This window comes from Novosphingobium ginsenosidimutans, from assembly GCF_007954425.1.
Classification (GTDB): Bacteria; Pseudomonadota; Alphaproteobacteria; order Sphingomonadales; family Sphingomonadaceae; genus Novosphingobium; species Novosphingobium ginsenosidimutans.
Genome location: NZ_CP042345.1, coordinates 1,384,240 through 1,608,594, shown reverse-complemented (window position 1 = coordinate 1,608,594; position 224,355 = coordinate 1,384,240). Strand labels below are relative to the sequence as shown.

Here is a 224,355-nt window from a genome sequence, read left to right as displayed (position 1 = left end):
CCGATGATCATGGCCAGGCGCGGCCAATCCGTGCCAGCCTTGAGCAGCAACCACGCGGTTGCCACCAAGACGAGCGGCATGACGATGGCCGAAACCATCAACCGGATCTGCAGCGCCGAGGCCAGTGCGCGCGCCGCTCTGTCCTGATCGGGCCATGCTTCAGACAAGGCGCCAGACAAGCCGAGCTGCGGTCCGGATCGCGTCAAGGTGCTGATGGTACCGATCATCGTCACCGCAATCGTGTAAAGCGCGTATTCTGCGGCCGGTATCCAGCGCACCAGCAGCAGCCCGGCAATGGCGGCCGCGCCCTGGGCAACGAAACCCGCAAAGACGTAGGTGCTAATCCTCTTGAACGAGATCATCCTGCACCTTTTTGGCGCCGCCGCACGACTTTACGTGCGCTAGTCTGCCAGTGCAGCCGGGGCAAGTGGCTCTTGCGGTTGGCCCAACGAGGTTGAATAAGCCGCAGAGGAAAACAGTGCGCAATGAGAATTCTCATTTACTCGCAAAGCTTCGCTCCGGCCATCGGCGGGATGGAAAGCCTTGCGCGCGTGCTCGCCGAAGAGTTCGCGAGGCTGGGTCATCGCCCAACTGTTGCGACTGAAACCGCGGGTCAGAAGGATTTTCCGTACCCGATCGTGCGCCGACCTTCAGCCTTCGAGCTGCTGCGCCTGGCCCGCAGGGCCGACGTAATCCTGAGCCTTCCGTTGAGCCTGAAGCGGCTGCCCGTCCTCGCGGCAGCGGGGCGCCCGGTGGTCATTGCTCACCCGATCAAGATCAGCCCCGCCGGCAGATTTGACTGGAGAGCCAAGACCAAGCTGCAGATTGCCAAACGCTTCCCCGGCATCGTGCCTAGCCACTATCTGGCGGAGCACTTTCCAGGCAGCGTCGTTATTGGAAATCCTTACGATGCTGCGACATTCGATCTTGGTCGCAGCAATCCGAAAGCCAAACGCGGCGGCATTGTCCATGCTGGCCGCCTGATCCCAGGCAAGGGCGCCCAAGTCCTGATCGATGCCTTCGCTCGCATCGCTGCAAAGTTTCCCGACGAGCAGCTCACCATAATCGGGGAAGGCCCGGCCCGGCCGACACTTGAAGCCCTGATCGCACGCCACGGCCTGGGTGACCGCGTCAAACTCGTCGGCGAACGGCAACCGGCGGCCGTTGCGCCGCTGCTGGCGCAGGCCCGGATAATGGCCGTACCGACCTTGGACGAAGAAGCATTCGGGATCGTCGCGTTGGAAGGCCTGGCATCGGGTTGCCGGTTGATCGTGGCCAATCTCGGCGGGTTGCCGGAGGCGACGGGCAACCTCGCATTGACCCATGCTCCGGGAGACGAAGTCGGCCTTGCGAGATGCATTTCCGCCGTTCTGTCAGAAGAAGCGCCCCCGCCTTCCGCAGCAGCCCTCGAAACCCATCTTGCCCGGTTCACCCCGGAAGCTGTGGCCACCCGCTACATCAAGCTTTTTGAAGGGCTGTCCTAGACGCTGGAGAGGCTCACCCAGCCACGCGGCGAGAGCCGCTGGGCCGCCCGTTCTGGCTCAAGCGTGGCAAGAAAAGCTGGAGATTCCCAATCGGACTCGCGGACTGAAGCGTTCAACGCGAGCAGGTTCGGACCGAGGAACCCCTTGTGCAGCCGGAAAACGGAGTAACCTTTGTCGCCCAGAAAGCCGAAGAGCGGTGAACCAAGGGTATCGTGCTCCTCGAACACGATGTCGCGGACCTGCCGCGCCGCCAGCAATCCCGATGCGCCCTGAAGGACCTTCAGCTCGTGCCCCTCAACATCGAACTTCATCACGCCGATCGGTCCGGCCGGGGCCAAAAGATCATCCAGCGTCAGTGTCTCGATCTCGATCGACTGGGTGCTATCGGCGGATCGTTCCATGCTGCCGATGCCGCGATTGCCCCAAAAAAAGGCCGGCAGATGCAGCTGCGCGGTGCCAGCGCGATCACTGGCAGCGGCATTATGCCAGGTGACTTGTGGCAGTGCCGTGTTGGTGCGCAGCTCCGCAAAAATCTCCGGATGGGGCTCGAACGCATGGACCCGCCCTGCCGGGCCGACACGCTCGGCCAGAATGCGCGTCATGAAACCGATGTTCGCCCCGACATCGAGTGCGGTCTCGCCCGGTGCGGCCAGACGCCACAACGTCTCCGTCACCACCAGGTCGAACAGCCCATAGTGCAGGATGTGCCGACCAATCACCTCATTGGGATTAAGCGCAAAGGGGCGGCCAAACACCTGCACTTCCATCCGCTCTGGGAGCGCAGCGGTATTGCGGTAGCGCAGCCGGCGCAGCAGGTTGCGCGGCCGCAGCAAGAACTCAGGCTTGGCAAAGCCGAGCAGAGTCACAACCGCGCGATCCCTCAGCGTGTCGGAACTGGCATTTCGCCCGAATAGTCATAGAAACCGCGGCCGGTCTTGCGGCCGAGCCAGCCAGCTTCGACATACTTCACCAGCAGCGGTGCCGGGCGGTACTTGCTGTCGCCAGTGGTGTTGTAAAGCACCTTGACGATGTCGAGGCAGGTATCCAGCCCAACGAAATCGGCCAGCTCCAGCGGTCCCATCGGATGGTTGAGGCCAAGGCGGCAACCCTTGTCGATATCCGGAATGCTTGCTGTGCCCTGGCCCAGCACGAAGACCGCCTCGTTGATCATCGGCAGGAGGATGCGGTTGACAACGAAGCCCGGCTCGTCCTCGGCCAGCACGACTTGCTTCGACAGGCCCTCGGCAAAAGCGCGGGTACGAGCAACGGTTTCCTTGGAGGTAGCCAGACCGGGGATCACCTCGATCAAGCCCATCACCGGCACCGGGTTGAAGAAGTGCAGGCCGATGAAACGCGCTGGATCGGGCGAGCTTACGGCCATGCGGGTGATCGGGATCGAACTGGTGTTCGAGGCCATGATCGCATCGGTGCCCAGCACCTTGCCGGCTTCGGCAAAGATCCGGTGCTTGATCTCTTCCTTTTCGGTCGCTGCCTCGATGATCAGTTCTGCTTCGGCCATTGGGCCATAGTCCGGCACCGGGGTAATCCGGGCGAGTGCCGCCGTCGCTTCATCGGGGGTAATCTTGCCGCGGCCGACCAGTTTGCCAAGCGCTTGGTCGATCTTGCCTTTGCCGGCTTCGGCCCGGGCCAGGTCAACGTCGGACAGCATCACCTTCATGCCAAATTGGGCGATGGTCTGGGCAATCCCCGAGCCCATCTGGCCTGCGCCGATTACCGCGACTGTCCGCATCGAAATTCCCCTTCGCAAATGCAGCAAGGGGCGCTGCCTAGCGATGGAGGCAAGGCTTGGCTAGCGACAAATTGGCTTGTCTAGCGGTTCTGGCCGGGCACCCACAGGACATCGCCAGTACCGCCGCCGTTCAGCGCCCGGGCCAGAACAAACAGATAGTCTGACAGGCGGTTCACATAGGCCAGCGCCGCCGGATTGACCGGCTCCACCGCAGCCAGTGCCGTCGCCGCTCGTTCGGCCCGGCGCACCGTGGCGCGGGCCAGGTGAACGCGCGCTGCACCTTCGGTTCCACCGGGCAGGATGAAACTGGTCAAGGGTGGCAGCGCTTCATTCAGCGCATCGATCTGGTGCTCCAGCCAATCGACTTGGGCCGGCACGATCCGCAGGACCATTTCCGACGGAGCAAAATCTTCGCCCGGTGTCGCTAGATCCGCGCCCAGATCGAACAGGTCGTTCTGGATCCTGACAAGCGCAGCCTCGTGCGGCGCCAGCCCGCCGGGGGACGCGACAGCAAACCCGATCAGGCTGTTGGCTTCGTCGACCGTGCCGATCGCTTCCATCCGCGCATCGTGCTTCGCCCGGCGCGATCCATCGACGAGACCCGTGGTTCCGTCATCGCCGGTGCGGGTATAGATCTTGTTGAGCTTGACCAAGGCGGCGTGCGCAGCTCAGCGGCTGGCGAACAGCAGGATTGCGACCACGACAATCGCAATGCCCTGATACATGATGCGGGCGTACATCATCTTGTTTTGCTTGAGCTGCATCTCGCTGGGTCCGGCACTTTCCGGGCGCTCCAGATCTTCGCGGGTGCTTTGCATGAAGGCCGCAATGCCTTTGACCAGGCTGATCACGACCAGCACCATCATGATCACGAGAACGGGAATCAGAACATAGCTCATGGTTCGAACCCTAGGCCTGCCCCCAGGTAAAGGCCAGTAGGGAATTGGTCCATGCGCAGCGCCTGGGCCATGGCACGTCCATCTTCCCCGGCCAGGCGCAGGTCGGCCAGCGCCGGTGAGCCACGCCGCTTGGCAAGCTTGCGGCCATCGGCTTCGCAGATGAGCAGGTGGTGGTGCCACGTTGGCACGGGCAGATCGAGCAGGGCCTGCAGCAGGCGGTGAACGTGGCTGGCGGCGAACAGATCCCGTCCGCGCGTGACCAGCGTGATCCCGTCGGCCGCATCGTCGAGCGTGGCGGCCAGATGGTAGCTGGCCGGTGCCTCTTTACGCACCAACACGATATCGCCGAACTGGCCCGGCATGGCGACTTGCGGCCCGGCCAGCTGATCGACCCACTCCAGCGGTCCCGCCAATGCGACCGCCTTCGCCATGTCGAGCCGCCAGGCCGCTCCTTCGAGATCGACGGCGCGGCCCCGGCAAGTGCCGGGATAGCGTGGTCCATCAGGGCCGTGTTCGCGCGCGGCGGCCAGCACATCGGCGCGGGTACATTGGCACGGATAAAGCAGACCCATTGCCTTCAGCCGATCTGCCGCCTGCGCATAGCGATCAAGGCGGCTGAACTGAAAGACCGGCGGACCATCCCAGGTCAGCCCCAGCCATTCCAGGTCGGCGATGATGTCCGGCACCAGCTCCGGTCGGCTGCGGGTCCCGTCGATATCCTCGATCCGCAGCAGGAATTCACCGCCACGCGCCCGCGCCAGGTCATGCGCGACCACGGCCGCATAGGCATGGCCAAGATGGAGCGGGCCGTTGGGGCTGGGAGCGAAGCGGGTGCGGATCACCGCCCACTCTTGCCTGTGGATTGTGCCGGGAGGCAAGACTTGACGCAGGAAAGCCCGGCATGTTCACTAGCCGATATGGGTAGTCGCCAAACCGTAATGTCGGATTGTTACCGGAGGCCATGCTCAAGGCGGAGCTGATTGAGCGCGCGGCCCGGTTCCGCAGCGCGTCGGAGGATCCCTCCCGCAATCTGTCCGATTGCCCGGCCCTGGTGCTCAACGCCGACTACACCCCACTCTCCTACTATCCACTCAGCCTCTGGCCGTGGCAGACCGCGATCAAGGCGGTGTTTCTGGAACGGGTCGATATCGTGGCCAGCTATGCGCGCGAAGTTCATTCGCCCAGTTGGACCATGCCGATCCCTTCGGTCATCGCGCTGCGGCAGTATGTGAAGCCCAGCGAGTTTCCGGCCTTCACCCGCTTCAACCTGTTCCTGCGCGATCGCTTTACCTGCCAGTATTGCGGCAGCCCGCACAACCTGACCTTCGATCACGTCATTCCGCGGCGGCTGGGTGGGCGCACGAGCTGGGAAAACGTCGCCACGGCCTGCAGCCCATGCAACCTCAAAAAGGGCGGGCGCACGCCCAAGCAAGCCGGGATGCCCCTGCTGATCGAGCCGATCCGGCCGACCTCATGGCATCTGCAGGAACGCGGCCGGGCATTTCCACCCAACTATCTGCACGAAACGTGGCGCGACTGGCTTTATTGGGACGTCGAGCTTGAAGCTTGAGGGCGTTAACAATCAGGCCTTACCCATGTTTCGAAACAAGACTGGTAAAATATTCTGATACCGCTGCAACCACTCTTGTCTTAAGCGCTTGTACAGTTAGCTGTGCCTAATTGGGTGCAGCAGAAACCAGCGAGCTCGGGCAAAACATTGAACAGGCGGCGAATCATCTACGGTTGCACGGTGTTTGCGTGGCTCGCGCTATTGCCGCCTAGCGGATCGGCAAATGTGCTGGCCGCTCAGGGAGGCGCAGCCTTGCGCGAAGCCCTGCGCGATCCCGCCTCGATCTTTTCGGGCCGTTCCCCCGGTGAACGGGCGCCCGGCGCCCTGACCCAGTCCAAACCCCACATGAAAAACTGGGAGCCGAGCGAACGCGTGCTGTCCCCCGTGCGGGATCGGCCCGGTACCGCAGGCTTGCCCGAAACCGCCAGTCTGCCTGAACAGGTCGCCAGCGCGGTTGGTCCGACCAGTGCAGGCGGTGCGCCAGGCGCAGGCGGCCTGCCTATTCCCTTGCCGATCCCGGGCGGATCGGGCGGCCTGATCCCGCCGGGCGGCGGAAGCAGCGGCGGTGGTGGAAGCAGCGGCGGCGGTGGAAGCAGCGGCGGCGGCGGAAGCAGCGGCGGCAATCCGCCTCCTCCTCCACCCGTCGTCACCCCGGTTCCGGAACCGGCGACCTGGGTGATGATGATCGCCGGAGTAGGCATCATCGGCTGGCAACTGCGCCGCCGCCGGGTAATCGTTACGGCGCGTTGATCGGGCCCCGCCCCGTGCCCCGCAAATCCATCGCCGTCCTGGCCGCAGCCCTGGTCCTTGGCCTGCTTGTGCTGAACTTCATCCAGCAACGGCGGGAGGTTCAGGCGCAGCAGGAAGGCCGCGCTGCGATCGAGCGGCTGGCCCGGGCCGACCAGAACCGGATCACCTATCCCGACGACGCCAAGCCGACCCTTGCCCTGCCTGGCGGGCAAGTCCGGGCAGTGCGCAGTCTGATCGAAGTCGGCAAGCCGCTCCACTTCGGCGATTACGTTTGGGACGATAGCGCAGCAATCTCCGGCGCGGTCTGGATCCGGATCGATCTTACGCGCCAGCTGGTCTCGGTGTTCCGGGGCGAGGATGAAATCGGCACCGCCGTCATCCTTTATGGCGCGCCGGAAAAGCCAACCCCCAAAGGCGCCTTTAAGGTAATCGCCAAGGCGACCGATCACTATTCCCGCAGCTACGATGCTCCCATGCCGTACATGCTGCGATTGACCAATGATGGCATCGCGATTCACGCCAGCCGCGTCCGCCCCAATGGCGCGACACACGGCTGCCTGGGGGTCCCAATGCGGTTTGCCGAATTGCTTTATCGCGTCGCCGGCGAGGGGACCGAAGTGTTCATTCTGGCCGATTCGGCACCCGCACTCGGGAAAACAGCGTAAGCGGCGCGTTAACCTTTCTCGGCCACCACCGCCTTAACCAGGACGCCCGTACGAACCCCAGGTTAGCAACTCGGGGTGGACGCGATGGCGCGATCACGGTCTGTGCAAATGATGCTGGGCGCTGCCCTAGCTATGGCCGCGCCGGCCCTGGTTGGCGCGACTGACCTTTCGAGCAATTTCGAGCAGCGGGTGCTGGCTGCCCAGAACCGCGAGCGCGCCGCACTGGGCCTGCCACAAATGGAATGGGACCCGGCACTGGCCGCGTCTGCCCGCCAATGGGCCAACACGCTTGCTGCCACCGGCCGGTTCGAACACGCCCCGTTCAATCCGCGCGATCCGCAAGGCGAGAACCTCTGGGCCGGGACGCGCGGCTACTTCTCGGTCGAGGCCAAGGTCGATGCCTGGCTACGCGAAAAGCAGCACTTTGTGCCCGGCGTATTTCCCAACAACAGCCGCACCGGCCGCGTTGAGGACGTGGGCCATTACACGCAGATCGTCTGGCGCAATACCGGCACGGTAGGCTGCGCGTTAGCTGCGGGGGCCGAGGAAGACGTGCTGGTCTGCCGCTATGCCGAACCCGGCAACTGGCGCGGCGAGCGGCCGTTCTAACCCAGCGCCAGCTGCAACAGCGCCGCACCCAGCGCCAAGACCAGCGCGACCCAGACCCTGGGCCCCATGTAGACGGATAGCTCCCGCTGGGTCGGGAAGCTGAAGGTCACCGGGATACCCAGCAACTTGTAGGGATGGATCTCGGCAAAGCGTGGATCGCTGGCCAGCTTGAGCAAATCGCGGCGGCTGCGATAGCGCATCAGCCCGAAGATCGACCAACCCGGGTCAGGCTCGACCCGCCAGGCATCGACATAAGGCCCAACCTTGCGGCCGACCATTCCCGGGTGTCCACCGCGCGCAATCAATGCGCGGACAAAGGGATCGGAATAGCGCCGCATCGCCTCACGTCCGGAAAGATCCTTGCCTGTTTGGGGATCGACCACTGTGCCTTGCTCGATCTGGACGAGGTTCAGCATGACGAATTCCTTGCCGTCGTCGGCCTCAAGGAACGCCCTTAGCACCGCCGGATCGTTACCGCCGCCGTACTTGCCCTGAACATCGGCGAAGAAGGCATCGATCTCCGCCTTGGTCAGCGGACCCCGCCAGTTATCGTACCACAACCGGAAAAACCCGTAGAGCGCGAGCGCTCCGCCCCAGATCCACCAATTCATTCTTGCCCCCGGTAATGTCCCTATTGCCGCCATGCTGCAACGGCGAGCCCGCGAGTTCCAGTAGTTTCAGCGCGGCTGCTGGACGGCAACCTGCGTGCGGACCGTGTCGCGGCCATAGGTATCGGGCCGGAATCGGATCGTGGCACCTTCTGGCGCGGCAGTCAGGTAGGTAATGTAGATCGGAACCGGCACCGGCAGCTCGACCCGCTTCTCGGGCGTCTTGGAGCGCGGCAGCGGTTTGCCCAGCAGCCAGCGGCCCAGCTTGCTGGCCTGCTCCAACCGCACGCAGCCATTGCTGTAGAATCGCGCTTCCTTGGTCAGCAGGTCCCGCTCCGGCGTGTCGTGCAGGTATATGCCTTGCTCGTTCGGGAACATGAATTTGACCGCCCCCATGAAGTTGCCCGGCCCAGGCAACTGGCGTGCCCGCAAGGGCTGTTGGCGAGCAGCGACCGCCTGCCAATCAACCTTGGCGGGATCGAGCACCGGCGCGTCGTCATCCCAGCTGGCAAGGAGCTGATAGCCGCCAGCCTTCACATAACCAGGGCCGTTGGCGATCACCTTTTCGGTGATCCGGCTGGGCATCAGGTCGTCGGGCAGGTTCCAATAGGGATTGACGATGGCGTAGCGCAGGAACCCGGCCATGGCCGGCGTCTGGGTCTCTGGCTTGCCGACCACCACCTTCATCGTGCCGGCCAGCCTGCTGCCGTCGTACATCCACAGCCGCGCGCTGGCGGCGTCGACCAGCACCCAGCGCCCTTCTGCAATCGGCGGTAAGGCACGCACCCGTTCCATGTTGAGCTGGATCACCTGGCGCTGCTCTGCGCTGTAACCGGGCTTACCAAGCGCGGCGCGAAGCGGGGCATAGAACGGGTGCATCCAGCCCATGTCCTGCAGGTAGCCGATCAGCGCCTTCGCCGAGGCCGCGCGTTGCAGCGCCGCATTGGGGGTCGGCACGACCGGCGCCAGTGCTTCGGTTTCATAGATCATCGGCGCGTGCGGTGCCTTGCGCAGCGCCTGGACGAAGCGGACATAGGCCTGAGAGGCAGTAAGCTCGGCTTTGGCCAGGCTCTCAACGTCGCCGGCACGGGCATCCGCCAGCGCGTCCTTCAGGTTACTCGGTTTAAGGCTCTTCGGCTTCACGCCGTCGAGTTCGGCCGTTTCAATCTGGCCTAGCAGTATGGCTGCGGCGGACAGGACACGCCCGTCCGCGCCAATCCAGAGCGGGCGATTCCCTCGGGCTGCATAGAAGCCTCGCAGATCCTTGCCGACGCGCTTTCCGATCTCGGCGCGCAGCCCGCGGTCGCTGGCGGGTTCCGAAGCGGCTGCTGGACCGCGCGCCTGCGCCGGATTCGCAGCGACTGCCCCCATCGCCAAAGCGATGCAGAGCAGCCACGCATTAAGGTTTTTCGATCGCGGCCAGTCGCTCAAGGCGCCCTACCCGCGCTCTCCGCTCATGTGGTGCATCGGCGCAGGCTGAGCCGTTGGGGCACCCGAATAGTACTGGCCTTCGCGGTAGTAACCGTCGACGCAGCCGTCGTTGTTCGAGTCGGCCCAGATCGCGCCAGCCAGACCCCCAACTGCGGCACCAACCACTGCGCCTTCTAGAACGCTGATGCCGCTGGCTGCAGCACCCACGCCCGCCCCGGCAGCGCCGCCGATCGCGGCGCCGGTTGCGGCCGAACCAAGGGTCGACGGGCAACGGCGGGTCTGGGCCGGCATGGCACTAGCCGACTGATACGAACTGCCTGACGGCGCACCAGCGTAATACTGGCCGTTCTGGACATAGCCATCGGCCCGCCCGTCGCCATCGCGGTCGGCCCAGATCGCCCCGGCCAGGCCGCCAACGGCGCCGCCGATCAGTGCACCAGTCAGCAGGTCGCCACCGGCGATTGCGGCTACGCCAGCGCCGCCGGCAGCACCAATTGCGGCACCGGTCGCAGCGGTCGAGAGTGTGCGGTCGTTTTCCATGGTCGAGCAAGCACCCAGCGGAAGGGCTGCGGCGCTGATAAGGATGAGGATCTTGGATTTCATGATGCGTCTCCAACAATTGGCCGCCCCGCATCATGCGGGCAGCCTACCCCGCGGGTTGCTCAACGCCTCAGCCCCGAAGCTGTTCCCCACCTCATCACCCGCCGCCGCGCCTTGGCTACGCTTCAACGCAGAAGAGGCGACATCCGCCCGGATGCCGCCTCTTCGTGAAGTTATGGAAAGATTGGTTCAGTTCTGCGGTAAGGACACCTTCACCGGGGTGCTGAACGGCTTGATCCCAAGCTTCAAATAGACCTCATCGGGGAAGTAGACTGTCCCTCCGCGCGAAACCATGCGGATGGTCTTGATCGCCTTCAGGTCTTTGGTCGGATCGCCCGGAATCAGGAAGAAGTCCGCCAGCTTGCCGCGTTCGATGCTGCCCAGCGCCTGGTCCTGGTGCAGGTACTGCGCCATTTCCAGCGTCGCCCGGCTCAGCACGTCGGCCGGGGTCATGCCCAGCTGGCCGAACAGCTCTAGCTCGCGGTGATAGGTGAACCCGCCGCCCAGGTCGGTACCCGGAATCAGCATGATTCCGCGCCGGTGCATCTCGGCCAGGGTTTCCTTGATCTTGGCAAAAGCGGCAATGTAGTCCGCGCGCTGCTTGGGCGTATCCGCCCCGAACAGCGCCTGCTTCAACTGGCGCTGTTCAGCTGGCGGCATATGGTCGATGTAGTCAACCGCGCCCGGGTTTGGCACACCATCAAGCGCCGTCAGACCCAGTTCGTGGATGGCGATGGTCGGCTCGTGCGAAACCTTCTTCGCCACCATCGCATCAAGGGTCTTGGTCACCTTGTCAGACTTGAGGTCGAGCCCTGGAAAGCGCGCCTGGGCCGTGAACCGGAACAGGGTGCGGGTATCTTCGCCCGGATTGAGCACCCAGCCCAGCATCAGCTGGTTGACGTGGGTGATCTCGTCGAACCCGGCCGCGATCATCTCGTCTGCGCTGGAGAAAGCCGGCACGTGACCGGCCACGCGCATCCCGAGCCGGTGGGCTTCCGCCACCACGTTCGGCGCCCACTTGGGGTCCATCGAATTGTAGAGTTTGGCCTGGTTATAGCCGCGCGCGGCATACCAGCGGACCGCGTCGATCGCCTCAGCCTCGCTCGCCACAAGCTTACCGGTGGCCGAGCTGAACGGACTCTTACCCTCGATGAAGCCCGAGCGCGTAATGCGCGGACCAGCCACTTCGCCCTTGCCGATCCGGTCGATCAGCGTGTCGAGCACTTCGTTGCGGTTGCCCATGTCGCGGACCGAGGTAATCCCGGCCAGAACGTTCATCAGCGCGTCTTCCTGGCCCATGTGGCCATGCATTTCGAACATCCCCGGGACCAGCGTGCCGCCTTCGCCGTCGACCGTAGTCTCACCAGGAGTAGCGATGCTCCCAGCCGGGACTACGCCAGAGATGCGCGTGCCAGAGACCACCACGTCGCTCAGCGCCGACAATGCCTTGGCCTTGGGGTCAAAGATCCGGACATTGCGGATCCGCACAGGCCCCGCAAACTTCTTGGCGCTTTCGCTCTGCAGCTGGGCGAAGCGGCCCGAAGCAAGCTGTTCGGCCAGGTCGCGCAGCGGCTTGTCGGCGGCCCGCTCATAGCCCTTGCGCGCCAGGATAAAGCCGGCGCTCGCAAGGGCGAACAGGTCGCCCTTGGCATCGAGCGTGACATAGGTCGGATTGAGCGAGAGACCGGATAGCTCATAGGTCACGACTTCCAGCTTGCCATCGGGGCCATCGAAGCTGCGCCGGTCGCGCTCGGTCAACCGCGCGGTGCCGCCGGGGGCAACCGCCATCGAGCGATCGGCATCCGCAAGCAGCGCTTTTGCAAGCATGGCGACATCAAGCGGCGAACCGTTCTGCGTTGCGTAATAGCGCGGCGCGTCCTTGCCCTTGATCTTGCCCGGACCTGACAGGTCGCGCCATTCGGCGCCCGCCGCGCCGCGCTTGAAGCTCTCGTTCACGGCATTGCCAAAAGTGGTGCGCCCGGTGATCGACCAGGCCACTGGCGCGCCGTCCTTATCCAGGGTCAGGGCCTCAGTAATCGTCGGCCCGCGGCCGTTCTGCTTGATGTTGTAATCAACCGCTATCTTCTGCCCCTGCCGGTCGAGCTTAAGGTGGCCGACATCGCGTTCCTGGATCAGCGCACGGTATTCCAGTTGGTCGGCCAACGCCGGCGCGGCCAGAACGGTGGCCAGCGCAGCGGCGGCCAGCAAGTGCAGTTTCATGGTGAGACTCTCCCTGTCAGATGGGCGCAGACTAGCGCTTCAGCGCATTCCCGCCAGCGCCTTTTGGCGGCGACGCTGGACCGATGAACCGAGACCGATTGCCTCGCGGTATTTGGCGACCGTGCGCCGGGCGAGGTCAAAGCCTTTGGCCTTGAGCAGATCGACCAGCGTATCGTCGGACAGGATCGCCTTGGGATCCTCAGCATCGATCAGCGTCTTGATCGCGGCCTTGACCGCCTCGGCCGAAGCCCCGCCCTCGCCATCAACCGCGCCCACGCCCGAGGTGAAGAAATACTTCAGCTCGAAGGTCCCGCGTGGACAGTGCAGATACTTGTTCGAAGTGACCCGGCTGACCGTGGACTCATGCATGCCAATGGCCTCGGCCACGGTGCGCAGGGTCAGCGGCCTCAGATGCGACACGCCGTGGCGGAAGAAACCGTCCTGCTGGGTGACCAGTTCGCTCGCAACTTTTAGGATCGTCTTCTGCCGCTGGTCGAGCGCCTTGATCAGCCAGTTGGCATCGGCCAGCTTGTCCGACAGCCAGGCCCGCGCCGACTTGTCATCACAGGCGCCGCGCATCTCGACATAATAGCTGCGGTTGATGATCAGGCGCGGCAAGGTTGCCTGGTTCAAGCTGATATCCCAGCCGCCATCGGCCCGCGGCGCCAGCAGGATATCAGGCACCACCGGATCGCCGCCGCCGCGGTTGAACCGTAACCCCGGCTTGGGATCGTAACTGCGCAGTTCCGCCAGCATATCGGCAAAGTCTTCGTCATCGACCCCGCACATCCGCTTGAGCCGGGGCAGTTCGCCGCGCGCCAGCAGATCGAGGTTTTCGAGCAGGCGGGCCATGCAGGGATCATGGCGATCCGCCTCGATCGCCTGGAGCGCCAGGCACTCCCCCAGCGACCGGGCACCAACGCCGGTCGGATCGAGCGATTGAACCAGGGCCAGGGCCGCCTCAACTTCAGCCACGGCGACGCCAAGCTCGCCCGCCACTTCGCGCAGGGGGACCGGCAGATAGCCCGCCTCGTCAAGTTGATCGATCAGGTAGCGCGCCAGGAAAGCCAGCCGCGGATCCCGGGCCTGGGCGCCGAGCTGATCATGGAGGTGCGTAGCGAGATCCTTGTCACCCTCGCCGCGCTCGTCGATGTCTGGGCCATCCTCGCCCATAGGGCCGATGCGGATATCCGCGCCCCATTCGCCATCACCGGTATCGCGATCCCGGTCGAGCGCGGTCTGGTCGATATCGAGCGGTCGATCATCAGCTGCACGGCCTTCGGACACAAGCTGGTCGACCGGCGATGTCTCCAATGTCGTGCGCCGGACATCGGCAATCTCTTCGGTCGCCGGTGCATCTGGCGCGACTGCGCCGATTTCGAGGAGCGGATTGCTCTCCAGCGCGTCACCGATGAAGGTTTCGATCTCAAGGTTCGACAGCGCCAGCAGCTTGATCGCCTGCTGGAGCTGCGGCGTCATTACCAGCGATTGCGATTGCCGAAGGTCAAGGCGGGGGCCGAGCGCCATGATTGTGCCCGCCGCTAGAGCGTAAAGCCCTCGCCCAGGTAGAGCCGGCGCACGTTCTCATCAGCTACCAGTGCCTCGGGACTGCCCGAAAACAGCACCTGGCCGCCATAAATGATGCAACCCTTGTCACAGATATCGAGCGTTTCGCGGACGTTGTGATCGGTAATCAGCACCCCGATGCCGCGCTGCTTCAGGTCCCTCACCAAATCGCGGATGTCGCTGATCGACAGCGGATCGATCCCCGCAAAGGGCTCGTCCAGCAACATGATCGAGGGCTTGGCCGCCAGCGCGCGGGCGATTTCGGCACGGCGGCGTTCCCCGCCGGACAGCGCCATGGCTGGGCTGGTGCGCAGCCGCGTCAAACCGAATTCACCCAGCAGGCGCTCCAGCTCTTCACCGCGCACGACCGGATCGGGCTCTACCAGTTCGAGCACGCAGTTGATGTTCTGCTCAACCGTCATGCCGCGAAAAATGCTGGTCTCCTGCGGCAGATAGCCGAGGCCTAGGATCGCGCGGCGATACATTGGCAGTTTGGTGACATCGACGCCGTCCATCAGGATGCGGCCCGAATCGGGGCGGACGAGGCCCATGATCGAATAGAAGCAGGTGGTCTTGCCAGCTCCGTTCGGCCCCAGCAGTCCAAGCACCTCACCCTTGGCAACCGAGAGCGAGATATCGGTCAGCACCGCTCGCTTGTCATAGGATTTGGCAATCGAAATGACTTCGAGCCCGCCGTTGGGGAGCGCGGATTCGGCTGCGGGTCGAGCAGTTTGGGTGTCTGTTTCGGTCATTGCGCTGCAACGTTTAGGGTGCCCTGCCGAACTCGGCAAGCCGGGGAAAGCCCATTTGGCAGGTTTCGTGCATGGGGCATCGATGAACTGCACTGCAGACGAGTGGTAAACGAGGCTTGATTACTGCGCCCTTCGGTGATCTACTCCACTTTCCTGACCGATGACGCAGACCGTCGGCAGGTGCTGGGGAATTGCAAGGGGATCGCCGATGGCCAAGGCATCGTATCGCGCAGACGTTTCGGCTCATACCGCCGACAAGCCGCTCGACTGGCGGAAGCGGATGAGTGACCACATCGCCTATGCCCTGCTGGCCTATACCGGCCTCCAGATTTTCGTCACCATGGGGGCGCTCAACGCCAAGAGCGGTTCGCTCCTGCCCTATTTCGCCCTGGTCGTGCTGGTCGTCGCGATCATTCCGGCCTGTCGCCGGTTTGAACGTCGCTGGAACCGCCTGTCGGATGAGCAGGCGGTGGATCCCGGCCTTGCCACGTATTACCGCCATGACCGTAACCTGGTTTGGGCCATGGCGATCGGCCTGCCCTTCGTGGTCACCGGCATGTTCAAGCTGCTGGCTTTCGCCTTCGCCTGATTGCCCTTCGGCATTCTAATACCTAGATCGGCCGCTCCGCTGCCGGAGTGACCTTTTCATGCTGACCCCTTCCGTCGCCCAGGAACGCGCCGCCGCGCTGATCGACCTTGCCCGCAAGGCTGGGGCCGATGCCGCTGACGCAATCTATTCGGGCAGCTCCTCCGAAGGCGTTCAGGTCAGGCTTGGCAAGCTGGAAGATATTGAACGCAGTGAGAGCGAGCACCTTGACCTTCGGGTCTTTGTTGGACGCCGTTCAGCCTCGATTGGCTCAAGCGACCTGTCGGACGCGGCCTTGCGGGAACTGGCGGCGCGCGCGGTCGACATGGCCCGCGCCGCACCGGAGGACCAGTACGCCGGCCTCGCCCCAGAGAACCTGCTGCATCGCGCGGCACCGGTCGATCTCGATCTGGAAGACAGCGCCGAGCCCAGCCCGCAAGATCTGTTGGCCCGGGCGCTGGCGGCCGAGGATGCCGCGCGCGCCGTTGCCGGTGTAACCAACAGCGAGGGCGGCTCAGCCAGCCTTGCCCGCCGGGTGATGGCGCTGGTTACCAGCCATGGCTTTGCTGGGGCCTATGGCGGGACCAGTCACGGGATCAGCGCCGTGGTTATCGCCGGCGAAGGCGACGGGATGCAGCGTGACTATGGCTGGCGCAGTGCCCGCCACCTCGCCGACTTGCCCGCTCCTGAAGAGATCGGCCAACTGGCAGGTGATCGAGCCGTCAGGCGGCTAAAGCCGGGTCGCCTCAAAAGCGGGCCCCTTCCGGTGGTCTTTGATCCCCGCGTCGGCGGCTCGCTGATTGGTCATCTGACCGGGGCGATGTCTGGCAATGCCATTGCCCGCCGGGCCAGCTTCCTGCTCGATCGTGATGGTGCGCAGCTGTTCAAGCCGGGGACAACAATCGTTGATGACCCGCTTCGTCCGCGTGGTCTCTCTTCGCGCCCTTTCGATGGCGAAGGCCTGGCCGTGGCCCGACGCGAACTGGTCGCCGATGGAAACCTAACCGGCTGGCTGATGGACAGTGCCGCCGCACGCCAACTGGGCGGGACGCCGACCGGTCATGCCGTGCGCGGCGCCGGCGGATCGCCCGGCGTTGGCACGAGCAACCTCCATCTGGCGGCGGGCACTGCTTCTCCGGAAGAGTTGATGTCTGACATTGCCGACGGTGTTTATGTCACGGAGCTGATCGGCCACGGTGTCAACGGCGTGACCGGCGATTACAGCCGCGGTGCCTCGGGCTTCCGGATCGTAAACGGCAAGATTGCTGGGCCAGTCGCCGAATTTACCGTTGCCGGCAATTTGATCGACATGTTCGCCACGCTGACCCCGGCCAATGACCTGGAATGGCACCGCGGCATCAACGTGCCAACGATCCGGGTAGAAGGAATGACCATCGCCGGGGATTGACGGCGCGACGGAGTCGGCCATCCTGCGCTAATGCAGATCCGCCCGGCCCGCGCTGACGATTGTCCGGCCATTGCCGAAATCTATGCGCACCACGTCGTCCACGGCACCGCAAGCTATGAAACAGAGCCGCCCGACACCGCCGAGATGAACCGGCGGATGGATAGGGTGCTTGGAGCAGGATGGCCTTGGCTGGTGGCGGAAGCATCGGACGGCTCGCTGCTCGGCTATGCCTACGCCACCCAGTTCCGCGATCGCGCGGCTTATCGCTTTGTCTGCGAAGACAGCATCTATATCCGCCAGGATGCGCGCGGCCAGGGTGTGGGCAAGGCGCTGCTGGCTGCACTCCTTGATGCCTGCACTGTTGCCGGGTTCCGGCAGATGGTGGCGGTGATTGGCGGAGCCGAACCCGCTTCCGAAGCGCTTCATGCCAGTCTGGGCTTTGCTCCGGCCGGTCGGCTCGTAGGCATTGGTCGCAAACACGGACGCTGGCTTGATACACTCTACATGCAGCGCGCCCTTGGCCCGGGCAGCTTGGAAGCGCCCGCTTTCGAACCCAGTTGACGGCGATCAATTCAGGGCTTGGCAATTGCAGCTAAACGGCGCTTAATCGGACGATTAAAAAGCGAGAGGAGAGTCGCCTGTGACCGGACAAGCCGCGGCCATCAAGGCAAGCCAGGATGTGACCCATGTCGACGTACTGATCGTCGGCGCCGGGATTTCGGGGATCGGTTCGGCCTATCACCTGCAGGAGCAGAGCCCCGGCAAGTCCTATGTCATCCTGGAGATGAAAGAGACCTTTGGCGGCACCTGGGAAACGCACAAGTATCCCGGTGTCCGCTCGGACAGCGATCTTTATACCTTTGGCTACCGCTTCAAGCCTTGGATTGGCCCGCCGATCGCCAGTTCGGCCGAAATCCTGAAATACATGGGCGAGGTGATTGAGGACAACGGGATTGCCCCGCATATCCGTTATGGCCATCGCATCACCCGCGCCGCATGGGACAGCAAGACCAACCTCTGGACGGTCGATGCCGTCCGGGCGAGCGACGCTTCCGAAGTCAGCTTTACTGCCAACTTCCTGTGGATGTGCCAGGGCTATTACGATCACGAAAAGCCCTATATGCCCGACTGGCCGGGGATGGACCGCTACAAGGGCCAGCTGATCCACGCGCAGCTGTGGGTTCCGAAGATCGACTATACCGGCAAGAAGGTGCTGGTGATCGGATCGGGCGCGACTGCCGCCACGGTGATCCCGGCCTTTGCCGAGAAGGCCGCCCATGTGACCATGCTCCAGCGCTCGCCAACCTACTTCTACTGCAGCGAGAACAAGAACGAGCTGGCCGACCGGATGCGTGAGATTGGAATCGACGAGCCGACTATCCACCGCGTTGTCCGTGCCCAGATCATGTACGATCAAGATGTGACCCAGCGGCGCTGCATCGAAGAGCCCGATGCCGTGTTCGAAGACCTGAAAGCCCTGGTCCGCGCCTTCACCGGCAAGGAGGACTTCGAGTTCGAGCCGCACTTCATTCCGAAGTACCGCCCCTGGCAGCAGCGGCTGGCCTTCTGCCCGGAAGGCGACATTTTCCGAGCCGCCGTGCAGGGCAAACTGACCATCTTTACCGACGAGCTGGAGACCTTCACCGAAACGGGCGTCCGCACCAAATCGGGTGACGAGATCGAAGCGGACATCATCGTTGCCGCCACCGGTTTCAATCTGCTGATGATGGGCGGGATCCCGTTCTTCGTCGATGACCAGCCGGTCGATTGGCACGAGACGGTCAATTACCGCGGGATGATGTTCACTGGCGTGCCCAACATGGTCTGGGTCATGGGTTATTTCCGCGCCAGCTGGACCCTGCGCGTCGACATGCTGGGCGATTTCGTCTGCAAACTGCTCAACCACATGGACGAAAAGGGTGTGAAGCGGGTCGAGGTTGCCTTGCGGGATGAAGACCACAACATGCCGCTCTACGACTGGATCGAGAACGAAAACTTCAATCCCGGCTATCTGATGCGCGGGCTGAAGCTGATGCCCAGGCGAGGCGACAAGCCCGAATGGCGCCACAACCAGGATTACTGGCGGGAGAAGGACGAGATTCCCTTCATCGACCTGGAAGGCAGCGAGTTCGTCTATGACGGGGTTCGGGCAGGTACGCGGGTAACCGAAGCCGCCTAGCCCCAGCCGCCACGGGCTGCCCGCCGGACCATCGCCTCGATGAAGGCGCGGGTTCCAGCGGAGGCGGCGCGGGCAGGATCGAACACCAGGTTGACCGGAATCGGTTCGATCGGCTCTGTCCGCAGCACTTCGACTAGGCGGCCGGCTGCCAGGGCATTGGCCACCTGATAGGACAGGAAATTGGCGAGGCCCACGCCCGCCTCGGCCGCCTCGATTGCCGCCGCGACCGAATTGACCCGCAGGCGCCGCCGCGCGCCGGTCTGGCCGGACGGTCCAATCATCCGCCATTCTCCTGCCCCGCGCGGGCCGGTTGAGGCGATCAAGTCATGCCCCGCAAGATCCGCTGGACTGCCAGGCACACCCTGGCGCGCCAGGTAGGCTGGGCTGGCAACGATCACCTCGCGCACGGTGCCGATCCGCCGGGCCCGGAGCGTGGAGTCCTCCAGCGCTCCGATCCGCACAGCCAGGTCGATCCCCTCTTCGATCAGGCGGACATTGCGGTCTATCAGCATCAGCCGCACATCGAGTTCGGGGTGCAGTGCCAATAGCTCACCTACCACCGGAACAACATGCAACTGCCCGAAGGCGACCGGTGCAGTAATCGCCAGTTCGCCACGCGGTTCGGCGAGCATGCCAGTGGCGGCACGCTCGCTTTCAGCCAGATCGCCGAGCAGGCGTTCAATCCGCGGCAACAGCCCGGCGCCCTCGGTGGTTAATGAAACGGCCCGGGTGCTGCGCTGAAACAACCTGACTCCGAGATGGGCCTCCAGCGCGGCAATCCCGCGGGTAATCGCCTGCGGAGGCTGCCCAAGCTGCCGCGCCGCGCCGGTAAACGAACCGCTGCGCGCCACCTGCACAAACATTCCATAGGCAGAAAGGCGGTCCATATTATTCCTCAATACGGAATAATCTTGTTCTAAGAAAGCTGATTATCGCGATGGGGCCGGACCGCTATCTCCCTCCTCGCACGGCCCGGTCCGCTTGCCCCCCGATCAAACGGGCCGTGCACCCCTTTTCAAGGAGGCTCTCGATGGCCCGCAACTATGTCCACACCCTGTTCAGCGATGCGGCCCGCGCGCTGCAGGCGGAAGACGGCTCGCGCGAAGCCTATGCGCGAATGGAGGAAGGGGCCGATGGCACCCCGGATCAGCTGACCGCCAAGGAAGCCGAATTCATCGCCGCGCGCGACAGCTTTTTCCTTGCCACCGTCACGCCCGATGGCTGGCCCTATGTCCAGCATCGCGGCGGACCGGCGGGCTTCCTGAAGGTGCTGCCAGGCAACCGGCTGGGCTTTGCCGACTATCGCGGCAACCGCCAGCATGTGACCACGGCGAACCTGGCTGCCGATCCGCGCCTGTCGCTGTTCCTGATCGACTATCCCAACCGCCGCCGTCTCAAACTGCTCGGCCATGGGCGAGTTGTCCGGGCCGACGAGGACCCGGCCCTGCTCGCCGCGCTGATGCCCGAAGGGTACCGCGCGCTGGGGGAGCGGGCGACGATCATCGACGTGGTTGGTTTCGACTGGAACTGCCCCCAGCACATCACCCCGCGCTTTACCGAGGCCGAGATGGCCGACGTGATCCAGCCGCTATCCCACCAGATCACGCAGCTGCGCGCCGAGGCCGATGCCTTGCGCGCACAACTTGATCGAAAGAACCCAGGAGAATGATCTATGACCGAAGCCCTGACGACTGGTGTCCACCATGTTGGCCTAGCCCTTCCCGACATCGACGCCGCGCGCGATTTCTTCTGTGAGGCGCTGGGCTTTCGCCTCGCCGGCGGAGTGCCGTCCTACCCGGCCCATTTCGTGAGCGACGGCGCGACCCTGCTGACGTTGTGGCAGGTTGAGGATCCGGCCACGGCAACCAGCTTTGACCGGCGCCGCAATGTCGGGCTGCATCACATCGCGCTGGGCGTGGCCGACGAGGCCCACCTCGGCATGGTCCATGCCAGGATCCGCGACTGGCCCGGTGTCGAGATCGAGTTCGGTCCCGGCCCAATGCGCGAAGGGTCGGCCGTCCAACACCTGATCGCCGCAATCCCTGGCGGGGTGCGGGTCGAATTCGCCATGCCCTTTGTGTGAGGCCGCTCATGGAAGACCGTCCCCCGCTCCCGCCCTTCACCCACGACACGGCTGTCACCAAGGTCCGCGCGGCCGAAGATGCCTGGAACAGCCGCGATCCCGCACGGGTCGCGCTGGCCTATACGCTCAACAGCTGCTGGCGGAACCGCGCCGAATTCCTTGTCGGTCGCACCGCAATCGAAACCTTCCTCACTCGCAAGTGGCAGCGCGAACATGATTATCGGTTGATCAAGGAATTGTGGGCCTTCACCGAGAACCGCATCGCGGTGCGCTTTGCCTATGAATGGCACGACGAGACTGGCCAATGGTGGCGCAGTTACGGAAACGAGAATTGGGAATTTGCCGCCAGCGGCCACATGGCGCGGCGCATTGCCAGCATCAACGACCTGCCGATCCGTGAAAGCGAGCGGCTGTTCCACTGGCCGCAGGGGCCGCGTCCGGCTGACCATCCCAGTCTGTCCGACCTCTCGCTTTAGGGCAATTGCCACCGCGCGATCTTTCCGCCAGAAAGTTGCAATGAGCAACGCAATGATCTGGTGGGGCGGTGAGCGGCCGCCCCTGCAACCCATGACCGCGTTGGGCGAAAATGCCCTGCCCGGTCATATCGGCATCGAATTCGTCGACTGCGGCGATGACTGGATTCGCGCGCGGATGCCGGTGGACGAGCGCACCCAGCAGCCGTTCAAGCGGCTCCACGGGGGGGCTTCAGTTGCCCTGGCAGAGACGATTGGCTCGGTCGCGGCCAGCTATTGCGTCGATCGCGAGAAGTTCGTGGCCGTGGGCATGGAGATCAACGCCAACCACATCCGCCCGGCCTATTCCGGCTGGGTCTATGCGACGGCCAGGCCCGAAGCGCTGGGCCGCACGACGCAGGTGTGGACAATCCGGATCGAGGATGAGGCGGACAAGCTGGTCTGCATCTCGCGCTTTACCGTCGCGGTGATCCCGGTGGACCGCAAATGACCGGATCAGTCGCCGTGATTGGGGCTGGCGACCATATCGGTGCCGCCATTGCTCGCCGCTTTGCCGACGCAGGCTGCCTGGTCCACGCCGGGCGCCGCAATGGTGAAAAGCTGGCGCCGCTGCTGGGCGGAAACATCACTGGCCGCAGCCTCGATGCGCGCGAGAGCGAAGACGTCACGGCCTTCCTGGCCGAGGCAGAGGCTCGTGCGCCGCTGGATCTGGTGGTTTTCAACGTCGGTGCCAATGTGAACTTCCCCCTTACCGAAACGACCGACCGGGTGTTTCGCAAGGTCTGGGAAATGGCCTGCTATGCCGGCTTCGTCTCGGTCCGCGAGGCGGCAAAGCTGATGCTGCCGCGCGGGAGCGGCAAGATCTTCGTCACCGGCGCCACCGCCGGCCTGCGCGGCAATCCCGGCTATGCAGCTTTCGCCGCCGCCAAGGCCGGCCTGCGCGCCATGGCGCAATCGGCGGCGCGCGAACTGTGGCCGCAGGGCATCCACGTCGCTCACCTGGTGATCGACGCCGGGGTCGATACGGAATGGGTCCGCGTCCGCGTGATCGAACGGATCGGGGAAGAGGCACTGGCTGCGCAGCCAGACCTGCTGATGCCGCCCGAGGCAGTCGCTGATGCCTACTGGGCGCTCTTCAACCAGCCAAAGTCTGCCTGGACCTTCGAGCAGGAAATCCGGCCTTACGGGGAGAAGTGGTGATGGCGCGCGAGATCGAATTCCTGTTTGACTTCGGTGGACCCAACTCCTGGTTCGTGCACCGCGCAATCCCGGCCATTGAGGCCCGGGGCAAGGTCAAGTTCCGCTATGTGCCGGTTCTCTTGGGCGGGATCTTCAAGGCCACCGGCAACAAGCCGCCGCTGATGACCTATGGCCATGTCGCCAACAAGGTTGCCTATGACCGGCTGGAGATGCAGCGCTTCATGGCGCAGCACGGCATCACCGGGTTCCAGTTCAACCCGCATTTCCCGGTCAACACCCTGCTGGCGATGCGCGGCGCGATTGCCGCCGAGCGGCTGGGCTGCGGGCCTGCCTATCGCGAAGCCATGTACATCGCGCTTTGGCAGGACGGGCAAAAGCTGGATGAGCAGGATGTCTGGGCCCGGGTGCTGGACCAGGCCGGACTGGACGGGACCGCGCTTGGCGCTTTGGTCGCCGATGAAGCGGTCAAGGCAGAGCTCGTTACCAGCACCGAAAGCGCCGTGGCGCGGGGCGCCTTTGGCGTGCCGACCTTTTTCCTGGGTGACGAGATGTGGTTCGGCAAGGACCGGTTGCGCGACGTGGTTGAGGCGGCTGGCGGCTGACCCTTGCCAAGCGCTCCCGGCAGATGCATGGTGATTTAACCGACCGGTTAAACATCGGCGATGCCCGGAGAGCCTGACATGAGCGAATACCCCCTGCCCAACAATTCCACTGACCTGGCCGGCCGGGTCGCGCTGGTCACCGGAGCAAGCTCTGGCCTGGGTGAACGCTTTGCCCAGGTATTGGCCAGTCAGGGCGCAGCCGTGGTGCTGGCTGCCCGCCGCAAGGACCGGCTGGAGACCCTGGCCGACAAGATCCGCGCTGCCGGCGGCAAGGGCCTGGCCGTGCAGATGGACGCCACCGATGCGGATTCGATGATCGCTGCCGTTGCTATGGCCGAGGCAGAATTCGGCACCGTTGACATCCTGATCAACAATGCTGGCATCCCCGATGCCCAGCGCGCCCACAAGATGAGCCTGGAACTGATCGACCAGGTTCTGGGTGTCAACCTGCGCGGCCCGTGGATCCTGGCTTGCGAGGTGGCCCGCCGCCTGATCGCTGCCAAGCAGCCCGGTCGCATCGTCAACATCAGCTCGACCGCGCACTTCCGCTACGATGGCAGCGGTGCGGCGCTCTATTCGGTGACCAAGACCGCGATTGCCCGGATGACCGAATGCCTCAGTGTGGAGTGGGCACCCTACAACATCAACGTCAATGCGATCGCACCGGGCATGTTCGTCTCCGAAATGACCGACGGCATGTTCGAGCGGATGGGCGGCAATCCAGCGCCGCACCTGGCGCGCGAGCGGGTGCCGGTGCCGGCCCAGCTCGATTCCACCCTGCTCTACCTGGTCTCGCCGCCGAGCGAGTGCGTGACCGGGGCGATCATTCGGGTCGATGACGGGCAAAGCTCCGCCGTCCGCCTGCGCAAGTAAGGGAGAAGCCGCGATGCTGGTAACCGTTGAACGCGATGGCGCGGTAGCCATCGTCACCCTCAATCGCCCCGAAGCAATGAACGCCCTCTCCCGCGGCCTGCGCGCCGAGCTGGCCCAGGTGATGACCGAGCTTGATGCCGACGATCAGATCCGTGCTGTCGTCTTGACCGCGGCCGGCACCCGCGCCTTCACCGCCGGGCTCGACCTCAAGGAACTGGGTGTCGAAGGCCTTGGCGCCGCCAATGCCAGCGAGGCTGTGGCCAATCCGGTCAAGGCGATCGAAATCTGCCGCAAACCGGTGATCGGCGCGATCAACGGGGTCGCCATCACGGGCGGATTCGAAGTGGCGCTGGCCTGCGACATCCTGATCGCCAGCGAGAATGCCCGCTTTGCCGATACCCACGCCCGGGTCGGAATCATGCCAGGCTGGGGGCTATCGCAGAAGCTGTCGCGGATGATCGGGATCAGCCGGGCGAAAGAGCTGTCGCTCTCGGGCAACTTCCTTGATGCGCAGACGGCCTGTGCCTGGGGCCTGGTCAACCGCGTCGTTGCGGCCGAGGACCTGCTACCCACGGCCAAGCAGCTCGCCGCCGATATCGCCAGCGCCGATCCGGCTATGGTTGCGGCCTACAAGAAGCTTATCGATGACGGCTATGCGCTGCCGTTCGGCGAAGCGATGGCGCTGGAACACAGCACTTCATCCGCACGCAATGCCGCAGTCAGCGGCGACGAAGTGGAAGCGCGGCGCCTTGCCGTGATGGATCGCGGCCGCGCCCAGCAGGCTTAGCGGTCGCTCCAATTGGGCGCGCGCTTTTCGAAGAAGGCCTTCTTCGCTTCGGCGAAATCGCTCGCCATTCCCAGCATGACCTGCTGACGATCTTCCAGCGCAAAGGCATGCTCCATGCTGGCCGCATCGATGTTTAGGTTAAGCGCATCCTTGGTCAGCCGCAGCCCCATTGGACTGGTCAGCAGCATCTCCTCCGCCAGCGCCAAGGCCTTGCCGAGCAGGTCTTCAACCGTGACGATCTCGCTGACCAGACCGCAGGCCAGTGCCTTTTCCGCGCTCATGAACTTGCCGGTCAGCAGGTACTCGCTGGCGACCGAGCTGCCCACCAGCCGCGGCAGGAAATAGCTCGCCCCCATGTCGCAACCGCCGAGACCGATCTTGATGTAGGCGGCGTTCATGCGGAGATCGGGTGCGGCATAACGCACGTCCGATGACAGCAGCAGCGAAAAGCCTCCGCCACAGGCTGGTCCTTGCGCGCAGGCGATGATCGGCTGCGGGCACTTGCGCATGGCCTGCATCACCGCCGCGATCATCCGCTGGGTGCGCCAGGATTGATGCACCGGCCCGGCCTCGGGATCGGGCGTCCAGCCGCCAAGGTCGAGCCCCGCGCAGAATGCGCGCCCCTCGGCCCGCAAGATCACCACCCGCACCGAAGTCCGCTGGACCAGGCCTGTGAAGTAATCGAGCAGCGCCTGGATCAGCGGCTCGTTCATCGTGTTGAGCTTGTCCGGCCGGTTCAGGCTGACCACCTCCACCGCACCCCGGTTCTCGATCGTGATCACCTGTTCACCCATGTCCTCGCCCCTCAAATCCGGATTGAGTCCAGTTGACCGACCGGGCCCATCATGGCAAGGCCCCGTCGCCCGAGCGGGTGTAGCTCAATGGTAGAGCAGCAGCTTCCCAAGCTCGTTGCATCCCGAGAACTCAAACGGTTTTGCTGTAAAATCGCTGAAATCGGCGTCATTGTATTTCAATGGCTTACGAACGACGTGTAAAATCGATCAAGGGGTGGTTTTGCCGCACCTAGCCCATAGATCGCGCTCCGAAGAATGCCTGCTCAACAGGCATATCGAATCGCATCAAATGCAAGCTAATTTGTCGCATAAGGTGTTGATAGAAAAACAATAATCTAAGCCGCAAGCTTTGGCCATTTTTGCTTTCGCCGCCAAAATCCGCTATTGTTACTGCCGTGTTGGGCTGAGGCTCCGACTGAAGTCGGCCGGTTCAACGCACTTTCGCAACCAGGTCCGCGAAGGGGACGGTCAGGATGGTCCTGGCCGAGAGATCGCTTGAGTCCAGCGAGCATGAGTGAAGCTTAAGGGTTCGAGCATTGTCTACGATGTCGGCTTTGCCGGTGGAGGTCCCCTTGGTGGCCTCTATCAAGGCAAAGGATTTCGCCATGGATACTGACCAGCAATTTGTCGCAGCCCAGCAGATCGATCCTGATCAGGCAGGACAGATCATCCGCCAACTTGGCTCTATCGCCGCCGACTATCACCTAGCCAGCGGGCCAATAGCCGATCGGCTGATGAGCGAGATTACCTCTACCGTCATCAAGTCAGCAATCGAGCCATGGGTTGCTTCCGAAGCCAATGGCTCAGTCGTCCTGGTCACGCCGGAGTGGAAAATGACCAAGGGCGTCGGCGGTATCGGTGATGCCTGGCTTGAGCTCAGCGAGATTACCACAGACGACTATGACCACAGCTGGCTCGAGGCTGCACTGAAGGCCAGCGGCACTCTGATGTGCATCGAGCTCAAGTTCCGGGCTGGTCTTGCTGACGCAGCAACGGCTGTGGCCCGCGACGACAAAGCGATGGCGGGCTTGTTCAAGCTGAACTGGGCCCGTGACGAGCAGGATGCACGGATCTTCCTGCCCGTCGATATCGAGGCCGAAGCCGTGGCCCAAGCATTCGCGCAAAATGATTTCGACGAAGCGCTTGCTCCGATTACCAGAACAGTCACGGCCGCAATGGCTTCGAAGGCCGACCTTGATGCGTTGATCAACAAGGTCCGCGAACTCGCCAAGCGCAAGTAACCGAACCGTTCAAACCCAACATTGCCGACCATCCCAGCCGCGCAGCTTGGCGTGGCGGGATGGCGGCTACCTTCGAAACAGGAGCATGCCATGGCTGACCATGGAAACATAACCAAAACGGTCCCGCGGGCGGAACAGATCGCTCGGCTAAATGACGAACTGCGCCAAGGGAAATCTACCAGCGGAACGATCACGATCACACGCGGCGTGCAAGGGATCACCGCCATTGACGCTGCGCAACTCGCATCCGAACTCGCCAGCTACAAAGACTTTGATCCTGACAACGGCCCCGAGCGTGATTTCGGTCAGCTGTCTTTGTGGGGTCACGACCTGCTGTGGAAGGTCGACTATTACGACAAGCAGCTCGAATACGGGTCAGAAGATCCAGCTGATCCTACGGTGACCCACAGGGTGCTGACCGTCATGTTGGCTTCCGAGTGGTGAGGCTGAACCGATGACAGACCATCGCCAGCCGCAGCAAGCGCTTGAACAGCGCATGCTTTCACCGCATACCAACCCCACTTGCGGTCAGTCCCGCAAGGGAGGCTTCGTAACCTCAAACAGCGTACGCCGGTCGAGATTCCTCGGCCGGGTGGCCGTCGCGCATGTCCAGGGCTCGCCTAAAGGCGGCGGCGCTCTGGGTACGCTCAGGGTTACGAACACCCGGCTTCGACCGGCGCCTCCAGTCAATTTGGAGGCTAGGATGCATCGCTATCCAAAGTTCATGCTATGTGCAGCGACGATACTTTGCATTATCTCAAGTGCGGCGGAAGCTGAGGCAGGCTCGCAACAATGGTCCGGTTCCCTGGATATCTGCAAGCAGAGCGCGAGTGCAGTTGCTGAAGCCTATGGCCGCGATGTGGCCAAAGGCGATCTCGCCGCCGAAGTTAAGCTCAACCTTTGGCGAGAGAAGAAGCCGGTCAACCAATCACCTGACAGCTACGATGCAATTCTAAGCCGCTCGACAGGAAGAAGCCCACCCGAAACTGATGTCAGATATGAAGACATTCAGGTTCTGAGCTCAAGCTCTGGCAAACTGGTTTGCCGCGCCGTCGTCACAGTCGACAAGGCCGTGAAAAGCTACGTCGATTGGATGATGACTTCCAATGGCCCGCGCTATGACAGCTGGGACTATGGACCATACCAAGGTGAGCAGACCACGATCGAGAACGCTCTAGCCAATCCTGGCAAGGTGCATGTTTTCATGTCCGATGAAGAAATGACGTTGGCAGAAGCCCGTGAAAAACGTCGTTTGCTCGACGCAAAGGCGGCTATTGCGGAGCAAAATGAAGCTGCAAGAGCTGCCTACGCTAACTCGCCGGCAGGAAGAGCTGAGGCAGCCCGCCAATCAGAGATTGAGCAAAAACGCCTACGCGCGATTGCAGAGGATTTCATCCGGAGGGGCCGGGCGTGTACTGCCAGCGGAGGTACTTGGGGATACCGTAACTCCGAAGGCATCCACTACTGGCCGAGCGATTATGTCCCAAAGCAAGAGTATCTGCGGAGCATCACCGGCTGCTACCATCTATAGTGGCGCGGGTTCATAAACGGAATTTTTCCTTCTGCGTTTGACAAAAGGAATTTTTCCGTTTAGTCGCCAGGTCATCATGACCAAAGACTCGTCCTATTCTCGCAGCCAAGCGCAAGACCTGACCGGTCTCGATGCGCAGATGCTGGACTATTTGACGCGCCTAGGTGCGTTGCAGCCTTCTGCAGGTGGTGGAGGTAAAGGACACCACCGCAAGTACGATCAGTTCCAGATCACCTTAGGCCGCATGCTGAAGGAGATAGCAGGATTTGGCTTGGGCGGCAGCGCCCTGGCAACAATCGCAACTGAGTTTCAGCAATCAATCGGTTGGTTCAAATCGAAAGGCCTGGCTGAATACGCTTTGGCAGCGTCAAGTCTCATCCATTACCGCCACGAGCTCGAAACACAGGGCTACGTCGACATGAACGTGGTTCGTGGCACTCCGCTGCAGAATGTCAAAGAACGGATCTACTCTGACGATTGGCAAGGGTTAGTAGCGCTTCACCAAGTGATTGCGCCGCTACCGGATGCGATAGTCGAGGTTTGCAAATCGGTGCCCTTCGAGGAAATGCGGCAGCATTACGATCGCTTCATGGCCCTATCTCCTGGTGGCGATGGAAAATCGACCTCGGGTGAGATTTACCTGTTCCTGAGTGAAGCAGGGTCCTGGGAAATCGACTTCGAAGAGCAGCCTGCCAAGGCTACTTCTTTCATCACGATCCGCTTGCGCAGCCTTAAACGGTCGCTCTGGAGGCGGTCATGACATGATCCTCGCAACATAGCCGACGCAGAAGCCAGCCTTTCTCGCGTTCCGTCAATTTTGATCATCAACCGCTCACCCGCGATGGCGGGCTGGGCAAGCAAACTCGTGCCTACGGAGTACGGCCAATGCATTCGCTGAATAACGTCTCTCAGGCTCTGACAAGCTCTGACGCGGCGCTGAATGCTGTCGAGGAGACTGATTATGGCTGGCGGTAGCTACTCCAATCTGCCGGCACCAAAGAAGCCGTACCGGTTAGGCAAGGACACCCGGCACGTAGATGGTGTTGTTCGCTTCCGTGACCTCGAAAGGGAACTTCGCCAAGACAAGAAGCACTGTAAGGTGCTCGAAGACGAAAACGGCCTGAATGACTGGGAAATCGAACGGGCAAGAGACCTTCGCAGCCGCCTGCATAAGGCCAATGAGACCGGTGTACCTGCGGAGACATTAGCGTCTGCGGTTTATCATCGTGAAGCAAGGATGCCCATTCTTGGTGGCTGGTGGAAACTTGTCGAAACGTACGCTCATCAGCCCCAGGGGTTGGTGACGCTGCGCCCACAGGGCTTTCTCGTCAAAGCTGCCGATCTTTATGAGGTAAGGCCGCGAGGCCTGGTGAAGCGGCTAAAGAACGACTTCGAACGCAACGGCATTAACGCGGTCCCTGGCTTTGGCTTCTTCGGCTTGGACGCCGACTTCGACGCTAACCGCGACCAGGGTGTGTGGGACTTTCATTTTCACGGCATCGTGGTTGGCGAAAAGCTGCAGGCCACCGAGAACCTACGAGAGGCCAGAAAGTACAAGAATCACAGGATCCACCCTCTCGAACAGGGCTTGAAGCCGAGCCCTAGAGTTCAAGTAAAGGAAGGCCTCTATAACCTTCCCGATCCCATCACCTATTGCCTGGAAAGCTGGGTTCCGCATCGACCGACCACGCTACACGAAGACGGTACCCGAACACGCTCAACGACCAAGTCAGCAATCCCTAGTCCCTACCTACAGCAATGGCTGATCTGGATGGATTTATGGTCAATCGAGGACTTCATAGCCCTCAGTAACCTTACCCCTACAAAGGAAGGTTTCCGTATCATGAGCCCTTGAGGATGAGTTTGAATGGGTTTGGGAAAGCTAGCGTTGGTAGGTCGTACCATCATTGGTGACCTGAAGAACGGCAGGTTCAGCTGAGTAGCTGATACATAACAGCGTTTTTCACGCCGTTTGATCCCAAATCCATCATTTCCAACATGAAAAGTGCCTGAACTGGTCGGGAATGTCGGGAAAGTCGGGACAAGTCCGCCCGATCGACACGCACGACGACCGAAAAATCCGCCTGCGGCTGCAGCACCTGCAGTTTCGCAAAGACCACCTGTGTCTGGAGTAAACGAAATGAGTTTGAATCCCTCCATCGTCGGCTACCTTGCCGACAGCGGCCGCCGCTATGTCAGCATCGAAGCTGACCACGGTGCTGCGATCCTTCCTTATGAAGACTTCGGTCTCGCGAACAAGACGCTTGCCCATGACCTAAATCTGGCCGGCCTCCCCCTTTTTGCCGAAGAGGACCTTGACGCGATCATCACCGAAGTCCGGGCGATCAAGGATTTTATCCCTGGACGTGTCCGCGACCACGTCGGTTGGAGCCAAAGGTCTTTTGCGTTCTTGGATCAGACGGTCGCTTGCGGTGATGGTCCGTCGCCCGAAGTGCTGTTTCCAGGCAATGATCGGGTCGCGCGACATGGCACGATCAACAAGTGGAAGAAGCTCGTTGCACTGCCCCTAAAGGATCATCCCGTCCCAGCCTTTGCGCTTATGGCGATGTTCCTGCCCCCGCTACTTCGGTTCCTGCCGCAAGTAGGTAGTCCGATCTTCGAATTGGTCGGCCCCGGATACACCGGCAAAACTGTGACCCAGGTACTGGCCGCATCGACTATAGGTCCGCGCCGCTATGTCTGCGCGCTCAAGGACATTAAGCGGGATCCGGCCAAGGTTCAGCGCGATACCCGCGATCATCCCCTGATTGTAGATCATGTCGCATCGGCCCTAGCCGTTGCTAGCAAGCCCCAAAAGGCCGAGACCTTCGCTGCACTCGCTTTTGATACCCTCCAGGCGCCAGGTAACAGGGTGGTCCTTCTGTCTGGACGCAGCGCATTTCGCGAAGCTTGCGGCATGACATCAGATGAAGATCGCATCATTACCTTAGCCATTCCGGAGGGTCCGCTTGGGGTGCTGACGGCCGTTCCGAACGGTTGTTCAAATGGTGCGGAGTTCGTGGATAGCCTTCTGGCTGCAGCTGCGAGCAACCACGGATTGGCTTTCCCTCAGTTCGTCAAAAAGCTGCACGCCGATCTCACCGCTGATGCTGCGGCCGTTAAGGCACGTATCTCACGACTACATGCGAGCTTTTTAAGCCGAGCCGTCGATCAGGGCATTGGCGGTGTTGCCTACCGTGACGCCTCTGCAATCGCGGCCGTCTACGTCGCTGGGATGATGGCAAAGCGCTATAAGGTCTTACCGCTGAGGTTTAACTGCATGGCCACCGCTCTTGCCGTGCATGATCTCCACCGCGGAATGAGCCTAGCTAGGCCTCAATTTACAGACCGCCTGCATGCGCTGGCCTCCGACGGCAGACTGGTCGTGATCACGCCCGAGGTGGATGACACTACCCAGTCAGCTGCCGCGATGGCAGCGCTTGGCACGATCACGGTCAAAGGTGGCAAGCGCATCATCAAGATCAGGCCAGCTAAGATCGAGGAAGCGTTCGAAGACTGGAAGAGCATCCGAAACACGCCGGACGTGCGTGCAGTGCTCAAGGTTGACGGCAAGAACCTCGCCACATGGGGCACACTTGCCCCTGGCATGAAACGCGAGCGACTCCACCAATTTGTCCTGCCTCACGCGCGTGACGAGCAGAGCACGTTTACGGCCTAACGCAACAGCAGAGGTGGAAGGCGTTCCCTTCCACCTCTCTGAAGCGAGTTGCGGTATCCGGCAGCTGGAGTACTCGCGATAGCGCCTATCAAGGCCTCCGCTTCTAACTGCTGATAGTCCCGGTGCTTTCAGCATCAGCCGCGACGTCGCCGCAAGGCCCAAACGAGCGAAGCAATAGCACCGACAAGAGCAGCTATTGCTTGGATGGTTTCAGAATCGACTGGCATATCTTGGCTCCTACAATTCCTTATAAATAACCAGATTGGTTATGTGTAGGAAAGCAAGAAACTGGCGCACTCGGATGCTTGGTTGAAAACGTATCGACTCTTTAACAACTCCAACGCAGACTAATGGCATGGTGCACGCAAAGGTCCTGCTGAGCAGCCTCCTTCTGTTGCAAGGCGCAGTTGCAGCCGCTCACCCGGGTGGACTCAACCGGGAGGGCTGCCACAACAATCGCAAGACCGGCGACTACCATTGCCATGGTGGCGGTGCGCCAGCTCCTCAGCGTCAGGAACGCCAGTCGCTTTTCGGGATTAGCCCGGTTGGTGCATTCAGAAACTGCGCTGAAGCGCGTGCAGCTGGTGCTGCTCCTGTCTATCGCGGCCAGCCAGGTTACGGACCACATCTCGATCGGGATGGCGACGGCGTTGGCTGTGAGCCATACCGAGGCCGATGATCAGTTTGATATTCTGGGCCGCGGCGATCGTGCCAGCTGGCCAATCCTTTGAATGCACGCCGATCCGGGTGTGGGACGGTGACGGCCCGGTCTGGTGCGCCGAAGGTCCTCACGTGCGCTTGTCCGGGATCGCCGCCAAGGAAATGAATGGCACCTGCAGTGCCAATCAACCTTGTCCCGATGCGAGTGCGATCGAGGCACGCGACACTCTTGTGAGGCTTGTGGGACGCCAGACTGGCACCAGTGTTGAGGGACATGTCTTGGTCAATGGTCCCACGCTCACCTGCCAGTCCGTCGGCGGCGCAGGGGGCAGCCGCACTGCTGCCTGGTGCACATCACCAACCGTTGGCGACCTGTCCTGCGCGATGGTGCAGTCCGGAACCGCACTTCGCTGGGACCGCTACTGGCGGGATCATAGGTGCTGAATTGCAGCAACCAGTCGGTTGCATTCGCTTACCGAGCCTGGAAACGGTGCTGGCGTATTCGGCCCGATTGGGTTTCAGGCATCGCTTTGAAGGTCTGCTGCCGCGAACTTAGCCGACATTTGGTACACGCCGATTATAGTTCGAATCCTGTCATTCATTGAGCGGGAGTCGGCTTGAGCATGCGGGGGCAGAAGTGCTCATAATTGCAGCCTCGCATCAGACTAAATTTTATTCGCGGCAAGCCCGATTTTTGCGATGATCGCAGCAAAACGTGGCTCCTTGCGGACTGGATCGACCATTACATCACCACCCAGAAACAGCAGGCCGGAGTCGCGAATCTCATATGCTTGTTCAAGCATTTCAAGCGCTCGGACCGTATCGCCCCATTGCGTCAAGACTTGCGCTTGCTGGTAGGAACTGTTGGTGCCGAAGTTCGTAACGAGCTGGTCCAATTTCTGCTGGGCTTCAATGGGATTGCCAAGCTTGAACTCAGCTATGGCCAAGCCGCGCAGGCGCGAGAGAGTGCTTGGCTCAGCCTCGAAAAATGCTTTCGCCGCATGATAATCTTTACGCACCAAAGCAATGTCACCAAGCACGCGATTGGCCACATTGATTTTGCTGTTCATTGACAGAGCGTTGCGTGCTTCTGCTTCCGCCTGAGAGAAGTTGCGCGCTTGAAACTCGACTATGCAAGCCGTCCGCCAAACATTGGCATTGAGCGGGTCAAGCCGCTTCGCGCGAACCAGCGCATCGCGGGCCTTGTCGAATTCGGTTAAGTATGCGGCAAAGACTGCATAATGGTTGAGAATGCCTGCATGACCGAAGCCGAGTTCTTTGCTGCGCTCCATCGGTTCGCGTGCGGCTGTAAGATCAAGTTTGCTGTAAAGATACTGGCCAAGCACTGCTTGGCCTTCAAGCATATCTGGCGCGAGTTCGACGGACTTTCGGGCTTCGACTTCTGCTTCCGCGAAAAGTAGCGGCATATCAGCCCCACTGGCATAGCTGCCACCGACCACCAAAAGTCCACGGGCCCGCGCAGCTCGCGCAAGCGCGTAGTCGGGATCAAGCTTTATGGCCTCTTCAAAGTCCGCAAGCGATTGTCGGTCCGTTTTCTCGTCCTGAGCCAACGCAAAAAGTGCAGACCCCCTCAGATAGGCATCGAAGGCTTTTGCATTCTTGGTCCCACCGATGCGTTCGCTTTTGGTCTTTTGCGCACCAAGGATGGTTGAGACGAGCGCGTCAGTCACGGCGGTTGCGATCTCGCTTTGCAACGCCAAGACATCGTTCAGCTTGCGATCAAATACTTGCGACCACTTCTGGAACCCGTCATTGCCGCCAATTAGCCGCGCAACAACCCGCATCTGTTCTCCAGCTACCTGGACTGATCCCTCAAGAACGTATGCGACGCCGAGCTTACTGGCGATCGCGGACACGGCCAAATTTTCCTCCCGGACGCTGTTCGAAGACGACTGCGCGGAAACCTCGATCTGCCGGTTGACGCTGAGCATGGCGCGCAATTCTTCAGCTAGACCGTCAGACAGATAACTCTTGCCAGGGTCTGCACTTAGGTTGCGAAACGGCATTACCGCGATTGAGTTCACATTCCCATCGGCACCGAAGAGCCCAACTTTCCAACCGGCTATTGTACCGCCAGCCGCGAGGACTGCGCTGCCTCCAATCACGAGTGAGCGGCGCGATATCCGCTTTGCGACTTTCAGATTTGCGGCAGACTGGCCGGCCAGTGGACCACTAAATTGGGTCCCTGACGCGTTTACCTGACGTATTGCGCGTACAAGCTCGGCAATTTCCGACCCTCCGGCTTGGCCCTTCCATTTGGAGAAGTCGACATAGTGAATTTGCCGGAAGCCCAGCGGCGGCGTACTGCCATCGAGGCTGACCGGAACTAGGCAATTACGTTCACGGCCGCGAGTTGCCTCGTCCCTCACCCAATGAGAAGTGACCGAGGTTGCCGTCCACAGCACAACAACCGCATCGGAGATTTCCAGCATCTGTTCGGTGGTTTGAAGAAAAGTCTCGCCACCAGTCAGTAGTCCGTCCCACCAAACTTCGAACCCAGCCCCCTCAAGGGCGCCAATTATCTTCATGGCGCGGTTACGATCATCGCGGGAATAGCTCAGAAATACGCGAACGTTGGGCTTGTCGCTTGCCGCGTGATCATTCGGGTCAGACATATCCCGAGCCGCCCCTGCCTTGCTTCTCCGAGAGGTAGAGATGCTAGCTGATCCCGGGCGCCTGACAAGCGGTTCTCAGAGCACGTTAACGAAGTAGGCAGGCTTCCCTCTTTTGTCGCGCTGACCGATCTGGTCCGAGAAGCCTAGCGAGCTCTCTTTTACGCTGACATAGCGGCCATTCCGCGCCAGAGATCACCCCATTCATAACTGCCCTACGCTCATCAGCTTGGAAGTCGGCAAGCGGGCCGCTAATGGAACAGGAACTAACGCGGCCCCACCTTTCCATGCGCGCAAGCTTGTGCGCCTGGCCACGAAGTTTTCGAGCAAATTTGACTCCTGCCAGGGCTGCCTTCATCTATCCGCCGAAGGGAGAGCAAATGTCGTTTTCCATTTTCGTTGCCTTGATTGCCGCAGAAGCTGCAACATCACCGATCAACTTGATCTGCACTGGGACGGCCCTCAAAGATGAGCGTGTAGGCACCACCCTCGACTTCATTGGCGGAAACGCAAAAACTGAACGCGTCGGCACCCAAGACACGGTTAGCTTTGCCATTAAGCCGGACAGCACTGGCACGGCTCGCCTGCCTGATCGCCTGCAGTCCCCCTACAAAGAGGCCAATCAGGACGGATCTTTCACCCTGACGAAGGTCACACAATCGGAAAACGAGATTTCAGGTCAGATCAGGCTTCATGCGAACTACAAGCCCAAGTTCAGGCTTAATCGGCTTTCAGGGGTGGTGACCATCAACGGAGTGCTGGGGGCCTTTTCTGGCACTTGCGAGCGGTATGACCCGGCGACGGTGCAGCGCAAGTTCTAGGCTGCATGCGAGCCGGATCGTTATTGCGATGGCGGCCTGATTGCTGCTGGTTCAATAGGAGGGCTTGCAACTCTAAGAGGCGTGCCGGTTTTGCTGCCCTCGATGATAGTCGAGGCGTTGTGAGGCAGCGCGCCCCAGCCTGCCAAGGCGACTCCAATTACAAATGCCAATGCAGACAGCCAGCTCACCGCCTCAGGACCGCGGCTTGCAGCTTTGTTTACCGAGCCAATGTTTATTTCGTGCGTTTCCAAATCGGCGACTCTCTCGCCATCGTATTTTACTGAGATCCAATAGCCTATTGCCTGACCGATCGGTACCATACGCTCGGGAAGAGACTTCACGCTCAAATGGGCGGAAAGCAGTGCGAGAAGCACTCCGACCACGAATACCGCGCAAGAAGCGACCTTTGAGCCAGGGCTCATTTGGAGCCCCCAGGTTGCGATAGCGGCGCCTCCGTTTATCGCGAGCAGGGAAGTGAGCACCCACTTGGCAAGAGAGGCGCCGACATCCATCGTTTTGAGCATGGTCTCTCGGTAGAGGTCGCTCATGAAGGCTGCGAGCGCACGATTTTCCTCGGGATCGGAGTTCAAATCCGCTACTGAGAGGCTAGGACCACTGTTGGGACTCATGCGAACAATCGCTCCTCTATAAGCCGTATTAGTAGCCCAGCCGCGTCATGATGCTGTGTGCCATTTCACTGAATGCTGTCGCCCAGGCTGTCGATTGTTCAATGACTGACACCGGTTGGCACACAATGGCCATTTGCCCCGGCTTATGTGCTTCGAATGGGGCAAAGACTAGATAATCTCGATCACGGGCCCAAACGCCAACGCAACCCGAATGAGCCATTATGTTCCGCGCCTCGACATGGCGTGAGTATGCCTTTTTGTGTGCCCTTACCTTTGCCAAACTCTCCGCTGGAGCGCCCTTATCCCGGAGACGTTGCAGCAATTTCGTCCAGGCGACTTGCGTCCATAGCTTATCGTAATCTGCAGCACCCGCAGACAGATCGCGCCCGTCGATTGAGGTCAAAAGTGCGCGGAGGTGGGCATCAAAAGCGCCCCAAGCCATTACACAATCCGCAATCGCAATCTTGTGGCGGACCTCGATGCCGGCCCGATCTATCTGCGCAACGTCAATATGATCCATTTGTCAGGCAAGCGGTGGAACGTCAGATCCGCAATAGCGACACTTCTTAGCCTCAGCCTTGATCACTTCGGCACAGTGCGGACATTTTCGCATTTTACCGTCTTCCAGTTCCGACTTCTCCATGGCGCGATGATCGGCTTGCACCACCAGCGCTATCACCAGGCCTATGGGGCCGAGAAGGAAGCCAAGGGCAAAACCGCCACACCCACTTCGGCCCTTGTTGCTCATCACTATCGCAGCCGCGATTCCGAATGCAATCCAGATGATTAGTAGGATTTCCACACCCGCCCCCAAGTTGAGCTAAACTTGCCGCAGGCTATCCTTCTGACCATCAGACGTCCAGCCACAACGCTCCGCAGTCGTCCGCATCCAGGCGCACTCTACGACGCGTCATTCGCGGGCTAAGTCATGGGCAAAAGTCCAACATGCAACAATCGCATTTTATCATTCAAAGGTGGTGGACAGGATGTCCGCTTACTCTTCTGCGTCGACGGAAGCTGCCTTTCCGGATCGTCCCACGAAGCCGTCATTGGCTTGCCTGGAATTTTCGGACATCGCTCAGGACCAACGTCGTTGTCACATGGAAAACCCTGTTGTTAAAATATAAGCAACGCAGAACGCCATATATAATAAAGTATATCTCACTGATGGTTGATCGGTTCTGCTGTGCCAGAAACGAGCGTTTTTGATACACCACCTCGCTCTGCTTCGTAAATTAGCCATTGAATTTCGAACATGCTAATTTGTTTCGATACACACTTTCGAAACGGATGAGGCAACTATGACGCGCGTTTTTGCATATTGCCGTGTGAGTACAGCTGACCAAACTATAGAAAACCAGGTCATGGAAATTCAGGCGGCTGGGTTTGCGATCGATGAGCGTCGCATTGTCTCTGAAACCATCTCCGGTTCAGTCCCAGCGATGGAGCGAAAAGGCTTTCGGAAGCTAGTCGAGCGCTTGGAGTGGGATGACGTTCTTGTCGTGACCAAGCTCGATCGCCTAGGTCGCAACGCGATGGATGTGAGAGCAACCATTGAGCAGCTAGCCGAGCTGCAGGTCCGAGTGCACTGCTTAGCCCTCGGTGGGGTGGATCTTACCAGTGCTGCCGGGAAGATGACGATGTCGGTGATCGCTTCGGTCGCGGAGTTCGAGCGGGATCTCCTGGTCGAACGAACCCAGGCTGGCCTCGCGCGCGCGAAGGCACAAGGGAAGAAGCTCGGCCGTCCTGGCGCATTGAATCAGGAGCAGCGCGATGCGGTCCGGCTGCGGCGAAGTCAGGGTGCCTCGCTAAGTACGCTTGCGAAGGAGTTCGGCGTTAGTCGGTCAGCCATACAGCGCTCCGCCTCATAGTAAGGAGCGCCGCCATTTCCGAAGCTGAGTGGCTCAAGTTCAATGGCTGCTAACGCACGATCTTCCCCAAGAGCGGATGGGGTGGATGGCTCCCGCTCACGGCATCTGAGTGCCAAGATGGGTTGCTGTCATGCAAACCCGAGCAAAGGAGCCACCCGCCATGGAGATTAGCACGATCGGCCTGGATTTGGCCAAGAACGTTTTTCAGGTTCACGGTATCAGCGCGACCGGTGAGGTCGTAATTCGCAAAGCGCTGCGGCGATCGCAGATGCTGCCGTTCTTCGAGAAGTTGCCGCCGTGCATGGTAGGCGCCGAGGCCTGCGGGACGTCGCATCACTGGGCGCGCGAATTGACCAAGCTGGGTCATGAGGTGCGACTGATGCCGGCGGCTTACGTAAAGCCATATGTGAAGCGTGGTAAGAACGATGCCGCCGACGCCGAGGCGATCTGCGAAGCGGTCACACGTCAGACGATGCGGTTCGTGCCTATCAAGTCGCGCGAGCAGCAGGCGGCATTGTCGCTGCATCGCGTGCGCAGCCTGTTGATCAAGCAACGCACGCAGCTGGTCAACATGATGCGAAGCGTGCTCGCCGAACTGGGGATCGCTATCCCGGTCGGGATCGTGAAGGCACTGCAGATTGCGCGGGATATCGTTGACGGCGAGTCCAAACTCGATCTGCCAACCGAGGCGACGAACGTCGTCGCCATCATGGCAGGGCAACTGCTTCAGCTTCACGCCCAGTTGCGCAAGCTCGATCTGCGTCTCGCCGCTCTGCAGCGGAGCGACGACAGGGCCCGGCGCCTGGCGACGATCCCTGGTATCGGGCCGATCGGCGCGACCGCGCTCGCCGCGTCGGTGACCGATCCGAGCCAGTTCTCGTCAGGACGCCAGTTCGCCGCCTGGTTGGGGCTGACCCCGCGGCAGAGCTCGAGTGGCGGCAAGGAGCGACTGGGGCGCATTACCAAGATGGGCGACAGATATCTGCGGCAGCTCCTGGTTGTCGGCGCAACCGCGCTGGTCCGATACGCCAAGGAGAAACCCAGCACGGTCGATCCGCGCTTTGTCGCTCTGCTCGCCAGAAAGCCCGCGCGCGTCGCCACGGTCGCCATCGCCAACAAGATGGCGCGGATCGCTTGGGCGATCATGGCGCGCGGCGGCGTCTTCGAACGCGGGCATGCGCCTATGCTGGCGGTAGCCTAGATCAAGAGCTTAGCTGAGGAGATCAGCTTCACGATGTTGTGAGAGCGAAGGATGTGATGGCAAAACCGGTCGGACCGGGAACAAGGACAACCCAAGGACAGTCATAGGCGTAATAGCCTGCAAAGCCGATCGGACCTTGTTCGCGGAATCCATCAGGGCCAGCAGTCTACACCGACTGCATCAACAGGCCGGACAGACGACTGCACCCGACCAACGGCCAGATCATCACTTTACACTTGCAACGCGGGAGCCATCCACAGAGGACTGTCCGGACACGACGACAAAGCAGACATGCGCGCGGAGTCGGCTCTCGCTGAAAATGCTGTCGTTCCCTGCTTCGGATTGGTTCGTCATAAGCGGTCATGCATTCAGCCGCTTTACAGCAATAACTGGGGGCTTGGTGCGGGCTATTGGCCGGAGATAGAGGCGCCCGTTTAAAATCTAGCCATTTGCGATATCCCTTAAGCCATCCACATTCAGAGACCTATCAGACGAATCGAAACTCGTCTCATATAGACAGAGCATTGGCTTTGAGTGCGAGCGCCTAGGCTACGAGTGATTACCAATAGGCCAGTGCAGCGGCACTTGAAGGTCTGTCGATCATCGCAAAAGCGTTGCTGGTTGAATTGGCGTGGACTGAGATGAATTCTGTCCGTTGTCACCCGATCCACCAACCTTAGTTGGTTTTAATTCACCTCACTCATCTGTATCGCTGTTGGGTCTCCACCGGCGCTCTCGCGAAACAACGCATTCAGCCGTTCTGTTGGTCACCGCAGGAACGTCGCGTGCAACATTGTCTGGCGATCGCACAATCGGAGAAAGCCCGATCGCCATAAGCTTGCCATTAGGTAGAAGGCGATAGCGACGCCCAAAGCCGCTATTTATACACTGGTATTCGCGCGTACCTGATAGCACATCTCGTGCCGTCGGAAGTGATCTGCCGAGTTCCGAAGAAATGATGTTTTGGCGATTTATCTTATCCCCATTGTTGGTTGGTTGCATTTGTGAGGTCACGGCCGGCTTTTGAGGTCGCGGCAAGCGGTCAGGGCGGTTTCCGCTGGGAGGCTGCATGACCGGCGGTTGCTGCAGCGGTGGCACCACGGTCGGCCCCTGGTTTGGCAGCGGCGGCTGGACCAGCGGCGGTTGAAGCACTGGCTGCATGACCGGCGGCTGCTGCAGCGGTGGCACCACGGTCGGCCCCTGGTTTGGCAGCGGCGGCTGGACCAGCGGCGGTTGAAGCACTGGCTGCACGACCGGCGGCTGCTGCAGCGGCGGCACCACGGTCGGCCCCTGGTTTGGCAGCGGCGGCTGGACCAGCGGCGGTTGAAGCACTGGCTGCATGACCGGCGGCTGCTGCAGCGGTGGCACCACGGTCGGCCCCTGGTTTGGCAGCGGCGGCTGGACCAGCGGCGGTTGAAGCACTGGCTGCACGACCGGCGGCTGCTGCAGCGGCGGCACCACGGTCGGCCCCTGGTTTGGCAGCGGCGGCTGGACCAGCGGCGGTTGAAACACTGGCTGCACGACCGGCGGCTGCTGCAGCGGCGGAACCACGGTTGGAACCTGGTTTGGCAGCGGCGGCTGGACCAGCGGCGGTTGAAGCACTGGCTGCATGACCGGCGGCTGCTGCAGCGGTGGCACCACGGTCGGCCCCTGGTTTGGCAGCGGCGGCTGGACCAGCGGCGGTTGAAGCACTGGCTGCACGACCGGCGGCTGCTGCAGCGGCGGCACCACGGTCGGCCCCTGGTTTGGCAGCGGCGGCTGGACCAGCGGCGGTTGAAGCACTGGCTGCATGACCGGCGGCTGCTGCAGCGGTGGCACCACGGTCGGCCCCTGGTTTGGCAGCGGCGGCTGGACCAGCGGCGGTTGAAGCACTGGCTGCACGACCGGCGGCTGCTGCAGCGGCGGCACCACGGTCGGCCCCTGGTTTGGCAGCGGCGGCTGGACCAGCGGCGGTTGAAACACTGGCTGCACGACCGGCGGCTGCTGCAGCGGCGGAACCACGGTTGGAACCTGGTTCGGCAGGGGCGGCTGGAGCGGCGGCTGAAGCACCGGCTGCACGACCGGAGGTTGCTGCAGCGGCGGAACCACGGTTGGAACCTGGTTCGGCAGGGGCGGCTGGAGCACCGGCTGAAGCACCGGCTGCACGACCGGAGGTTGCTGCAGCGGCGGAACCACGGTCGGCCCCTGGTTTGGCAGCGGCGGCTGGACCAGCGGCTGAAGCTGAATCGTTGAATCGTTGTTCTGCAGCTGTGGCAGCAGGGGCTGTGTCAAAGTCTCCGTTGTGCCACCCACCACCGAAACGCTGATCGTGTTGACAATCGGTTGCGGTTGTTGAGGGTTGGTTATCGTGGGTACGCCGCCGGCACACGCGGTGCTCTGATGCTTGTTGCCAACGCCCTGACACCAACCATTATGGTTGCCTTCCCCATACGCCGCCGTGGTAACACTGATCCCCACCGCCAACTTGACAAGCAGCTGGATTTGCCGCGTCAACATCTACCAACCCCTTGTTATGGATAAGTAAAATGCCGGATCGCCAGCGGCTGTGCGAGGCCCATCAGAAAACGGGAAAGCGATCCAACTTGACATTTGCCACCCACCAAAACGGAGGTCGGCCCCGATCCCTGTGGATGCGATCTGCCATGACCTTCGTTCGTTGAATACCTGACGGGGCTTTTCCAGCCAGGCTACGCCGCCTGAGAGGAAAGCAAAAGGCGCGATCGATTCGATCCGGCCGGAATGCAGATTCTCGAATGCCCTACTGAACTCGATCGTACCGGAAACCCCGCTATCACCATCAACTTCGGCGGGCGCATAGCTCCGCAGGAACGGTGCGTGCCCCATTGAGAACCGTTCGACCTCCGGCAGGGTGGTTGCCGAAATCTGCGCCCTGCCGTCGAACCGGATGGTGGAATTGCTATCTCGGCTGATCACGCGCACCATGCCAAATTCGCCACGCAGATGTGCGAAACTGCGCGGTCCATCGGTAAAGGTCGGCTTGTCATCGTCCGGTCGCACTCCTGCCGACGCGGTCAGTCCCCACCGCAAAATGCCACCTCGGACATAATCATACCCGTGGGTCCAGTGCAGCCGCGTAGAAAAGGCCTCACTCTCCGCTTGATTGAGCCCGAACAGCGATCTGGTCTTCTGGTATTCGCCCTCGACAATAAGGTATGAGAAATTCTGGAGATCTCTGCGTGTAACAAGGCCAATCAGCGCCCCGGCCGTAAAGCCACGGAGCCTGTAAGTTGTCTGATCGTCACTGAAGGTTCGGCGACCAACCACGTTGCCGGCGTATAGCTCAATGTAGGTTCCGTCAGCCGATACGGGCGCACGGTACGTGCCGAACGCAGCTACCGACATGCCGCCGCCATTCTCACGCGAGACAAGGCCGGTCAATCTGGTCAGGTCACCCGGTGTGCCCAGGCCGTAAAACTCCTGTGATACAAACCCGCGCAAGGCGTATCCAGGACGGGTCGGTATCATCTCCACTCCCGCAACACCCGACTGTTTGCGAACGCTGCCTTCGATAAACAAGATCGACTTGTCACCCTCTGGGGCCAAGTGTGCTTGCACCTGCAGGCCAGCAAGGTCTGAGGCGAGTGCGAGCGATCGCTCAAATGTCTTTTGGCGCACGGGCGCTTTACGCACTGCGGGAGCAAGGATCCTCGAAACGGCGCTTGCGAGATCGGGCTTCAAGCCATCGAATTTGACCGCGTCGACCACTCCCTCATCTACTGCAATGGACTTTCGGCCGGCAGTGTCTTTCAGCACAGCAACTTCGGCAAAAAGAAAGCCATCTTGCCGGTAGATAACCTCAATTGTGTCCGCCAGTGCTTCGACTGTTTCTGCCCGGTTGCTGAGTCTCAGACGCGCTGCCGCAGTCGAAGCTAGTGACTGAGGATCATATGCGGTGACACCAGAAATCGTCACAAGCTCCGTACTGCTTATTTGAACCGTAGCGGCCATCGCTTTTGGGACTGAGTAACTCAGGCCAACAAGGCAGCAAAATGCGCGGCAGAGCGCGATAGCCGTTCGAAGCCATTGCGTTGACGTTCCGCCAAAAGCCACTTTCAGCATTCGATGCCCTTCAGAGTAAGATCACACTTGTGAATCGGCTTTCATCCCACCTCGTCGTCAGAACCAATCACGCGCCAGACCAGCGCGCCGATCGTGGCCCCCAGCAAGGGCGCGATCCAGAACAGCCAAAGCTGACCTAACGCGTTCGTTTCGGCAAAAAGTGCCACACCGGTCGAACGCGCTGGGTTGACCGACGTATTTGTGACCGGGATCGAGACGAGATGGATTAGTGTTAGCGTGAGGCCGATGGCTAACGGGGCGAAGCCTTGCGGCGCACGGGCAGCCGTTGACCCGAGGATCACGAGAATGAAGCCAGCCGTCAGAATTACTTCAACCACCAATGCCGCCGTCAACGAATAGCCACCTGGTGAGAGGACACCATAGCCATTGCTGGCAAAGTTGCTTGCGATCCAGCCCACTTTGCCAGAAGCGACAGCATATAGGGCTGCCGCAGCCAGCGTCGCTCCCAGGACCTGCGCAAACCAGTAAAGCAGCAAGTCGCGCCAGACAAAGCGCCTTGCCACTGCTAGCCCAAGCGAAACGGCCGGGTTGAAATGCCCACCGGAGATATGGCCAACCGCGTAGGCCATGGTCATCACGGTCAGGCCAAAAGCAAGCGACACGCCCGCAAAGCCAATGCCGAGATCTGGATAGCCCGCCGCCAGAACAGCCGATCCGCACCCCCCAAACACGAGCCAGAACGTTCCCAATAATTCCGCGAGAAGTTTGCGCAGCATAATTCGTAAATCTCCAATTCAAGTTGCCGCTGCACCAGTCTCACATTGGAGTGTTCCGAGAAAGTATGACGGTGCTGCGGCAATGAAATTGACAAAATAACCGTCAAATAGCTTTTAGTAACTCCGATTGAAATTCTTTTTTAGATATTTTGGCATGTGATTGACGGCAGCCCCCTATGGGAGAGTATTAAACTCTTGCCATTTTCCTTCACGCCAACTTCTTGCTGCCACCCGGGGGCAGGTGAGGTTTGGACAGCTACTGCATACAAAAAAGGGCCACGCCATAAGGTAATCGAGCCTGAATCGGCTTTTGTCGCGGACAGCCCAGGTTTGCCGCGAGGCCCATTGCAGCTGTATTGTCTCGTCGCCAAACGTGTGGCCGCAACAGCTTCAAGGATGCTCAACCTCTCCGCATAGGCTGATTTGACACATGCAGCGTGCTGCTCCTGGAATGCACACATGCTACGTCGACGCAGCCACAAGGGTTGAGCTTCAAAATACGGAGATTTCACTGCATCCAAGTTCGGCGCGACGGCGAGATATGCCTGCCGCATGCGCGCATCCAGCGCCCGCAGTTCGGCATTGCTGCAAACCAGAACATCCGTGGCATAGCTGGGCTGCTGGCAGTTGGCTGCCATCTGCTCCATGGGAGGAGGGACGGGCGCGACTGTAGGGGGAGCTCCCGGCTCCAGCCCCAATGAAGACACTGCCAAGAGAACATGCAAGCCAACAAAATCTGGCAAACTACTTCTCCCGGCTAGCCATGATGGTCATTTCCCTGCCACTATTGCGCCGAAGGATGGGGGCCTGGGTTACCAATACTGTCGTACCGGGCACGATCACCCCGCGCAAAGCGGTGTAAAACTCGTGCGGCATTCGCAGGTCATCGAGCACGCCAATGTCGAGAAGCTGGCCAGACCCCCCGCCATGCCCCGGCACCCCAACGACGACCCAGCTGGAACGACCATCGGCCAGGGTCGTGTAGGTATAGACGTGGGTTTCCGTATCGTGGCTTGGTACCTGAATCCGCGCCCTGCCAATTTCTACACCGTTTCGTGATACCACTATGCGTTGATCGCTCTTGGAAACGATCATCGTAATTGGCCCAGACGGAGATGCCTCGGGAGTCCACCGGTAGGCCTCATTTGCCGCCAGCGGCACGTGGGGAATGACGGTGCCTTTCTCGCCCAGAGGCGCCAGGACACCTGCTGCAGGCACAAGCGTGGGGTTGCTGGCGCGGCCCGCGATTATCACGGTTCCGCCCATACGAGTCTCGCCAAAGAGCTGGCGAGAGAACTCAAGTGGCAGATGCACGCAGCCATGGCTCTCGGGATAGCCGGGCAGCCCGCCTGCGTGGAGGGCTACGCCATCCCAGGTCAGGCGCTGCTGGTAGGGCATGGGGGCATTGTTGTAGGTGCTTGACCGATGCTTTGCATCCTTCTGCAGAATCGCAAACACCCCGGCTGGCGTCTCATGTCCCGGCTTTCCAGTCGAAACGGTAGAGACGCCAATTCTTACGCCATTGCGATAAATCGTCGCTTGTTGGCGGGACAGGTCAACGTAAACGGTCATTGGGCCGTCAGGGGAGATTTCCGGTGCCCAAACCCACTGGCCGGGCCGCAGCCCCTCCGCTTGCCGCGCCAGCTCAATTGCTGAACTGACTTTGCTGCCTTGGGCGATCAACACATTCGGCACCGCGAGCAGGCTAATAACGGCGAGAACGTATCCTGGCCTAGTTCGCCGCATCGTTTCGCTCCCACACGATGGTCCCGCCATCCGCCATCAGACTCATGAAGAGCTTGCCGTCGCGGATTGTGAACGATCGCACATAATTGAGCTGGGTACTCACCAATTCGCCCATGGATGGGGACGGACAGAGCATCTTCGTCGTCGCCAGCGGTCCAATCGCGAGGCTGCCGCCTGTGGCGTTGGATATCTCGTTTTTCCACGAGCCCACCCCGCGATTGCAGTCAAGCTGGGCGGCGAGCCTGCCGTCCGGTTCAAAACGCAGCGTGTATCGTGATGGATCTTTGGGGCGGCTGGTCCCTTGGGCATCATCCATGGATTGGAATTCGACAAAGCGCCAAGAGGTACCAGCGAGGCCAGCAAAGGCAGCATTGCCGACAACCGGTGCTGCTGCGTTCGGCTGGCATCCGCCCAGTGTAGCAGCGGCAACAAGAAGCGCTGCTGTAAGATAGAGTTTCATGAAGCTATCTCCTCAGTCTCAACCTAGAACTGGAGACATTTGTGTCGTTGCGGCACCGAGCGCTGACGGATCAAGTGTGCTGGGTGCCCGGCTCTTCTTGCCTCACCAGATCTTCACCCGCTTTTCCGGGGGCAGATAGAGTTTGTCGCCCGGCTTCACGTTGAACGCCCGATACCAGGCATCGACGTTGCGAACGACGCCGTTGGTGCGGAATTCGCCGGGGCTGTGCGGATCGGACAATGTTCGCCGACGGGTTTCACCTTCGGAGGTGATGTTGCGCCAAACCTGCGCCCAGGCCAGGAAGAAGCGCTGGTCACCGGAATAGCCGCCTATCACGGGCGCCTTGCCGCCCTGCTTTTCCTTCACGAAGGTTTGATAGGCGGCGTAGGCTACGGAAAGTCCGCCCAGATCGCCGATATTCTCGCCCAAGTTCTGGCGGCCGTTGATCGTCAGCCCAGGCAGCGCCTCATAACCGTTGAACTGCTCCACCAGGCCAGCGGTGCGTTTTTCAAACTCGGCGCGGCTGGCCGCGCTCCACCAGTCCCGCAGCTTGCCATCGCCATCGGAACGGCTTCCCTGATCGTCGAACCCATGGCCGATCTCGTGGCCGATCACCGCCGCAATCGAGCCGAAGTTCACCGCAGGATCGGCCTTAGGATCAAAGAACGGTGGCTGCAGGATGCCGGCCGGATAGGTCATGCTGTTGGTTGCGGGACTGTAGCCAGCATTTACTTCCTGCGGTGGATAGGGAAACTCCCAGTCGCGCGTGCCTTCGGCCAACTTCTTCAGGCTATCCGCCGTTGTCCAGGCCAGCAGCCGATTCTGGTTGCCGACAAAGTCATCGGCAGTAATGCGCACGCTGGAACGATCATGCCATTTATCCGGATAGCCGATGTGGGTGGTGATCTTCTCCAGCTTCTTCAACGCTTCGGCCTTGGTGGGGGCATCCATCCAGTCCAGTTTGGCAATGCGATCGCGATAGGTGGCGCGCAGATAGCCCACCATCTCTTCCACCTTGGCCTTGTCCCTTGCACCGAAATATTGTGCGACATAGATGCGGCCGATTTCCTCGCCCATTGCTGCGTTGACTGACGCGATGCTTTCGAGTTCGGGCGCCCGGCGTTGCGGCGTGTCGTTCAGCCGCTTCATGTGGAAATCAAAATGTGCCTGCACCCATGGTTCCGATAGCGAATCCGCCCAGCCGTTCAGCGTTTTGAACAGCAGGAAGGATTGCAGGTCGGCCACCGGGGTGGCGGCGAAAAGCGCTGCCAGGTCGCGCAACGACGTATCGGTAGTCACCTTGATGCGGGTTTGCCCGGTGAAACCCTGCTCGGCCAGGTAGGCGGCCCAGGGAAAGCCCGGCGCAAAGGCGGCAAGCTGATCCGGGGACATCACGTTGTTCATCCGCACCACGTCGCGGCGCTCGGCCAAGGTCCAGTGGCGCTTGGCAATCTCCATCTCCAGCGCCATTACCCGGGCGGCGCGACCTTCCGGATCGGATATGCCGGCGCGGCGGAAGCTGTCTGCCATATAGGCCTGCAGCGCTTTGCGATGACCGATATAGGGTTCGGTATCGGCCAGATAATAGTCCCGCGACGGCATGGTTAGACCGCCGACGCCGACTGCGGCGATCTGGCGGCGGGGGTTCTCTGCATCGGACATCACGCCGCCGCCGATGAAGCCATCCATCCACGGCAACGCCATCAGCTTAGCGATGTCATTCCGATCGGTTGTTCCAGCAATTATTGAAAGTGTGCTGGCAATCGGCGTGATGCCCAGCGCGTTGCGACGTTCCATATCGGCATGCGAACGGTGGAAATCGCCGATCATCTGTTCAGGGCTGCCCGGCGCATCGGTGCTCTCGCGCGATTGCTGGATGATGCCGCCCACCCGCTGTTCGGTGTTGAGATAGGCCTCCACGAACCCGTCGATATACGGAATACCTTGGGGGATCTTGGCTGTCTTCAGCCAGCCTTCGTTGACGTATCGATAGAAATCATCACCCGGCCGCACGGTTTTAGACATTTGAGCAGTATCGACGCCCCATTCACCGATCGCCGCCTTTGGGGGCGCCTCGGCCACAGCCGTAGCCGACATCGCCAGTATTGAGACTGCGATCGATGCCATTCTAAGTGTCTTTTTCATTTCAGACTGCCTCTCGGTGAATGGGTGTCGGTTGGGACGGGCTTGACCAAGCCAGTCCTAGATCAGCGACATTTGGGGTGGGTGCGAATATCGCTGGCGTCCAAGACGCGGTTGTTGGCGTTGGTAAGCTGTACGCACTGCCGCGTGCGGGGATTGAAGTAGATGCCGTAAAGCGAATTTCCGGAGCTGAAGGAGTCGACGTCACGGAAGCCGCGCCCGGTCATTGCATCGATTGCTGCGATGGAATTCATGCCCTTGATATCGGAGATCGATACCGGCCTGACGCCGCCAGCACCGGGCCGCTGTCCTGCACCCTGCTGGCCGACAACCCCGATCGTCAGGCGATAGTTTGTGACCTCGTTTCGGCGTGCCGCGTTGCGCATCAAATAGACCCGGACCGTGTAGGCGCCGGTCCGCGGCAAGCGGCCAGTGTAATTGTTGCCCGCTGTTGAGCCGATGAAAAGGGCTTCGTCCGAATCTGCAGGCAGGATATTGAAATAGGTCGAAGGGTTGGTTGCCCGCATCGAAACGGTCATGGTCTGACCGGCGGCAGCGCGCACGATATAGTCCCTGGTTACATCACCCTGAATCCGCGCATTGATCGTGGTCGAGGAAGCGCCTCGAGGGAAGGTCACGGTCTGCGACTGGATTTGTGCGAGGATCGGAGTGGCGAGCGCCAGCCCTAGGCCGAGCACGACATGGCGGGTCTTGGTAGAAAGTCTCTTCATCATTAGTTCCTTCATTTCAGCTCTTGTTCGGCCTGTGTTGCGGCGCGGGACTATGGCCCCGCGCCGACCACAATCAGCGGCACTTCGGGTGGGTGCCGATATCCCGGATATCCTGGACGGAACCGTCAGCGACGGTCATCTGGATGCACTGGTGCGTCGCCTTGCGATTCCAGATCGTGTAGGAGCTCGTTCCAGACTTGAAGCTGTCGACGTTGCTGAAGCCGCGTCTGCGCATGTCATCATCCGCACTGCTGGCGCGGGCACCATTCAGGTCGCTGACATCGACCACGGCGAAATAGCCGCCGCGATTGGGCATATAATCCCGGTGACGCAGATTGGCCGAACGCTCCTCTACACCTTTCGAATAGCCATCCGAGTAGGCATCGACGCGATTATAGTTGTGATAGCTGGTGTTATAGAGACCATCCCGATAGCCGCGCTCAAACTCGGCGGTTTGGGCATCGTTGTAATTCTTGCCATCGCGGTGGTGCGACTTCGAAAGCAGTGCCCCCAGAAGCGCAATACCCGCCACCGCACCGACAGCAGCTGCGGCACCGCTACCGTCCTTCTGGTTGCAATCCCCCTTTGATGCATCGCGGATCGAAGCGTAGCGACCGTCGCGCGTTTCGATATGCACGCAGTTCTTGCCATTCGAATTCCACCAGTAGGCGTGCTTCGTGTTGAACGAGCCTTCGTTACCGGTGATATAGGTGTAACCTCTTGATTCAAGATCACCTTCTGCCTGACCGGCTCGTGCACCGACCAGGTCAGATAGGTCGCGGGCGTTCGCGGCCAGGGCTGGGGCGCTGGACGATGCAACCAGAGCCACTGAGATGGTGGCGCTAATGATAGCTTTGTATTCTGATCTCACGATTTGCCTCCTGTTGATGCGAAAAGTTTGGTTCGGTATTCCGGTTTGCGGGAATGAGCGCTGTTATCGTTGCGACCAAAACTGGGCAGCGCACCCCGGTGGTAATCTGGCACACGCTGCCCAGCCTCGATGGCCCAGCGGTCGCGAGGTGCGCGCTTCACTGGACAGCGAGATCCACAATTCGGCATTGGCCAGACCAGCTCTTTGGGCGTGTCGATGGCAGGTCCAGCGTCCATCATGACCTCACGTCAATTCGACGATGACGAAGCCCACCGCCATCATCCCAATTGCAGCCAAGATTGTTGCAAACACGGCCGCCAGCAGCCCTCGCCAGAACCCAAATCCCAGCTTCTCCACAAACCAACTTGCCTGCTGCCAAAGAAACCACGCGGTCGACGTGACAATTAGCGCAGTCCCGGCCAGGTCGCGGACATCATGCGAGTAGTGACGTAGTGAAAACGCCAGTCCAATCGACAAGGCGAAGGGCGCGGTGATAAAGCATTGCGCGTAAAACGGTGCGCGCAGCGTCTCGCGAGTAAGATCGATCTTAAGGCCTGCCAACAGCCGCAATGACAGCGCCAGCGGCAGCAAGCTGAAGGCAAAAACTCTGAACAGCAGCAAATTTTCGCTGGTAGCGAGTAGCTTCGTCTGTTGCGCTGCCGGGATTGTGGAGTGCACCGCAAGCTCAATCCCGTGGCTGATCGCCAGCGAAATCATCAGGAAAAGTGGTGGCGAAAGTGTGTCGGTGTATTGCTCGGACTGGACGTCCCCCAGTTCGGTATCGGCATAGTCCATCATGCGCTGGGGATGGCGCAGTGTGAGCCAAAGTGTCCTCGGATAGAAGACGAGCAGCACCATCACCTCATAGAGAAGTTCCTCTAGGGATTTGAGGATACGCATGAAATCCAAAGAACATTCCCCTCGTCAGGAGCTGGCACGTAGCGAGAGATCAGCCCCCCATGATGAATGCGTCCAGGATTTCGTATCGCTCCGGGCCGATCGAGATCGTGGTCAGATCGCCATCGCGCTTGCTGACGGTTTTGTACGCAGCTGAGCCGTCAGCTTGGTTGGTGTCGGCCGAGATAAACTTGCCCTGCTGGTCGAAGAACAGTGCTCGACTGCCCCCGCCAGGCCATTGGACCTCGACAGTCGTCACGCCGCCTTCGCCATTGCGCTTTACCCCGGCTTGGCACTTGCCCATCGGCTGGCCACGGAACCCAGCGCAGGGAATTTCGGCGGTCGCATTGTAGTCGGTCCCCGCAACCTTGGCGTCGCTGCTTACCGAAACGGTGCTCGCGCCATTTGGCACCGACACCAAGGTGATCCCGTCTATTACGGTCAGGACCTTGCCACCGAGCGCTTCGGCGTCTGCCTGGGCTTTGCAGCCCACCAGCGAGGCACTGTCTTCAAGATAATTGACTGTTGCTGCGCTTTCGCCAATCCGTCGGCACGGCGCACCTGCAGAAGGGAAGCCGTCGCCGACAACCGGGAGACTGGCGGGCCACTCTGATGCCGGAGTGTTAGTCGCGGTCGCCTCAGGCCCTGATGCGGAGGTATCGTCAGCTGCTGAGCAACCCGCAAGCCCGGCTGCAAGGGCCATTACGACTGCAACCACAGCGCGCTTTCGATCGAACATCCAAGCATCCCCTATTTTTGAAAAGGTCTCTGAACCCAAATCATCCATCACTTGATTTAATTCTGATTAATCAATTAAATAGCAAGCAATGCCAATCCGCAATTAGTTGCCACGCCATCGCGCATCTTAGGAAATCGGTGCGACGAGTAGAATCTAGGCACGTTTGCGACGGTAACTTCCGACCCGAGTGCGAAGGTGGGCTAAATACGGGGTTGTATTCTATGGGCAAATGCGGCCAAGCTATTGGCAAATGTAGACAAGTGCCCAGAATACCCGAGGGTCCAGTTAGAGTTCTTCTTCGGCAGAGGCCTATAAAAATAGAATACAACCAAACATATAGCGCAGAAACTTGTCGCAGCATCGCCAGGGATGCCGTTGCGCACCTCGGCAGTCGGGCTCAGTTGCGGGTTCCGACCGGTCTTCTTGCTCATTTTGCAGAATGGTTTGGATGGCCCGACTGGCTTTTGGACGGCACTGAACTTGCCCTGGATGTAGACAAGTCCTTCCCTGCGACGCTCACCCTGGCCGACGATCTAACGATCTTGGCGAATATTATCGACAATGGTTTCGCCAGCGCGTTTCTGTCCCGTCTTCAGTTGTCGTCGTTGGGCGTTCCTGGTTCAACTAATTCGCTTGTTCGAGAGACGGCACCTGACCTGCGCAGTGCGCTAACGGTTTTAGCGCGCGCCATCACAGTCTCTAACCCGATCTACGAAGCGAAGCTTGATTTAGACGGGGAAATGGCAAAGTTTGTCATGAGCTCGAAAATCGACATGGGTCGAATTTTCGGGCTCGCCGCAGCGGTCGTTGTGATGATGCTTCGTCAAACATTCGCCGTATTCGTGGGGGGGCGCACAGCAGAGCTGAAAATTACGATTGGTCCCGAAGCGATACATGACCTCGAAACCTTCAATACAGACCTCCTTATTAAAGTCTCAATTGGCCGAGATCTGTGCGTCAGTTTTCCTGCAGCGTGGCTGGAAACCCCCAATCCAATCTTTGATCGCGACCTCTGGCTGATCGTCGTCGCACGTATCGAAGCGCGTGAGCGGGCTCTCAGGCAAAACTCGGAGATTGCCACAATCGAAAGTCAAATCGCAGCAATCTTCGAGCGTGGGGGAAGTCCTCCGCGAATGAAGCAAGTCGCGGATCAGATGGGCATTTCGTCACGCAGCCTGACGCGAAAGCTTGCAGCGGCTGACGTCACCTTCCATGATCTCGTTGAAACAAGGCGCCGACACCGCGCTGCAGTTCTCATTGCCCGTGCCGACATCCCTTTGAAGGAAGTCGCCTACAGGCTAGGCTTTTCAGACATGTCCACGTTCAGCCGAACGTTCAAAAAATGGTTCAGCAAGAGCCCGGCTGCCTATCGTAGCGAGAGCAGGCGCTAGTTTTTGACTTCACCGCCAGCGGCTTCCGCTTCGAAATGATTGCTTTGAAGGGCGGCCGTGAATCGCCTTTAGTCCGCTAACCCCAACATTCCAGCCGATCACGCCCTTCCGGACACGACCACATTGCGGCCATCCACCCTGCAGACTAACCTATGCCAATGGACAAGCCAGACTTTCGCGGGATGACAGTGAATGAGAGGCTCTTCGCGTCGGGCCTTATAGACGATTTCGACCGCGCCTTGGCTCAAGGTGACACAACGGCGCTAAGATCGATACTCGTCCAAGTGGACCTAGACCCAAACCTTGCCATGAGCTTGTCCACTCCCCCCAACACTGCAGACGAATGACCCGGTCCTGGAACGACGACCTTGCAGAGGTTCGATACTCGGTGCAGATTCACACTATGGGAAGAGGGCTCTGAGTTGTGATGCGCCTTAGAACGACACTCGAATGGACGGCGTTCGTGCTGATTTCGATTGCCCTTTGGCTTGCGGCAGGCTTGTTCTTGTTCATTGTGGGCGGCGTTTCCTGCAAGATCACAGAGACCTGCTTGCGCGATAGGTTTGTTGCTTTCGCGATACTACTCTTGCTTCCGGCACAAGCAGCGACTGCGACTTGGTTACGGTCGAGGCAGCGCAACAGGTCGTTCGATTAGGTCGGCATCCCCAACTAATGGTCGCCGACAAGCCTAATCCTCGTTATTAAAGCGAGCCTAGGCAATCGTGAAACGCTCTTCGTCCTAGAAGCCTGCGCCGAGGTCATAGAGATAGAGCGTAACAGGGCACGGCTTACCGTCAGCCCATTGCACCGCTTCGGCAACTGAGACGGCCTCAAGTGCCTCGTAGTCAACGCGCTGGCTTGGATCACTGCTGGGTGCCTGATCGGAGTCCTTGCAGCTATTATCGTGCTCCGTAGCTTCGATGATGGCGTTGACCTCGCGCCACCGATGCGGTCGAGTTCGCCTGTCGATAATGTTCCAAAGCATCTGGTCGAGATACCGATGCGTTGCGAAAGTGGCAACGGCAGCAACCCCCAACATAACTCACAACTTAGCCGGTCGAGGCACAACGGCATTGCAGACATTCATGGCATTGGTAGTGTCGGAAGATGGCAAAAGCGGACCGTCTTTCTTAACAAATTGAGAGATTGGAGACCGAATACCGGTCGAAGCTAGTCGTTGCGCTGAGAAAGTGCGCAGCTGGAGTTTGGGGGTTGTTCGGTCAAAACGAGCGTCTTGGTGATTGGGAGAAAAGCGAAGATTTGCTGGAACTTCCCGAAACTGCATCTGCCATCAATGCGCTGAGAAAGCGATTGGGCGATCAGCCATTCCCGCTACACATGGAATTTGAGGCCGCACGCGGAAAGGGCGCTTGTAATGACTTCGGCGAGCCCAAGCTTGCAGAACTTTGGCTCGAAAAGCTTGGAGAGGATTAGGCCGTAGACTTATAAACGCGTAGCCACAGGCGCATAGAGGCGAGTTGGACCATAGCCAAAAAGTTCTCGGCCAACTTATCATTGCGGGTGGCAACCCGGCGGAAGTGCTTCAGCTTGGAGAAGAAACGCTCGATTAGGTTTCGCTCGCGGTAGAGCCAGGTGCTGAAGGATGGCTTCGATCTCCGGTTCGCCTTGGGCGGTATGTTGGCGAAAGCGCCTTTGCCGCGGAGAGAAGCCCGGATGCGGTCGGCATCATAGGCTTTGTTCGCCAACACGATTGTTCCTGCAACAACATGGTCAAGCAGATCGTCAGCGGCTTGCCCATCGTGGCTTTGCCCTGCGGTCAGGCTCAGCCGGATCGGGAGGCCTTGCCCGTCGACGACCGCATGGATTTTGGTCGTGAGCCCGCCTCGGGAGCGACCGAGACAATGATCTCGATCCCCCTTATTGCCGTCGCGGCCTGCTGGTGGGCGCGAACGGATGTGCTGTCGACCATCTGGATATCGCCTTGATGGGCGGCGGTTATGGCATCCATCATTCGATCCCAGACACCTGCCTTGCGCCATCGCACGAAGCGGTTGTAGCAGGTGTGCGCGGGCCATAGCGTTCAGGCAGGTCGCGCCACGGTGCACTGGAGCGTAGCACCCAGAAGATGCCGTTCAGCACACGGCGATAATCAACACGCGGAACGCCTCGCGGCTTGCTCGGCAACAGCGGCTCAATGATGCGCCACTCAAAGTCGGTCAGGTCATATCGGCTCATCCCGCCGCTGAATCACTTTCCCGTTCGTTTTGGAAGCCCTCGGTCGGCAAGCGACTACTTGCCAACTTCGAGGTGCCATGGAAAGTCAAGGCATGCCCAAGATCGTGCCAACATCCATGGTAAAAACGCGCGTTCCGCTTATCGGATTGCTCATCTGCCTATCATCACCAGCTTTAGCAGAGGTGGCCGACAAGGAACCAACCATCCCTCAGCTATGGATGGTTCCCGCGATTATCACAGCCATCGCCACCTTTGTCGGACTGAAGCGCCCATCATTCGCTCTTCTCCTTCTCCCTATCGCGCTATTTTGCGCTTGGGGCCAAGTCGACGAACTCCATGATCCCTTTGTTGGTCCCGCGATCCGTACCGAATTAGGCGATGCCTACTTCACTCACGGATACCTGTCGGCAGCTGCGGGAATAGTTGGCCCTCTCATCGCCTGGGCCATGCACCGGTTCTATCGGGCGAGAGCGAAAAGCCAACTATAGCGTCATCCCATTTATGGGTTCACCGCCTAGGTAAGATGAAAAGGCTTATGGCTGTGGGGGACGGTCGTAGAGCGGCCCAACACCCCAAGTGGGCGGAAGGTCGAGATCGGCCTGATCGCACCAAGTAAGGCGCCCGGCCTTATAAGCATCGCTCTCGACCAGGTCGGAATGGACTGTCCGCATAGCCAGCATAAGTGCTTGGAGACCATCTTCGCCACACGCATATCGGCGAACCTCTCGTTCTGGCCATCCAATGACATAAGGGCACTGGAATTCGCCTCCGGGCGCCTTGGATGGCGCAAAAAAGCGGACAATCAACTCACCGCCATCAAGCTCGAACCGGCGGTCCACGAATGGCGTTTCGATCATCAGCCCTCCTCTGCTGCAGGTAGGTCTGGCATACGGCCAAGGGAGCAGCAACTTTTATAAGTTCACGGCCTAGGTCAGCTTCCCCCAACCTTGCTGTCGGATAAGTCGGCCGAGGCGATGCACCATAGCGGACAATCAGAATTTGACGCATACTTAGGGTATGCTTGTCAAAATCTTTGAGGATCAGACACAGATCGCTGCGGCCGAAGTCTATGCTCTTGACCCGCCTATGGGTGTCGCTGTGGCTAGACTGACGCCCACCGAGGCTTACGATTCCAAGCGGCACGCAAACGTAATTGACGGAGAGTTTTTCGGAGACCGTGGCGATATCCTGCAGATCGAAACAGATGATGGAACCGCTATTGTTTGCAGGGTAATCTCCATTCAGGATTACCCCACCCTCAATGAGCGCTACGTCGAGATGATCGGCATTACAGAGCCGAGCTTTGAAAAGCTTTTCGCCGATCATCCTGACTTCATGTCTTACTGGGGCAGATGAGTCGGCGGAGCAATCCAGGTATTCAAATGGACACGCCTCAGCCGGTTGAAAGCTACGTTGTGACAATCGAAAGCTCTGTCACCACAAAGCACGAGCTCTTCAGCCGCATCACAGACAAGGTCCACCTCGGCTTAAGCCGTTTCAGCGGGTGGGACGCTTTCGAGGAGTTTCTTCTCAGCACTCTGGAAACTCGAAATATCGTTATCCAGGTCGTGAACGATGACCTGTCTGGCCTGTCCGAGAGCGACAGGCGCCTCTATTTGAGGTTGATGGAGGATGCCGCTCGTGAGTTCCCGCAGAAGCTGTTTCTTGAGTAGCAAGTCCAGATAACCCAAACGTTTTTAGCGATCGTGCGGGTCCGATAGCGACAACATTGCGGACATCAAAAAGGCTTGATTAGGCACCTTAAAGCGGCCACTTTCGACCGAGCAGTGTATGCGAAGGCCGAAAGATGCATGTCTTCTGCAATCTTGAGGAATTAGGAGATGGTCATCCGCCTTTGTGCGACATGTCTTTTGAGATCGTCGATAAAGTCTACGACGAACACGAAAATACCTGGCGATTGGGTTTTCGCGCTGCCGCAGCGCCATACGAGCCAGTAGGATTTAATGCGGACATCCCAACCGTCGGCTGGAAGGAACAAGTCGACGGTGAGGGCGATGATGCCTTCCATAGTTTCTGGGGGCCGGTGACACTGCGATCACGAGGCCATGACAGCAACAGGCTGTTGGCGTTGTTGGCTGACTATTACGGTGCCCCGTCGCCTCAAGACAAAAACGACAGTTGGCTGCCCAAGCTATTTCGGCGTGAGGATACCCTCCTGGCTACCGGGTGGATCTTCCCGCAAGCCATAAATTGCTTTGCTGTAGGCATCCAATCCAATCCCGCGCTTCTCGCGAACGACGCGGTGCACATGAAATTGTTTTTCGACGATGGCATGGAGAATGGCCACTACGCCGAGGTGTTTCTCGATATCGATTTGGCTAGGGGACTAGGCGCATTGAACGAAAAGGATGAGGAATACCGCGCTGAATTAATTCACTGGTTGTCACGCCCCGGCAAGGTCAACGCAAACCCGTATGGCAGGGGAGAATAGATGTCCGGCCGATAGCGGTCAGTCCGCTCCCCCCAACATTACGGACCGACAAAGGCGTTTCGAAAGACAATGTTGCGGACGCTGAAGCTTCGGCCATATTCGTCGCCATGAGAGCCTACATTATCGTTCCTCAACTCGAGACGTTTGGTGTCTCCGACGCTCGGGCCGACATTGCACTGGACCTCATCGTAGATGTTGTCTTTAGCTGCCTGAGGCGAGGGGGTGACTGTTTCCAGTATTCGGTCGAGTGGGCCGATCCAGTGGCCACTGTTGGCGCTCCATTCCGCGAAGACGTCGCCATTCCGCACGTGCATGAGCTAAGTTCTGATGTGGACCTTCAGTCATGGTTGAGGCGAGCAATCGACCCAAACACCCCAGGAAAGGGCGACGTTCGCTCGATTGCGACGTGCCGGACGGCCACGTTTGGTTATGACAGCCAAGTGTTCCTTCTGCTGAGGACTGAAGACGACCCGCCAATCTCGCCGGACCCGGAGTTGGTTCGGATCGAAGAGCGGCCCGACATATTGTCTGATACCGACTGGTTTGACGGTTGGGCCCGAGGCACTTGAGACCGGCAGCCGTCCCCAACACTGCAGTCGTCCGAGCCGATCCTGGAACGATCACATTGCGGACTACAGCCAAAACTGACATCTTCAGCTAATGGCAGACCGCTGGCTTTTGCTAACAATGATTATTGGCGGAGCGAGTGCAGCTGCGTTGTTTTGGCATAAAACCCACGAACTTTTGCCCGAAGAACGCGCCCTCTTTTCCAAGTTAGAATTGGCGATCTCACAAACACCTCCGCGTGAAGCAGACATTAGGCGCGCCTTTGGCCCCTTCAGTAAATGTCGAGGCATAACTTGCTTTGAAAAGGAAGGGGGGCGAATTGGCGCACTTCGTTTTTCCGACCGGTCTCTTAGAGAGCAAGACGATGGATTTATCTTCGATATTACCGGCTTTTCCGGGGGATGCATCCGAACTGTAAGGGTCAAATCCCATTTCAGAACTGGTGAGCCAAAGCAGTCATGCATGGATGGAGTTTGCTGGCATATTAGATCGCAGCATGACTGGGGAATCATGAGTTTCGAGCTAGAATCTTCAAACTCGCCTTGCGTCACATCTGCCATAATTAACACGACCCCTGCACAACGCGGTAAGAGCATTGGAGGCTGATGTCCGCTTTCCCCTTCCCCAACATTGCAGGCGATTGAGCCAGTCCCTGGAGCGACCACAATTGCGGTCTTGCCCAATTCAGTGTCGTCACCAGCTTTCCGCACGCGCTAGGAGCAAACTAACTATCGAAACGTGCAGATCCTTGCGGCGCTGATGTCTTTGCTGAATGTCTTTTCGAAGCCAGGCTCAATACTGCCTTCACCCAGCTTTCGTTTGATCTCTTCCTTCGACCCCGCTTGATAAATGAATCCGATTAGGAACTCGGCCGGGATGCCGTGCCGGTACGCATAGAGCATCTGCATCGAGAACAAGCTTCTATCTTGCTTGGACACAACTGAATCGTCCGCAAAGAGCGCCAGCAATCCAAAGTGGAATGGGTTCTCTTCCAACTTCACTCGAGCGGTCAGCCCTCGACCATCCTGCCTTACGACGTTCTCAAAGAACCGAGAGCGACCCTGGGCAACGTAGTGAACTATGATTCGATAGGACTCGCGCTTGAGATAGCCATTCGCGGTCTCTGCAGGAGTAAGCTGGCCCTTCAGACCTTTGCGACGCTCCCATTCATCGATCAGAACACGGCTAAGTGCGTTAAACTCAGCCATTGCGTTGGGACCTTGTCCCGGCCGGGCAGGTAGATCAATCTTCACTGATTACCCTTTCAGTTCGGCGGACACGCAGCCCAATTGACTGCAACCTATAAGTCGTATATAGATGCGACTATAGTCGCTGTCAATATCTATTTTTAGTTGCTCGGTTCAAACCTGCAGGAAAGGGAGAAATCTAATGCTCGCCCGTCGAGATGAAAAGGGAGCACGGACCGCCTACGCAAAGAAGGTAGCGATCACGCGCTCTATCGACGCTGCACGAATGGCGGGTGTACCCATTGCTGCGGTCGAGTTCTCGCCGGACGGAACAATTAGGATTTTAACAGACCGCTTTGACCGGGATGGCAAGCTCAGTGAGTTCGATCGATTGGATGCGCTTGGGAAGCTCTGATGGTGAAGGGCGTCCATTACGTGCGTTCAAAGCGGCCAGACGGAACTATCGTCTGGTATGTCTACGCGTGTCGCGGCGGCGCTCAAATCATGAGACATGTCGGGCCCAAAAAGCCAAATCTTTCGAATGAGGCACTTCGTCTTCTCAACGAGGCCCGTCTGGTGCAGCGCACACACGCAGAGAAGACCATTGGCGACCTCATTATGCACTTCCGCAAAAGTAAGCAGTGGAACGATCTATCCGATGGCACCCGCCGCACTTGGGGTTCAGCACTTGACGCAATTGATCGCAAGTGGGGCGAAACCCCACTAACAGTTTGGTCTGACCCGCGCATGAAGGCAAAGGTGGTGGACTGGCGAGATAGCCGAGCGGCTACTCCGCGAGGTGCAGATATCGGAATAACCGTTCTGTCCCGCTTGCTAGAGTTTGGGCTGCTTCGGGGATTTGTCCGGTTCAATGCCGCAGCTGGCATTCCGAGCCTCTACAAGGGCGGAGGTAGATCGCTGATCGTGTGGACAGATGAGGACATGACCCGATTTGCCCAGACAGCCCTGGAGATGCAGCAGCCTCAAATCATCGATGGAATGAGGTTGGCGGCGCTTACAGGCTTACGGCGTCAGGATTTGGTCATTGTGACCTTCGACGACATTCAGGATGGAACTCTTACAACTCTTGCTCAAAAGCAGAGCCGCAATCGACGGTTCGAAGTGACAATTCCAATCCTGCCGGAATTGGCTTCACTCATTGAAGAACTTTCAACTCGTTTTCGGAAACCTGGCGTCAAAACCCTGCTCGTGAACAGCTTCGGGCAACCTTGGTCAGAAGCTGGTTTCACGGGGAGCTTTGGCCGTGTCAGAGACAAGGCCGATATCGCAGGTGTGGACGAGCAAGGGCAATTGACCAGGAAACACTTGCACGACTTGCGCGGCACCTTCTGCACTACGCTTTGCATGGCCGGGCTTTCGAACGAAGAAGTGGCGATGGTAATGGGGTGGTCGCCCGAGCAAGTTGCGAGCATCCGTCGCACCTATGTCGATAAGAACCAGGTAGTAAGATCGATCGCACGTCGTCTTGGCCAAGCAGCCTGATAATGGTGCCAAATTGATTGACGAATCTCCCGCGATGTTGTGAAGCGCGCGCTCAGCAATCGCTGTCCTAGCGGGTATAGCATAGTGGTAATGCACCAGCTTCCCAAGCTGGCTAGAGGGGTTCGATTCCCCTTACCCGCTCCAACTCACACCACGCGCTAGGTTGGACTTGCTCCGGCGAGTAAGTGTAAAACGAATTGTAAAATCGCCTTTCTGATCTCAGGTTTTTCTGAGAACTGCGGTACTTTTGGAGTCAGACCCGTAAGCTTCCCAAGCTGAATACGAGGGTTCGATTCCCTTCACCCGCTCCATTTCCCTGCCAGATTAGCGGCTGTTCCCGTTCCGAAAACGTAGCGATCCGGGCGAACCAGCACCGCGTCAGCCTGGTGCTTATCGAGCCAGGCTGCCAAAGGCTTGGCAAAGGGGGCAAGCACTGGCTTGTCCAGCTCCGCGCGGCTGATCAGCCAATGACCTAGCCCCATAACCGCGTCGAGCCGGGTGCCATCAGGCGCGACTGGTTGGGGGAAATAGCTCCCCGCGCCAGCGCTCCCGGCAAGGATCCGTCCTGCCGAAATGGGCGGATAGGCCGGAGGACCATCGGGCAACTTGCCGAGCTTGCGGGCGAGCTTGAACTTCAGATCGCGCAGCCAGGCCTGCCACGGGCTGGTGATGCAGACAGTCTTGCCCATCATGATTGCCATGTCGATTGTGGCGCGCAGATTGGGCGCGCGTTCGGGCTGGTAACTGTCGAGCAGTGCATCGTCCGCCTCGCCATTGGTCACCGCCGCGAGCTTCCAGGCTAAGTTGGCCGCATCGCGCAAGCCCGAACACATGCCTTGACCGGCAAAAGGCGGGGTCTGGTGGGCGGCATCCCCAGCGAGCAGCACGCGTCCTTTGCGCCATTGCGCCGCGATCCGAGCGCGAAAGGTGTAAACGGCCTTGCGCTCAAGCCGGACCGCACTTTTGACGTTCCACGGCTCTAGCAGTGCTTCGATGAAGGCATCGTCGCTGACCTGCTCCGCCGTCTCGCCGGGCAGAATCATGAACTCCCAGCGGTGCCGTCCCTCGCCCATCAGCACGCAGGTTGTCGGACGCGCTGGATTGCAGATCTGGAGGTTGTCAGTCGGCAGTTTCGAAAAGTCGTCGACCAGCACGTCAACCACCAGCCAGGGCTCCTCGAAATTGAGGTCCTCGAAATGGATGCCGCAGGCTTCCCGCACCGGGCTGCGGGCGCCGTCGGCCCCCACGAGGAAGCGGGCGCGGACGGTGCGATCGCCTTCGGGCGTGCTGACCCGGGCCGTCACGCCCGCGCCATCATCGGTGAAGGATTTGAGCTCCCAGCGGTGGTGCAGCTGGGCCTTGGGCTGCGCGGCCAACGCCTTGTGCAGCTCGGCCTCGACACTGGGCTGGTGGATCATGTTGGCAGCAGGCCAGCCGCCCGGGCCGATCTGCCCGGCACCTTCGAAGCGCAACAGGACTTCGCCCTTGGCATTGCGGAAGTCATAGCGGTTGGCGCGCCGCGCGGTCTGCATCACCGCCTCGGCCACGCCGGCCTCCTGCAGGATCCGCATGCCTTCGTGATCAATGTGCGCGGCGCGCGGCAGCGGATAGATCGCGGCTTCCTTTTCCGCGACGATTACCGAAACGCCGCGTTTGGCGAGCAGCACCGCCAAGGTCACCCCTGTCGGCCCGCCCCCGGCGATCAGGACATCGCAATCGAAGTCCGCCCCCGCCATCGCCTCAGCCTTCCGCCACCATGGTGCCTTCGATGTGGCCCAGGCGGTCGATCTCGCAGCGGACCACGTCGCCCGCCTTCAGGAACTGGCGCGGATCCATGGCTGCACCGACCCCGCCGGGGGTGCCGGTGAAGATCACGTCGCCCGGCTCAAGCGTCATGCCCGTCGAGAGATGTTCAACCTGCTGCCAGATGTTGAAGACGAGGTGCCGGCTGTTCGAATCCTGCCGCTTCTCGCCGTTGACGAAGCAGCGCAGGCCCAATGCATGCGGATCGCCGACCTCATCGGCGGTGACGATCCACGGGCCAATCGGAGCGTGCGTGTCAAAGCTCTTGCCCAGCGACCATTGCGGACCGGCGTGCTGCCACATTCGTTCGGTCACGTCGTTGCCGACACAGTAACCGAAGATCGCGCCCGCAGCATCGGCCTCGCTGACGTGCTTGCCGCCCTTGCCGACCACGGCGACCAGCTCGACCTCGTAATCGGCGGTGAAGGTGCCTTTCGCGATCTCGATCGGATCATAGGGCGCGTTGATCGAGGTGACGGCCTTGGTGAACCACACCTGCCGCTCTGGCGTGGCCATGTTGGATTCGGCGATGTGATCGGCATAGTTGAGGCCGATCGCCCAGATCTTGCCCGGGCGCTGGATCGGGGCTTCGAGCTTGACCGAAGCCAGCGGCACCCCGCCACCCTCTGCGGCGCGCGCCTCCAGCGCAGGCTTCAGGGCGTCCCAATCGCGGATCAGGTCGATCATCGTCCCCGGAACGCCGCTGTCGATCACGGTATCGCCGACCACGATCCCGGTGCGGGTCTGGCCAGCGGCGGTATAGGTGCAGAGTTTCATGCAGGCGTTCCTTTGGGCTTAGAGCGGAACAGGCCGAGCACGCGCAGGCGCAGGGCCATGAAGAACGAGACCAGGCCGGGCGGCGGGGCCAGCTTGCCGGCAAACATCGGATGGGGGGCGCCCCATTGGACGGCCAGCAGCGCGCTCATCGGCTGTTTCTGCGGCGGGTCGGCGGCGGTGAACAGGTCACCGTCGGTCCAGTGCTCCAGCTCGTTGCCGAAGGGGTCCTTCCAGTAATCGAAGATCTGGCTGCCCATGATGTGGCGGCCGACACCCCAGGCCGCCTCGCGCTTCTTCGCCTTCAAGTGCTGATGCCCGAGCATCAGGTCATCAAGGTTGGCGACCTCGAACGCAGCATGGAGGATGCCGAGCTCGCCCGGCAATTGCGCCAGGAACAGGGTGTGATGATCGGCTGGCTTGTCGCCCCGATCACAGCGCATGAAGGCGCCGAGCGGGACGTCGGCAGCGGCCTCGACCTCGTCAGATGTGATGAACCCGAAGCGCTCCTTGTACCACCGTTCGGATCTGCGGAAGTCGCGGACCTTGAGCACGGCATGGCCGATCCGCTTCACATGGGCCGGCCTCGCTGCAAGCCGCACGGTCTGGCGGAAACGCGGCTTGGCCGAGGCGGTATTGACCGGCTGGTCGGCGGGCAGCGGCAGGGCATCTTGCTTGGCCTGCCCGGCGACAACTTCCACCCCGTAGCCATCGGGATCGATCAGGCGGACGATCTTGCCGCCGCCGGGTTCATTGAGGTCCTCGACCGGCACACCTTCGCTCGCGGCGAGTTTTTCAAGGTCGGCCACGGTCTCAGCCCGGAAGCCAACCGCCAGGAACTTGGCCTCGCCCGGTTCGGTCACATGGACAAATGGCCGTCCGTCGGCGCCGCGGCCATAAAGCCGCCCGCCCTGCTCAAAGCAGTCCATCCCGAAGTCTTCAAGGAAAGCCCGCATCGCCGCCAGATCGGGCGCGGCGTAGCGGACATGGGCAATGTCCTCGATCCGGATCGTGCTCATCAGCCTGCTCTCCCGCGTCGGGTTCTCGGCCCGACTCGTTATTGACTATTTGGTCAGATTATTGACAAATGACCGTCTGGTCAAGTAGGTTGCAATCATGGCCGCCCAAACCCTCAGCCCCCGCGCGCAGCGCACCTATCGCGCGCTAGTCGATGCCGGACTGGAATTGCTGGCCGAACGGCCGATTGATGCCTTGGCGATTGACGAGATTGTCGGGCGGGCCGGCGTCGCCAAGGGCAGCTTCTTCAATCACTTTGCCGACAAGGCCGCGTTCGGGCAGGCGGTTGGCGCAGAGATTCGGGTCGAACTCGAAGCACGGATTGGCGCCGCCAATGCCGGAGTAGCCGATCCGTTGGCGCGATTGGCCGGCGGCATGCGCACCGGCCTCGCCTTTGCGCTCGACGAACCGCGCAAGACCGCGATCATGCTCCGCAATGCCAGCAACTCGACCTTGCGCGACCAGCCGCTCAACCAGGGCGTGGCGGCCGACCTGAACGCGGCTGTCGCGACTGGGCGGCTGCGCAAGGAAGCGCAGCAAAGCGGGGTGCGGTTCTGGCTTGGCCTGTGCCAGGTGCTGATGGCCAATGCGATCGAACGCCGGATCGACCGGACCGAGGCCGCGCGGCGGCTCGAAGAGATGCTGGTCCTGGCGCTGACCGGCCTTGGCCTCTCGGCTAAGGATGCGGCCGGCTATGCCTCAGCCAGCGCGGAGCTGCTCAGGCTCGGCCGTTAGCGGCGGCAGGCGCACCAGCCAGACCAGCACGGCCCCCACGGTCAATGCCGCCATGCCGATGCCCTGGGCCAGGCTGTAGCTTCCCAGTTTGTCGTGCAGCAGGCCGACCCCGGCGATGCCGATTCCATTGCCGATCCAGCTGAAACCATGGAGCGTGCCATAGATTGTGCCGTACTGCGCAATGGGGAAACGGCGGGCGACGAAGTAGGCGAAGAGGTCAAGTTCCACCCCCTGTTGCAGACCGATCATCGCCGCAGCAAGGATTGCCGCCCAGTAGATCTGATCGGTCAGCAACAGCAGCAGGAACCCGCTGCCGGGGATGACCGTGAAGATCAACGCGACAGTCTGGGGGCGGAAGTGATCGAGCAACCAGCCGCCGCCAAGGCGTCCGATGAACTGCCCAATTGCGAACGCCGAGACCGCAGTCGCGCCAACTCTGCTGTCGAATCCTTCCTCCTGAACAATTGGTGAGAGCTGCCCAACGAAACCTGCGGTTGCCAGCCCCATACAGATCATACTCGCTGTCATCAGCTTGAAGTCACGATCACGCAGAAACGACCAGTTGCGGGGGCCGGAATCTGCGGTGGCGGATCGCAGGCGACTTATATTGCCAGGAACGATGAATAGCATTGCAGGGATGCCCACTGTTGCCATGAAACCTGCCAGCGCAAGAAACCCGCCGCGCCAGCCATAGTTCGCAATGATCGGTTCGAGTACGCGCGGCGCGATCACAGCAAAAATGGAAACGCCAGTTGCCATCAAGCCCAAGGCTCGACCGCGATATTTCTTGAAGTGGCCATTGATGGGCCGTGTCACGACCAGAGCGGTTGTTCCGACCCCAAAAAAGCCCAGCGCCGCTATGACGATCGCCATGTGAATGAGAGTCGTAGCGAATAGCACAGACAGAACTAGACACGAGATGACGACCAGCGCGGATCCAAGATAAATCGGCTTGAATCCGAAGCGGTCAACTGCAGGGCCAAGTACCACCGCGCCCAATGCCCCAGTGGCGACGAGCGCAGGGATTGAGCCGATCTGACCGCGAGAAACTTGTAGTTCGTCGGCCAGAGGCAACAGGAACAAGCTGAACGTGAAGAACAGCAGCACGATCCCCGCGCCCGCGCCCAGCGCGCAGCCGAGCACGATCCGCCAGCCGATGGTCCACTCGCTCTCCTCGGGGGGGAGCGGCGCGAGGGTTTCGGTCATTCCTCTACCGCGAAGGTGATCTCGGCATGATCCTGCAGGCGCTTAACCAGCGCCTCACCCAAGAGGGCGCCCGGCGTGGCGATCCCGCCGGGGGCCTGGCATTCGAGCAGGGCAATCCCGGTCTCGGCGATCATCCGGCTGGTCGAACCATAGCCCGGATCGTAGCGGCCCTTGACGCCATAGCGCAGCTCGGTCCCTTCGGGCCATTCGCCAACGAACAGCACGTCGTAAAAGCCGTTCTCGCGCTCTTCCGGCGTCGGCCCCTCGCCCGGCTTGGGCGGCTTGGCCCCGAACGGGTTCTTGAGCATCTCGGCCACCGCGTGGGCCGCCTTCTCGCCCAGCTCGCCCGGGCTGGTCAGCATCATCTCGTCATACTTGAAGTCGGCGCCATAGGGATGGCCGAGCAGGAAGTTGGTGCGGTGGACGTTCTTGGTGTTGATCGTCGCCATGATGAACGGCGCGGCCCACTTGCCCAGCTTGTCATCATATTCGGGCAGCAGGCCCATCGGCTGACTCGGCCCTTCGAAACCCGGGGTCAGGCCGAACGGGCTTTGCAGGATCGGGATCAGGCTGGGCTTCCTGGCAACGGCCTTCATCGTTTCAGTGAGGCTGGCTGCCGTGCCGCCCGAGAAGGTGCCCTGCATCGCCCGAACGCGGCCCTTCACCCGCGGCGCCGGGCTGCCGAAGCGGGCCTTGGCTTCCTTCTGCAGCATGAAGACGCCCAGATCGAAGGGGATCGAATCGAAGCCCGAGGAGAAGGCGATCCGCGCGCCGCTGGCCTTGGCCTGCTCATGGTAGGCGTCGATCATTTCGCGCATCCAACCCGGCTCGCCGCAAAGGTCAGCATAGTCCGTGCCGGCAGCGACACAGGCCTTGAGCAGCGGTTCGCCGTAGAGCTGGTACGGGCCGACCGTGGTCACCACCACCCGGGTGCTTTCGGCCAGCGCCTGCATCGAGGCGGGATCGTCGGAATTCGCCACCACCAGCGGCGTATCGGCCGGTGCGCCGATCAGGTCGCGCACCTCGGCCAGCTTTTCCGCCGAGCGGCCCGCCATGGCCCATTTCGGGCCTTTGCCCTGATAATGGTGCGCCAGATATTCGGCGACGAGGCGGCCAGTGTACCCGGTCGCGCCATAGACCACGATGTCAAACGGACGGTCTGCCTTGGCAGTCATGTGATGCTCTCCATTGCCCCGAATCTGTGCAGTTCGGCCAAGCGAAAACTGCACAGTTCGGTGGCAATGTCGAACCTATTCTGCCTGACGCTACGGCAGGCTGGCGGGCATCACCCCGCCTTGCGCGAATCCAGGCTCATCCCGCCCGCGCCGTGGGCGTAGAGCGTGAGGAAACCGCCTGCCAGGCCCAGGTTCTTGAGGAACATGACCATCTGGATCTGGTCGGCAAAGTTGTTGTGGAACATCGCAGCGGTGACCAGGCAGAAACCGGCCAGCAGCAGCGCGACCAGCCGGGTCTGCCAGCCGAGCAGGATCGCAAGCCCCGCGACCAGTTCAAACGCGGCGGCCGGCCCGGCCAGGATCGCGGGCAGGCCCACGGTTTCCATATAGGCCCCGGTCCCGGCGAGGTTGCCGAACTTGCTGGCCCCACCCAAAATGAAGATCAGCGAAAGCAGGAGCCGCCCAAGCGGCGCAGCATATGCGGTCATGATATTCTCCCCCTTTGCGGGGTCCGCGAGGTGTGCGGCCCCGTGGGCGGAGTGAACGCCCAATCGCCCGTCAATGCAAGAGCCTGATCAGAACCGGTATTGGCGGCTGGCGAGATCGAACATGATCTCTTCGCTGCCCCCGCCGATCGCCATGACGCGGACCTCGCGGTAGATCCGCTCGATCCGGCTGCCGCGCACGAAGCTGGCGCCGCCCAGGATCTGGCAGGCCTCGCGGGCGCAGAATTCCATGGTCTGCGTCGCCTGGACCTTGAGCAGGGCAAAGTCGCCGGGAAAGGCGCAATCGTTCAGCACGGTCCAGGCGCAGTGATCGATCCAGGCCTGGGTGGCGGAGATGCGGCGGACCATGTCAGCCAGCTTGTGGCGGATCACCTGGTTGGTGATAAGCGGCTTGCCAAACGTCTCGCGTTGCCGCGCCCAATCGAGCGCGTCTTCATAGCAGATCCGCGCAAAGGCAGCGGCCTGCTGGCTCATCCCCAGCCGCTCGCCATTGAAATTGCGCATGATCCCGGCAAAGCCGCCGTTCTCCGGCCCGATCAGGTTATCGGCCGGCACTTCGACATCGTCGAAATGGATCGTCGCGGTATCGCTGGCATGCCAGCCCATCTTGGCGAGCGGCGTGCGGCTGACGCCCGGCCGGTCGGTCTCGACCAGCAGCAGCGAGACACCGCCGATGCCGGGGCCACCGGTCCGCACCGCCAGCGTGATGTAGTCTGCCCGCACGCCGCTGGTGATCAGCGTCTTGGCGCCGTTGACGATGTAGCTGGCGCCCTTGCGCTCGGCCCGGGTCTTGAGATTGGCAACGTCCGAGCCGCCGCCCGGTTCGGTAATGCCCAGGCAGATGATCTTCTCACCTGCCAACACTTCCGGCGCGATCCGGCGCTTCAGTTCTTCGCTGCCCATGGCCAGGATCGGCGGCAGGCCGATCCCGTGGGTCATAAGCGAGGCGCAGATCCCGCCGGCCCCGGGCCGCGCCAGTTCCTCGGTCTGGACCATGCCGTGGAACAGGTTGAAGGCCGTACCGGTGCCGCCGAACTCCTCCGGGTAATTGAGGCCCAGCACACCGGCCGCAGCCGCCTTGCGGTGCAGCTCGCGCGGGAGCTGGCCGGCGGCTTCCCATTCATCGACGTGCGGCGTGATTTCTTTGGCGACGAAGGCGCGAACTGTGTCGCAGACCGCCTCATGGCTCTCATCGTAATGCGGTGAGCGAGCGCGCCATTGATCGAACAAGGGCGTTTCCATCGTGCTTCTCCCCTCAGAGCTTCGGCAGGGTCACCCCGCGCTGGCCCATGTACTTGCCGCTGCGGTCGGCATAGCTGGTCTCGCAGGGCTGGTCGCCCTTGAGAAACAGGAACTGGCAGGCGCCTTCGTTGGCATAGATCTTGGCGGGCAGCGGGGTGGTGTTGGAAAACTCCAACGTCACGTGCCCTTCCCATTCGGGCTCCAGCGGAGTGACATTCACGATGATCCCGCAGCGGGCATAGGTGCTCTTGCCCAAGCAAATCACCAGCACGTCGCGCGGGATGCGGAAATATTCGACCGTGCGAGCCAGCGCGAAGGAGTTCGGCGGGATGATGCAGCAGTCGGTCTTCATGTCGACAAAGCTGTTTTCGGCAAAGTTCTTGGGATCGACCACGGCTGAATGGACGTTGGTGAATACCTTGAACTCATCCGCCACCCGCGCGTCATAGCCATAGGACGACAGGCCATAGGAAATGCACCCGTCGCGCTTCTGGTGCTCGACGAACGGCTCGATCATGCCCGAACGATGGGCTTCGCCGCGGATCCACTTGTCGGAAAGAATCGCCATGGCAGCGTGATTGCCGAACCACGCCGCCGCTTCAAGTGTCAGGCCCCGTGATAGTCCCGATACCAACGCACAAAGTTGGGGACACCCACCTCGATGCTAGTCGTGGGTGCATAGCCCAGGTCGCCACTGATCGCCGAAACATCGGCGAAGGTGGCAGGGACATCGCCCTGCTGCATCGGCTGAAAGTCGATCACGGCCTTCTTGCCGCAACATTCCTCGAGCAGACCGACAACCTTCATCAGGTGTTCGGAGCGGCTGTTGCCGATGTTGTAAATGCGGTGCGGCTTGGTGCTGCCGCCGGCTTTCTCCTGACCATCGTCGGGCGGCGGATTGTCGAGGCAGGCGACCACGCCGGCGACGATATCGGCGACATAGGTGAAGTCGCGATGCATCTCGCCATTGTTGAAGACCGGGATCGGCGTACCGGCCAGGATCTTCTGCGTGAACATCCACATCATCATGTCGGGCCGGCCCCAGGGGCCATAGACGGTGAAGAAGCGCAGGCCGGTCTGCGGCAGGCGGTAGAGATGGGCGTAGCTTTCGCTGATCAGCTCGTCGGCGCGCTTTGTTGCGGCATAGAGCGAGACCGGGTGATCGGTGCGGTCCTCGACCGCGAAGGGCAGCTTGGTATTGCCGCCATAGACCGAGCTGGAGCTGGCATAGACCATGTGCTCCAGCTGACGATGCCTAGCGACTTCGAGCAGGTTGAGGTGCCCGACTAGGTTGGACTGGACATAGGCATGCGGGTTCTCGATCGAATAGCGCACCCCGGCCTGAGCGCCCAAGTGGACCACGCGGTCGATGTTCTCATCGGCCAGCGCGGCAGTGAGCGCGGCCATGTCGGCAAAGTCGACCTGGTGGAAGGTGAAGCGGCCCCCTGCTTCGGCTGCTAGTGCCGCCAGCCGGTCGCGCTTCAGGGCCACCGAGTAGTAATCGTTGAGGTTGTCGATGCCGACCACGCTGTCGCCCCGCGCTGTCAGCAGGCGGATCAGGTGGAAGCCGATGAAGCCGGCCGCGCCGGTAACGAGAACACGCATGAAGGCCCCCTAAGCTGCCGGGTCTTATTTCATGGTTAACTCTCGGATGGTAGGGGCGGATGCAATGACCCAGCCCGCCAAAATTCTCGTCATCTTCGGCACGCGACCCGAAGCAATCAAGCTGTTCCCCGTGATCCGCGCGCTTCAGGCCGATCCACGTTTCACGCCGATGGTCTGCGTTTCCGCGCAGCACCGCCAGATGCTGGATCAGGTGCTGGATATCGCCGCGATCAAGCCCGATTATGATCTCAATCTGATGCAGCCGGGCCAGACGCTCGACGGGCTGACCGCCGCGCTGCTGACTGAACTGGGCAAGGTGATGGACGCCGAACAACCTGCCCGGGTGATCGTCCAGGGCGATACGGCTACGGCCATGGCCGGGGCGTTGGCGGCCTATTACCGCAAGATCCCGGTCGATCATGTCGAGGCCGGGCTGCGATCCGGCAACATCTATCACCCCTGGCCGGAAGAGGTGAACCGCAAGATCATCGGCACGATCGCCAGCCTGCACTTTGCCCCAACCCAAGTGGCGGCGGGCAAACTGCTGGCTGAACAGGTCCCGGCCGATCGGGTCCATGTTACCGGCAACACGGTGATCGATGCGCTCAAATGGGTCCAGACCAGGATCTTTGCCAAACCTTCGCTGGCGGGCGATCTGGCCGACCTGGAGCATATGTTCGCCGACCGACGGATCATTGGCGTAACCTGCCATCGGCGCGAGAGCTTTGGCGATGGCATGGCCAATATTGCTGAGGCGATCCGCCGGATTGCCCAGCGGCGCGATGTCGCGGTGATCTTCCCGGTCCACCTCAATCCCAATGTCCGCGCGGTGATGGGCAGGGCACTGGGCCAGCTATCCAACGTCGCGCTGATCGAGCCGCTCGACTATCCGCACTTCGTCCGCCTGCTCTCGATTGCCGAGATCATGCTGACCGACAGTGGCGGAGTGCAGGAAGAGGCCCCGGCGCTGGGCAAGCCCGTCCTCGTCATGCGCGAGACAACCGAGCGGCCAGAGGGTGTGACTGCCGGCACGGCCAAGCTGGTCGGCACGGATGTCGCTCGTATCGTTACCGAAATCTTCACCTTGCTTGACGATAAGGCCGCTTACCAGGCCATGGCGCGGGCCCACAATCCTTTCGGGGACGGACAATCGGCGCGCCGAATCGTGGAGTTGATCGGGAATGAAGTCGGCCAAAAGCTCGGGCACCAAGCCTGATGTCTGCGTAGTCGGGCTGGGTTACATCGGACTGCCGACTGCCGCCATCGTCGCGCGCGCCGGATGCCAGGTCCACGGCGTCGACGTGACGCAAGGCGTGGTCGACACCATCAACCGCGGCGCGATCCATATCGAGGAAGTCGATCTCGACGGTCTGGTCCACGGCGTTGTCGCCCGGGGGCTGCTCAAGGCCTCGACCGCGGTGGCGCCGGCCGATGTCTTCATCATCGCGGTTCCGACCCCGTTCGATGCCAACCACGCGCCCGATATCTCCCATGTCCTCGCCGCTGGCGAAGCTGTCGCCAAGGTGCTCAAGCCGGGCGACACGGTGATCCTCGAATCGACCTCGCCGGTAGGCACGACCGAGGCGCTGCGCGATCTGATCGCGGCGCGGCGGCCGGACCTCAAGTGCCCGGGCCTGACCGCCGACATCCCCGACCTCTCGATCGCCTATTGCCCTGAACGGGTGCTGCCGGGCCGGATCCTTGAGGAGCTGACCAACAACGACCGTTCGATTGGCGGCATCACCCCACGCTGCGCGCGCAAGGCGCTGAGCTTCTACAAGCTGTTCGTGCGCGGCGTGTGCGTCGTCACCGACAGTCGCTCGGCCGAGATGACCAAGCTGGTCGAGAACGCCTACCGCGACGTCAACATCGCCTTTGCCAACGAGCTGTCGATCGTCGCCGATCAGATGGGGCTCGATGTGTGGGAAGTGATCCGCCTCGCCAACCGGCACCCGCGGGTCAACATCCTCCAGCCGGGACCGGGCGTTGGCGGGCACTGCATCGCCGTCGACCCCTGGTTCATCGTCCACGGCGCGCCGGAGCACACGCCGCTGATCCGTACCGCGCGCGGGGTCAACGACGGCAAGATCCACCACGTCATCGCCCGCGCCGAAGCACTGATCGCGGCCAACCCCCATGCCCGCGTCGCCTGCCTTGGCCTGGCCTTCAAGGCCAACATCGACGATTTCCGCGAAAGCCCGGCACGGCTGGTGGCGGCTACCCTTGCCCGCAAGTTCGGCGCCCGTATCAAGGTAGTCGAGCCCTATGCGGCCGAGCTCCCCCGCGAGTTCGCCGGCACGGATGCAGCGCTGATCGACCTCGACACCGCGCTTGAGCAGGCCGAGATCCTGCTGGTCCTGGTTGACCATGACCAGTTCAAGGCCGTGCCGCTGGCCGAACGCGCCGACAAGCAGGTCTACGATACGCGCGGCATCTGGCTCGACCAGCCGCAGGCCCTGGTGCCAGAGGCCGAGGCGGAACCGCTGCGCAAGGCGGGTTAATCCCCGCCGCCGCCGTCTCCGCCGCCGCCATCGCTGTCACCGGCATCGCCATCATCGCGATCGCGGTCGCTCGTGCTCGTAGCGGTTGGCCCGGCATCGCCGCTGCTTTTGCCGCCGCCCTTGTGGCTGCGGCGGAGGTTGCTGAAGATGGCCGGAGCCACCGCGATAAAGACGACCAGGATGGCAATCCAGAAGGCATAGTTCATCGCGTCTGCTCCATGGGCACGGTGCGGTGCGCAGCCTAGCAGCGCGACAGCGCCGGGCAAGGCTGCTAGCCTGACGCCATGCCCGTGCTGCGCCATGCCCTGATCTACCTGGCGGCGATCTTTGCGCTGGGGTTCGTGCTGGGCACGGTGCGCACGCTGTGGCTGGCCCCGGCGGTCGGGCACCTGGCGGCGGTGGCGCTGGAGCTGCCGGTGATGCTGGGGGCGAGCTGGTGGCTGGCCCGGCGGCTGGCCGCGCGCCGCCCCTTGCCAAGCCGCCGCGCCGCGCTGCTAGCGGGCCTGATCGCCTTTGTCCTGCTGATGGCGCTCGAGCTGGCGCTGGGCATGGCCCTGTTCGGGCAGGGTGCGAGAGCCTGGCTGGCGGCGCTGGCCACGCCGGCCGGTGCACTGGGGCTGGCCGGCCAGGCGCTGTTCGCACTGCTGCCGGCGCTGGCCTGGCGGCGCTAGCGGCGCTCTAACTTCAGCACTGCGCCCATCGGCAAGTCGGCATAGCAGTGCGGGAACAGGGCATTGCCGCGCGAGACTTCCCAGCGGATCGCTTCGCCCAGCACGCTCAGGTCCACCTCGGCGATCACCAGGTCCTGCTGCCCGGCAAAGTGCTTGTCGAGCGTGCCCTGCAGCTGGTCCGCCGCAGAGAGGTGGATATAGCCATCGGCCAGATCGACCGGCGCGCCGCGGAACACGCCGTCAGCATCGAACTGGGCCCATTGCTCGGCGGTCAGGATCTTGAAGGCGGTGGCGGGGTGCGGGCTATCCATGCCGTGCCCCTACCCGAAGCCGAGGCGCCGGGCCAGTACCCTACTCCTGCGGCATCGCCTGGGTCGTGGCACCGGCATTGGGGCGGTTGGCGCCCGAGCCGGTGGTGCCGGTGGTGCGGTTGATGCCCGAGCGGCCGGCGTCGGTGGGCGCCGGCGTGGGCGAGGCGCCGGTCTGGGTCCGGTCGCTCGGCGTACCCGGGCTGCCGACCGGCGGGACCATGGTCGCCGCGCCGGTGGCGATGTCGCTGGCGGTGACATCGGCGGTGGGGCGGGCGGCGATATCCTCGGCGTCACGCGAATTGCTGTTGCAGGCGGCCAGGGCGAACAATGGCAGGGCCATGATGGCGGCGGGCTTGATCATGCGAAACTCCTCTTGCCCCGGTGGGCGGGAGCGGGTGAACCCCCGCCGTCCGGCAAAAGGTCCGCTGGCTAGAGCCCCTGGGTCAGGAACACGCGGTAATCGGCGCCCTGGAAGCGGAGCTTGCGGGCTTCCTGATAGGCAGGCGAGTGGTACCAGGCACGGGCGGCGTCCATATCGGGGAACTCGATGATCACGCAGCTGTTGGCTTCTGGCCCTTCCAGCGTCTCGGTCGCGCCATAGAGCACCAGTGGCTTGGCCGGATGCCCGGCCAGCGAAGGGCCAGCCTTGCCGCCATATTCGGCCATGGCAGCAGCATCGTGTTCGCGTTCCTTGATGAAGACGAGGTAGGCGCTCATGCGAAAATCTTCCTTTCCCTGTTGCTCGCCGCGATAATGGCGGATCGCGGGACGGGTGCAAGCGCAGCGTGACGTTGGACTTGACACAGTTGACACTGAGTCCGCTTCTTCCAACAGGCCGAAAGCCCAGGAATTCTGCGGCCTACCGCGTGAAACCGGGCGGATTTGCGCAAAGTGGCAAAGAAAAAACCGGCGCAGGTGCGAGGACTAACGATGGAAAGAGCGGTGGCGATCATAGCAGGCGGTACACGTGTAGGAAAACGCGGCTCCACAGTGGCTGTGCCGGGTTTAGCGCGAGTGTTCAGTCAGGAGCCAGGTCTTAGCGTCTTCGTGTGCGGATGGGGAATGGAGAGGACCATCTCATGCGCCATTGTTCATTTTAGCCCGCCAGATGCCGGTCACGACACTATTCTTGCTCCAGCCAACTTGCAATTTTGCAGCGGAGGCAACTATCGACGCCTTTTTTTCTTGGGCCCAAGGACTTACGGCCAGGATCGGCTTTTTGTAATAAAATGATCCCTCAAGCTCTTTCTGAATCCAATTACTGTGATCAATATACATTCCGGTAGGTATCAGAACCACATCCGAGACCCTTATTCTTGCGTAAATAGCATTGCGGAGCTCTTCATCGCTGTTGGCGTAATCGATGGCGTTTTCTTTTGGAACAGATGTGTCGTGGAAGTTTATTGGTATTCCGCCGACATTCCAACTTTCGCCAAAAATCCATGCAGACAAAGTGTTATAATGCTCAGAGTAGGCCCAAGAGTGGCTTATAAACACTGAAATGTTGTACAATTTAGCCCAGCTCCAGAACTGGGAGGGCTCAAAAAGACAGAGCCTCCGCGAAACCCGTTGGTTTCACGGAGGCTATCCAATTATATCAATGATATCAAGCTGTTACTCCGCAGCAACTCCCTCGCCGAACATATCCGGCTCGCTCGCCTCGCCCTCGTTGGCGGCTTCGGTGACAACCTTGGCGTTGCGGCGGCTGTCGAAGTTGGACCAGACCTGCTGCCAATCGCCGCGGGTCGCGCCCTTTGAGTATTCTGTCGCGCGGGTTTCGAAGAAGTTGGCGTGTTCCACCCCGTTGAGCAGCGGGGCGAGCCAGGGCAGCGGGTGGTCTTCCACCATGTAGATCGCCGGCAGGCCCAGCTGGCCCAGGCGCCAATCGGCGATGTAGCGGATATAGCGCTTGATCTCCTTGGGGCTCATCCCGGGGACCGGGCCCTGTTCGAAGGCCAGATCGATGAAGGCATCTTCCAGCCGCACGGTCTTCTGGCAGCAATCGATGATGTCTTCCTTGACCGCCTTGGTCAGGCAGCCGCGTTCCTTCACGAAGGCGTGGAACAGCTTGACGATGCCTTCGCAGTGCAGGCTTTCATCGCGCACCGACCACGAGACGATCTGCCCCATCCCCTTCATCTTGTTGAAGCGGGGGAAGTTCATCAGCATGGCGAAGGAAGCGAAGAGCTGCAGCCCTTCGGTGAAGCCGCCGAACATGGCCAGGGTGCGGGCGATATCCTCGTCCGTATCGACACCGAAGGTGTGCAGGTAATCGTGCTTGGCCTTCATCTCCTCGTATTCGAGGAACATGCCGTATTCCGCCTCGGGCATGCCGATCGTGTCGAGCAGGTGGCTGTAGGCCGCGATATGGACCGTCTCCATGTTGGAGAAGGCCGCCAGCATCATCTTGATCTCGGTTGGCTTGAACACGCGGGCATACTTGTCGTGGTAGCAATCCTGCACCTCGACATCGGCCTGGGTGAAGAAGCGGAAGATCTGCGTCAGCAGGTTCCGCTCAGACTCGCTGATCTTCTGCGCCCAATCGCGGCAGTCTTCGCCCAGGGGCACTTCCTCGGGCATCCAGTGGATCTGCTGCTGCCGCTTCCAGAACTCGTAAGCCCAGGGATATTCGAAGGGCTTGTAGGTCTTGCGGGCTTCAAGAAGGGGCATCGATCAGACTCCTGCGGGCGAGCGGTGAATATAGGCATGAACGGGGCCAGCGCGAAGGGTTTGCACCCGCTGCGACTGGGGAAAACGGCGGCTCGTCGAAAGCGGCGGAACCGAAAGGTTAACGCAACGTTGTGAGCGGTGAGGGCCCGCGATCTTCGCGAGCGACCCCACCTTAGGAGAGCAACGATGTCCGGTGAATTTGAACCGAACGATTCGCGCAATGTCACGGGCGCGGCGTCCACCCCGGACGGCCGCTGGACGGCGCAGGGGCAGCAGCCCCCGCTGGCCAATGGCGAAACGCCCAGCAGCCCGGCCCGGAGCGAGGACAGCCAGGAACCGACCCGCGCCCAGGGTGGCGGCGGAGCCGGGGGCGGCGGCCTGAGCGACGATGGCGCCGGCGACATGAGCGAAGACGTCGGGAGTGACGATGTGGACGGCGAAGACGGAGTCCAGTTCCGCCCCGATCAGGAACTGATCCGCAAGGTTGGTGAAGACGGCGGGGCCGGTGGCCTCTCCAATGAAGGCGAAGGAGAAGACATGGAAAACCGGAATATGGGCAGCGAAAGCGGCAGCAACCAGGGTGCCAGCGACCAGAGCCTGGGACAGGCCAACGAAAGCGGTTGGCCGGGCCAGCAGAACAGCGGGACCGAGGCCAGTCAGCAGCAGCAGTTCAGCGGCAGCGCCGGCGGGCAGATGGGCGGCGAGCCGGGCCAGCAAGGCTCGCTGGGCGAGCAGATCCGCGAGCACATGCGCGTGGTTGACGCCGAGGGCACCCAGATCGGCACGGTCGACAGCTTTGAGAACGACCAGATCAAGCTGACCCGCAGCGGCAGCAGCGATGGCGAACATCACTACCTGCCGATCGACCGCGTGGCCGGCATCGAAGGCGAAACCATTCGCCTGCACGAAACCGGCCAGAGCGTGTTCGGAAACAACGGCTCCTGAGCAAGCAGCCTGACGGAATGGTGCCCCCGCCTGCACGGCAGGGGCGCCATTTGCGTGTCCTACTTCCAGAACCAGCCTGGCTTGAGCGCCCGTTCCTTGCGGTTGCGCCACATCTGCACATAGACCCACAGGCCCGACAGGCTGAAGAAGATCAGCGCCAGGCCCGACAGGATCGAGATGACGGTCCCGGCCGGCCCAAACTCCTCGCCCGAATGCAGGTGATGGAGATAGCCCACCCAGGCCCGCGCGCTGTCCTTCGCTGGCTTGGGTCGGCAGGTCATCGTTTCCGGACAGACAAAGCCAGCCGGCACGGCTGAGGCGGCGGCGCTGCGCCCCTCGCTCTCCGCCTTCAGATCGGCGAACTGGCTCATCACCCCGGTCGTAGCGATGAACAGCAGGAAGACTCCGAAAAATACCGCGAGCCAGCGGTGCCACTTGCGCATGTGCAAACCCCATCCGTTGCGTAGTTGGCGCAACCGAAAGCGGGTTTGAAGGGCGGGCGCAAGTCATTGTCGTGTCGCAGTGTGTATCGGGTTCAAAATCGGTGACGATCACGGCTGGAGCTGGGCGTAAGTCAGCAGTCCGACCAGCAGCAGGGTGGCCAGGCCAAAGGCCAGCAGCATGGTCCCCGCTATCCGCCGGGCATAACGGGCCGCCTCGCCTGGGGTTTGCCGGGTCAGGACGAAGAGCCCGGCGAACGTCGCCAGGCCCCCGGCCCCGGCCAGGGCAAGGCGGCCGTAGTCCATGCTCAGGCAGCCCTTACTGACAAGCGAGGCATTCCTCGTAGTCGGTCTGGCCGCCGGCGCTCAGTTCCATCACCGGGGCATCGGCGGTGTTGTCCGCCTCGACCCCGCCGGCGAAACCGGCGCGCTGCACCGACTTCGAGCGCAGGTAGTAGAGCGACTTGATGCCCTTCTCCCAGGCCTGGAAGTGCAGCATCATCAGGTCCCACTTGTCGACATCGGCCGGGATATAGAGGTTCAGGCTCTGCGCCTGGTCGATGTAAGGGGTCCGGTCAGCCGCGAATTCGAGCAGCCAGCGCTGGTCGATCTCGAAGCTGGTCTTGTAGACCGCCTTTTCCTCTGGGCTGAGGAAATCGAGGTGCTGGACCGAACCGCCGCGCTCAAGGATCGAGTTCCAGACGTTGGTCGAATCCTTCGACTTCGACTGGAGCAGCTTCTCAAGGTAAGGGTTCTTGACCACGAACGAACCCGACAGGGTCTTGTGGGTGTAGATGTTGGCCGGGATCGGCTCGATGCAGGCGCTGGTGCCGCCGCAGATGATGCTGATCGACGCGGTCGGCGCGATCGCCATCTTGCAGGAGAAGCGCTGCATCACGCCCATGTCGGCAGCATCGGGGCAGGCGCCCCGTTCCTGGGCCAGCATCAGCGAAGCCTCATCGGCCTTGGCGGCGATGTGCTTGAACATCTTGAGGTTGAGCGCCTTGGCCATCGCACTTTCAAAGGCGACGCCCTTGAGCTGCAGATAGGAGTGGAAGCCCATCACGCCCATGCCGACCGACCGCTCGCGCATGGCCGAATACTTGGCGCGGGCCATCTCGTCTGGCGCGCGGTCGATATAGTCCTGCAGCACGTTGTCGAGGAAGCGCAGCACGTCCTCGATAAAGCGCTCGTCCTTGTTCCACTCGTCCCAGGTTTCGAGGTTGAGCGAGCTGAGGCAGCAGACCGCGGTGCGATCGTTGCCAAGGTGGTCAATCCCGGTCGGCAGGGTGATTTCCGAACAGAGGTTCGAGGTCGAGACCTTGAGCCCCAGATCGCGGTGATGCTTGGGCATCATCCGGTTCACCGTATCGGAGAAGACGATATAGGGTTCCCCCGTCGCCAGGCGAGTTTCGACCAGCTTCTGGAACAGGCTGCGGGCATCGACCGTGCCGCGCACCGACCCGTCCTTGGGGCTGCGCAGGTGGAATTCGGTGCCATCGCGCACGGCTTCCATGAACTCGTCGGTCAAGAGCACGCCGTGGTGGAGGTTCAGCGCCTTGCGGTTGAAGTCCCCCGAAGGCTTGCGGATCTCAAGGAACTCCTCGATTTCCGGGTGGCTGACGTCGAGATAGCAGGCGGCCGAGCCGCGGCGCAGCGAACCTTGCGAGATCGCAAGCGTCAGGCTGTCCATCACCCGGACGAAGGGGATGATCCCGCTGGTCTTGCCGTTGAGGCCAACCGGCTCACCAATCCCGCGGACCTGGCCCCAGTAGGTGCCGATGCCGCCGCCGCGGCTGGCCAGCCAGACGTTCTCGTTCCAGGTGCCGACAATGCCTTCAAGGCTGTCCGACACCGAGTTGAGGTAGCACGAGATCGGCAGGCCGCGCCCGGTGCCGCCGTTCGACAGGACCGGCGTTGCCGGCATGAACCACAGCTGCGAGATGTAGTCATAGAGGCGCTGGGCGTGGGCCTCGTCATCGGCATAGGCATCGGCGACGCGGGCAAAGAGATCCTGATAGCGCTCACCCGGCAGCAGGTAGCGGTCATCCAGGGTGTCCTTGCCGAAATCGGTCAGCAGCGCATCGCGGGCGTGATCGACCTCGATCGCAAAGCGGCGCGGCTGGACCGACTTGGAATCTTCATGCTTCGGCGCGGCCACGGCCTTGACCATGGCTTCGGCGGCGGCCTGGGCCACCAGCGCTTCGGAACCGAGATCAGCCTTGTCTGCCATGCTTACAGCCGGGCCCTTGCCCGCCTCCTTCTTCATCGTCTTGCCCTGGGTCTTCACCGGCGCATCCGCCGTCACCATTGCATCCATTTCAGCCATCGTCGGCTCATCCCCGGACCTGAATTCCACGTGCTGCCCCTTGCTATCCTGTTGCCTGCCCCGTGCGGTTTTCCGGAAGGTCTCCGGGCCCCGCAATGTTCCACTTTCGTTCGAATCAGCAGCACAAGCTGTGATCCTACCAGAGCGGGCGAACAAATGGAGAAAAACTTATCCCCGACCTGTCCCCAGCCCTGTCCGTTCCAACCCCTTGAAGCGCCCCTTTTCCGACCGAATCCGGCCCCGTTCGCGCTTGTCGCACGTATTGAGCCAAATCTAGGTCTAGAGGTCCCCCCGAGTGCCGGACCACAACCTATAGTGCCCAATCGCGAATCAGGCGCAAGAGGGTAAATCGCCTGTTCATCTTCCGGGGCGGCGCGGCGCGGTGCCGACGGGCCTTGCGCATTGCAGCGACGCGCGGGAATTCCGCCACTGGTGTGACGCGCAAGAGTCAAAGTGAATCTGTGAAAAAATTTTTGTCCGGGGAGAGGGCTTCGCGCGGCTTGACTAACGATAGAATCGGGCCCCGCAACGAACTTGCGCGGCGGCGCTTTGCGGTTAGTCTGGCCCCCCTATCCGGAGGAGCCAGACCACCATGCTGAATATCATCGGGATTATCTTCTCAGGCCTGTTCGTGGGCGTGCTGGCGCGCTTCTTTTACCCTGGCGCAGTCGACATGGGTTTCTGGATGACCAGCCTGCTGGGCGTGGGCGGCGCGCTGGTGGTCGGCCTGCTGGGATCGATGAGCAACGGCCAGGGCATCGGCGAAGGCTTCAACCGCGCCGGCTGCTTTTCCTCGATCCTGGGCGCGATGCTGCTGATCTTTGTCGGGCGGCAGCTGGGCTGGGGGTTTTGAGGTGGCAAGGCTCACCCAGGCGATCGACCGGCTCGATGTTTTGGCAGAGCGCTATCGCCGGCCGATCTCGTTCTTGAGCGCGCTGCTGTTTGCGCTGAGCTGCGCGACCTGGGCCGGCTTCATCCGCTGGCCGGATTTCGAACTGCTGAGCGAACGGCAAGCCGTGTTGATCAGCACCGGCTGGAACGCAATCTGGTGGGGCCTGCTAAACCCCCGGATCATGCGCCGCCGGGCCGAGCGCGCCGCCGCGACCGAAGCGAGCACCCCGGCCTAACGCGCCACGCCCGCAATCGCATCGGCCACTTCGTCAACCAGTTCGAGCGGCAGGTCATGGCCCATGCCGGGGATCTCGTGCAGTCGCGCGCCCGGAATGTGCGCGGCGGTATCGCGGCCGCCTTCCACGCGGACCAAGGGATCGTCGACCCCGTGGATCACCAGCGCCGGCGCCGTCACCTTCTTCAATCGCTCCCGCCGGCAGCCATCATCGATGATTGCGGCGAGCTGGCGGCCAGCCCCGGTCGGGTGGAAACTGCGCTGCAAATCACGGGTGATCCGCTCGGTCAGCCGCTCCTCGGGTGCCGGGTAGGCCGGGCTACCGATTGCGCGGGCGATGTTGATCACGTGCGGCACGATCTGATCGAGCGAGGCGTTGGTGGGCGGCGGGGTGGTCAGCGCCTTGAACGCCTCGGGCTTGGCGGGCGGGACGCGGCGATTGCCGGTGGTCGACATGATCGAGGTGAGCGAGAGCGTACGCTCAGGATAGGTCGCCGCGACCAGCTGCGCGATCATCCCGCCCATCGAGGCACCAACGATGTGCGCCTTGGCGATCCCCAGTGCATCGAGCAGGCCAACCGCATCGGCCGCCATGTCGGTCAGCCGGTAGGGCAGCCTGGGCCTGAGGCCGAACAGCCGCATCAGCACCACCTTGCGGACATTGGGCACGCCATGTTCGGTGAACTTGGTCGAGAGGCCGATATCGCGATTGTCATAACGGATCACGTGATAGCCGCGCGCCACCAATGCCTCGACCAGCTCGATCGGCCAGAGCGTCAACTGCGCGCCCAGCCCCATGATGAGCAGCAGCGGCGGGTTGGCCGGATCGCCATAACGCTCAACCTCTAGGCTGACTCCGTTGGCAGTGACTTGTGGCATGCAGCCTCCCTTCAAGGTCCTGTTCTGACAATTAGAATGGCGGATTTCCGCCATTTGTGTACGCTATAGTGCCGATTTTTCCGTCCCGCGCCAGCCCCGATTGGGCGTTAACCACGGAACGATGCCCCCATGGTCCGGTTACCTTCACATCCCGCAGCAACGGCGGGAAACTTGAAAGGACAGGATGATGGCAAACCAGAACCAGGGCGACAAGCAGGGCGGCCAGCGCCAGGCTGGCGGTCAGCAGGCCGGTGGCCAGGGTGGCAGCACCCGCCAGGGTCAGGGCGGCGGCATGGGCGGCGGCTCGAAGCAGGGCGGCCAGTCCGGCGGCCAGGACGACAAGGGCGGAAGCAAAGGCGGCCGCTAGGTCGCAGTACACGCCCGACAGTGCCGGCACACCCCACCGGCCAGCAGGGGCCGTCTCCGATGGAGGCGGCCCTTTGCTTCGCCCGTTACGCCCGCGAATGCGGACTGGCGCCAGGATGATTACGGCACCAGCACCGTATCGCGCGCGTGGGGCAGCATTTCCGGGTAATCGAGCGTGAAGTGCAGCCCGCGGCTCTCCTTGCGCTCCAGCGCAGAGCGGACAATCAGTTCCGCGCATTGCAGCAGGTTGCGCAGTTCGATCAGGTCGGTCGAGACGCGGAAGTGGCCGTAGTAATCGCCCACTTCCTCCATCAGCAGCTTGATCCGGTGCGCCGCGCGTTCCAGCCGCTTGGTGGTGCGGACGATGCCAACGTAGTTCCACATGAAGCGGCGGATCTCGGTCCAGTTCTGCTGGATGATCACTTCCTCGTCGCTGTCGGTAACGCGGCTTTCGTCCCAGGCGCGGACCGGCGGCGGGGCCGCGAACTCCTCCCACCGCGCCAGGATGTCGGCCGCAGCCGCCTCGCCGAAAACGAAGCATTCAAGCAGGCTGTTTGAAGCCAGGCGGTTGGCCCCGTGGAGACCGCTTTCGGTGCATTCGCCGGCGGCGTAGAGGCCGGGCAGGTCAGTCCGGCCATGAAGGTCGATCACGATCCCGCCGCACGTATAGTGCTGCGCCGGTACGACCGGGATCGGCTGCGTGGTCATGTCGATGCCAAGACCGAGCAGCTTTTCATAGATCGTCGGAAAGTGGCCTTTCACGAAATCGGCGGGCTGGTGGCTGATATCGAGGTGGACGTAGCTCAGGCCGTCGCGCTTGATCTCGCTGTCGTTGGCGCGGGCGACAATGTCGCGGGGGGCCAGTTCGGCGCGTTCGTCATAGTCGGGCATGTAGCGGTGCCCGGTCTTGGGGTTGAGCAGCCGTCCGCCCTCGCCGCGCACCGCCTCGGTGATCAGGAAGTTCTTGACCTCCAGGTTGTAGAGGCAGGTTGGGTGGAACTGCATCATTTCCATGTTGGCAACGCGGCAACCCGCGCGCCAGGCCATCGCGATCCCGTCGCCGGTCGCGCCGCGCGGCGCGGTGCTGAACTGGTAGACACGCCCCGCCCCGCCGGTGGCCAGGATTGTCGCCCGGGCAGTATGCGCCTCAACCGTGCCAGTCTGCTCATTGAGCGCATAGACGCCCCAGACCCGGCCCGAGCCCGAATAGCGCTCTTCGTGCCGCCCGGTGATCAGATCGATGCAGGCGCGGTGCGGCAGCAGGGTGACATTGGGATGAGCCTCGGCCGCGCGCAGCAGGGCATCGAGCACGGCGCGCCCGGTGGCATCGTCGACATGGACGATCCGGCGGTGGCTGTGGCCGCCCTCGCGGGTGAGGTGGAGATCTGGCCCTTCGGTATTGAACGGCACACCCAGCTCGACCAGCCGGTTGATCGCATGGGGGGCCTGCTCGATCACGAATTCGACCGTCTCGCGGCGGTTGAGGCCGGCCCCGGCCACCATGGTGTCGCGAATATGGTTCTCGAAGGTGTCACCGGCATCAAGCACCGCAGCGATCCCGCCCTGGGCCCAGGCAGTCGACCCGCCGTCAATCGCGCCTTTTGCAAGGACCAGGACCTTGACCTGTTCCGCCAGCTCAAGCGCCGCCGTCAGCCCCGCCGCGCCCGAGCCGACTATGATGACGTCGTGGTTCATAGTCCCCCCTCCCGCTTGCGGGAGGGGTCGGGGGTGGGCCCTTCGCCAAGCACGAGTGAAATTGCCGAGATCACGCCCGCGACATTACCCAGCACATCGGCATTCGAAAAATGAAGCACCTGGTATCCTGCCCGCTTGAGGTAGCCGTCACGCTGAAGATCGCGCTGTGGCTGAACGTCGTGCGAAAATCCATCCAGCTCGACAATCAGCATTCGTTCGCGGCACAGGAAATCAGCGAAGAACGGTCCAACTGGCATCTGGCGGCTAAACTTCACGCCAAGCTGCGATCGGGCGAGGTATAGCCAAAGCAACCGCTCCGCTGGGGTTGCTGCGCGTCTAAGTTCGCGGGCCCGGGTGGTGTTGCGCACCTTGAAGTTGCCATAGCTTGCCAAGGGCCCACCCCTAACCCCTCCCGCAAGCGGGAGGGGGACTCAAGGCGTCTTGGCTGTTCACGCGGCCTGGGCCGCGCTGCTGGTCAGGGTAACGAAGACGTCTTCCAGATCGGCCTCGCGGGTGCTGACATCGACGATGCCAAAGCCCATGGCCTGAACCAGCGAGAGCACTTCGCCGGCGTTGCTGCGGTCCTTGTCGTAGGTGATCTCCAGCGTGTGATCGCCGGTCTTCTCGCACTTGATTATCGCCGGGTGGGCCGGGCATTCGGCGGCCGGCTTGTCGACCGTCACCACCACCACCTTCTCGCGCGCCATTTCGACCAGTTCGCGGGTCGGTTTGTTGGCGATCAGTTCACCATGGTTGATGATGGCGATGCGGTCGCACAGCTCCTCGGCCTCTTCGAGGTAATGGGTGGTCAGCACCACGGTGACCCCCTGCGCGTTGAGGTCGCTGACCAGTTCCCACAGCTGACGGCGCAGTTCGACGTCGACCCCGGCCGTCGGCTCGTCCAGCACGATCACCGGCGGCTGGTGGACCAGCGCCTTGGCGATCAGCAGGCGGCGCTTCATGCCGCCCGACAGGGTGCGGGAATAGGCATTGGCCTTGTCCGAGAGGTGGACCTGGCCGAGCAGCTCCAGGCTGCGCCGCGCGGCCTTGGGCACGCCATAGAGCCCGGCCTGGATATCCAGCACTTCGACCGGCGTGAAGAACGGATCGAAGACAATCTCCTGCGGCACGATGCCGATCGCACGCTTGGCGTTGCGCGGGTCCTTGTCGATATCGAAGCCCCAGATTTCCGCTGTCCCGCTGGTCTTCATTACCAGGCCAGCCAAAATGTTGATCAGCGTCGACTTGCCGGCGCCATTCGGGCCGAGCAGGCCGAAGATCTCGCCCTGCGGCACGTCGAAGGACACGCCCTTCAGTGCCAGTTTACCTTCCCCCTGACCGGCAGGGGCGTAACGCTTGACGAGGTCGTGGATGCGAATGGCGGCAGGCTGTTCCATGAACGCGCTCTTGCGGCAGGATTCCGCGAACGTAAAGCCCTGCGAAAGGCCGCTGCCCGCTGCCGGCTTAGGTACCAGTCCCTAACGGCTTGTTTACCATGTTCGTCCAGCATGGCGTTAAGCGGAGCCGGACTAAGGGAAAACACGATGTTTCGGGGGACTACCAACAGAAAGCCGGTTGTACGGCTGTTGCGCACGCTTGGCGCCGTGCCGGTGCTTGCGCTTGCAGCGCTTGCCGCCAACCCTGCGCAGGCCCAGCGCGTGTCCGCCAGTGGTGCTTCGACGGCGACAGTTGTGGCCCCGCTGGCGCTGCTTGTGAACCAGTCGCTGAACTTCGGCCGCGTCGCGCCTGGCAATGCCGCAGCAACCGTCACGCTCAACCCCGATACCCAGGTCTGCACCACCACTGGTCCGATCGTTCGGACCGGCGTCTGCCAGCCGGCCGAGTTCAGCGGGATGGGCACGCGGCGGATGACCGTGCGGATCCAGATGCCCTCAACGATTACCCTGACCCGGGTCGGCGGAACACAGACCATGACGGTCAACAACCTGGTGCTCGACACCACACCCGACCTCCAGTTCCTGGGCGGCAACGGCAATGGCCTGGGCAATGGCAACCGCCGCTACGAGATTGTGCCGACCAACGGGATCTTCGATTTCCGGATTGGCGGCCGGCTCAACGTTGGGGCGAACCAGCTGGGCGGGGTCTACAACGGAACCTTCGTGGTCACCGTTCAGTACCAGTAGTCTGGAAATGCGCGCGCGCGCCTGCTAGGGGGCGGGTCCATGAGCAACCAGCCCGAAACCGCAATCGTCACCACCACCCGCGTTTCCTGCGACGGCGCCAAGGATATCCGTGGCGGCGCAGCGCTGGGCCATCCGCGCGTCTGGCTGGAGATCGACGAGCGCGGCTATGTCGATTGCGGCTATTGCGACAAGCGCTTTGTGCTGCAGGGCGGCCCGGCCGACGGCGCAGACCAATCGCAGCTGGATGACGTGGCCTCTGGCGCCAGCCGCTAGTCACCCTATATCGGTGCGATGACCACCGATCCGCGCGCCCTGCTCTATCGCCAGCTCGATCCCGCCCAGGCCCAGGCCATCACCCGCGAGGCGCTGGAGCGCTGCGACGATGGCGAGCTGTTCCTGCAATATACCGCGAGCGAGACCTTCGGGTTCGATGATGGCCGGCTGAAGACGGCCGACTATTCGCGCGAGGCCGGCTTCGGCCTGCGCGGCGTGTCGGGCGAGATGACCGGCTTTGCCCACGCCAACGAGATCAGCGCCGAGGCAATCCGCCGCGCCGGGCAGACCCTGGCCTTGCTCGATCCCGCCGCGAACAAGCTGGCCGCCCCGCCGCGCGCCAGCAACCGCAAGCTCTATACCGATGCCTCGCCGCTCGACCTGATCCCCTTTGCCGAGAAGGTGAAGCTGCTGGAAATGATCGACGCCGCCGCCCGCGCCCGCGATCCGCGCGTGGTGCAGGTTTCGGCCAGCCTGGCCGCATCGTGGTCTGTGGTCGAGATCGTTCGGCCTGACGGCTTTGTCGCCACCGACATTCGCCCGCTGGTGCGCCTCAATGTCGGGATCGTCGCCGAACAGAACGGTCGGCGTGAGACCGGCAGCTTCGGGATCGGCGGACGGCGGCTCTATGACGATCTGTTCGCGCCCGAAACCTGGGACCGCGCGATCGACAGCGCGCTGGCCCAGGCGCTGGTCAATCTGGAAAGCGTCGCCGCCCCGGCCGGCGAGATGACCGTCCTGCTCGGCCCCGGCTGGCCCGGTGTGCTGCTGCACGAAGCGGTTGGCCACGGCCTCGAAGGCGATTTCAACCGCAAGGGCACCAGCGCCTTTTCCGGCAAGATCGGCCAGCGCGTCGCTGCGCCCGGCGTCACCGTAGTCGATGATGGCACCTTGCTGGGCGTGGGTGGTCAGGGCCGCCGCGGCTCGCTCTCGATCGATGACGAGGGCACGCCGACAGCCGAGACCGTACTGATCGAGGACGGGATCTTGAAAGGTTATATGCAGGACCGGCTCAACGCCCGGCTGATGGGCGTTGAACCCACCGGCAATGGCCGCCGCGAATCGTATGCTCACGCCCCGATGCCGCGCATGACCAATACCTTCATGCCCGCCGGGAACGACGATCCGGCCGAGCTGCTGTCCCGCGTCAAGAAGGGCATCTTCGCCAAGAGCTTTGGCGGCGGGCAGGTCGATATCGTCTCGGGCAAGTTCGTGTTCTCCTGCACCGAGGCCTACCTGGTCGAGAACGGCAAGCTGGGCGCGCCGATCAAGGGCGCGACGCTGATCGGCGACGGACCGACCGTCCTGACCAAGGTGTCCGGCATCGGCAATGACCTGGCGATCGACGAAGGCGTCGGCATCTGCGGCAAGGGCGGCCAGTCGGTCCCGGCCGGGGTTGGCCAGCCGACCCTGCTCGTCGAAGGCCTGACCGTGGGCGGTACGGCCTGATTTGTCAGGTGCAGTTCAGGATCTTGTGTTAGTCTTCCGATCCTGACCTTCGGAGGATCCCAATGCGTGTTCTTGCCTTTGCCCTTGCCGCCACGGCGCTGGTTGCCGGTGGTGCCGCAGTTTCCGCCAAGCCGAAGCTGACCCCGGAACAGCGCCTCGAGAAGCTGCTCGAAGGCCGCACAGCCGGCAAGCCGACCAGCTGCATCTCGCAGAGCGACACGCGCGACCTGGAAATCCTGGATGGCGTGGCGCTGGTCTATCGTTCGGGCACCACGCTCTACGTCAACAAGCCGCGCAACCCGGAAGACCTCGATTCGGACGATATCCTGGTGATCCGTCCGACCGGCAGTCAGCTCTGCCGGCTCGACATGGTCCACACGGTTGATCGCACGGGCCATTTCACCACCGGCTTCATCAATCTGGGCGATTTCGTGCCCTATCGCCGGACCCAGCAGGCCGCGAAGTAAGCTGTGACGGCCGCCCGGCAGGCCTGGGCGGCCGATCTGCTACATTTCTGGTTCCATACACTGCGCCCCCCGCAGTGGTTTGCCCGCGACGACGCCGTTGATGCGGTGCTGCAGCGCCGGTTTGCGCCGCTGCTTACTGGGCTGCCGCGCCAGCCCTTGCGCAAGTTCCTGACTGACCCGCTGACCGCGCTGGCGGCCGTGCTGTTGTTCGATCAGGTGCCGCGCAACAGCTTTCGGGGTAGCCCCCGTGCCTTTGCCACGGACCGCCTTGCGGCGGCGATCACCAGGGCCGTGCTGGCCAAGGGCTGGCACCGCCGCCTCACCCGCACCCAGCGCCAGTTCCTGCTGCTGCCCCTGATGCACAGCGAGGCGATTGCCGACCAGCGCCGGTCGGTTCGCCTGTTTGCCGCCAATGGCGATGCCGGACGCAAGGGCTTTGCCCGCAGCCATTACAGCATGGTCGCGCGCTTTGGCCGCTTCCCGCACCGCAACGCCGCGCTCGGCCGCCGCTCCAGCCCGGCCGAGGCCCGTGCCGTCGCCAGCGGTAACGCCTGGTAGGCTTGACTCGCAGGCCCGATTGCTGCATTTAGGGTGCATACCCTAAAAAGGGCTTGGGAGAGGATAGCCATGGCCACCGCTGCACTTGAACCTGAAGTCGATCCGTTCGACGTCTCGCGCCCCGAAATCTATGCCGAGGACCGGTTTGAAGAGATTTTCCGCCGCCACCGCGCCGAGGCGCCGATCCACTATGTGAAGGATTCGGGGTTCGGACCCTATTGGTCGGTCAGCACTTACAAGCCGATCGTCTATATCGAGGCGCTGCCCAAGATCTTCTCGTCTAGCTGGGACCGCGGCGGGATCGCGATTTCAGGCAACCCAAAGCTGGCCGAAGAATACAACATGCGCGAGCCGATGTTCATCGCGATGGACCCGCCGCAGCACACCGCCCAGCGCCGCACCGTTGCGCCCAGCTTTGGCCCGTCCGAAGTGGCGGCGATGAAGGCCGAATGCGCCGCGCGGACCGGCGAGGTGCTGGATAGCCTACCGATCGGCCAGCCGTTCGACTGGGTCCAGCGCGTCTCGATCGAACTGACCACCGGAATGCTGGCCAAGCTGTTCGGCTATCCCTGGGAACAGCGCCACCACCTGACCGAATGGTCGGACTTTGGCGGCGATGTGGAACTGATCAAGAATCCCGCCACGATCGAGCTGCGGCTCGCCAAGATGCAGGAAATGGGCATGGCCTTTGCCGCGCTGTGGCAGGAACGCATGGCCAATCCGGGCAAGGACCTGATCTCGGTCATGCTCCAGTCTGATGCGATGAAGGAAATGGCGCCCGAGGAATTCATCGGCAACCTGATCCTGCTGATCGTTGGCGGAAATGACACGACCCGCAATTCAATGTCGGCCTATGCCTATGGGCTCAACAAGTATCCGGAAGAGCGCGCCAAGCTGGAAGCCGATCCCGCGCTGATCCCCAATGCGGTGCAGGAACTGATCCGCTGGCAGACGCCTTTGTCGCACATGCGCCGTACTGCGGTGGAGGATACCGAGCTTGATGGCCACCAGATCAAGGCCGGCGATGCCGTGGTGATGTGGTACATCTCTGCCAACCGCGACGAAAGCGTATTCAAGGACGGCGAGCATATCCGCATCGATCGCGAGAACGCCCGCCGCCACCTGTCCTTTGGCTATGGCATCCACCGCTGTGTCGGGGCGCGGGTGGCCGAACTGCAGCTCGTCACCTTGCTGGAGGAAATGGCCAAGCGGCGCCTGCGCGCCAATGTGATCGGTGAGCCGACCCGAGTCCCGGCTTGCTTTGTCCATGGTTACAAGTCGCTAACGGTAGAGCTTTCGCGTTACTGATGCGAACACGGGATCGCATCGTCGTCACCGCACTGCACCTGTTCAACGAAGCAGGCTATGCCGCGGTGACGACGGCCTTGCTGGCCGAACGGCTCGGCATGGCCGAGGGCAACCTGTGGTACCATTTCAAGACCAAGCGCGCCCTGCTTGACGCGATTGGCGAGCGGTTTGCAGCCAGCATCGAGGCACGGCTGGCGCTGCTGCCGGAAGGCGATCCAGTGGCAGGCTACATCCGCCTGCTGCGGGCCATGATGGCCGAGTTCCGTGACTTCCGCTTTCTCTACCGCGATCAGCCGGCCTATGGCGACCACGCCACCCTGATCGCCGAGAACGCGCCGCGCTGGACCCGCGAAACCTTTGCCCAGATCGAAGCGCACCTGGCCGCGCTGGTCGAGGCCGGCCTGCTGAACCTGCCGCGCGAACAGCTGCCCAATCTGGCCATCAACGCCACGATCCTGCTGCGCTTTGGCCTGGAGCATGAGCGCGAGTTGGGCGCGCCTACCGCGAGCGGCACTGGCGCAGTCCGCCGCACGCTGCTGCGTCACCTGACCCTGCTCGAGCACGCGCTGGCCCCAGCGGCAGCGGCCGAGCTGAAGGCCGCGATCGAGGCGATCGAGGCGGAAGAACCGCTGGCGGCGTGATGCCATAACCACTGCCTGCTTCGTCACCCCGGACGTGATCCGGGGTGACGGTGGGCCTATTGCGGCCAGCGCTCCGTATCGTGATCGGGATGCTGGCGGTTGCTGACCTTGATGGCAGCGGCCCAATCGGCCTGGCTCGGCTGCTCCGTCTCGCCAAAATCGGGCACTTGGGCCAGGTCAAAGAACCACGGCATCCGCCCCTCGATCCCGTCGTGCGTCACCGGCTTGAAGGCCGCCGGATCATCGAGCGAGCCTAGCGTGACCGAGACATGGGCCCCAGTGACGTTTTCATAGAACAGCGGCGTCCCGCACTGGCCGCAGAACCCCCGGTCCACTTCGGCCGAGGAACGCCAGCGCGATGGCTGCCCGCGAGTCCAGGCAAGGGCCTCGCGCGGCACGGCGACCAGCGCGGCGAAAAGGCCTCCCACCGCTTTCTGACACATCCGGCAGTGGCACAGGTGGGCATTGTCCATCACCGCGCTGGCGGCATAGCGCAACACCCCGCACTGGCACCCGCCGGTAATCTGCCGCTCGATCCGCTGCATAAAGCCCAAGTCCTTGCAAAGGTTCGGTCGCAGTCTACCCTGCGCGGCAACCCCTGCAACGGAGCATTCGTATGACTACCCCTCAGGCCCCGATCGAATCCCCCTTCGGCTACCGCTCAACCGCGCTGGAAGTCGTCACGGGCCTCGACCTGTCCGGCAAGACCGCCTTCGTCACCGGGGGCTATTCGGGCCTCGGCACCGATATCGTGCGCGCGCTGACTGCAGCGGGGGCGCGGGTGCTGGTCGGGGCACGCCGGCCCGACAAGGCGGCCGAGGATCTGGCCGATGTCGGCGGCTCGGTCGAGATCTTCGAACTGGACCTCTCCGATCCCGCCTCGATCGATGCCTGTGCAGCCGAGGTCGCCAGCCGCACCGACAAGCTCCACATCGTCATCAACAATGCCGCGATCATGGCCTGTCCGCTGGCCCGCGACGCGCGCGGCTATGAAAGCCAGTTTGCCACCAACCACCTGGGTCACTTCCAGCTGACTGCGCGGCTCTGGCCGCTGCTCAAGGCGGCGAACGGCGCGCGGCTGGTCTCGGTCTCATCGATCGGGCATCGCCTCAATGGCCTGTCGGTGGAAGACCCGAACTTCGAGCATCGCGACTATGACAAGTGGCTCGCCTACGGTCAGGCCAAGTCGGCCAACGCGCTCTTTGCCTTGCAGCTCGACAAGCTGGGCGCGGCGCACGGCGTGCGCGCCTTTGCCGTCCACCCCGGCGGGATCGTTACTCCGCTTCAGCGCCACCTGACGATGGACGAGCAGAAAGCGATGGGCTGGTATGACGAACAAGGTAAGGTCAACCCGATGTTCAAGAGCCCGGCCGAGGGTGCTGCCACTGCCACCTGGTGCGCTACTTCACCGCTGCTCGAAGGCCTGGGCGGGGTCTATTGCGAAGACTGCAATGTAGGTGCCATGGTCGGCGATCCGCCGCCACGCGCCAGCGGGGTCTGGCCGCACATCCGCGACGAGGCGCTCGCCGCCGCGCTGTGGGACAAATCCGAAGCGATGACCGGGGTGGCTTTCCGTCCATGATTGGCCGCCCATGATTGGCCGCCCGTGATCCGCACCGCGCTGCGCTGGCTGCTGGCGCTGTTCTATGGCGCGGCGGGGGTGATCCACCTTGCCAATCCGGCCCCGTTCCTGACGATCATGCCGCCCTGGGTGCCCGCGCCCGAACTCGTGGTGCTGCTGACCGGCGTGGCGGAGCTTGCCGGGGCAGTCGGTTTGCTCCAGCCATGGTCGCTGCCGCTGCGCCGCGCCGCCGGATGGGGGCTTGCCGCCTATGCCTTGTGCGTCTGGCCGGCCAATTTCCAGCACCTGCTGAACGATCTGGCGCGCGCCGATGGCGGGCTGGGCCTGGGCTATCATGTGCCGCGGCTTGCTTTCCAGCCGGTGCTGATCTGGCTGGCGCTCTGGGTCTCTGCCGCAACCGACTGGCCGTGGCGGACTGGCAGGGCTAAGGGCGGGACATGACCACAGGCATTCTCGTCCTCACCACCGGCGGCACGATCGACAAGAACTACTTCGATGCGCTTTCGGAATACCAGATCGTTGACAGCGGGATCCCCGCCCTGCTGGCCGAGGCGCGGGTCGCGCTGCCGTTCCGGGTGGTCGAGCTGATGCGCAAGGACAGCCTTGAGCTGACCCAGGCCGACCGCGCGCTGATCGCCAGCGCCGCGCGCGAGGCGCCTGAAAGCCGGATCGTCGTCACCCACGGCACCGATACGATGACGGATACGGCCAAGGTCCTTGCCGCCGAGGTGCCGGGCAAGACGATCTGCCTGACCGGTGCGCTATCGCCCGCCCGCTTTGCCGAGACTGATGCGAACTTCAACCTGGGCATGGCCTTTGCCACGGTCCAGACCGCCGCGCCGGGGGTCTGGATCGCGATGAGTGGGCAGGTGTTCGATGGACTGAAGGTGCGGAAGGACCGCGCAGCGGGGAAGTTCGTTGCGCTCTGACTATTGCGGTGCCAGTTGGCGCCGCAGCGAGGCGACGATGCCTTCGCCATCGAGGCCGACGACCTTGGCATAGGCCTTGGCGAAACCCATGATGTAGATGCGGCTGACGAAGACGGAGAAATCGTCCCGCTCCAGCGCGTGGAGGAAGCGGGTGCTGACCTTGGTCCGCGCGGCCAGATCCTCGATCGACAGGTTGCTGGCGACGCGCGCGCACATCAGCGCCATGCCAACGCTCTCGCTCCTGGCGACCAGGCTATTGTAATCTTCGCGACCCATCTGCTCTCCCTCTCGGAGAAAACACTTATTTTTGAGGCTTTAGCGAATCGCCCCGGGCCTTGTTTACCCTAAGTTATCCACAGGGTCGAATCTTTGCCCTCGGTCGCGGGTCAGCTTTCGAACTGTTTGATTGGCGGGACAACTTTCCACCACCACAGCGCGCCCAGCGCCGGGACCAGGGCAGTCAGCGCGAAGGCCCAGCCATAGCCGCCGAGCCGGTCGATCATCAGTCCGGTCAGCACCGGACCGATGATGCCGGCAGCATTGCCGACCGCGTTCTGCAGCCCGATCCACACCCCCGCAGCGCGCGGGCCTGCAAACATCTGGCCGATCGCGAAGAGGTTGGTCGAGGTCAGCGCGCTGGCGATCCCGGCCAGGACCAGGCAGGCGCCAACCTGCGCAAAGCCATCGGCAAAGAAGACCGCCCCGATCGACACGGCGGCAAGCGCTTGCCCCGCGATCATCATCCGCCGCCGGACCCGTGCCTCATCGGCGCCGCCAGCCACCCACTTGTCAGAGACATGGCCCACCACCAGCGCCATCACCCCTTGCACCGCAAAGCCCAGCGTCGTCAGTATGGTCATGTCGGTAATCGAAAAGTCGCGCGACTTGACGAGGTAGAGCGGCAGCCAGGTCAGCAGGAAATAGAACCCGTAATTGGTGCAGAAGTGCCCGACGCCCATCAGCCAGACCGCGGGCACCCGCATGATCGTCGCCAGCGGCACCGGATCGGCGACCGGCACGCTGACGCTTTGTGTGCGCAGCGGCGCGGCGACATAGTGCCAGGGCACCAGCCAGAGCAGTGTAACCGCGCCAAAGATCCAGAAGATCGGCCGCCAGCCCAGTTCGGCCAGGATCAGGCCGCCACTGAAGGTGCCGACCGCCGGGCCAAATGCCAGCGCGGCAGCCACCATGGCATTGGCATAGCCGCGCCGCGCGGCCGGAACCTCTGCGGCGAAAATCTTCGAGCTACCGGGAAAGGCGATGCTTTCACCCAGCCCCAGGATCAGCCGCAGCACGATCAGCGCCGCGATGCCGTGAACGAAGCCGGTCAACAGCGTCGCCACCGCCCACAGCGCGATCCCGGCGGCGAACATGCGGTAGACGCAGAATCGGTCGCACAGCCAGCCGACGAACAGGCAGAGCGGCGCATAGACCCAGAAGAAGGCCGAGACCGCCGTGCCGAAACCGGTGGCGGAAAGGTCCAGCTCCGCCTTCATCAGCGGCGCGGCAATGCCAATGGCCCCGCGATCGACATAGTTGAGCAGGACCGACAGGCCGATCAGGATCACCAGCCAGTTAAGCCGCGCCGCGCTGATCCGGCTGCCTTGTGCAATGCTTGCCATGTGATCACCCCCCGGTTGCGCAGCAGGCTATCAGCAAACGCACCGTTGGCGAGGAGAAAACACGCAGGCTAGCCTGGCACTCCGCCCAGCCGCAGCGCAGCAAAGTAGCGCTCCTGGCACTCTGGCCGCTCGAAGGGCAGGTGGCGGATGCTCTGGCTGTCGATCCCTTCGGGATAGAGCCGCAGCAGCGCGGCGCGGCGCTGTTCAAGCTGCGCAAGCCCAAGCAGCGCGGCAGTCGCCACCCCGGTCATCAGCGCTGACGGATGGCTTTCCGATCCATCAAGAGCTTCGATCACATAGGCTTCGGCCTGCTCCGCGCTCCCGGCCAGCAGTTCTGCCATGGCGCGTCCGGCCGTCAGCCCCAGCGCATTGCTGGCCAGCGGGTTGAGGCGGGACGAGCGATCGAACATCCGGTGGGCCTCGGCCGCATCGCCGTTCATCGCGTGCATCCAGCCGCCGGTGCTCCAGGCGGTATGCTCGTTCGGGTTGATCGTAATCGCCCGGTTGACCGCCTGCCACGCTGCGGCATGGTCGCGCGCCATGTAGCAGAGTGCCCCGCCGGCGGTTGCCAGCGTACGGGCATCGTCGGCCCCGTGGCGCAGCGCGGCGCGGCTCATCGCGGCGTAGTGGTCGCGCTCGGCTGGCGTGCGGATCCGGTTGGCATAGCTCGCTGCCCAGGGGGCCAAGGCCAGGGCCGGATGAAAGCGCGGATCGAGCGCAATCGCCTGTTCGAAATGGTCCAGCGCGGTGCCAAAGTCGCGCGGGTCGGCGCGGAAGGCTGCGACCACTCCGCGCAGGTAGTGATCATAGGCACTGGCCGATGCGGTCGGGCAGGCAGCGCGGGCGCGCAAAGCCTCCGCCTGGGCGCGCGGCTCCACTTCTACCGCAACCACGCGCGCGGCGGCTTCCTGTAGGTCCCAGACATCGTCGCAGTGTCCCTCCAGTTCGCCTGAGGTGACGATCCGCGCAGTCTGGCCATCGATAGCCCGCCAGCGGAACCGCAAGGTGCCGTCGCGCGTGGCGATCAGGCTGCCGCCAACCAGGATATCGGCCCCGAGCCGCCGCGCGATTTCGACCGGATCGTCGATCACGCCGCGCATCCGGCTGGTCGAAGCGCCGGCAATGGTCACCAGCGACTGGAACCGCGACAAGGCATGGACCAGCCCTTCGAAGAAGCCGTCGGTGACATGGCCGGGGAGCGGCTCCATGCTGAGATCGACCACAGGCAGAACCGCGACCACCGGCGCAGCGCTGGCCCGCTCTGGCAGCGGCGGCGCCGGATCCACCGCGGCCACGGATGTGTCGATCCGGCGGCGCAAGGGCTGGCGCAGCGCCGCGCCCGGGTCGATCCCATTCTGCGCCAGCGCCCGCTCGGCCTGACCCGCCAGCGCTTCGGCATCGCTGCGCCGGCCGAGTTCGACCAGCACCGCGATCAGGCGCTGATAAGCCGCAGCATCGAGCGGATCGAGCGCGATCAGACGTTGCAGCGGTTCGATCTGCGCAGCGGGATTGTCCTCTTGCCGCTCAGCCAGCGCGGTCAGGACCAGTGCCAGCACCGCTTGCGCGCGGTGGCGCTCTGCCACCAGCCAGGCGGCATAGTCCGGGCGGTTGGGCAGATCGGCATCGGCCAGTAGCGGCTCGGGAGACCAGCCGAGGACTGCGGCGAGCGCAACCGCATCAAGACTGCCCAGGTCGTGCGGCAGGCTGCGCAGCGCCAGGGCATCGACCCACAGCCCCGCAGTATCGATCGAGACCTGGTCGCGCTGGGTGCGGACCCGCTCGACCCCGTCGGCCTCCAGCACACCGCGCAGCTTGCTGAGGCTCCAGCGTAGGGCCGCGCGCGGATCGTCGGGCACGTCAAAGAACAGCTCGCAGAGTTGCTGGCGGCTGACCGGGCGGTCGGCCAGCAGCAGATAAGCGAGGATCGCCCGCGTCTTGCGCGATGCGGGCAGCGGCAGGTCGGCCCCATCGAAACTGGCGCGGGTCGATCCAATCAGGCGGATCGCAAGGGTCGAGGCGGCAGGGGCAAGCGGCAAGATCGACGGACCTTTGGCAAAACTCGGATCGATGCGCCCCTTCCAAACGCCATTTGCCGCAATTCAAACGCCGATACAACGCCCGCTCCTTCGCTGGAGCCATCGCCAGCCCGTCATTGGGGCCTCGTCAGCACCCCACCGGGTGCGGAAGACGGACGAAGGACAAGACAATGAAACATGTAATTCCGATAATGCTTGGCGCGGCACTGCTCGCGGCAAGCCCGGCCTGCGCCGAAGACAACAGCTTCGCCGGGCCCTACCTTGGCGTCGAGGCTGGCTATGAGGCCTACCCCGACGACTTCAACGGCGCGATGGTGGGCGGCATTGCCGGCTACAACTGGGCAGCGGGCGACCTGCTGCTGGGGATCGAAGGCCGCTATGCCAAGCCGTTCGCCAATTCGACCCTGGTGACCGAGAACACCGCAGCCACGACCACGGCCAAGGTTTCGCTCAAGCACCAGTTCGGCGGCTCGCTGCGGATCGGCTATCGCCTGTCCGACAACGTTGCGCTGTTCGCCAACGCCGGGGCCGAACGCTTCACGGTCGATGCCACGCGCACCGTCAAGCCGAAGCCGGGCTGCACGCCCAGCCCCACCGCGCCCTGCGCCACCACCGTGACCGATTTCGGCTTTGCCGAAACGCTGTTCACGGCCGGAGCCTCGCTTGAAGTCGGGTTCGGCGAGAACTGGCGCGGGCGGCTGAGCTATCGCTACGGCGATGGCGATGCCTACACCCGCAACACCGCTGCCGTCGCGTTGATCTACGCGTTCTGAGCCGCAGCCAGATTGTGGACCAGGAGCACCCCACCCCCCGCCTCCCGTCCGCAACGAGCGGCCCGGTGATCGTCTGCATGGACGATACGCCGGGCCGCTCACCCCCGCTCACCGACCAGATCGCCGCCCTGGCGCGGCAACTGGCCGGCGATGCCGGGGTGGAAGAGGTCAGCGGCACGACCTGCGTGATCTCGGTCCGGGTCCCGCCCGCCAGTGCGGCCCGATTCCAGTCCGCCCTGGCCCTTGCGGGGGCAAGCTTTTTCGGCCCCTCGGGCGATGGCCTGACGGGCGATTTCCTGGTGGTGATCAATCGCCGCCGCCAGGATCCCATCAAGGAATAAGACGATGAGATCCCTGTTTCCGTTTGTGTTGCTGCTCTGCGCGCTCGGCGGCTTGCAGCCCCTGCTGGCAAGTGCCCCGCCGGATGGTTCTGCGGCTGAGATTCGGCCCGCCACCATGACACCGGCCGAGATCAGCGCCCACAATAAGGCGCTGGACCGCAAGCATCCCGACTATATCCGCTGCCAGCGCGCTGAGGCGACTGGCTCGCTGATTGGAACCAAGCGCACCTGCCGCACCAATGCGCGCTGGGATGCCGCGGCGCTGCGTGGCAAGCGCTGAGGGTCTGTTCAAAGCAGTCGGGGTGCCGCCGGATCAAGCCCCAGCCGGGCGATCACTCCGGGCAGTCTGGTCTTGAGCTTGAAGAAACCCGCAGTCGCCAGTGGCCAGAGCAGATCGTCCCAGGCACGACGAAGCGCAACCAGCCGCGCGCCATCGGCCGCGAGCCGCGCTTCAACAGTGCGCAGTTGCCAGGCGATCAGGCCGACCGGCACCTGTGCGGTCACCAAAGTGGTTTGCCCTTGCTGGGCGAGCCAGGCCGGGATCTCGTTGGCGGTTACTTTAGCGCAATCAACGCCAAAATGTGCTGACGCGCGCGCCGCTGCATCCGCTAGTGCCCCAGCCGAGAAGCGTGCAGCAGGGCTGTCAGGCACCGCGACAGTTGCACCGGGTAGCACCGCAATCGCTTTGATCTCACCCATCAAATCCCAGCTTTCGGGATGCAGGTCTTCCTCGGTCAGCAGCAGCGCGCAGGGGCCGCCATCGTGTCGCGGGGCCAGAGCCAGCGGCGTGACCGGTAGCGGCGGCACATCTTCCGACAGCGGCAGCGCCGCTTCATCAAGCTGACCATAGGGGGCAAACCTGCCACCGGAATTACGGGCGATGTTTTCGGCCCGCGCCAGGTAATGCTTGCCCTGCGTGTGCAGCCCCGCGACCCAGCGCCACGACAGCGTGTTGGAGGCCGGATCGGCATCGAGCAGGTGCTTGTAGAAGAAGTCCGCCCCCAGCTGCCACGGCAGGCGCAGGGTAAAGATCCACACGCTGGCGAACCACATCCTTGCATGGTTGTGGAGCCAGCCGTGGCCCCGCAATTCTTCCACCCAGGCATCGAAGCAGGCGATCCCGGTGGCTCCTTCGGCCGCGCGGGCGAAGCGGCGTTGCAGATGACGATCCGCCTCAAGCTGCGCCTTCAGTGCGATCCGATCTGCATCGAACTGCTCGAGCATGGCAGGACGCAGTTCAAGCCAGCCTTTCCAATAGGTTCGCCAAGCCACTTCCTGAATGAATTTCTCGGCAGCTGTGAAACCGTGCCGGGCCAGGACGGCCGCTACCACCTCTTCTTCGGTGACCAGCCGCCGGCGCAGCCAGGGCGAAAGCGCCGAAACGTTTGAGCGGTCCTGCGGCCCAAAATCGATGTTGCGCCGCTCGGCATAAGCGCGACCTGCGTGGGGCAGGAACTGCGCCAGCCGTTCAAGGCCCGCGGCGCGGGTCGGGATCCATTCCATCAGCGGCTGCTAGTCGGGGCTTTGCGCTCCGTCAGCCCGGTCTTAGGACCCGGCAGGTCACTCCCACTCGATGGTCCCCGGCGGCTTTGACGTATAGTCATAGACCACGCGGTTGATGCCCTTGACCTCGTTGATGATCCGGGTCGCGACGCGGCTTAGGAAGGCGGCGTCGAAGGGATAGATATCGGCAGTCATGCCGTCGGTGCTGGTCACGGCGCGCAGGGCACAGACCGAGTCATAGGTGCGGCCATCGCCCATCACGCCGACGGTCTTGACCGGCAGCAGCACGGCGAAGGCCTGCCAGATCGCATCATAAAGCCCGGCGTTGCGGATTTCCTCGAGATAGATCGCATCCGCCTTACGCAGGATGTCGCACCGCTCGCGGGTCACTTCGCCTGGAATGCGGATGGCCAGACCAGGCCCCGGGAAGGGATGGCGGCCGACGAAGATTTCGGGCAGGCCCAGCTCGCGGCCCAGCTCGCGGACTTCGTCCTTGAACAGTTCACGCAGGGGTTCGACCAGCTGCATGTTCATGCGGTCGGGCAGGCCGCCGACATTGTGGTGGCTCTTGATCGTGACACTTGGCCCGCCGGTGAAGGAGACGGACTCGATGACGTCGGGATAGAGCGTGCCCTGAGCGAGGAAATCGGCCCCACCCACTTGCTTGGCCTCTTCCTCGAACACGTCGATAAAGGTCTTGCCGATGAACTTGCGCTTGGCTTCGGGGTCGGTGACACCGGCCAGGCCGTTGAGGAACAGCGCCGAGACATCCTTGTGGACCAGCGGGATGTTGTAGTGGCCGCGGAACAGGCTGACGACCTGCTCGGCCTCGCCCAGCCGCATCAGGCCGTGATCAACGAAAACACAGGTCAGCTGATCGCCGATCGCTTCGTGGATCAGCACCGCGGCGACGGCACTGTCGACCCCTCCCGACAGGCCGCAGATCACCTTTCCCTTGCCGACCTGGGCGCGGATTTCCTCGATCTTGGTCTTGCGGAACTCGGCCATGGTCCAATCGCCGGCAAGGCCGCAGACATGGCGCACGAAGTTCTTGTATAGCTTGGCCCCGTCCGGCGTGTGGACCACTTCGGGGTGGAACTGCATCGCATAGATGCGCTTTTCGTCATTCGCGATCACCGCATAGGGCGCGCCGGGCGAGCTGGCGACGGGGCGAAAGCCGGGGGCCAGCGCCGTTACCTTGTCGCCGTGGCTCATCCAGACCTGGTGGGTCTCGCCTTCGGCCCAAAGGCCATCGAACAGCACACAGCGGTCCGAAACCTCGATGAAGGCACGGCCGAATTCGCCGCTGTCACCCTGCACGACTTCACCGCCAAGCTGATGCATCAGCGCCTGCTGGCCATAGCAGATCGCCATGATCGGCAGTCCGCTTTCCAGGATCTCCTCCGGGATGCGCGGACCATTCTCATCAAGTACCGAGGCCGGTCCGCCTGAAAGGATAATCCCCTTGGGCTGCATCCGCTGGAAAGCAGCGGCGGCGCTGCTGAACGGCGCGATTTCCGAATAGACCCCGGCTTCGCGCACACGGCGCGCGATCAGCTGGGTTACCTGGCTGCCGAAATCGACGATCAGGATCGAATCTGAAGGCTGGATGCTCATGGCTGGCCGATAAGGGCGGCGTGGCGCAGAGGCAAGGGTGGCGGCGCGGCAATCCCCCTTCACAGCCGGATCTGTCCGGCCGCGGCAATGCCATCAACCTTGCGCTGAACCGCCTTCGTTGCTGCCGACAATGCGCAGCGGCGGTGCTTCACGCAGCAATGCAGTAAGCGCGGCGATCTGGCGCCGCAGATAGGCCTTCAACTTGGTGCGCCCTTGTTCCGACAGCTCCGCAAGATTTGCCTGGGTGGTAACGAGACCGTGTTCTTCCAACACGCGCAGCCACCTTTCGGTCAATGGCAGCCCGAGTTCGAGTTCCCTGGCCAATTCTTCGAACGAAAGCTGCTGGGCGCGGTTTGCATGGGAGAAAAGCAGCAAAAGGATATCCCAGGCCGGCTCCCCCAAGAGGTCGGAACTGATCAGCTCGTAACGAATTTTGCGGGTCAAATAGGTACTGTAAGCAAGATTCTCGAGAGCATCAGCGCGGACAGACTGCCCTCCATTACCAATCATTGACACCACTCCACCTGACGAAGCCCTCAGTTCACGTTTCTGCTCGCACCGGAGTGCTCCTTCCCGCGATTGACCCGTCTGATCTCTGCACGGACCTTGTCGGCTGCTTCGCAGATCGAAATTGCCACCAGCGGCAATTGCAGATTGTCCGCCAGATTCAAACATGCATCCAGGTCAACAAGGAGCTGGCACAATTGATGTTCGTCGTTATTGTTTTTGCTTCCCATCGCGTTGGACTACGCGAATTGTTTCGTTAGATCAACAGTTCAAGCCCGCAGCGGCCCCAGCAGAGAGCGCTCCGGCAATCGTTTGCCCAAGTGCTTGGTACGCCTTCAACATTCAGCGCGGTTTCGCCGGCACGAGCTCCCGCAGATCGGTCTTCAGCAGCTTGCCGATATGGCTGCGCGGCATCTCGGCGATGGCGTAGAGTTCGGCCACGCGCTGGGTCTTGCCAAGGCGGCTGTTGGCGACGATTCGGATGTCCTCCAGGGATTCTTCGCCGACGCCCGGCCGCAGCACGACAAAGCCGACCGGGGTTTCGCCCCACTTCTCCGATTGGACGCCCACCACAGCGGCTTCGACCACGCGCTCGTCCTTGGCGAGTTCGCTTTCAAGGTCGATCGGGAAGATGTTGAACCCCCCCGAGATGATCACATCCTTGGTCCGCCCGACCAGTTCGACGAAGCCATCGGCGTCGACCCGCCCGACATCGCCCATCCGCTGCCAGACCGAGCCGTCCTCGGGATCGATCCAATAGCCTTCGCGGGTCTTTTCGGGCTGGTTCTTGTAGCCCAGCATCATGGTGGGCGACTTGCCGACCAGTTCGCCGGGGGTGCCAGGCGGCACTTCCTTCAGGTTCTCGTCCAGCACTTTCAGGAAATGGCCCGGTGCGGGCTTGCCGACAGTGTGGAGCTTGTCGGGGTGTTCGTGGACCGGGAAGATGCACGCCACCCCGCCCTCTGTCATGCCATAGATCTCGATCAGGCCGCCGGGCATCCGCCGCAGCACCTCTCCCTTGAGATCGGCCGGGAACGGCGCGCTGGTGCAGTACTTCATCTTCATCGACGCGAGGTCATAGTCGTCGAAGCGTTCGAACTGCATCAGCCGGCGGTACTGCACCGGGACCAGCATGGTGTGAGTGATCCGCTCGGCCTGGGCGCGTTCGAGCCACTTTTCGGTGTCGAACTTGCCCATCAGCGAGACATAGCCGCCCGAGTACATCGTCGGCAGGAACACGGCCATGGTGGTGTTCGAATAGAGCGGGGTCGAGGTCAGCGTGCGGCTGTCCGCGCCGTAATTGAGCGAGGCGCGGAAGGTCATCTGCCGCCAGCGCATGCCGTGGCTGTGGACGATGCCCTTGGGGATGCCAGTGGTCCCTGAAGAGTAGATGATGTTGAGCGGGTCGGCATCCTCCGGATCGAACGGCGCGGCCTTGGTCCCTGCCGGCGCCATAAAACCCTCCAGGTCTTCATCGAGGACGATCTGGTTTTCGATCGGCAACTTGAAATCGCCCAGTTCGGTCAGCTTGGCGCGATCGATGAACAGGTGGATCGCGCCCGAATCCTTGGCCATCCCCGCCAGCTGTTCCGGGCTGGCGCTGGTAGTCAGCGGCGCGGCACAGCCCCCGGCGCGGATCGCGGCGAGGTAGATCAGCGCGTAATTGACCGTGGTGGTGCCCAGGATCGCCACCGCCTGGCCGCGTTGCAGCCCATCGGCCTGGAGCCGGGCGGCGATCCGCTCAACCCGGTCTGCCATTTCGCGCCACGAGAGCGTGACCGCGCCATCGTAAAGCGCCGGGGCATCGCCGCGATATTCGCCCCAGGCGGCGATCAGGCCGGGAAAGGACCCGAAGGGCAGGTCAAGCTGCAGGGCGGGATCGGCAGTCATCGGCGGGCTTCCTCTCTGGATTCTCTTTTTTCCTCCCAAGCAAGCGGCTGCCGCCCATGCAAGCGCGGAGTGCCGTTGCGGCCGCTTACCGGGGCGAAAATTTAAGTTGCAAAGTTTGCAACAAGTTTTTCCGCCTTTGCACTAGTAATCTCTACCGGAAAGATTATGTTGCAAATGCGAACTGAATGAGCAGTCGCACAACTCAAGAGGAGCACACAATGCGTAGCATCGCCGCCTTTGTGCTGCCGATCATCGCCGCTCTCAGCACGAGCGGTCTGATGTTCTCCGCCACCCTCGCCTGATCCTTCAGGCGTCCCGCGCGGACAGCACATTCCCAAACCAAAGGCCGTCGCGCCGATCCGGCGCGGCGGCCTTTCGTTTGTCCAGGGGTTCAATCCCGCGCGCGGTCCAGTGCCTCGCGCAATTGCCGCAGCAGTTCAAGCAAGCGCACCTGATCCGGTTGGGCCAGCGCCCTATCGACTAACGGCAGCAGTGGCATGATTGCCGCAATGCAAGCCTGGCGCATAGCCTCGCCCGCATCGGTAAGTCTTACCTGCTTGCCGCGCCCGTCAGCGGGATCGTCGGCAATCTCCACCAGGCCACGCTGGACCAACCGGCCAAGCGTGCTGGTCATGGTCGCGCGGCTGACCTGCATGGCCGCCGCGATTGTCCCGGGCGACTGGCTGGGCCGCGCCCGGCGCGAAAGATGTTGCAGAACCCCGAACTGGGCCCGGGTCATGCCGCGCGGCAGGGTCCGCTCAAAGGCGGTGCCGCCGAGCTGGTCGATGATCCCGATTTCGGTGAACAGTTGAAAGGCAAGCGGATCTTCGGTCATGCGAGCAGGTGGGCCTCCAGCGGATAGCGGGCAGCGGGGCGGACCGGATCAGCCAGCCCCAGCCGCGCCAGCATCTGTAGCCGAGCCCCCGGCTCTGGCACCAGCAAACGATGCACGGAGGCAAAGAGCTCGGCCATTTCGGGATATTCCTGCATGGACTGGCTGAGCGGGTGGATCGCGACCCCGGCCGCAGCGGCGCGCAAGGTTAGCCGGGCATAGGCCCGTCCCGCCGCGATCTGGCTGGCCCGGCTGTTGTCCGGGGTTGCGATCCAGGCGGCGGCCGGGATCGAAGCATAGGTGGTTTGCAGATCTTCCAGTCCCAGCCGGTAGGCCGTGCTCGCCGGATCGGCGATGCTGGCACGGGTGGTCATGCCCAAAGCGGCGGTAGCCTCGATCAGCGGACCCGAAAGTGCCAGTCCATCTGGCTTGGCATCGATCTCCGCTGCGCCGATCCGCAGCAGATCGACGCTTTCCTGATGCGTCCGGGGGGTTCGCGTCTCGCGGGTAATTGCCGCCACGGTGATCTGCCGCAGGGCTTCGAGCAGGGCTGGATCATCGCTGAAGGTCACGCCCGGCTCAGCAAGCGTGGCCAGCCGGCCTGCCGGGAGCGGGCGATAGACCTGGCGATTGGTCCGCCGCGCAGCGATGGCCGGCAGCAAGGTATCGGGGCGAAGTGCCGGGTCGGGCACAAAGCGCAACCGCGCGACTGGACGGCTGTCGAGGCGCGGCTGGGCCTCGCCATCCGGAAATGGGATCACCTCAAGCCGCTGCCCGCGCGAACTGGCGGCAATGCTGGCGAGTTCGATGAAGGTCCCAAAGCCGATGGTGATCTGCCGGTCAAAGGGGTCGGTCTGGGGCAAGCGCTTGGCCAGGTCGCAGGTCAGCGTTGCGCCATCCTGACCATCAAGGCGGATCAGCCACGGCTGGCGATTGTGCGGATTGGGGGCAAGGATAGCGTGGCGGAAGGCGTCGAGCCGCGCATCGGCTACTGGTCTGGCGAGGTCGCGCCATGGTCCAATCGCCGCGTCGGGCTGGCGCATGACCCGCCAGGTTCCCGCGGCGGCGCCCGCCACCAGAACGCCGCCCAATCCTGCTATCACCTGTCGCCGCGAAACCATGGCCGCCTCCAATGATTCGATATCAAACTATATAGTTCGATATCGAATCATCTGCAAGTGCGGCGTGGTGTGCTACTTGCCCGCGTAGGCAGCCACTAGCTCACCCAGGAAATCGCGCCCGGTGTAAAGCGCGGCCACTTCCAGCCGTTCGTTGAGCCCGTGGACACCGTTGCCGTCGCTATCGCCCCACATCCCGGGGACGCCATAAGTCGGGATACCGACCGCACCGAGGAAGGTGGCGTCGGTATAGCCGTTGGCCATCACCGGCACGAGCGGCACGCCTGGGAAGTACTTGGCGACCAGCTTGCGCGCGGGTTCGACCACCTTGGGATCGAGCGGCGGATTGGGCGGGCTGGGCCGCAGCGGCGCGAGCGCGGTGACCGTCACGCCGGGATCGCCGATGATCGCCGAGAGCTCCTGCCGGATCGCCTCGACCGAGTGGCCGGGGAAGATCCGGCAGTTGACGTTGGCCTGGGCCCGCTGCGGCAGCGCGTTGCGGGCATGGCCGGCGTCCAGCATCGTCGCGACGCAGGTGGTGCGCAGGTTCGAATGGAGGAACGGTTCCGCATTGACCACGGCCTCGGCCGCCTTGTCGGCCGGGTTATCGGCCAGGGCGACCATCGCCTTGCCCACGGCATCGCCGCGCCCGGCCCCGGCCACCTTGAAATAGGTCCGGGTGGTGTCGGTGAATTCCAGCGGAAAGCTGTGGGCCTCGATCTTCTTGAGCGCCCCCGCAAGCTGGTAGATCGCATTGTCAGGCCGCGGGACCGAGCTGTGCCCGCCCGGATTGCGCGCTTCGAGCTGGTAATTGGCGAAGGTCTTTTCCCCAACCTGGATTGCCTGCTCAACCACCTTGCCGCCGGCCGCGACCGCCTTGCCATTGGTGCCGCCCCCGCCGCCTTCGTTAAGCGCGAATTCGGCGTCGATCAGCTCGCGCTTGTTGGCGGCGAGCCATTCGGCCCCGTTGAAGGCGCCATTGGTTTCCTCGCCGCAGGTCAGCGCCATTTTCAGCGTGCGCTTGGCCCGCGTCCCGGCCTTGGCGTGCTGGACCAGGATATCGGTCCAGATCGCCGCCAGCCCCTTGGTATCGGAGGTGCCGCGGCCATAGAAATAGCCGTCCTCATCGATCAGGGTGTAGGGATCGCGTTCCCAGTCCGCCCGCTTGGCCGCGACCACATCGATATGAGCGATCAGCAACAGCGGCTTCAGCGTCTTCGAACTGCCCGGCAAGACGGCGACGAGGCCGCCTTCCTTGGGGTGCGCCGGATCGGCGAAGAGGGTCAGCTGGTCATCCTTGAAGCCCGCCGCCTTCATCCGCGCCGCCACCCGCTCCGCCGCCAAGGTGCAGCTGCCCGTGGTGATCGAGGTGTCGGTTTCGATCATCTCCTTGAACAGTTCGCGCAGCTCCGCCTTCTGCGGCGAGAGTTGTGCAGGCTGGGCGAGCGCGCTGGTTGCCGCCAGCGCAAGGGCCAGCGTGATCCCGGTTTTCAGCATTGGCATAACCCCCTCAGCGCCCCTTCGGGCTGGCATAGGCCTTGACCAGTTCGGTCAGCATGTCGCGCCCGGTATAGACCGCCTTGACGATCGCCCGCTCGTTCAGGCCATGCGCGCCATTGCCATCAGGATCGCCATAAAGCCCCGGCGGGCCATAGGATGGGATGCCGATCGCGCCGAAGAAGATCCCGTCGGTCCCCCCGGTCGACATCATCGGCACCAGCGGCACGCCGGGATAGTACTTGGCGACCAACTTCTCGGCCGGCTCAAGGATCTGCTTGGTCAGCGGCGGCGGTACCGCGATCGGGCCGCGATCGTCGACCTTGACCACGGTCATGCGCGGATCGGCGATCACCTGTTCGAGCGTCTTGCGGACCTCTTCATAGCCCACGCCGGGGAAGATCCGGCAATTGACAAGCGCACCGGCGCGCTGCGGCAGCGCGTTATTGGCATGGCCGCCATCAAGCTGCGTGGCGACGCAAGTGGTGCGCAGCATAGAGTGATACATCCGGTCCTTGTCGAGCACCGCGACGGCCGCCTTGTCCTGCGGGTTGGCAACCACGGCCAGCATGGCCTTGCCCATCTCGTCGGTCCGGCCGGCACCCAGCCGCGAGAAGTAGGCCCGCGTGGTATCGTTGAGCATGACAGGGAATTCGAACTCGCGCAGCTTCATCAGCGCGTCGGACAGCTCGTAGATCGCGTTGTCGCGGATCGGGATCGAGGAGTGGCCGCCCGGATTGGTCGCTTCGATCCGATAATTGCCGACGGTCTTTTCGCCGACGTGGAAGTTCTGCGCGACAACCGTGCCCTTGCCGTCCGTCCGCCCGCCGCCGCCTTCATTGAGGACGAATTCGGCATCGATCAGGTCACGCCGGTTCTCGGTCAGCCAGCGCGCGCCGTTGAAGGCCCAGCTGGTTTCTTCACCGCAGGTCAGCGCCAGCTTGATCGTCCGCTTGGGCTTGTAGCCCTCGGCCCGGAATCGTTCCAGCATGTCGACCCAGATCGCGGCGAGCGCCTTCATGTCGGAGGTGCCGCGGCCATAGAAATAGCCGTCTTCCTCGAACAGGGTGTAGGGATCGCGGGTCCAGTCCTCGCGCTTAGCCACAACCACGTCGATATGGCCAAGCAGCAGCATCGGCTTCAGCGTTTTCGAGCTACCCTGAAAGACGGCGACGATGCCGCCTTCCTTGGGATGCTCAGGCACGGAAAACTGGGTCAGCTCCGACTGCTGGAAGCCATTGGCCAGCATGTGCTTTTCGATCTTGCCGGCCAGCGCGGTGCAGCTGCCAGTGGTGATCGACGTGTCGGTTTCCACCATTTCCTTGTAGAGCGCGCGGAACTTCGCCTTGTCGGGCGGCAGCGTGTCCTGGGCCTGGGCCTGGGCCTGGGCCCCGACCAGACCCAGCACCAGCGCCGAAGCGATCCCCAATAGACGTGCCTTCATTGCAATCCCCTTCCCTGAAATGGTTCAGCGCGGCGGCTGGAATTCCTTCACCCCGGCCTGCCACAGCACGAAGCTGTAGATATCGGCCCACATTGCGTCGCGCTGGCTGCGGGTTGAACCCATGCCGTGGCCTGCGCCAAAATCGATCCGCAGCATCACCGGCTCGCCGCTGGTGGTCGCGGCGGCCAGGCGGGCGGCATACTTGGCGCTGTGAAACGTGGCGGCGCGCGGATCGTTGAGCCCGCTCACCACCAGCGTTGCCGGGTATTTCGTGCCCGCCTTGATGTGCTGATAGGGATCAAGATCGAACATCGTCTTGAAGGTGGCCGCATCGGTGATCGGCCCGCCCCATTCGGGAATGTCGGCGTTGTTCTGCTCCGACACGTAGCGGATCGGGTTCATGAAGCCGACATTGGCAATCGCCCCGGTGAACAGGTCCGGCCGGGTGTTGACCGCCTGCCCCACCATCACCCCGCCCGCCGAAGTGCCGATGATGCTCATCAGCTTAGGTATGGTCAGCTTGGTCTTCACCAAGGTTTCCGCGACGTCGATCGCATCGTTCCAGGTGTTGGCCTTGGTCGGCCCGCGCCCGCCATAGTGCCAGTCCCGTCCGAACTCTCCGCCGCCGCGAACATGAGCGACCACATAAGTGCCGCCGCGATCAAGGAATGGCATCAGGGCGGTCTGGAAGCCGGGCAGGTAGGCATAGCCATAGGAACCGTAGGCCTCGATCAGCAGCGGCCCCGGCCCCTTGGCACCCGTGCCCTTGCGCGCGATCACGGTGTAGGGAACCGTGGTGCCATCGCGCGCCGTCGTGGTCAGGGTGCGGGCTTCATAGCGGGCCGGATCATAGCCCTCGGGACTGCTGGTCAGGTTCATCCTGTGCAGCGTCCCGTCGGGGGTCATATGGTAGATGTCGTTGGGCGTCAGCCAGCCAACCAGCCCGATATAGGCCTCTCCGGTCTCCTCGACCTTGCTGAGCAGATTGGCGGAACCGGCAAAGGGCAGAGCCACGCGAGTCGCCTCGCCAGCGGCACTGACGCGCCACAGCCCGTTCTGCGCGCCTTCGACGGTCGATACCAGCACCGCATTGCCAACGGTCAGCATGCGCTCGATCACCGGATTGCCCGGCAGCCTGATCTCGCGCGCGGTTGCCAGGTCGGGCTGGGCCAGCGGTGTCACCAGGATCTTGCCATTCGGGGCATCGCGTGTGGTTTTGATCCACAGGTCAGTGCCCAGCACTTCGGCGCCTTCGATCTGGGCTTCATAATCGCCCACCCGGCGCCACTCGGGCTTGCCGGCCAGCAGGGCCGAGCGGCTGGTCAGATAGAGCTTCGATTCGCGCCGCCCGTCAAAGACCGCAAAGACCGCCGTGTCGGTCTTGCGGTCAAAGTCGACGATTGCAAAGTCATTGGGCGCCAGCGCCACCGGGGCCTTGGCGCGATCGAACAGCAGCGGATCGGGCCCGGTGCTTCCCAGCTTGTGCAGCTTCGACACATTGTTGAGGTAATAGCTGGGTGTGCCCTGCTCACCCGTCAGCTGAAGATAGCCGAACCCGCTTGAATCCGGCAGCCAGGAAACCTGGCCGAAATCGGTTGCCGGGATCCTGGTTTCCAGCAGCTTGCCGGTGGGCACTTCAACCACGTGCAGCACCGAAGCCTCGGTGCCGCGCTTGGACAGGCCGACCGCGACATAGCGGCCATCGGGCGACGGCACCCACCAGTCGAGCGCTTGCGGCGTGCCCAGCACGGTTGCCGGATCGACCAGCACGCGCTCGGCCATCTTGCCCAGGCGAACGTAAAGCTTGGGATCCTCGGCCCCGCGGTCGCGGCGCATGATGAACACCGCCTGCCCGGCCTTGCGGACCATGCCGACCCCAACCTGCTCGCCCGAGAGCGCCTGGATCGATTTGAACAGGCCGTCGCGGCCTGGCACCCTGGCCATGGCCGCGGCGGTATGATCGGCCTGGGCCTTGAGCCACGGCATCCAGCGCGGGTCCTTGCCGGATTCCATCCAGCGGTAGGGATCATCGACCTTGGTGCCGTAATAATCGTCGGTCACGACTTCGACCGGGGCGGTTGGCGGCGATGTTTCGCCTGCCAGAACCGGGTGCGACAGCAGCGCCGCGAGCGACCCTGCAAGGACCAGAAGCTTCCTGTTCATCGTATTCTCCCCTGTGCAGGAAGCAGCAATTGAGCAGCTTTGCCGCAGCGGGGAAAGAGGCTTGCTTCAACTTCGCCGATCCTGGCCCCAACCTTGGGGAAAAAGCGGTTTGCGAAGGGCGCTTTTGCTTGGGGTTTCGGCGCCCTTTGCCTATAGCCCGGACCATGTCCGATACCCCCGAAAACACCCCCGCTTCTGGCGCCAACCAGAACGCCTATGGCGCCGATTCGATCAAGGTCCTGAAAGGGCTGGATGCCGTCCGCAAGCGGCCCGGCATGTACATTGGCGATACCGACGACGGATCGGGGCTGCACCACATGGTGTTCGAGGTTTCGGACAACGCGATCGACGAGGCGCTGGCCGGCCACTGTGACCTGGTGCTGATCGAACTCAACCCCGATGGCTCGGTTTCGGTCGAAGACAACGGCCGCGGCATTCCGACCGGCATCCACGCCGAGGAAGGTGTTTCAGCGGCCGAGGTCATCATGACCCAGCTTCACGCCGGCGGTAAGTTCGAGAACACCAGCGACGATAACGCCTACAAGGTTTCGGGCGGTCTCCACGGCGTCGGCGTCTCGGTGGTCAATGCCCTGTCGGAATGGCTCGAGCTGACGATCTGGCGCGACGGCCAGGAACACTGGATGAAGTTTGCCCATGGCGATGCCGTTGCGCCGCTGGTAGTGCGCGGTCCCGCGCCCGCCGGCAAGAAGGGCACCCGCGTGACCTTCCTGGCCAGCGAAGAGACCTTCAAGAACGTCACGGTCTACGATTTCGACAAGCTTGAGCACCGCTACCGCGAGCTGGCCTTCCTCAACTCGGGCGTGCGCATCCTGCTGCGCGACCTGCGCGGTGAGGAAGTGAAGGAGCATGATCTGTTCTACGAAGGCGGGATTGCCGCCTTCGTGAAGTACCTCGATCGCAACAAGACCCCGCTGCTGCCCGATCCGATCGCGATCAGTTCGGAGCGGGACGGGATCGGCATCGATGTCGCGCTGGAATGGAACGATTCGTATTACGAAAACGTCCTGTGCTTCACCAACAACATCCCGCAGCGCGATGGCGGCACGCACCTCGCCGCATTCCGCGCCGCGCTGACCCGCACGCTCAACGGCTATGCCGAAAAGTCCGGCCTGCTGAAGAAGGAAAAGGTCAACCTGACCGGCGAGGACATGCGCGAAGGGCTGACCGCGATCGTCTCGGTCAAGCTGCCTGACCCCAAGTTCTCGTCGCAGACCAAGGACAAGCTGGTCTCCTCCGAAGTGCGCCAGCCGCTGGAAAGCCTGATGGCTGACCGGATGAGCGAGTGGCTCGAAGAGAACCCGGCCTATGCCAAGGCCGTGGTCGGCAAGATCATCGACGCCGCCGCCGCGCGCGAAGCCGCCCGCCGTGCCCGCGAGCTGACCCGCCGCAAGGGCGCGATGGACATCGCCAGCCTTCCCGGCAAGCTGGCCGACTGCCAGGAACGCGATCCCAGCAAGTGCGAACTGTTCCTGGTCGAAGGGGATTCGGCCGGCGGTTCGGCCAAGCAGGGGCGTGACCGCAACATTCAGGCGATCCTGCCGCTGAAGGGCAAGATCCTGAACGTCGAGCGCGCGCGGTTTGACCGGATCATCAGCTCGAAGGAAGTCGGCACGCTGATCCAGGCGATGGGCACTGGCATCCGCGATGAATTCAACCTGGCGAAGCTGCGTTATCACAAGATCGTGATCATGACCGACGCCGACGTCGACGGCGCGCATATCCGCACGCTGCTGCTGACCTTCTTCCACCGGCAGATGCCAGAGATTATCCGCAACGGGCACCTCTTCATCGCCCAGCCGCCGCTCTACAAGGTCGCCAAGGGCCGCAGCGAGGTCTACCTGAAGGACGCCGCCGCGCTCGATCGCTACCTGGTTGAGGCGGGCCTGACCGGACGGGTGCTGGAAACCTCGGGCGGGGCCCGCGCGGGCAGCGAGCTTGAGGCGTTGGTCGAACACGCCATGCGGCTGCGCAGCCTGATGGGCTTCGTGCCGCGCCGCTATGACGCGGCAGTGATCGAGGCGCTGGCGCTGGACGGCGCGCTGCTGCCCGATATCACGCCGGCGGACCGCACCACTGCGCTTGCCCGCGTGGCCGAACGGCTGGGCCGGGCCGACCAGGAAGCCCGCTGGAGCGCCAGCCTGCGTGAGGATGGCTCGGTCCTGGTCCAGCGCATTTGGCGCGGGGTTACCGATGCCTTCCCGATTGATGCGAGCTTCCTGACCAGCGCCGAAGCACGCAAGCTCGCCCGCGTCGCGGCCGAACACGCCGAGGCCTATGCCGGCGTTGCCCGGCTGGTCCGCGCGGCCGCCGCCGAAGCCGAACCGGAAGTTGAGGCCGATAGCGAAGAGGGCGATGCCCCCGCCCCGGTCCGCCTGATCGCTGGCGACGGCACGATCACGCGCCCCAGCCAGCTGCTCGATGCCGTGCTCGCCGCCGGGCGCAAGGGCCTGTCGATCGCACGCTACAAGGGCCTGGGCGAGATGAATGCGGAGCAGCTGTGGGAGACCACGCTCGATCCGGACAACCGCAGCCTGCTGCAGGTCAAGGTCGAGGATGCCGACGTGACGGACGAGATCTTCACACGCCTGATGGGCGACGTGGTCGAACCACGCCGCGACTTCATCCAGGAAAACGCGCTGAACGTGGCGAATCTCGACGTGTAGGCCAGTCGCCTCCGCGATTGGCTAGCACCACCGGCCCGCTCTAAGTCGGGAAGAACTTTGCAACCACGTCGCGCGCCAGCCGCGCGGGGCGTAGGGTTTCGGCGTCGAGCGAGCACCAGGTCGAGCGGACTTCAGCGAGGATGTCCTCGCCGCGGTGGATCACCGTTTCATAGAACGCGCGGACTCCCTGCACCTTCTCGAGCAGAACCGTCGCGACCACGTCATCGCCCAGGAAGCCTGGCTTGCGATAGGTAATCTCGTGCTTCAGGGCGACCCACAAGTGCGCGGCAACCGCATGCGGCGGGGCGAAGGCGCGCCAGTGATCAAGCACCGCTTCCTGCACCCAGTTGAGATATCGGGCATTGTTGACATGCCCCATGAAATCGATGTCGTGGGGTTCGACTGCAATGGCGAACTTATGGCGCAGGGTGTTACTCACACCTTTGTAAGTAACCTGTTTTGAACGGCAGCGCCAGTAGGCCAGATGGCGGACCGTCGTCCGCCCTGCCCGTTACGCCGCGCGCAGGCCGGTAACCGCCCTCGCGCCGCGGTCGACCGCGGACAAGCCATCGAAGACGGCATCGACGATCCGGGCCAGCTTTTCTTCCGACAGCTTGGGCATGATCAGCCCCATCAGACCGATATTCACGTAAGGCGCGACCATCTGATTGATCAGGCTGATCGCTTCATCAATCTCGAGCCCGGCAAAGTGCCCATCGGCCATGGCCTCAGCCACAATCTCACCCAGGTAATGATCGCCCAGGTCGACATAGCTGCGCACAACTTCGAAGTGCTCTTCGCCAACATCGCAATAGGTCTGGAACACCACCGGATCGCGCTCCCACATCCCGCGGATCAGGGCGAAGCGGCGGGCGTAGAACTCATACATTTTGCGGCGGGGCGGCAGGTCGCTGGCGACCACTTCCTCCATGATTGCCACCTTGGGGGCAAACCAGCGGCCGGCAATCGCCTCGATCACGGCTTCCTTGCTCTCAAAGTAGCGATAGAGATTGGCGGGGGACATGCCAGCCAAGGCAGCCAGCTCGGTCATGGTCAGTGCGCCATTGCCGCGCTCTTCGATCATCGCCGTGGCGATATCGAGCAATTGTTCCCGTCCGGCTTCAAGGTCCGTCTGCGGCCGCGCCATGGCGCTATTCTCCCCTAGGGTTATGGCGGGCAATATAGAAAGGTAGGGGCAATGTTTCAAGAAACTGTCTTAATTGCATAATACGCACGGCTTGTTGTCGTCGCTGCATCAGCTAGGACGGATTCATGTCGAATCTTCGCTTTCTGCCGCTTGCCCTGCTGCCCCTGATCGCTGCCTGCGCCACGCCGCAGGGTGCCCGACAGCCCGCACCGACGGTCAAGGTCGGGCTGCTGGCGATCAACGATTTCCACGGTGCGCTGGAAATGCCGCGCCAGTCGGTCTTTGTGCCGGATGACAAGGGCGAGGCGATGCCGGTTCCCGCGGGCGGCGCAGCCTATCTCGCCAGCGCGATAGACAGCCTCAGGGCGCAGCACCCCAACCACCTCGTGGTCAGCGCGGGTGATCTGATCGGCGCCTCGCAGCTGGCCTCGTCGCTGTTCCTCGATGAACCGACGATCGAGGTGATGAATCGAATCGGGCTGGACTTCAACGCCACCGGCAACCACGAATTCGATCGCGGCCAGGACGAGCTGCTGCGGATGCAAAGTGGCGGCTGCACCCAGCACACCGCGCGCAAGCCCTGCCAGGTCGAGCCGTTCAAGGGCGCGAAGTTCAAGTTCCTTGGCGCGAATACGATCAAGGCCGATGGTTCCACCCTGTTCCCGGGCACGGCGATCCGCAGCTTCGGTTCGGGCCGCAACAAGGTCGATATCGGCCTGATCGGACTGACGCTGGAAGGAACCGGCGAACTGGTCTCGCCCGAGGGGATCAAGGGCCTGACCTTCGCCGATGAAGCATCAACGATCAACGCCGCTGTCCCGCGCCTGCGCGCAGCAGGGGCCGATGCGATCGTGGTGGTGATCCACGAAGGGGTGCGGACGAAGGGCACCCCCAACCCGCAGGGCTGCGAAGGCGCGAGTGGGCCGCTGGGCGAGATCGTGAACCAGCTCGACGGGGTCGACGTGGTCGTCTCGGGCCACACGCACTGGGCCTATATCTGCGAATGGCCGGGCAAAAACCCGGCCAGGCCGGTCCTGATGACCAGCGCCGGGGTGTTCGGCACCCTCGTGACCGAAATCAACCTGGAGATCGACCCACGCGCCGGCCGGGTGGTGGGCCGCTCGGCCCGCAACGTCATCGTCCAGAGCGAGGCCTATCGACCCGCTGCCGACCGCGTTTCGCCCAATACCGACCGCTTCCCGCGCTTCGCCCCGCGCGCCGATATTGCCGACTATGTCGTGAAGTACACCGAAGCAGCGCGCCAATTTGCGCTCCGTCCGGCCGGGCGGATCGGCGGCGAGGCAACGCGCGGCGGCGATGCCTCCAGCACGGGAGGCACGCTTGGCTCGCTGATCGCGGATGCGCAGCTCGCTGCAACCGCTGGAGCCGGGGCCCAGATCGCCTTCATGAACCCCTTCGGCATCCGCGCGCCGTGGCGGCTGGCACCCGGCGAGAACGGCCAGCTGACCTTTGGCGATATCTACAAGGTCCAGCCGTTCAACAACACCCTGCTGACCCAAACGCTGACTGGGGCGCAGCTCCGCCGCTTGCTTGAACAGAACTTCGACGGGATCGGGCCGAACCAGGTGCTCAGCCCTTCGCGCGGGTTTGCCTATAGTTATGACATGTCGCGTCCGATCGGCAGCCGGATCGTTTCGATCACGCTTGATGGCCAGCCGATCGACGATGCGGCGCGCTATCGCGTCACCACCAGCGACTTCCTGGCCAATGGCGGGGACACCTACAGCGAACTGGCCAAGGGTACCGACCGGGTGCTGGGAATCTCAGACCTGGCGGCGCTGGAAGCCTGGCTGCAGGCAATCCCGCCGCGCGCCGTACCACTGGAAGAGCGAGCGAAGGACCTTACCCCGCGCTAGGCCATGTCAGTCCACTTTGGGCGGCCAGGGAATGAAACCTGAAGTGCGCTTGACATATTCGGCGTAGCCGGGCCGGGTCTTGGCCAGGCCTTTCTCGAGCAGCGGCTTGCCCGACCACTTGGTGAGCGTAAAGGTCAGGAACAGCGGCCCCGGCAGGCTGACCAGCGCGACCCACAATCCGGCATCGGCCGCCGCCAGCCAGATCCCCCACCAGACGCAGCAATCGCCGAAGTAATTGGGGTGGCGGGTATAGCGCCATAGGCCGGTGTCGAGCACCTTGCCCTTGCTAGCAGGATCCTTGCGAAAAGCGGTAAGCTGGGCATCGCCGACCACCTCGAACACCATGCCGAGCAGCCACAGGGCTGCACCGGCAAGCGCCAGGGGCCCAAGCGGAGCAGGTGCGCCGCTGGCCAGTACGCCCAGCTGGGCGGGCAGACAGGTCAGGTACAGCAGGAAGGCCTGCGGGCCGAAGACCTTAGTCAACGCGGCCTGGGCAAAACGGCCCTGTTCCTTGGCCTTGCCCAGCATCCGGGCATAGCGCACGTCCTCCCCGTGGCCGCGCCAGCGGGTGTAGAGGTGCCAGAACAGCCGCAGCCCCCACAGCGCCGCCATGCCAGCGATCAGGTGGGCGCGGGTGTCCGGTTCCCCCAGTTGCAACCAGCTGGCCACGGCCAGCACCGCCATGCCGCCGCCCCAGATCGCATCGATGAAAGAGACGTCGTTGATCCGTACTGCGACCAGCCAGGCCGCAAGCAATGTGACAGCCGCGACTGCAGCATTGACCAGCATGGCTTCACCCATGGGCTTTCCCTTTCAAGCTTCCCGGCAGGCTTTCCGCCGCCGCTTCCTTCAGCGCCGCGGCCGAAGCAGCAAGCCGTTCGAACCGTAGGCAATCGGGCATGACCGAACGATAAAAGGCGGCGATCTTGGCCAGATCGGCCGCATAGTCCCCGGTCGGCATGATCGCCGGGCCGATCCCGCCCTTCATCGTGGCATTGTTGACCCAGGCTGGCACGATCGGCACCCCGGCACGCAGCGCGATGTGGTAGAAACCGGAACGCCAGGTTCCGTCGCTCCCGCGCGTCCCCTCGGGCGCGACCACCAGGGCGAGGTCCTCGGCCCGATCGAAATAGGCGGCGGTTTCCTCAACATAGTTGTTGTTGCGCTTGGACCGATCGACCGGCAGCCCGCCCATGTCATACATGAAGCGCTTGAGCGGTCCCTTGAACAGGCTGACCTTGCCCATGAAGCTGGGCTTGATCCCCAGCTTGTTGACCGTGCCGACAAAGAAGATGAAGTCCCAGTTGCTGGTGTGCGGCGCGCCGGTAATCACGAACTTGCGCGCGGCGGGCCGCTCGCCGGTGATGGTCCAGCCCTTCCAGCGATAGAGCCACAGCACCACCGCCTGGGTGACGCGGGAGAGCAGAGTTGGGCGACGATCGGTCATTGCCGCACCGTTCTGCCCAAATTGCGGCAGTGGTCTACCTGTCCATTAGGGCAGTCCACAGGAACCGATTGCTGCCCGATGCGGTTTGACCGCTTCAGCCTGAAAAACCGGCCCCGCCGGGCCAGCCTGGTCCGGCCAGGCCCATCACCTTGAACAGCAGCCCCATCTGCCCGTCCCCGATCAGCCGGTCCCGAGCTACCTGCAGCGCGGCAGCGTGCTGCGGAGCGGAAGCGGAGAGCGCCTCGGTGCGCGCCTCGATCCCCAGCGCGCGCAGCCAGCGGCCCTGCGGAACGGTGCCGATCCAGCGCGCTCCGCGCGATTCCGCGATTGGGACGAGCGCGGCGAAATCGACGTGGGCAGTAAGGTCGGCCTCGCCCGGATTGACGAAGGGGTCGACCTTGAGGTGTGCGCGGACGGCCTGGAGCGTCGAGCCATCGCGGGGGCTGTCATGGCCATAGTCGATGAATAGCGCCGCGCCGCCCTGATCCTTCAAACGCCCGGCCACTTCGTAAACCGTCGCTGCCGCACCGGGGCACAGTTCATAGATCGTGCCATCTGGCGCATCACGGCGCGCATCGGGCACGGCCGGGTCCATCGGTTGCGGCCCGGCTATGCAGGCAAAGCGATCGCCATCGGGTACGACCATCCGCTCGCGCCAGCCTTCCGCCGTCTTGACCAGTTGCCGCACCGGCAAGGCATCGAGGAACTCGTTGGCGACGACCAGCAAGGGGCCGTGGTCGGGTATGGTCGACAGATCGTGGTGCCACTGCGCGCCCGGAACGGTCGCCAACTGGACATCGCGCAGCGCGGCCGAAGCCTCGACCAGGTGCACCGACGGCTCCAGCCCATGCCGCCCGGCGGCGCGCAAGGCATCGCGCGCCAGGGTGCCGCGGCCGGGACCAAGCTCGACGTAGTGAACCGTCTGCTTGCGCCCGGCGTTGATCCACATGTCCGCCAGCCACAGCCCGATCAGCTCACCGAACATCTGACTGATTTCCGGTGCGGTGACGAAGTCGCCAGCAGTGCCGAGCGGGTCGCGGCTGGCGTAGTAGCGGGCATTGGCCTCGCCCATGTAGTGCATCAGGCTGATCGGCCCGGTGCTGGCGATCAAGCGGCGGAAGATCGCCGCCAGGCTTTCTCCCCCTGCTTGCGTCATGGGTTCAGGCCTTGGCGCTGCCCAGCGGCGGGCGGACCAGCGCCCGGGCCATGAACACCAGACCAACCAGGACCAGCGGGATCGTCAGCCACTGGCCCATCGACAGGCCGGTGCGCAGCGCGAACTCGCTGAGCTGGGCGTCCGGCTCGCGGAAGTACTCGGCAACAAAGCGGCACAGGCCAAGGCCCACCGCAAAGACCGAGCCAATCAGGCCGGGGCGGAAGCGCGCATTGGTCTTCCAGAACAGCGTCAACATGACGATCATCATCAGCAGGCCTTCGAGCCCCGCCTGGTAAAGCTGGCTGGGATGGCGCGCGTAAGGCCCGGCATCGGGAAAGACCATCGCCCAGGCGATCGGGCTTTCGGCAACGCGGCCCCACAGCTCGCCATTCACGAAATTGGCGAGGCGGCCAAACAGCATGCCGAACGGCACGACCACCGCCACATAATCAATCACCCGCAAGAACGAGAGGCCTCCGCGCCAGGCGACCCACCACATGGCGATCACCGTGCCGACCAGGCCGCCATGGAAACTCATGCCGCCGTTCCACAATTTGAGCAGGTCAAGCGGGTTCGACCACAGCTCAGGCGCATAGAAGGTGGCATACCCCAGCCGCCCGCCGATGATGATGCCGAGCGTGCAATAGAAGAACAGGTCATCAAGGTGCCGCTGCGCCATTGGTGCGCCGGGTGCCTTGATCATTTTTGCAATGTGCCAATAGCCCAACAGGATTCCGGCCAGGTAAGCGAGGCTGTACCACCGTAGCTGGAACGACCCGATTTCAAACAGGTAGGGCTTGAGCCCCAGGTCCACCCAGTGGATCGGTTCGGAACCGGCCGCTACGGCGAGCGCTAGTGACAGCACGCAATGAACTCCCTAAATGGGTGCAGTCAGAAGAGATTCCGGCGCACCCGCTGCGCGGCCTTCTGGCACAGACGAAGCCGGGAAACAAACCTGGCGCGGACGCCAGAATGGGGGGCGTCCCTCAACATGAGGATAAGGATGTTGCATGCCGAGTGAACTCGACAATGCCCTGAACAGCGTCATCACCGCGCTGACTGCCCCAGGCGCTCCGCTCGAAACGACCGAGATCGAAAGGTTTGGCCGTCATTTGCCGATGCTCAAGAACGCGCCGCCATCGCTGGCGCACCTGTTCGAGCATTACTGCGCGCAACATGGCGCGGCGGAATTCATCATTGATGGCGACATGCGCCTATCGTTCCTTGACGTCTATGCGGCTGCGCGCACGGTCGCGGGCGGGCTGGTTGTTGGCCACGGCGTGCAGAAGGGGGACCGGATCGGGATCGCCGCGCGCAATTCGGCCAACTGGATCGTGGCCTATATGGCCGTACTGATGGCCGGCGGGTGCGCCACGCTTTTGAACGGCTGGTGGACGGGCGAAGAACTGGCCGGTGGGATCGAGCTGGCGGGCTGCAAGATCACCCTGGTCGATGCCCAACGCGGCGAGCGGCTGGCCGGCTTCTCCTACCCCGGCAAGCAGGTAACCATCCGCCATGACTGCCCGTGGCAGGAAGGCCTGTCCGAACTGCTCGCCCATGGCGGCGGGGCCGATACCCCCTTGCCCGAGCTGACGGGCGATGACCTGGCAACGATCCTCTACACCTCGGGTTCAACCGGGCAGTCGAAGGGTGCCTATTGCGACCATCGCGGCGTCGTCCAAGGGACGATGAACTATGCTGCGCAAACGCTGATGGTCTTCACCTACCTCGGCTCGAAGGGCGAGGCGCCGAGCAGCCAGCCGTGCAGCCTGGTCAACGTGCCGCTGTTCCACGTGACCGGCGAAGTGCCGCTGTTCCTCCAGTCTTTCGCGATCGGCCGCAAGCTGGTCCTGATGCCCAAGTGGAACGCCGAAGAGGCGATGCGGCTGATCGAAAAGGAAAAGGTCTCCTACTTTGTCGGCGTCCCGCTGATGAGCTTCGAGATCGCCAGTCATCCGAACCGGCACAAGTACGACCTTTCCAGCTGCACCGCCTTTGCCGCCGGCGGGGCACCGCGTCCGGTCGATCACGTCAAGAAAATCCGCGACGAACTTCCCAATGCCTTCCCGCTACTTGGCTATGGCTTGACCGAGACCAACGGCGTCGGCTGCGGGAACTTCAATGAGAATTACCTGGCCAAGCCCGGCTCGACCGGCACGGCCTCCAAGCCGCTGGTCGAACTCGGCATCCTCAATGATGCTGGCGAGTGCCTGCCAGCCGGCGAGATCGGCGAAGTCGCAATCCGCTCGATCTGCAACTTCCTAGGCTATTGGAACAACACCGAGGCGACCCAGGCAGCGATCATGCCCGACGGGTTCTTCCGCACGGGTGACCTCGGCTACCTCGACGAGGACGGCTATCTGTTCATCGTCGACCGCAAGAAGGACATCATCATCCGCGGCGGTGAGAACATCAGCTGCATCGAGGTAGAACAGGCGATCTATGCCCACCCAAAGGTTTCCGAATGCAGCGTCTTCGGCATGCCCGACGAACGCTTTGGCGAACTGCCGACCGGCGTGTTTCTGGCCAAGGAAGGCGAGCACTTGACGGAAGAGGAGCTGCGCGAGTTCCTGAAAGCCAACATCGCCGCCTTCAAGGTCCCTGTTCGGCTGTGGCAGGAGAACGAGACGCTGCCCCGGCTCGGCACCGAAAAGGTTGACAAGCGGACGCTCAAGGCCCGTTACCTGACGGTGTGGGAAAGCGAGCAGAAGAGCACGGCTTGAGCCGGAATAGCATCCCGGACCAGCGCGCGATCATTGACCGGCGCGCGCTGGCCGGGGCGATCACCGATTTGGTGGCGGACAAGGGCGGTGCTGCCGCCCGCCCGGCCGTGGTCGAGGCCCTGCGCGGCGCACTCGCCAGCGGCCGCGAAGAGATCGCGCGTCGTCTGACTGCCAGGCCCAGCGCCGGGCATGACTGTGCCGAGGCCCAGGCCTTCCTGGTCGATCAGCTCGTCCGGGTGATCCACGATCACGTCGTTGCCGATATCTATCCCTCCGGCAATCGTTCGGTTGGCGAACGGCTCGCCATCATGGCGGTGGGCGGCTATGGCCGCGGCGAAATGGCTCCGCATTCGGATGTCGACATCGCCTTCCTGACCCCGATCAAGCAGACGCCCTGGTGCGAGCAAGTGATCGAGGCAATCCTCTATTTCCTGTGGGACCTTGGCTTCAAGGTGGGCCATTCCAGCCGCTCGCTTGACGAAATGGTGCGGATGGCGCGCGGCGACCTGACGATCCGCACCGCCCTGCTTGAAGGACGCTATGTCTGGGGTGACCAGGCGCTGTTCGATGAGGCCCAGGCTCGTTTCCGCGCCGAAGTCGTCGCCGGGACCGAGCGCGATTTCATCACCGAGAAGCTGGCCGAGCGCAACGAGCGGCACAAGCGGCTGGGCGACAGCCGCTATGTCGTCGAACCCAACGTGAAAGAAGGCAAGGGCGGCCTGCGCGACCTGCACACGCTCTATTGGATCGGCAAGTACCTCCACAAGGTGCGCGACCCATCAGAGCTCGTTACCGTCGGCCTGCTGACCCCGGCTGAATACCGCAAGTTCCGACGGGCCGAGGACTTCTTCTGGGCAGTGCGCTGCCACCTCCACACCATCACGCGCCGCGCCGAAGACCGGCTGACTTTCGACCTCCAGCGCGAGGTTGCGGGGCGGATGCAGTTTGCCGAGCGCCCGGGCAAAAGCGCGGTCGAGCGGTTCATGCAGTACTTCTTCCTCCAGGCAAAAACGGTCGGCCACCTCACCGGGCTGTTCCTGGCCCAGTTGGAAGAGCAATCGGGCAAGAAGCAACCCCGCGGGCTGCTGGCGGGCTTCCGCGCGCGGCGGCGGATGGTGGGCGGCTATCCGGTGTTCGGCGGGCGGATCAACGTGCCCGGCGATGGCTGGTTTGCCGAAGATCCGGTCCGCCTGCTCGAGATCTTCGTGCTGGCCGACAGCCATGGGTTCGAACTGCACCCCGAAGCGATGCGGCTGGCGGTGCGCGATGCCCGCCTGATTGATCCGCTGCGCAAGGACCCGCGCGCCAACGCTCTGTTCCTTGACCTCCTGACCAGCCGCCACGATCCCGAGAATGCGCTGCGCTGGCTCAACGAAGCCGGTGTGTTTGGCCGCTTCGTGCCCGATTTCGGCCGGGTCAACGCGCAGATGCAGTTCGACATGTATCACCACTACACGGTCGACGAGCATACCATCCGCGCGATTGGCCTCCTCGCGCGGATTGAGCGCGGCGAAATGAAGCAGGATCATCCGCTTGCCACCGCGCTGGTCCACAAGATCGTCAACCGCCGCGCGCTCTATGCCTCTGTGCTACTCCACGACATCGCCAAGGGGCGGCGCGGCGATCATTCGGTGTTGGGGGCAGACGTGGCGCTGAAGCTGTGCCCGCGCTTCGGGCTGGACGAAAAGGAGACCGAGCTGGTCTCCTGGCTGGTGCGCAATCACCTGGCAATGAGCGCCACCGCCTTCAAGCGCGACCTGGCCGACTGGAAAACGATCACCGACTTCGTTGCGCAGGTGCAGTCGATCGAGCGCCTGCGGCTGCTTGCACTGCTGACCATCGTCGATATCCGCGCGGTCGGCCCGGGGGTCTGGAACGGCTGGAAACGCCAGTTGATCCATGTACTCTACGAAGCCGGCGAAGAGCGGTTACGGTTGGGCCATGTCCAGCACGGCCGGGCTGAGCGGATCGCCGCCAAGCAGGCTGCCGTGGCCGAATTGCTGGGCGCGAAGGCCAGCCTGGTGAAATCAGCCGGCAAGCAGCTGGGCGATGCCTATTGGATCGCCGAGCCGGACGATATCATTGCGAAGAACCTGATCCAGTTCGATGCCGCCGCCGGCAAGGAACTTGATGTCCATACCGAATACTATGCCGCGCGCGGAGCGACGCTGGTGACCGTGATTGCAGCCGACCACCCGGGGCTGTTCTACCGCATTGCCGGTGGCATCCATCTGGCCGGCGGCAACATCATCGATGCGCGCATTCACACCGCCCGCAACGGTACAGCGGTCGACAACTTCCTGGTCCAGGACCCGCTCGGTCGGCCCTTCTCGGAAGAAGGTCAGCTCGCCCGGATCCGCACGATGATCGGCGATGCACTCGGCGGCAAGATCAAGCTGGTGCCCCAGCTGGCTGCCCGCCCCCTTGCCCGCCCGCGTGCCGATGCCTTCGAAGTGCGTCCGCGCGTCGAATTCGACAACCAGGCCAGCAACCGCTTCACCGTGGTCGAAATCAGCGCGCGCGATCGTCCGGCCCTGCTCAACCGCCTCGCCCGCGCACTGTTCGAAGGCAAGCTGATCGTCCATTCCGCCCATATCGCCACCTATGGCGAGCGCGCGGTCGATACCTTCTATGTCACCGACCTGTTTGGCGAGAAGATCGATGGCACGCAGCGGATGAAGGCGATCGAGAAGCGGCTGCTTGAAGCAGCTGACGAACAGGTCGCCGAAATCGCCGCCTAGGCCGCGGCGCGCAGCCGTTCGAGCGCGGCGTCCTGGCCGATCAGCGGCAGCAGCGCGGCCATCTCGGGTCCGTGGTCCTGCCCGGTCAGTGCCTGGCGCAACGGCAGGAACAGCGGCTTGCCCTTGCGTCCGGTCTGCTCCTTGAGGGCGGCGGTCAGCGCAGCCCAATCAGCCCCGACCTGTTCCAGCACCGCAGCGGCTGCCGCAAGGTAGGCACGGTCCTCGTCCGACTGCGCGGGGGCGGCAATCGGCCCGGTCACCACCTGCCACCAGTCGGCCGCTTCGGACAGGCGCGCCAGGTTCGGACGGATCGTTTCCCACGCCGCATCGTCCATCCCGGCGGGGAGGCGATGGGCCACCGCCGCAAAGGGCAGGCGGTGGATGATCGCAGCGTTGACGCGGGCCAGTTCGGTCTCGTCGAACCGGGCCGGTGCGCGGCCGAAATGGGCCAGGTTGAAATTTGCCGCCAGTGCATCGGCATCCAGCGCCGGATCGACCGGATCGGAGGTGCCGAGCCGCGCCAGCAGGGCAATCACGGCCTGCGGCTCGATTCCGCTCTCGCGCAGTTCGGCCATGCCGAGCGAGCCGAGCCGCTTCGAAAGCTTGCCTTCGGCCCCGACCAGTAACGCCTCGTGCGCGAACTTTGGCGCTTCGGCCCCGAGCGCGGTGAACATCTGCACCTGCGCCGCCGTGTTTGAAACGTGATCTTCGCCGCGCAGCACATGGCTGATTCCCATGTCGACATCGTCGATTGCCGAAGGGAGCATGTAAAGCCACGACCCATCGGCGCGGCGCACCACCGGATCCGACATCTGGCGCGGGTCGAAATGCTGGGGACCGCGAATGCCGTCGGTCCATTCAATCGGCTGATCGTGATCCAGCAGGAAGCGCCAGTGCGGGCGTTCGCCAGCCGCTGCCTTGGCGACATGATCGGCCTCGCTTAGCGCCAGCGCAGCGCGGTCGTAGATCGGCGGCAGGCCCCGGCCGAGCAGGACCTTGCGCTTCAGCTCCAGCTCCTGCGCCGTCTCGTAACAGCGATAGACCCGGCCCGCCGCGACCAGTTTCTGGAACTCGTGTTCGTAGAGGTCGAACCGGGCCGACTGGCGCTCTTCCCCATCGGGGACCAGCCCAAGCCAGGCGAGGTCGGCGCGGATCGCCTCGACATATTCCTCGCGGCTGCGCTCCTTGTCGGTATCGTCGATCCGCAGCAGGAAGCGCCCGCCAGCCTGCTTCGACAACAGCCAGTTGTGCAGCGCCGTGCGGACATTGCCGACATGCAGCGTTCCGGTTGGCGAGGGGGCGAAGCGGGTGGTGACGGTCATTGCCCCGCGTCCCTACCCGCGCAAGTCGCCTGCTGCAATGATGCTTCCCCTTCGCGCCCGCCATCGCTAGCTTCACGCGCCATGAGCCAGACCACACCCTTTGCCGCCGCCTTTGCCGAAGCCAACTTGCCCGGAGCCGTGGGCCTGATCGTCGACCGCGGCGGGGTACGCCATGCAGAAGTGCTGGGCCACGCTGACCTCGCCAGCGGCGTGCCGATGCAGCTCGACACGGTCTGCCAGATCGCCTCGATGACCAAAGCGCTGGTTTCGACCGGTGCCATGCAGCTTGTTGAGCAGGGCCGGCTCGAGCTTGATGCCGATGTTGGCGCACTGCTGCCAGAACTGGCAAATCCACAAGTGCTGACTGGGTTTGACGCGGACGGAAAGCCCCAGCTCCGCCCAGCCACGCGCGCGATTACCCTGCGCCACTTGCTGACTCACACCGCCGGCCTTGGCTATTTCTTCGTGCACCCGGAAGTGCTGCAGTACTTCAACGCGGTGGGAATGCCGATGCCCGGCAGCCGTGCTTCGGTGACCATGCCGCTGATGTTCGATCCTGGCGAGCGCTGGGAATACTCGGTCGCGACCGACTGGGTCGGCCTGGCGATCGAGGCGGCGACCGGTGAACGGCTCAACGATTACCTGAACGCCAATCTGTTTGAGCCGCTCGGCATGACCAGTACGGCCTTCCGGGAGACGCTCCCGGCTGACGCCGCGCGGGTCCATGTCCGCGCCGGGGAGACGCTGTCGCCCGTCGATATCTACCTCGGTGGCGGCGAGTTCGATGGCGGCGGCGGCGGCATCACTTCGACCGCGCCCGACTATGCCCAGTTCGTGCGGATGGTGCTGAACGGCGGCGAGCTGGAGGGTAAGCGCGTGCTCAGCACGGCGACAATTGCCGAGATGAGCCGCAACCAGGTTGCCCCCTTGCGCGCCGGCTACATGGGCAGCGCCATGCCGCAGCTTGCGGCGCCCTATGATACCTTCCCCGATCAGCACACCGGCTGGGGCCTGGGCTTCCTGATCAACCCCGAAAAGGGTCCCAATGGCCGCTCGCCGGGGAGCTTGGCCTGGGCCGGGATCTTCAATTCCTATTACTGGATCGATCCAGTGGCCGGGCTTGGCGGGGTCTTTGTCAGCCAGCTTCAACCCTTTGGCGACAAGGGTGCCCTCGCCTGCTTCGGGGCGCTGGAGGCCATGGCCTACGCCTGACGAAAAAGCCGTACGGAGCCTTGCTCCAAAGGGGTGCGGTGTGGATAATGCTGCCCGCAACCTATGCTGATTGAGCGTAACAACCCCGTATCTATGAACGACCGCCTCGGCTCGCGGCGCGGGCAGGTTCATCCGCGTCGCTGGCTGGCGGCGGGTGCAGCGGTGCTGACCTTGGCAGGCCTTGGCTCCTACGCATTTGGCACCGCCACCGGCGGCGCTCCGGCTTTCGTGCTGGACCTTGAGGAAGTGGGCAAGCGCCCCACCCCGCCGCTATTCCAGGCCGATTGCTCGGCCCAGCCGGCGGCCTTGCAGGCGGAACTCTCACGCATTGCCGCCAGCTTCGAAGGCCAGGTCGGCATTGCGGTGACCAAGGCGGGCTGCGACTGGACCGTCGGGGCAAGGCTTGACCAGCATTTTCCGCAGCAGTCCGTGTCCAAGCTATGGGTGGCGATGTCGGTGCTCGATGCTGTCGACAACGGGCGCATGCGGCTCGACCAGCAGATTACCATCACGCCGCGCGACCTGACCCTGTTCAATCAGCCGCTGCAATGGGAAGTGCTCGACAAGGGGGTGATCGCGCGACCGGTCCAGATGCTGATGGCAAACGCCCTCTCGCTGTCCGACAACACTGCCAACGACCGCCTGCTCTGGACCGTCGGAGGTCCTAATCACGTCCGCGCTTTCCTCAAGAGCCGTGAGATTGCCGGCATCCGCTTCGGCCCTGGTGAACGGCTGCTCCAGAGCGCCGCAGCCGGCCTGACCTGGTCGCCCGAACTTGCCGCTGGTCGCAACTTCGAACAGGCCCGCGCCCGCCTGCCCAAGGAAGTGCGCGAGGCGGCGCTTGCCAAGTATGTCGCCGATCCGATGGACGGCGCGACCCCTGCAGGCATGGCCCAGGCCCTCGCCCGCCTTGCCAAGGGTGAGCTTTTGTCCGAGCAATCGACCAAGCTGCTGCTCGATACGATGGGCAAGTCGCGCAGCGGGCCGATGCGACTAAAGGCCGGGCTGCCCCCGGGCTGGAAGGCCTTCCACAAGACCGGAACCGGTCAGGAGCTTGGTTCACTTGCCACTGGCTACAACGACGTTGCCGTGGTCGAGGCACCGGACGGCTCGTACTATGGGGTTGCCGTTCTGATCGGCCAGACCCACCAGCCGATCCGCGCACGAATGGAAATGATGCAATCGGTCTCCGCCGCACTGGCGCGCTGGCACGAGCTGCGGACGTCCTGAGTCCTTAACCCTCGGTGTAGATATAGACGTGCTGGGGGTCGCGCAGCGTCAAGGTCCGCTTGCCCTGGTCGTCCTTTCCAACCAGCACGTCAAAGCCAAACACGTGGCCGCCGGTGCCAACTAGGCTGGCGGTCCCATCCGGATTGCGCTGCACGGCCACGGGACCGGAGAGCTCCCCGAAGGTCACCATCGCCTCCCCCTTTGCACCAGTGCTGAATGACACGTCACCCAACTCGGCATTACGATAGCGCGGCGCAAGACCGAGCGCGTCAAACGCCGCGCGCCCAAGTGTGAGCTTGTCTCGCAGCGTATGGCGTCCGCTTGCAACATTGCGTCCGGCCGCAGCCAGCCTTGCCGCAGCTTCATCACGGCCATCGTAAAGCAGTTCAACCAGCTTGCGCAGCGCCGGTTCGATCAGCGGATTGCCATCTTCCGAATTGGTCAGCAGCACCAGCCCCACCCCGCTGTCAGGCAGCGCGTACCAGTTGCTCTTGTACCCGGCCATGCTGCCGCCGTGATAGACGAAGTCCAGGCCATAGCGGCGACGGGTCGAAAGTCCCATTCCGTACCAGCTATCCTCGCCATCACGGACATTGTGCGCCCGCCTGGCCAATAGATTCTCAGCACTGACCAGGCGCTTGCCGGACGGGGTGATCCCCTTGTTGAGTTCCAGCATCACATACTGCGCTACGTCATGCGCGCTCGACCAGGCCCCGCCAGCCGGGCGGTAAGGGATCACGTGGCTGTTGAAGGTCTGGTCGAACACCTCGACCTGGTCGTCGAGGCCAACCTGGGTCGGGGCCGCATAATTGCCTTTGGTGGCAATGGCAAAGTCGAAGGTCGTGTCCTTCATCCCAAGCGGCGCAAAGATCCGCTCGCGCATGGCCCGGTCGAAGGCCGCGCCCAGCTCAAGCTTCGGATAGGCCAGGTGCCCGCCAAGATAGCCGGCCGCCGAAGCCATCAGGTTGTTGTACTGGAAGACTTCGCCGAAGCCCGAAGTCGGCTGAGTTGCCGCGAGCTGTCTGAAGGTGTCGGCAGCCGGCGTCGTGGCGCGGCCAGCGATGATCCATTCGACATCCTTGCGCGGCAGACCCGTGCACGCGCAAACCAGGTGCTTGACCAGCACCGATCTGGTCACCGCGTCACTACCTAGCCGGAAGCTGGGATAGAGCGCCGTGACCGGCTGGTCCCACTGGAGCTTGCCCTCATCGGCCAGGGTCGAAAGCAAGAGCGTAGCCATGCCCTTAGTGTTCGACGCAATCATGAAGCGCGTATGGGCATCAACCGGCGCCTTGCCGCGCGGATCGCGCAGCCCGAGGCCGCCCTCCCAGACCACTTTGCCGCCTTCGATCAGAGCCATGCCCACGCCGGGCACCTTGAGCTGGTCCATCCCGCTACGCACAAAAGACTTGAGCGCCTCGATCCGTTCCGGCGTCAGGGGATTGGCCTTTTTGCCGGAGAAGTCCTCCTTGACGAAGCCAGCCGGACGGAGCGACGCCGACATAGTGCCGAGCGCAGCGCCGCGCTTGCCGAGCGTGGCCTGAGATCCATCGGCGATCAGCACGACCCAGCGATCGCCGCGGCGGTAGGCTGCGGCCAGTGCAAAACGGTTCTGCGCCGGGGGCACTTCGAAATAGCTGGTGGTGCGTTCGTCCCAGCCATCGGTGGCGGCGGGACGGACCGTTTCCTCGATCGTGAGACCAGCGAGGCTGGGGACGAGCGCCGTGGCAGCGGAAACTGCGGCGGCGGCATCTGCCGCTGGACCAAGGTCAACCACCGTCACCGTGAAATCGCCTTCCGGTGCGACGACCTTGGTCAGGTTGCCTGATTGATTGACCGACCAGTCGCGCACAGCGGTGAAGCCCGCCACTTCGCCCACTTTGATCGGGCTGTCGGCAGGCAACGGCTGAGCCGCTAGCGGCGTTGCACAAAGGATGGCGGCCAGCGCGGCGCTGGCGAGGAAACGGTGGAACATCGATTCTCCCCCATTGGAATGCAGCTGCGCTCGTTGGCGCGACAAGCGACCGATCAGGAGAAGATGTCAGAAATACCGATGCACGCAAACGAAAAACCCCGCCGGAGCGATCCGGCGGGGTCTTCGTTTACCCGTCAGGAGGGCGCGAGGATTACTCCTCGCCGTCCGCCGCTTCGGGGTTCAGGTAATCGCCGGCATCGGCGTCGGTGCCGTGGGTTTCACCCTCGACCATCGCCAGCGGATCGTCGCCGATCGCGGCTTCCGGGCCCTGGGCCAGTTCAGCCGCGTGCTCTTCTGCGGCGCTATCGGGCGCGATCAGGCTTTCCTGCAGCTTGCGATAGGACGCGCGCAGCGCGGCATCGCGGCTGGAAGCGGCAACGCGCAGACGGTTCATGCCCGCACCGGTACCGGCGGGGATGAGACGGCCAACGATCACGTTTTCCTTCAGACCGATCAGGCTGTCGCGCTTCCCTTCAACCGCCGCCTGCGTCAGCACGCGAGTGGTCTCCTGGAACGAGGCCGCCGAGATGAACGAGCGGGTCTGGAGCGATGCCTTGGTGATCCCCAGCAGCACCGGCTTGCCTTCTGCGGGCTTGAGACCCGGAGCCAGCTTGGAGTTGGTTTCATCCATTTCCTCGCGGTCGACCTGTTCGCCGGCCAGCAGGGTGGTGTCGCCGCCGTCGGTGATCTCAACCTTCTGCAGCATCTGGCGAACGATCACCTCGATGTGCTTGTCGTTGATCTTCACGCCCTGCAGTCGGTAGACTTCCTGGATTTCAGCGACGAGGTATTCGGCCAGCGCCTCAACCCCGAGCACTTCCAGGATCTCGTGCGGGTTCGGCGAGCCTGAGATCAGGTTGTCGCCCTTCTTGACCCAGTCACCTTCCTGCACGTCGATCGTCTTCGACTTGGGGATCAGGTACTCAACCGGTTCACCCTCTTCCGGGATGATCGCGATCTTGCGCTTGGCCTTGTAATCGCGGACGAACTCGATCCGGCCCGAGACCTTGGCGATAACCGCGTTGTCCTTCGGGATGCGAGCTTCGAACAGTTCCGCAACGCGCGGCAGACCGCCGGTGATGTCGCGGGTCTTGGCGGCTTCGCGGCTGGCGCGGGCCAGCACGTCACCGGCCTCAACCGCCTGGCCATCCTCGACCGACAGGGTCGTGCCAGGCGCCATCATGTAGCGCGCGGCCTCGCCCGAGGCGTCGTCAAGCAGGGTCAGGCGCGGACGCAGGTCTTCCTTCTTCGAACGGCTGGTCGAGCGGTTCTCGGTCACGACACGGCTTGACATGCCAGTCGCTTCGTCGGTCTGCTCGGTCATGGTCCGACCGTCGATCAGGTCCTGGTACTTCACGATACCGGGCTTTTCGGTGATCACCGGGGTGGTGAACGGATCCCATTCAGCCAGGCGATCGCCTTCGCTGATGATCGCGCCGTTCTCATGCAGCAGGTGGGTACCATAGGGCACCTTGTGCATGGCGCGCTCACGACCCTCGGTGTCCATCACCACGATCTCGCCATTACGGGCCAGGCTGAGGCGGCGGCCACGCTTGTCGGTGATCGTCGGGATGTCGCGATAGACCACGGTCCCGTCGCAGATCGCCTCAAGGTGCGACTGCTCGTTGACCTGCGCCGCGCCACCGATGTGGAAGGTCCGCATGGTCAGCTGGGTGCCCGGTTCACCGATCGACTGGGCAGCGATGACGCCGACCGCTTCACCGATGTTGACCGGGGTCCCGCGGGCAAGATCGCGGCCATAGCAGGTCGCGCAGACGCCCTGTTCGGCTTCGCAGATCAGCGGGCTGCGGATCTTGACGGCCTGGACGCCCGAACCCTCGACCACAGCGGTCGCGGCTTCATCCAGCAGCGTGCCCTTGGCCATGATCACAGCGCCGTCCTTGTCGGCAATGTCTTCGGCCAGGGTACGGCCCAGGATACGCTCGCCCAGCGAGGCGATGGTCGAACCGCCCTGCACGATCGCCCGCATTTCCAGCGCGCGTTCGGTGCCGCAGTCCTCGATTACGACGACGCAGTCCTGCGACACGTCGACCAGACGGCGGGTCAGGTAACCCGAGTTGGCGGTCTTCAGCGCGGTGTCCGCGAGGCCCTTGCGGGCGCCGTGGGTCGAGTTGAAGTATTCAAGAACGGTCAGACCTTCCTTGAAGTTCGAGATGATCGGGGTCTCGATGATCTCGCCCGAAGGCTTGGCCATCAGCCCGCGCATACCCGCCAGCTGCTTCATCTGGGTCGGGGAGCCACGCGCACCCGAGTGCGACATCATGTAGATCGAGTTGATCGGCTTCTGACGGCCCGTTTCGGGGTCGATCGGCGAGGCCTTGATCTCGTCCATCATGGCGTTGGCCACCTGGTCACCGCAGCGGCTCCAGGCGTCGATCACCTTGTTGTACTTTTCCTGCTGGGTGATCAGGCCGTCCTGGTACTGCTGCTCGTAGTCGGCAACCAGTTCCTTGGTTTCGGCAACCAGCGCATCCTTGCTGTCGGGGATGATCATGTCATCCTTGCCGAAGCTGATGCCCGCCTTGAACGCGTGACGGAAGCCCAGGGCCATGATCGCGTCGGCGAAGAGGACGGTGTCCTTCTGGCCGGTGTGACGATAGACCTGGTCGATAACGTCGCCGATTTCCTTCTTGGTCAGCACCTTGTTGATGACGTCAAAGGGCACGGTGTGGCTCTTGGGCAGGCATTCGCCAATCAGCATGCGGCCCGGGGTGGTCTCGAACCGCTTCTGGAAGGTGTTGCCCTGCTCGTCGGTCTGCGGCACGCGGGCGACGATCTTCGAGTGGAGCGTCACAGCACCCACTTCGAGCGCCTGGTGCACTTCGGCCATGTCTGCAAACATCATGCCCTGACCCGGCTCGTTGTCGCGGTCGAGCGAGAGATAGTACAGGCCCAGCACCATGTCCTGCGAAGGCACGATGATCGGCTTGCCGTTGGCGGGCGAGAGGATGTTGTTGGTCGACATCATCAGCACGCGCGCTTCGAGCTGGGCTTCCAGCGAAAGCGGAACGTGGACGGCCATCTGGTCACCGTCGAAGTCGGCGTTGAAGGCCGAGCAGACCAGCGGGTGGAGCTGAATCGCCTTGCCCTCGATCAGGACCGGTTCGAAGGCCTGGATGCCAAGGCGGTGCAGGGTCGGTGCGCGGTTCAGCATCACCGGGTGTTCGCGGATCACCTCGTCAAGGATGTCCCAGACTTCCTTGCGTTCCTTTTCGACCCACTTCTTGGCCTGCTTCAGGGTCATCGACAGACCCTTGGCATCGAGGCGGGCGTAGATGAACGGCTTGAACAGTTCGAGCGCCATCTTCTTGGGCAGGCCGCACTGGTGCAGCTTGAGTTCCGGACCGGTCACGATCACGGAACGGCCCGAATAGTCGACGCGCTTGCCGAGCAGGTTCTGGCGGAAGCGGCCCTGCTTGCCCTTGAGCATGTCGGACAGCGACTTCAGTGGACGCTTGTTGGCACCCGTGATCACGCGGCCGCGGCGGCCGTTGTCGAACAGCGCGTCAACGGCTTCCTGCAGCATGCGCTTTTCGTTGCGGACGATGATGTCCGGCGCGCGCAGCTCGATCAGGCGCTTCAGGCGATTGTTGCGGTTGATGACGCGGCGATAGAGGTCGTTGAGGTCCGAGGTCGCAAAGCGGCCACCGTCCAGCGGCACCAGCGGGCGCAGCTCCGGCGGAATGACCGGCACGACATCGAGGATCATCCATTCCGGACGGTTGCCCGAATCGATGAACGATTCGACCACCTTCAGGCGCTTGATGATCTTCTTCGGCTTCAGTTCCGACTTGGTTTCGGCCAGTTCCTTGAGCAGGTCTTCCTTTTCCTGCACCAGGTCGAGGCTCATCAGCATCTGCTTGACGGCTTCGGCGCCGATCCCGGCCGAGAAGGCGTCTTCGCCATACTCGTCCTGGTAGTCGTAGAGTTCGTCTTCGGTCAGCAGCTGGTACTTCTCAAGCGGGGTCAGGCCCGGCTCGATCACCACATAGCTCTCGAAGTAGAGGATGCGCTCAAGCTGCTTGAGCTGCATGTCGAGCAGCAGGCCAATGCGCGAGGGCAGCGACTTGAGGAACCAGATGTGCGCAACCGGCGCCGCCAGTTCGATGTGGCCCATGCGCTCGCGGCGCACCTTGGTGACGGTGACTTCGACGCCGCACTTTTCGCAGACGACGCCCTTGTACTTCATGCGCTTGTACTTGCCGCACAGGCACTCATAGTCCTTCACCGGACCGAAGATGCGGGCGCAGAACAGGCCGTCACGCTCTGGCTTGAAGGTCCGATAGTTGATCGTTTCCGGCTTCTTGATCTCGCCGAAGGACCAGCTGCGGATGCGCTCCGGCGAAGCGAGGCCGATCTGGATCTGGTCGAAGGTTTCCGGCTTCGCCATCTGGTTGGTGAACTTGGTCAGGTCGTTCATTTTTTCAGTCCCTTGAAGGGGTGAATCTCTGGGGCGGGGTGGCTGGGTGGGCGGCTAAACTCTCGCTTGAGAGTGGTGCCGCCCGGTCCCCTTACTCCGCGGCCTCCGCGTAATCGTCGCCGTCCTCGTCGGTCAGGCTGGACAGCTCGACATTGAGGCCAAGGCTGCGCATTTCCTTGACGAGCACGTTGAAGCTTTCCGGAATGCCGGCCTCGAAGGTGTCGTCGCCCTTGACGATCGCTTCGTAGACCTTGGTGCGGCCGACCACGTCGTCCGACTTCACCGTCAGCATTTCCTGCAGCGTGTACGCGGCACCGTAGGCCTGGAGAGCCCAGACCTCCATTTCCCCGAAGCGCTGGCCGCCGAACTGGGCCTTGCCGCCCAGCGGCTGCTGGGTGACGAGGCTGTAGGGCCCGATCGAACGCGCGTGGATCTTGTCGTCGACAAGGTGGTGCAGCTTCAGCATGTAGATGTAGCCGACAGTGACTTTGCGATCGAAGGCTTCACCCGTGCGCCCGTCGAACAGCGTGACCTGGCCCGAGGTGTCGAGCCCGGCCATTTCCAGCATGGCCGAAACGTCGGCTTCGCGGGCCCCGTCGAACACCGGGGTTCCCATCGGCACGCCGTTCTTCAGCAGTTCGGCCATCTCGACGATTTCGCTGTTGGAGCGGCTGTCGAGCTGGTCGTGGTACTGCTCGCCGTAGATGTCCTTGAGCTTGTCGATCAGGGCAGTCGGCGGAGCGGCGGCTTCGGGGTTCGGGTTGTCCTGGCGCCACTGTTCGAGCTGGGCCGTGATCTGCTGGCCCAGGCCGCGTGCGGCCCAGCCCAGGTGGGTTTCGAAGATCTGCCCGACGTTCATGCGGCTCGGCACGCCCAGCGGGTTGAGCACGATGTCAACCGGAGTGCCGTCTTCGAGGAACGGCATGTCTTCCTGCGGCAGAATCCGCGAGATGACACCCTTGTTCCCGTGGCGGCCGGCCATCTTGTCACCCGGCTGCAGCTTGCGCTTCACCGCGACGAAGACCTTGACCATCTTGAGCACACCCGGAGCGAGCTCGTCGCCACGCTCGAGCTTTTCCTTGCGGTCCTCGAACTTCTCCTGGATCGCCTTGACGGTTGCGTCGTACTGGGCCTTCACGGCTTCGAGCTGACCCTGGACCTTGTCGTCGGCCACGGCGAACTTCCACCATTCATGGCGTTCCACTTCGGACAGGTTGTCCTCGGTGATCGTGTCGCCCTTCTTGAAGCCCTTCGGCGCGGCCGCGGCGACCTGGCCCACCAGCATGTCGCGCAGGCGGTTGAAGGTGGCGCGGTTGAGGATCGCGCGCTCGTCCTCACGGTCCTTGGCGAGGCGTTCGATTTCCTCGTTCTGGATCGCGCGGGTCCGGTCGTCGATCTCGATCCCGTGACGGTTGAAGACGCGAACGTCGACAATCGTGCCCGAAACGCCCGGCGGCAGGCGGAGCGAGGTGTCGCGGACGTCGCTGGCCTTTTCGCCGAAGATCGCGCGCAGCAGCTTTTCTTCCGGAGTCATCGGCGATTCACCCTTCGGGGTGATCTTGCCGACCAGGATGTCGCCCGGGTGCACTTCGGCACCGATGTAGACGATGCCCGCTTCGTCGAGGTTGCGCAGGGCTTCCTCGCCGACGTTCGGGATGTCGCGGGTGATGTCTTCCGGCCCGAGCTTGGTGTCGCGGGCCATGACCTCGAACTCGTCAATGTGGATCGAGGTGAAGACGTCGTCCTTCACGATCCGTTCGGAGATCAGGATCGAGTCTTCGTAGTTGTAGCCGTTCCACGGCATGAAGGCGACGAGGCTGTTGCGGCCCAGTGCCAGTTCGCCGAGCTCGGTCGAGGGACCATCGGCCAGGATGTCGCCGGCCTTGACCACATCGCCCACCTTCACCAGCGGGCGCTGGTTGATGCAGGTCGACTGGTTCGAACGCTCGAACTTTTGCAGGCGGTAGATATCGACGCCCGACTGGCCGGGTTCGATATCGCCCGAAGCGCGGATCACGATACGGGTCGCGTCGACCTGGTCGACGATCCCGCCGCGCAGGGCCGCAATCGCAGCGCCCGAATCGCGCGCCACGGTTTCTTCCATGCCGGTGCCAACGAACGGGGCTTCGGCGCGCACCAGCGGCACGGCCTGACGCTGCATGTTGGAGCCCATCAGCGCACGGTTGGCGTCGTCGTTTTCCAGGAACGGAATGAGCGAGGCCGCAACCGAGACGAGCTGCTTGGGGCTGACGTCCATCAGCGTGATCGTGTCGCGCGGGGCCATCACGAATTCGCCGTTCTGACGGGCCGAGACCAGTTCTTCGACGAAGGAGCCGTCAGCGTTGGTTTCGGCCGAAGCCTGCGCCACCGTGTGTTTCTGCTCTTCCATCGCCGAAAGGTAGACCACGTCCCCGGTCACCTTGCCGTCGATCACCTTGCGGTACGGGGTTTCGATGAAACCGTACTTGTTGACGCGGGCGAAGGTCGACAGCGAGTTGATCAGACCGATGTTCGGGCCTTCCGGCGTTTCGATCGGGCAGATGCGGCCATAGTGCGTCGGGTGAACGTCGCGGACTTCGAAGCCGGCGCGCTCGCGGGTCAGACCACCCGGGCCAAGCGCCGAGACGCGGCGCTTGTGGGTGACTTCCGAGAGCGGGTTGGTCTGGTCCATGAACTGCGAGAGCTGCGAGGAACCGAAGAACTCGCGCACGGCAGCCACGGCGGGCTTCGCATTGATCAGGTCGTTCGGCATGACGGTCGAGACGTCGACCGAGCTCATGCGCTCCTTGACCGCACGCTCCATGCGCAGGAGGCCGACGCGGTACTGGTTTTCCAGCAGCTCGCCGACCGAGTGGACGCGGCGGTTGCCGAGGTTGTCGATGTCATCGACTTCGCCCTTGCCGTCCTTGAGGTTCACCAGTTCCTTAACCACGGCGAGGATGTCGTCGGTGCGCAGGGTGGTAACGGTGTCCTCGGCATCGAGGCCAAGGCGCATGTTGAGCTTCACGCGGCCGACGGCCGAGAGGTCATAGCGGTCAGCATCGAAGAACAGGCCGTCGAACAGGGCTTCGGCGGTTTCGCGCGTCGGCGGTTCGCCGGGGCGCATCACGCGGTAGATATCGGCCAGGGCGTGGTCGCGATCCGGGGCCTTGTCAGCCTTCAGCGTGTTGCGGATCCACGGACCCGTGTTGATGTGATCGACATCCAGCAGTTCGAGCTGGTCGATCCCGGCCTTGTCGAGCGCGTCGAGGTTTTCCGGGCTGACTTCGTCACCGGCCTCAATCCAGATGCGACCAGTGCTCTCGTCGATCAGATCGCGGGCCGAATAGCGACCGAAGACTTCCTCGGTCGGGATCAGCAGTTCGGCCAGGCCGTCCTTTTCCGCCTTGTTGGCAGAGCGCGGGCTGATCTTGGTGCCGGCGGGGAAGATCACTTCGCCCGACTTGGCATCGACGATGTCGAAGGCCGGCTTCGAACCGCGCCACTGTTCGGCAACGTAAGGCAGGCGCCAGCCGCCTTCGCCGCGCTTCCAGGTGACGGTGTGGTAGAAGTGGTTGAGGATGTCCTCGTCGTTCAGGCCCAGCGCATGGAGCAGCGCGGTGACCGGCAGCTTGCGCTTGCGGTCGATGCGGACGTTGACGATGTCCTTGGCATCGAATTCGAAATCGAGCCACGAACCACGGTAAGGGATCACGCGGGCAGCGAAGAGGAACTTGCCCGAGGAGTGGGTCTTGCCGCGGTCATGGTCGAACAGCACGCCCGGCGAGCGGTGCATTTGCGAAACGATGACGCGTTCGGTGCCGTTGATGATGAAGGTGCCGTTCTCGGTCATGAGCGGCATGTCGCCCATGTAGACATCCTGCTCCTTGATATCGAGGACCGAACGGGTTTCGGTTTCGGCATCGACCTCGAACACGATCAGGCGCAGCGTGACCTTCATAGGGGCGGCATAGGTGATCCCGCGCTGGCGGCACTCGGTGGTGTCGTACTTCGGGTCTTCGAGTTCGTAGTGCACGAAGTCGAGCTCGCTGGTCCCGGCGAAGTCGCGGATCGGGAAGACCGAACGCAGGGTCTTTTCCAGGCCGGAAATGTAACCGGTGGCCGGATCGGAGCGCAGGAACTGCTCATACGATTCGCGCTGAACCTCGATCAGGTTCGGCATCTGCACCACTTCGTGGATGTCGCCGAAGATCTTGCGGATCCGCTTCTTGGCCGAAGCACCGGCTGGGCCGGTCTGGGTCAGGGCCTTTTTCGCCATGGGAGGGGTCTTGCCTCTTCAAAGTGCCGGAAAATCCGGCGGAAAACTGTGCCACGCGACGGAACTGGCATCTCGTGCAACGGCAAAAGGCCGCATGGCAAACACCCCAGAACTGGAGCGGCCCGCAGCCTTTGCGTCGACGTGAAAACCCGGTGCTTCCTTCCTGTGGCCAGTCCCCGCGCATGGACCGTCCTTGCTCGAAGCGCCGAGCGGAGGTGGCCTATAGGCGCGGAAGTCCGCCAAGTCAAACCGCCGCGCGGCGAAGCGCCGCAGAATTCCGCCATTTCCGGGGAACGATAAGCGTCATATTGTTTTTCGATATTATCGATTGACAATAAGCCCGAATCGCCTTATTGATTATCGATATTGGATATATCGGAGAACGATGATGACCCCCGCCAAGACCCCCGCTGCCTTGATGCTGGCCCTCGCCATGATGGCCTCGCTCTGGATCCCCACCCTGACCGTTCCGGCCGCCGCTGAGGCTGCCACAGTCACTCTTCCCGCGCTGGCCTGAGGCCGGCCCGACCATTCGAAGGAACACCCCCATGTCGCTCGATCTCGCCACCCGCATCTCGACCGCCGCACTGGCCCTGTTTGTTGTCCTGACCACCTGGCAGGCAACGCTCGCCATGCCCGGCGTCGTCTGACCGCAGTTCCCAGAGGAGCAAGTCCCATGACTTCCAACCCACGCGATCCCTTGCTGAATGCTGCCAAGGTCGTCGTCGTTCTCGCCCAGATCGTGATGATCTTCGGGATCGTGATGCTGGGCATCGGCATCGGCGCGCTGCTGACTGTCGGCCGGGCCGAGCTGGCTGCAGAGATTGCCAAGGCCGGCGCTCCGCCCCTGTCCGCCTGGGTGGTAGTAGCCGCCATGCTGGTGGGCGCGACCCTGTTGTTCCTTGGCTGGCACTTCCTGAAAGAACTGCTGGGGATCATCAATTCGGTTGGCGATGGCGATCCGTTCCGCCCGGACAATGCCGATCGGCTCAGCCGGATGGGCTGGATCGCCGTGATCGCCCAGTTGGTGGTCCTGCCGCTGGCCGGGATTGCCACCTGGTTGTCCCCCTATTTGGACAAGGTCGACCGGCATATGCAGATCGACGGCGGGCTTGATGGCGGGTCGATTTTGCTGACCCTGGTCCTGTTCATCCTGGCCCGCGTGTTCCGCGAAGGCGCCCGGATGCGCGAAGAGCTGGAAGGAACCGTGTGATGGCCCCTTCCCCCGAAGACCGTGCAGGAGACCGGATCGTGATCAAGCTTGATGACCTGCTGTACCAGCGCCGCATGACCCTGACCGAACTGGCCGAACGGGTCGACATTACTCTTGCCAACCTCTCGATCCTGAAAACCGGCAAGGCCAAGGCAATCCGCTTCTCGACCCTGGAAGCGATCTGTGAGGTCCTCCAATGCCAGCCGGGTGACCTGATCGGATACCAGCCGGACTAAGCCTCAGTCCCCCCAGCCATGCTCGTCCGGCAAACGGAAAGGGCGGCGCCTCCCCCCGGAAGCGCCGCCCTTACTTGTTGTCTCCGGTTGGAGCGCGAAGGTCAATAGAGGCCCGGGACCAACCGCCAGCGGGTCTGGGTCAGGTATTCGCGGTAGTCGGGATCCTGGCTCAGCAGCCGCTCTTCGGCGTCGATGCGCAGGATCTGGGCCCACCATCCAATCGCATAGATCACCAGGTTCACCAGGCTCGGCATGACCATCAGGATGCCGATGTGGGTGAACAGGTAGCCGGCATAGATCGGGTGCCGCACAAACCGGTACATCCCGTCGCGCTTGATCCCGCGGTTGGCGGGAGCAATGCCGAAGCTGCGGCGCAGAAACAGTTTGCCGCTGATCTGGACCACATTGCCAAACGTGACGAGCGCGACCGCCAGCGGCTCGATCGCAGGCCAGATCTCTTCAGACGGGATGATCAGCAGCGGCGCATAGGTCGCGGTCGCCGCCAGCAGCCAGTCGCCCAGTCGCATGGAGATCCGCTCGGTCGGACGACGGAACAGCACGAACAGGGCAATACTCGTCTCGGCGATCAACACCAACGGGGCCATTGCGTTCGATGACTGAAGGACGCGCCAGACCAGCAACGACCAGAGCAGGACAATGGTCACCTGCTCGATCCGGTCCAGCCGGCGCGGCGTCAGCCAAGCCGGCGGCCCTTTGGCAGCGGGAAGGGTCGGTGTTTCAGGTGCAGCGGCCAAAGCGCGAATCCCCTTATGGCCCGAAGGCTGACAGTTCGCGTAGGGACTTCGCAGCTTATGGTTAAGAATGGTTTAGCAGCCGAACCTTCAGGCGGCGGCCGGCACCTTGCCGCGCGATGCCGGACTGCCAGCCTTCCAGCCTTGCCATCCCGCCAGGGCGCCGAACGCCAGCCCCAGGCTGACGGTTACCGGCAGCGGGACCGCGGCATAGGCCCCGAATAGGGTACCGAGCTGCGGCACCGATGGCGCGAACCACATGACCAGGCCCTGCCCGCCGGTAAAGCAGGCTGCCAGCAGCCAGGGCCGGCCGTGCTTGCGGTGCATGAAGTAGAGCGAAAGGGCAAAGGCAGTAGCGATGAGATCGCTGACCAGGATCGTGTCCAACACTTCCTGCGGCCCTTCGCTACCAATCACATTGAGCCACGGCAGATGCTCACCCAGCACCCGCGAGAACGGCGATTCAAACAGGATCACCGGCGTCGCCAGCATATAGCCGGCATGAAGCTTGACGTTGCGGCGGTGTTTCAGCGCCAGGTAGAACATCGTCATATAGCCGGCCATGGCCATGAAGGTGCCGATCCCGAACGACGGCGTGTTGTGCAAATCGAACGGACTTTGCGGGGCGGCGTAGCGCTGGGCCGAAACGTCGACGATCATCATGAAGCCCGCCATCAACAGCGGGAACAACACAAAGCTGGCGAGGCCGAGTTGCTTGTGCATCGCATTGTGCCGCCGCTGGATTGCCACCTGCTGGACAATCAGCAGCAGCAACCAGGTAATCGAAGTGATCGCGTGGACATGGAAGGCTACCGGAATAGCCCCAGCCGGAGACCAGTAACTCGCCCAGAACCCGACCAGTACGGTCAGCAACACAACCCCGACATAAAAAGGCGCATGACGATAAGGCACGGACAGTCTCCCCACTGCCAATGCGACCCACTGGGAGCCTAACACGGACTTGCGGCAAGACATAATCTGGCTGAATTGCTTGACTCGCGCGCCATTCCCGCTAATGGCCCGCCCCGACCGCAGCCTTCGGGCCGCGTGTCATCCGTCCGAGACAGCTGCTGGAGGTTCCCTCCTTAATCTGCAGCCTAGACGGGGACAGAGCAAATTCCGGCCCTCCTTCGGGTGGGCCCGGCCCGGCGTTTCACGCGCCCTCCTTCCCCATCGCACGGACTTTTCCGCATCGCTTTCGCGGTGCGGGCAAACGTAGCCGGCCGTCCGGGCATTCCGGTCGGTCATTTGTGAAGGAGTAAGGCATGGATCGTTCGCAGAAAGCCGAATCGGTCGCATCGCTTAACGCGGTCTTCAACGAAGTTGGCGTGGTGGTTGTCACCCGCAACCTCGGGCTGTCGGTGGCCCAGTCCACCCAGCTGCGCACGAAGATCCGTGAAGCGGGCGCATCGTACAAGGTTGCGAAGAACCGTCTTGCCAAGCTTGCCATCCAAGACACGGACTACGCCGGGATCGGTGACCTGCTCACCGGCCCGACCGCGATCGCCGCTTCGGTCGATCCGGTGGCTGCCGCCAAGGCAGTCGTGGAATTCGCCAAGACGAACGACAAGATCGAAATCGTCGGCGGTTCGATGGGGACGCAGGTTCTGACCCCCGAAGGTGTCAAGGCGCTCGCCTCGATGCCCTCGCTCGACGAACTGCGCGCGACCCTCATCGGTCTGGTCCAGGCTCCGGCCACGAAGATCGCTCAGCTTTCGACCGCTCCGGCGGCCAAGCTGGCCCGCGTCTTCGGTGCCTACGCCAAGGCAGCTTGATCAAAACGTTCAACGATTTTTCCCGGTCAATGGCCGGGACCATCAATCTAGGAGTGAAACACCATGGCCGATATCGCCAAGCTTGTTGAAGAACTTTCGAAGCTTACCGTTCTGGAAGCCGCTGACCTCGCCAAGGCTCTCGAAGAAGCCTGGGGCGTGAGCGCCGCTGCCGCTGTTGCCGTTGCTGCCCCTGCTGGCGGTGGCGCTGCTGCCGAAGCGGTCGAAGAAAAGACCGAATTCGACGTCATCCTGACCGGCGACGGCGGCAACAAGATCGCCGTCATCAAGGAAGTCCGCGCGATCACCGCGCTCGGCCTGACCGAAGCCAAGGCGCTGGTGGAAGCCGCTCCGAAGGCGATCAAGGAAGGTGTCAACAAGGCCGAAGCCGAAGACATCAAGGCCAAGATCACCGCTGCTGGCGGCACCGTCGAAATCAAGTAATTTCGACCCGGTCTCGACCGGACAAGAACAGGGGCGGCTCCTTCGCGGGGGCCGCCCTTCTTCATTTCAGGCAGCGGGCTCGGTGCGCCAGTGCACCGGGCGAATCGTTGCACAGGCCGGGCTGCCATCTTTCCCTGTGCCGCTGACTGTCGCGACGAGGCGCGCCCCGGCCATCGCCTGCGCGATCAGGTCGGGCGGGATATCGTGGATGTCGATCTTCATCCGGCGGTTCCATGGCGAGAAGCAGTCACCTGCGCTGGCGCCAACCCGTACATAGACAAACCGGCGAACCGGTCCTTCGCGGCGGACATGCTTGCCCGAGAACTTCGGACCGGGGGCGATGGACACAATGAAATCGAAAGTCAGCGGCTCTCCGGATGCCGATCGCTTGGCATCCAGCGGGGCATCGTCTTCTTGCAGGCTGTGTAGAACGCCTGGGACGGGTCCGGTCACCACGATCCGCATCGGGACCGCGACCTTGCCCGCCACTTGCGTCACTTCAGCGTCTTCAGATAGGCGATGATCTCGGCGCGCTTGGCCGGATCGCTCATCCCGGCGTAGGACATCTTGGTGCCGGGGACCATCTTGATCGGGCCCGCCAGCCAATGGTCGAGCGTCGCATCGTCCCAGGTCAGGCCCGAAGCCTTAAGTTTATCGGAAAAGGCATAGCCCGGAATCTCGCCTGCCTTGGTGCCGTAAACGCCATGGAGGCTCGGCCCGATGCCGTGCTTGCCGGGCTCGGCCGAGTGGCACGAGGCGCACTGGGCAAAGGCGGCGGGCTTGGCGGCGGCGGCAATGGCTGTTCTTGTGGCCGCTGCAGCTGGCGAAGCGCTGCCGGCCGTTGGCTCGCTGTTGGCTGAAGGGGCAGTCGCAGCCTCGTCCTGCTTTGCCCCGCCGCAACCGGCCAGCGCCATTGCCAGAGCGGCGATGGCCGCCAGCTTGAACCCTTTGTGCATTGCCTTTTTCTCCTTGCATTCATGCCCGGCGAGGGACTTTCCACGCACCATAAGCATTTGTCCCGGCACCGGATAGTGGCCTTTCCGCACTATCCATTGCGCGGACTGCATGTGACCAGCGCGCCACGACCGGGCGGCAAACGGCGCGCTGGTGGACAAAGCGCTTGGCCAGTGCTGCCCCGGCGACTATCCGGGCCGGCTCGATGGAACAGGACCGCATCTTGACCCCCTGGCGCGCCGAACTGGGCGCGACGCTGCGGCTGGCGGCACCGCTGGCGGCGGCCAATCTGCTGCAGATGCTGGTCTATGCGATTGACGTAATCTTTGTGGCTCGGCTGGGCGAGGAAGCGCTCGCCGCAGCCTCGCTCGCGACCACGCTGTTCGGGCTTATGATGTGGTGCTTCTCCGGCTTGACCGGCGCCTGTGCGCCACTGATCGCGGCCGAGTTGGGCCGCCGCCGCCACGCCGTGCGCGAGGTGCGCCGCACGGTGCGGATGGCGCTTTGGCTGGCAGTGCTCTGCGGACTAGCCGGCATGGCGGTCTGTCTGTGGGGAGAGGAGCTGCTGTTACTATCGGGCCAGGATCCAGAGGTTTCGCGCCTGGCCGGAGAGTTCCTGGCGATCCTGCTCTGGGCGATGATCCCTAACGTGATGGCCACGGTCTTGCGCAACTTCGTCTCGGCACTGGGCCGACCGTTCTTTGCAACGGCGATCACCGGGCTGGCGATCGTGGTCAATGCCTTTGGCAACTACGTGTTCGTGTTTGGCCACTTCGGCGCGCCGGCCATGGGCCTTGATGGCTCAGCGATCTCGAGCGTGATTACCGCCTTCGCCATGCTTGGCGCCTATGTCCTGGCGATCCGCAGCGACCGCCGGCTGCGCCGCTATCACTTGCTGGGTCGCTGGTGGCGCGCCGAATGGCAGCGTTTCGGGGACGTGGCGCGGATCGGCACGCCGATTGCGCTGATCATCCTGGCGGAGGGCGGACTGTTCTCCAGCGCCGCCTTCCTGATGGGACGGATCGGCCAGGCCGAACTGGCTGGACACACCGTGGCGCTCCAAGTCGCCGCACTCGCCTTCCAGATCCCCTTCGGCATCGGCCAGGCCGCGACGATCCGGGTCGGCTACCACTTCGGCGCAGGCGACCGCGTCGCGATTGGCGGCGCCGGCAAGGCCGCGCTGATCCTGGCGGTCAGCTACATGATCGTGCCCGCTGCAATCATGATCCTGGCGCCGCTTTCGGTCCTGCAGATCTATGTCGATCCAGCTGACCCGGCCAATGCCGCGATGGTCGGGCACGCCGTCGGCTTCCTCGCCATTGCCGCAGCCTTCCAGTTGTTCGACGGGCTTCAGGCGGTGCTGGCGGGCGCGCTGCGCGGGCTGCAGGATACGCGCATGCCGATGCAGCTGGCGCTGTTCGGCTACTGGCTGGTCGGTTTTGCCACCTCGGTCGTGCTGGGCTTCTTCACGCCGCTGGCCGGGACCGGCGTGTGGCTGGGGCTTGCCGTTGGCCTGGTGGTCGTCTCGATCCTGCTCGGCTGGCGCTGGGCGCGGCGCGAGGCGCTGGGACTGCTGCCCGTCTGACCGGATTCAGTTCCCGCAATTTTTTCCGATGCAACCGGGGTTGACGACTCTTCCGCCCCCACCCATATGCGCCGCGCTGGCACTCTCCTGAGGGGAGTGCCAATCGACATCGTATCAACGCATAAGGGAGCAAACCCATGGCATTCCGTCCGCTGCACGATCGCGTGCTCGTGCGCCGCGTAGAGGCTGAAGAAAAGACCGCCGGCGGCATCATCATCCCTGACAGCGCCAAGGAAAAGCCGGCCGAGGGCGAAGTCGTCGCCGTTGGCGCTGGTTCCAAGGCCGAAGATGGCAAGGTCACCCCGCTGGACGTCAAGGCTGGCGATCGGGTGCTGTTCGGCAAGTGGTCGGGCACCGAGGTCAAGCTCGACGGCGAAGACCTGCTGATCATGAAGGAATCGGACATCCTCGGCATCATCGGCTGAGCGATTTTCCTGACACCTCCACACATTCCAGAATTTCGAAGGAACTGAACAATGGCTGCCAAGGACGTAAAATTCGGCCGCGACGCGCGTGAGCGCATTCTCGCTGGCGTCGACATCCTCGCCAACGCGGTGAAGGTCACCCTGGGCCCCAAGGGCCGCAATGTCGTGATCGACAAGAGCTTCGGCGCACCGCGCATCACCAAGGACGGCGTTTCGGTCGCCAAGGAAATCGAACTGAAGGACAAGTTCGAAAACATGGGCGCCCAGATGCTGCGCGAAGTCGCCAGCAAGACCAACGACCAGGCAGGTGACGGCACCACCACCGCCACCGTACTGGCTCAGGCCATCGTGCGCGAAGGCATGACCGCCGTTGCCGCCGGCATGAACCCGATGGACCTGAAGCGCGGGATCGATCTGGCCGTGACCGCCGTGGTCGCGGACCTGGTCAAGCGCTCCAAGCCGGTTTCGGGCTCGTCGGAAATCGCCCAGGTCGGGATCATCTCGGCCAATGGCGACAGCGAAGTTGGCAACAAGATTGCCGAAGCCATGGAAAAGGTCGGCAAGGAAGGCGTGATCACCGTGGAAGAGGCCAAGGGCCTCGAATTCGAACTCGATGTCGTTGAAGGCATGCAGTTCGACCGCGGCTACCTCTCGCCCTACTTCATCACCAACCCGGAAAAGATGACGGTCGAGCTGGATAACCCGTACATCCTGATCCACGAGAAGAAGCTGTCGTCGCTCCAGTCGATGCTGCCGATCCTTGAGGCCGTGGTCCAGTCGGGCCGTCCGCTGCTGATCATCGCTGAAGACATCGAAGGCGAAGCGCTGGCCACCCTGGTGGTCAACAAGCTGCGCGGCGGCCTGAAGATCGCCGCCGTCAAGGCACCGGGCTTCGGCGATCGCCGCAAGGCCATGCTGCAGGACATCGCGATCCTGACCAAGGGTGAGATGATCAGCGAAGACCTGGGCATCAAGCTTGAAACGGTTACGCTCGGCATGCTCGGCCAGGCCAAGAAGGTCACTATCGACAAGGACAACACCACCATCGTCGATGGCGCCGGTCCGGCCGACGAGATCAAGGCCCGCGTCGAACAGATCCGCGCCCAGATCGAAACCACCAGCAGCGATTACGACAAGGAAAAGCTGCAGGAACGTCTGGCCAAGCTGGCTGGCGGCGTGGCCGTGATCAAGGTCGGCGGCGCTTCGGAAGTCGAAGTGAAGGAGCGCAAGGACCGCGTCGACGACGCCCTGCACGCCACCCGCGCTGCGGTGGAAGAAGGCATCGTCCCTGGCGGCGGTACCGCGCTGCTCTATGCCACCAAGGCACTGGAAGGCATGAAGGGCGCCAACGACGACCAGACCAAGGGCATCGACATCGTGCGCCGCGCGATCACTGCCCCGGTCAAGCAGATCGCCACCAACGCCGGCCATGACGGCGCCGTGGTGTCGGGCAACCTGCTGCGCGAAAATGATGAAACCCAGGGCTTCAACGCTGCGACCGACACCTATGAAAACCTGGTTGCGGCCGGCGTGATCGACCCGACCAAGGTCGTCCGCACTGCCCTGCAGGATGCCGCCTCGGTCGCCGGCCTGCTGATCACCACCGAAGCGGCGATCAGCGAAAAGCCGGAAGACAAGCCCGCCATGCCGCCGATGGGTGGCGGAATGGGCGGCATGGGCGGTATGGACTTCTAAGTCCGGCCAACCCGCCAAGGCACAGATGGGGCCGGGAGGAGCGATCCTCCCGGCCCTTTCGTTTAGGTACTTGGCGGGGCGATCCGCTCTACCGCTTTACTGGTCGGCCGGGCTTCTCGCTGGACCAAGGTCATGTCTTGCAACAGTTATCCTTCATCGCCGAGGTTCGCTGTATCCGAAGCGAAGCAATCCGTGGCCAGCCGATCCGGCGGCGCGGCCCACGGCAGTGGCCGGTTCTGGCGCGAACCCGGAAAGCAGCATTGGCCCACGTTTGCTCCTAAAAGGTCCAAAATGGATATTTCGTAGTTCGTCTCTCTGCCGCTCTAACTGGCAACAGTCTGGCCGAAGGTCCGGCCCGGATTTGGGACAAATACAGAGTGGGTTTCAAGTCAGATGCGAACGTTCAGCCGAATGCCAATGGCATTGCCGCCTTCGATCCGGGCCTGTGAAGCCGGTGCTTTCTTTGGCGAACTTTCCCCACTCCGCGCACCACAGCCGCGCTGACCAAGGAGACCGACCATGGCTAGGCTCAGGGAACACGGAGAGATCATTGCTTGCACGCCCAAGTGCCTCGGCAATGACCGGTTGCACGATGCGGCAAGGGCCGCCGAGCAGGAAAACCTGCTCAACCGCCCAAGCCACCATCAGCTGGCGCAGGTCCTGCCGGTCGGCGCTTCGATGACCGACTTCGTTGCCGTCATGACCACCAAGTACTGGCGCGCCAGCGGTGTTCGGCTGGGAGTGGGCTTCATGGACAATCCGCCCAAGGAGCTGCGCGCCCGCATCCTTTCGCACATGAATTCCTGGAGCCAGAGCGCGAATGTCCAGTTTGCCGAAAGCACCAGTGATCCGGTCGTGCGGATCTCACGCGATCAGTCGGGCTACTGGTCCTATATCGGCACCGACGCCCTGCTGATCGACAAGACCAAGCCGACGATGAACCTGCAGGGCTTCACCATGGAAACGCCGGACAGCGAATTGTGCCGCGTGGTGCGGCATCAAACCGGTCACGCGCTGGGCTGTCCGCATGAACACTTGCGGGCCGAGACCATCGCCTTGATCGACGAGCAGAAAGCGATTGAGTTCTTCGGCGCGACGCAGGGCTGGACCGAAGCGCAGGTTCGGGCGCAGGTGCTGACCCCGCTGCCGACGAACTCGGTCCGGGCCAACACCAGCCCCAAGCGCCAATCGATCATGTCCTATCAGATCCCCGCATCGATCACCAAGAACGGGGTGGCGATCGCGGGCGGAATCGACATTGATCCGCTCGATTACGAGTTCATGGCCAAGCTCTACCCCATGCCCCGCATGCTGGCGGCTGCGCCGGGCTAGGACCAGCCTCCGCGAGGCGGGATGAAGCGCTGGAAGCAGGCGTCGTCAGCACCCATTATGGGGTTTCTACGCAGAAACTCTGGCTTTTCCTGCATTTCCCCGCATCAGAGCTTCATCTCATCGCGAAGCGGGTGGACGGGCTGGTGTCGTTAGACAATCTGTAACCATGTTTGGGCTATCGCTGCGCCGGTGAAGTACAGCCGCTTCCCTCGTTTTATGGCCGGGCTGGCCATGATCAGCGCGATTGCGTTGCCCGCAAGCGCTGCCCGAGCGGAAAGTTTCCAGGCTGAGTTCGACAAGGTCTTTGGTAAGGAATTGCGCGCCCCGCGCGAGGTCCAACCGACCGTCCGCCCATTCGTTGCTCCGGTGCGCCCGGTCACGACCTATGGCGGCACCCTGGAAGCAACGGTCGCCAGCCTGGCCGACGCCGCGCAAGGCCGGATTGGCGTTGCCGCGATGGATCTTGGCACTGGCCGCACCGTAGCGGTGCTGGGTGACCAGCCCTTCCCGATGGCCAGCACCAGCAAGATCGCGATTGCCGCAACCTTTCTGGACCTGGTCGATCAGGGCAAGCGCTCGCTCAGCGACCGCTTCCCACTGATGATCCCGCAGCGTTCAGCCCGGTTCTCCAGCGCTGTTGCGCCCGTTCGCCCGGGTACGATGATCAGCGCTCAGGGCCTGATCGAACTGTCGATCACGCGCAGCGACAATCCGGCGACCGATGCCCTGCTGGCCGCCGTCGGCGGCCCCGCTGCCGTCAACCGGTGGATGCGCAAGGCCGGCCTATCCGGCATGCGGCTTGATCGCGATATCGCCACGCTCGTGCGTGACGACGGCGAATTCAATCCGGCCACGACGGTCGACTTGCGCGACAGCGCCACGCCGCTGGCCATGGTCCAGCTATTGGCCGGTCTGCACCAGGGCCGCTGGCTGAGCGCCTCGAGCCGAAGCGTGCTGCTTGGGGCAATGGAACGCTGCGTAACCGGCAAGCGCCGCTTGCGCGCTATGCTGCCCGAAGATGCGCGGATTGCTCACAAGACCGGTACGCTGAATAACACCTCCAGCGATGTCGGGATCATCCAGACGCCCGATGGCCGCTCGATCGCGATTGCCGTTTACGTCACCGGACAGGGCGGCAAACCCAACCGTGACTATCGCATCGCCTCAATCAGCCGCGCGATCTACGATGGCTACCTGACTGAAAGCTCCAGCCTGCGCCGCACCGCCTCGCGCTGAGGCAGGCTCTGGCGCCAGAGCTGCAACCGGACTAGCCATGGCACTCCCTGAGAGGAGACTCGCCATGACCGCCTTCCGCACTGCTCTGGTTCTATCCCTGACACTCGCCGCCTGCGCGCCCGCCGCCCCGCCGCGGGTACTGACTGCTGCAGACTATGCCGCCGCCCTCGCCGATCCTGTCCGCCCGGCGGCTGACCGTGCCCGTGACGAGGCGCGCAAGCCGGGTGAGCTGCTTGCCTTTGCCGAGATTTCGCCGGGCGAGGCCGTTGGCGATTTCGTGATGGGCGGAGGCTACTTCACGCGTGTGCTGTCGGCCGCAGTCGGTCCGAACGGCCGGGTCGAAGCGTTCCAGCCAGCTGAGTTCATCGCCTTTCGCGCCGCCTATGGTGAGGAGCAGCGCAATACTGTTGGCGCGCTGCCCAATGCCGTTGCGATTACAGGGCCATTTGCCGCACCCGCCTTCACCCGGCCGCTCGATACGATCGTGACGATCCAGAACTTCCACGATCTCTACCTCAAACCCTTCCCCGCCGGGACCGGGGCCAAGGCCAGCGCGGCACTGTTTGCGGCGCTGAAACCGGGTGGGGTACTGGTGGTAGTCGATCATAGCGCGGTCGCCGGATCGGGCACGCGTGATGCCGATACGCTGCACCGGATCGACAAGGCCGCCGTGATCGAGGCGCTGACCGCTGCCGGGTTCAAGCTGGAGGCCGAAGCCCCGCTCTATGCCCGGCCCGAGGACCCGCGCAGCGCCAACGTGTTCGATCCCGCGATCCGCGGCAAAACCGACCAGTTCGCCCTCCGCTTCCGCAAGCCGGGCTGAGCCAAAACAGGCGCGCCGAGCGGAAATCGGCGCGCCTGTCTTACCCTCGCGGGCCGTTCTAGAACTCGATGCTGGCCCGCGCGTAGAGGTACCGGCCGTTGAAGCCGAACGGCGAGAAGATCGAGAACGGAATGTACTGCTGGTTGGCCGGGTAAACCCCGCCGATCGCCGCCGGACGCGGACCAAAGGGCGAGCGATCCGGATAGACATCGAACAGGTTGTCGGCACCGATCGCCAGGCTCAGTCGTTCCATCGGCTGGACCCGCAGTTCAAGATCGGTGATCCACTTGGCCCCCAGGAAGATATCGTCCGGACCATAGGCAGTCAGCGGATCGCCCGAGGTTGGGCTGGCCGAACCCGGTGAGGTGACCTTGCCATAACGCGTCGTGCGCGCCGTCAGCCCGAACATGCCGACATCGCCATCGAGGCTGAGCACGACCTTGTCGCGCGGCTGACCCTCGGTGAAGCGGATGCCTTCGACCCGGCCGAACAGGATCAGGCCCGGGATCGTGGCAAGCGGGCCCAGATCGTTCTTGCGAGCGAGGATCTTCTGCGTGTTGTAGTTGTAGGCGGCGGTCAGGTTCCACTTGCCCACACCTTCGAGCGGCAGGCGCCAATTCAGCACGGCATCGACACCCTGGGTGCGGGTGTTGAGGCCGTTAACGAAGAAGCGCGCCGCGCCGACCGAGTTGAACCCGTTGGCATCAAGCACGGCCTTGACTGCGGCGTTGACCGCCGACGTACCGCTGCCGGCCGCGCCAAGGTTTTCGGTCAGAACGATCCGGTCGTTAATGCGGATATTGTAATAGTCGACCGTCAGGGTCAGCCCCGAAACCGGGTTGGCGGTGAAGCCGCCCGAGAGGTTGAACGACTTTTCAGGCTTCAGGTCCTTCGAACCCAGCGCGCGGGCAACCGGGCTGCTGACCGCGACCGTCGAGATATCGACCGGCAGGCCGGCGATGAAGTTGGTCGAGGTGGTCGTGAAATACTGCTGGTGCAGCGAAGGCGCGCGGAAACCGTTCGAGATCGAGCCGCGCAGCGCAAAGCCCGGGGTGAACTCGTAACGGGCAGCGAACTTGCCGGTCAGGGTCGAGCCGAAGTCAGAATAGTGTTCGTACCGACCGGCGGCCGTGGCGGTCAGCCCGTCGACCAATTCTGCATCGAGCTCAACATAACCGGCCACATTATGGCGCTTGGCATCGGTCCGGCTGCTGGTGGGAATGCCCGGGAAGCCCTGTGCACCGGCCGGTGCGGCGCGGCCCGGGAAGCTGCAGACATTGGTCGTGGCATTGAACACGCCCGAGGCGGCGGCGCAGGAGACGGCGGTACCGGTGAACGAGGCCTGGAACAGCGGGCCGGTCGCGAACGACTGGGTATCGCCGGGGCGAATTTTGAAGCGTTCCGAACGATATTCGCCGCCGAAGGCCAGGGTCAGCGGTCCGGCGAAGCCCATGTCGAATTCGCGGCTGACGTCGAGGTTGGCGATGACGTGACGATAGCTCAGGCCACCGGCATCAAAGCTGCGCTGGCTCGATGGGCCGAAGCTGGTGTTGAGCGAGCCTTCGACGCGGTAGTCGAAGTTGTTCTGCCCGGCCGTCAGCGACAGGTCGGCATTCCATTCGCCGCTGGTGGTGCGCAGCCCCAGGGTCACCGCCCGGTCGGTCAGGTCCGACTGGATGAAAGGCAGGAAGCCATCCGGGGTCAGCGCGACGAAATTGGCATTGCTGGGCGATACGTTGGGGGCAATCGCGGACCAGTCACGGTTGGCAGCCGCATTGGCCTGACGATAGTTCGCCGCGCTCAGCGAGTCGCGCTGGTTGTAACTGGCAAAGCCGTAGAGCTCGAGCGAATCGCCCACCGGCAAACCCAGGTTGGCGAACAGGATGAAGTCGTCGGCCTTGGGATCGCCAAAGCGGAATTGCAGGCGATTGAAGGTGATTTCGCGCGGGTCCCAGGTCGTCGCGGTCGGACGGATGTAGTTCGGCCGCAGGTCGAAACCCTGGCGGTTGGTATAACCGCGGTGGCGATATTCGGCCGTGACGTTGATGTAACCGCCTTCAACGCCGAAGAAAGGCAGCCCGACGTTGGTGGCGATCGAATAGCTTTCACCGTCCTTAGCCTTGCGTTCGCCATCGGTCGTAGCGGCGAAATAGCGGTTGTCGGTCGGGTCGAGCGAGGGGGCGCCGCCGGTCAGCGCGAGGCCGGTGACATTGGCCACGCCCGAAATGGTGGTGTCATACTTGCCATAGCTGATCGAGGCACGGCCCCCTTCGCTGGCTTTCTTGAGGCGGACGTTGATCACCCCGGCGATGGCATCGGAGCCGTATTGCGATGAAGCACCGTCGCGCAGCACCTCGATCCGGTCGATGGCGAGCGCCGGAATGGTGTTCATGTCGACCGCCGCCGAGCCGCGCCCGACCGTGCCGTTGATGTTGAGCAGCGCCGAAACATGGCGGCGCTTGCCATTGATCAGGACCAGCGTCTGGTCCGGACCAAGGCCGCGCAGGGTGGCTGGACGCAGCGCGTCAGAGCCATCGGCGATTGCCGGCTGCGGGAAGTTGAAGCTCGGCACCAGCTTGTTGAGGATCTTGTTGGTTTCAACCTGGCCGCCTTCGGTCAGCGCGTCGCCCGAAAGGACGTCAACCGGCACTGGCGAATCTTCGACCGTTCGCGCGGTCGAGCGGGTGCCGGTTACGATGATGACCTGCTCTTCGGCACCATCGGCAGCATCGTCCTGGGCCAGCGCTGGCGCAGCAAGCGGGAGGACGGAGAGCGAAGCAAGCAGGGACAGGCGGAAGGTCGATCGCATGAGAGTACCCCTTGGATGCCCGGCGCAGTATTGCGACCCGCGCCAGTGTTGATGCCTGCTAGGGTAAGCAAGACCGGCAGTTTTCGGCAAGCAAGTGGTCCCGGCACGCAACTTTTTGCGCGCCGCCTGTGGCCCGTGGGTAACGCGCCTTCCTAAGTGTACAGCGCCTTCCGGGGGCCCAGATAACCGAACAGGTAGGCCGCGACCTTACGCATCTGGATCTCCTCTGCCCCTTCCGTGATGCGGTAGCGGCGGTGGTGGCGGAAAATGTGCTCAAACGGCTTATGGCGAGAATAGCCAATCCCGCCATGGACCTGCATCGCCCGATCGGCCGCTTCGCAGACCAGCCGGTTGGCGTAGTAATTGCACATCGAGATCTTGTCTGAGAGCTTGTGCTCGATCTCCTTGTGCTCAAGCTGGTCCATCTCCCAGGCGGTCTTGTAGATCAGCGTACGCAGCATCTCGCACTGGGTCGCCAGCTCGACCAGCGGAAACTGGATTCCCTGGTTGCGCGCCAGGTCCTGGCCAAATGGCTTGCGGTGGCGCGCGTACTTGACCGATTCCTCGACGCAGTACGTCGCCGCGCCGAGCGAGCTGGCGGCCTGGCGGATGCGGTTCTGGTGAACAAAGGACTGGGCAATCGAAAGGCCACCGTCGACCGGGCCAAGCACGGCGCTTTCGGGCACCCAGCAATTCTCGAAATGCATGCGCGGGTGGTCGGTCGGCATGTTGAAGGTCCACATGTACTCATCGACCACCATGCCGGGCGTGCCTGCGGGTACGAGCAGGCAGGTGATGCCCTTGGCATCGCCATCCTTGCCCGAGGTGCGGCAGAACGCGGCGCAGTGAGTGGCAACGTGCATGCCCGTGATCCACATCTTGCGGCCGTCGATCCGCCAGCCCGGCACGCCATCGCGCGTTTCGCGCACGGCGCGGGTTTCCATGTGAGTGGCATCAGAGCCGTGGTCCGGCTCGGTCAGCCCGAAGGCGACCCGGCGTTCGCGGGCAAAGCCGCCCAGGATGAATTCTTGCTGCTGTTCCTCGGTGCCGAAATGCTCGAACATGGCAACGAAGGGGAAGTTGCCGACAATAGAGTGCTCGTTCTGGAGATCGTTGTGCAGGCCCAGGCCCTTTGCCGCGAAGCGATCGCGGATCACGGCCATCCACAGGTTGGAACCATCCTTGCCGCCGTACTTCTTCGGCGCGGAAAAGCGCCAGTGGCCGGCGGCATCAGCGCGGCGGGTCGCTTCCACCAGCAGCTTCTCCCACTCGTGCCGCGGCAGGCCCTGGTTCTCGAAATCGGTCCGGGCATATTCCCGGCGGTGGTCGAAGAAGCGGATGTTGTCATCCTGCTGCTCCAGCGGCTTGATTTCGGCCGCGATGAAGGCGTCAAGTTCGTCCAAGTAGGCGAGCAGGTCGGCGGGGAGCGCAAAGTCCATCAGGCGGTTCCTCTCTTATGTATCCCATTTGGCGCGCGCGGCAGCGAGCGCCGGGTATTTCGGCATGTCGGCGGAAAGCTTGTTCAGCGCCATGCGGCGCAGCTGTGCGAGCAAGCCCGGCGTCGCAAGGTCGGCCTCGCCGGCCATGATCTGCGCCGCCAGCGCGGCATCAGTCGCGACCGGCCGCTGCTCGATCTCGCGGGCAACGATGCCAAGTGCGTTGCGCGCCACGGCAAGGTCGAACTTGCCCCGGCCTGAGACCAGCGGCTTGATGTCGGAGGTGAGCCATTCGGAAATGGCGGTCAGGATTTCCGCCCCGCTCGGCTCGCCGGTACCCGGCTGGAGGGGTTCGGTGACGGGGGGCAGCGGGCGATTGCGTTCGGCTTCGGGCGCAAGGTCTTCAAGCAGGAGCAGCAGATCCAGTTCCTGCTCGGCCGTGCGGCGGGCAACGACCACGCGCTCGACCGAACGGTCATGTCCGGCGCGCCAGAACCCGCCCATCTGCAGGCAGCCCAAGGCCCACCAGAACGTGCGGTAGATCGTCCAGAAACGGAAGCGGGCCGGATCGAAAGTATCGCCGCCAGCCGCCTCATAGGCGCGGGCCAAATCCTCGATCGTGGTCAGGCCGTAGCCGGGCCGGTCAGGCCGCGAAAAGCGCCAGACGGTCATGCAGCCAAAGGCCAGGTCCTCGTGCCAATCCCCCAGGTGGGCCAGCTCCCAGTCGAGCACGCCGGTCAGGCGGCCATGATCGAACATCAGGTTGCCCAGGCGGAAGTCGCCGTGAACCAGTCGCGGCGTGACCGGCGGCGGCAGGTTGGCTTCCAGCCACTTCAGCGCCAGAGCGAGGATCGGCCGATCGCCGCCGTACTCAAGGAACCGGCGGCGCAGTTCGCCAAGCGCCTCGGCCGTGTCCATCACCGGTGCCGGCAGACCGGCAGTCTCGGTCCGGTGGACGGCGACCAGTTCGCGGGCAATGTCGCGGATTGCCAGTGCGGGATCAGCCTCGGCCAGGAAGGCATTGGGATCGGGCGAACCGGAAATGGCCCGCATGACATAGCCGGAGCCGATCCCGTCGGCCGGCTCCAGCTCGACCAGTACTTCGGGCGCCATGACCCCGGCGGCGCGGGCGGCGCGGACCACCTGGACCTCACCGGCGTGGTCCATCGGCCGGCCGGCCATCATCTCAAGCGACGGGGCGCGGCGCAAGACGCATACCGCATCGCCGGCCTGGAACCGCCAGCTTTCCATATTTGCGCCGCCCGAGAGCCGTTCCAACCCTTCCGGCGCAGGCAGGCCGATCCGCGCCAGCGCGGCCGCCAGGCCCTGTGTCAGCTCATCCAGCCCCGTCATGCCCGCAAGGTGCCGGGGGTGCGCCAGCAAGGCAAGGGTAAATTTAATCGATCGCTTAAATTGAAGGCAAAAGAAAAGGGCGCGAAGGTTACCCCTCGCGCCCCGATCTTTTGCCGTGCGGCGAAGATTACATCTTCTTGGCAGCGTCCGAAGCGGCAGCAGCAGCGTCCGAAGCAGCGGCGGTAGCAGCGTCCGAAGCAGTCGCAGCAGCGTCGGTGGCGGCAGCAGCAGCGTCGGTGGCGGTGGCAGCAGCGTCGGTGGCGGCTTCCGAAGCGGTCGCAGCGGCGTCGGTGGCGGCGGCAGCGGCGTCGTCAGCCTTTTCCTGCGAGCAAGCGGCGAGAGCGAGAGCGGCGCCAGCGGCGAGAATGATCTTGCGCATGAAAGTATTCCTTGAACAGCGAGTGGACCACGTGCGGGAGCCGGAATTACTCCGGGCAGCCGAACGGAAAGCCAACCTTATCGGTAGACTTCGCGGGCACAATTAGTGCGCTTCGCGAAGCGATGCAAGAGATAGTCGCACGGGCTTGCCAAAGCCTGTGCATTTCCTGCGTTTTGCTGAGTTATCGCAACAATGTGGCAGGGTTATGACCATGCGAATCGCGCACCGGGGATGGCTCGATTCGCGCGCTACCGCGCGGGCCCCGCCGCTGCTAGGGTGCCACCATGGAGCCCAAGCAGCATCTCTATCTGGTCGATGGATCGGCCTATATCTTCCGCGCCTATCACCGCCTGCCGCCGCTGACCAACCCGCAGGGCGTGCCGGTAGGCGCGGTCTATGGCTACACCACCATGCTGTGGAAGCTGGCCGACGATCTGCACAAGGCCGATGGGCCGACCCACCTCGCGGTGATTCTGGATGCCAGCGGCAAGAGTTTCCGCAACGATATCTATGATCAGTACAAGGCCAACCGGCCGCCTCCGCCCGAGGATCTCAAACCACAGTTCCCGCTGATCCGCGATGCCACCCGCGCCTTCAGCCTGCCCTGCATCGAGGAACAGGGTCTGGAAGCGGATGACCTGATCGCCTCCTATGCCCGCGCCGCGACCGAACGCGGCTGGGACGTGACCATTGTCTCGTCCGACAAGGACCTGATGCAGCTGGTCGGCAAGTGCAAGCATGGCGAGGACGGCGAAGCCTGTATCGACATGCTGGACACGATGAAGAACCAGCGGATCGACGTGCCCGAGGTGATCGAGAAGTTCGGCGTTCCGCCCGAACTGGTGGGCGATGTCCTGGCGCTGATGGGCGATTCGGTCGACAACGTCCCCGGCATCCGCGGGATCGGTCCCAAGACCGCAACCAAACTGATTCAAGAGCATGGCAGCCTCGAAGCCGCGCTCGCCGCAGCGCCCGACATGAAGCCTTCGAAACTGCGCGACAGCCTGATCGAGCAGGCCGAGATGGCGCGGCTCAGCCGGGTGCTGGTGCAGTTGAAGGAAGATTGCCCGCTGCCGGTCGCGCTTGACGATTTCAAGCTCGATACGATCCCGCCCGATCCGCTTGCGGCCTTCCTAGAGGAACACGGTTTCAATTCGCTGCTGAAGCGGCTGGGTGACGGGCGGGGCAGCCCCGAACGGCGGGTTGACCTCAATCCCGCCAAGCCGGTCACGGCTGGCGCTGCGCCGACTGCCGGCAGCAGCCGCCAGCCCCTGCCCGAGCTGCCGCCGATCGATCGCAGCAAGTACGTTTGCGTGCAGGATGAGCCGACGCTGGCGGCCTGGATCGAGCGGGCCATGGCCGCGCGGCTGGTCGCCTTCGATACGGAGACCAGCTCGATCGACGCGATGCGGGCCGAGCTGGCCGGGATCAGCCTGGCGCTGGGGCCAGGCGATGCCTGCTACATCCCGCTCGGCCACGGCGGGACCGACATGTTTGCCGAGCGCCCGGCCCAGGTGGAGAAGACCCGCGCCCTCGCGCTGCTAAGGCCCCTGCTGGAAAGCGAGGCGGTGCTGAAGATCGGGCAGAACGCCAAATATGATCTCAACATCCTTGCTCGTCACGGTATCGATGTCGGTCCGGTCGACGATACGATGGTGATGAGCTTCGACCTCGACGCCGGCCGCTCGATGGATGGGATCGGTGGCGGGCACGGGATGGACGAGCTTGCCGCCCGCCATCTCGGCCACACCACGCTGACTTTCAAGGACATCTGCGGCAGCGGCAAGAAGACCATCCCGTTCGGCGAGGTGCCACTGGACCGCGCCACCGAATATGCTGCCGAGGATGCCGAAGTGACCTGGCGCCTGCACCGCCTGCTCAAGCCGCGCCTGTCCGAAGAGGGCGCGACCCGCGTCTACGAGCGGGTCGATCGCCCGCTGGTGCCGGTGGTGGCGCAGATGGAACGCCACGGCATCCGCGTCGACCGTGACAAGCTGGCGGGCCTATCCGCCACTTTCGCGGAGGAGATCGCTAAGCTTGAAGGCCAGATTCACGAGCTGGCCGGCCAGCCCTTCACCATTGGCAGCCCCAAGCAATTGGGCGAGATCCTGTTCGACAAGCTGGGTTTCAAGGGCGGCAAGAAGGGCAAGACCGGCCAGTATTCGACCGACCAGGGCATCCTTGAGCGGCTGTCCGGCGAAGGCGCAGCGATTGCCGACAGGGTGCTTGAATGGCGCCAGCTCTCCAAGCTGCGCTCGACCTATACCGAAGCCTTACAGGCGGCGATCAACCCCGAGACCGGCCGGGTCCACACCAGCTACAGCCTGGTTGGCGCGCAAACCGGGCGGCTCTCATCGACCGAGCCGAATCTCCAGAACATCCCGATCCGCACCGAACTGGGCCGCCAGATCCGCGAGGCCTTTGTGGCAGAGCCTGGCAATGTCCTGCTTGCCGCCGACTACAGCCAGATCGAACTGCGCCTTGCCGCGCACATGGCCGATGTCCCTGCACTGAAAGAGGCCTTTGCGGAAGGAGAGGACATTCACGCCCGCACGGCCATGGAAATGTTCGGCGAGGTCAACCGCGACACCCGCGGCCGCGCCAAGACGATCAACTTCGCGATCCTCTACGGCATTTCGCGCTGGGGCCTGGGCGGGCGGCTGGGCGTGCCGGCCGACGAGGCGCAGGCGATGATCGACCGCTATTTCGAGCGCTTCCCGGGCATCCGCCACTATATCCACTCGACACTAGAGAGCGTGCGGGCGAACGGCTATTCGGAGACTCTGTTCGGCCGCAAATGCTGGTTCCCACGGATCAGCTCCAACAACCCCAACGAACGCGCCGGCTCCGAACGCGCCGCGATCAACGCCCCGATCCAAGGCACCAGCGCCGACATCATCAAGCGCGCGATGGTGCGGATGATGCCCGCGCTGGAAGCGGCGGGCCTGAGCCATGTCCGGATGCTGCTGCAGGTTCACGACGAACTGGTGTTCGAGCTGCCCGAAGCTGACGTGCCGGCGGCGAGCAAGGTGATCGAAGCGGTGATGGCTGGTGCGGCTGAACCAGCGGTGCCCTTGTCAGTACCGCTGGGCGTCGAGATCGGCACCGGCCTGAGCTGGGGCGCCGCTCACTGATCTGGTCTGCCTTACGGCAGAGGCATCGCCAGCCCGCTGCCCCGTTTCAGCCGCGCTGAAACGGACTCAACGCGACAGCAGCCAGATCGCCAGGATCCCGGCGACAATCCGGTACCAGGCAAAGGGCGCGAAGCCGGCGCGGCTGACGAAGGCGACGAAGGCCTTGATCACGGCCAAAGCGACGACGAACGAAACCGCAAAACCCACCGCGATTTCGGTCCAGCCGACCGGACCCATGCCGCCCGCCAGGCTGGCGCGGGCATCCCACAGTTCCAGCGTGGTCGCGCCCATCATGGTCGGGATGGCGAGGAAGAAGCTGAATTCGGCGGCCGTGCGGCGCTCGATCCCCATGGCCAGCGCGCCCATGATAGTCGCGCCCGAACGGCTAACGCCGGGGATCATCGAAAGGCACTGGATAAAGCCGACGCCCAGCGCCTGCTTCGCCGGGAGCTGTGAAACCCCGCTGGCCGGACCCGGCTTGGCGACCTTCTCGATCGCCAGGATCGCGATCCCGCCGATCACCAGGGCCCAGGCCACCACCATCGGGCTGCCCAGCATGATGTCGATATAGTCCTTGAGCGCGAAGCCCAGCACCGCCGAGGGCAGGAAGCCGAGCAGGATATTGCGCAGGAAGGCCACACTTTCGGGCCGCCACTTCAGCAGGCCCATGCCGACCGCCCAGAAGGTTTGCCAATAGAGCACCACCACGGCCAGGATCGCGCCGAGCTGGATCACAACGTTGAACACCTTCCAGACCTCGGCGTCATAGCCGAAGATCTCGGACGCCAGGATCAGGTGTCCGGTCGAGGAGACCGGGATGAATTCGGTCAGGCCTTCGACGATGCCGAGCAGGATGGCGGTAATGATCGTGTCCATGAAAACGCGATCAACGCGGCGGGCGCGGCCAAGTCAAGCTGCGCCCGCCACTTGTCGGCGAATTACCAGATCCGCAGGCGCTTTTCCGGGGCAATGTAGAGCTTGTCGTCCGGCTGGACGCCAAACGCCTTGTACCATTCGTCGAAGTTGCGGACGATCCCGTTGACCCGGTACTGGCCCGGCGAGTGCGGATCGGTCTGGAGCTGCTGGCGCAGCGCGGCTTCGCGCATCTTCACGCGGAAGGCCTGGGCCCAGGCCATGAAGAACCGCTGATCGCCGGTGTAGCCGTCGATCACCGGCGCTTCCTTGCCGCCGAGCGAGAGCTTGTAGGCGCGGTAGGCCAGGCTGAGACCGCCAAGATCGCCGATGTTCTCACCCAGGGTCAGGCGGCCGTTGATGCAGGTCTTGCCTTCGTCGAGCGGGCAAAGCGCATTGTACTGGTCCACCAGCGCGCCGGTCAGTTTTTCGAAATTGGCCTTGTCTTCCGGGGTCCACCAATCACGCAGGTTGCCGTCGCCATCGGACTTGGAACCCTGATCGTCGAAGCCGTGGCCCATTTCGTGGCCAATCACCCCGCCGATCGCGCCATAGTTGACCGCGTCGTCGTTGGTCAGCGCGAAGAACGGCGGCTGCAGGATTGCGGCCGGGAAGACGATCTCGTTGCCCGAGGGGTTGTAGTAGGCGTTGACCGTCTGCGGGAACATGAACCACTCGTCCTTGTCGACCGGCTTGCCAAGGCGCGAGAGGTTGTCCGCCTGCTGCCAGGCATCGACCGCCTGGGCATTGGCAAAAGCGTTGTCGGCGCGCAGCACGAGGCCGTCGTAGGTCTTGTACTTATTGGGATAGCCGATCTTCGGGCGGAAAGCGTCCAGCTTGGCCTGGGCCTGGGTCCGGGTGGCCGGGCCCATCCACTTCAGCTCCTTAAGGTTGGCGGCCATGGCCACGCGCAGGTTGCTGACCAGCTTTTCCATCGCCGCCTTGTTGGCTGCAGGGAAATAACGCTCGGCATAGACTTCACCGGCCAGCTCGCCGACCGAACCTTCAACTGCCGAGATCGCCCGCTTCCACCGCGCGCGCTGCTGCGGCTGGCCCGACAGGGTCGTGCCATAGAAGGCGAACTGGGCATCATCGATCCGCTTGGGGAGGACCGCAGCCTTGCTGGTGACATAGCGCGCGACCAGCCAGGCCTGCCAGTTGGCGATCGGTTCGCTGGCAATCAGCTTGGCCAGCGCCGGAACCCCGCCCGAAAGCTTGGCAGCCTGGTCGGGCGTCAACTTGGCAGCGGCGATCTCTTCCTTGGTCGGCGGGACCTGGGCGACGATGATCTCGGTCACGTTGCCAAGACCCTGCTTGTCCAGCGCGGCGCGCAGCGGCACTTCGGGCGCGAAAGCCAGGAAATCAGCAATTGGCATCTTGTTGTAAGTCAGGTCACGGTTGCGGCCCAGAGCACGATCCCAGTTGGCACGGGCCATCTTGGTTTCGAGCTGGAACACGGCTTCGGCGGCCTTGGCCGGATCGGGATAGCCAACCTCACCCAGGATGAGCGTCAGGTAAGCCTTGTACTTGGCCACGATCTCGCGGTTCTTGGGGCTGTCGACCAGGTAATAGTCGCGGTCCGGCAGGCCAAGCTGCGCCTGCCCGGCGTAAAGCGCGTTGACCGAGCTGCTCTTGGCATCGGGGCGCACGCCCATACCGATCGGTGAGGCCATGCCCGGCGTGGCGAACAGGCCGACCAGGTCTTCAAGGCTGCGGGCGGCGTAGATCTTTTCCAGCGTGGGATAGAGCGGGACGAGGCCAGCGCGCTCGATCGCATCGGTATCCATGAAGGCCCGCCACACCGCAGCGATGCGGGCGCGCGGGCTGCCTTCGGGGTTGGTCCCGGCAGCGGCTTCCTCAAGGATCGACTTCATCCGCTCTTCCGACAGGTCGCGCAGCTGCACGAAGCCGCCGGTCGAGGAACGGTCAGCCGGAATCTCGGCCTGGTTGAGCCACAGCCCGTTGACGTGCTGGTTGAAATCGTCGCCGGGCTTGACCGACTTGTCGACATACTTGGTCTGGACACCAAAGCCCCAGTCCTTCATCGATTCCTGCTGTTCGACCGAAGTCGGCGCAGCAGCAGGAGCGGCCGGCTTGGCCTCCTGCGCCTGGGCCGGCGCGGCCAGGCTAATGGCCAGCGAGCTGGCGGCGAGCATAACGGTAGCGCGAAGGTTCATGTGCGATCCCCAGTATCCAATCCTGGGGTGCCTGTTACGCCGCTAACGGGGCCCGCGAAATGCGGGCTTGGTGCTATTTGACGGGTTCGCTAGGCACTTCGTCGAATTGCAGCGCGGCAAGGCGTGCATAGAGCCCGCCGGCGCGGCTCAGCGCATCGTGCTTGCCGGTCTCCACGATCCGGCCGCCATCCATCACCACGATCCGGTCGGCCCCGCGCACGGTGGCTAGGCGGTGGGCGATCACCAGCGTGGTGCGGGTGGCCATCAGGCGTTCCAGCGCCTGCTGGACCAGCCGCTCGCTTTCGGCATCGAGCGCCGAGGTGGCCTCATCGAGCAGCAGGATCGGGGCATCGCGCAGCAGCGCGCGGGCGATTGCCATGCGCTGGCGCTGGCCGCCCGAAAGGCGTGCGCCGCGCTCGCCCAGGTAGGTGTCGAGCCCTTCCGGCAGCTCGCGCAGGAAATCGGCGGCATTGGCATTCTCGGCCGCCTGCCAGATTTCCGCGTCGCTCGCCCCCCAGTTACCATAGCGCAGGTTGTCGCGCGCCGTGGCCGCAAACAGGATGCCCTCCTGCGGGACCAGCGCCATGTTGCGGCGAATTGCGGCCGGATCGACTGCGGTCAATGGCACGCCGTCGAGCTTCACTGCACCAACCTGCGGATCATAGAACCGCTCCGCCAGCTGGAACAGGGTTGACTTGCCCGCGCCCGAGGGGCCGACAATCGCGACCGTCTCACCCGGTTCGACCGTCAGCGAGAAATCGGCCAGCGCCGAGACTTCGGGCCGGGTCGGATAGCGGAAGGTGACATTCTCGAACGCCAGCTTGCCGCGCACCGGCGAGGGCAGCTCCAGCGGGCGAGCCGGCATGGCGATGGTCGGCTTCTCGTTGAGCAGCTCATTGAGGCGGCTGGCAGCACCGGCCCCGCGCAGCAGATCGCCATATACCTCGGTCAAGGCGCCAAAGGCACCCGCGACCAGGCCGCCGGTCAGCACGAAGGCGGCAATCGTGCCGCCGCTGATCGTGCCTTCGGCCACGCCGATCGCGCCCTGCCACATCAGCATGGTGATCGCGCCGAACACCAGCGTGATGATGATCGCGGTCATCGCCGCACGCAGCAGGATCCGGCGCTTGGCCGTGGTGAAGGTCGATTCGACCGCTCCGGCGAACCGGGCCTCCTCGCGGCTTTCCTGGTTAAAGGCCTGGACGATCTTCATCGCGCCGAGCACTTCGGCCACCATCGCCCCGACATCGGCCACCCGGTCCTGGCTGGAGCGCGAGACATTGCGCAGCCGCCGCCCGAACCAGACGATCGGCAGCACGATCAGCGGGATGGCGATGACCAGCGCCAGGGTCAGCTTGGGGGCCAGGGTGAAGAGATAGGCGACCCCGCCCACCCCCATGATGAGGTTGCGCAAAGCGACCGAGACGGTGGTTCCAACCACTTGCTCGATCAGCGCGGTGTCCGAGGTCATGCGGCTGGAAATCTCGTTCGGGCTGTTCTCTTCGAAGAAGCCCGGCGACATCCGCAGCAGGTTGGCTTGTACCTTCAGCCGGATATCGGCGACGACCCGTTCGCCCAGCCACGAAACAAAATAGAACCGCAGCGCGGTGCCGATCGCCAGCACCACCACGATCATCAACAGGTATTCGAACCAGCGGCCGATATCGTCGGGGTTGCCGCCGGAGGCGAAGCCCTTGTCGATGATCAGCTTGAAGCCGGATGGAATGGCCAGGGTTGCGCCCGCCGTAATCATCAGCGCCAGCGCGGCAAGCGCCAGCTTGCCCGGATAGGCCAGTGCCGCCTGCCAGATCATCCGCAGCGGCCCGAGTGAACGAGCCGGCTTGGGTTCAGGGGGCGTGGCGGATTGATCGGATTGGGAGGCCATTGTTCACGCGCCCTAGCACAGGGCGAAGGCCAAGTAAGTGGCAAATCAGCACCGATCCTGCGGGTCAATTGTGCGCCTGCGAAGAAAGCGGCCGGAAAATATTGCATTGCACAAAAATGCGAATGGCGGCACGGTGGCGACACGTTTGGTCCGGACAACCGGGCCGGAAGGGGACTTTTCTTGCTCTACACCGCATACGAAATGCAGCGCTCGTGGCTCAATGCCGCCAGCACCTGGGCCTCGGTCGGGGCGGAACTGCTGTCGAACCCGGCGTTGCCGTTCGGCTATACCGGCATGGGGCCGGTCGTGGCCTCGGCGCTCGAAGTCTTCGCCCACGCCTCCGCCCCCTATGGCAAGCCGGCCTTCGATATCGAGACGGTGACTGTCGACGGGGCGACCCATCCGGTGACCGAGGCGATCGTGATGCACCGCCCGTTCGGCAACCTGCTGCGCTTCTCCCATCCCGGCCTGCCCGAGGATGCTCCCCGCCTGCTGATCGTTGCGCCGATGAGCGGCCACTTCGCCACCCTGCTGCGCGGCACGGTCGCGCGGATGATCGAGCGGTGCGAGGTCTACATTACCGACTGGGCCGATGCGAAGATGGTCCCGCTCGAAGCCGGGCGCTTCGACCTTGATGACTACATCGACTATGTCGTCAGCTATCTTGAACACATCGGCCCAGGCGCACACATGCTCGCGGTCTGCCAGCCTTCGGTCCCGGCGCTGGCCGCAACAGCGCTGATGAACGCGCAGAAGCACCCCGCCCGACCGCTCAGCCTGACGATGATGGGCGGCCCGGTTGACACGCGCGAAGCGCCGACTTCAGTCAACGACCTGGCCATGCAGCGCCCGATCGAATGGTTCCGCCACACCGTGATCGCCACGGTGCCGCTGCAATACCCGGGCGCCGGGCGCCGGGTCTATCCTGGCTTCCTGCAGCTGGCCGGGTTCATGTCCATGAACCTGGGCAACCACATGCTGAGCCACTACCACATGTTCAAGCACCTGGTCGCCGGCGCCGACGAAGACGCCGAGGCGACCAAGGCGTTTTACGACGAGTACCGATCGGTCTGCGACATGGACGCGGACTATTACCTGCAAACGGTCCAGGAAGTGTTCCAGCGCCAGTCGCTCGCCAAGGGCGAATTCATGCACCGCGGCACCCGGATCGAACTGGGCGCGATCCGCGACACGGCGCTGCTGGCCGTTGAGGGGGAACGCGACGACATCTCCGGCATCGGCCAGACCAAGGCGGCGCTCAAGCTGGCCACCAACCTCGCCGAAAGCCGCAAGAAGTACCTGCTGGCACCGGAAGTCGGCCATTACGGCATCTTCAACGGCAGCAAGTGGCGTGAACAGATCGCCCCGGTGCTGGAAGACTGGATCAAGCGCCACGACAAGGCGCGGCTGAAAGTCGCTGCCTAGGCCGGCGGCGGCACCGGTGCCGGGGCGAAGATTCGCCTCAGCAACCGCCGCGCCAGCAGCAACAGCCAGACCGTCAGGATCAGCAGGCCCAGCGCGACCAGCCCAGCCAGCGCCGGATTGGCATAGGCCAGGTAGAGCAGTCCGCCGGTCACCAGATCTTCGGTGGTGGAAACCGCCACGTTGCTGAACGGCTCCGGGCTGGTGTTGACGACGGCGCGCGCGCTGGCCTTGCCGCCATGAGCGAGCAGCGTTGCCCCGCCGCCGAGCAGGAAGGCGATTGCCTGGGTCGCCGGATCGGCCGGATCGATCACGGCGAGCGCCAGCAGCGCCCCGCCCAGCGGCCGGATCAGCGTGTGGATCGTATCCCAGACCGTGTCGAGCCAGGCGACCTTGTCTGCAAAGAACTCCAGCAGCGCCGCCGCCCCGGCTGCGCCCATCACCCAGGGGTTGGCCAGGATCTGCAGCGAATGCAGGTGCGCCGGTAGCGGCAGGACACCGAACTGCATCGCCAGGCCGGTGGCCAGCACGCAAAGATAAAGCCGCCAGCCCGACAGCAGGCTGACCGAACCAGCGATCCCCAGAATTTCAACGATACCCAGATGCTCGCCCATGGCTGCATCCCTTCCCCAATTCGCGCCCCGTTCTTATGCGGCGAGGATGCGCGGGGAATGCGCGTTTGGCAAGCTTAGCGGGCGCGGTGGTCCAGCGCGGGGTCCAGTTCCTGGCCCGGATCGAGCTGCACGCCGAAGCTGTTCAGCATCATCGAAACCTGGGTGTACTGGCCGACGGTCATCACCAGGTCCATCTTCTGCTTCTGGCTGAGGAACGAAAGCGCCGCCCAGCTTTCATCGGAGACGTGGAAATCGCCGGTCAGATCGTCAGTCGCGCGCAGCAGGGCGCGGTCGGCCTCGCTCCACGACGGATCGTCGGGTCCAGCCTTGATCGCCTCGATCTCGGCTGCAGAAAGACCAGCATCGAGGCCAATCCGGGTGTGCTGGGTAAATTCGTAGCCCGAGCCGCAATTGAAGCCGGTGCGCAGGATCACCAGCTCACGCTCGCGCTCGGCCAGGCTGTTGCGGCGCGAAAGGATATAGCCGCCCCAGGCGAGGAACGCCGTCATCGCCTTGGGGGCGTGGACCAGCGTGCGGAAGATGTTGAGGACCGTCCCTTCGGACTTGGTCACATCGCGCGCGACGCCGGTAAAAACCGCCAGCGCCTCGCGTTGCTCGTCATCGATCTGGTTGAGATCGACCGGCTCTACGCGAGGCGCTGACAGCCGCATCAGAAGACCTCGAACAGGCCGGCAGCGCCCTGGCCGCCGCCGATGCACATGGTCACCACGGCATACTTGGCACCGCGGCGCTTGCCTTCGATCAGCGCATGGCCGGTGCAGCGCGCGCCGGTCATGCCGAAGGGGTGGCCGATCGAGATCGAGCCGCCGTTGACGTTGAGCAGCTCGTCAGGAATGCCCAGCTTGTCGCGGCAGTAGAGCACCTGGACGGCGAAGGCCTCGTTCAGTTCCCACAGGCCGATATCGTCCATCTTCAGGTTGAAGCGCTCAAGCAGCTTGGGGATCGCAAAGACCGGGCCGATGCCCATTTCGTCGGGTTCGGTCCCGGCTACCGCCATGCCGACATAGCGGCCAAGCGGGGTCAGGCCGCGCTTTTCGGCAACCTTGGCTTCCATCACGACGCAGGCCGAGGAACCGTCCGACAGCTGGCTGGCATTGCCGGCAGTGATCACGCCGCCATCGCCCATCACCGGCTTCAGGCTGGCAAGCCCTTCCAGCGTGGTGTCGGGACGGTTGCAATCGTCCTTGTTGGCGGTGACTTCCTGGTAGGAGACTTCCTTGGTCTCCTTGTTGACCACGGCCATGGTGGCAGTGCAGGCGACGATCTCATCGTCAAACTTGCCGGCGGCCTGGGCCGCGGCGGTGCGCTGCTGTGACTGGAGCGAGTACTCGTCCTGGTATTCGCGGCTGATGTTGTAGCGCTTGGCCACCACTTCGGCCGTGCCGATCATCGGCATGTAGATGTGCGGGTGCATTTCCAGCAGCTCACGGTCCGGCTCGACGAACATCTTGCCGCTGCCAACCACCTTGGAGATGCTTTCCACGCCGCCAGCGACGCAGATATCCATGTTGTCGACCAGGATCTGCTTGGCCGCCGTGGCGATGGTCATCAGACCCGACGAGCACTGGCGGTCGATCGTCATGGCCGGGACCGAAACCGGCAGGCCGGCGCGCAGTGCGGCGAGACGGGCGACGTTGCCGCCGGTCGAGCCCTGCTGGACGGCCGTGCCCATCAGCACATCGTCGATCTCTCCGCCGTCAAGGCCGGCGCGCTCGACCGCAGCCTTGATCGACCAGGCGCCAAGCGTGGCGCCGGTGGTGTTGTTGAACGCGCCGCGAGCCGCCTTGGTCAGCGGGGTGCGGGCAGTGGAAACGATGACTGCGTCACGTGACATTTCTATTCTCCTTGCGGAGGGCGGCACCAGCCCACTCCCCCACCCGGCCTCCCATAGGGTAACCCTAGGTTCTGGGAGGCCGGGTGGGGGAGTGGGCTGGTGCCGAACCCTAAATCAGACAAAAAACAGCGTGATCCATTCGCAGATCAGGGCGGGCTTGTCCTCGCCTTCGATCTCGATGGTGATCTCGTTGGTCTGCTGCCACTGGCCGGGGCGCTTCTCGACCAGTTCGAGCAGCTTGGTGTGGGCGCGCACGCGCTTGCCGGCGCGGACCGGGCTGATGAAGCGCGTCTTGTTGCCGCCGTAGTTGACGCCCATCTTGATCCCGTCGACGCGGGCGCCCGAGGTCATCGCGCCGAGCACCGGCAGCAGCGACAGGGTGAGGAAGCCGTGGGCGATCGTCCCGCCGAACGGGGTGTGCTTGGCCTTCTCCTCGTCGATGTGGATGAACTGGTGGTCACCAGTCGCATCGGCGAACATGTTGATGCGTTCCTGGGTCACTTCGAACCAGTCCGAAACGCCGATCACTTCGCCAGTCTTGGCTGCGAGCTCCTGCGGGGTCATTGCGCCTCTCCTTAAGCTGGAAAGGCGTCTTCATGGCCCAAGCGCGGGCGCAGCGCAACGCACCAGCGCCTGCCGCTACGGCATGGCAGGGCAGTGAGCCAGGCAGGCGGTGCGAATCACTCGGCCGGGACAGCAGCCGGACGCATGGCCCAGCGCGGCGGGCGGGCATTGAGCCAGCGCTGCGCAGGCTTTTCGACCCAGCGATAGAGCAGGATCGAGGCCGCGAAGACTGCTGCCAGATAGCCGCCAAAGCTCAGCCAGCTGACCTGGATCGTCTCATCGACAAAAGCGATCTTCCAGACCTGCCACAGCAGGAAGTGGCCCAGGTAAGTCGAGTAACTGATCTCACCCAGATATAGCAGCGGGCGGCTCGACAGGAACTGGACGATCATGCCCTTGCCTGTCGCCAGCGCCAGCAGCCCGGCGAAAAAGGCGGCCGGTACGAACAGCGTTTCGGGCAGACTCAAGCCAAGCCCGGCGCCCACCAGCACGGCGCAGGTTCCCCCAGCAGCCAGCGCGATTCCCCGCTGGTGGCGCAGCCGCTGCCACAGCAGGCACAGCACAACGCCCAACGCAAAGCCAAACAGGCAGCGCCAGATCCCCATCTGCGGGATGTTCTTGCCCAGTTCGCTGTAGCCGGAGAGCAGGAAGGTGAGATGCAGCCCGGCCACCAGCGCCGCCGCGAGGCCGAACAGTGCCGGCACTTGCAGCCGCTCCCACCGCACCGCCTTGGCGACCAGCGGGAACAGCAGATAGGCGGCGAATTCAGTGCTGATCGACCAGGCTGGATGGTTCCAGCTAAGATGATTTGTGAAGCCCCAGTTCTGCGCCAGGATCAGGTTCAGCGGCAGATCGAACAGCGAATAGTGCGAGGTGTCGCGCCCGGTGAAGAACAGCACCCCGACGAAGGCCAGGTAGGCCGCCAGCATGAATCCGTGGAGCGGCCAGACCCGGGCAAAGCGCCGCCAGAGGAACTGGCGGATCTCCACCCTGTCACCGCCGTGCAGGCGATCGGCGTAATTGTAGAAAATGACAAAGCCCGACAGCATGAAGAACAGGTCGACCGCCAGATAGCCCTTGGCGAAGAACCCGATGGCATCGGGGTGCCAGATCTCGGTCAGCGCCTTACGGGTATGGTAGACCACCACCAGCCAGGCGGCGAGGCCGCGGATGCCGGTCAGGGCATCAAGATGGCGGGGGCTGCCGCTCATGCCGGATTGACTTTCAACTGGCTGACCGGCGCCAGGACCGGGCGCGGCGCGGGCGCGTCGACCCGGCGGCAATAGGACCACAGCCCGCACTGCAGGCCGATAATCATGAACATCACCGGCTGGAAGGCGATGCCAATGAACAATGCGCCCAGGAAATAGACCAGCTGCGAGAGCTGCAAAGCATTGGCCAGCGGCGCGACCCAGGCCTCATGCGCGGCCTTGCGGTCCTTCCAGCGGCGGCGCAGGCGCTCCATCTGCCAGACCCCCAGCAGTTGGACCCAGGCCCACAACAGGAAGCCGGGATAACCTTGTTCGCCCAGCATCTCGAAATAGGCCGAGTGATAGGCGCGGCCCTCCTCGACATGGTATTCGGTGGTCAGCGTGACGTTGTTGTCGGTCCCCTCGGCCTTGACGGTCGGGACCAGCAGGCGGTTTCCGCGATAGGCATCGAAGCCGCCACCAAAGGGATGGTCCTTCACGTAATCGAGCGTCCACATCCACACCGCTACCCGGGTCGAGGCCGACTGATCGGACTGGTGGTTCTCGATCGTGCTCATCCGCTTGGTATAGCTTTCGGGCAGGAACGGGATCGCCGCGACCACGACCAGCGCCCCCAGACCAAGGTACAGGAACCGCCGCTTGACCGAGCGCAGCGAAAGCAAGCCAAGCAGCGCGATGCACAGCAACCCGGTGCGGGTTTGCGTGCCGATCGGGATCAGCACCGCGGCAAAGGTCAGCGCGGCGGCGAACATCGTCACCAGCTTGCCGCGCGGGAAGATCGTCGTGAACCGCGCCGCCCACCAGATCAAAGGGACGATCGCAATGGCAATGGTCGAGAGGGTTGACCCCTCATAGATCCCGGCGTTGTCGGGCACGAAGGTGCGCAGCATGCCATAGCCGCCCCCGCCAGCCGCAGTCTTGATCCCGCCGGTGATCAGGATCGATCCGACGGTCAGGACGATCACGGTAACCACAGCCTCGAACCGCAAGCGCGTGCGCAGGGTGAGCGGCAGGAAGATCGCGAAAAGCAGCGCCTTCCACACCCACGACCACTTCTCCGCTGCTTCCACCGGGAATTCGGCGATTGTGGTGGTAATGCCGCAATAGGCCAGCAGCAGCACCATCAGCGCCTGGCGCAGAGTGAAGCGAGTGTCCTTCTTGTCATCAAGCACCAGCCAGCCGCCAAAGGCCAGGACAAAGGCGATCAGCGAGATCGGCAGGGATGCAAGCAGCGACCAGCTGATCTTCTGCGGCGTCAGGATATCGATGTAGAGATAGGCCAGCACCCACACGAACGGACGGCGCAGGCCGAGCGCCAGAAATGCGAGGGTGAAACCGGTGATGGCGAGATCAAGCACGGATGCGCAGCCCGGGCTTGGTCGGCTTCGGCTCAGCCGGTGGCTCGGCCTCTGGCGGGGCCGGGTCCTTGTCAAGGTCGTCGCGCCACAGCAGGTGCCAGACCGCCAGCATCAGCAGACCGTGGGACAGGGCCAGGGCAAAGTAATCGACCATCGTGCCCAGGCGCTTAGCAGAGCCGAGTTGACGGCGCGTTAAGCCTTCTTGCCCTAGGGATTCGTGCCATGACCCGCGTGCTTCACGTTCTTGATCACTCGCTGCCGCTGCACAGCGGCTATACCTTTCGCACCCGCGCGATCCTGACTGCCCAGGCCGCCACCGGGCTTGAGGTGCGCGGGATTACCGGCCTGCGCCATGTTGCCGATGGGCCGGACTGCGAAGAAGCGGAGGGGCTGACCTTCCACCGCACTCGCGGCTCTGCCTCGGGCCCGCCGGGCCTGCGCGAATGGCGCGAGATCAACCTGCTGGCCGATGCGATCGTCGCGCTGGCGCAGGACTGGCGGCCCGATGTGCTCCACGCCCACAGCCCGGCGCTGTGCGGCAAGGCGGCGCTGATCGCGGCGCAGAAGCTGGGCCTGCCAGTGGTCTACGAGATCCGCGCCTTCTGGGAAGATGCCGCCGTCTCGAACGGGACCGGCACCGAAGGCAGCATCAAGTACCGGCTGACCCGCGCGCTGGAAAACCACGTTATCGCCGGGGCCGAACAGGTCGTGACGATCTGCCAGGGCCTGAAGGACGATCTGGTCAGCCGCGGGGTGCCCGCCAGCAAGATCACGATCAGCCCCAACGGGGTTGATCTGGCGCTGTTTGGCGAAGCCGCGCCGCGCGAACCGGAGCTGGCGCACCGGCTTGGCTTGGGAGACGGGCCGGTCATCGGCTTCATCGGCAGCTACTATGATTACGAGGGGCTGGATGACCTGATCGCCGCCATGCCGCTGCTGCGCGAGCGCGAACCGGCTGCGCAATTGCTGCTGGTTGGCGGCGGCCCGATGGAAGCGGCCTTGCGCCAGCAGGCCCAGGCTTCACCCGCCGCCGATGCGATCCACTTCGTCGGCCGCGTGCCGCACAGCGAGGTTGAGCGGTACTACGCGCTGATCGACGTGCTGGCCTTTCCGCGCAAGCAGAGCCGCCTGACCGACCTGGTGACGCCCCTCAAGCCGCTTGAGGCAATGGCGCAGGGGCGGCTTGTGGCCGCTTCCTGCGTCGGCGGGCACCTTGAACTGATCACCGCTGGCAAAACCGGCATTCTCTTTGCGCCGGACGATCCGGCCGCCTGCGCCAAGGCCCTGGCCGATTTGCTGGATCGGCGCGAAACCTGGGACGATCTGCGTGCTGCCGGGCGCGCCCATGTTGCCGCCCAGCATGACTGGAAGCGGAATGTTCTTCGTTATCAGGATGTTTACCGCGCTGCGCTAACTGCTTCTGCAATGTACCGATATCCGGTCGCTGCCTAAGGCACCCGGTTAAGATTTCGAGCGCAACTGGACGGGAAAGCTGGGTCGTGGCCAATACCAAAAGCAAGCCGACCAAGGGCAAGCCGATTTCCGGCCATCCGCTGTTTCCGGCGGTCGTGGCGCTGTGGTTCGGTGCCCTGTTTGGCCTGGGCAGCCTGGCGATCCGGCCGGCGCTGATTGAAGGCACCGTGCTGAAGACCGGGCTGGACTTGTTCATACCCGCCGCTGCCCCGCCGCTGGGCGTTACCGCCCGCATCCTGATCGCGCTGATCATGGCCTCGCTTGGTGCGGCGATCGGCGCCGCGCTGGCGGTGGGACTGACCCGGCCCAGGGCCGTGGTGCCCGAACGCAAGCGCACGGCTGAAAACCCCTGTGCCGATGAAGAACCGGGCGAAGCATTGAACAGCCTTGGGCTGCTGGCAGGCCGCCGTCGCGCGCTCGCGGCGAAGGACGAGGAACGCCCATTCGAGCCACACGACCTGGCCTCGCTGCCGGGCGGCGATACGCAAATCTTTGATGTCTCGGCGGCAATGCTGACCCCGGTCGCGGGGCTTGATCCAGGAGCGGATGCGCCCACGGCTGAAGCGCCGCTTGATTTGAGTTTCTTCCATGCATCTGCCCCCGTGGCGCTCCAGCTCCCGTCCGATGGCATGCCTGCGCCGCTGGCTGAGCGCGAAGCGCCGGCGATGTCCGAGTCTCCGCAGGTTGTCGGTACCCCGGTCAGCGAAGACCGTGCACCCGCTCCGCAGCCAGAGCCGGCTCCCGTTGCCGCAGACCTGCTGGCCTCAAGCGCACTCGGGTCGGCGCCGGCCGATCTGGACATGGTCGACCTTGCCCGGCGCCTTCAGGAATCGCTGGCTCGCCGCCGTGCGGCCCGGGCCAAGGCGGCGCAACAGCCCGAGGCAGAACCGGTCGAACCGGAAGCCACCCCGGCCGCTGCCGAGGAGCCTGCCCCGATCGAAGTTGCCGTGGCCAAAGCGATCGTCGCCGACGAGCCGGCGCCGCCAGCCGAAACTGAGGCCGAGACGGACATGCCGGACGAAGATGCCTTTGCCTCGCTGCTCAGCATCGATTCCTCGCGCCAGGATAGCGTCCGCGTCGAAGAAACCGAAGAGCCGGTCGCCAGGATCGAGCCGGTGGTGATTTTCCCGGGCCAGATGGCCTGCGCGACGGTCGCCCCGCTGCGTCCGCTCGCTGCCCCGGCAGCGACAGCGCCCGAGGCGCTGGACGGCGCGACCCCGGCCGCCCCGGCAATCGACCCCGAAGAGGCCGAGCAGGCACTGCGCCTCGCGCTCGCCAACCTGCAACGGATCAGCGGCGCGGCCTGAGCCAACCACCGCTGATACCCCTGCAATCCTATTCACAGTAACGCTTGGGCGCACCCAAGCACTTCTTGCCCTGTTCGCAGTTGCAAAAACAGCTTCCTGTCGTCATGGGAAATGCTTGCGCAATTTTCACTGCTTCGAGCGGTGGGGAAGCTTGCGCTTAATTGCCGGATTTCCGCCATTTCCGCCATTCCAGGCGCGAATCGCGGGCTTCCGGGTGACGACAGGATGGGTTTTCGATGGGTTATCCGGCGCCGCAGGGCCTCTACGATCCGCGCAATGAGCATGACGCCTGTGGCGTGGGCTTTGTCGCCCATATCAAGGGTGCCAAAAGCCATGCGATCGTGACCCAGGCGCTCGAGATTCTGAAAAATCTCGACCATCGCGGTGCCGTTGGCGCCGATCCGCTGCTGGGCGATGGCGCCGGGATTCTGATTCAGACGCCGGATGCGCTGTTCCGCAAGTGGGCTGACCAGGAAGGTCTGAAGCTGCCGGCCGCCGGTGACTATGCCGTGGCCATGTGCTTCCTGCCGCAGGACCAGGCCAGCCGCGATTTCATCGTCGGCACCTTTGAAAAGTTCATCGCCAAGGAAGGCCAGCGCCTGATCGGCTGGCGCGACGTGCCGGTAACGACCGAAGGCCTGGGCAAGACCGTGCGCGAGCAGATGCCGGTGATCCGCCAGTGCTTCGTTGCGCGCGGCGAGAATTGCCCCGATCAGGACGCGTTCGAGCGCAAGATCCTGGCGATCCGCAAGCAGACCCAGAACCCGCTGGCGGCGCTGGCCGAAAAGCACGGGATGCCGGGGATCGCCGATCTCTATATGCCCAGCTTCTCCAGCCGCACCGTGGTCTACAAGGGCCTGCTGCTGGCCACCCAGGTTGGCAGCTTTTACGATGACCTGCGCGATCCGGACTGCGTTTCGGCGCTGGGGCTGGTCCACCAGCGCTTCAGCACCAACACCTTCCCGAGCTGGAAGCTGGCGCACCCCTATCGCTTCATCGCCCACAACGGCGAAATCAACACCGTGCGCGGCAACGTCAACTGGATGAACGCCCGCCGCCGCACGATGGAAAGCGAGCTGCTGGGCGCGGACCTCGACAAGATGTGGCCGCTGATCCCGCACGGCCAGTCGGACACTGCCTGCCTCGACAACGCGCTCGAGTTGCTGCTCGCAGGCGGCTACAGCCTGGCCCATGCGGTGATGATGCTGATCCCCGAGGCCTGGGCCGGCAATCCCCTGATGGATGCCAAGCGCCGCGCTTTCTACGAATACCACGCCGCGCTGATGGAGCCGTGGGATGGCCCGGCCGCCGTGGCCTTTACCGACGGCCGCCAGATCGGCGCAACGCTCGACCGCAACGGGCTGCGCCCGGCCCGCTTCCTGGTTACCGATGACGATATCGTGGTCATGGCGTCGGAAAGCGGCGTGCTGCCGATCAAGGAAGACAATATCGTCCGCAAGTGGCGGCTCCAGCCGGGCCGCATGCTGCTGATCGATTTCGACCAGGGCCGGATCATCGAGGACGAGGAACTCAAGGCCTCGCTCGCCGCTGCCGAGCCTTATGAGGACTGGCTGCAATCTGCGCAGTACAAGCTCAAGGACCTCGAAGTGGTCGAGCCGGAACTGGCCGCGCTGCCGCAGGAAACGACCTCGCTGCTCGATCGCCAGCAGGCCTTTGGCTATACCCAGGAAGACCTGTCGCGCTTCCTCGAGCCGATGGCCCAGAATGCCGACGATCCGCTCGGCTCGATGGGCACGGATACGCCGATCGCGGTGCTCTCCAACCGCTCGCGGCTGCTCTACGATTACTTCAAGCAGAACTTTGCCCAGGTCACCAACCCGCCGATCGACCCGATCCGCGAGGAACTGGTGATGAGCCTGGTCTCCATGATCGGCCCGCGCCCCAACCTGCTGGGCATGGAAGCCGGGACGCACAAGCGTCTCGAAGTCGACCAGCCGATCCTGACCAACGAAGAAGTCGCCAAGATCCGCTCGGTCGAGGCAGCGCTTGACGGTGCCTTCCGCACCGAGACGATCGACATCACCTGGGACGCCAGCACCGGGGCCGCCGGGCTTGAAATGGCGATTAAGGAAATGTGCTGGGCCGCAACCGAGGCCGTGCTGCAGGACAAGAACATCCTGATCCTGTCCGACCGCGCCCAGGGTCCGGACCGTATCCCGATGCCGGCGCTGCTGGCGACGGCCGCGGTCCACCACCACCTCGTCCGCCAGGGCCTGCGGATGCAGACCGGCCTGGTCGTCGAAACCGGCGAAGCGCGCGAAGTGCACCACTTCTGCGTGCTGGCGGGCTACGGGGCGGAAGCGATCAATCCTTATGTCGCCTTCGAAACGCTGGAAGAGCTGCGCATCCGCAAGGACATGCCGCTTGATGCCAAGACGGTGCAGAAGAACTACATCAAGGCGGTCGGCAAGGGCATCCTCAAGGTCATGTCCAAGATGGGCATCTCGACCTACCAGTCCTACTGCGGCGCGCAGATCTTCGATGCGGTTGGCCTGTCGAGCGCGTTCATCGAGAAGTATTTCACCGGCACCGCCACCACGATCGAGGGCATTGGTCTGGCCGAAGTGGCCGAGGAAACCGTGCGGCGTCACGCCACGGCCTATGGCGACAACCCGATATACAAGAACATGCTCGACGTGGGCGGGATGTATGGCCTGCGCCTGCGCGGCGAGGAACACGCCTGGACTGCACAGAACATCGCCGCCCTGCAGCACGCGGTGCGCGGCAATGTGTCAGAAAAGTACCGCGAGTTCGCCCAGACCATCAACGATCAGTCGACCCGGATGCTGACGATCCGCGGGCTGATGGAGTTCAAGAAGGCCGACAAGCCACTCGACATCTCGGAAGTCGAACCGGCCAGCGAAATCGTCAAGCGTTTCGCCACCGGGGCGATGAGCTTCGGCTCAATCAGCCGCGAGGCACATACCACCCTGGCCGTGGCCATGAACCGGATCGGCGGCAAGTCGAACACCGGCGAAGGCGGCGAGGAACCGGACCGCTTCAAGCCGCTGGCAAATGGCGACTCAATGCGCTCGGCAATCAAGCAGGTCGCCTCGGGCCGCTTCGGTGTGACCACCGAATACCTGGTCAACGCCGACGACATCCAGATCAAGATGGCCCAGGGCGCAAAGCCCGGCGAAGGCGGCCAGCTGCCCGGCCACAAGGTCGACAAGGTGATCGGCAAGACCCGCCACTCGACCCCCGGCGTCGGCCTGATCTCGCCGCCGCCGCACCATGACATCTATTCGATCGAGGATCTGGCCCAGCTGATCCACGACCTGAAGAACGTCAACGGCGGCGCGCGGATCTCGGTCAAGCTGGTCTCCGAGGTCGGCGTCGGCACGGTCGCGGCGGGCGTTTCCAAGGCCCGGGCTGACCATGTGACGATCTCGGGCTATGAAGGCGGCACCGGGGCTTCGCCGCTGACCTCGCTGACTCATGCGGGCAGCCCGTGGGAAATCGGCTTGGCCGAAACCCAGCAAACGCTGATCCTCAACAACCTGCGCAGCCGCATTGCGGTCCAGGCCGATGGCGGCCTGCGCACCGGGCGCGATGTGGCCGTGGCCGCGCTGCTCGGCGCGGACGAATTCGGCTTTGCCACCGCGCCGCTGATCGCGGCCGGTTGCATCATGATGAGGAAATGCCACCTCAACACCTGCCCGGTTGGCGTCGCGACGCAAGACCCGGTGCTGCGCGCGCGCTTCACCGGCCAGCCGGAACACGTGATCAACTACTTCTTCTTCGTCGCCGAAGAACTGCGCGCGATCATGGCCGAGATGGGCTTCCGGACGATTGCCGAAATGGTCGGCCGGGTGGACCGGCTCGACATGAAGCAGGCGATCGATCACTGGAAGGCCAAGGGTGTCGACCTCAGCCGGATCCTGCACCAGGTACCGCTGGGTGACAGCCCGTCGCTCGGCTGGTCGGGCACCCAGGACCACGGTCTTGAAAAGGCGCTCGACAATGATCTGATCGCAGCCGCCGCCGATGCGCTCGACAAGAAGCAGCCGGTGGTGATCGAGCGCAAGGTGATCAACGTCAACCGCACGGTCGGTGCGATGCTGTCGGGCGAAGTGGCCAAGCGTTTCGGCCATGCCGGCCTGCCGGACAACACCATTGCCATCCGCCTGACCGGCGTGGCCGGGCAGAGCTTTGGCGCCTTCCTGGCCCACGGCGTGACGCTCGACCTGACCGGAGATGCCAACGACTATGTCGGCAAGGGCCTGTCAGGCGGCCGGGTGATTGTGCGCCAGCCCGCCCACGTCGACCGCGAGGCGAGCCAGAACATCATCGTCGGTAACACCGTGCTCTATGGCGCGATTGCGGGTGAAGCCTACTTCAACGGCGTCGCTGGCGAACGTTTCGCCGTGCGCAATTCGGGCGCCATCGCGGTGGTCGAAGGGACCGGCGATCACGGCTGCGAATACATGACCGGCGGCGTGGTCGTCGTGCTCGGCCGCACCGGCCGCAACTTTGCCGCGGGCATGTCGGGCGGAATCGCCTATGTCTATGACGAGCGCGGCGAGTTTGCGCAGCTGTGCAACCCGGCTCAGGTCGACCTGCTGCCGATTTCGGCCGAACGCGACGAGGATGCCGATGACCTTGGGGGCGCGGGCCGCCCGCAACAGCGCCCGCGCTCGGTCGAGGACTTCGGCATGGGCGACATGCTGCGCCACGATGCCGAACGCCTGCGCATACTGCTTGAGCGACACCACCTCCACACCGGCAGCAAGCGCGCCCGCGCCCTGCTCGATGACTGGGGCAATTCGCTCGGCAAGTTCGTCAAGGTAATGCCCAAGGACTACGCGCGAGCACTGAAGCAACTCGAGGCCGAACGGCTCGAAGCCGCCTCGGTGGCGGCGGAATAAGGATAGCGACGATGGGCAAGGAAACAGGCTTTCTCGAGCTGGACCGCCAGGATCGCACCTATGCCGATCCGAAGGAGCGGTTGAACCACTACAAGGAATTCGTGATCCCGCATCCCGAACCGGCGCTGAAGGCGCAGGCTTCGCGCTGCATGAACTGCGGGATTCCGTACTGTCACAACGGCTGCCCGGTGAACAACATCATCCCGGACTGGAACCACCTGGTCTATGAGGGAGACTGGCAGAATGCGCTGGAAGTACTGCATTCGACCAACAACTTCCCGGAATTCACCGGCCGCATCTGCCCTGCGCCCTGCGAGGCGAGCTGCACGCTGAACATCATTGACCAGCCGGTCACGATCAAGAGCATCGAATGCGCGATCGTCGACAAGGGCTGGGAGAACGGCTGGATCCACCCGCAAGTCCCGGCCAAGCGCACCGGCAAGACCGTCGCCGTGGTCGGCTCCGGCCCGGCCGGTATGGCGGCTGCACAGCAGCTCGCCCGCGCCGGCCATTCGGTGACTGTGTTCGAAAAGAACGACCGCGCCGGCGGCCTGCTCCGCTATGGCATCCCCGACTTCAAGATGGAAAAGCACCTGATCAACCGGCGCCTGGTCCAGATGGAAGCGGAAGGTGTCAGCTTCCGCACCTCGACCGAAGTGGGCGTCCACGTCTCGATCGAGTCCTTGAAGGAAAACTTCGACGCGATTGTCCTCTCGGGCGGGGCCGAGGAACCGCGCCGGCTGGAAATCCCCGGGGCCGAACTACCCGGTGTGCGCCTCGCCATGGAATTCCTGACCCAGCAGAACAAGCGCGTCGCCGGCGACGACGAGTTGCGCGCCGCCCCGCGCGGCACCCTGACCGCAACCGGCAAGCACGTGATCGTGATTGGCGGCGGCGATACCGGGTCTGACTGCGTCGGCACCTCGAACCGCCAGGGCGCGGCCTCGGTCACCCAGCTTGAGATCATGCCCAAGCCGCCCGAAAAGGAAGACAAGGCGCTGACCTGGCCCGACTGGCCGCTCAAGCTGCGCACCTCGACCAGCCACGAAGAAGGCGTTGAACGCGACTGGTCGGTCCTGACCAAGCGCGTGATCGGCGAAAACGACGTGACCGGCCTCGAATGCGTCCGGGTCGAATGGGTCGGCGGCCAGATGCAGGAGATCGCCGGCAGCGAATTCGTGCTCAAGGCTGACCTGATCCTGCTCGCCATGGGCTTTGTCGGCCCGCGCAAGCAGGGCCTGCTTGACCAGGCCGGAGTCGAGCTCGACGGGCGCGGCAATGTCGCTGCCAACGTGATCGACTATCGCACCAGCGATCCGCAGATATTTGCCTGCGGCGATATGCGCCGCGGCCAGAGCCTGGTCGTCTGGGCGATCCGCGAAGGCCGCCAGGCCGCCCGCGCGGTCGACGAGGCGCTGATGGGGGTAAGCGAACTGCCGCGCTGAGGCGGCAGCCTCTTCCCAAGTCGGCTCTCGCCGCCTAACCGGCCGCGATGAAGATCGCATTCCTGGCCTGCCCCGCGACCCTGCCCGGTTCGCCCACCCGCCGTCCCGATGCCTTTGAGCATGACCTCTATCTGGATGCCGTGCGTGCCGGAGTGGCCTCCTCCGGAACCGTAACCGACATCGACTGGCGCGCGCCGCTCGATGACCTCGCGCAATTCGATCTCGCCATCCTCGGCACGCCGTGGGACTATACCGACGCCAAGGACGAGTTCCTGGCGCGGCTCGGGGAGCTGGAAGCAGCCGGGGTGACGGTCTGCAATCCGCTAGCCGTCGTCCGCTGGAACGCCGACAAGCTTTACCTCAAGGAATTGGCAGAGCGCGGCGCGGTGACCATCCCGACGCTCTGGCCCGAGCGGGCTGATCCCGCCGACGTGCTGGCCGCCTTCGACCACTTTGGCACCGATCGGGTGGTGGTAAAGCGCCGGGTCGGCGCGGGCGCGATCGGGCAGGACAGCTTCTCACGCAGCAATCCGCCGCTGGCCGAGTGGTCACTCGACCAGGCGGCGATGATCCAGCCCTTCCTCCCCGCGATCCAGCGCGAAGGCGAGCTGAGCTTCATCTTCGTCGACGGCGCGCTCAGCCATACGCTGCTCAAGCAGGCGACTGGCGGCGATTACCGCATCCAGTCGCTCTATGGCGGCACCGAGACGCCGCTTGAGCCAGCCCCGGCGGACCGCGCCGCCGCCGAGGCGATCATGGCGCTGCTGCCCTTCGACCAGCCGCCGCTCTATGCACGGATCGACATGGTTCGGCTGGAGGATGGCCGACTGGCCGTGATCGAGGCCGAACTGATCGAGCCCTACCTCTATCCCGAGCAGGGGCCGAACCTGGGACTGCTGCTGGCGCAGGGGATGGCGCGGCGGCTGGGGAACTGACTTGCGCCTCACGGGAGGCAGTCATATCAACATGTTGTGTTGATCCTGTACGCATTACTGTCTGCCGCTCCGACCTCAGCGTCTCTTGGTCCCGCTTGGGCCACATTCTCCCGTGATCCGCAGTTGCGCGCCTTCGAAGAAACCGTCGAGATCGGAACGCTCGGACTCAATCGCGAAACAGGTCAGCTTGAGTACTGGATGCGCCGTACAGTGACCACCGCTCACACGACAAAAACCTCTTGGGCTGACAGTCGAACTTGCGCCGAAGTCAGGCCTGCAGTTGAAGGAATGGAAAATATCCGCATTCCGTCGATCCACTCTCCGAGCAGCAACGGAAAGCAGACTGTAACACTGGACGGCACGATTTATCGGCTTGCTGTCCCCAGCACGGATGGTCGAATCGAGTTTGATGGCAATATCGGTTCATCGGTGGGTGGCTGGATCGACGCTAGCTTGTTGTCCCTCGAAAAGTGTTGGAGCGAACAACCCCCGTCGCCCCGCACTTGATGCGGGGCTAGGCTTGTTTTTGAGATGCGGCGCATGACCGCAAGGAGAAAGCCCGGCCCCGGAACAAGTCCGGGGTGACGACAATGGGAATGGGGTCGCACAGGCCTATTCGCGCTCTGCATTTTCCTACACCGCCGCCGCCTGATAGAAGCGCGACAGCTCTTTCCAATCGTTGATCCTCACCGTTTGCCGGTCAGCGCAATGACTCGCTGCGCCCCGCTGTCGCTTTTTTATTTTCCCAGCATCCGCATTCGCCGCGAAGATGCCCGAAAGCGCAGCGATTCCGCCAGTTTCGACTTGTTGGAAGAAGCGGACTCAGTGTCAACTGTGTCAACTTGAGCGTAACGCAGGTGCGCAGTCAGAGCGCCCAGTCCACCCCGCCCCGGCCCTTGGCGTCTAGGAAGGCATTGGCCTGGCTGAAGTGCCGGCACCCCAGGAAGCCGCGGTGGGCCGAGAGCGGGCTGGGATGCGGGGCGGTCAGCACCAGGTGATGGCTCTGCATCAGTCCCGGCACCGACTGCGCCTTGCGCTGGGCATGGCTGCCCCACAGCAGGAAGACGCAAGGGTCAGCCTTGGCGGCAACGGCGGCGACCACGGCGTCGGTGATCTCTTCCCACCCGCGCCCCTGGTGCGAGGCTGGCTGGCCGTCCTCCACCGTCAGCGCGGCATTGAGCAGCAGCACGCCCTGCCGCGCCCAGTGGGTCAGGTTGCCGTGTCGGGGCACGGCAAGGCCCAGGTCGCTCGCCAGTTCCTTGTAGATGTTGACCAGGCTGGGCGGCACCTTCACCCCGTCCTGTACCGAGAACGACAGGCCGTGGGCTTGGCCGGGGCCGTGGTAGGGATCCTGCCCCAGGATCACGACCTTCACGGTGTCCAGCGGCGTCAGCTCGAGCGCGGCGAGGCGGGTTCCGCGCGGCGGATAGATCGCCTTTCCTGCCGCTTCCTCGGCCTTCAGGAAGCCGCCGAGCTGGCGTGACTTCGGGCTGGCCAGGACCGGATCGAGCACCGCACGCCAGCTTTCGGGGACTGCATCGCCATTCGCCATCGCTGCCTCGCTTGTTCCGGGGGCTTTCATCGCTGCGGCAATCGGCCTAAGCACCATGGCATATGGCTGTCCATCTCCACGAAGAAGACCTCCCCGGCGATGTCTTTGCGCCCGGCCCGATCGCGGTCGATACCGAGACCATGGGCCTGATCACCCCGCGTGACCGGCTTTGCGTTGTCCAGCTGTCCGACGGGCAGGGTGACGAGCACCTGGTGCGGTTCTCGCCCGGGTCGGACTATGCCGCCCCCAACCTCAAGGCGGTGCTGGCCGATCCGGCACGGATCAAGCTGTTCCACTTCGCCCGGTTCGACCTGGCGGCGATCGAGCATTACCTGGGCGTCACGGCAACGCCGGTGTTCTGCACCAAGATCGCCAGCAAGCTGGTGCGCACCTATACCGACCGCCACGGCCTGAAGGACCTGGTCCGCGAACTGCTGGGCAAGGAACTGTCCAAGCAGCAGCAATCGAGCGACTGGGGCGGCCCGGTGCTGAGCGATGCGCAGCTGGACTATGCCGCGTCGGACGTGCGCTATCTTCACGCCATGCACACGATCCTGGTCGAGCGGCTGGCGCGCGAGGGGCGGACCGACCTGGCCCAGGCCTGCTTCGATTTCCTGCCGCACCGTGCCCGGCTCGACCTGGCCGGCTGGCCTGACAAGGATATCTTCAGCCACGAAGCGTGAGCTGGGGAGTTACACAGGCCATGACCGAAGCCGCCGACCGGATCCGCAACCAGCGCCGCCAATGGGCCGCGCCCGGGGGATCGCATGACCGGCTGATCCGGGTGCTGGCGCGCTGGCTACCCGGAGCGGTCGGCGTGGTGGCAGCCGCCATGCTGCTGGGCCCCCTGTTTCCGCGCGGCGAGATCAGCTTCCTGCTCGATCGCAACAAGGTGGCGACTACCGAGGACCGGCTGGTGGTCGCCAATGCGATGTACCGGGGCGAGGATAACGAAGGCCGACCCTTCACCGTCACCGCCGCCAATGCCGTCCAGGTTTCGGCCGCCGATCCGGTGGTGCGGATGGAGGGGCTGGTGGCCCGGCTGCTGATGAAGGATGGCCCGGCAGAGCTCGCTGCAAAGGGTGGCCGTTATGATTACGATCGCGAGGCAGTAGACGTTGACGGACCCGTCACCTTCACAGCTGCCGACGGGTACCGCATGACCACGGGTCACGTCGCTATTGACCTGAAAGGCCAGCGAGTTCTCGGAAATGGTGGGGTTAACGGTGCGATCCCCGCTGGTACATTTTCGGCGGAACGGTTAGTGGCTGACCTTAACGCGCGAACGATTGCGCTGGAAGGCAAGGCTCGGCTGGTGATGACCCCGGGCAAGTTGAGGATGCCGTGATGGCCGAAGCTTCGATTACCCGGATTGCCCTGCGCTCGCTGCTTTGCGGCTTCGCGATCGGCGCGATCGGCCTGCTCGCGATCGGTCGTTCGGATGCGCAGGCACTGGGCGGGCACGACAGCAACGCGCCGGTCAGCTATGCCGCCGATCGGATCGAGCTGCAGGATCGGCAGGACCGCGTGGTCCTCGCCGGCAACGTCAAGATCAGCCAGGGCGGGCTGCAGCTTTCGGCGGACCGGACGACGGTTGCTTTCACCGACCAGGGTAGCCTGCAGATCCAGCGGATCGACGCCACCGGCGGTGTCCTGGTCAACCGCGGCAACGAGAGCGCGCGCGGCGATGCGGCAATCTATGATTTCAACCGCCGGGTCATCACTCTGGCGGGCAATGTGGCACTGCGGCGCGGCAACGACACGCTTAACGGCGGGCGTGTGGTGATCGATCTCAACAGCGGGATTTCCAGTGTGGACGGTCGCGGCTCGGCACAGACGGGCGGGCGGGTCTCGGGAACTTTCGCTGTCCCCAAGCGCAACTGATCCCGCGCTTCCAGGAACGGCGATGGGTCCGCCTTCCCTGCTGGTCATCGGGCTGAACTATGCACCCGAGCCCGTCGGTATCGGGCCCTATACGGCCGGCCTATGCGAATCCCTGGTCGCGTCGGGGCATCGGGTCACCGCCATTGTCGGCAAGCCCTATTACCCGCAGTGGCAGGCCGATCCGGCCTATGCCGGCGGCTGGCTGGAAGCGGAAGAGAACGGCGTCAGGCTGGTTCGCTGCCCCCACTATGTGCCGCAGGACCCGGTCGGGATCCGGCGCTTTGCCCATCTGATCAGCTTTGCGATCACGGCGCTGATCCCGGCTGCCCGGATTGCCTTGCGCGATCGTCCGCAGGTGGTGTTGTGCGTCGCGCCGGCCCTGCTTAGCGCACTGGCCGCAATCCTGGCCGCCTGTCTGTGCGGCGCGCGGCTGTGGATCCATGTCCAGGACTTCGAGGTCGAAGCGGCCTTCGCAACCGGCCTGATGCGGCCGAACACCAGCAAGGCCAGGTTCGCGTTGTGGGCTGAAGGCTGGGTGCTGCGCCAGGCCGACCGGGTCTCGACCATCAGCCCGCAGATGGTCGCCAAGCTCGGCGAGAAAGGCGTCGCACCCCGGCGGCAAATGGAACTGCGCAACTGGGCGAACGCCAGCTTTGCGCCCGATCCGGCAGGCGCCACCGGCCTGCGCGCGCAATGGTCGCTCGATAACCGGATCGTCGCGCTCTACTCGGGCAATATCGCCCGAAAGCAGGGCATCGAGATCCTGATCGATGCGGCCCGCCTGCTCCAGCATCGGCACGACATTGTCTTTGTCATCTGCGGCGAGGGACCAAATCGGCAACCGCTTGAGCAAAGGGCAGCCGGTTTGACCAATGTCCAGTTTCACGATCTGCAACCGGCTAAACGAATGGGCGCCATGCTAACCTTGGCCGATCTGCACCTGCTGCCACAGATCGCCGGTGCAGCCGATCTGGTGCTGCCGTCAAAGCTGACCAACATGCTGGCGTCGGGCAAGCCGGTGGTGGCGACAACCGAGCCGGGAACTGGCCTCTACAGCGAGGTCGAAGGTCGCGGGATATGTGTGCCAGCGGGTGATGCTGTGGCACTTGCCGCCGCGGTCACGGCATTGGCGGACGATCCGGCCCGTCGCACGGTGCTGGGCCAGGCAGCATTGGTTCGAGCCGCTGAACGCTGGCAACAGGACGCGATCCTGGCGCGGGCAGCTACTGCTCTTCGGGACCTGGTGCGCCAGCCCCCTGGGCGGCAGGACTAGCTGATTCCCCGGGTTCAGGCGGGCTGGGTTCGAAGCCGGTGGTATCCATCACCGGTTCGCCATAAGCCTGCTGCTCTTCGCCGTCGGCAACCGGAGCAGCAGCTTCAGCAGGATTTGAACGACTAACCGAGGCAGGATCTGCTGCCTGCGGTTCGGGCGGCGGCGGCGACTGCAGGAGTTCGTGCCCGCCACCCTCGGCGAAGTAGGCGGCAGCCAGGGCGCTGATGCCCACTACCCACAGCAGGGCAAAGCGCCAATCACGAAACAATCGGTCCATATCAGCGATCCTTGTCCCACGGCGAGTGATGCTCTGCCGCTGGCTTGGCGGCGGGCGGGGGGGCCTCATCGGCAGCCGGGATCGAGCAATAGGCAGTCGCCAGAATGCCAAGCGACCACGTCACCGCTTTCCAGCGGCTCTGGAAGACCGTCGTGATCCTGGTCCCGAACATGGCCCCGGACAATAACAGGTGGTTGTTAACGAAGCCTTCCCTCAGCCTTCGGCGCCGGCTTCGCGCTTGAGTTCATAAAGCAGGTCCAGCGCCTCGCGCGGGCTGAGGGCATCGACGTCGAGGCCCCTGAGACGATCGCGCAGGGAGTCGACCAGATCGGCCCGCGCTTCGGCGGCGGCGGCGAACAGGGGCAAGTCACCCAGACCGGCGGCCAGCCCGCCGGTCTCGGCGCGTCCCTTCTCAAGCCGTTCCAGCACCGCCTTGGCGCGCGCGACGACCGGGGCGGGCACCCCGGCCAGCTTGGCAACGGCCAGGCCATAGGACCGGTCAGCCGGGCCTTCCGCCACCTCGTGCAGCAGCACCAGGTCGCCCTTCCATTCGCGCGCGCGGACATGGTGGAGCGATAGCGCCTCGCAGCTCTCGGCAAGGCGAGCGAGCTCGTGGTAATGGGTTGCGAATAGGCAGCGGCACTTGTTGACGCCATGCACCGCCTCGACCACGGCCCAGGCCAGTGCCAGCCCATCGTAGGTCGAGGTGCCTCGCCCGACCTCGTCAAGGATCACGAAGCTGCGCTCGGTCGCCTGGGCCAGGATCGCCGCTGTCTCGACCATCTCGACCATGAAGGTCGAGCGTCCACGGGCAAGGTTGTCGGATGCGCCGACGCGGCTGAACAGGCGGTCGACCAGCCCGATCCGCGCCGCCTCGGCCGGTACGAAACTGCCGGCCTGGGCCAGCAAGACAATCAGCGCGTTCTGCCGCAGGAAGGTTGACTTGCCGCCCATATTGGGACCGCCAACCAGCCACAGCCGGTCTTGCGGCAAGAGGCGGCAATCGTTGGCGACAAACCGTTCACCCTTGCTGGCCAATGCAGCTTCGACGACCGGATGACGCCCGCCCTTGACGTCGAGGCAGGCCTCTTCAACCACGTCGGGCCGCGCCCAGCCCCCTTCGGCCGCACGTTCGGCCAGTGCCGCTGCCACATCGATCCGCGCCAGTGCCGCTGCCGTCGCCGCGATCGCCTGACTGGCCTTCACCGCAACGCCGACCAGTTCTTCGAAGTGCGCTTCCTCTGCCGCCAGAGCATGGCCCCCGGCCTCGGCGATCCGGCTGGCTTCAGCATGAAGCGCGACCGCATTGAAGCGCACTGCCCCCGCCATCGTCTGGCGGTGCGTGAAGCCGCTGTCGGGCGCCATCAGCGGATCAGCCTTGGCCGCCGGCACTTCGATGAAATAGCCGAGCACGCCGTTGTGCCGCACCTTCAGCGCGGCAATGCCGGTCTGGTCACGATACTTGGCTTCAAGGGCTGCAATCGCTCGGCGGGCATCGCCAGAAATGCGGCGCAGCTCATCCAGGGCGTGGTCATAGCCTTCCGCAATGTAGCCACCCTGGTTCCGCTCGGTTGGCGGGCTGGGGACCAGGGCGCGGCTGAACAGGTCTACCAGCGCCCCATGACCGGCCAGCACCGGGAGCAGCGCGTCCATCAAAGCCGGACGATCCTGGCGGTGCTGGAGGTGATCGTGGATGCGCCGTGCTTCGGCAAGGCCATCGCGAAGCTGCCCCAGATCGCGCGGGCTGCCGCGTCCGGCGACGATCCGCCCGAGTGCCCGGCCGACATCGGGCGCAGCCCGCAAGACGGCGCGCAGGTCGCCGCGGAGCAGGGCATCATCGTAGAGCCACTGCACCAGATCGAGCCGCGCCTCGATAGTGCCCGCATCGGTCAGCGGTGCCGCAAGGTCTTCCGCTAGTTGGCGCGCACCGGCACCGGTAACGCAGCGATCGAGCGCCTCGACCAGGCTGCCCTTGCGGGTGCCCTGGCTAGAGACAAGGATTTCAAGACTGCCCCGCGTCGCCTCGTCCATAGCGAGGTGCGCCGCCTGGCCCAGGACAACCGGCGGGAGCAGCAACGGCAGCTTGCCGCGCCCGACATGGTCGAGATAGGCAATCAGGCCGCCTGCCGCCGCCAGCATGGCGCGCGAGAACTGCCCAAAGCCATCGAGCGTAGAAACGCCGTGAACCGCCTTGAGCCGCGCCTCGCCGCCATCGCTGGTAAAGGTGCTCGCGGGTCGTGGAATTCCGTCAAGCGGGCAGGCTGTCCAGCCATCAGGTGCCACGATTTCCGTCGCTCCCAAGCGGGCCAGCGCCGCGCCCAGCCGCCCTGGCTCGCAGTCCTCAAGCGCCATCCGCCCGGTCGAGATATCGCAAGCGGCGATCCCGCAGGTGCCGCGCACTTCGCAAACCGCGGCCAGCACATTGGCGCGGCGCGGTTCGAGCAGCGCTTCCTCGGTCAAGGTCCCGGCAGTGACAAACCGGACGATGTCGCGCGCGACGAGCGCCTTTGAGCCGCCGCGCCTCTTCGCCTCCTCGGGCGTCTCGACCTGTTCGGCAATCGCTACCCGGCAGCCGGCCTTGATCAGGCGGGCAAGGTAACCTTCGGCCGAATGAACCGGCACACCGCACATCGGGATCGGCACGCCCATGTGCTCACCCCGGCTGGTCAGCGCGATATCGAGGATCTGGGCCGCCTGCTTTGCATCATCGAAGAACAACTCGAAGAAATCGCCCATCCGGTAGAACAGCAGGCAATCCCCGGCCTCGGCCTTCAGCGCCAGGTACTGCGCCATCATCGGGGTTGCGGCTCCGCTCATCCTCAATCGGTTAGCCGCTTGAATACGATTCGCCCAAGGCAAGTCGGGCAGCTTTCCCCTATCCCGTCGCGGCGAGTTCCGTTAGGGCGGCGCTGATCCAGGGAGGTACCGGTGTCCGACGAAACGAGTCCGCGGGACGAGAACAGCAGAGTGAGCTTCACCGAGCGCGAGGCCCTGTTCTATCACAAGACGATCCGCCCCGGTAAAATCGAGATCATCGCGTCAAAGCCGATGGCGACGCAGCGCGATCTGAGCCTGGCCTATTCGCCCGGCGTGGCCGTGCCGGTAGAAGCGATCGCCGCCAATCCGGCCGATGCCTACGAGTATACGGCCAAGGGCAACCTAGTCGCGGTGATTTCGAACGGCACTGCGATCCTTGGTCTGGGCAACCTTGGCGCATTGGCCTCAAAGCCGGTGATGGAAGGCAAGGCCGTTCTGTTCAAGCGCTTCGCCGACGTCGATTCGATCGACATCGAACTGGCCAGCGAAGACCCCGATGCGATCATCGAGGCCGTGGCGATGATGGAGCCGAGCTTCGGCGGCATCAATCTGGAAGATATCAAGGCCCCCGAATGCTTCGTGATCGAGCAGGCCCTGCGCGAGCGGATGAAGATCCCGGTGATGCACGATGACCAGCACGGCACGGCGATCATCGCCGCCGCCGGTCTGGTCAACGCCTGCTACCTGACCGGGCGCGAGTTCAAGGATGTGAAGGTAGTGGTCAACGGCGCGGGTGCCTCGGCGCTGGCCTGCACCGCCTTGATCAAGTCGATGGGCGTGCGCCACGACAACGTGACCGTCTGCGACCGTTCCGGGGTGATCTATCGCGGCCGCGAAGGCGGGATGGACCAGTGGAAGAGCGCGCACGCGATCGACACCACCGCCCGCAGCCTGGAAGAAGCGCTGGTCGGGGCTGACATCTTCCTGGGCCTGTCGGCTGCCGGTGCGCTGAAGCCTGAATATGTCGCCAGGATGGCGCCGAAGCCGATCATCTTCGCCATGGCCAACCCCGATCCGGAAATCCGGCCCGAGGACGCCAAGGCTGTGCGCCCCGATGCGATCATCGCGACGGGCCGGTCAGACTATCCCAACCAGGTCAACAATGTCCTGGGCTTCCCCTTCATCTTCCGCGGCGCGCTCGATGTGCGGGCGACCACGATCAACGAGGAAATGAAGATCGCCGCCGCCAAGGCCATTGCCGAGCTGGCGCGCGAGCAGGTGCCCGAGGAAGTCGCCGCGGCTTACGGACAGAAGTACCAGTTCGGGCCCGATTACATCATCCCCGCGCCGTTCGATCCGCGGCTGATGGAAGTGGTATCCTCAGCCGTCGCCAAGGCGGCGATGGAGACTGGCGTCGCGCAGAAACAGATCGAGGATTTCGACGCCTACCGCCACAGCCTTAAGGCCCGGCTCAACCCGACCACTTCGGTGCTGACCCAGGTCTATGAGCAGGTGAAGGCCAACCCCAAGCGGGTGATCTTTGCCGAGGCCGAGGACGAGATCGTTCTGCGCGCCGCCATCCAGTACCGCGACTTTGGCTATGGCGAGCCGGTGCTGGTTGGCCGGACCGATCAGGTCAAGGCCAAGCTGATCGAACTGGGGGTCGAAAACCCGGACAGCTATCAGATCGAAAATTCAGCTGTCAGCGAATATGTCCCGGCGATGGTTGAGACGCTTTATGCCAAGTTGCAGCGGCGCGGCTTCCTTGAGCGGGACGTGCGCCGCATGGTCAACCAGGACCGCAACGTCTTTGCCTCACTGCTACTGAAGCTGGGCGTGGGCGATGCCATGGTCACCGGCCGGACCCGCACCTTCGCCCAGACCATGCGCGAAGTGCGCCAGGTGCTTGAGCCGCAGGAAGGGCGCCTGCCGTTCGGCATCCACCTGATGATCGGCAAGAACTATACGGTGTTCCTGTCCGACACGACGGTCAACGAGCGGCCGAGCGCTGCTGACCTTGCGGTGATCGCCAAGGAAACGGCCGCCGTTGCGCGCCGTCTGGGACATGAGCCGCGCGTGGCTTTCCTGTCCTATTCGACCTTCGGCAATCCGCCGGGGCGTTACCTGGAGAACATTCGCGAGGCTGTGGCGATCCTGGATGCCGAGAATCCGGGCTTCGAGTACGAAGGCGATGTGGCCCCCGACGCAGCGCTTAACCCGACCGTGATGAAGAACTATCCGTTCAGCCGCCTGACCGCGCCGGCCAATGTGCTGGTGATGCCGGGGCTGCAATCAGCCAATATCTCGGCCAAGCTGCTGCGCGAACTGGCGGGCAATGCCACGATCGGGCCGATGCTGATCGGCATGGAAAAGCCAGTTCAGGTGATCCCGATGACCGCGATTGCCCCGGATATCCTGACCCTGGCCGTGCTGGCTGCAGCCGGCGTGGCGGGCTAGAGCCTGCCTAACCCCAAGCGCGGTAGACGCCGTAGCCGCTGGTCAGGGTCAGCACGATCCCGACCAGGATCAGCATGATCTTGGGAGGGAAGTGCTTGGCGGCCCAGGCTCCGAGCGGAGCGGCAGCGACCCCGCCGATCAACAGGCCCAGGGTCGCGCCGGCGACATCGGCAAAACCCAGATGGTAGATGAAGGTGGCGCTGATCGTCAGCGTCAGGAAGAACTCGACCGTGTTGACCGTGCCGACCACCTTGCGCGGATCGGCCCCTTGGATGAGCAGATTCGAGGTGACCACCGGCCCCCAGCCGCCGCCGCCTGCCGCGTCAAGAAATCCGCCCACCAGGCCCAGCGGCGCCACGAGGCCAGCTTCACGCAGCTTGGGGGGATAGAACAGCCCGCGCCAAAGCAGGTAAAGGCCAATCCCGGCCAGGTAAGTCAGCACGAACGGCTTGACCACTTCGGCATCGAGCGAGGTCAGGACATAGGCGCCGGCGATACCGCCGATCACGCCGGGGATTAGCAAACGGAAGAACAGCGTCTTGTCGACATTGCCGTGCAGCAAGTGGCTGATTCCAGAAGTCGCGGTAGTAAAGCACTCGACGACATGGACCCGCTGCGAAGCGAGGGCGGGCGGAACCCCTAGCACGCCGACCAGCAAGGTGTTGGAAATCACGCCAAAGGCCATGCCCAGCGCCCCATCGACCAATTGCGCGGCGAAACCTACCCCGATGAACGGGAGCAGGTAGACTAGGTCGATATTGCCAAGGTCCATGACCGACTCCTGTGCGGCATTTGTCGATCAAATGACTAGAGTTAGCGTCACGGCACTGCCAGAAAGTTTTTCACACCCACGCCGAAGTGAAATTATCCTGCGGCGGTCTGATCCTGTGGCACCGTGAGCCCGATCGCTGCCCTGAATCGGGCCGGGTTTGGAGCGAGCTGGGCAAGCGTATAGCCATCGAGTCGCGCCAGGAAATCGCCCAGCGCCAGGTTCAGCGCACCTTGCAGGCCACAAACCCCGGCAATTGTACAAGTGTTGGTCTGGCGATCGAAACACTCGACAAAAGTTCCGGTCGGCTCCAGCGCACGCACCACTGCACCCACGTTGATTTCTGCCGCTGGCCGCGCCAGCGACACGCCGCCGCCCCGCCCGCGCCGCGCCTCGAGATAGCCCAGCGCGGTCAGCTGCTGCGCAACCTTCATCAGGTGATGGCGCGAGACCCCAAACACCCCCGCCACTTCATCGACCGAAGCCTGGCCGCCATGCTGGGCAAGATACATCAGCAGCCGCAACGCATAGTCGGTGTGAAGGTTCAGGCGCATAAAAGTGGTATATTGGATATTGCTTAACCAGGCAAGATTTGTTAAGTGGTATTCAACTTACCACTTATTGAGTCGCTGCCATGTCCGATCCGCACCCCATCGCCGCTGCTGCCAGAGCCGCAAAGCGCGCCGCCGCCGCTACAGTCAGCATTGATGCCCGCTTCATCGATCGGCTGGTGGAAGAGTTCTATGCCAAGGTCCGCACGGACCCGGTGCTGGCCCCGATCTTTGCCGCCAAGATCGACGATTGGGGTCCGCACCTGGCGCGCATGAAGCAGTTCTGGGGCGTGATTCTGCTTGGCGAAGGGCAGTTCAACGGCAGTCCCATGACACTGCATGCCGCAATCCCGGGGATCGGCGAATTTCACTTCCGGCGCTGGCTGGCGCTGTTCGAAGCCACCTTGCGAGAGCTTGAGGGCGATCCCGGCGCAACGACGCTGGTCGGCAAGCGCGCCCGTTCGATCGCCGACAGCCTGCTGACGGGCATCAGGATCCACCGCGACGGCCGCCGCGATCTTCACGCGATGAAAGGACTAAGCCATGCTTGAACTGCGCCAAACATTTACAGCCGATCATGCGATCGATCTGGCCGATGCCCACGATGTGAGCATTCTGGCGACGGTCTTCCCGCGTACTAAAGCCACCCCGGTCCAGCCGGAGAGGGTCGATCTGGAACTGCCCGGCTGGATCTGGGGCAGCATGGCGGCCTGCTATGGCCTGTTCTTCGGCGGTCTCTTCGCGGCGAGCGGCCATGATGGCGAAGCGATCTTCGCAATCGTGATCAGCCTGGGCTATGCGGCGATGTACTTCGGCACGGCTTCCATCCTGTTCGGCATGAACCCGCCGCGCCAGCCCTCGGCCTTTGTCCGCCGCCTTGCCCCGCTCCAGACCTGGACCGGGCCGATGGATACCCTGGCGGTGGCGGCGCAGGTCCTGACCGTGCCCGCCTGCCTCGCCTTCTTTGGCCTGGCCGCCGCCGTGATCCGCGCAGCGGTGATCGGCTGATTGGAGGACCCACAATGACCAGAATTCTTCATGCATCGATCCCGGCGGATCGGCCTGACAATGTCGCCAGGGTACTCGCTCGGTTGATGGGCGGCCAGGCCATGCCCTTTCCGCCGGGCGGGCCGGAGGCCTGGATTGCCTGGGCCAACGATGGCCAGACCGAGATTGAGGTGGTCCGGCGCGGTGACGGTCTGACACAGGGCCCGATCGAGGCTGAATGGCGACCGACGAATGCAGCCAGCCGCTCCAGCGAGGTGCATCTCGCCCTCGCGGTACCGCAGGCTGCGGCCGATATCCTTGCCATCGCGCGGGCCGCAGGCTGGCCTGCGCGGCTCTGCAACCGTGGTGGACTGTTCGAACTGATCGAGCTGTGGGTCGAAGGCGCCTTCCTGATCGAGTTGTTCGATCCAGCCCAGGCTAAGCATTTCGCGCAGGTCATGTCAGCCGATCAGTGGGCCGCCTTGCTGGCTGCCGGCTCGCCGCCAGAGCTTCAGCCGGTATAGCGCTCCCACGGGAAGCTGGCTGACAGCCGGCAGCTTTCACTGGTGACGTCGACCTGCACCGTGCCGCCGCGTCGCCCCCAGCGGAAGGGCACATAGTACCGGGCAAAGCGGCCAGAGGCATCGGCCCGCACAGTCCAGTCGATCGGCGTCATGTCGCCGTTGCGAAGCTGGTAGCGCGCGGTATCGCCCGCCCCGAGGCCCTTTGCAGCGATCAGCACGAACCGACCATTGCCCGAAACCGTCAGCGTACAGTCGGCGTCGCCGGCCTCGACCAGAAGCGGCCAGCTATCGTCGATTGCAGCCGCAGCGGGAGCTGCCAGCACCAGCGCTATGATCAGAACCAAGGTCTTGCGCATGCCATCTCCCTTCGCTGAGCCGATGCAGGATCTTACCCTGTATTCTGCCTGTGCGGGACGATGACTTGGGCTACGGTTCAGATCGGCACAGTTTCAGCGGCGGCGATAGCGGAAGTACCAGACCTCGTGGCCATAAACCGTCCGCGCTTTCTGCTCATAACGCGTTTCAGGCCATCCGCCGGGGCGCTTCTGGAAATCCTGCGGCTTGTCGATCAGCCATTCGAACTGATCGGAATGGCGGCGCATCACCATCAGCGCGTGGCGGACATAGACCGCATGATCGGTGCCAAAGCGGAATTCGCCGCCCGGCTTCAGCTTCGCGGCAAACAGGTCGACCGGCCCGTCATTCATCATCCGCCGCTTGGCGTGGCGGGCCTTGGGCCATGGATCGGGATGGAGCAGATACAGGAACGAGAGCGACCCATCCGGAATGCGCCGCAGCACGTCCAGCGCATCGCCATGCCAGATCCGGACATTGCCAAGCGGCGGGTGCGCGCCATGGTCGCCAGAGACATGGACGAGCGCCTGGGCCACCCCGTTGACGAAAGGTTCGGCACCGATGAAGCCATGATCGGGCAACATATCGGCGCGCGCCGCCATGTGCTCACCTCCGCCGAAGCCGATTTCGAAATGAAGCGGGCAATCCTGGCCAAACAGCCTTTCGGCGGTGACCATTCCTTCGGCCGGAACTGCAATCTGCGGCAGCAGCTGATCAACCAGCTCCTGCTGGCCGGCGCGCAGGGGCTTGCCCTTCGAGCGGCCGTAGAGACGGTTGATCGTGGTCGGATCGCCGGGTTTGTGCGCGGTCATGGGCGGTGCCTGTGACAGCGCCGCCAGCGGGGGTCAAGCATGGCGGCTGACTGCCGGCGCGACCGCACGGCACAAGAAAATTGGGATGGACGCTTAACGGCGCTTATGGTGATCAACTACCATGACGGTTCAATTCCCCATGCCTGCCGAAACCGCCGCCCTGAATGACAAGGAAGTCGAAGTCCTGCGCCTGCTGGCCGCCGGCCATACGGTCAAATCGATCGCGGTGACGCTGGGCAAGTCGGAAGCTTCGATCAACGAGCGCCTGCGCGATGCACGCCGCAAGACCGGGGTCGGCAGCAGCCGCGAACTGGCGCGGCTTCTCGATGCCCAGAAAATCTGGGACAAGAATATCGATCTATCGGGCCCACATTCCCTGACCGATGCTTCCGGGCAGTCCCGCCAGCCGGGACGCCAATGGTCGAAAGGAAGGTTTGTCATGCTTGTTGCACTGCCCCTCGCCGCTGTCGGACTGATGTTCGCGGCCAACAATCCGTCGCAGCCGATCGCCCCGGCACCAGCCGCTCAGGCGGTCGCTGCGAAGGCCAGCCCGCTGGTTGGAAGCTGGTCGCTGGAAGTTGCGCGCATTCCGGCTGAAGAGCGTCCCCGCGCGGTGACGATTTCCTTCCGTCAGGGTGACGACCAGCGCTGGACTACGGTGGTCGAGATTGTCGCCCCCGACGGCGCCACCCGGCGCGCGGAATCGACTGCGGCCGCCGATGGCATCGCCGTGCCAATCGGCGGCAACATGGACTTCATCGATACGGTCTCGCTGCGCCAGCCCGCGCCGAACACCCTGGTGATGACCCTGGGCAAGGGCGGTGCACCCGTCTCGACCCGGGTCTATGCCGTGGCCAAGGACCAGAAGTCGATGACCGAGACCATCGTCTGGGCCGGCCAGGCCATGCCCAAGCTGGAGACGACCTACTTCAACCGGATCGGGTGAAGCAGCCAGACCCAAATGAAAACGGCCCGCTTCCGAAGAAGCGGGCCGCCTTCAAACCAACGGGTACTTAGCTTCAGGCGGCAACCGCCTCTTCACCCGGATCGCGCAGCACATAGCCACGGCCCCAGACGGTCTCGATGTAGTTTTCACCACCGCAGGCATGCGCCAGCTTCTTGCGCAGCTTGCAGATGAACACGTCGATGATCTTGAGTTCGGGTTCGTCCATGCCGCCATAAAGGTGGTTCAGGAACATTTCCTTGGTCAGCGTGGTGCCCTTGCGCAGCGAAAGCAGCTCAAGCATCGCATATTCCTTGCCGGTCAGGTGAACGCGGGCGCCATCGACCTCAACGGTCTTGGCATCCAGGTTCACGGCCAGCTTGCCGGTGCGAATGATCGACTGCGAATGACCCTTGGAACGGCGCACCACAGCATGGATACGGGCGACCAGTTCCTCGCGGTGGAATGGCTTGGTGACGTAATCATCAGCGCCGAAGCCGAACGAGCGGACCTTAGAATCCATCTCCGAAATGCCCGACAGGATCAGCACCGGGGTCTGGACCTTGGCGACGCGCAGCTTCTTGAGCACGTCATACCCGTGCATGTCGGGCAGGTTCAGGTCGAGGAGGATGATGTCGTAATCGTAGAGCTTGCCAAGGTCCAAGCCCTCTTCGCCCAGGTCGGTCGAATAGACATTGAAACCTTCGGTGGTCAGCATCAATTCGATGGCCCGCGCCGTGGTCGGCTCGTCCTCAATCAGCAGTACGCGCATGGGTAATCCCCCTTTGCCCCGTTGTGCGGCGATGAACCCTAAGCGGGATCAGTGCCTGTCATTAACCATATGACCAATGAAGAGGAAAGGTTAATTTCTCGTAAACGGCAGAAATCCGGCGAGTCGCTTAGGCTATCATCAGCGCTCGATCACCCGCGTGGCGGGGTGGTGGCGATCAAGGTGCTTACGAATGATCCGCAAATTCCGGGTGTTGGAGCGATAGAGCAGGTCGAACAAGTCGCCCGCCACCGGAATCGCACCAACCGCGGTATCAAGCCCGACGTTGGCGATCATGCGCCACAGTTGCCAGCGCGGCATGCCCAGGTTGCGTGCTTCCCAAACCAAGTAGAGCCCCATCGCGGCAGTCACCAGATCGCCCGCGATCGGGATCACCCCGGCGATTGCATCCAGCCCAACCTTGCGGCGCAGGACCGGAATTTCAATCATCCCTTCGAGCAGGCGCTCGAGTGCCTCGACCCGGCGGCGCACCGCAAGCGGGTCAGACCCCAGCGGCAAGTCGGCAGCGAATGGCTCCATCCGGCGGGGGCGGGCAGCGGGCTGGCGAACGTCCATCGGCAATCCCATCTTAATACGCGAGACCAGGCTGGCCACCGCGCCTATTTGGGGAGCATTGCCAGCGGCATCAAGGGATGGACGTTCCAGGGATTGGGGCTGAAGCCGGTGGTCTGGCCACTGACGAGCGACCAGCGGATCGGGACGCCGAACGGAATGAAGGTGTTAGCGATGGTCAGCTGGGCTTCGGCCTGAGCATAGAGATCGGCCCGCTTCGCTGGATCTGGTTCAAGCAGCGCCTGAGCGGCCAGCCGGTCGGCGCTGGCACTGCACAGCACCCGCGCATTGGCGCAGCTCAGCTGATTGAGGAACCAGCCGGCCCGGACATAGCGCGCTACCGTATCGACCAACCGCAGGTCAGCGGCAGCATTCTCGCGCACATTTACCGCTTCGATTCCGATCGCCTTGAAGTCTTCCGCCAGGCGGGTGAACAGGACATCGCTGCCCGGGCCGGCCGGCAAGGCAATGCGCAGCTGCAGCGGGCCCTTGGCTTGTGTCCAGGCAGCCGCGCGCTTGGCGGCGACAGCCCGCCGTTCGCCCAGTGACTGGCCAGGCCAGCGCTCGCCAACCGTTCCGTTATCATCGTCTGCGCCCGGATTGACGATCCGGGTCGTTTCGGTCCAGCCGCCGACATTGAGGGCCGCGGCCAGGGCATCGCGGTCGATCGCCATGGCCAAAGCCTCGCGTCGTTCCGGCTCGGCGAGGAAACCCTGCGGATTGACCACAGCCAGGCCGAACAGGCCACCGACCGGATCGAGCCGGATGGCCCCGCGTGGAACGCCACTGGCATCAAGCCTGGGGAAGTCGACCAACCGGCCACCCAGCACCACGTCAAACTCGCCGGAATTGAAGCGATCAATCGCGCGTTGCGCGCCAAGCGCCTCAAGCCGCAGTTTGCGGCTGAGCTTGCTCCAGTTCTCGACCGGCGGCAGGCCCCGGTCTTCGGGCGGGATCGGCCGCAGCAGCGCGATGTCCTTATCACGGCCCAGTCGCATAGGTCCGGCCCCGCGCCCCTTGCGTAGCAGGCCCAGTTCAGGCTGGGCCAGCAGTTGCAAAAAATCGGGTTGGGCCTGATGCAGCCGGATCTCGATGACCCGCCCGGCCATCGCACGAACTTCATCAATCGCGCCGAGATCGCTGCCCAGCGGCGTGGCACGCACGCTCGCGATTGCCTGAAGCAGCGCCGCTCGGGCCGTTTCGCCGGTCAGCGGGGTCTTGTCGGGCCATGTCCCGTCACGCAGGCGAAAGATATAGCTGAGGCCATCGTCGGTCACGATCCATCGGTCGGCCAGCGCCGGGATGACCCGGCCGCGCTCGTCGAAGCCGACCAGCCCCTCGGCCGTCGCGGAGCGGACCAGTTGCGCCGCCAGGGGCAATCGCGCACCGCTGATGAAGGGAGAGGCGGATTCGCCAATTACCGCCACCTGGACCGCCCGATCGGACGCGCTGTCGCAACCGGCCAACAGCAGGGCGAAAACAAGTCCGGATAGTTTGGACAGCAGGCGGGGCGACATCGTCTGCCGCATCTAACCGATTATCGTGACATTCGACAGCGCCGATCGAGCGATGCCAACAGCCGTTCAGATCTTTCGCAGGTGCTTGGTCGCGGCAAATGCTAGCGGCGGACGCGCGTAGCGCGATGTACTGTCACCCTGGGACACCGGGGCACGCGCCAGCTTGGGGTCGATCTCATCGCGGAAAGCGATACCGCAGCGACTGTCCTGGACCCAAGCCACCGTACCCTCAACCCAGCCGACATTGCGCAGATTGACCCAGACCAGGGCGCCGCGCTGCACAGAAGGGCCGCCGTCCGCCATCAGTCCGCCGGCCGAGACATTGCGCACGCGAACCCTGTGGTCCCCGCTGACACCATCGATGCGCAGATCTGCCATGAGAAACAGGCTGTCGCGCGCGATCTGACGATGTTCGTTTCCGCCCATTGCCTACCTATTGTCTCACCACCAAGCCCTATACCAGAGCTACCCTTCGGGCCATCCTAGTGGATAGGCCCTGCCCTAAAGCTAAACCGTAACGGCAAAGAAGCGGTTAACACCCCGGGAAAGGGCCGGGTCCATCAATCGTCGCGCGAAATCTTCTCGCGCCGTTCGTGCGCTTCCTGTGCCTCTACCGTCATCGTCGCAATCGGGCGAGCCGAAAGCCGCCCCAGACCGATCGGCTCCCCGGTTACCTCGCAATAGCCGTATTCGCCCTCTTCGATCCGGCGCAGTGCCGAATCGATCTTGGCGATCAGCTTGCGCTGGCGGTCGCGGGTGCGAAGCTCGATCCCCCAGTCGGTTTCGCTGGAGGCACGGTCGTTAAGGTCGGGCTCGCGGATCGGGCCGTCCTGCAGCGACTGCAAGGTATCCTGCGCCGCCGAAAGGATCAGCTTCTTCCATTCAAGCAGCAGCCGCCGGTAATAGTCGAGCTGCGGTTCGGACATATATTCTTCAGCGTCGGTTGGCACATAGCCATCCCCGAGCGCCCGCTTCGCCTTGGCAAGAACGTCAATTTCATCGCCGAGAATCGTCGCCATAATCTCTCCACCTGACACCAGCCGAACCCAGCGAGGTCCCCGCTGCCCCGAGTTTTCCCGTGGGCTACCGTACGCCGGCGTGTGCGCGGCCTATAGTTATCCGCGCAGGCCGGCACAAGCGGCAATGGCAGGTCCAAAATGTCCTTTACCGGGTCAGAAACTGTTCTTGTTCAACGGTCGCGCGACTGTCCGCAAAAAGACTTTTTCGGCCGTTAACCTTTTGTTGACCACGATCCGCAACATTCGCCGTGTCAGCCAGCTTCACCGCCTGGCCGAAAAGGGGGTCAATGAAATGAGCACCACTTGGAACCACACCGCCGCGTTCGCCTCGGCCGAAATCCTTGAAACCACCGGCGAGGATCTGCTGGTCGCAACCTGCCTCGCCGCTGCCGCCCAGGGCGATGTCAGCGCCTATTACGATCTCGGCGTTGCCTATTCGACCGGCAGCCATGGTGTGGACTGCGACCTGATCGAGGCGCATAAGTGGTTCAATCTCGCTGCTGCCTCAGGCCATGGCGAAGCCGCACTGTGCCGCGCCGACATTTCGGACGAAATGACTGCGCGAGAAATCGCCGAAGCTCAGCGCCGGGCGCGCGAATGGCTTTCGACCACGGTGCGCAAGGCCGCCTAAGCCTCAGACTTTTTTGAAGGGCGCTCGTTCGGCCAGATAAAGCCGATCCTGCGCCACCCCCCGCCGCTCGCGGTCGAGGAAATCGGCCACGGCTTCGCGAAAACCGGGGTGAACGATATAGTGGGCCGACCAGGTTTCGACCGGTTCATAGCCCCGCGCCAGCTTGTGGCCGCCCTGCGCCCCCGCCTCGACCCGCTTGAGGCCGAGTGCAATGGCGGCATCGATCGCCTGGTAATAGCACAGCTCGAAATGCAGGAACGGCTTGTCGAGAACAGCCCCCCAGTACCGCCCGTAAAGCGCATCCGGGCCAATGAAATTGAGCGCTCCCGCCACCGGCGTTTCGCCGATGAAGGCCATGACCAGCAGGATCCGGTCCGCCATCCGCTCGCCCAGCAGGGTGAAGGCTTCGCGAGTCAGGTATGGCCGCCCCCACTTTCTTGCGCCAGTATCCTGATAGAAGGTCCAGAAGGCGTCCCAATGGTCCGGCCGGATCGCCGCGCCGGTCAGGTGGCGTATTTCCACCCCTTCCTGCGCTGCCGCGCGTTCCTTGCGGATGTCCTTGCGCTTGCGGCTGGATAGCGCGGCTAGGAAATCGTCGAAGCTGGCATAGCCGCGGTTTTCCCAGTGGAACTGGATGTCGCTGCGCAGCATCCAGCCGGTGCTTTCGAACAGCGGGACCTGCTCGGGCGCAATGAAGGTGGCGTGGGCCGATGACAGGCCGTTGTCCTCGCAAACCTGCTCGGCCGCGCGGAGCAACGGCTTGGCCAGGGCATCGTCCGCCAGCAGCAAGCGCGGACCGGTGGCCGGGGTGAATGGAACGGCGATCTGCAGCTTGGGATAATAGCTGCCCCCGGCGCGGTGCCAGGCATCGACCCAGGCATGATCGAAGACATATTCGCCCTGGCTGTGGGCCTTGAGGTAGGCCGGCAGAGCCGCCGCAATTCGCCCGTCTGATCCGGCAATGGTGATCGGAACGGCATCCCAGCCGGTGCCTGGCCCAACCGATCCCGAATCCTCCAGCGCGGTCAGAAAGGCATGGCTGAGAAACGGGTTGTCGCCCGTCAGCGCATCCCACTGATCCGCTGGCAACGCGCCAACGCCGCGCGCAATCCGGGCTTCGACCGGGATGCTCACGCGACGCCCACACCTTCCGCGATCGGCGCATCGGCATGAGCCGCGGCCCGCTCGCGGTACTCGGCAGTGCGCACAGTCCAGGTCAAGACCGGCAGCCCGCGCCGGCGCTGGCCGGCGGCAAAGCGGCTTGGCAGGTCGCGGATGTCATAGGCCAGGAAATCAGGCCGCGCACTCCACAGCGCGAGCCGGCGACGGACCATGCCGGGCAGCGCCCTGTCATCTTCCTCCGTCACCACCAGCCCCCGCACGGTGAGCGGCGAGTGACGCGCGAACCAACGGACGATCCGGGGGTCGAAGCTCATGATCGCATGGCTCCCTTGATAGCCTTCGAGCACCCGCCGCACCGAGAGGCACAGCGCACTGATCCGGCCATGCGAGCCCTTGGGGGACTTGATTTCGATCAGCAGCGGCACCCGCCCCGCGACCTGATCGAGCAGCTGCCGCAGGGTCGGGATCGTATCAGCGCCTCCGGTTAGCGTGATTCGCCCCAGCTCCTCGGCGCTGCGATCGGCCACCCGGCCCTGCTCGGCGGTCAGCCGGTCGAGCGTCGCATCGTGGAAGACCATCGCATGGCCATCGCGCGAGCGCTGAATATCGCACTCGATACCCATGCCCCGCGCGATCGCAGCGGCGAAAGCGGCGGGCGAGTTTTCCGGCAAGCCTGCTCCGTGCAGGCCGCGATGGGCATAGTCCCACTGCCCCAACCAACTGACCCTGGTCGGGGCGGGCGGCGGGCTGAGCCAGTTATCAATCGCCGCGAACGGCAACGATGGCATCCACTTCAACCGCGCAGCCCAACGGCAGCGCCGGAACACCGACGGCAGCGCGGGCATGCTTGCCGGCCTCGCCAAACACGGCGACCATCAGTTCCGATGCGCCGTTGACCACCTTGGGCTGGTCGGTGAAATCGCCGGTGCAGTTGACGAAACCGCCCAGCTTGACGATCCGCTCGACCCGGTCGAACGAACCGAGCGCCGCCTTGAGCTGGGCGAGGATCATCAGCCCGCAGCCCTGCGCGGCGCGCATCCCATCTTCCACCGACAGGTCATCGCCCAGCCGGCCCTTCATCAGCGCGCCGTCAACGAACGAGACCTGGCCCGAAACGAAGGCGTGGCCGCCCGAGATCACCACCGGCACATAGGCCGCGACCGGTGCCGCGGCCTGCGGCAAGGTCAGACCCAGCTCAGCCAGCTTTGCTTCGACTTCGGCGTCGGTCATGCTTTCACTCCAATGCGGTCGAGCAGCCACGGCAGGGCATGCTCCCAAGTGTCGATCCGGGCATGGGCATGGCCCGCTTCGAAGGCACAGGCAATATGCGGCGCCAGCGTCGGTTCGCCGCACAGGTGCAACCGGTCGATCTGCGGGGCCACTTCCTTCACCGAGCCGTGGTGCTGCGGCAGGTCATCGATAAAGACCGCGTGGCTTGGCTGGTATTCGTCAAGGATCGCCTGCAGCGCCGGGCCCTTCGGGCCCTGGTTGGTGAAGACCCGGGCATGGATACCGTGGTTGGCCAGCTGCTGCGCACGCGCTTCATTGTGGCGGTCGGTCAGATTGGTCAGGATCACCACATCCGCATGCTCGGCCAGGGTATTCATCGCGTGGACTGCCCCGGCAATCGGGTTCTGGCGGTGCATTTCCTTATCGAAGAAGCCCTGCAAGAATTCCCAGATCTTCGGCCCTTCGACCAGCTCGCCGCTGTCCTTCCAGCGCACCGCCCGCGAAAAATCGTTGCCGACCATCGAGAAGGTCACGCCCTGGGTCTCGTCGAGCCACTCGGCAAAGGGGACGACCATGTGCAGCAGCACCTCGTCGCAATCGGAAATGATCAGGGGTCTATTCATGTCAGCCTATCCCGTGCCGCGATCAGGGCACCGGGTGCAACCCCCAAATGATCGGCTGCGGCACAAAGGTCAGGTTCGTGGGCGCTTAGGAAATCAAGCACCGCGCCCAGCACGGCCGGATCGCCCACTCCTGCGCGGAGGGCATCGGCATCAAGCCCGGTCAGTGCCAGGAGCCGATCGGCCCGGGGGCCATCGCCCAGCACCCAGCCGAGCGCGCCGAGCGCCAAGACGAAGGGGTCAGTCGGGGATTGGGGTTCGCGAAGAATTGCAGGCCTCGGGCGTAACGGTGTAGGGCCTTGCCGCATGGCAAAGCGCATCCTGGTTGTCGAGGACAACGACCTCAACCGCAAGCTCTTCTGCGACGTGCTGAAGAGCCAGGGCTATGCCGTGGAGCCTTGCGCCGACGGGCTGGACGCGCTCGACAAGGCCCGCAGCTTTGTCCCCAACCTGATCATCATGGACATCCAGCTGCCCAACGTATCGGGCCTCGACCTGATCGAGGCGGCCAAGGCCGATGCCGTGCTGCGTGCGATCCCGGTGCTGGCGGTCACGGCCTATGCCGGCAAGGGTGATGAGGAGCGGATCCGCGATGCCGGGGCCGAAGGCTACCTCGCCAAGCCGGTCTCGATCGGGCCGTTCATGGCCGCGGTTAAGGGGCTGGTGGAGCGGGCTGTAGTCTAAATCGCGCTGACCGCCTTGGCACTGAGGGACTGACCGGCTGTGGTGGGAATTCCGACCGGCCCAATCGCCAGCACCGTTGGCCGAAGCGGGCGTCGCGTCTTCGCTATCGCGCCAGCGCCCTGTTGAGCCGTTATCGGCTATTCAACATCATAAGAGCGGCGCGCGATTCTCGTTCCGGATGCGAAAAGCCTCACGAAATGACACCAGCACTCGTTCGCCCTCATCCCACAAGGCCAGACGCATAGTGCTCCAGGCCTCCAAAGCCGTGAACCGGTTCAGATCGCGCAGATAGGAATGCTTCTCCAACACCTCGGGCAAGCGATAGAACGGAATTCTGCTGGCCAGGTGATGGACATGATGGATCCCGATATATCCGGTGAACCAGCTCAATATCGGCGGCAAATCGAGATACGAGCTTCCGTGCAAGGCGGCATCATGAAATGACCAATCGGCAGCGTGATCCCAATGCGCTTCGGGGAATTGGTGTTGTACGTAAAACAGCCACACTCCCATCGATGCAGCGCTGATCAAGACCGGAAAGAACACCATGGCCGTGACGCCGACGCCCCAGAGCCAAACCGGTATGGCCAGGATCAGCGCTGTCGCCAGATTGGTCGCGATTGCGCTGCCCCAGTAAATCGGCCCTTCCTTCATCAAGCCGATCGGGAGCCTGTGGCGCAGCAGGAACAGGTATGCTGGGCCGAATCCCAGCAGAACCACGGGATGGCGGTACAAGCGGTAGAGAAACCGCCGCATCGGCCCGCGTTCGAGATATTCACGCACTGTGAGCGTGTCGACATCGCCGAACCCGCGCGCATCCAGATTGCCGGTGGCAGCGTGATGCAGCGCATGCGAACGCCGCCAGCAATCATACGGCGTCAGCGTCAAAACGCCTAATGCCCTGCCCAACCAGTCATTGCCCTTCCGGCTCCGCAGGAACGCGCCATGGCCGCAATCGTGCTGGATGATGAACAGCCGCAGCAAGAACAGACCGGCCAGCGGCGTTGCCCCGAGCGCGAAGTAATGGCCTGCCGCCGCTGCAGACGCGATCAGCGCAAACAAAATCACAAAGGGGATCAACGTGATCGCCAATTCCCAAGCGCTGCGGCTTGGCCGCGGGTCGCGAAACGCCTGCAGGTCGCGCATCAGCCGCCGGGGATCGATCGGCGCGGGGTCAGTGTTGTCGCGGCTGTCGATGAAGCTCGTTTGGTGTTCAATAGCGTGCACGCCTAGTCCGCTAAATACCTCTGCCACAGTTGTCACGCACGTTTGCAGGTTCTTCGCCGCGAATATCCGATGGACCGCGAAACCGCTGCACGCGAAGCGCCCTTTCGCGGTCGAGGCTGCAAGGGCATACCAGCCTGAATTGGGAGAGCTGAAGGCCACGCGGCTTGATATCGACTTTGCGGTCGGGCCGGGAATGGGAGCATCCCGCAATATGGCGGATAGCTGGCGTTCCGGTTGCCGTGGCATCCGTCCTCGCGCCTTGCAGCAAAGTTTCGCCTATATTCCGCCCCAATCATCGGCCAAAGGGCCGCAAAGCCAATTGGAGCACAAGACAATGGATCGCGCCGCCACTGCCGAGAAGATTGCCGGGATCATCGAACCCTTCAACAAGAAGGGGGTTGAGATCACCGATGCCAGCACCTTTGCCGGTGACCTGGAGTTCGACAGCCTGACCGTCATGGATTTCGTCGCCGCAATCGAAGACGAATTCGACATCATCATCAGCATGAACCAGCAGGCCGAGATCGAGAACTACGGCCAGCTGATCGATGCCGTGGTGAAGCTGCAGAGGTAACGCCTTCCATGACTGACCTGTTTTCGAAGTTCGACCCGCTGATCGAGCTGCGCACCAACCTGCTTGCCCAAGGCCAGGAAGACCCGTTCAACCTGGTGATGGAACGTGTCGTTTCGCCCACCGAGGCGATCTGCAACGGTCGCCAGACGATCCTGCTGGGCACCTACAATTACATGGGCATGACCTTCGATCCTGACGTGATCGAAGCGGGCAAGCAGGCGCTGGACGATTTCGGCGCCGGCACGACCGGCAGCCGCGTGCTCAACGGCACTTATTCCGGGCATAAGGCGGTCGAGGAAGCGCTCAAGGACTTTTACGGGATGGACCATGCCATGGTCTTCTCGACCGGGTACCAGGCCAACCTGGGGATCATCTCGACCGTCGCCGGGAAGGGCGATTACATCGTGCTCGACATCGATAGCCACGCCTCGATCTGGGATGGCTGCAAGATGGGCGATGCCGAGGTCGTGCCGTTCAAGCACAACGATGTCGAGGCGATGGACAAGCGCCTGGGCCGCATCCCCGAAGGCGCTGGCAAACTGGTCGTGCTCGAGGGTGTCTATTCGATGCTGGGCGACATTGCCCCGCTCAAGGAAATGATCGCGGTCGCCAAGAAGCACGGCGCAATGGTGCTGGTCGACGAGGCGCATTCGATGGGCTTCATCGGCCCCAACGGGCGCGGCGTCGCCGAAGACCAGGGCGTGCTGGACGATGTCGATTTCGTGATCGGCACCTTCTCCAAGTCGGTCGGCACAGTCGGGGGCTTCTGCGTTTCCAACCATCCGAAGTTCGAGATCCTGCGGCTGGTCTGCCGGCCCTACGTCTTCACCGCCTCGCTCCCGCCGAGCGTGGTGGCGACCGCCTGCACCTCGATCCGCAAGCTGATGCATGCCGGCAACAAGCGGGCACATCTGTGGGAGAACTCCAAGACCCTTCACAAGGGGCTGAAGGTCGCGGGCTTCCAGCTGGGCACGGCCGAGCCGCAATCGGCGATCATTGCGGTGATCATGCCCGATCTGGAAAAGGGTGCAGCGATGTGGGAAGCGCTGCTGAAGGAAGGCCTCTACGTGAACCTGGCCCGTCCGCCGGCGACCCCCGCCAACATGACCCTGCTGCGCTGCTCGCTCTGCGCCGAACACACCGCCGAACAGGTCCAGACCATCATCGGCATGTTCCAGCGCGCCGGAAAGGCCGTGGGGATCATCTGATGGGGCGCCTTGCCGGCAAGCGCTGTGTCATCACCGGTGCGGCGCAGGGCATCGGCAGGGCGATTGCCGAACGCTTTGCCGCCGAAGGCGCGACGCTGCTGCTGGCCGATATCGACGGGCCAAAAGTGGAGGCGCTGGCGGCCAGGCTAAGCCAGCAGGCCTTTGTGGCCGATGTTTCGAAGAAGGCGCAGGTCGAGGCGCTGATTGCCCGCGCTGCGGAGCTCTGGGGCGGGCTTGACGTGCTCGTCAACAATGCTGGGATCACCCACCCCGCCAGCCTCGACGATCTGACTGAGGAAGACTTCGACCGGGTCTTTGCGACCAACCTGAAATCGGCCTTGTGGGGCACCCAGGCGGCGGCGCAGCTGATGGGGCCGGGCAGCGCGGTGATCAACATGAGCTCGGTCAATGCCGTACTCGCGATCCCCAACCAGATTCCCTACGTCGTTTCCAAGGGCGCGATGAAGCAGCTGACCAATGTCACCGCGCTGGCGCTGGCCGACAAGGGCATCCGCGTCAACGCGATCGGCCCCGGCTCGATCATGACCGACATGCTGCGCGGAATCATGGCCGAGGACGATGCCGCGCGCGACCGGATCATGAGCCGCACCCCGCTGGGCCGCGCCGGGGAGCCCGAGGAAGTGGCCGCAGTTGCGCTCTTCCTGGCGAGCGAGGACAGTTCCTACCTGACCGGGCAGACGATCTATCCCGACGGCGGTCGGCTCGGCCTCAATTACACGGTGCCGGTCAGGTAATCCGGGGGCGCGCGGCAAGGCGTGACAAGCGCCGCGCTTCCTGTCAGCCTGTGCCAACAGGCATGGCGGGGGATTGGCGGCAATGAACAGGCACTTCGCAAACGGCAAGCTGATCGGCTTCGCACTGGGGCTTACCGCACTGTCCGGCAGCGCCGCCCTGGCCCAGGACACCCACGATGCCAATCATGCCCCGGTCGTCCCAGCCGCCGAATCGACCAAGGACGCCCATCGCCACGACGATCTGCTGACCCCGCGCAGCCCGCAGCTGCTGCCCGGTTATGGCAATGGCGGTTTTGCGATCACCGGCGCCAATCCGCAGGCCGCGGCCTTCTTTGCCAATGGGCTTGAGCTGCACGCCGCCTTTGCCCACCGCGCCGGGGTTGCCGCCATGGAACAGGCAGTACGGCTCGATCCCGCTTGCGGCATGTGCCAGTGGGGCGTCGCGCTGGTCGATGGCCCGACGATCAATTACGGCGTTCCGCCCGAAGGCAGAGCTGGGCTGCTGGTCAAGGCGCGCGCAGCGCGAGCAGCGGTCGCTGCCACCGGTACACCCAAGGAGCGCGCGCTGACCGAGGCCCTGGTGCTGCGCTACCAGCCGGGCAAGGACACGGCCAAGCTCGACCGCGCCTATGCTGCCGCCATGCAGACGGTGGCTGCGCGTTTTCCGGCTGACAACGAGATCGCCGTGCTCACCGCCGATGCCCTGATGGTGGCCAGCTTTGCCGAGAAGGATGGCTATGACCACAAGCTGATGGACCAGGCCGTGGTCCTGCTCGAACAGGTGCTGGCCCGCGCGCCTAACCATACCCCCGCGATCCATTTCTACATCCACGCCACCGAAGTGATCGGCAAGCCGGCCATGGCCGAAGCCTATGCCGACCGGCTGGCCGATCTGGCCCCGCGTGCCAGCCACCTGGTGCACATGCCCAGCCACACCTATTACTGGGTCGGCCGCTACCAGGATGCCGCCGAAACCAACCACCGCGCGGTCCAGATCGGCAAGGACAACGCCAAGGCGCTGGGCCTGCCCGCGCCGAAGGGCGTCTGGGATCTGCCCTATCACGCCCATAACGTGATCTTTGGCCTCGGCGGCGCGCTGATGGCCGGGGATTCGCGGATCGGGCTCGATCTTGCGCGCCCGCTCGTCGAAACCGCGTCGCAGCGCGACAAGGGTGAGCCGTGGTGGGAGCTGCTGGCCGCATCAGGGCTGTTCGCCATGGCCCGGTTCGATCCCGCCGCCACGCTGCAATTGCCCGAACCCAAGCTGCCCTACCTCAAGGCCGCCTGGCACTATGCCCGCGGCGAGAGCCAGGTCTGGGCCGGCGATCTGGCGGCGGCGCGCCTTGAGATCGAGGCCATCCCCACTAAGATCGCCGCTGGCAAGCCCGACAAGGAAGCGATCGCCGCCGAACAGATGCTGGGGATCACCCGCGCCGTGCTGACCGGGCGGATCGCCATGGCCGAACAGCGCTGGGCCGATGCCGCCGCCGCCTTCCGCGAGGGCGCCCTGCTGGAAGAGACCGAATCCTTCTCAGACTTCACCGATCCACCGGCCTTCTGGTATCCGGTCCGGCGCGATCTGGCGGCCGCACTACTGGCGGCCGGGGATGCGGCCGGGGCCCAGCGCGAAGCCGAAGCGGCGCTCAATCTGCGCAAGCACGATCCGGTCGCGCTGCGCACCCTGGCGGGGGCGCGGGCCCGTCTGGCGCTGGATTCGCCGCAACTGCGCTAACGCTTGGCGGGCTTGTCCTCGTAGTAGAGCGGGCCAAGCGCATCGATCAGGCCGATGGCGCTGAAGCCGCGCACCGGATCCTCGCCCTCGTCAGCGCGGCGCGATCGTTAAGCGCGGACGGCCCGTTTCCAGCTTGTCGAGCGTGACGAGCCAGTTCGCCGCCCGGTCCGTCTGAAAGGTGATGCTCGTTCCTGGTGCGCCCAGCCGCAGGGTGCCGCCATTGGCCTTGAGCGCGGCAGCATCGGCCTGGCCCAGCGCGAGCAGGTCCCAATCGGCAGTCGCCAGCTTGAACTGGTGGCGGCCGGCGGGAAGCTGGACTTCCGCGACAAAGCGGCCAGGCTCGCGGCGCAGCGGCAGGGTGGTGCCCCATTCGTTCATCGACCCGCGCAGGTAGATCGGCTGGTCGGCCGGCAGGCTGGCCAGGGCGCGTGGCTGGCGGCTGGTCCAGCCATAACGCAGGGCGGCAGCGCGGATGAGCTCATCGGCCAGATCGAACCCGCGGAAATCGTTGGCCATGACCACGATCCCGTCGCCGCTCTCGGCATGGATGAAGGCGCGGGTGAACATGCCCCAGCGGGTGCCATCGTGGCCGAAGGTAAATGCGGGGCCTTGCCCCTTCAGCTCGAGGCCGAGACCCCAGCTGCTGGCCTGAACCTTGGCCATCTCACGCGCGGCTGCTTGCGGCAGCAGGGCCTGGTCGCTGCCATTGTAGCTGGCGCGCAGGGCAATCAGCAGGCGGGCCACATCGGACGGGGTGGACCACAGGCCCCCAGCTGCGAGTTCCGCCACGTTGTAGAACCGGTCGGCAAAGGGCTTGCCGAGGTGATGGCCGGCGGCCGTCGCTTCCAGTAGCGGCGAAGCGGGCGGCTGGGCGAAGGTCGATCGGGTCATGCCCGCGCGCTCCAGCACTTCGCGCTGGGCGAGCGCGGTGAAGCTCTCGCCGGTCATGTCCTCAAGCGCGGCCTCGACCACCAGGTAACCGCCGTTGGAATAGGCCCAGGTCCCGGGCTGACCAGTGACGCGCACCGGCTGGCCCTTGACCCCCTTGCCGGTCAGGATCGCCAGCAAGGATGGCGCTGCCGCAGAGGGCGGATAGCCGGCCGAATCCGGGTTGGAGACCCCGGCGCTGTGCGACAGCAGCCGGTGCAGCGTGGCCCGCTCTTTCGGATAGGCCGGATTTCCCGGCAGCTGCCAGCGGGCCAGCGCCCAGTTGATATCGGCATCAAGCGGATGCTTGTTCGCGCTGACCGCCTGCATGGCCAGTGTTGCCGTCACGACCTTGCTGACCGAACCGGCCTGGAACAGCGTATCGGCGGTAACGGGGGCGCAGGTGCCCATATCGGCAATGCCCCAGCCGCGGGCCAGGACGATCTTGCCACCACGGATCACCGCCAGGCTGACGCCCGGCACCTGCAGGGCCTGCATCCGTTTGGCCAGCGCCTGCGGCTTGGTTTCGGTTCCGGTCCAGGCCGGGAGCAGGCCCTTGGCAAGCGCCTTGGCCTCGGCATCCATGGGTCCGCCGACCGTGTCCTTGGGCGGCTTGCAGGCCTTGGCCACCCCAAGCGGCGGCAGGCCTTCGGGCAAGTCCTGGGCCAGGGCCGGGCTGGCCAGCAGCGCGGCGGCGAACGCGAGGGCGGCGAGACGCTTCATCGCTTTTGCCTGTCCTTGGCGCGCTGGAAGGCGGGGCGGCGGCTGAGCCGGTCGAGGTAGGCCACCGCCGCCTCGGGCACCTGCTCTTCCAGCCCGATCGACAGCGCCAGCATCACGGCATAGCCCAGCGAGACATCGGCCATGGTAAAGCGCGCGGCGCAGGCGAATTCGGGTCCCATCAGCTTCAGCGCATTGTGGAGCCGCGCCCCGAACCACTGGGCGTAGTCCGAGGCGGCTTCAAGGCAGCGGCCAGGTTCGAGCCGGGTGTAGCGCAGGTGGATCGTCTGCGGGAAAGTCAGCGTCGCCTCGCCCATCACGAGGAAGTTCATGTAGCTGGGATAATCCGGCTCGTCGGGTGACAGGGCCAGGTCCGAGGGGCCGAACCGGGTCGCCAGCACGTGCGGAATCGCCGAACTCTCGGTCATCAGCTGGCCGTCGATCAGGCAGGCCGGCACTGTGCCGAGCGGGTTGACGTCGCGGTAGCCTTCGAATCGGGCGCGCGGTGGGAAGGGCATCAAGGTCAGCTCGTAAGGCAGGCCCAGTTCCTCCAGCGCCCAAAGTGCGCGGAAAGAGCGCGCATCGGCGCAGTGGTACAGGTGAATGCGGGCATCGCTCATGACTGCATGGCTCCGACTGCGGCGCACTTGGCGCTCGATTCCTTGGTCCCGCCGCCGAGGTAGGCGACGGCCAGGAACCCGCCAACCACCACAATGACGAAGCCGGCCGTCGCCAGGCCCAGGTACTTGTCGATGAAGGCCTTGATCGGCGCGCCGAACAGCCGGAACAACACGCCGACGATCATGAAGCTGATCGTCCGGCTGACGATGCTGGCCAGGATGAACGGCACCAGCGGCATGGCAATGAAGCCGGCGGTGATCGTCAGCAGCTTGAAGGGGATCGGGGTCGCCCCCTTGATCATGATGATCTCGGCCCCGTACTCGCGCAGGTAGCAGGCCGCCTTGGGAAAGCTTTCAGTCAGGCCGAGCAGGGCAAGGAGCTGGGTGCCGATCGTATCGTAGAGCGCATAGCCGATCGCATAACCCAGCAGCCCGCCGGCGACCGAGGCACAGGTCGCGATCATGGCAAACCGGATCGCCTTCTTCGGTTCGGCCAGACACATGAGCCCCAGCAAGGGGTGCGGCGGGATCGGGAAGAAACTGGCTTCGACAAAGGCGAACAGCGCCAGCCACCCTTCGGCATGCGGATGCGCGGCCTTGGCCATGGTCCATTCGTACAGGCGGCGCAGCATCGAATTCCCCTCTCGCGGCGCTGTTTAGAGGGGCGGGGGCAGGGTCGCAAGCAGGACCCGTCTATAACCACTTTGGTTATTTGTGCTTGACATTGTAACGCTGTTCCGGTACATATAAGGAACATCGCGATAGACCGATTCGCCGCCACCGGTGCCGGCCTCCTCGCCTCTTCAATCACAGGATCACGCCATGCCGGATAAGCCCAAGTCCGGGGCTGCGCCGCTGCGCAAGCTCCGCCTGACCGATTGGTCGCGCCTTTTCCTGGCGGAACTTGCCGCCACTTCGAATGTCAGCGCTGCGGCGCGCAAGGCCGGTGTCTGCACCAGCACGGCCTATGAAGCCCGCCGCCAGTCGGCCGAGTTCAACCGCGCCTGGCAGCGGGCGCTGTGCGAAGGCTACGACCTACTAGAAATGGATCTGCTGCGCCGCCTGCGCGAAGGCGAGGTCAAGCCGGCCGCCGGCGCCAAGCGCGGGGTGCGGACCTATGACAATGCCGCCGCATTGCGGCTGCTCGCCGCGCACCGCGATTCCACCGCGAAGTACCGCGCCGTGCGGACCCGCGAGGAATCCGATGCGATCATCCAGTCGATCAATGCCAAGCTGGAAAAGATGCGCCAGCGCCGCCTAGCGGCTGAGGGCCGCGAATGACCGACCAGGTGCTGATGGCCGAACTGTTGCAGCAACCAGAGGGCGAACGGCTCGCCTGGCTGCGCCGCTTGCCGCCGGAAGCAAAGGAGGAATTTGCCCATGTCTGGCCGCTGTGGGCGCGCGCGGCGCAATTGCCGCCGCCGGGCGACTGGCAGCTGTGGCTGATCCTGGCCGGGCGCGGCTTCGGCAAGACCCGCGCCGGGGCCGAATGGGTCCGCGACATTGCCGAGCGTGATCCCACCGCGCGGATCGCGCTGGTCGGGGCCTCGCTGGGTGAGGTGCGCTCGGTCATGGTCGAGGGCGAGAGCGGCCTGCTCTCGATCGGTCTGCCGCAGCAGCGCCCGCAGTTTGAGCCCTCGCTGCGGCGGCTGGTCTGGCCGAATGGTGCGCTCGCCACGCTCTATTCCGCGGGCGAACCCGAGTCGCTGCGTGGCCCGCAGCACAGCCACGCTCGCCGGACAGACTCAGAAGGAGCTGTATTTGAACGAAAGCCTCGCCCGCATCGACGCACTCTTGCACGGCGCGGTCGAGGCCCAGACAGGCACCCCGCCGACCAGTCCGCAAGAGGGGCAGGCCTGGCTGGTGGCTGCCAGCCCGACGGGGGTCTGGAGCGGTCAGGCGGGCAAGATTGCCAGCTACCAGCAAGGCCAGTGGCTGTTTCAAGCGCCGCGCGACGGCCTGCGCGTGCTTAACCGGATGACGGGGCAGGAATTGTTCTTCTTTGGGTCATGGAAAAGCCCCGCCAAACCGGCAATGCCGAGCGGCGGCGCGGTGATCGATGTCCAGGCCCGGACAGCGATTGCCGCCTTGGTCGACTCCCTGGTCGCGGCGGGCATTTTGCCGATACAATAGCTGACACGACGAAGTGATGCTTTTTCGCGAGGAGACGGCCCCAAAACGCGACATTATTGCAACAGCAGAGCGCTTTGACCGCTTGCGCACACTATTCGATGCAGTTAGACACGGTCGAACTCGGTGGTTCAATCCTGTTAAAAGGGGAAAACGATAATGCGGAAACTGGTCATTGGGATGGCGCTTGCCTCCTCGGCCCTCGCGACGCCTGCACTGGCTCGCGATGATTCTTGGTACGTCGAAGCTGATGCCGGTGGCATGATCGTCGAAGATATCAAGAACTTCACCGGCGTGAACAACGAAGGCTCGCTGGATCTGAAGACCGGCTATGACTTCGGTGGTATCGTCGGTTACGACTTTGGTGGCTTCCGCCTTGAAGCCGAAGCCAGCTATCGCCGCGCCGAAGAAAAGAGCTTCCAGACGGTTACCACGCGCTACAGCGACGCCAATGTTGGCGGTGGTGCTGAGGCCCTGAGCTTCATGGTCAACGGCCTGCTCGACTTTGGTCCCGATGATGGCCTGCAGGGCTTCGTCGGTGGTGGCGTCGGCGTCGGCCGCGTCAAGAACGCTGTGATCCTCTCGCCCAACTCGCCGCTTTCGCTGGTCGATTCGGATACTGGTCTGGCCTGGCAGGCTCTGGCTGGCATCCGCACGCCGATCAGCGACAACATCGACGTTGGTCTGAAGTATCGCTTCTTCAACCAGTACCACAACGATCTGGTGAACACCGGCGGCCAGAACATCCGGACCCGCTTCCGTTCGCACTCGCTGCTGCTGACGCTGGGCTACAACTTCGGTGGCGCTCCGGAGCCGGTTGCTCCGCCGCCGCCCCCGCCTCCGCCGCCTCCGCCGCCCCCGCCGCCCCCGCCGCCTCCGCCGCCTCCGCCGGCTGTGGTCTGCAACAAGGGTCCGTACATCGTGTTCTTCGACTGGGATAAGTCGGACATCACGCCGGAAGCGGCTTCGATCCTCGACAGCGCAGTCACGGCCTATGCCAACTGCGCCAACGTTCCGATCATGCTGGCCGGCTATGCTGACCGTTCGGGTACGCCGAAGTACAACCAGGGCCTGTCGGAGCGTCGCAACGCTTCGGTTCGCGGCTACCTGACCTCGCGTGGTATCGCCGATGGCGCCATCACCAGCCAGGGCTTCGGTGAAAACAACCCGCGCGTGCCGACTGCTGACGGCGTCCGCGAACTCCAGAACCGCCGGGTGGAAATCACCTACGGTCCGGGTTCGGGCATGTAATCAGCCGCCGCAAGGCGCTAAAGGTTCAGGGGGTCGGAGCAATCCGGCCCCCTTTCCTTTTGAGTGAGGGGGAAGTTGGAGAGAAGCATGCAACGTATTGTTACGCCCGCCCTCGTCGCTCTCGCCCTCGCCGGGTGCGCTACAGTTGACAACCGCACCACCAACCTCGGTTCGGCGCAGCTCGCGAATGCCGAAGGCCGGGCGATTGGAACGGCCGTGTTCGATCGCCGCGCCGGCGAAACGACCGTCAGCATCACGGTCAATGGCACCCCGGGCGCAGTTCACGGGATGCACCTTCACGCCGTGGGCAAGTGCGAGGCGCCATTCACCAGCGCCGGTCCGCACCTCAATCCCGGCGGTCACCAGCATGGCAAGGATAACCCGCAGGGGGCCCACCTTGGCGACTTACCCAACGTAACGATCGACAAGGCCGGTCTTGGTACGGCCAATGCCAGCCTGGGCCTCGACGCGGCGGCGATCGACGCGGCGCTGTTCGATGCCGATGGCACGGCAGTCGTGCTGCACGCGGCAGCCGACGATTACCGGACCGATCCCTCAGGCAACAGCGGTGCCCGGATAGCTTGCGGTGTGCTCAACCGCAGCTGACGGGTCGCCTCAGGCGGATTCGCCGGCCCGCTCAGCCAATGTGGCCTCGGCCTGCGGAACGGCTTTGTAGGCATAGAGCAGCAGTGCAACCGCCGGCGGCGCAACGGCGAGCAGCGAGAGGATCCCTACTCTGAGGTTACCGACCAGTTTGCCGTCAACCATGGTGCCAGCCAGGTCTGAAACCTGTCCAACCATATAGGGACCGAAGCACAGCCCGACGAGCGTCGTACCCAGGAAGAACGAAGCTGTCGCCGTGCCGCGCATCCTTGGCAGGACCAGATCCTGGGTGGTTGCTGCTGCTGCGCCAAGCGCAGCGGCGGCGAACAGACCGGCAAGGAAGTTCATCACGTAGAACAGCACCGGATCGGACGTGGTGTAGCCAATCCAGATTGGCAGCGCCGGCGCGATCACCCCGAACAGGATCATCAGGATCCGGCCAGCCGGGTTCTTCGCCCGCAACGCGTCAGCCATGCGCCCGCCGATGATCACACCCAGGAATCCGCTGATGGCGCCATTAGCGCCAAGCCAGAAGGCCAGCTGGTCCTTCGGCAGCTTGAGCACCTGTTCGGCATAGGGCGCTGACCAGAACGCCAGTCCATAGGCCGCCAGCGAAACCATCGAATAACCCAGCGTCGTGCAGATGAATGCCGGGGTCCCCCAGATCAGACGGAAGGTGGCGGGATCCTTTTGGCGCAGCACCGAAGCCCACGAAAACACCGCATAATAGCCGAGCGCCACGGCCGACCATTGCGGCAGGTTGCCAGTAAGCTTGATCATGATCCACGCGAAGGTCGAGAGCCCGGCGGCGACCGCAATATTGATTGCCAGCGCACCCGCGCCGCGTCGCGCTGCGCCGACCAGCGTGAACGGCGGCACAATCGTCGAAAGGTCGGCAAAGAATTCGGCGAAGGGCCGGTCAGAGCTCTTGCTCGGCGTACCGTCCATGGCTCCGCGAACCGGTTCGCGCAGGGTGGCAACCCACAGGGCAACCAGGATGCCCGGGATCCCCACGGCCAGGAATGCAGCGTGCCACCCAACCAGGCCGAGCGGTCCGCCCTCGGGATAGGCCGCGTTCCAGACCTTGCTGATCTTGGCCCCGATCAGCAGCGACACGCCGCCGCCGAGGTAAAGACCCGAAGAGTAAATCGCCAGAGCGGTCGCGCGCTGGCGCTTGGGGAAGTAGTCCGAGATCAGCGAGTAGGCGGTTGGGCTGGCGGTTGCCTCGCCGATCCCCACGCCCATCCGCGCCAGGGTCAAGGTCATCTGGCTGCGGGCAAAGCCGGACAGCGCGGTCATCGTCGACCACAGCGCCAGGCCAATGCTCAGCAGCTTTACCCGGCTCCAGTTGTCAGCCAGCCGGCCCAGCGGAATACCGAACAGGGCATAGAACACGGCAAAGGCCGCACCGCCCAGAAAGCCCATGTCGCTATCGGTCAGATTGAGATCGGCTTTGATTTCCAAGGCCAGGATCGAGATGATCTGCCGGTCAATGAAGTTGAGGATGTAGACCACGACGAGGACGCTCAGCACATACCAGCTGTAGCTCGTGGCTTCACGCGGGGCGGCGGCGTTGTCCTGGGCTTCGGTCACTGGTCTCTCCCTGAATGTCTTTTTCTTTAGGCGGCGTAACGGGTCGGATCGACCAGTCCTGCCTTGGCAAAGCCTTCGCGCCTGAGGCGACAGCTATCGCACAAGCCGCAGGCCGACCCGTCGGGCTGCGGGTCATAGCACGACCAGCTCAGTCCCGCGTCCAGTTCCAGACGGTGCGCCTCAGCGGCGATTTCTGCCTTGCCGAGGAACTGCAATGGCGCGTGGATGCGCCATTCATCGCCTTCGGCCCCGGCCTTCGTCGCGAGCCGCGCCAGATCCTGGAAGCCGGCGATGAATTCGGGACGGCAATCGGGATAACCCGAGTAATCGAGCGCGTTCACGCCGATAAAGATATCGCGAACCCCCAGTGCCTCGGCCCAGGCGAGGGTCAGCGAGAGGAACACCAGATTGCGCGCCGGGACATAAGTAACCGGAATGTCCGCACCGACACCCTGCTTGGGCACGTCGATGTCAGCGGTCAGCGCGGAGCCGCCGAAACGCGACAGGTCAAGCGGCAGCACGACGTGCCGAACCGCACCGATCCGCTCGGCAATCGCTCTGGCGGCATCCAGTTCGCGGCGGTGGCGCTGGTTGTAGTCAATGGTCAGCGCATTGATGGCATAGCCCGCTTCCTGCGCGAGCCCGGCGACCACCATGGAATCGAGACCGCCGGAAAGGAGCACGACAGCCTGGCGCTGAGAAGAATTTGCAGCGGAAGACATTGCCGCTGGGCTAGCCTGAGCACAGGCCAATGGCAACTGCGCCGTGCCGGGAGTCTATCCGCCGCAATCGCCCGTTCGGCGCGCCTCTGCGGCAAAGTCGAACGGCAGCCCTTCAGCAATGCCCTGGGTTTCGATCTGGACCAGCCGGCCAGTCTCACGGCGAATGCTGGTGCGGCCATAGCCGCGGCCACGGCAGGTATACTGAACCGTCACCTCATCGGCGCGATCGTCAATCACCAGCCGCTCGCAGTTGAGCGCGTCGTGGCGCAGCTGGATCAGCTTGCGGCCATTGTCGACGCAAATCGGATAGCTGCGGCGGGTGCCATCGCGGAGGCGGATTTCCCACCGGCCCGGCTCGATCTGATCGAGCATGGCCAAGGCAGGGCGCTGGCTCGAAGCTGGTACTGCCAAGGCCGCCCAGCCCGCTAGGGCGATCGCCAGTCCTTGTTTCACCACTTGGCGCACCGCGCGTCTCCCCCCGATGCCATGCTGCCCTAACAATCGGGCCGGCAACGGATTTTCGCTTGTAACATAACGACGGTTACCGCCAAAGCGTGTTTTTTTATCGACGAACCGTTGTCACATCTCGATCTGGAACAACTTCGAGCAGAACGCGCAGTCGACCTCGATCAGGCCTTGGGCATTGCGCATCTCGATCCGGTCTTCTTCGGGAAACTTGGCCAATACGCTCTCATAGTGCGCAATGGAGCAGCGGCAGCCGCGATGGAGTGTGCCCCCCGTTTCGACCCGCACTTCGGATTCGTCGTGGAACAGCCGCCAGATCAGCGCTTCAAGCGAGAGGTCTGGATCGACCAGTTCCTCAGGCCGCGTGCTGCCTGCAAGGACAGCTACATGCTCCCATTCCGGGTGGTCCATCTTGACGTGGAGCCGTTCTCGCCCTTCCTCGCCCTCGGCGAGGTGTTGGACGAGAATGCCAGCGCCGATGCAACCGGCTGAGCCATCGCCGATCCCGACCCTGATCAGGGTAGGTACCTGCTCGCTCTGGGCAAAATAGCTTTCGCAGGCCTCAGCCAGGCTGGCACCCTCTAGCGGTACGATGCCCTGATAGCGCTGGCCAGTAGCCGCAAGATCGAAGGTGACCGCAAGATAGCCCTTACCGAACAGGGCATAGAGCGATGGATTGCGGCCAAGTTCGGCCAGGCGCTCGGCATCGTGGCGGACATAGCCGCGCAGCTCACCGTTGCGGTAATCGCAGACCAGCAGATCGACCACACCTGCTTCGGTCTGCGCCTGCATCGTCAGCTGGCTGCCTTCGTCCTTCAGCAAGGTGCCAAGCAGCGCGGTCAACACCAGCGCTTCGGCCAGCAGCCGGCGGATCGGCGGCGGGTAATCGTGCGCGGTCAGGATCGTGTCGAGTACCGGCCCAAGGCGCACCACCCGTCCCCGGGCATTGCGCCCTGGAATCGAGAAGCGCAGCACCCGGTCATAGCCGGTCTCGCCCGCCGCGATGTGCTCGGGCAGGCTCACAGTTGGCCAAAGACCCAGCGCAGCACGCTCTTCTGGGCGTGGATGCGGTTCTCCGCCTCGTCCCAGACAACCGACTGCGGACCGTCGATTACGGCATCGGTCACCTCTTCGTTACGATGGGCAGGCAGGCAGTGGAGAAAGGTTGCACCCGCACCGGCGAGGGCCATCAACTGCTCATCAACCTGGAACGGGGCCATGGCCGCAAGCTTGTTGTGGGCGTGGTCCTGGCCCATCGAGACCCAGGTATCGGTCACCACCACGTCCGCCCCGCGCGCTGCTTCGGCGGCATCATTGGTCAGGGTGATAGTCGCGCCAAGCGCGCGGGCTCGTTCGATATACCCGGCATCGGGCTCGTAGCCCCTGGGCGTGCCGACGCGGACATTGAAGCGCAGCAGCCCCGCCGCCTCGATAATCGAGTTGAGCACATTGTTGCCATCGCCCAGCCATGCCACTTCCAGCCCGGGCAGCGCCTTGCCCTGTTCCAGCAGGGTCAGGAGGTCGGCCATGATCTGGCAGGGGTGGCTCTCGTCGGTCAGGCCATTGATCACTGGAACAGTCGCATAATGCGCCAGTTCCTCGATCTTGGCGTGATCGTCGGTCCGCAGCATGATCGCATCGACCATCCGGCTGAGCACGCGGGCGGTATCTGCGATCGTCTCGCCACGGCCCAGCTGGCTGGTCCCGGATTCGAGCGTAATCGCGCTGCCGCCGAGCTGGCGCATCGCCATGTCGAACGAAACGCGCGTGCGGGTGGAGTTCTTTTCGAACACCATTGCCAGCACGTGCCCCGCCAGCGGTGCATCGGCATCGACCTTGCCCTTGGGCCAGGCCGCACGCGCCGCCTTGCGATCGAGCGCGTCGTTCAGCATCGCGACCAGTCCATTTCCCCCCGCGTCGACGAGGTTCAGGAAGTGCCGCGTCATTGCACGGGTTCCGGCGGCTGGAAGCTGGCCGCACCGGCCGAGAGCTTGTCAAAGAACTCGTCGATCTCGGCATCGCCGATCACCAGCGGCGGCACCAGGCGCAGGGTATTGTCACCAGCAGCCACGGTCAGCAGGTGATGGTTGTCACGCAGGTGTGCCACGAAGCCGCGGGTTTCGAACTTCATCTTGATACCC

225 protein-coding genes, 1 tRNA gene and 2 pseudogenes (2 of these 228 cut by a window edge) are annotated in these 224,355 nt (G+C 63.5%); 103 read left to right on the top strand and 125 right to left on the bottom strand.

From position 1 onward, the window contains the following. Positions 1-362 carry the start of a lipopolysaccharide biosynthesis protein gene (locus FRF71_RS08085; protein WP_147090129.1) on the bottom strand. The gene continues 931 nt to the left of window position 1, outside the view, so 362 of the gene's 1,293 nt are visible here — the first part of the coding sequence; its start codon is at positions 360-362; its stop codon lies off the left edge, out of view. A 171-nt stretch (positions 363-533) separates the two neighbouring features. On the opposite strand from FRF71_RS08085, the gene FRF71_RS08080 reads away from it, so the two are divergent. Then, on the top strand, positions 534-1,484 hold the full coding sequence (locus tag FRF71_RS08080) for a glycosyltransferase family 4 protein (protein ID WP_161597912.1): 951 nt from the start codon (positions 534-536) through the stop codon (positions 1,482-1,484). On the opposite strand, the gene FRF71_RS08075 is transcribed toward FRF71_RS08080, so the two are convergent. From FRF71_RS08075 to gluQRS, 5 genes are all read right to left on the bottom strand, one after another. Beyond that, on the bottom strand, positions 1,481-2,350 hold the full coding sequence (locus FRF71_RS08075; RefSeq protein ID WP_147090127.1) for an FkbM family methyltransferase: 870 nt from the start codon (positions 2,348-2,350) through the stop codon (positions 1,481-1,483). The genes FRF71_RS08080 and FRF71_RS08075 overlap by 4 nt on opposite strands. Positions 2,351-2,364: 14 nt before the next feature. After that, on the bottom strand, positions 2,365-3,234 hold the full coding sequence (locus FRF71_RS08070; protein WP_147090126.1) for a 3-hydroxyacyl-CoA dehydrogenase NAD-binding domain-containing protein: 870 nt from the start codon (positions 3,232-3,234) through the stop codon (positions 2,365-2,367). An 80-nt stretch (positions 3,235-3,314) separates the two neighbouring features. After that, entirely contained in the window at positions 3,315-3,887 is a 573-nt protein-coding gene (locus tag FRF71_RS08065) for a cob(I)yrinic acid a,c-diamide adenosyltransferase (protein ID WP_147090125.1), read from the bottom strand. A 15-nt stretch (positions 3,888-3,902) separates the two neighbouring features. Further along, the gene (locus FRF71_RS08060) at positions 3,903-4,133 is read right to left on the bottom strand and encodes an HIG1 domain-containing protein (RefSeq protein WP_147090124.1); all 231 of its coding nucleotides are present in this window, start codon (positions 4,131-4,133) and stop codon (positions 3,903-3,905) included. Further along, positions 4,130-4,975 (bottom strand): tRNA glutamyl-Q(34) synthetase GluQRS, encoded by an 846-nt coding sequence (gluQRS, locus tag FRF71_RS08055; protein ID WP_147090123.1) that lies wholly within the window; start codon positions 4,973-4,975, stop codon positions 4,130-4,132. Before gluQRS ends, FRF71_RS08060 begins: the two co-directional genes overlap by 4 nt. Before the next feature lie 119 nt (positions 4,976-5,094). On the opposite strand from gluQRS, the gene FRF71_RS08050 reads away from it, so the two are divergent. The 4 genes from FRF71_RS08050 (at position 5,095) to FRF71_RS08035 (ending at position 7,727) form a co-directional block, all read left to right on the top strand. Beyond that, a complete protein-coding gene (locus tag FRF71_RS08050; protein WP_147090122.1) occupies positions 5,095-5,703 on the top strand; it encodes an HNH endonuclease in 609 nt (202 codons plus the stop codon). A 252-nt stretch (positions 5,704-5,955) separates the two neighbouring features. Continuing rightward, the gene (locus FRF71_RS08045; protein WP_147090121.1) at positions 5,956-6,453 is read left to right on the top strand and encodes a PEPxxWA-CTERM sorting domain-containing protein; all 498 of its coding nucleotides are present in this window, start codon (positions 5,956-5,958) and stop codon (positions 6,451-6,453) included. A gap of 14 nt (positions 6,454-6,467) precedes the next feature. Next, positions 6,468-7,118, top strand: coding sequence for a L,D-transpeptidase family protein (locus FRF71_RS08040; RefSeq protein ID WP_161597911.1), 651 nt, complete (start codon positions 6,468-6,470; stop codon positions 7,116-7,118). 111 nt (positions 7,119-7,229) lie between these two features. Then, positions 7,230-7,727, top strand: coding sequence for a CAP domain-containing protein (locus FRF71_RS08035; RefSeq protein ID WP_238339146.1), 498 nt, complete (start codon positions 7,230-7,232; stop codon positions 7,725-7,727). Here the strand turns inward: FRF71_RS08035 and FRF71_RS08030 are convergent. The 6 genes from FRF71_RS08030 to lptB form a co-directional block, all read right to left on the bottom strand. Then, positions 7,724-8,338 (bottom strand): hypothetical protein, encoded by a 615-nt coding sequence (locus tag FRF71_RS08030; protein WP_147090118.1) that lies wholly within the window; start codon positions 8,336-8,338, stop codon positions 7,724-7,726. The genes FRF71_RS08035 and FRF71_RS08030 overlap by 4 nt on opposite strands. Positions 8,339-8,404: 66 nt before the next feature. Continuing rightward, positions 8,405-9,766 carry a L,D-transpeptidase family protein gene (locus FRF71_RS08025; protein ID WP_161597910.1) on the bottom strand — a complete coding sequence of 454 codons (1,362 nt, stop codon included), beginning with the start codon at positions 9,764-9,766 and terminating at the stop codon, positions 8,405-8,407. Positions 9,767-9,772: 6 nt separating this feature from the next. Beyond that, on the bottom strand, positions 9,773-10,369 hold the full coding sequence (locus FRF71_RS15540; RefSeq protein WP_202878114.1) for a hypothetical protein: 597 nt from the start codon (positions 10,367-10,369) through the stop codon (positions 9,773-9,775). A gap of 186 nt (positions 10,370-10,555) precedes the next feature. Beyond that, positions 10,556-12,586, bottom strand: coding sequence for an amidohydrolase family protein (locus tag FRF71_RS08015; RefSeq protein WP_147090116.1), 2,031 nt, complete (start codon positions 12,584-12,586; stop codon positions 10,556-10,558). A gap of 39 nt (positions 12,587-12,625) precedes the next feature. Further along, entirely contained in the window at positions 12,626-14,113 is a 1,488-nt protein-coding gene (gene rpoN / locus FRF71_RS08010; RefSeq protein WP_147090115.1) for an RNA polymerase factor sigma-54, read from the bottom strand. Positions 14,114-14,127: 14 nt separating this feature from the next. Beyond that, on the bottom strand, positions 14,128-14,904 hold the full coding sequence (gene lptB, locus FRF71_RS08005) for an LPS export ABC transporter ATP-binding protein (RefSeq protein ID WP_147090114.1): 777 nt from the start codon (positions 14,902-14,904) through the stop codon (positions 14,128-14,130). 208 nt (positions 14,905-15,112) lie between these two features. On the opposite strand from lptB, the gene FRF71_RS08000 reads away from it, so the two are divergent. The 4 genes from FRF71_RS08000 (at position 15,113) to FRF71_RS07985 (ending at position 19,077) form a co-directional block, all read left to right on the top strand. Next, on the top strand, positions 15,113-15,493 hold the full coding sequence (locus tag FRF71_RS08000; RefSeq protein WP_147090113.1) for a hypothetical protein: 381 nt from the start codon (positions 15,113-15,115) through the stop codon (positions 15,491-15,493). 58 nt (positions 15,494-15,551) lie between these two features. Further along, complete coding sequence (locus tag FRF71_RS07995; RefSeq protein ID WP_147090112.1) at positions 15,552-16,898, top strand: TldD/PmbA family protein; 1,347 nt, start codon at positions 15,552-15,554, stop codon at positions 16,896-16,898. Positions 16,899-16,928: 30 nt separating this feature from the next. Further along, the gene (locus FRF71_RS07990; RefSeq protein ID WP_147090111.1) at positions 16,929-17,459 is read left to right on the top strand and encodes a GNAT family N-acetyltransferase; all 531 of its coding nucleotides are present in this window, start codon (positions 16,929-16,931) and stop codon (positions 17,457-17,459) included. A 79-nt stretch (positions 17,460-17,538) separates the two neighbouring features. After that, positions 17,539-19,077: a flavin-containing monooxygenase gene (locus FRF71_RS07985; protein WP_147090110.1), complete on the top strand. Its 1,539-nt coding sequence runs from the start codon at positions 17,539-17,541 to the stop codon at positions 19,075-19,077. On the opposite strand, the gene FRF71_RS07980 is transcribed toward FRF71_RS07985, so the two are convergent. Continuing rightward, the gene (locus FRF71_RS07980) at positions 19,074-19,964 is read right to left on the bottom strand and encodes a LysR family transcriptional regulator (RefSeq protein ID WP_147090109.1); all 891 of its coding nucleotides are present in this window, start codon (positions 19,962-19,964) and stop codon (positions 19,074-19,076) included. The genes FRF71_RS07985 and FRF71_RS07980 overlap by 4 nt on opposite strands. Positions 19,965-20,107: 143 nt before the next feature. Between FRF71_RS07980 and FRF71_RS07975 the strand changes: the two genes are divergently transcribed. The 8 genes from FRF71_RS07975 to FRF71_RS07940 all read left to right on the top strand — a co-directional run bounded on the left by FRF71_RS07975 (position 20,108) and on the right by FRF71_RS07940 (position 25,095). Further along, positions 20,108-20,746 carry a pyridoxamine 5'-phosphate oxidase family protein gene (locus FRF71_RS07975; RefSeq protein ID WP_147090108.1) on the top strand — a complete coding sequence of 213 codons (639 nt, stop codon included), beginning with the start codon at positions 20,108-20,110 and terminating at the stop codon, positions 20,744-20,746. A 3-nt stretch (positions 20,747-20,749) separates the two neighbouring features. Continuing rightward, entirely contained in the window at positions 20,750-21,160 is a 411-nt protein-coding gene (locus FRF71_RS07970) for a VOC family protein (RefSeq protein ID WP_147090107.1), read from the top strand. A gap of 8 nt (positions 21,161-21,168) precedes the next feature. Further along, the gene (locus FRF71_RS07965) at positions 21,169-21,636 is read left to right on the top strand and encodes a nuclear transport factor 2 family protein (protein ID WP_147090106.1); all 468 of its coding nucleotides are present in this window, start codon (positions 21,169-21,171) and stop codon (positions 21,634-21,636) included. A 40-nt stretch (positions 21,637-21,676) separates the two neighbouring features. Next, complete coding sequence (locus FRF71_RS07960; RefSeq protein WP_238339145.1) at positions 21,677-22,123, top strand: hotdog fold thioesterase; 447 nt, start codon at positions 21,677-21,679, stop codon at positions 22,121-22,123. Next, the gene (locus FRF71_RS07955) at positions 22,120-22,833 is read left to right on the top strand and encodes an SDR family NAD(P)-dependent oxidoreductase (RefSeq protein WP_147090105.1); all 714 of its coding nucleotides are present in this window, start codon (positions 22,120-22,122) and stop codon (positions 22,831-22,833) included. The genes FRF71_RS07960 and FRF71_RS07955 overlap by 4 nt, the downstream gene beginning before the upstream one ends. Continuing rightward, the gene (locus tag FRF71_RS07950) at positions 22,833-23,435 is read left to right on the top strand and encodes a 2-hydroxychromene-2-carboxylate isomerase (RefSeq protein WP_147090104.1); all 603 of its coding nucleotides are present in this window, start codon (positions 22,833-22,835) and stop codon (positions 23,433-23,435) included. The genes FRF71_RS07955 and FRF71_RS07950 overlap by 1 nt, the downstream gene beginning before the upstream one ends. A 78-nt stretch (positions 23,436-23,513) precedes the next feature. Next, entirely contained in the window at positions 23,514-24,308 is a 795-nt protein-coding gene (locus FRF71_RS07945) for an SDR family NAD(P)-dependent oxidoreductase (protein ID WP_147090103.1), read from the top strand. A 13-nt stretch (positions 24,309-24,321) separates the two neighbouring features. After that, positions 24,322-25,095: an enoyl-CoA hydratase gene (locus FRF71_RS07940; protein ID WP_147090102.1), complete on the top strand. Its 774-nt coding sequence runs from the start codon at positions 24,322-24,324 to the stop codon at positions 25,093-25,095. Here FRF71_RS07940 and FRF71_RS07935 read toward each other — a convergent pair. Next, the gene (locus FRF71_RS07935; RefSeq protein WP_147090101.1) at positions 25,092-25,889 is read right to left on the bottom strand and encodes an enoyl-CoA hydratase/isomerase family protein; all 798 of its coding nucleotides are present in this window, start codon (positions 25,887-25,889) and stop codon (positions 25,092-25,094) included. The genes FRF71_RS07940 and FRF71_RS07935 overlap by 4 nt on opposite strands. A gap of 605 nt (positions 25,890-26,494) precedes the next feature. Between FRF71_RS07935 and FRF71_RS07930 the strand changes: the two genes are divergently transcribed. The 7 genes from FRF71_RS07930 to FRF71_RS07900 all read left to right on the top strand — a co-directional run bounded on the left by FRF71_RS07930 (position 26,495) and on the right by FRF71_RS07900 (position 33,019). Next, positions 26,495-27,130, top strand: a complete 636-nt coding sequence (locus FRF71_RS07930; RefSeq protein WP_147090100.1) for a hypothetical protein — start codon at positions 26,495-26,497, stop codon at positions 27,128-27,130. A gap of 90 nt (positions 27,131-27,220) precedes the next feature. Next, entirely contained in the window at positions 27,221-27,574 is a 354-nt protein-coding gene (locus tag FRF71_RS07925; RefSeq protein ID WP_147090099.1) for a DUF3768 domain-containing protein, read from the top strand. 259 nt (positions 27,575-27,833) lie between these two features. After that, positions 27,834-28,661, top strand: coding sequence for a hypothetical protein (locus tag FRF71_RS07920; protein ID WP_147090098.1), 828 nt, complete (start codon positions 27,834-27,836; stop codon positions 28,659-28,661). 76 nt (positions 28,662-28,737) lie between these two features. Then, positions 28,738-29,421 carry a cupin domain-containing protein gene (locus FRF71_RS07915; protein ID WP_147090097.1) on the top strand — a complete coding sequence of 228 codons (684 nt, stop codon included), beginning with the start codon at positions 28,738-28,740 and terminating at the stop codon, positions 29,419-29,421. Between the two features lie 201 nt (positions 29,422-29,622). Beyond that, positions 29,623-30,516 carry a hypothetical protein gene (locus FRF71_RS07910; RefSeq protein WP_147090096.1) on the top strand — a complete coding sequence of 298 codons (894 nt, stop codon included), beginning with the start codon at positions 29,623-29,625 and terminating at the stop codon, positions 30,514-30,516. Positions 30,517-30,801: 285 nt separating this feature from the next. Beyond that, positions 30,802-32,340, top strand: a complete 1,539-nt coding sequence (locus FRF71_RS07905; protein WP_147090095.1) for a DUF927 domain-containing protein — start codon at positions 30,802-30,804, stop codon at positions 32,338-32,340. Positions 32,341-32,695: 355 nt separating this feature from the next. Further along, the gene (locus tag FRF71_RS07900; protein ID WP_147090094.1) at positions 32,696-33,019 is read left to right on the top strand and encodes an excalibur calcium-binding domain-containing protein; all 324 of its coding nucleotides are present in this window, start codon (positions 32,696-32,698) and stop codon (positions 33,017-33,019) included. A 646-nt stretch (positions 33,020-33,665) separates the two neighbouring features. Here the strand turns inward: FRF71_RS07900 and FRF71_RS07890 are convergent. Continuing rightward, on the bottom strand, positions 33,666-35,636 hold the full coding sequence (locus FRF71_RS07890) for a TIR domain-containing protein (protein ID WP_147090092.1): 1,971 nt from the start codon (positions 35,634-35,636) through the stop codon (positions 33,666-33,668). 377 nt (positions 35,637-36,013) lie between these two features. On the opposite strand from FRF71_RS07890, the gene FRF71_RS07885 reads away from it, so the two are divergent. Further along, positions 36,014-36,454, top strand: coding sequence for a hypothetical protein (locus tag FRF71_RS07885; protein WP_147090091.1), 441 nt, complete (start codon positions 36,014-36,016; stop codon positions 36,452-36,454). A gap of 20 nt (positions 36,455-36,474) precedes the next feature. Here FRF71_RS07885 and FRF71_RS07880 read toward each other — a convergent pair whose 3' ends face one another. The 3 genes from FRF71_RS07880 to FRF71_RS15770 all read right to left on the bottom strand — a co-directional run bounded on the left by FRF71_RS07880 (position 36,475) and on the right by FRF71_RS15770 (position 37,696). Further along, positions 36,475-37,002 carry a hypothetical protein gene (locus FRF71_RS07880; RefSeq protein ID WP_147090090.1) on the bottom strand — a complete coding sequence of 176 codons (528 nt, stop codon included), beginning with the start codon at positions 37,000-37,002 and terminating at the stop codon, positions 36,475-36,477. A 109-nt stretch (positions 37,003-37,111) separates the two neighbouring features. Beyond that, positions 37,112-37,603: a hypothetical protein gene (locus tag FRF71_RS15775; RefSeq protein ID WP_147090089.1), complete on the bottom strand. Its 492-nt coding sequence runs from the start codon at positions 37,601-37,603 to the stop codon at positions 37,112-37,114. Between the two features lie 3 nt (positions 37,604-37,606). Next, a complete protein-coding gene (locus FRF71_RS15770; protein ID WP_420359397.1) occupies positions 37,607-37,696 on the bottom strand; it encodes a zinc ribbon domain-containing protein in 90 nt (29 codons plus the stop codon). A 688-nt stretch (positions 37,697-38,384) separates the two neighbouring features. Between FRF71_RS15770 and FRF71_RS07865 the strand changes: the two genes are divergently transcribed. Both FRF71_RS07865 and FRF71_RS07860 read left to right on the top strand, forming a co-directional pair. Then, on the top strand, positions 38,385-38,954 hold the full coding sequence (locus FRF71_RS07865; protein ID WP_147090087.1) for a recombinase family protein: 570 nt from the start codon (positions 38,385-38,387) through the stop codon (positions 38,952-38,954). Between the two features lie 160 nt (positions 38,955-39,114). Next, positions 39,115-40,155 carry an IS110 family RNA-guided transposase gene (locus FRF71_RS07860; RefSeq protein ID WP_147090086.1) on the top strand — a complete coding sequence of 347 codons (1,041 nt, stop codon included), beginning with the start codon at positions 39,115-39,117 and terminating at the stop codon, positions 40,153-40,155. Between the two features lie 696 nt (positions 40,156-40,851). Here the strand turns inward: FRF71_RS07860 and FRF71_RS15450 are convergent. The 11 genes from FRF71_RS15450 to FRF71_RS07805 form a co-directional block, all read right to left on the bottom strand. Continuing rightward, positions 40,852-42,426, bottom strand: a complete 1,575-nt coding sequence (locus FRF71_RS15450; protein ID WP_161597909.1) for a hypothetical protein — start codon at positions 42,424-42,426, stop codon at positions 40,852-40,854. 225 nt (positions 42,427-42,651) lie between these two features. After that, positions 42,652-44,235 carry a ShlB/FhaC/HecB family protein gene (locus tag FRF71_RS07850; RefSeq protein WP_147090084.1) on the bottom strand — a complete coding sequence of 528 codons (1,584 nt, stop codon included), beginning with the start codon at positions 44,233-44,235 and terminating at the stop codon, positions 42,652-42,654. A 41-nt stretch (positions 44,236-44,276) separates the two neighbouring features. Then, positions 44,277-44,972 (bottom strand): aquaporin Z, encoded by a 696-nt coding sequence (aqpZ, locus tag FRF71_RS07845; RefSeq protein ID WP_147090083.1) that lies wholly within the window; start codon positions 44,970-44,972, stop codon positions 44,277-44,279. Between the two features lie 140 nt (positions 44,973-45,112). Further along, positions 45,113-45,619, bottom strand: a complete 507-nt coding sequence (locus FRF71_RS07840; protein WP_147090082.1) for a lysozyme inhibitor LprI family protein — start codon at positions 45,617-45,619, stop codon at positions 45,113-45,115. A gap of 97 nt (positions 45,620-45,716) precedes the next feature. Continuing rightward, positions 45,717-46,718: a L,D-transpeptidase gene (locus FRF71_RS07835; RefSeq protein WP_147090081.1), complete on the bottom strand. Its 1,002-nt coding sequence runs from the start codon at positions 46,716-46,718 to the stop codon at positions 45,717-45,719. Continuing rightward, the gene (locus FRF71_RS07830) at positions 46,705-47,178 is read right to left on the bottom strand and encodes an META domain-containing protein (RefSeq protein ID WP_147090080.1); all 474 of its coding nucleotides are present in this window, start codon (positions 47,176-47,178) and stop codon (positions 46,705-46,707) included. The genes FRF71_RS07835 and FRF71_RS07830 overlap by 14 nt, the downstream gene beginning before the upstream one ends. A 102-nt stretch (positions 47,179-47,280) precedes the next feature. Next, entirely contained in the window at positions 47,281-49,305 is a 2,025-nt protein-coding gene (locus FRF71_RS07825; protein WP_161597908.1) for a M13 family metallopeptidase, read from the bottom strand. An 80-nt stretch (positions 49,306-49,385) separates the two neighbouring features. After that, the gene (locus tag FRF71_RS15505) at positions 49,386-50,066 is read right to left on the bottom strand and encodes a hypothetical protein (protein ID WP_192900045.1); all 681 of its coding nucleotides are present in this window, start codon (positions 50,064-50,066) and stop codon (positions 49,386-49,388) included. A gap of 58 nt (positions 50,067-50,124) precedes the next feature. Further along, positions 50,125-50,922, bottom strand: coding sequence for a hypothetical protein (locus FRF71_RS07815; protein WP_147090078.1), 798 nt, complete (start codon positions 50,920-50,922; stop codon positions 50,125-50,127). A 243-nt stretch (positions 50,923-51,165) separates the two neighbouring features. Beyond that, entirely contained in the window at positions 51,166-51,822 is a 657-nt protein-coding gene (locus FRF71_RS07810; protein ID WP_147090077.1) for a hypothetical protein, read from the bottom strand. A gap of 49 nt (positions 51,823-51,871) precedes the next feature. Then, entirely contained in the window at positions 51,872-52,606 is a 735-nt protein-coding gene (locus FRF71_RS07805) for a hypothetical protein (RefSeq protein WP_238339503.1), read from the bottom strand. Positions 52,607-52,959: 353 nt separating this feature from the next. Here FRF71_RS07805 and FRF71_RS07800 point away from each other — a divergent pair, with 353 nt between their 5' ends. After that, a complete protein-coding gene (locus FRF71_RS07800; protein ID WP_161597907.1) occupies positions 52,960-53,949 on the top strand; it encodes a helix-turn-helix transcriptional regulator in 990 nt (329 codons plus the stop codon). A 739-nt stretch (positions 53,950-54,688) separates the two neighbouring features. On the opposite strand, the gene FRF71_RS07790 is transcribed toward FRF71_RS07800, so the two are convergent. Next, a complete protein-coding gene (locus FRF71_RS07790; RefSeq protein ID WP_238339501.1) occupies positions 54,689-54,988 on the bottom strand; it encodes a hypothetical protein in 300 nt (99 codons plus the stop codon). A 107-nt stretch (positions 54,989-55,095) separates the two neighbouring features. Between FRF71_RS07790 and FRF71_RS07785 the strand changes: the two genes are divergently transcribed. Then, on the top strand, positions 55,096-55,383 hold the full coding sequence (locus FRF71_RS07785) for a hypothetical protein (RefSeq protein ID WP_238339588.1): 288 nt from the start codon (positions 55,096-55,098) through the stop codon (positions 55,381-55,383). Here the strand turns inward: FRF71_RS07785 and FRF71_RS07780 are convergent. Continuing rightward, positions 55,380-56,145: pseudogene (locus tag FRF71_RS07780) on the bottom strand (IS5 family transposase). The gene FRF71_RS07785 and the pseudogene FRF71_RS07780 sit on opposite strands and share 4 nt — an antisense overlap. Positions 56,146-56,237: 92 nt before the next feature. On the opposite strand from FRF71_RS07780, the gene FRF71_RS07775 reads away from it, so the two are divergent. Further along, the gene (locus FRF71_RS07775; RefSeq protein WP_147090074.1) at positions 56,238-56,633 is read left to right on the top strand and encodes a hypothetical protein; all 396 of its coding nucleotides are present in this window, start codon (positions 56,238-56,240) and stop codon (positions 56,631-56,633) included. 45 nt (positions 56,634-56,678) lie between these two features. On the opposite strand, the gene FRF71_RS07770 is transcribed toward FRF71_RS07775, so the two are convergent. Further along, a complete protein-coding gene (locus FRF71_RS07770; protein WP_147090073.1) occupies positions 56,679-57,002 on the bottom strand; it encodes a DUF6968 family protein in 324 nt (107 codons plus the stop codon). Between the two features lie 160 nt (positions 57,003-57,162). On the opposite strand from FRF71_RS07770, the gene FRF71_RS07765 reads away from it, so the two are divergent. The 4 genes from FRF71_RS07765 (at position 57,163) to FRF71_RS15445 (ending at position 59,770) form a co-directional block, all read left to right on the top strand. Next, positions 57,163-57,501: a hypothetical protein gene (locus tag FRF71_RS07765; protein WP_147090072.1), complete on the top strand. Its 339-nt coding sequence runs from the start codon at positions 57,163-57,165 to the stop codon at positions 57,499-57,501. Positions 57,502-57,527: 26 nt separating this feature from the next. Beyond that, positions 57,528-57,818, top strand: coding sequence for a hypothetical protein (locus tag FRF71_RS07760; RefSeq protein ID WP_147090071.1), 291 nt, complete (start codon positions 57,528-57,530; stop codon positions 57,816-57,818). A 191-nt stretch (positions 57,819-58,009) separates the two neighbouring features. Beyond that, the gene (locus tag FRF71_RS07755; RefSeq protein WP_147090070.1) at positions 58,010-58,597 is read left to right on the top strand and encodes a hypothetical protein; all 588 of its coding nucleotides are present in this window, start codon (positions 58,010-58,012) and stop codon (positions 58,595-58,597) included. 660 nt (positions 58,598-59,257) lie between these two features. After that, entirely contained in the window at positions 59,258-59,770 is a 513-nt protein-coding gene (locus tag FRF71_RS15445; protein WP_161597906.1) for a hypothetical protein, read from the top strand. 122 nt (positions 59,771-59,892) lie between these two features. On the opposite strand, the gene FRF71_RS07750 is transcribed toward FRF71_RS15445, so the two are convergent. Next, entirely contained in the window at positions 59,893-60,372 is a 480-nt protein-coding gene (locus FRF71_RS07750) for a hypothetical protein (protein WP_147090069.1), read from the bottom strand. A 181-nt stretch (positions 60,373-60,553) separates the two neighbouring features. Between FRF71_RS07750 and FRF71_RS07745 the strand changes: the two genes are divergently transcribed. The 3 genes from FRF71_RS07745 (at position 60,554) to FRF71_RS07735 (ending at position 61,998) form a co-directional block, all read left to right on the top strand. Continuing rightward, entirely contained in the window at positions 60,554-60,766 is a 213-nt protein-coding gene (locus tag FRF71_RS07745; protein ID WP_147090068.1) for a hypothetical protein, read from the top strand. Beyond that, positions 60,766-61,854, top strand: coding sequence for a tyrosine-type recombinase/integrase (locus FRF71_RS07740; protein ID WP_147090067.1), 1,089 nt, complete (start codon positions 60,766-60,768; stop codon positions 61,852-61,854). Before FRF71_RS07745 ends, FRF71_RS07740 begins: the two co-directional genes overlap by 1 nt. Positions 61,855-61,924: 70 nt before the next feature. Continuing rightward, positions 61,925-61,998 (top strand) — tRNA-Gly (locus FRF71_RS07735). 155 nt (positions 61,999-62,153) lie between these two features. On the opposite strand, the gene mhpA is transcribed toward FRF71_RS07735, so the two are convergent. From mhpA to FRF71_RS07720, 3 genes are read right to left on the bottom strand one after another with little or no spacing between them, the layout of a single operon-like run. Next, positions 62,154-63,590 carry a bifunctional 3-(3-hydroxy-phenyl)propionate/3-hydroxycinnamic acid hydroxylase MhpA gene (gene mhpA, locus FRF71_RS07730; RefSeq protein ID WP_147090066.1) on the bottom strand — a complete coding sequence of 479 codons (1,437 nt, stop codon included), beginning with the start codon at positions 63,588-63,590 and terminating at the stop codon, positions 62,154-62,156. Between the two features lie 4 nt (positions 63,591-63,594). Continuing rightward, complete coding sequence (locus FRF71_RS07725) at positions 63,595-64,434, bottom strand: fumarylacetoacetate hydrolase family protein (RefSeq protein ID WP_147090065.1); 840 nt, start codon at positions 64,432-64,434, stop codon at positions 63,595-63,597. Beyond that, the gene (locus FRF71_RS07720; protein ID WP_147090064.1) at positions 64,431-65,450 is read right to left on the bottom strand and encodes a VOC family protein; all 1,020 of its coding nucleotides are present in this window, start codon (positions 65,448-65,450) and stop codon (positions 64,431-64,433) included. The genes FRF71_RS07725 and FRF71_RS07720 overlap by 4 nt, the downstream gene beginning before the upstream one ends. Positions 65,451-65,547: 97 nt before the next feature. On the opposite strand from FRF71_RS07720, the gene FRF71_RS07715 reads away from it, so the two are divergent. After that, on the top strand, positions 65,548-66,183 hold the full coding sequence (locus FRF71_RS07715; protein ID WP_147090063.1) for a TetR/AcrR family transcriptional regulator: 636 nt from the start codon (positions 65,548-65,550) through the stop codon (positions 66,181-66,183). Here the strand turns inward: FRF71_RS07715 and FRF71_RS07710 are convergent. From FRF71_RS07710 to FRF71_RS07685, 6 genes are all read right to left on the bottom strand, one after another. After that, positions 66,148-67,389, bottom strand: coding sequence for an MFS transporter (locus FRF71_RS07710; RefSeq protein WP_147090062.1), 1,242 nt, complete (start codon positions 67,387-67,389; stop codon positions 66,148-66,150). The two genes, FRF71_RS07715 and FRF71_RS07710, sit on opposite strands and share 36 nt — an antisense overlap. Beyond that, positions 67,386-68,564, bottom strand: coding sequence for a saccharopine dehydrogenase family protein (locus FRF71_RS07705; RefSeq protein WP_147090061.1), 1,179 nt, complete (start codon positions 68,562-68,564; stop codon positions 67,386-67,388). Before FRF71_RS07705 ends, FRF71_RS07710 begins: the two co-directional genes overlap by 4 nt. A gap of 110 nt (positions 68,565-68,674) precedes the next feature. Next, positions 68,675-69,052: a DoxX family protein gene (locus FRF71_RS07700; protein WP_147090060.1), complete on the bottom strand. Its 378-nt coding sequence runs from the start codon at positions 69,050-69,052 to the stop codon at positions 68,675-68,677. Between the two features lie 87 nt (positions 69,053-69,139). Further along, the gene (locus FRF71_RS07695; RefSeq protein ID WP_147090059.1) at positions 69,140-70,312 is read right to left on the bottom strand and encodes an acyl-CoA dehydrogenase family protein; all 1,173 of its coding nucleotides are present in this window, start codon (positions 70,310-70,312) and stop codon (positions 69,140-69,142) included. A 13-nt stretch (positions 70,313-70,325) separates the two neighbouring features. After that, a complete protein-coding gene (dcd, locus tag FRF71_RS07690) occupies positions 70,326-70,880 on the bottom strand; it encodes a dCTP deaminase (RefSeq protein WP_147090058.1) in 555 nt (184 codons plus the stop codon). Positions 70,881-70,918: 38 nt separating this feature from the next. Beyond that, positions 70,919-71,917 carry a GDP-mannose 4,6-dehydratase gene (locus tag FRF71_RS07685; RefSeq protein ID WP_147090057.1) on the bottom strand — a complete coding sequence of 333 codons (999 nt, stop codon included), beginning with the start codon at positions 71,915-71,917 and terminating at the stop codon, positions 70,919-70,921. Positions 71,918-71,981: 64 nt separating this feature from the next. On the opposite strand from FRF71_RS07685, the gene wecB reads away from it, so the two are divergent. Both wecB and wecC read left to right on the top strand, forming a co-directional pair. Then, positions 71,982-73,133 carry a non-hydrolyzing UDP-N-acetylglucosamine 2-epimerase gene (wecB, locus tag FRF71_RS07680; protein WP_147090056.1) on the top strand — a complete coding sequence of 384 codons (1,152 nt, stop codon included), beginning with the start codon at positions 71,982-71,984 and terminating at the stop codon, positions 73,131-73,133. After that, entirely contained in the window at positions 73,099-74,418 is a 1,320-nt protein-coding gene (gene wecC, locus FRF71_RS07675) for a UDP-N-acetyl-D-mannosamine dehydrogenase (RefSeq protein WP_147090055.1), read from the top strand. Before wecB ends, wecC begins: the two co-directional genes overlap by 35 nt. Here wecC and FRF71_RS07670 read toward each other — a convergent pair. Continuing rightward, entirely contained in the window at positions 74,415-74,624 is a 210-nt protein-coding gene (locus FRF71_RS07670) for a hypothetical protein (RefSeq protein WP_147090054.1), read from the bottom strand. The two genes, wecC and FRF71_RS07670, sit on opposite strands and share 4 nt — an antisense overlap. Before the next feature lie 78 nt (positions 74,625-74,702). On the opposite strand from FRF71_RS07670, the gene FRF71_RS07665 reads away from it, so the two are divergent. Next, complete coding sequence (locus FRF71_RS07665) at positions 74,703-75,089, top strand: hypothetical protein (protein ID WP_147090053.1); 387 nt, start codon at positions 74,703-74,705, stop codon at positions 75,087-75,089. On the opposite strand, the gene FRF71_RS07660 is transcribed toward FRF71_RS07665, so the two are convergent. The 5 genes from FRF71_RS07660 to FRF71_RS07640 form a co-directional block, all read right to left on the bottom strand. Continuing rightward, complete coding sequence (locus tag FRF71_RS07660) at positions 75,086-75,400, bottom strand: DUF952 domain-containing protein (protein WP_147090052.1); 315 nt, start codon at positions 75,398-75,400, stop codon at positions 75,086-75,088. The genes FRF71_RS07665 and FRF71_RS07660 overlap by 4 nt on opposite strands. A gap of 40 nt (positions 75,401-75,440) precedes the next feature. Beyond that, the gene (locus tag FRF71_RS07655; RefSeq protein WP_147090051.1) at positions 75,441-75,761 is read right to left on the bottom strand and encodes a hypothetical protein; all 321 of its coding nucleotides are present in this window, start codon (positions 75,759-75,761) and stop codon (positions 75,441-75,443) included. A gap of 68 nt (positions 75,762-75,829) precedes the next feature. Continuing rightward, positions 75,830-76,117 (bottom strand): DUF1330 domain-containing protein, encoded by a 288-nt coding sequence (locus FRF71_RS07650; protein ID WP_147090050.1) that lies wholly within the window; start codon positions 76,115-76,117, stop codon positions 75,830-75,832. 360 nt (positions 76,118-76,477) lie between these two features. Further along, positions 76,478-76,912, bottom strand: a complete 435-nt coding sequence (locus FRF71_RS07645) for a TIR domain-containing protein (RefSeq protein WP_147090049.1) — start codon at positions 76,910-76,912, stop codon at positions 76,478-76,480. Positions 76,913-77,014: 102 nt separating this feature from the next. After that, positions 77,015-78,070, bottom strand: a complete 1,056-nt coding sequence (locus FRF71_RS07640; RefSeq protein WP_147090048.1) for a ribonucleotide-diphosphate reductase subunit beta — start codon at positions 78,068-78,070, stop codon at positions 77,015-77,017. 186 nt (positions 78,071-78,256) lie between these two features. Between FRF71_RS07640 and FRF71_RS15745 the strand changes: the two genes are divergently transcribed. Then, complete coding sequence (locus FRF71_RS15745) at positions 78,257-79,015, top strand: DUF2171 domain-containing protein (RefSeq protein WP_337678507.1); 759 nt, start codon at positions 78,257-78,259, stop codon at positions 79,013-79,015. A 59-nt stretch (positions 79,016-79,074) separates the two neighbouring features. On the opposite strand, the gene FRF71_RS07630 is transcribed toward FRF71_RS15745, so the two are convergent. From FRF71_RS07630 to FRF71_RS07620, 3 genes are all read right to left on the bottom strand, one after another. After that, positions 79,075-79,491, bottom strand: a complete 417-nt coding sequence (locus FRF71_RS07630) for a PepSY-associated TM helix domain-containing protein (protein WP_337678506.1) — start codon at positions 79,489-79,491, stop codon at positions 79,075-79,077. Between the two features lie 75 nt (positions 79,492-79,566). Continuing rightward, positions 79,567-79,761, bottom strand: coding sequence for a hypothetical protein (locus FRF71_RS07625; RefSeq protein WP_147090046.1), 195 nt, complete (start codon positions 79,759-79,761; stop codon positions 79,567-79,569). Positions 79,762-79,774: 13 nt separating this feature from the next. Continuing rightward, positions 79,775-81,724: a ribonucleoside-diphosphate reductase subunit alpha gene (locus FRF71_RS07620; RefSeq protein WP_238339528.1), complete on the bottom strand. Its 1,950-nt coding sequence runs from the start codon at positions 81,722-81,724 to the stop codon at positions 79,775-79,777. Positions 81,725-82,376: 652 nt separating this feature from the next. Between FRF71_RS07620 and FRF71_RS07615 the strand changes: the two genes are divergently transcribed. Further along, positions 82,377-82,637 carry a GlsB/YeaQ/YmgE family stress response membrane protein gene (locus FRF71_RS07615; protein ID WP_147090044.1) on the top strand — a complete coding sequence of 87 codons (261 nt, stop codon included), beginning with the start codon at positions 82,377-82,379 and terminating at the stop codon, positions 82,635-82,637. A 1-nt stretch (position 82,638) separates the two neighbouring features. Continuing rightward, positions 82,639-82,911: a hypothetical protein gene (locus tag FRF71_RS07610; protein ID WP_147090043.1), complete on the top strand. Its 273-nt coding sequence runs from the start codon at positions 82,639-82,641 to the stop codon at positions 82,909-82,911. Here FRF71_RS07610 and FRF71_RS07605 read toward each other — a convergent pair. Continuing rightward, a complete protein-coding gene (locus FRF71_RS07605; RefSeq protein WP_147090042.1) occupies positions 82,908-83,789 on the bottom strand; it encodes an alpha/beta hydrolase in 882 nt (293 codons plus the stop codon). The genes FRF71_RS07610 and FRF71_RS07605 overlap by 4 nt on opposite strands. A 187-nt stretch (positions 83,790-83,976) precedes the next feature. Here FRF71_RS07605 and FRF71_RS07600 point away from each other — a divergent pair, with 187 nt between their 5' ends. Further along, entirely contained in the window at positions 83,977-84,156 is a 180-nt protein-coding gene (locus tag FRF71_RS07600) for a hypothetical protein (RefSeq protein WP_147090041.1), read from the top strand. A gap of 119 nt (positions 84,157-84,275) precedes the next feature. Here the strand turns inward: FRF71_RS07600 and nadB are convergent, their stop codons facing one another. The 3 genes from nadB to FRF71_RS07585 are packed head-to-tail and all read right to left on the bottom strand — an operon-like array spanning position 84,276 to position 87,247. Continuing rightward, positions 84,276-85,850, bottom strand: a complete 1,575-nt coding sequence (gene nadB, locus FRF71_RS07595) for an L-aspartate oxidase (RefSeq protein ID WP_147090040.1) — start codon at positions 85,848-85,850, stop codon at positions 84,276-84,278. Further along, entirely contained in the window at positions 85,847-86,242 is a 396-nt protein-coding gene (locus tag FRF71_RS07590) for an endonuclease domain-containing protein (RefSeq protein WP_147090039.1), read from the bottom strand. Before FRF71_RS07590 ends, nadB begins: the two co-directional genes overlap by 4 nt. Positions 86,243-86,299: 57 nt before the next feature. Beyond that, positions 86,300-87,247 (bottom strand): ABC transporter ATP-binding protein, encoded by a 948-nt coding sequence (locus FRF71_RS07585; RefSeq protein WP_147090038.1) that lies wholly within the window; start codon positions 87,245-87,247, stop codon positions 86,300-86,302. Positions 87,248-87,394: 147 nt separating this feature from the next. Between FRF71_RS07585 and FRF71_RS07580 the strand changes: the two genes are divergently transcribed. From FRF71_RS07580 to FRF71_RS07550, 7 genes are all read left to right on the top strand, one after another. Continuing rightward, the gene (locus tag FRF71_RS07580) at positions 87,395-87,994 is read left to right on the top strand and encodes a DUF4402 domain-containing protein (protein WP_161597905.1); all 600 of its coding nucleotides are present in this window, start codon (positions 87,395-87,397) and stop codon (positions 87,992-87,994) included. Positions 87,995-88,033: 39 nt separating this feature from the next. Next, positions 88,034-88,267, top strand: a complete 234-nt coding sequence (locus FRF71_RS07575; RefSeq protein WP_147090036.1) for a zinc-finger domain-containing protein — start codon at positions 88,034-88,036, stop codon at positions 88,265-88,267. Between the two features lie 18 nt (positions 88,268-88,285). Next, on the top strand, positions 88,286-89,716 hold the full coding sequence (gene tldD, locus FRF71_RS07570; protein ID WP_147090035.1) for a metalloprotease TldD: 1,431 nt from the start codon (positions 88,286-88,288) through the stop codon (positions 89,714-89,716). A gap of 62 nt (positions 89,717-89,778) precedes the next feature. Further along, positions 89,779-90,183: a hypothetical protein gene (locus tag FRF71_RS07565; protein ID WP_147090034.1), complete on the top strand. Its 405-nt coding sequence runs from the start codon at positions 89,779-89,781 to the stop codon at positions 90,181-90,183. Between the two features lie 3 nt (positions 90,184-90,186). Further along, positions 90,187-90,741, top strand: coding sequence for a DUF924 family protein (locus FRF71_RS07560; protein ID WP_147090033.1), 555 nt, complete (start codon positions 90,187-90,189; stop codon positions 90,739-90,741). Positions 90,742-90,810: 69 nt separating this feature from the next. Continuing rightward, positions 90,811-92,049, top strand: coding sequence for a cytochrome P450 (locus FRF71_RS07555; RefSeq protein ID WP_147090032.1), 1,239 nt, complete (start codon positions 90,811-90,813; stop codon positions 92,047-92,049). Beyond that, positions 92,049-92,690 (top strand): TetR/AcrR family transcriptional regulator, encoded by a 642-nt coding sequence (locus FRF71_RS07550; protein WP_147090031.1) that lies wholly within the window; start codon positions 92,049-92,051, stop codon positions 92,688-92,690. The genes FRF71_RS07555 and FRF71_RS07550 overlap by 1 nt, the downstream gene beginning before the upstream one ends. A gap of 56 nt (positions 92,691-92,746) precedes the next feature. Here the strand turns inward: FRF71_RS07550 and FRF71_RS07545 are convergent, their stop codons facing one another. Further along, positions 92,747-93,235 (bottom strand): GFA family protein, encoded by a 489-nt coding sequence (locus tag FRF71_RS07545; protein ID WP_147090030.1) that lies wholly within the window; start codon positions 93,233-93,235, stop codon positions 92,747-92,749. Between the two features lie 71 nt (positions 93,236-93,306). On the opposite strand from FRF71_RS07545, the gene FRF71_RS07540 reads away from it, so the two are divergent. Genes FRF71_RS07540 through FRF71_RS07530 form a run of 3 tightly spaced genes read left to right on the top strand, consistent with a single transcriptional unit; the run spans position 93,307 to position 95,201 of the window. After that, on the top strand, positions 93,307-94,272 hold the full coding sequence (locus FRF71_RS07540) for an oxidoreductase (protein WP_147090029.1): 966 nt from the start codon (positions 93,307-93,309) through the stop codon (positions 94,270-94,272). A 24-nt stretch (positions 94,273-94,296) separates the two neighbouring features. Continuing rightward, complete coding sequence (locus tag FRF71_RS07535; RefSeq protein WP_147090028.1) at positions 94,297-94,713, top strand: DoxX family protein; 417 nt, start codon at positions 94,297-94,299, stop codon at positions 94,711-94,713. After that, positions 94,710-95,201, top strand: a complete 492-nt coding sequence (locus FRF71_RS07530) for an asparaginase domain-containing protein (RefSeq protein WP_147090027.1) — start codon at positions 94,710-94,712, stop codon at positions 95,199-95,201. The genes FRF71_RS07535 and FRF71_RS07530 overlap by 4 nt, the downstream gene beginning before the upstream one ends. On the opposite strand, the gene FRF71_RS07525 is transcribed toward FRF71_RS07530, so the two are convergent. The 3 genes from FRF71_RS07525 to FRF71_RS07515 form a co-directional block, all read right to left on the bottom strand. Continuing rightward, a complete protein-coding gene (locus tag FRF71_RS07525) occupies positions 95,202-95,477 on the bottom strand; it encodes a helix-turn-helix domain-containing protein (RefSeq protein ID WP_147090026.1) in 276 nt (91 codons plus the stop codon). It lies immediately after the preceding gene. A gap of 110 nt (positions 95,478-95,587) precedes the next feature. Next, entirely contained in the window at positions 95,588-96,823 is a 1,236-nt protein-coding gene (locus FRF71_RS07520; protein ID WP_147090025.1) for an MFS transporter, read from the bottom strand. A gap of 68 nt (positions 96,824-96,891) precedes the next feature. Continuing rightward, entirely contained in the window at positions 96,892-98,859 is a 1,968-nt protein-coding gene (locus FRF71_RS07515) for an AfsR/SARP family transcriptional regulator (RefSeq protein ID WP_161597904.1), read from the bottom strand. Between the two features lie 170 nt (positions 98,860-99,029). Between FRF71_RS07515 and FRF71_RS07510 the strand changes: the two genes are divergently transcribed. From FRF71_RS07510 to FRF71_RS07500, 3 genes are all read left to right on the top strand, one after another. Then, entirely contained in the window at positions 99,030-99,632 is a 603-nt protein-coding gene (locus FRF71_RS07510) for an outer membrane protein (protein WP_161597903.1), read from the top strand. Positions 99,633-99,709: 77 nt separating this feature from the next. Beyond that, complete coding sequence (locus FRF71_RS07505; protein ID WP_147090022.1) at positions 99,710-99,973, top strand: hypothetical protein; 264 nt, start codon at positions 99,710-99,712, stop codon at positions 99,971-99,973. Positions 99,974-99,977: 4 nt separating this feature from the next. After that, complete coding sequence (locus FRF71_RS07500; RefSeq protein ID WP_147090021.1) at positions 99,978-100,253, top strand: hypothetical protein; 276 nt, start codon at positions 99,978-99,980, stop codon at positions 100,251-100,253. Positions 100,254-100,261: 8 nt separating this feature from the next. On the opposite strand, the gene FRF71_RS07495 is transcribed toward FRF71_RS07500, so the two are convergent. The 10 genes from FRF71_RS07495 to FRF71_RS07450 form a co-directional block, all read right to left on the bottom strand. Beyond that, positions 100,262-101,476, bottom strand: a complete 1,215-nt coding sequence (locus FRF71_RS07495; protein WP_147090020.1) for an FAD-binding domain-containing protein — start codon at positions 101,474-101,476, stop codon at positions 100,262-100,264. 57 nt (positions 101,477-101,533) lie between these two features. Beyond that, entirely contained in the window at positions 101,534-103,093 is a 1,560-nt protein-coding gene (guaA, locus tag FRF71_RS07490; protein ID WP_147090019.1) for a glutamine-hydrolyzing GMP synthase, read from the bottom strand. Positions 103,094-103,186: 93 nt separating this feature from the next. Further along, positions 103,187-103,603: a helix-turn-helix domain-containing protein gene (locus tag FRF71_RS07485; protein WP_147090018.1), complete on the bottom strand. Its 417-nt coding sequence runs from the start codon at positions 103,601-103,603 to the stop codon at positions 103,187-103,189. A gap of 26 nt (positions 103,604-103,629) precedes the next feature. Next, on the bottom strand, positions 103,630-103,830 hold the full coding sequence (locus FRF71_RS07480; protein WP_147090017.1) for a hypothetical protein: 201 nt from the start codon (positions 103,828-103,830) through the stop codon (positions 103,630-103,632). Between the two features lie 112 nt (positions 103,831-103,942). Beyond that, positions 103,943-105,490 carry a class I adenylate-forming enzyme family protein gene (locus tag FRF71_RS07475; RefSeq protein WP_147090016.1) on the bottom strand — a complete coding sequence of 516 codons (1,548 nt, stop codon included), beginning with the start codon at positions 105,488-105,490 and terminating at the stop codon, positions 103,943-103,945. A 391-nt stretch (positions 105,491-105,881) separates the two neighbouring features. Continuing rightward, positions 105,882-106,325 carry a MarR family winged helix-turn-helix transcriptional regulator gene (locus FRF71_RS07470; RefSeq protein WP_147090015.1) on the bottom strand — a complete coding sequence of 148 codons (444 nt, stop codon included), beginning with the start codon at positions 106,323-106,325 and terminating at the stop codon, positions 105,882-105,884. Continuing rightward, entirely contained in the window at positions 106,322-107,443 is a 1,122-nt protein-coding gene (locus FRF71_RS07465) for a nitroreductase family protein (protein ID WP_147090014.1), read from the bottom strand. Before FRF71_RS07465 ends, FRF71_RS07470 begins: the two co-directional genes overlap by 4 nt. Before the next feature lie 72 nt (positions 107,444-107,515). After that, positions 107,516-108,943, bottom strand: a complete 1,428-nt coding sequence (locus FRF71_RS07460) for a M20/M25/M40 family metallo-hydrolase (protein ID WP_147090013.1) — start codon at positions 108,941-108,943, stop codon at positions 107,516-107,518. A 7-nt stretch (positions 108,944-108,950) separates the two neighbouring features. Next, positions 108,951-110,381 (bottom strand): M20/M25/M40 family metallo-hydrolase, encoded by a 1,431-nt coding sequence (locus FRF71_RS07455; RefSeq protein WP_147090012.1) that lies wholly within the window; start codon positions 110,379-110,381, stop codon positions 108,951-108,953. Between the two features lie 24 nt (positions 110,382-110,405). Further along, positions 110,406-112,544 carry a prolyl oligopeptidase family serine peptidase gene (locus FRF71_RS07450; protein ID WP_147090011.1) on the bottom strand — a complete coding sequence of 713 codons (2,139 nt, stop codon included), beginning with the start codon at positions 112,542-112,544 and terminating at the stop codon, positions 110,406-110,408. A gap of 164 nt (positions 112,545-112,708) precedes the next feature. On the opposite strand from FRF71_RS07450, the gene gyrB reads away from it, so the two are divergent. Next, complete coding sequence (gene gyrB / locus FRF71_RS07445; RefSeq protein ID WP_147090010.1) at positions 112,709-115,228, top strand: DNA topoisomerase (ATP-hydrolyzing) subunit B; 2,520 nt, start codon at positions 112,709-112,711, stop codon at positions 115,226-115,228. Positions 115,229-115,268: 40 nt separating this feature from the next. Here the strand turns inward: gyrB and FRF71_RS07440 are convergent, their stop codons facing one another. Then, positions 115,269-115,667, bottom strand: a complete 399-nt coding sequence (locus tag FRF71_RS07440) for an acyl-CoA thioesterase (protein ID WP_147090009.1) — start codon at positions 115,665-115,667, stop codon at positions 115,269-115,271. 72 nt (positions 115,668-115,739) lie between these two features. Then, the gene (locus FRF71_RS07435) at positions 115,740-116,375 is read right to left on the bottom strand and encodes a TetR/AcrR family transcriptional regulator (RefSeq protein WP_147090008.1); all 636 of its coding nucleotides are present in this window, start codon (positions 116,373-116,375) and stop codon (positions 115,740-115,742) included. A 125-nt stretch (positions 116,376-116,500) separates the two neighbouring features. Between FRF71_RS07435 and FRF71_RS07430 the strand changes: the two genes are divergently transcribed. Further along, positions 116,501-118,252, top strand: a complete 1,752-nt coding sequence (locus FRF71_RS07430) for a bifunctional metallophosphatase/5'-nucleotidase (protein WP_147090007.1) — start codon at positions 116,501-116,503, stop codon at positions 118,250-118,252. A gap of 6 nt (positions 118,253-118,258) precedes the next feature. Here FRF71_RS07430 and FRF71_RS07425 read toward each other — a convergent pair whose 3' ends face one another. The 4 genes from FRF71_RS07425 to lgt all read right to left on the bottom strand — a co-directional run bounded on the left by FRF71_RS07425 (position 118,259) and on the right by lgt (position 121,720). Continuing rightward, complete coding sequence (locus FRF71_RS07425; RefSeq protein WP_147090006.1) at positions 118,259-119,053, bottom strand: DUF1295 domain-containing protein; 795 nt, start codon at positions 119,051-119,053, stop codon at positions 118,259-118,261. Beyond that, positions 119,046-119,699 (bottom strand): 1-acyl-sn-glycerol-3-phosphate acyltransferase, encoded by a 654-nt coding sequence (locus FRF71_RS07420; protein WP_147090005.1) that lies wholly within the window; start codon positions 119,697-119,699, stop codon positions 119,046-119,048. Before FRF71_RS07420 ends, FRF71_RS07425 begins: the two co-directional genes overlap by 8 nt. A gap of 94 nt (positions 119,700-119,793) precedes the next feature. After that, positions 119,794-120,855 (bottom strand): class I SAM-dependent methyltransferase, encoded by a 1,062-nt coding sequence (locus FRF71_RS07415; protein ID WP_147090004.1) that lies wholly within the window; start codon positions 120,853-120,855, stop codon positions 119,794-119,796. A gap of 4 nt (positions 120,856-120,859) precedes the next feature. Beyond that, positions 120,860-121,720 carry a prolipoprotein diacylglyceryl transferase gene (lgt, locus tag FRF71_RS07410; protein WP_238339499.1) on the bottom strand — a complete coding sequence of 287 codons (861 nt, stop codon included), beginning with the start codon at positions 121,718-121,720 and terminating at the stop codon, positions 120,860-120,862. A gap of 145 nt (positions 121,721-121,865) precedes the next feature. On the opposite strand from lgt, the gene FRF71_RS07405 reads away from it, so the two are divergent. Together FRF71_RS07405 and FRF71_RS07400 are read left to right on the top strand one after the other, a co-directional pair. Further along, positions 121,866-123,578, top strand: coding sequence for a class I adenylate-forming enzyme family protein (locus FRF71_RS07405; protein WP_147090003.1), 1,713 nt, complete (start codon positions 121,866-121,868; stop codon positions 123,576-123,578). Continuing rightward, positions 123,575-126,319, top strand: coding sequence for a [protein-PII] uridylyltransferase (locus FRF71_RS07400; RefSeq protein WP_147090002.1), 2,745 nt, complete (start codon positions 123,575-123,577; stop codon positions 126,317-126,319). Before FRF71_RS07405 ends, FRF71_RS07400 begins: the two co-directional genes overlap by 4 nt. On the opposite strand, the gene gltX is transcribed toward FRF71_RS07400, so the two are convergent. Next, positions 126,316-127,641 (bottom strand): glutamate--tRNA ligase, encoded by a 1,326-nt coding sequence (gltX, locus tag FRF71_RS07395; protein ID WP_147090001.1) that lies wholly within the window; start codon positions 127,639-127,641, stop codon positions 126,316-126,318. The two genes, FRF71_RS07400 and gltX, sit on opposite strands and share 4 nt — an antisense overlap. 81 nt (positions 127,642-127,722) lie before the next feature. Here gltX and FRF71_RS07390 point away from each other — a divergent pair, with 81 nt between their 5' ends. Together FRF71_RS07390 and FRF71_RS07385 are read left to right on the top strand one after the other, a co-directional pair. After that, positions 127,723-128,853, top strand: coding sequence for a serine hydrolase domain-containing protein (locus tag FRF71_RS07390; RefSeq protein WP_147090000.1), 1,131 nt, complete (start codon positions 127,723-127,725; stop codon positions 128,851-128,853). 93 nt (positions 128,854-128,946) lie between these two features. Continuing rightward, positions 128,947-130,083 (top strand): serine hydrolase, encoded by a 1,137-nt coding sequence (locus tag FRF71_RS07385; protein ID WP_161597902.1) that lies wholly within the window; start codon positions 128,947-128,949, stop codon positions 130,081-130,083. A gap of 4 nt (positions 130,084-130,087) precedes the next feature. On the opposite strand, the gene FRF71_RS07380 is transcribed toward FRF71_RS07385, so the two are convergent. The 3 genes from FRF71_RS07380 to rpoB form a co-directional block, all read right to left on the bottom strand. Further along, on the bottom strand, positions 130,088-132,058 hold the full coding sequence (locus FRF71_RS07380) for a serine hydrolase domain-containing protein (RefSeq protein ID WP_202878098.1): 1,971 nt from the start codon (positions 132,056-132,058) through the stop codon (positions 130,088-130,090). 151 nt (positions 132,059-132,209) lie between these two features. Then, positions 132,210-136,499: a DNA-directed RNA polymerase subunit beta' gene (gene rpoC, locus FRF71_RS07375; protein WP_147089998.1), complete on the bottom strand. Its 4,290-nt coding sequence runs from the start codon at positions 136,497-136,499 to the stop codon at positions 132,210-132,212. A gap of 91 nt (positions 136,500-136,590) precedes the next feature. Then, complete coding sequence (gene rpoB, locus FRF71_RS07370; protein ID WP_147089997.1) at positions 136,591-140,757, bottom strand: DNA-directed RNA polymerase subunit beta; 4,167 nt, start codon at positions 140,755-140,757, stop codon at positions 136,591-136,593. A gap of 388 nt (positions 140,758-141,145) precedes the next feature. Here rpoB and FRF71_RS15700 point away from each other — a divergent pair, with 388 nt between their 5' ends. The 3 genes from FRF71_RS15700 to FRF71_RS07360 all read left to right on the top strand — a co-directional run bounded on the left by FRF71_RS15700 (position 141,146) and on the right by FRF71_RS07360 (position 142,206). Then, on the top strand, positions 141,146-141,274 hold the full coding sequence (locus tag FRF71_RS15700; RefSeq protein ID WP_272949974.1) for a hypothetical protein: 129 nt from the start codon (positions 141,146-141,148) through the stop codon (positions 141,272-141,274). 159 nt (positions 141,275-141,433) lie between these two features. After that, positions 141,434-141,970, top strand: a complete 537-nt coding sequence (locus tag FRF71_RS07365) for a DUF2975 domain-containing protein (RefSeq protein ID WP_147089996.1) — start codon at positions 141,434-141,436, stop codon at positions 141,968-141,970. Continuing rightward, positions 141,970-142,206 carry a helix-turn-helix domain-containing protein gene (locus tag FRF71_RS07360; RefSeq protein ID WP_147089995.1) on the top strand — a complete coding sequence of 79 codons (237 nt, stop codon included), beginning with the start codon at positions 141,970-141,972 and terminating at the stop codon, positions 142,204-142,206. Before FRF71_RS07365 ends, FRF71_RS07360 begins: the two co-directional genes overlap by 1 nt. A 101-nt stretch (positions 142,207-142,307) precedes the next feature. On the opposite strand, the gene FRF71_RS07355 is transcribed toward FRF71_RS07360, so the two are convergent. Beyond that, complete coding sequence (locus tag FRF71_RS07355; protein ID WP_202878097.1) at positions 142,308-142,961, bottom strand: methyltransferase family protein; 654 nt, start codon at positions 142,959-142,961, stop codon at positions 142,308-142,310. Between the two features lie 87 nt (positions 142,962-143,048). Next, positions 143,049-143,870: a hypothetical protein gene (locus FRF71_RS07350; RefSeq protein WP_147089994.1), complete on the bottom strand. Its 822-nt coding sequence runs from the start codon at positions 143,868-143,870 to the stop codon at positions 143,049-143,051. A 353-nt stretch (positions 143,871-144,223) separates the two neighbouring features. Here FRF71_RS07350 and rplJ point away from each other — a divergent pair, with 353 nt between their 5' ends. Together rplJ and rplL are read left to right on the top strand one after the other, a co-directional pair. Continuing rightward, positions 144,224-144,733 carry a 50S ribosomal protein L10 gene (gene rplJ / locus FRF71_RS07345; RefSeq protein WP_147089993.1) on the top strand — a complete coding sequence of 170 codons (510 nt, stop codon included), beginning with the start codon at positions 144,224-144,226 and terminating at the stop codon, positions 144,731-144,733. A gap of 63 nt (positions 144,734-144,796) precedes the next feature. Beyond that, the gene (gene rplL, locus FRF71_RS07340; RefSeq protein WP_147089992.1) at positions 144,797-145,174 is read left to right on the top strand and encodes a 50S ribosomal protein L7/L12; all 378 of its coding nucleotides are present in this window, start codon (positions 144,797-144,799) and stop codon (positions 145,172-145,174) included. A 66-nt stretch (positions 145,175-145,240) separates the two neighbouring features. On the opposite strand, the gene FRF71_RS07335 is transcribed toward rplL, so the two are convergent. Together FRF71_RS07335 and FRF71_RS07330 are read right to left on the bottom strand one after the other, a co-directional pair. Next, positions 145,241-145,672, bottom strand: coding sequence for a DUF5990 family protein (locus FRF71_RS07335; RefSeq protein WP_337678505.1), 432 nt, complete (start codon positions 145,670-145,672; stop codon positions 145,241-145,243). Then, positions 145,669-146,130, bottom strand: a complete 462-nt coding sequence (locus FRF71_RS07330) for a c-type cytochrome (RefSeq protein ID WP_238339497.1) — start codon at positions 146,128-146,130, stop codon at positions 145,669-145,671. Before FRF71_RS07330 ends, FRF71_RS07335 begins: the two co-directional genes overlap by 4 nt. Positions 146,131-146,333: 203 nt before the next feature. Between FRF71_RS07330 and FRF71_RS07325 the strand changes: the two genes are divergently transcribed. The 6 genes from FRF71_RS07325 (at position 146,334) to FRF71_RS07300 (ending at position 153,224) form a co-directional block, all read left to right on the top strand. After that, entirely contained in the window at positions 146,334-147,713 is a 1,380-nt protein-coding gene (locus FRF71_RS07325) for an MATE family efflux transporter (RefSeq protein ID WP_147091572.1), read from the top strand. A gap of 137 nt (positions 147,714-147,850) precedes the next feature. Beyond that, positions 147,851-148,138, top strand: coding sequence for a co-chaperone GroES (gene groES, locus FRF71_RS07320; RefSeq protein WP_147089991.1), 288 nt, complete (start codon positions 147,851-147,853; stop codon positions 148,136-148,138). Positions 148,139-148,189: 51 nt separating this feature from the next. Further along, positions 148,190-149,833: a chaperonin GroEL gene (groL, locus tag FRF71_RS07315; protein WP_147089990.1), complete on the top strand. Its 1,644-nt coding sequence runs from the start codon at positions 148,190-148,192 to the stop codon at positions 149,831-149,833. A 519-nt stretch (positions 149,834-150,352) separates the two neighbouring features. Next, on the top strand, positions 150,353-151,165 hold the full coding sequence (locus FRF71_RS07310; protein ID WP_147089989.1) for a M12 family metallopeptidase: 813 nt from the start codon (positions 150,353-150,355) through the stop codon (positions 151,163-151,165). Between the two features lie 216 nt (positions 151,166-151,381). Then, on the top strand, positions 151,382-152,401 hold the full coding sequence (gene bla, locus FRF71_RS07305) for a class A beta-lactamase (protein WP_147089988.1): 1,020 nt from the start codon (positions 151,382-151,384) through the stop codon (positions 152,399-152,401). A gap of 64 nt (positions 152,402-152,465) precedes the next feature. Next, positions 152,466-153,224 carry a class I SAM-dependent methyltransferase gene (locus FRF71_RS07300; protein WP_238339495.1) on the top strand — a complete coding sequence of 253 codons (759 nt, stop codon included), beginning with the start codon at positions 152,466-152,468 and terminating at the stop codon, positions 153,222-153,224. A gap of 58 nt (positions 153,225-153,282) precedes the next feature. Here the strand turns inward: FRF71_RS07300 and FRF71_RS07295 are convergent, their stop codons facing one another. From FRF71_RS07295 to FRF71_RS15440, 4 genes are all read right to left on the bottom strand, one after another. Continuing rightward, a complete protein-coding gene (locus tag FRF71_RS07295; RefSeq protein ID WP_147089987.1) occupies positions 153,283-156,033 on the bottom strand; it encodes a TonB-dependent receptor plug domain-containing protein in 2,751 nt (916 codons plus the stop codon). Between the two features lie 152 nt (positions 156,034-156,185). Continuing rightward, the gene (locus FRF71_RS07290) at positions 156,186-157,472 is read right to left on the bottom strand and encodes an acyl-CoA dehydrogenase family protein (protein WP_147089986.1); all 1,287 of its coding nucleotides are present in this window, start codon (positions 157,470-157,472) and stop codon (positions 156,186-156,188) included. A gap of 15 nt (positions 157,473-157,487) precedes the next feature. Next, positions 157,488-158,822 (bottom strand): phosphotransferase family protein, encoded by a 1,335-nt coding sequence (locus FRF71_RS07285; protein ID WP_147089985.1) that lies wholly within the window; start codon positions 158,820-158,822, stop codon positions 157,488-157,490. A gap of 127 nt (positions 158,823-158,949) precedes the next feature. Next, positions 158,950-159,201 carry a lipoprotein gene (locus FRF71_RS15440; RefSeq protein ID WP_161597901.1) on the bottom strand — a complete coding sequence of 84 codons (252 nt, stop codon included), beginning with the start codon at positions 159,199-159,201 and terminating at the stop codon, positions 158,950-158,952. A gap of 284 nt (positions 159,202-159,485) precedes the next feature. On the opposite strand from FRF71_RS15440, the gene polA reads away from it, so the two are divergent. Next, positions 159,486-162,335, top strand: a complete 2,850-nt coding sequence (gene polA / locus FRF71_RS07275) for a DNA polymerase I (RefSeq protein ID WP_147089983.1) — start codon at positions 159,486-159,488, stop codon at positions 162,333-162,335. 66 nt (positions 162,336-162,401) lie between these two features. Here polA and FRF71_RS07270 read toward each other — a convergent pair whose 3' ends face one another. The 3 genes from FRF71_RS07270 to FRF71_RS07260 all read right to left on the bottom strand — a co-directional run bounded on the left by FRF71_RS07270 (position 162,402) and on the right by FRF71_RS07260 (position 167,309). Then, positions 162,402-163,211: an undecaprenyl-diphosphate phosphatase gene (locus FRF71_RS07270; protein WP_147089982.1), complete on the bottom strand. Its 810-nt coding sequence runs from the start codon at positions 163,209-163,211 to the stop codon at positions 162,402-162,404. 62 nt (positions 163,212-163,273) lie between these two features. Further along, complete coding sequence (locus tag FRF71_RS07265; RefSeq protein WP_238339493.1) at positions 163,274-165,424, bottom strand: M13 family metallopeptidase; 2,151 nt, start codon at positions 165,422-165,424, stop codon at positions 163,274-163,276. Between the two features lie 73 nt (positions 165,425-165,497). Then, complete coding sequence (locus tag FRF71_RS07260; protein ID WP_147089981.1) at positions 165,498-167,309, bottom strand: ABC transporter transmembrane domain-containing protein; 1,812 nt, start codon at positions 167,307-167,309, stop codon at positions 165,498-165,500. Positions 167,310-167,489: 180 nt separating this feature from the next. On the opposite strand from FRF71_RS07260, the gene FRF71_RS07255 reads away from it, so the two are divergent. Then, positions 167,490-168,734 (top strand): polyhydroxyalkanoate depolymerase, encoded by a 1,245-nt coding sequence (locus FRF71_RS07255; protein ID WP_147089980.1) that lies wholly within the window; start codon positions 167,490-167,492, stop codon positions 168,732-168,734. On the opposite strand, the gene FRF71_RS07250 is transcribed toward FRF71_RS07255, so the two are convergent. The 7 genes from FRF71_RS07250 to FRF71_RS15500 all read right to left on the bottom strand — a co-directional run bounded on the left by FRF71_RS07250 (position 168,731) and on the right by FRF71_RS15500 (position 174,487). After that, positions 168,731-169,333, bottom strand: a complete 603-nt coding sequence (locus FRF71_RS07250) for a DUF4126 domain-containing protein (protein ID WP_147091569.1) — start codon at positions 169,331-169,333, stop codon at positions 168,731-168,733. The genes FRF71_RS07255 and FRF71_RS07250 overlap by 4 nt on opposite strands. An 86-nt stretch (positions 169,334-169,419) precedes the next feature. Then, positions 169,420-170,016 (bottom strand): carboxymuconolactone decarboxylase family protein, encoded by a 597-nt coding sequence (locus tag FRF71_RS07245; RefSeq protein ID WP_147089979.1) that lies wholly within the window; start codon positions 170,014-170,016, stop codon positions 169,420-169,422. Next, the gene (locus FRF71_RS07240) at positions 170,016-171,200 is read right to left on the bottom strand and encodes an acetyl-CoA C-acyltransferase (protein WP_147089978.1); all 1,185 of its coding nucleotides are present in this window, start codon (positions 171,198-171,200) and stop codon (positions 170,016-170,018) included. The genes FRF71_RS07245 and FRF71_RS07240 overlap by 1 nt, the downstream gene beginning before the upstream one ends. A gap of 114 nt (positions 171,201-171,314) precedes the next feature. Beyond that, a complete protein-coding gene (locus tag FRF71_RS07235; protein WP_147089977.1) occupies positions 171,315-171,764 on the bottom strand; it encodes a MaoC family dehydratase in 450 nt (149 codons plus the stop codon). A gap of 116 nt (positions 171,765-171,880) precedes the next feature. Beyond that, positions 171,881-172,975, bottom strand: coding sequence for an acyltransferase family protein (locus FRF71_RS07230; protein ID WP_147089976.1), 1,095 nt, complete (start codon positions 172,973-172,975; stop codon positions 171,881-171,883). Next, on the bottom strand, positions 172,972-174,333 hold the full coding sequence (locus tag FRF71_RS07225; protein ID WP_147089975.1) for a putative O-glycosylation ligase, exosortase A system-associated: 1,362 nt from the start codon (positions 174,331-174,333) through the stop codon (positions 172,972-172,974). Before FRF71_RS07225 ends, FRF71_RS07230 begins: the two co-directional genes overlap by 4 nt. Further along, positions 174,326-174,487, bottom strand: coding sequence for a hypothetical protein (locus FRF71_RS15500; protein WP_192900044.1), 162 nt, complete (start codon positions 174,485-174,487; stop codon positions 174,326-174,328). The genes FRF71_RS07225 and FRF71_RS15500 overlap by 8 nt, the downstream gene beginning before the upstream one ends. Positions 174,488-174,555: 68 nt before the next feature. Between FRF71_RS15500 and FRF71_RS07220 the strand changes: the two genes are divergently transcribed. The 6 genes from FRF71_RS07220 (at position 174,556) to FRF71_RS07195 (ending at position 184,889) form a co-directional block, all read left to right on the top strand. Beyond that, entirely contained in the window at positions 174,556-175,785 is a 1,230-nt protein-coding gene (locus FRF71_RS07220) for a TIGR04063 family PEP-CTERM/XrtA system glycosyltransferase (protein WP_147089974.1), read from the top strand. Positions 175,786-175,832: 47 nt separating this feature from the next. Then, the gene (locus FRF71_RS07215; RefSeq protein WP_147089973.1) at positions 175,833-177,113 is read left to right on the top strand and encodes a hypothetical protein; all 1,281 of its coding nucleotides are present in this window, start codon (positions 175,833-175,835) and stop codon (positions 177,111-177,113) included. 236 nt (positions 177,114-177,349) lie between these two features. Next, a complete protein-coding gene (gltB, locus tag FRF71_RS07210; protein WP_147089972.1) occupies positions 177,350-182,002 on the top strand; it encodes a glutamate synthase large subunit in 4,653 nt (1,550 codons plus the stop codon). Positions 182,003-182,013: 11 nt separating this feature from the next. Next, positions 182,014-183,447 (top strand): glutamate synthase subunit beta, encoded by a 1,434-nt coding sequence (locus FRF71_RS07205; RefSeq protein WP_147089971.1) that lies wholly within the window; start codon positions 182,014-182,016, stop codon positions 183,445-183,447. 47 nt (positions 183,448-183,494) lie between these two features. Continuing rightward, a complete protein-coding gene (locus FRF71_RS07200; RefSeq protein ID WP_147089970.1) occupies positions 183,495-184,382 on the top strand; it encodes an ATP-grasp domain-containing protein in 888 nt (295 codons plus the stop codon). 36 nt (positions 184,383-184,418) lie between these two features. After that, positions 184,419-184,889 carry a hypothetical protein gene (locus FRF71_RS07195; RefSeq protein WP_147089969.1) on the top strand — a complete coding sequence of 157 codons (471 nt, stop codon included), beginning with the start codon at positions 184,419-184,421 and terminating at the stop codon, positions 184,887-184,889. A 358-nt stretch (positions 184,890-185,247) separates the two neighbouring features. Here FRF71_RS07195 and FRF71_RS07190 read toward each other — a convergent pair whose 3' ends face one another. Beyond that, positions 185,248-185,964, bottom strand: coding sequence for a uracil-DNA glycosylase (locus FRF71_RS07190; RefSeq protein ID WP_238339492.1), 717 nt, complete (start codon positions 185,962-185,964; stop codon positions 185,248-185,250). 32 nt (positions 185,965-185,996) lie between these two features. On the opposite strand from FRF71_RS07190, the gene FRF71_RS07185 reads away from it, so the two are divergent. The 4 genes from FRF71_RS07185 to FRF71_RS07170 are packed head-to-tail and all read left to right on the top strand — an operon-like array spanning position 185,997 to position 189,091. Then, entirely contained in the window at positions 185,997-186,617 is a 621-nt protein-coding gene (locus FRF71_RS07185; RefSeq protein ID WP_147089968.1) for a ribonuclease D, read from the top strand. 20 nt (positions 186,618-186,637) lie between these two features. Then, positions 186,638-187,282 (top strand): LPS export ABC transporter periplasmic protein LptC, encoded by a 645-nt coding sequence (lptC, locus tag FRF71_RS07180; protein WP_147089967.1) that lies wholly within the window; start codon positions 186,638-186,640, stop codon positions 187,280-187,282. Beyond that, entirely contained in the window at positions 187,282-187,818 is a 537-nt protein-coding gene (locus tag FRF71_RS07175) for an LptA/OstA family protein (protein WP_147089966.1), read from the top strand. Before lptC ends, FRF71_RS07175 begins: the two co-directional genes overlap by 1 nt. 22 nt (positions 187,819-187,840) lie before the next feature. Then, positions 187,841-189,091 (top strand): WcaI family glycosyltransferase, encoded by a 1,251-nt coding sequence (locus tag FRF71_RS07170; RefSeq protein WP_147089965.1) that lies wholly within the window; start codon positions 187,841-187,843, stop codon positions 189,089-189,091. Here the strand turns inward: FRF71_RS07170 and FRF71_RS07165 are convergent. From FRF71_RS07165 to mutS, 3 genes are read right to left on the bottom strand one after another with little or no spacing between them, the layout of a single operon-like run. Then, positions 189,042-189,368 carry a hypothetical protein gene (locus FRF71_RS07165; protein WP_147089964.1) on the bottom strand — a complete coding sequence of 109 codons (327 nt, stop codon included), beginning with the start codon at positions 189,366-189,368 and terminating at the stop codon, positions 189,042-189,044. The two genes, FRF71_RS07170 and FRF71_RS07165, sit on opposite strands and share 50 nt — an antisense overlap. A gap of 1 nt (position 189,369) precedes the next feature. After that, positions 189,370-189,540, bottom strand: coding sequence for a hypothetical protein (locus FRF71_RS15435; RefSeq protein WP_161597900.1), 171 nt, complete (start codon positions 189,538-189,540; stop codon positions 189,370-189,372). 41 nt (positions 189,541-189,581) lie between these two features. Continuing rightward, positions 189,582-192,185: a DNA mismatch repair protein MutS gene (gene mutS / locus FRF71_RS07160; RefSeq protein ID WP_238339490.1), complete on the bottom strand. Its 2,604-nt coding sequence runs from the start codon at positions 192,183-192,185 to the stop codon at positions 189,582-189,584. 111 nt (positions 192,186-192,296) lie between these two features. On the opposite strand from mutS, the gene FRF71_RS07155 reads away from it, so the two are divergent. Further along, positions 192,297-194,582 carry an NADP-dependent malic enzyme gene (locus FRF71_RS07155; RefSeq protein ID WP_238339488.1) on the top strand — a complete coding sequence of 762 codons (2,286 nt, stop codon included), beginning with the start codon at positions 192,297-192,299 and terminating at the stop codon, positions 194,580-194,582. Between the two features lie 7 nt (positions 194,583-194,589). Here FRF71_RS07155 and FRF71_RS07150 read toward each other — a convergent pair whose 3' ends face one another. Together FRF71_RS07150 and FRF71_RS07145 are read right to left on the bottom strand one after the other, a co-directional pair. Beyond that, the gene (locus tag FRF71_RS07150) at positions 194,590-195,354 is read right to left on the bottom strand and encodes a sulfite exporter TauE/SafE family protein (protein WP_147089963.1); all 765 of its coding nucleotides are present in this window, start codon (positions 195,352-195,354) and stop codon (positions 194,590-194,592) included. A 92-nt stretch (positions 195,355-195,446) separates the two neighbouring features. After that, positions 195,447-195,905, bottom strand: a complete 459-nt coding sequence (locus tag FRF71_RS07145) for an RrF2 family transcriptional regulator (protein WP_147089962.1) — start codon at positions 195,903-195,905, stop codon at positions 195,447-195,449. An 80-nt stretch (positions 195,906-195,985) separates the two neighbouring features. On the opposite strand from FRF71_RS07145, the gene FRF71_RS07140 reads away from it, so the two are divergent. From FRF71_RS07140 to FRF71_RS07130, 3 genes are read left to right on the top strand one after another with little or no spacing between them, the layout of a single operon-like run. After that, entirely contained in the window at positions 195,986-196,453 is a 468-nt protein-coding gene (locus FRF71_RS07140) for a group III truncated hemoglobin (RefSeq protein WP_147089961.1), read from the top strand. After that, on the top strand, positions 196,446-196,910 hold the full coding sequence (locus FRF71_RS15430; protein WP_161597899.1) for a hypothetical protein: 465 nt from the start codon (positions 196,446-196,448) through the stop codon (positions 196,908-196,910). Before FRF71_RS07140 ends, FRF71_RS15430 begins: the two co-directional genes overlap by 8 nt. A 14-nt stretch (positions 196,911-196,924) precedes the next feature. Next, positions 196,925-197,413 carry a hypothetical protein gene (locus FRF71_RS07130; RefSeq protein WP_147089960.1) on the top strand — a complete coding sequence of 163 codons (489 nt, stop codon included), beginning with the start codon at positions 196,925-196,927 and terminating at the stop codon, positions 197,411-197,413. On the opposite strand, the gene FRF71_RS07125 is transcribed toward FRF71_RS07130, so the two are convergent. Further along, the gene (locus FRF71_RS07125; RefSeq protein ID WP_147089959.1) at positions 197,401-197,769 is read right to left on the bottom strand and encodes a hypothetical protein; all 369 of its coding nucleotides are present in this window, start codon (positions 197,767-197,769) and stop codon (positions 197,401-197,403) included. The genes FRF71_RS07130 and FRF71_RS07125 overlap by 13 nt on opposite strands. 93 nt (positions 197,770-197,862) lie before the next feature. Continuing rightward, positions 197,863-198,579 (bottom strand): tRNA (guanine(46)-N(7))-methyltransferase TrmB, encoded by a 717-nt coding sequence (gene trmB, locus FRF71_RS07120; protein WP_147089958.1) that lies wholly within the window; start codon positions 198,577-198,579, stop codon positions 197,863-197,865. 121 nt (positions 198,580-198,700) lie between these two features. On the opposite strand from trmB, the gene FRF71_RS07115 reads away from it, so the two are divergent. After that, entirely contained in the window at positions 198,701-199,525 is an 825-nt protein-coding gene (locus tag FRF71_RS07115; RefSeq protein WP_238339486.1) for a helix-turn-helix domain-containing protein, read from the top strand. Positions 199,526-199,598: 73 nt separating this feature from the next. Here the strand turns inward: FRF71_RS07115 and ctrA are convergent, their stop codons facing one another. The 5 genes from ctrA to dksA all read right to left on the bottom strand — a co-directional run bounded on the left by ctrA (position 199,599) and on the right by dksA (position 203,400). Further along, positions 199,599-200,294, bottom strand: coding sequence for a response regulator transcription factor CtrA (gene ctrA, locus FRF71_RS07110; protein ID WP_147089957.1), 696 nt, complete (start codon positions 200,292-200,294; stop codon positions 199,599-199,601). Between the two features lie 138 nt (positions 200,295-200,432). Further along, positions 200,433-200,867: a DUF4112 domain-containing protein gene (locus FRF71_RS07105; protein WP_147089956.1), complete on the bottom strand. Its 435-nt coding sequence runs from the start codon at positions 200,865-200,867 to the stop codon at positions 200,433-200,435. 44 nt (positions 200,868-200,911) lie between these two features. Further along, complete coding sequence (locus FRF71_RS07100) at positions 200,912-202,381, bottom strand: ABC transporter substrate-binding protein (protein ID WP_147089955.1); 1,470 nt, start codon at positions 202,379-202,381, stop codon at positions 200,912-200,914. Between the two features lie 66 nt (positions 202,382-202,447). Next, positions 202,448-202,807 carry a PilZ domain-containing protein gene (locus tag FRF71_RS07095; RefSeq protein ID WP_147089954.1) on the bottom strand — a complete coding sequence of 120 codons (360 nt, stop codon included), beginning with the start codon at positions 202,805-202,807 and terminating at the stop codon, positions 202,448-202,450. 134 nt (positions 202,808-202,941) lie between these two features. Continuing rightward, positions 202,942-203,400: an RNA polymerase-binding protein DksA gene (gene dksA, locus FRF71_RS07090; RefSeq protein WP_147089953.1), complete on the bottom strand. Its 459-nt coding sequence runs from the start codon at positions 203,398-203,400 to the stop codon at positions 202,942-202,944. A 292-nt stretch (positions 203,401-203,692) separates the two neighbouring features. On the opposite strand from dksA, the gene FRF71_RS07085 reads away from it, so the two are divergent. Continuing rightward, positions 203,693-204,031, top strand: coding sequence for an SEL1-like repeat protein (locus tag FRF71_RS07085; protein ID WP_420359396.1), 339 nt, complete (start codon positions 203,693-203,695; stop codon positions 204,029-204,031). A 3-nt stretch (positions 204,032-204,034) separates the two neighbouring features. Here FRF71_RS07085 and FRF71_RS07080 read toward each other — a convergent pair whose 3' ends face one another. The 5 genes from FRF71_RS07080 to FRF71_RS07060 are packed head-to-tail and all read right to left on the bottom strand — an operon-like array spanning position 204,035 to position 207,311. Then, complete coding sequence (locus FRF71_RS07080) at positions 204,035-205,159, bottom strand: GNAT family N-acetyltransferase (RefSeq protein WP_147091563.1); 1,125 nt, start codon at positions 205,157-205,159, stop codon at positions 204,035-204,037. A gap of 2 nt (positions 205,160-205,161) precedes the next feature. Further along, positions 205,162-205,941, bottom strand: coding sequence for a glycerophosphodiester phosphodiesterase family protein (locus FRF71_RS07075; protein WP_147089952.1), 780 nt, complete (start codon positions 205,939-205,941; stop codon positions 205,162-205,164). After that, positions 205,913-206,383, bottom strand: coding sequence for a RidA family protein (locus FRF71_RS07070; RefSeq protein WP_147089951.1), 471 nt, complete (start codon positions 206,381-206,383; stop codon positions 205,913-205,915). Before FRF71_RS07070 ends, FRF71_RS07075 begins: the two co-directional genes overlap by 29 nt. Beyond that, on the bottom strand, positions 206,380-207,006 hold the full coding sequence (locus FRF71_RS07065) for an HAD family hydrolase (protein ID WP_147089950.1): 627 nt from the start codon (positions 207,004-207,006) through the stop codon (positions 206,380-206,382). Before FRF71_RS07065 ends, FRF71_RS07070 begins: the two co-directional genes overlap by 4 nt. Then, positions 207,003-207,311 (bottom strand): DUF3572 domain-containing protein, encoded by a 309-nt coding sequence (locus FRF71_RS07060; protein WP_147089949.1) that lies wholly within the window; start codon positions 207,309-207,311, stop codon positions 207,003-207,005. The genes FRF71_RS07065 and FRF71_RS07060 overlap by 4 nt, the downstream gene beginning before the upstream one ends. Here FRF71_RS07060 and FRF71_RS07055 point away from each other — a divergent pair. Then, positions 207,310-207,687 (top strand): response regulator, encoded by a 378-nt coding sequence (locus FRF71_RS07055; RefSeq protein WP_147089948.1) that lies wholly within the window; start codon positions 207,310-207,312, stop codon positions 207,685-207,687. The genes FRF71_RS07060 and FRF71_RS07055 overlap by 2 nt on opposite strands. Before the next feature lie 147 nt (positions 207,688-207,834). On the opposite strand, the gene FRF71_RS07050 is transcribed toward FRF71_RS07055, so the two are convergent. After that, positions 207,835-209,160 (bottom strand): fatty acid desaturase, encoded by a 1,326-nt coding sequence (locus FRF71_RS07050; RefSeq protein ID WP_238339483.1) that lies wholly within the window; start codon positions 209,158-209,160, stop codon positions 207,835-207,837. A gap of 88 nt (positions 209,161-209,248) precedes the next feature. On the opposite strand from FRF71_RS07050, the gene FRF71_RS07045 reads away from it, so the two are divergent. From FRF71_RS07045 to FRF71_RS07030, 4 genes are all read left to right on the top strand, one after another. Continuing rightward, positions 209,249-209,488 carry an acyl carrier protein gene (locus FRF71_RS07045; protein WP_147089947.1) on the top strand — a complete coding sequence of 80 codons (240 nt, stop codon included), beginning with the start codon at positions 209,249-209,251 and terminating at the stop codon, positions 209,486-209,488. Between the two features lie 8 nt (positions 209,489-209,496). After that, positions 209,497-210,696: a serine palmitoyltransferase gene (gene spt / locus FRF71_RS07040; RefSeq protein ID WP_147089946.1), complete on the top strand. Its 1,200-nt coding sequence runs from the start codon at positions 209,497-209,499 to the stop codon at positions 210,694-210,696. Further along, positions 210,696-211,451 carry an SDR family NAD(P)-dependent oxidoreductase gene (locus FRF71_RS07035; RefSeq protein WP_147089945.1) on the top strand — a complete coding sequence of 252 codons (756 nt, stop codon included), beginning with the start codon at positions 210,696-210,698 and terminating at the stop codon, positions 211,449-211,451. Before spt ends, FRF71_RS07035 begins: the two co-directional genes overlap by 1 nt. An 82-nt stretch (positions 211,452-211,533) precedes the next feature. Further along, positions 211,534-213,183 carry a tetratricopeptide repeat protein gene (locus tag FRF71_RS07030; RefSeq protein ID WP_147089944.1) on the top strand — a complete coding sequence of 550 codons (1,650 nt, stop codon included), beginning with the start codon at positions 211,534-211,536 and terminating at the stop codon, positions 213,181-213,183. A gap of 90 nt (positions 213,184-213,273) precedes the next feature. On the opposite strand, the gene FRF71_RS07025 is transcribed toward FRF71_RS07030, so the two are convergent. From FRF71_RS07025 to FRF71_RS07015, 3 genes are read right to left on the bottom strand one after another with little or no spacing between them, the layout of a single operon-like run. Next, entirely contained in the window at positions 213,274-214,833 is a 1,560-nt protein-coding gene (locus FRF71_RS07025; RefSeq protein ID WP_147089943.1) for a serine hydrolase, read from the bottom strand. Continuing rightward, positions 214,830-215,450: a glutathione S-transferase family protein gene (locus FRF71_RS07020; protein ID WP_147089942.1), complete on the bottom strand. Its 621-nt coding sequence runs from the start codon at positions 215,448-215,450 to the stop codon at positions 214,830-214,832. The genes FRF71_RS07025 and FRF71_RS07020 overlap by 4 nt, the downstream gene beginning before the upstream one ends. Then, positions 215,447-216,082, bottom strand: coding sequence for a YqaA family protein (locus FRF71_RS07015; protein WP_147089941.1), 636 nt, complete (start codon positions 216,080-216,082; stop codon positions 215,447-215,449). Before FRF71_RS07015 ends, FRF71_RS07020 begins: the two co-directional genes overlap by 4 nt. Before the next feature lie 190 nt (positions 216,083-216,272). On the opposite strand from FRF71_RS07015, the gene FRF71_RS07010 reads away from it, so the two are divergent. The 5 genes and pseudogenes from FRF71_RS07010 to FRF71_RS06990 all read left to right on the top strand — a co-directional run bounded on the left by FRF71_RS07010 (position 216,273) and on the right by FRF71_RS06990 (position 219,437). Continuing rightward, positions 216,273-216,731: a hypothetical protein gene (locus FRF71_RS07010; protein ID WP_147089940.1), complete on the top strand. Its 459-nt coding sequence runs from the start codon at positions 216,273-216,275 to the stop codon at positions 216,729-216,731. After that, positions 216,728-217,165, top strand: a pseudogene (locus FRF71_RS15625) (terminase large subunit domain-containing protein); the annotation flags it as partial. The gene FRF71_RS07010 and the pseudogene FRF71_RS15625, both read left to right, overlap by 4 nt. Beyond that, entirely contained in the window at positions 217,113-217,583 is a 471-nt protein-coding gene (locus tag FRF71_RS15620; RefSeq protein WP_147089939.1) for a DUF2793 domain-containing protein, read from the top strand. The pseudogene FRF71_RS15625 and the gene FRF71_RS15620, both read left to right, overlap by 53 nt. A gap of 156 nt (positions 217,584-217,739) precedes the next feature. Beyond that, positions 217,740-218,831, top strand: a complete 1,092-nt coding sequence (locus tag FRF71_RS06995) for an OmpA family protein (protein ID WP_147089938.1) — start codon at positions 217,740-217,742, stop codon at positions 218,829-218,831. A gap of 87 nt (positions 218,832-218,918) precedes the next feature. Continuing rightward, positions 218,919-219,437, top strand: coding sequence for a superoxide dismutase family protein (locus FRF71_RS06990; RefSeq protein WP_147089937.1), 519 nt, complete (start codon positions 218,919-218,921; stop codon positions 219,435-219,437). Positions 219,438-219,446: 9 nt separating this feature from the next. On the opposite strand, the gene FRF71_RS06985 is transcribed toward FRF71_RS06990, so the two are convergent. From FRF71_RS06985 to FRF71_RS06960, 6 genes are all read right to left on the bottom strand, one after another. After that, a complete protein-coding gene (locus tag FRF71_RS06985; RefSeq protein WP_147089936.1) occupies positions 219,447-221,027 on the bottom strand; it encodes a spinster family MFS transporter in 1,581 nt (526 codons plus the stop codon). 26 nt (positions 221,028-221,053) lie between these two features. Then, positions 221,054-221,749, bottom strand: a complete 696-nt coding sequence (queC, locus tag FRF71_RS06980; protein ID WP_147089935.1) for a 7-cyano-7-deazaguanine synthase QueC — start codon at positions 221,747-221,749, stop codon at positions 221,054-221,056. 54 nt (positions 221,750-221,803) lie between these two features. After that, positions 221,804-222,121 (bottom strand): DUF3617 domain-containing protein, encoded by a 318-nt coding sequence (locus tag FRF71_RS06975; RefSeq protein ID WP_337678503.1) that lies wholly within the window; start codon positions 222,119-222,121, stop codon positions 221,804-221,806. Between the two features lie 207 nt (positions 222,122-222,328). Further along, entirely contained in the window at positions 222,329-223,237 is a 909-nt protein-coding gene (hslO, locus tag FRF71_RS06970) for an Hsp33 family molecular chaperone HslO (protein WP_238339481.1), read from the bottom strand. After that, complete coding sequence (argF, locus tag FRF71_RS06965) at positions 223,234-224,160, bottom strand: ornithine carbamoyltransferase (RefSeq protein WP_147089934.1); 927 nt, start codon at positions 224,158-224,160, stop codon at positions 223,234-223,236. The genes hslO and argF overlap by 4 nt, the downstream gene beginning before the upstream one ends. Next, on the bottom strand, positions 224,157-224,355 hold the 3' end of the coding sequence (locus FRF71_RS06960) for an aspartate aminotransferase family protein (RefSeq protein ID WP_147089933.1). 995 nt of this gene lie beyond the right edge of the window; the window shows 199 of its 1,194 coding nt (coding positions 996-1,194); its start codon lies beyond the right edge, outside the window; its stop codon occupies positions 224,157-224,159. Before FRF71_RS06960 ends, argF begins: the two co-directional genes overlap by 4 nt.

Bases quoted from the DNA above. Each gene is read 5' to 3' on its own strand.
- FRF71_RS07530 (WP_147090027.1), top strand. From the start codon at position 94,710: ATGACCACAGGCATTCTCGTCCTCACCACCGGCGGCACGATCGACAAG.
- FRF71_RS07190 (WP_238339492.1), bottom strand. From the start codon at position 185,964: ATGAAAGCCCCCGGAACAAGCGAGGCAGCGATGGCGAATGGCGATGCA.
- FRF71_RS07125 (WP_147089959.1), bottom strand. From the start codon at position 197,769: ATGCGCAAGACCTTGGTTCTGATCATAGCGCTGGTGCTGGCAGCTCCC.
- FRF71_RS07945 (WP_147090103.1), top strand. From the start codon at position 23,514: ATGAGCGAATACCCCCTGCCCAACAATTCCACTGACCTGGCCGGCCGG.
- FRF71_RS07830 (WP_147090080.1), bottom strand. From the start codon at position 47,178: ATGAAACTCTATCTTACAGCAGCGCTTCTTGTTGCCGCTGCTACACTG.
- wecB (WP_147090056.1), top strand. From the start codon at position 71,982: ATGACCCAGCCCGCCAAAATTCTCGTCATCTTCGGCACGCGACCCGAA.
- groL (WP_147089990.1), top strand. From the start codon at position 148,190: ATGGCTGCCAAGGACGTAAAATTCGGCCGCGACGCGCGTGAGCGCATT.
- FRF71_RS15540 (WP_202878114.1), bottom strand. From the start codon at position 10,369: ATGAAATCCAAGATCCTCATCCTTATCAGCGCCGCAGCCCTTCCGCTG.
- FRF71_RS07285 (WP_147089985.1), bottom strand. From the start codon at position 158,822: ATGACGGGGCTGGATGAGCTGACACAGGGCCTGGCGGCCGCGCTGGCG.
- FRF71_RS07775 (WP_147090074.1), top strand. From the start codon at position 56,238: ATGCCCAAGATCGTGCCAACATCCATGGTAAAAACGCGCGTTCCGCTT.
- lptB (WP_147090114.1), bottom strand. From the start codon at position 14,904: ATGACCGAAACAGACACCCAAACTGCTCGACCCGCAGCCGAATCCGCG.
- FRF71_RS15620 (WP_147089939.1), top strand. From the start codon at position 217,113: ATGGTGCGCTCGCCACGCTCTATTCCGCGGGCGAACCCGAGTCGCTGC.
- FRF71_RS07015 (WP_147089941.1), bottom strand. From the start codon at position 216,082: ATGCTGCGCCGCCTGTACGAATGGACCATGGCCAAGGCCGCGCATCCG.
- FRF71_RS07640 (WP_147090048.1), bottom strand. From the start codon at position 78,070: ATGCCCCTTCTTGAAGCCCGCAAGACCTACAAGCCCTTCGAATATCCC.
- FRF71_RS07765 (WP_147090072.1), top strand. From the start codon at position 57,163: ATGCTTGTCAAAATCTTTGAGGATCAGACACAGATCGCTGCGGCCGAA.
- FRF71_RS15700 (WP_272949974.1), top strand. From the start codon at position 141,146: ATGACCCCCGCCAAGACCCCCGCTGCCTTGATGCTGGCCCTCGCCATG.
- FRF71_RS07585 (WP_147090038.1), bottom strand. From the start codon at position 87,247: ATGGAACAGCCTGCCGCCATTCGCATCCACGACCTCGTCAAGCGTTAC.
- FRF71_RS07325 (WP_147091572.1), top strand. From the start codon at position 146,334: ATGGAACAGGACCGCATCTTGACCCCCTGGCGCGCCGAACTGGGCGCG.
- FRF71_RS07030 (WP_147089944.1), top strand. From the start codon at position 211,534: ATGAACAGGCACTTCGCAAACGGCAAGCTGATCGGCTTCGCACTGGGG.
- FRF71_RS07925 (WP_147090099.1), top strand. From the start codon at position 27,221: ATGGCTGACCATGGAAACATAACCAAAACGGTCCCGCGGGCGGAACAG.
- FRF71_RS07705 (WP_147090061.1), bottom strand. From the start codon at position 68,564: ATGACTGCCAAGGCAGACCGTCCGTTTGACATCGTGGTCTATGGCGCG.
- FRF71_RS07290 (WP_147089986.1), bottom strand. From the start codon at position 157,472: ATGGACTTTGCGCTCCCCGCCGACCTGCTCGCCTACTTGGACGAACTT.
- FRF71_RS06995 (WP_147089938.1), top strand. From the start codon at position 217,740: ATGCGGAAACTGGTCATTGGGATGGCGCTTGCCTCCTCGGCCCTCGCG.
- FRF71_RS07105 (WP_147089956.1), bottom strand. From the start codon at position 200,867: ATGGACGTTCGCCAGCCCGCTGCCCGCCCCCGCCGGATGGAGCCATTC.
- FRF71_RS07885 (WP_147090091.1), top strand. From the start codon at position 36,014: ATGTCGTTTTCCATTTTCGTTGCCTTGATTGCCGCAGAAGCTGCAACA.
- FRF71_RS07405 (WP_147090003.1), top strand. From the start codon at position 121,866: ATGCCGAGTGAACTCGACAATGCCCTGAACAGCGTCATCACCGCGCTG.
- FRF71_RS07095 (WP_147089954.1), bottom strand. From the start codon at position 202,807: ATGGGCGGAAACGAACATCGTCAGATCGCGCGCGACAGCCTGTTTCTC.
- FRF71_RS07070 (WP_147089951.1), bottom strand. From the start codon at position 206,383: ATGACCGACGCCGAAGTCGAAGCAAAGCTGGCTGAGCTGGGTCTGACC.
- FRF71_RS07625 (WP_147090046.1), bottom strand. From the start codon at position 79,761: ATGGACTACGGCCGCCTTGCCCTGGCCGGGGCCGGGGGCCTGGCGACG.
- trmB (WP_147089958.1), bottom strand. From the start codon at position 198,579: ATGACCGCGCACAAACCCGGCGATCCGACCACGATCAACCGTCTCTAC.
- FRF71_RS07840 (WP_147090082.1), bottom strand. From the start codon at position 45,619: ATGGAGCAGATGGCAGCCAACTGCCAGCAGCCCAGCTATGCCACGGAT.
- FRF71_RS07035 (WP_147089945.1), top strand. From the start codon at position 210,696: ATGGGGCGCCTTGCCGGCAAGCGCTGTGTCATCACCGGTGCGGCGCAG.
- FRF71_RS07075 (WP_147089952.1), bottom strand. From the start codon at position 205,941: ATGCCATCGTTGCCGTTCGCGGCGATTGATAACTGGCTCAGCCCGCCG.
- bla (WP_147089988.1), top strand. From the start codon at position 151,382: ATGGCCGGGCTGGCCATGATCAGCGCGATTGCGTTGCCCGCAAGCGCT.
- FRF71_RS07720 (WP_147090064.1), bottom strand. From the start codon at position 65,450: ATGAGCACGATCCGGATCGAGGACATTGCCCATGTCCGCTACGCCGCG.
- FRF71_RS07390 (WP_147090000.1), top strand. From the start codon at position 127,723: ATGAGCCAGACCACACCCTTTGCCGCCGCCTTTGCCGAAGCCAACTTG.
- FRF71_RS07495 (WP_147090020.1), bottom strand. From the start codon at position 101,476: ATGGAATGGATCCCGACCCGCGCCGCGGGCCTTGAACGGCTGGCGCAG.
- groES (WP_147089991.1), top strand. From the start codon at position 147,851: ATGGCATTCCGTCCGCTGCACGATCGCGTGCTCGTGCGCCGCGTAGAG.
- FRF71_RS07150 (WP_147089963.1), bottom strand. From the start codon at position 195,354: ATGGACCTTGGCAATATCGACCTAGTCTACCTGCTCCCGTTCATCGGG.
- FRF71_RS07365 (WP_147089996.1), top strand. From the start codon at position 141,434: ATGACTTCCAACCCACGCGATCCCTTGCTGAATGCTGCCAAGGTCGTC.
- FRF71_RS07980 (WP_147090109.1), bottom strand. From the start codon at position 19,964: ATGGACCGCCTTTCTGCCTATGGAATGTTTGTGCAGGTGGCGCGCAGC.
- FRF71_RS07020 (WP_147089942.1), bottom strand. From the start codon at position 215,450: ATGAGCGATGCCCGCATTCACCTGTACCACTGCGCCGATGCGCGCTCT.
- FRF71_RS07955 (WP_147090105.1), top strand. From the start codon at position 22,120: ATGACCGGATCAGTCGCCGTGATTGGGGCTGGCGACCATATCGGTGCC.
- FRF71_RS07260 (WP_147089981.1), bottom strand. From the start codon at position 167,309: ATGGCCTCCCAATCCGATCAATCCGCCACGCCCCCTGAACCCAAGCCG.
- FRF71_RS07435 (WP_147090008.1), bottom strand. From the start codon at position 116,375: ATGGCGCGGCCGCAGACGGACCTTGAAGCCGGACGGGAACAATTGCTC.
- FRF71_RS07295 (WP_147089987.1), bottom strand. From the start codon at position 156,033: ATGCGATCGACCTTCCGCCTGTCCCTGCTTGCTTCGCTCTCCGTCCTC.
- FRF71_RS07915 (WP_147090097.1), top strand. From the start codon at position 28,738: ATGACCAAAGACTCGTCCTATTCTCGCAGCCAAGCGCAAGACCTGACC.
- mhpA (WP_147090066.1), bottom strand. From the start codon at position 63,590: ATGGCGGGGGCGGACTTCGATTGCGATGTCCTGATCGCCGGGGGCGGG.
- FRF71_RS07500 (WP_147090021.1), top strand. From the start codon at position 99,978: ATGAGATCCCTGTTTCCGTTTGTGTTGCTGCTCTGCGCGCTCGGCGGC.
- FRF71_RS07900 (WP_147090094.1), top strand. From the start codon at position 32,696: ATGGTGCACGCAAAGGTCCTGCTGAGCAGCCTCCTTCTGTTGCAAGGC.
- aqpZ (WP_147090083.1), bottom strand. From the start codon at position 44,972: ATGCTGCGCAAACTTCTCGCGGAATTATTGGGAACGTTCTGGCTCGTG.
- dcd (WP_147090058.1), bottom strand. From the start codon at position 70,880: ATGGCGATTCTTTCCGACAAGTGGATCCGCGGCGAAGCCCATCGTTCG.
- FRF71_RS07205 (WP_147089971.1), top strand. From the start codon at position 182,014: ATGGGCAAGGAAACAGGCTTTCTCGAGCTGGACCGCCAGGATCGCACC.
- FRF71_RS07700 (WP_147090060.1), bottom strand. From the start codon at position 69,052: ATGACCGCATATGCTGCGCCGCTTGGGCGGCTCCTGCTTTCGCTGATC.
- FRF71_RS07715 (WP_147090063.1), top strand. From the start codon at position 65,548: ATGGCCGCCCAAACCCTCAGCCCCCGCGCGCAGCGCACCTATCGCGCG.
- lptC (WP_147089967.1), top strand. From the start codon at position 186,638: ATGACCGAAGCCGCCGACCGGATCCGCAACCAGCGCCGCCAATGGGCC.
- FRF71_RS07770 (WP_147090073.1), bottom strand. From the start codon at position 57,002: ATGATCGAAACGCCATTCGTGGACCGCCGGTTCGAGCTTGATGGCGGT.
- FRF71_RS07380 (WP_202878098.1), bottom strand. From the start codon at position 132,058: ATGTTCCACCGTTTCCTCGCCAGCGCCGCGCTGGCCGCCATCCTTTGT.
- FRF71_RS07790 (WP_238339501.1), bottom strand. From the start codon at position 54,988: ATGTTGGGGGTTGCTGCCGTTGCCACTTTCGCAACGCATCGGTATCTC.
- rpoB (WP_147089997.1), bottom strand. From the start codon at position 140,757: ATGGCGAAAAAGGCCCTGACCCAGACCGGCCCAGCCGGTGCTTCGGCC.
- nadB (WP_147090040.1), bottom strand. From the start codon at position 85,850: ATGAACCACGACGTCATCATAGTCGGCTCGGGCGCGGCGGGGCTGACG.
- FRF71_RS07620 (WP_238339528.1), bottom strand. From the start codon at position 81,724: ATGAAGAAGGAGGCGGGCAAGGGCCCGGCTGTAAGCATGGCAGACAAG.
- guaA (WP_147090019.1), bottom strand. From the start codon at position 103,093: ATGAGCATCCAGCCTTCAGATTCGATCCTGATCGTCGATTTCGGCAGC.
- FRF71_RS07455 (WP_147090012.1), bottom strand. From the start codon at position 110,381: ATGAAGGCACGTCTATTGGGGATCGCTTCGGCGCTGGTGCTGGGTCTG.
- FRF71_RS07475 (WP_147090016.1), bottom strand. From the start codon at position 105,490: ATGACTGCCGATCCCGCCCTGCAGCTTGACCTGCCCTTCGGGTCCTTT.
- FRF71_RS07995 (WP_147090112.1), top strand. From the start codon at position 15,552: ATGCTGACCCCTTCCGTCGCCCAGGAACGCGCCGCCGCGCTGATCGAC.
- FRF71_RS07600 (WP_147090041.1), top strand. From the start codon at position 83,977: ATGGCAAACCAGAACCAGGGCGACAAGCAGGGCGGCCAGCGCCAGGCT.
- FRF71_RS07575 (WP_147090036.1), top strand. From the start codon at position 88,034: ATGAGCAACCAGCCCGAAACCGCAATCGTCACCACCACCCGCGTTTCC.
- FRF71_RS07860 (WP_147090086.1), top strand. From the start codon at position 39,115: ATGGAGATTAGCACGATCGGCCTGGATTTGGCCAAGAACGTTTTTCAG.
- FRF71_RS07660 (WP_147090052.1), bottom strand. From the start codon at position 75,400: ATGGATAGCCCGCACCCCGCCACCGCCTTCAAGATCCTGACCGCCGAG.
- FRF71_RS07165 (WP_147089964.1), bottom strand. From the start codon at position 189,368: ATGGACCGATTGTTTCGTGATTGGCGCTTTGCCCTGCTGTGGGTAGTG.
- FRF71_RS07890 (WP_147090092.1), bottom strand. From the start codon at position 35,636: ATGTCTGACCCGAATGATCACGCGGCAAGCGACAAGCCCAACGTTCGC.
- FRF71_RS07115 (WP_238339486.1), top strand. From the start codon at position 198,701: ATGACGGTTCAATTCCCCATGCCTGCCGAAACCGCCGCCCTGAATGAC.
- FRF71_RS07710 (WP_147090062.1), bottom strand. From the start codon at position 67,389: ATGACCGAAACCCTCGCGCCGCTCCCCCCCGAGGAGAGCGAGTGGACC.
- FRF71_RS07520 (WP_147090025.1), bottom strand. From the start codon at position 96,823: ATGGCAAGCATTGCACAAGGCAGCCGGATCAGCGCGGCGCGGCTTAAC.
- gltX (WP_147090001.1), bottom strand. From the start codon at position 127,641: ATGACCGTCACCACCCGCTTCGCCCCCTCGCCAACCGGAACGCTGCAT.
- FRF71_RS07465 (WP_147090014.1), bottom strand. From the start codon at position 107,443: ATGGTTTCGCGGCGACAGGTGATAGCAGGATTGGGCGGCGTTCTGGTG.
- polA (WP_147089983.1), top strand. From the start codon at position 159,486: ATGGAGCCCAAGCAGCATCTCTATCTGGTCGATGGATCGGCCTATATC.
- FRF71_RS15435 (WP_161597900.1), bottom strand. From the start codon at position 189,540: ATGTTCGGGACCAGGATCACGACGGTCTTCCAGAGCCGCTGGAAAGCG.
- FRF71_RS07450 (WP_147090011.1), bottom strand. From the start codon at position 112,544: ATGAACAGGAAGCTTCTGGTCCTTGCAGGGTCGCTCGCGGCGCTGCTG.
- FRF71_RS07470 (WP_147090015.1), bottom strand. From the start codon at position 106,325: ATGACCGAAGATCCGCTTGCCTTTCAACTGTTCACCGAAATCGGGATC.
- FRF71_RS07050 (WP_238339483.1), bottom strand. From the start codon at position 209,160: ATGCCACGGCAACCGGAACGCCAGCTATCCGCCATATTGCGGGATGCT.
- FRF71_RS08070 (WP_147090126.1), bottom strand. From the start codon at position 3,234: ATGCGGACAGTCGCGGTAATCGGCGCAGGCCAGATGGGCTCGGGGATT.
- FRF71_RS07505 (WP_147090022.1), top strand. From the start codon at position 99,710: ATGGACGATACGCCGGGCCGCTCACCCCCGCTCACCGACCAGATCGCC.
- FRF71_RS07835 (WP_147090081.1), bottom strand. From the start codon at position 46,718: ATGCGGCGAACTAGGCCAGGATACGTTCTCGCCGTTATTAGCCTGCTC.
- FRF71_RS07685 (WP_147090057.1), bottom strand. From the start codon at position 71,917: ATGCGTGTTCTCGTTACCGGCGCGGCCGGCTTCATCGGCTTCCACCTG.
- FRF71_RS07140 (WP_147089961.1), top strand. From the start codon at position 195,986: ATGTCCGATCCGCACCCCATCGCCGCTGCTGCCAGAGCCGCAAAGCGC.
- wecC (WP_147090055.1), top strand. From the start codon at position 73,099: ATGAAGTCGGCCAAAAGCTCGGGCACCAAGCCTGATGTCTGCGTAGTC.
- FRF71_RS07415 (WP_147090004.1), bottom strand. From the start codon at position 120,855: ATGACGCAAGCAGGGGGAGAAAGCCTGGCGGCGATCTTCCGCCGCTTG.
- gyrB (WP_147090010.1), top strand. From the start codon at position 112,709: ATGTCCGATACCCCCGAAAACACCCCCGCTTCTGGCGCCAACCAGAAC.
- FRF71_RS07650 (WP_147090050.1), bottom strand. From the start codon at position 76,117: ATGAGCGCCTACCTCGTCTTCATCAAGGAACGCGAACACGATGCTGCT.
- FRF71_RS07085 (WP_420359396.1), top strand. From the start codon at position 203,693: ATGAGCACCACTTGGAACCACACCGCCGCGTTCGCCTCGGCCGAAATC.
- rpoN (WP_147090115.1), bottom strand. From the start codon at position 14,113: ATGGCGCTCGGCCCCCGCCTTGACCTTCGGCAATCGCAATCGCTGGTA.
- FRF71_RS07580 (WP_161597905.1), top strand. From the start codon at position 87,395: ATGTTTCGGGGGACTACCAACAGAAAGCCGGTTGTACGGCTGTTGCGC.
- FRF71_RS07910 (WP_147090096.1), top strand. From the start codon at position 29,623: ATGGCTGGCGGTAGCTACTCCAATCTGCCGGCACCAAAGAAGCCGTAC.
- FRF71_RS07265 (WP_238339493.1), bottom strand. From the start codon at position 165,424: ATGAACCTTCGCGCTACCGTTATGCTCGCCGCCAGCTCGCTGGCCATT.
- FRF71_RS07525 (WP_147090026.1), bottom strand. From the start codon at position 95,477: ATGGGTCGCGAAGATTACAATAGCCTGGTCGCCAGGAGCGAGAGCGTT.
- FRF71_RS07740 (WP_147090067.1), top strand. From the start codon at position 60,766: ATGGTGAAGGGCGTCCATTACGTGCGTTCAAAGCGGCCAGACGGAACT.
- FRF71_RS07130 (WP_147089960.1), top strand. From the start codon at position 196,925: ATGACCAGAATTCTTCATGCATCGATCCCGGCGGATCGGCCTGACAAT.
- FRF71_RS07200 (WP_147089970.1), top strand. From the start codon at position 183,495: ATGAAGATCGCATTCCTGGCCTGCCCCGCGACCCTGCCCGGTTCGCCC.
- FRF71_RS07425 (WP_147090006.1), bottom strand. From the start codon at position 119,053: ATGGGTGAAGCCATGCTGGTCAATGCTGCAGTCGCGGCTGTCACATTG.
- FRF71_RS07605 (WP_147090042.1), bottom strand. From the start codon at position 83,789: ATGCCACAAGTCACTGCCAACGGAGTCAGCCTAGAGGTTGAGCGTTAT.
- FRF71_RS07010 (WP_147089940.1), top strand. From the start codon at position 216,273: ATGCCGGATAAGCCCAAGTCCGGGGCTGCGCCGCTGCGCAAGCTCCGC.
- FRF71_RS08080 (WP_161597912.1), top strand. From the start codon at position 534: ATGGAAAGCCTTGCGCGCGTGCTCGCCGAAGAGTTCGCGAGGCTGGGT.
- FRF71_RS07545 (WP_147090030.1), bottom strand. From the start codon at position 93,235: ATGCAGCGGATCGAGCGGCAGATTACCGGCGGGTGCCAGTGCGGGGTG.
- FRF71_RS15505 (WP_192900045.1), bottom strand. From the start codon at position 50,066: ATGAAGGAACTAATGATGAAGAGACTTTCTACCAAGACCCGCCATGTC.
- FRF71_RS07930 (WP_147090100.1), top strand. From the start codon at position 26,495: ATGGATACTGACCAGCAATTTGTCGCAGCCCAGCAGATCGATCCTGAT.
- FRF71_RS07920 (WP_147090098.1), top strand. From the start codon at position 27,834: ATGCATCGCTATCCAAAGTTCATGCTATGTGCAGCGACGATACTTTGC.
- FRF71_RS07385 (WP_161597902.1), top strand. From the start codon at position 128,947: ATGAACGACCGCCTCGGCTCGCGGCGCGGGCAGGTTCATCCGCGTCGC.
- FRF71_RS07230 (WP_147089976.1), bottom strand. From the start codon at position 172,975: ATGAGCGGCAGCCCCCGCCATCTTGATGCCCTGACCGGCATCCGCGGC.
- FRF71_RS06990 (WP_147089937.1), top strand. From the start codon at position 218,919: ATGCAACGTATTGTTACGCCCGCCCTCGTCGCTCTCGCCCTCGCCGGG.
- queC (WP_147089935.1), bottom strand. From the start codon at position 221,749: ATGTCTTCCGCTGCAAATTCTTCTCAGCGCCAGGCTGTCGTGCTCCTT.
- FRF71_RS07175 (WP_147089966.1), top strand. From the start codon at position 187,282: ATGGCCGAAGCTTCGATTACCCGGATTGCCCTGCGCTCGCTGCTTTGC.
- FRF71_RS07550 (WP_147090031.1), top strand. From the start codon at position 92,049: ATGCGAACACGGGATCGCATCGTCGTCACCGCACTGCACCTGTTCAAC.
- FRF71_RS07615 (WP_147090044.1), top strand. From the start codon at position 82,377: ATGCTGAATATCATCGGGATTATCTTCTCAGGCCTGTTCGTGGGCGTG.
- FRF71_RS15770 (WP_420359397.1), bottom strand. From the start codon at position 37,696: ATGCGAAAATGTCCGCACTGTGCCGAAGTGATCAAGGCTGAGGCTAAG.
- FRF71_RS07755 (WP_147090070.1), top strand. From the start codon at position 58,010: ATGTCTTTTGAGATCGTCGATAAAGTCTACGACGAACACGAAAATACC.
- FRF71_RS07460 (WP_147090013.1), bottom strand. From the start codon at position 108,943: ATGCCAATGCTGAAAACCGGGATCACGCTGGCCCTTGCGCTGGCGGCA.
- FRF71_RS07655 (WP_147090051.1), bottom strand. From the start codon at position 75,761: ATGATCAAGCCCGCCGCCATCATGGCCCTGCCATTGTTCGCCCTGGCC.
- FRF71_RS07990 (WP_147090111.1), top strand. From the start codon at position 16,929: ATGCAGATCCGCCCGGCCCGCGCTGACGATTGTCCGGCCATTGCCGAA.
- FRF71_RS15745 (WP_337678507.1), top strand. From the start codon at position 78,257: ATGTCCGGTGAATTTGAACCGAACGATTCGCGCAATGTCACGGGCGCG.
- FRF71_RS07555 (WP_147090032.1), top strand. From the start codon at position 90,811: ATGGCCACCGCTGCACTTGAACCTGAAGTCGATCCGTTCGACGTCTCG.
- FRF71_RS07965 (WP_147090106.1), top strand. From the start codon at position 21,169: ATGGAAGACCGTCCCCCGCTCCCGCCCTTCACCCACGACACGGCTGTC.
- FRF71_RS08050 (WP_147090122.1), top strand. From the start codon at position 5,095: ATGCTCAAGGCGGAGCTGATTGAGCGCGCGGCCCGGTTCCGCAGCGCG.
- ctrA (WP_147089957.1), bottom strand. From the start codon at position 200,294: ATGCGCGTACTGCTGATTGAGGACGAGCCGACCACGGCGCGGGCCATC.
- FRF71_RS07485 (WP_147090018.1), bottom strand. From the start codon at position 103,603: ATGATTGGTAATGGAGGGCAGTCTGTCCGCGCTGATGCTCTCGAGAAT.
- FRF71_RS07540 (WP_147090029.1), top strand. From the start codon at position 93,307: ATGACTACCCCTCAGGCCCCGATCGAATCCCCCTTCGGCTACCGCTCA.
- FRF71_RS07480 (WP_147090017.1), bottom strand. From the start codon at position 103,830: ATGGGAAGCAAAAACAATAACGACGAACATCAATTGTGCCAGCTCCTT.
- FRF71_RS07825 (WP_161597908.1), bottom strand. From the start codon at position 49,305: ATGGCATCGATCGCAGTCTCAATACTGGCGATGTCGGCTACGGCTGTG.
- FRF71_RS07725 (WP_147090065.1), bottom strand. From the start codon at position 64,434: ATGAAACTCTGCACCTATACCGCCGCTGGCCAGACCCGCACCGGGATC.
- FRF71_RS07185 (WP_147089968.1), top strand. From the start codon at position 185,997: ATGGCTGTCCATCTCCACGAAGAAGACCTCCCCGGCGATGTCTTTGCG.
- FRF71_RS07065 (WP_147089950.1), bottom strand. From the start codon at position 207,006: ATGAATAGACCCCTGATCATTTCCGATTGCGACGAGGTGCTGCTGCAC.
- FRF71_RS07045 (WP_147089947.1), top strand. From the start codon at position 209,249: ATGGATCGCGCCGCCACTGCCGAGAAGATTGCCGGGATCATCGAACCC.
- FRF71_RS08060 (WP_147090124.1), bottom strand. From the start codon at position 4,133: ATGAGCTATGTTCTGATTCCCGTTCTCGTGATCATGATGGTGCTGGTC.
- FRF71_RS07850 (WP_147090084.1), bottom strand. From the start codon at position 44,235: ATGCTGAAAGTGGCTTTTGGCGGAACGTCAACGCAATGGCTTCGAACG.
- FRF71_RS07270 (WP_147089982.1), bottom strand. From the start codon at position 163,211: ATGGACACGATCATTACCGCCATCCTGCTCGGCATCGTCGAAGGCCTG.
- FRF71_RS07805 (WP_238339503.1), bottom strand. From the start codon at position 52,606: ATGGATGATTTGGGTTCAGAGACCTTTTCAAAAATAGGGGATGCTTGG.
- rplL (WP_147089992.1), top strand. From the start codon at position 144,797: ATGGCCGATATCGCCAAGCTTGTTGAAGAACTTTCGAAGCTTACCGTT.
- FRF71_RS08015 (WP_147090116.1), bottom strand. From the start codon at position 12,586: ATGAAACTGCACTTGCTGGCCGCCGCTGCGCTGGCCACCGTTCTGGCC.
- FRF71_RS07750 (WP_147090069.1), bottom strand. From the start codon at position 60,372: ATGGCTGAGTTTAACGCACTTAGCCGTGTTCTGATCGATGAATGGGAG.
- FRF71_RS07100 (WP_147089955.1), bottom strand. From the start codon at position 202,381: ATGTCGCCCCGCCTGCTGTCCAAACTATCCGGACTTGTTTTCGCCCTG.
- FRF71_RS07975 (WP_147090108.1), top strand. From the start codon at position 20,108: ATGGCCCGCAACTATGTCCACACCCTGTTCAGCGATGCGGCCCGCGCG.
- FRF71_RS07245 (WP_147089979.1), bottom strand. From the start codon at position 170,016: ATGCGGCTGTCAGCGCCTCGCGTAGAGCCGGTCGATCTCAACCAGATC.
- FRF71_RS07745 (WP_147090068.1), top strand. From the start codon at position 60,554: ATGCTCGCCCGTCGAGATGAAAAGGGAGCACGGACCGCCTACGCAAAG.
- FRF71_RS07665 (WP_147090053.1), top strand. From the start codon at position 74,703: ATGCCCGTGCTGCGCCATGCCCTGATCTACCTGGCGGCGATCTTTGCG.
- FRF71_RS07240 (WP_147089978.1), bottom strand. From the start codon at position 171,200: ATGTCACGTGACGCAGTCATCGTTTCCACTGCCCGCACCCCGCTGACC.
- FRF71_RS07935 (WP_147090101.1), bottom strand. From the start codon at position 25,889: ATGGGTGAACAGGTGATCACGATCGAGAACCGGGGTGCGGTGGAGGTG.
- spt (WP_147089946.1), top strand. From the start codon at position 209,497: ATGACTGACCTGTTTTCGAAGTTCGACCCGCTGATCGAGCTGCGCACC.
- FRF71_RS07235 (WP_147089977.1), bottom strand. From the start codon at position 171,764: ATGACCCCGCAGGAGCTCGCAGCCAAGACTGGCGAAGTGATCGGCGTT.
- tldD (WP_147090035.1), top strand. From the start codon at position 88,286: ATGACCACCGATCCGCGCGCCCTGCTCTATCGCCAGCTCGATCCCGCC.
- FRF71_RS07695 (WP_147090059.1), bottom strand. From the start codon at position 70,312: ATGGAAACGCCCTTGTTCGATCAATGGCGCGCTCGCTCACCGCATTAC.
- FRF71_RS08000 (WP_147090113.1), top strand. From the start codon at position 15,113: ATGGCCAAGGCATCGTATCGCGCAGACGTTTCGGCTCATACCGCCGAC.
- FRF71_RS07970 (WP_147090107.1), top strand. From the start codon at position 20,750: ATGACCGAAGCCCTGACGACTGGTGTCCACCATGTTGGCCTAGCCCTT.
- FRF71_RS08035 (WP_238339146.1), top strand. From the start codon at position 7,230: ATGCTGGGCGCTGCCCTAGCTATGGCCGCGCCGGCCCTGGTTGGCGCG.
- FRF71_RS07220 (WP_147089974.1), top strand. From the start codon at position 174,556: ATGACCCGCGTGCTTCACGTTCTTGATCACTCGCTGCCGCTGCACAGC.
- FRF71_RS07145 (WP_147089962.1), bottom strand. From the start codon at position 195,905: ATGCGCCTGAACCTTCACACCGACTATGCGTTGCGGCTGCTGATGTAT.
- argF (WP_147089934.1), bottom strand. From the start codon at position 224,160: ATGACGCGGCACTTCCTGAACCTCGTCGACGCGGGGGGAAATGGACTG.
- FRF71_RS07025 (WP_147089943.1), bottom strand. From the start codon at position 214,833: ATGAAGCGTCTCGCCGCCCTCGCGTTCGCCGCCGCGCTGCTGGCCAGC.
- FRF71_RS07810 (WP_147090077.1), bottom strand. From the start codon at position 51,822: ATGCGTATCCTCAAATCCCTAGAGGAACTTCTCTATGAGGTGATGGTG.
- rplJ (WP_147089993.1), top strand. From the start codon at position 144,224: ATGGATCGTTCGCAGAAAGCCGAATCGGTCGCATCGCTTAACGCGGTC.
- FRF71_RS06975 (WP_337678503.1), bottom strand. From the start codon at position 222,121: ATGCTCGATCAGATCGAGCCGGGCCGGTGGGAAATCCGCCTCCGCGAT.
- FRF71_RS07950 (WP_147090104.1), top strand. From the start codon at position 22,833: ATGGCGCGCGAGATCGAATTCCTGTTTGACTTCGGTGGACCCAACTCC.
- gltB (WP_147089972.1), top strand. From the start codon at position 177,350: ATGGGTTATCCGGCGCCGCAGGGCCTCTACGATCCGCGCAATGAGCAT.
- FRF71_RS07510 (WP_161597903.1), top strand. From the start codon at position 99,030: ATGAAACATGTAATTCCGATAATGCTTGGCGCGGCACTGCTCGCGGCA.
- FRF71_RS07310 (WP_147089989.1), top strand. From the start codon at position 150,353: ATGGCTAGGCTCAGGGAACACGGAGAGATCATTGCTTGCACGCCCAAG.
- FRF71_RS15440 (WP_161597901.1), bottom strand. From the start codon at position 159,201: ATGCGCAAGATCATTCTCGCCGCTGGCGCCGCTCTCGCTCTCGCCGCT.
- FRF71_RS15430 (WP_161597899.1), top strand. From the start codon at position 196,446: ATGCTTGAACTGCGCCAAACATTTACAGCCGATCATGCGATCGATCTG.
- dksA (WP_147089953.1), bottom strand. From the start codon at position 203,400: ATGGCGACGATTCTCGGCGATGAAATTGACGTTCTTGCCAAGGCGAAG.
- FRF71_RS07420 (WP_147090005.1), bottom strand. From the start codon at position 119,699: ATGACCGATCGTCGCCCAACTCTGCTCTCCCGCGTCACCCAGGCGGTG.
- FRF71_RS07055 (WP_147089948.1), top strand. From the start codon at position 207,310: ATGGCAAAGCGCATCCTGGTTGTCGAGGACAACGACCTCAACCGCAAG.
- FRF71_RS07940 (WP_147090102.1), top strand. From the start codon at position 24,322: ATGCTGGTAACCGTTGAACGCGATGGCGCGGTAGCCATCGTCACCCTC.
- FRF71_RS15500 (WP_192900044.1), bottom strand. From the start codon at position 174,487: ATGGTCGATTACTTTGCCCTGGCCCTGTCCCACGGTCTGCTGATGCTG.
- FRF71_RS07905 (WP_147090095.1), top strand. From the start codon at position 30,802: ATGAGTTTGAATCCCTCCATCGTCGGCTACCTTGCCGACAGCGGCCGC.
- FRF71_RS15445 (WP_161597906.1), top strand. From the start codon at position 59,258: ATGGCAGACCGCTGGCTTTTGCTAACAATGATTATTGGCGGAGCGAGT.
- FRF71_RS08030 (WP_147090118.1), bottom strand. From the start codon at position 8,338: ATGAATTGGTGGATCTGGGGCGGAGCGCTCGCGCTCTACGGGTTTTTC.
- FRF71_RS07865 (WP_147090087.1), top strand. From the start codon at position 38,385: ATGACGCGCGTTTTTGCATATTGCCGTGTGAGTACAGCTGACCAAACT.
- FRF71_RS07880 (WP_147090090.1), bottom strand. From the start codon at position 37,002: ATGAGCGACCTCTACCGAGAGACCATGCTCAAAACGATGGATGTCGGC.
- mutS (WP_238339490.1), bottom strand. From the start codon at position 192,185: ATGAGCGGAGCCGCAACCCCGATGATGGCGCAGTACCTGGCGCTGAAG.
- FRF71_RS07960 (WP_238339145.1), top strand. From the start codon at position 21,677: ATGAGCAACGCAATGATCTGGTGGGGCGGTGAGCGGCCGCCCCTGCAA.
- FRF71_RS07170 (WP_147089965.1), top strand. From the start codon at position 187,841: ATGGGTCCGCCTTCCCTGCTGGTCATCGGGCTGAACTATGCACCCGAG.
- FRF71_RS07300 (WP_238339495.1), top strand. From the start codon at position 152,466: ATGACCGCCTTCCGCACTGCTCTGGTTCTATCCCTGACACTCGCCGCC.
- FRF71_RS07060 (WP_147089949.1), bottom strand. From the start codon at position 207,311: ATGCGGCAAGGCCCTACACCGTTACGCCCGAGGCCTGCAATTCTTCGC.
- FRF71_RS07670 (WP_147090054.1), bottom strand. From the start codon at position 74,624: ATGAACTATGCCTTCTGGATTGCCATCCTGGTCGTCTTTATCGCGGTG.
- FRF71_RS07565 (WP_147090034.1), top strand. From the start codon at position 89,779: ATGCGTGTTCTTGCCTTTGCCCTTGCCGCCACGGCGCTGGTTGCCGGT.
- FRF71_RS07360 (WP_147089995.1), top strand. From the start codon at position 141,970: ATGGCCCCTTCCCCCGAAGACCGTGCAGGAGACCGGATCGTGATCAAG.
- FRF71_RS15775 (WP_147090089.1), bottom strand. From the start codon at position 37,603: ATGGATCATATTGACGTTGCGCAGATAGATCGGGCCGGCATCGAGGTC.
- rpoC (WP_147089998.1), bottom strand. From the start codon at position 136,499: ATGAACGACCTGACCAAGTTCACCAACCAGATGGCGAAGCCGGAAACC.
- FRF71_RS07330 (WP_238339497.1), bottom strand. From the start codon at position 146,130: ATGCACAAAGGGTTCAAGCTGGCGGCCATCGCCGCTCTGGCAATGGCG.
- FRF71_RS07760 (WP_147090071.1), top strand. From the start codon at position 57,528: ATGGACACGCCTCAGCCGGTTGAAAGCTACGTTGTGACAATCGAAAGC.
- FRF71_RS07430 (WP_147090007.1), top strand. From the start codon at position 116,501: ATGTCGAATCTTCGCTTTCTGCCGCTTGCCCTGCTGCCCCTGATCGCT.